The organism is Aliiroseovarius sp. S1339, assembly GCF_023195695.1.
In the GTDB taxonomy this organism is placed as follows: domain Bacteria; phylum Pseudomonadota; class Alphaproteobacteria; order Rhodobacterales; family Rhodobacteraceae; genus Aliiroseovarius.
The window spans coordinates 1-168,301 of record NZ_JALPQG010000009.1; the positions used below are offsets into that span (position 1 = coordinate 1).

At 59.1% G+C, this 168,301-nt stretch carries 160 protein-coding genes, 3 tRNA genes and 1 riboswitch; of the genes, 91 read left to right on the top strand and 72 right to left on the bottom strand.

Annotated features, from left to right (window positions below; all coding sequences use genetic code 11):
- Window positions 1-163: 163 nt before the first annotated feature.
- Together MUY35_RS13695 and MUY35_RS13700 are read right to left on the bottom strand one after the other, a co-directional pair.
- Window positions 164-1,084 carry a manganese-dependent inorganic pyrophosphatase gene (locus MUY35_RS13695; RefSeq protein ID WP_248369557.1) on the bottom strand — a complete coding sequence of 307 codons (921 nt, stop codon included), beginning with the start codon at window positions 1,082-1,084 and terminating at the stop codon, window positions 164-166.
- Between the two features lie 104 nt (window positions 1,085-1,188).
- Window positions 1,189-1,719 (bottom strand): dihydrofolate reductase family protein, encoded by a 531-nt coding sequence (locus MUY35_RS13700; RefSeq protein WP_248369559.1) that lies wholly within the window; start codon window positions 1,717-1,719, stop codon window positions 1,189-1,191.
- A 169-nt stretch (window positions 1,720-1,888) separates the two neighbouring features.
- Between MUY35_RS13700 and MUY35_RS13705 the strand changes: the two genes are divergently transcribed.
- From MUY35_RS13705 to MUY35_RS13725, 5 genes are all read left to right on the top strand, one after another.
- The gene (locus MUY35_RS13705; RefSeq protein WP_248369561.1) at window positions 1,889-2,542 is read left to right on the top strand and encodes a DUF2161 family putative PD-(D/E)XK-type phosphodiesterase; all 654 of its coding nucleotides are present in this window, start codon (window positions 1,889-1,891) and stop codon (window positions 2,540-2,542) included.
- 82 nt (window positions 2,543-2,624) lie between these two features.
- Window positions 2,625-3,749, top strand: coding sequence for a cytochrome c peroxidase (locus MUY35_RS13710; protein WP_248369563.1), 1,125 nt, complete (start codon window positions 2,625-2,627; stop codon window positions 3,747-3,749).
- A 172-nt stretch (window positions 3,750-3,921) separates the two neighbouring features.
- On the top strand, window positions 3,922-4,209 hold the full coding sequence (locus MUY35_RS13715; RefSeq protein ID WP_247037049.1) for a co-chaperone GroES: 288 nt from the start codon (window positions 3,922-3,924) through the stop codon (window positions 4,207-4,209).
- A 40-nt stretch (window positions 4,210-4,249) separates the two neighbouring features.
- On the top strand, window positions 4,250-5,893 hold the full coding sequence (gene groL / locus MUY35_RS13720) for a chaperonin GroEL (RefSeq protein ID WP_248369565.1): 1,644 nt from the start codon (window positions 4,250-4,252) through the stop codon (window positions 5,891-5,893).
- Window positions 5,894-6,096: 203 nt separating this feature from the next.
- Complete coding sequence (locus MUY35_RS13725) at window positions 6,097-7,233, top strand: hypothetical protein (protein WP_248369567.1); 1,137 nt, start codon at window positions 6,097-6,099, stop codon at window positions 7,231-7,233.
- Between the two features lie 52 nt (window positions 7,234-7,285).
- Here the strand turns inward: MUY35_RS13725 and MUY35_RS13730 are convergent, their stop codons facing one another.
- Window positions 7,286-7,741 (bottom strand): NUDIX hydrolase, encoded by a 456-nt coding sequence (locus MUY35_RS13730; RefSeq protein ID WP_248369569.1) that lies wholly within the window; start codon window positions 7,739-7,741, stop codon window positions 7,286-7,288.
- An 84-nt stretch (window positions 7,742-7,825) separates the two neighbouring features.
- On the opposite strand from MUY35_RS13730, the gene MUY35_RS13735 reads away from it, so the two are divergent.
- On the top strand, window positions 7,826-8,596 hold the full coding sequence (locus MUY35_RS13735; RefSeq protein ID WP_248369571.1) for an alpha/beta fold hydrolase: 771 nt from the start codon (window positions 7,826-7,828) through the stop codon (window positions 8,594-8,596).
- 12 nt (window positions 8,597-8,608) lie between these two features.
- On the opposite strand, the gene hemN is transcribed toward MUY35_RS13735, so the two are convergent.
- Window positions 8,609-9,964 (bottom strand): oxygen-independent coproporphyrinogen III oxidase, encoded by a 1,356-nt coding sequence (gene hemN, locus MUY35_RS13740; RefSeq protein WP_248369573.1) that lies wholly within the window; start codon window positions 9,962-9,964, stop codon window positions 8,609-8,611.
- A 78-nt stretch (window positions 9,965-10,042) separates the two neighbouring features.
- Between hemN and fnrL the strand changes: the two genes are divergently transcribed.
- Window positions 10,043-10,795, top strand: a complete 753-nt coding sequence (gene fnrL, locus MUY35_RS13745; RefSeq protein WP_248369575.1) for a transcriptional regulator FnrL — start codon at window positions 10,043-10,045, stop codon at window positions 10,793-10,795.
- A gap of 87 nt (window positions 10,796-10,882) precedes the next feature.
- Here the strand turns inward: fnrL and MUY35_RS13750 are convergent, their stop codons facing one another.
- A complete protein-coding gene (locus MUY35_RS13750) occupies window positions 10,883-11,722 on the bottom strand; it encodes a universal stress protein (protein ID WP_248369849.1) in 840 nt (279 codons plus the stop codon).
- 215 nt (window positions 11,723-11,937) lie between these two features.
- Here MUY35_RS13750 and ccoN point away from each other — a divergent pair, with 215 nt between their 5' ends.
- The 9 genes from ccoN (at window position 11,938) to ccoS (ending at window position 21,223) form a co-directional block, all read left to right on the top strand.
- Complete coding sequence (gene ccoN / locus MUY35_RS13755) at window positions 11,938-13,539, top strand: cytochrome-c oxidase, cbb3-type subunit I (protein ID WP_248369577.1); 1,602 nt, start codon at window positions 11,938-11,940, stop codon at window positions 13,537-13,539.
- 14 nt (window positions 13,540-13,553) lie between these two features.
- Window positions 13,554-14,279 carry a cytochrome-c oxidase, cbb3-type subunit II gene (gene ccoO, locus MUY35_RS13760; RefSeq protein ID WP_248369579.1) on the top strand — a complete coding sequence of 242 codons (726 nt, stop codon included), beginning with the start codon at window positions 13,554-13,556 and terminating at the stop codon, window positions 14,277-14,279.
- 12 nt (window positions 14,280-14,291) lie between these two features.
- Window positions 14,292-14,501 carry a cbb3-type cytochrome c oxidase subunit 3 gene (locus MUY35_RS13765; protein ID WP_248369851.1) on the top strand — a complete coding sequence of 70 codons (210 nt, stop codon included), beginning with the start codon at window positions 14,292-14,294 and terminating at the stop codon, window positions 14,499-14,501.
- Window positions 14,498-15,370, top strand: coding sequence for a cytochrome-c oxidase, cbb3-type subunit III (gene ccoP / locus MUY35_RS13770; RefSeq protein ID WP_248369581.1), 873 nt, complete (start codon window positions 14,498-14,500; stop codon window positions 15,368-15,370). The genes MUY35_RS13765 and ccoP overlap by 4 nt, the downstream gene beginning before the upstream one ends.
- A gap of 188 nt (window positions 15,371-15,558) precedes the next feature.
- Window positions 15,559-16,704: a tetratricopeptide repeat protein gene (locus tag MUY35_RS13775; protein WP_248369582.1), complete on the top strand. Its 1,146-nt coding sequence runs from the start codon at window positions 15,559-15,561 to the stop codon at window positions 16,702-16,704.
- A gap of 224 nt (window positions 16,705-16,928) precedes the next feature.
- Window positions 16,929-18,341 (top strand): cytochrome c oxidase accessory protein CcoG, encoded by a 1,413-nt coding sequence (gene ccoG / locus MUY35_RS13780; protein ID WP_248369583.1) that lies wholly within the window; start codon window positions 16,929-16,931, stop codon window positions 18,339-18,341.
- A gap of 3 nt (window positions 18,342-18,344) precedes the next feature.
- Complete coding sequence (locus MUY35_RS13785) at window positions 18,345-18,830, top strand: FixH family protein (RefSeq protein ID WP_248369585.1); 486 nt, start codon at window positions 18,345-18,347, stop codon at window positions 18,828-18,830.
- Between the two features lie 32 nt (window positions 18,831-18,862).
- A complete protein-coding gene (locus MUY35_RS13790) occupies window positions 18,863-21,058 on the top strand; it encodes a heavy metal translocating P-type ATPase (protein ID WP_248369587.1) in 2,196 nt (731 codons plus the stop codon).
- A 3-nt stretch (window positions 21,059-21,061) separates the two neighbouring features.
- A complete protein-coding gene (gene ccoS, locus MUY35_RS13795) occupies window positions 21,062-21,223 on the top strand; it encodes a cbb3-type cytochrome oxidase assembly protein CcoS (protein ID WP_091428644.1) in 162 nt (53 codons plus the stop codon).
- 7 nt (window positions 21,224-21,230) lie between these two features.
- Here the strand turns inward: ccoS and MUY35_RS13800 are convergent, their stop codons facing one another.
- Together MUY35_RS13800 and MUY35_RS13805 are read right to left on the bottom strand one after the other, a co-directional pair.
- Window positions 21,231-21,833, bottom strand: a complete 603-nt coding sequence (locus MUY35_RS13800) for a response regulator transcription factor (RefSeq protein WP_248369589.1) — start codon at window positions 21,831-21,833, stop codon at window positions 21,231-21,233.
- Window positions 21,834-22,023: 190 nt separating this feature from the next.
- On the bottom strand, window positions 22,024-22,680 hold the full coding sequence (locus MUY35_RS13805; RefSeq protein ID WP_248369591.1) for an arylesterase: 657 nt from the start codon (window positions 22,678-22,680) through the stop codon (window positions 22,024-22,026).
- Between the two features lie 24 nt (window positions 22,681-22,704).
- Between MUY35_RS13805 and MUY35_RS13810 the strand changes: the two genes are divergently transcribed.
- Window positions 22,705-23,373 carry an ATP-binding cassette domain-containing protein gene (locus MUY35_RS13810; RefSeq protein WP_248369593.1) on the top strand — a complete coding sequence of 223 codons (669 nt, stop codon included), beginning with the start codon at window positions 22,705-22,707 and terminating at the stop codon, window positions 23,371-23,373.
- Window positions 23,370-25,895, top strand: coding sequence for an FtsX-like permease family protein (locus MUY35_RS13815; protein ID WP_248369595.1), 2,526 nt, complete (start codon window positions 23,370-23,372; stop codon window positions 25,893-25,895). Before MUY35_RS13810 ends, MUY35_RS13815 begins: the two co-directional genes overlap by 4 nt.
- Window positions 25,896-25,903: 8 nt before the next feature.
- On the opposite strand, the gene MUY35_RS13820 is transcribed toward MUY35_RS13815, so the two are convergent.
- The 11 genes from MUY35_RS13820 to MUY35_RS13870 all read right to left on the bottom strand — a co-directional run bounded on the left by MUY35_RS13820 (window position 25,904) and on the right by MUY35_RS13870 (window position 34,188).
- Window positions 25,904-26,329 carry a DUF3052 domain-containing protein gene (locus MUY35_RS13820; protein ID WP_248369597.1) on the bottom strand — a complete coding sequence of 142 codons (426 nt, stop codon included), beginning with the start codon at window positions 26,327-26,329 and terminating at the stop codon, window positions 25,904-25,906.
- A complete protein-coding gene (locus tag MUY35_RS13825; protein ID WP_248369599.1) occupies window positions 26,326-27,039 on the bottom strand; it encodes a hypothetical protein in 714 nt (237 codons plus the stop codon). Before MUY35_RS13825 ends, MUY35_RS13820 begins: the two co-directional genes overlap by 4 nt.
- Window positions 27,039-27,818 carry a succinate dehydrogenase iron-sulfur subunit gene (locus MUY35_RS13830; protein WP_248369601.1) on the bottom strand — a complete coding sequence of 260 codons (780 nt, stop codon included), beginning with the start codon at window positions 27,816-27,818 and terminating at the stop codon, window positions 27,039-27,041. Before MUY35_RS13830 ends, MUY35_RS13825 begins: the two co-directional genes overlap by 1 nt.
- A gap of 12 nt (window positions 27,819-27,830) precedes the next feature.
- Window positions 27,831-29,636 (bottom strand): succinate dehydrogenase flavoprotein subunit, encoded by a 1,806-nt coding sequence (gene sdhA, locus MUY35_RS13835; protein WP_248369603.1) that lies wholly within the window; start codon window positions 29,634-29,636, stop codon window positions 27,831-27,833.
- Window positions 29,637-29,652: 16 nt separating this feature from the next.
- Window positions 29,653-30,024 carry a succinate dehydrogenase, hydrophobic membrane anchor protein gene (gene sdhD / locus MUY35_RS13840; RefSeq protein WP_248369605.1) on the bottom strand — a complete coding sequence of 124 codons (372 nt, stop codon included), beginning with the start codon at window positions 30,022-30,024 and terminating at the stop codon, window positions 29,653-29,655.
- A gap of 11 nt (window positions 30,025-30,035) precedes the next feature.
- Complete coding sequence (gene sdhC / locus MUY35_RS13845) at window positions 30,036-30,419, bottom strand: succinate dehydrogenase, cytochrome b556 subunit (protein ID WP_248369607.1); 384 nt, start codon at window positions 30,417-30,419, stop codon at window positions 30,036-30,038.
- 253 nt (window positions 30,420-30,672) lie between these two features.
- Window positions 30,673-31,707, bottom strand: a complete 1,035-nt coding sequence (locus MUY35_RS13850; RefSeq protein WP_248369609.1) for a MaoC family dehydratase — start codon at window positions 31,705-31,707, stop codon at window positions 30,673-30,675.
- Window positions 31,707-31,910, bottom strand: a complete 204-nt coding sequence (locus tag MUY35_RS13855; RefSeq protein ID WP_248369611.1) for a DUF1737 domain-containing protein — start codon at window positions 31,908-31,910, stop codon at window positions 31,707-31,709. The genes MUY35_RS13850 and MUY35_RS13855 overlap by 1 nt, the downstream gene beginning before the upstream one ends.
- Window positions 31,911-31,912: 2 nt before the next feature.
- Entirely contained in the window at window positions 31,913-32,461 is a 549-nt protein-coding gene (locus MUY35_RS13860) for an NnrU family protein (RefSeq protein ID WP_248369613.1), read from the bottom strand.
- Window positions 32,462-32,475: 14 nt separating this feature from the next.
- Window positions 32,476-33,324: a CoA ester lyase gene (locus MUY35_RS13865; RefSeq protein ID WP_248369615.1), complete on the bottom strand. Its 849-nt coding sequence runs from the start codon at window positions 33,322-33,324 to the stop codon at window positions 32,476-32,478.
- Between the two features lie 105 nt (window positions 33,325-33,429).
- A complete protein-coding gene (locus tag MUY35_RS13870; RefSeq protein ID WP_248369617.1) occupies window positions 33,430-34,188 on the bottom strand; it encodes a sulfite exporter TauE/SafE family protein in 759 nt (252 codons plus the stop codon).
- A 158-nt stretch (window positions 34,189-34,346) separates the two neighbouring features.
- Here MUY35_RS13870 and mdh point away from each other — a divergent pair, with 158 nt between their 5' ends.
- From mdh to lpdA, 8 genes are all read left to right on the top strand, one after another.
- On the top strand, window positions 34,347-35,309 hold the full coding sequence (mdh, locus tag MUY35_RS13875; RefSeq protein ID WP_248369619.1) for a malate dehydrogenase: 963 nt from the start codon (window positions 34,347-34,349) through the stop codon (window positions 35,307-35,309).
- Window positions 35,310-35,565: 256 nt separating this feature from the next.
- Window positions 35,566-36,759, top strand: coding sequence for an ADP-forming succinate--CoA ligase subunit beta (gene sucC / locus MUY35_RS13880; RefSeq protein ID WP_248369621.1), 1,194 nt, complete (start codon window positions 35,566-35,568; stop codon window positions 36,757-36,759).
- A gap of 304 nt (window positions 36,760-37,063) precedes the next feature.
- The gene (sucD, locus tag MUY35_RS13885; protein ID WP_248369623.1) at window positions 37,064-37,948 is read left to right on the top strand and encodes a succinate--CoA ligase subunit alpha; all 885 of its coding nucleotides are present in this window, start codon (window positions 37,064-37,066) and stop codon (window positions 37,946-37,948) included.
- A gap of 62 nt (window positions 37,949-38,010) precedes the next feature.
- Window positions 38,011-40,989: a 2-oxoglutarate dehydrogenase E1 component gene (locus tag MUY35_RS13890; RefSeq protein ID WP_248369625.1), complete on the top strand. Its 2,979-nt coding sequence runs from the start codon at window positions 38,011-38,013 to the stop codon at window positions 40,987-40,989.
- A gap of 3 nt (window positions 40,990-40,992) precedes the next feature.
- On the top strand, window positions 40,993-42,492 hold the full coding sequence (gene odhB, locus MUY35_RS13895) for a 2-oxoglutarate dehydrogenase complex dihydrolipoyllysine-residue succinyltransferase (protein ID WP_248369627.1): 1,500 nt from the start codon (window positions 40,993-40,995) through the stop codon (window positions 42,490-42,492).
- 50 nt (window positions 42,493-42,542) lie between these two features.
- On the top strand, window positions 42,543-43,208 hold the full coding sequence (locus MUY35_RS13900; protein WP_248369629.1) for a hypothetical protein: 666 nt from the start codon (window positions 42,543-42,545) through the stop codon (window positions 43,206-43,208).
- The gene (locus tag MUY35_RS13905) at window positions 43,198-43,587 is read left to right on the top strand and encodes an MAPEG family protein (RefSeq protein ID WP_248369631.1); all 390 of its coding nucleotides are present in this window, start codon (window positions 43,198-43,200) and stop codon (window positions 43,585-43,587) included. Before MUY35_RS13900 ends, MUY35_RS13905 begins: the two co-directional genes overlap by 11 nt.
- Window positions 43,588-43,674: 87 nt before the next feature.
- Window positions 43,675-45,060 (top strand): dihydrolipoyl dehydrogenase, encoded by a 1,386-nt coding sequence (gene lpdA, locus MUY35_RS13910; protein WP_248369632.1) that lies wholly within the window; start codon window positions 43,675-43,677, stop codon window positions 45,058-45,060.
- Window positions 45,061-45,135: 75 nt separating this feature from the next.
- Here the strand turns inward: lpdA and MUY35_RS13915 are convergent, their stop codons facing one another.
- On the bottom strand, window positions 45,136-46,680 hold the full coding sequence (locus MUY35_RS13915) for an alanine/glycine:cation symporter family protein (RefSeq protein WP_248369634.1): 1,545 nt from the start codon (window positions 46,678-46,680) through the stop codon (window positions 45,136-45,138).
- A 21-nt stretch (window positions 46,681-46,701) separates the two neighbouring features.
- A complete protein-coding gene (locus MUY35_RS13920; RefSeq protein WP_248369636.1) occupies window positions 46,702-47,136 on the bottom strand; it encodes a universal stress protein in 435 nt (144 codons plus the stop codon).
- A 146-nt stretch (window positions 47,137-47,282) separates the two neighbouring features.
- Here MUY35_RS13920 and MUY35_RS13925 point away from each other — a divergent pair, with 146 nt between their 5' ends.
- Complete coding sequence (locus MUY35_RS13925; protein ID WP_248369638.1) at window positions 47,283-47,738, top strand: Lrp/AsnC family transcriptional regulator; 456 nt, start codon at window positions 47,283-47,285, stop codon at window positions 47,736-47,738.
- 16 nt (window positions 47,739-47,754) lie between these two features.
- Here the strand turns inward: MUY35_RS13925 and MUY35_RS13930 are convergent, their stop codons facing one another.
- Together MUY35_RS13930 and MUY35_RS13935 are read right to left on the bottom strand one after the other, a co-directional pair.
- Window positions 47,755-48,408 carry a GntR family transcriptional regulator gene (locus MUY35_RS13930; protein WP_248369640.1) on the bottom strand — a complete coding sequence of 218 codons (654 nt, stop codon included), beginning with the start codon at window positions 48,406-48,408 and terminating at the stop codon, window positions 47,755-47,757.
- Window positions 48,409-48,456: 48 nt separating this feature from the next.
- Window positions 48,457-49,188: a SprT family zinc-dependent metalloprotease gene (locus MUY35_RS13935; protein ID WP_248369642.1), complete on the bottom strand. Its 732-nt coding sequence runs from the start codon at window positions 49,186-49,188 to the stop codon at window positions 48,457-48,459.
- A 128-nt stretch (window positions 49,189-49,316) separates the two neighbouring features.
- On the opposite strand from MUY35_RS13935, the gene MUY35_RS13940 reads away from it, so the two are divergent.
- From MUY35_RS13940 to MUY35_RS13980, 9 genes are all read left to right on the top strand, one after another.
- On the top strand, window positions 49,317-49,637 hold the full coding sequence (locus tag MUY35_RS13940) for a TIGR02300 family protein (RefSeq protein WP_248369644.1): 321 nt from the start codon (window positions 49,317-49,319) through the stop codon (window positions 49,635-49,637).
- Between the two features lie 86 nt (window positions 49,638-49,723).
- A tRNA-Ala gene (locus tag MUY35_RS13945) sits at window positions 49,724-49,799 on the top strand.
- 117 nt (window positions 49,800-49,916) lie between these two features.
- Complete coding sequence (gene gph, locus MUY35_RS13950) at window positions 49,917-50,573, top strand: phosphoglycolate phosphatase (protein ID WP_248369646.1); 657 nt, start codon at window positions 49,917-49,919, stop codon at window positions 50,571-50,573.
- Window positions 50,574-50,644: 71 nt separating this feature from the next.
- Window positions 50,645-51,619, top strand: coding sequence for a phosphate/phosphite/phosphonate ABC transporter substrate-binding protein (phnD, locus tag MUY35_RS13955; RefSeq protein ID WP_248369648.1), 975 nt, complete (start codon window positions 50,645-50,647; stop codon window positions 51,617-51,619).
- A 66-nt stretch (window positions 51,620-51,685) separates the two neighbouring features.
- Window positions 51,686-52,474: a phosphonate ABC transporter ATP-binding protein gene (gene phnC, locus MUY35_RS13960; protein WP_248369649.1), complete on the top strand. Its 789-nt coding sequence runs from the start codon at window positions 51,686-51,688 to the stop codon at window positions 52,472-52,474.
- Window positions 52,471-53,283 carry a phosphonate ABC transporter, permease protein PhnE gene (gene phnE, locus MUY35_RS13965; RefSeq protein WP_248369650.1) on the top strand — a complete coding sequence of 271 codons (813 nt, stop codon included), beginning with the start codon at window positions 52,471-52,473 and terminating at the stop codon, window positions 53,281-53,283. The genes phnC and phnE (MUY35_RS13965) overlap by 4 nt, the downstream gene beginning before the upstream one ends.
- Window positions 53,283-54,098 carry a phosphonate ABC transporter, permease protein PhnE gene (gene phnE, locus MUY35_RS13970; protein WP_248369652.1) on the top strand — a complete coding sequence of 272 codons (816 nt, stop codon included), beginning with the start codon at window positions 53,283-53,285 and terminating at the stop codon, window positions 54,096-54,098. The genes phnE (MUY35_RS13965) and phnE (MUY35_RS13970) overlap by 1 nt, the downstream gene beginning before the upstream one ends.
- A 2-nt stretch (window positions 54,099-54,100) precedes the next feature.
- Entirely contained in the window at window positions 54,101-54,988 is an 888-nt protein-coding gene (locus MUY35_RS13975) for an HAD-IIA family hydrolase (RefSeq protein ID WP_248369654.1), read from the top strand.
- 159 nt (window positions 54,989-55,147) lie between these two features.
- Window positions 55,148-57,103, top strand: coding sequence for an OmpA family protein (locus tag MUY35_RS13980; protein WP_248369656.1), 1,956 nt, complete (start codon window positions 55,148-55,150; stop codon window positions 57,101-57,103).
- Window positions 57,104-57,216: 113 nt separating this feature from the next.
- Here MUY35_RS13980 and MUY35_RS13985 read toward each other — a convergent pair whose 3' ends face one another.
- From MUY35_RS13985 to MUY35_RS13995, 3 genes are read right to left on the bottom strand one after another with little or no spacing between them, the layout of a single operon-like run.
- Window positions 57,217-58,317 carry a hypothetical protein gene (locus MUY35_RS13985; protein WP_248369658.1) on the bottom strand — a complete coding sequence of 367 codons (1,101 nt, stop codon included), beginning with the start codon at window positions 58,315-58,317 and terminating at the stop codon, window positions 57,217-57,219.
- Window positions 58,314-61,709 carry a D-Ala-D-Ala carboxypeptidase family metallohydrolase gene (locus MUY35_RS13990; RefSeq protein WP_248369660.1) on the bottom strand — a complete coding sequence of 1,132 codons (3,396 nt, stop codon included), beginning with the start codon at window positions 61,707-61,709 and terminating at the stop codon, window positions 58,314-58,316. Before MUY35_RS13990 ends, MUY35_RS13985 begins: the two co-directional genes overlap by 4 nt.
- A 21-nt stretch (window positions 61,710-61,730) precedes the next feature.
- Window positions 61,731-63,947, bottom strand: a complete 2,217-nt coding sequence (locus MUY35_RS13995; RefSeq protein WP_248369662.1) for a C1 family peptidase — start codon at window positions 63,945-63,947, stop codon at window positions 61,731-61,733.
- A 347-nt stretch (window positions 63,948-64,294) separates the two neighbouring features.
- Here MUY35_RS13995 and MUY35_RS14000 point away from each other — a divergent pair, with 347 nt between their 5' ends.
- Genes MUY35_RS14000 through MUY35_RS14010 form a run of 3 tightly spaced genes read left to right on the top strand, consistent with a single transcriptional unit; the run spans window position 64,295 to window position 66,816 of the window.
- Window positions 64,295-65,026 carry a carboxyltransferase domain-containing protein gene (locus MUY35_RS14000; protein WP_248369853.1) on the top strand — a complete coding sequence of 244 codons (732 nt, stop codon included), beginning with the start codon at window positions 64,295-64,297 and terminating at the stop codon, window positions 65,024-65,026.
- Window positions 65,023-66,033, top strand: coding sequence for a biotin-dependent carboxyltransferase family protein (locus tag MUY35_RS14005; protein WP_248369664.1), 1,011 nt, complete (start codon window positions 65,023-65,025; stop codon window positions 66,031-66,033). The genes MUY35_RS14000 and MUY35_RS14005 overlap by 4 nt, the downstream gene beginning before the upstream one ends.
- 9 nt (window positions 66,034-66,042) lie before the next feature.
- Window positions 66,043-66,816, top strand: coding sequence for a 5-oxoprolinase subunit PxpA (locus tag MUY35_RS14010; protein ID WP_248369666.1), 774 nt, complete (start codon window positions 66,043-66,045; stop codon window positions 66,814-66,816).
- Between the two features lies 1 nt (window position 66,817).
- On the opposite strand, the gene MUY35_RS14015 is transcribed toward MUY35_RS14010, so the two are convergent.
- The 4 genes from MUY35_RS14015 to MUY35_RS14030 form a co-directional block, all read right to left on the bottom strand.
- Window positions 66,818-69,937 carry an efflux RND transporter permease subunit gene (locus MUY35_RS14015; RefSeq protein ID WP_248369668.1) on the bottom strand — a complete coding sequence of 1,040 codons (3,120 nt, stop codon included), beginning with the start codon at window positions 69,935-69,937 and terminating at the stop codon, window positions 66,818-66,820.
- Window positions 69,934-71,076: an efflux RND transporter periplasmic adaptor subunit gene (locus tag MUY35_RS14020; protein ID WP_248369671.1), complete on the bottom strand. Its 1,143-nt coding sequence runs from the start codon at window positions 71,074-71,076 to the stop codon at window positions 69,934-69,936. Before MUY35_RS14020 ends, MUY35_RS14015 begins: the two co-directional genes overlap by 4 nt.
- 272 nt (window positions 71,077-71,348) lie before the next feature.
- Window positions 71,349-72,116 carry a 3-keto-5-aminohexanoate cleavage protein gene (locus MUY35_RS14025; protein WP_248369673.1) on the bottom strand — a complete coding sequence of 256 codons (768 nt, stop codon included), beginning with the start codon at window positions 72,114-72,116 and terminating at the stop codon, window positions 71,349-71,351.
- Window positions 72,113-73,432: an aspartate aminotransferase family protein gene (locus MUY35_RS14030; RefSeq protein ID WP_248369675.1), complete on the bottom strand. Its 1,320-nt coding sequence runs from the start codon at window positions 73,430-73,432 to the stop codon at window positions 72,113-72,115. The genes MUY35_RS14025 and MUY35_RS14030 overlap by 4 nt, the downstream gene beginning before the upstream one ends.
- Window positions 73,433-73,560: 128 nt before the next feature.
- Here MUY35_RS14030 and MUY35_RS14035 point away from each other — a divergent pair, with 128 nt between their 5' ends.
- From MUY35_RS14035 to MUY35_RS14050, 4 genes are all read left to right on the top strand, one after another.
- Window positions 73,561-74,394 (top strand): MurR/RpiR family transcriptional regulator, encoded by an 834-nt coding sequence (locus MUY35_RS14035; protein ID WP_248369677.1) that lies wholly within the window; start codon window positions 73,561-73,563, stop codon window positions 74,392-74,394.
- A 31-nt stretch (window positions 74,395-74,425) separates the two neighbouring features.
- A complete protein-coding gene (locus MUY35_RS14040) occupies window positions 74,426-75,394 on the top strand; it encodes a TAXI family TRAP transporter solute-binding subunit (protein WP_248369855.1) in 969 nt (322 codons plus the stop codon).
- A 128-nt stretch (window positions 75,395-75,522) separates the two neighbouring features.
- A complete protein-coding gene (locus MUY35_RS14045) occupies window positions 75,523-78,135 on the top strand; it encodes a TRAP transporter permease (RefSeq protein WP_248369679.1) in 2,613 nt (870 codons plus the stop codon).
- Entirely contained in the window at window positions 78,132-78,566 is a 435-nt protein-coding gene (locus tag MUY35_RS14050) for a universal stress protein (protein ID WP_248369681.1), read from the top strand. The genes MUY35_RS14045 and MUY35_RS14050 overlap by 4 nt, the downstream gene beginning before the upstream one ends.
- A gap of 60 nt (window positions 78,567-78,626) precedes the next feature.
- Here the strand turns inward: MUY35_RS14050 and MUY35_RS14055 are convergent, their stop codons facing one another.
- Window positions 78,627-80,075, bottom strand: coding sequence for an ATP-binding protein (locus tag MUY35_RS14055; RefSeq protein WP_248369683.1), 1,449 nt, complete (start codon window positions 80,073-80,075; stop codon window positions 78,627-78,629).
- A complete protein-coding gene (locus MUY35_RS14060) occupies window positions 80,075-80,809 on the bottom strand; it encodes a response regulator transcription factor (protein ID WP_248369685.1) in 735 nt (244 codons plus the stop codon). Before MUY35_RS14060 ends, MUY35_RS14055 begins: the two co-directional genes overlap by 1 nt.
- Before the next feature lie 222 nt (window positions 80,810-81,031).
- On the opposite strand from MUY35_RS14060, the gene MUY35_RS14065 reads away from it, so the two are divergent.
- From MUY35_RS14065 to ugpC, 4 genes are all read left to right on the top strand, one after another.
- Window positions 81,032-82,276 (top strand): ABC transporter substrate-binding protein, encoded by a 1,245-nt coding sequence (locus MUY35_RS14065; protein WP_248369687.1) that lies wholly within the window; start codon window positions 81,032-81,034, stop codon window positions 82,274-82,276.
- 62 nt (window positions 82,277-82,338) lie between these two features.
- The gene (locus MUY35_RS14070) at window positions 82,339-83,211 is read left to right on the top strand and encodes a sugar ABC transporter permease (RefSeq protein WP_248369688.1); all 873 of its coding nucleotides are present in this window, start codon (window positions 82,339-82,341) and stop codon (window positions 83,209-83,211) included.
- Complete coding sequence (locus MUY35_RS14075; protein WP_248369690.1) at window positions 83,204-84,097, top strand: carbohydrate ABC transporter permease; 894 nt, start codon at window positions 83,204-83,206, stop codon at window positions 84,095-84,097. The genes MUY35_RS14070 and MUY35_RS14075 overlap by 8 nt, the downstream gene beginning before the upstream one ends.
- Before the next feature lie 5 nt (window positions 84,098-84,102).
- On the top strand, window positions 84,103-85,200 hold the full coding sequence (gene ugpC, locus MUY35_RS14080) for a sn-glycerol-3-phosphate ABC transporter ATP-binding protein UgpC (RefSeq protein WP_248369692.1): 1,098 nt from the start codon (window positions 84,103-84,105) through the stop codon (window positions 85,198-85,200).
- A gap of 4 nt (window positions 85,201-85,204) precedes the next feature.
- Here ugpC and MUY35_RS14085 read toward each other — a convergent pair whose 3' ends face one another.
- The gene (locus MUY35_RS14085) at window positions 85,205-86,143 is read right to left on the bottom strand and encodes a 2-dehydro-3-deoxygalactonokinase (protein ID WP_248369694.1); all 939 of its coding nucleotides are present in this window, start codon (window positions 86,141-86,143) and stop codon (window positions 85,205-85,207) included.
- Window positions 86,144-86,381: 238 nt separating this feature from the next.
- Between MUY35_RS14085 and MUY35_RS14090 the strand changes: the two genes are divergently transcribed.
- Window positions 86,382-87,578, top strand: a complete 1,197-nt coding sequence (locus MUY35_RS14090) for an AMP-binding protein (RefSeq protein WP_248369696.1) — start codon at window positions 86,382-86,384, stop codon at window positions 87,576-87,578.
- Window positions 87,575-88,687, top strand: a complete 1,113-nt coding sequence (locus tag MUY35_RS14095; RefSeq protein WP_248369698.1) for a thiolase family protein — start codon at window positions 87,575-87,577, stop codon at window positions 88,685-88,687. The genes MUY35_RS14090 and MUY35_RS14095 overlap by 4 nt, the downstream gene beginning before the upstream one ends.
- Before the next feature lie 22 nt (window positions 88,688-88,709).
- Here the strand turns inward: MUY35_RS14095 and MUY35_RS14100 are convergent, their stop codons facing one another.
- Window positions 88,710-89,387 carry a nitroreductase gene (locus MUY35_RS14100; RefSeq protein ID WP_248369700.1) on the bottom strand — a complete coding sequence of 226 codons (678 nt, stop codon included), beginning with the start codon at window positions 89,385-89,387 and terminating at the stop codon, window positions 88,710-88,712.
- A gap of 462 nt (window positions 89,388-89,849) precedes the next feature.
- Between MUY35_RS14100 and acs the strand changes: the two genes are divergently transcribed.
- From acs to MUY35_RS14135, 7 genes are all read left to right on the top strand, one after another.
- On the top strand, window positions 89,850-91,820 hold the full coding sequence (acs, locus tag MUY35_RS14105; RefSeq protein WP_248369702.1) for an acetate--CoA ligase: 1,971 nt from the start codon (window positions 89,850-89,852) through the stop codon (window positions 91,818-91,820).
- Window positions 91,820-92,506 carry an adenylate kinase gene (locus tag MUY35_RS14110; RefSeq protein ID WP_248369857.1) on the top strand — a complete coding sequence of 229 codons (687 nt, stop codon included), beginning with the start codon at window positions 91,820-91,822 and terminating at the stop codon, window positions 92,504-92,506. The genes acs and MUY35_RS14110 overlap by 1 nt, the downstream gene beginning before the upstream one ends.
- Before the next feature lie 60 nt (window positions 92,507-92,566).
- Window positions 92,567-92,827 carry a DUF4212 domain-containing protein gene (locus MUY35_RS14115; RefSeq protein WP_248369704.1) on the top strand — a complete coding sequence of 87 codons (261 nt, stop codon included), beginning with the start codon at window positions 92,567-92,569 and terminating at the stop codon, window positions 92,825-92,827.
- Window positions 92,828-92,838: 11 nt separating this feature from the next.
- Window positions 92,839-94,626: a sodium:solute symporter family protein gene (locus MUY35_RS14120; protein ID WP_248369706.1), complete on the top strand. Its 1,788-nt coding sequence runs from the start codon at window positions 92,839-92,841 to the stop codon at window positions 94,624-94,626.
- Between the two features lie 103 nt (window positions 94,627-94,729).
- Window positions 94,730-96,565, top strand: a complete 1,836-nt coding sequence (locus tag MUY35_RS14125) for a DUF294 nucleotidyltransferase-like domain-containing protein (protein WP_248369708.1) — start codon at window positions 94,730-94,732, stop codon at window positions 96,563-96,565.
- Window positions 96,566-96,594: 29 nt separating this feature from the next.
- A complete protein-coding gene (locus MUY35_RS14130) occupies window positions 96,595-97,125 on the top strand; it encodes a hypothetical protein (RefSeq protein WP_248369710.1) in 531 nt (176 codons plus the stop codon).
- Window positions 97,122-98,537 carry a 3'-5' exonuclease gene (locus MUY35_RS14135; RefSeq protein WP_282569306.1) on the top strand — a complete coding sequence of 472 codons (1,416 nt, stop codon included), beginning with the start codon at window positions 97,122-97,124 and terminating at the stop codon, window positions 98,535-98,537. The genes MUY35_RS14130 and MUY35_RS14135 overlap by 4 nt, the downstream gene beginning before the upstream one ends.
- A 15-nt stretch (window positions 98,538-98,552) precedes the next feature.
- Here the strand turns inward: MUY35_RS14135 and MUY35_RS14140 are convergent, their stop codons facing one another.
- On the bottom strand, window positions 98,553-99,323 hold the full coding sequence (locus MUY35_RS14140; protein ID WP_248369712.1) for an amino acid ABC transporter permease: 771 nt from the start codon (window positions 99,321-99,323) through the stop codon (window positions 98,553-98,555).
- A 10-nt stretch (window positions 99,324-99,333) separates the two neighbouring features.
- The gene (locus MUY35_RS14145) at window positions 99,334-100,035 is read right to left on the bottom strand and encodes an amino acid ABC transporter ATP-binding protein (RefSeq protein WP_248369860.1); all 702 of its coding nucleotides are present in this window, start codon (window positions 100,033-100,035) and stop codon (window positions 99,334-99,336) included.
- Window positions 100,036-100,190: 155 nt separating this feature from the next.
- On the opposite strand from MUY35_RS14145, the gene MUY35_RS14150 reads away from it, so the two are divergent.
- On the top strand, window positions 100,191-100,964 hold the full coding sequence (locus tag MUY35_RS14150) for a transporter substrate-binding domain-containing protein (protein ID WP_248369714.1): 774 nt from the start codon (window positions 100,191-100,193) through the stop codon (window positions 100,962-100,964).
- A gap of 57 nt (window positions 100,965-101,021) precedes the next feature.
- Here the strand turns inward: MUY35_RS14150 and MUY35_RS14155 are convergent, their stop codons facing one another.
- Window positions 101,022-102,143 (bottom strand): class I SAM-dependent RNA methyltransferase, encoded by a 1,122-nt coding sequence (locus tag MUY35_RS14155; protein WP_248369716.1) that lies wholly within the window; start codon window positions 102,141-102,143, stop codon window positions 101,022-101,024.
- Window positions 102,144-102,252: 109 nt separating this feature from the next.
- On the opposite strand from MUY35_RS14155, the gene MUY35_RS14160 reads away from it, so the two are divergent.
- Window positions 102,253-103,281, top strand: coding sequence for a proline racemase family protein (locus MUY35_RS14160; protein ID WP_248369718.1), 1,029 nt, complete (start codon window positions 102,253-102,255; stop codon window positions 103,279-103,281).
- A gap of 6 nt (window positions 103,282-103,287) precedes the next feature.
- On the opposite strand, the gene MUY35_RS14165 is transcribed toward MUY35_RS14160, so the two are convergent.
- Entirely contained in the window at window positions 103,288-103,851 is a 564-nt protein-coding gene (locus tag MUY35_RS14165; protein ID WP_248369862.1) for a DUF1285 domain-containing protein, read from the bottom strand.
- A 116-nt stretch (window positions 103,852-103,967) separates the two neighbouring features.
- On the opposite strand from MUY35_RS14165, the gene MUY35_RS14170 reads away from it, so the two are divergent.
- From MUY35_RS14170 to MUY35_RS14185, 4 genes are read left to right on the top strand one after another with little or no spacing between them, the layout of a single operon-like run.
- Window positions 103,968-104,972, top strand: a complete 1,005-nt coding sequence (locus MUY35_RS14170; protein WP_248369720.1) for a MoxR family ATPase — start codon at window positions 103,968-103,970, stop codon at window positions 104,970-104,972.
- Window positions 104,969-105,826 carry a DUF58 domain-containing protein gene (locus MUY35_RS14175; RefSeq protein WP_248369722.1) on the top strand — a complete coding sequence of 286 codons (858 nt, stop codon included), beginning with the start codon at window positions 104,969-104,971 and terminating at the stop codon, window positions 105,824-105,826. Before MUY35_RS14170 ends, MUY35_RS14175 begins: the two co-directional genes overlap by 4 nt.
- Window positions 105,823-108,600, top strand: a complete 2,778-nt coding sequence (locus MUY35_RS14180) for a DUF4159 domain-containing protein (RefSeq protein WP_248369723.1) — start codon at window positions 105,823-105,825, stop codon at window positions 108,598-108,600. Before MUY35_RS14175 ends, MUY35_RS14180 begins: the two co-directional genes overlap by 4 nt.
- The gene (locus MUY35_RS14185) at window positions 108,597-110,675 is read left to right on the top strand and encodes a hypothetical protein (RefSeq protein WP_248369725.1); all 2,079 of its coding nucleotides are present in this window, start codon (window positions 108,597-108,599) and stop codon (window positions 110,673-110,675) included. Before MUY35_RS14180 ends, MUY35_RS14185 begins: the two co-directional genes overlap by 4 nt.
- A 15-nt stretch (window positions 110,676-110,690) precedes the next feature.
- Here the strand turns inward: MUY35_RS14185 and MUY35_RS14190 are convergent, their stop codons facing one another.
- Complete coding sequence (locus MUY35_RS14190; protein WP_248369727.1) at window positions 110,691-111,392, bottom strand: DUF599 domain-containing protein; 702 nt, start codon at window positions 111,390-111,392, stop codon at window positions 110,691-110,693.
- Window positions 111,393-111,479: 87 nt separating this feature from the next.
- Here MUY35_RS14190 and MUY35_RS14195 point away from each other — a divergent pair, with 87 nt between their 5' ends.
- From MUY35_RS14195 to MUY35_RS14220, 6 genes are all read left to right on the top strand, one after another.
- On the top strand, window positions 111,480-112,913 hold the full coding sequence (locus MUY35_RS14195; RefSeq protein WP_248369729.1) for an FAD-linked oxidase C-terminal domain-containing protein: 1,434 nt from the start codon (window positions 111,480-111,482) through the stop codon (window positions 112,911-112,913).
- Entirely contained in the window at window positions 112,910-114,034 is a 1,125-nt protein-coding gene (glcE, locus tag MUY35_RS14200) for a glycolate oxidase subunit GlcE (RefSeq protein WP_248369731.1), read from the top strand. The genes MUY35_RS14195 and glcE overlap by 4 nt, the downstream gene beginning before the upstream one ends.
- A gap of 1 nt (window position 114,035) precedes the next feature.
- Window positions 114,036-115,316, top strand: coding sequence for a glycolate oxidase subunit GlcF (gene glcF, locus MUY35_RS14205; RefSeq protein WP_248369733.1), 1,281 nt, complete (start codon window positions 114,036-114,038; stop codon window positions 115,314-115,316).
- Window positions 115,317-115,405: 89 nt separating this feature from the next.
- Window positions 115,406-116,233, top strand: coding sequence for a trypsin-like serine protease (locus MUY35_RS14210; RefSeq protein WP_248369735.1), 828 nt, complete (start codon window positions 115,406-115,408; stop codon window positions 116,231-116,233).
- 17 nt (window positions 116,234-116,250) lie between these two features.
- On the top strand, window positions 116,251-117,051 hold the full coding sequence (locus MUY35_RS14215; RefSeq protein WP_248369738.1) for a trypsin-like peptidase domain-containing protein: 801 nt from the start codon (window positions 116,251-116,253) through the stop codon (window positions 117,049-117,051).
- 120 nt (window positions 117,052-117,171) lie between these two features.
- Complete coding sequence (locus tag MUY35_RS14220; RefSeq protein ID WP_248369740.1) at window positions 117,172-117,624, top strand: Hsp20 family protein; 453 nt, start codon at window positions 117,172-117,174, stop codon at window positions 117,622-117,624.
- 56 nt (window positions 117,625-117,680) lie between these two features.
- Here the strand turns inward: MUY35_RS14220 and MUY35_RS14225 are convergent, their stop codons facing one another.
- From MUY35_RS14225 to MUY35_RS14240, 4 genes are all read right to left on the bottom strand, one after another.
- Window positions 117,681-118,559, bottom strand: coding sequence for a DMT family transporter (locus tag MUY35_RS14225; protein WP_248369742.1), 879 nt, complete (start codon window positions 118,557-118,559; stop codon window positions 117,681-117,683).
- Between the two features lie 77 nt (window positions 118,560-118,636).
- A riboswitch (FMN riboswitch) is annotated at window positions 118,637-118,769 on the bottom strand.
- Between the two features lie 61 nt (window positions 118,770-118,830).
- The gene (locus tag MUY35_RS14230) at window positions 118,831-120,795 is read right to left on the bottom strand and encodes a VWA domain-containing protein (RefSeq protein WP_248369744.1); all 1,965 of its coding nucleotides are present in this window, start codon (window positions 120,793-120,795) and stop codon (window positions 118,831-118,833) included.
- A complete protein-coding gene (locus tag MUY35_RS14235; RefSeq protein ID WP_248369746.1) occupies window positions 120,792-121,331 on the bottom strand; it encodes an RNA polymerase sigma factor in 540 nt (179 codons plus the stop codon). Before MUY35_RS14235 ends, MUY35_RS14230 begins: the two co-directional genes overlap by 4 nt.
- A gap of 107 nt (window positions 121,332-121,438) precedes the next feature.
- Entirely contained in the window at window positions 121,439-122,917 is a 1,479-nt protein-coding gene (locus MUY35_RS14240) for an NAD-dependent succinate-semialdehyde dehydrogenase (RefSeq protein WP_248369748.1), read from the bottom strand.
- A gap of 63 nt (window positions 122,918-122,980) precedes the next feature.
- On the opposite strand from MUY35_RS14240, the gene MUY35_RS14245 reads away from it, so the two are divergent.
- Complete coding sequence (locus tag MUY35_RS14245; RefSeq protein WP_248369750.1) at window positions 122,981-123,763, top strand: alpha/beta hydrolase; 783 nt, start codon at window positions 122,981-122,983, stop codon at window positions 123,761-123,763.
- Between the two features lie 3 nt (window positions 123,764-123,766).
- On the opposite strand, the gene MUY35_RS14250 is transcribed toward MUY35_RS14245, so the two are convergent.
- The 21 genes from MUY35_RS14250 to ffh all read right to left on the bottom strand — a co-directional run bounded on the left by MUY35_RS14250 (window position 123,767) and on the right by ffh (window position 140,057).
- A complete protein-coding gene (locus MUY35_RS14250; protein WP_248369752.1) occupies window positions 123,767-124,324 on the bottom strand; it encodes a hypothetical protein in 558 nt (185 codons plus the stop codon).
- A 10-nt stretch (window positions 124,325-124,334) separates the two neighbouring features.
- Window positions 124,335-125,321: a P1 family peptidase gene (locus tag MUY35_RS14255; RefSeq protein ID WP_248369754.1), complete on the bottom strand. Its 987-nt coding sequence runs from the start codon at window positions 125,319-125,321 to the stop codon at window positions 124,335-124,337.
- Complete coding sequence (locus MUY35_RS14260) at window positions 125,321-126,061, bottom strand: SDR family oxidoreductase (RefSeq protein ID WP_248369756.1); 741 nt, start codon at window positions 126,059-126,061, stop codon at window positions 125,321-125,323. Before MUY35_RS14260 ends, MUY35_RS14255 begins: the two co-directional genes overlap by 1 nt.
- Before the next feature lie 55 nt (window positions 126,062-126,116).
- Window positions 126,117-127,274 (bottom strand): crosslink repair DNA glycosylase YcaQ family protein, encoded by a 1,158-nt coding sequence (locus MUY35_RS14265; RefSeq protein WP_248369758.1) that lies wholly within the window; start codon window positions 127,272-127,274, stop codon window positions 126,117-126,119.
- Between the two features lie 3 nt (window positions 127,275-127,277).
- Window positions 127,278-128,717 (bottom strand): aldehyde dehydrogenase family protein, encoded by a 1,440-nt coding sequence (locus MUY35_RS14270; protein WP_248369760.1) that lies wholly within the window; start codon window positions 128,715-128,717, stop codon window positions 127,278-127,280.
- Between the two features lies 1 nt (window position 128,718).
- Entirely contained in the window at window positions 128,719-130,296 is a 1,578-nt protein-coding gene (locus MUY35_RS14275) for a dipeptide ABC transporter ATP-binding protein (protein WP_248369762.1), read from the bottom strand.
- A complete protein-coding gene (locus MUY35_RS14280) occupies window positions 130,293-131,117 on the bottom strand; it encodes an ABC transporter permease (RefSeq protein ID WP_248369763.1) in 825 nt (274 codons plus the stop codon). The genes MUY35_RS14275 and MUY35_RS14280 overlap by 4 nt, the downstream gene beginning before the upstream one ends.
- Complete coding sequence (locus MUY35_RS14285) at window positions 131,114-132,061, bottom strand: ABC transporter permease (protein ID WP_248369765.1); 948 nt, start codon at window positions 132,059-132,061, stop codon at window positions 131,114-131,116. The genes MUY35_RS14280 and MUY35_RS14285 overlap by 4 nt, the downstream gene beginning before the upstream one ends.
- A gap of 60 nt (window positions 132,062-132,121) precedes the next feature.
- Window positions 132,122-132,934, bottom strand: a complete 813-nt coding sequence (locus tag MUY35_RS14290; protein WP_248369767.1) for a division plane positioning ATPase MipZ — start codon at window positions 132,932-132,934, stop codon at window positions 132,122-132,124.
- A gap of 252 nt (window positions 132,935-133,186) precedes the next feature.
- Entirely contained in the window at window positions 133,187-133,408 is a 222-nt protein-coding gene (gene rpmE, locus MUY35_RS14295; RefSeq protein WP_248369769.1) for a 50S ribosomal protein L31, read from the bottom strand.
- An 11-nt stretch (window positions 133,409-133,419) separates the two neighbouring features.
- Window positions 133,420-133,794: a 50S ribosomal protein L19 gene (rplS, locus tag MUY35_RS14300; RefSeq protein WP_248369771.1), complete on the bottom strand. Its 375-nt coding sequence runs from the start codon at window positions 133,792-133,794 to the stop codon at window positions 133,420-133,422.
- 334 nt (window positions 133,795-134,128) lie between these two features.
- Window positions 134,129-134,296, bottom strand: a complete 168-nt coding sequence (locus MUY35_RS14305) for a hypothetical protein (protein ID WP_248369773.1) — start codon at window positions 134,294-134,296, stop codon at window positions 134,129-134,131.
- A 319-nt stretch (window positions 134,297-134,615) separates the two neighbouring features.
- Window positions 134,616-135,479 (bottom strand): tRNA (guanosine(37)-N1)-methyltransferase TrmD, encoded by an 864-nt coding sequence (gene trmD / locus MUY35_RS14310; RefSeq protein ID WP_248369775.1) that lies wholly within the window; start codon window positions 135,477-135,479, stop codon window positions 134,616-134,618.
- A gap of 36 nt (window positions 135,480-135,515) precedes the next feature.
- The gene (locus MUY35_RS14315) at window positions 135,516-136,322 is read right to left on the bottom strand and encodes a hypothetical protein (RefSeq protein WP_248369776.1); all 807 of its coding nucleotides are present in this window, start codon (window positions 136,320-136,322) and stop codon (window positions 135,516-135,518) included.
- Window positions 136,319-136,831, bottom strand: a complete 513-nt coding sequence (gene rimM / locus MUY35_RS14320) for a ribosome maturation factor RimM (protein ID WP_248369778.1) — start codon at window positions 136,829-136,831, stop codon at window positions 136,319-136,321. The genes MUY35_RS14315 and rimM overlap by 4 nt, the downstream gene beginning before the upstream one ends.
- Window positions 136,828-136,977: a hypothetical protein gene (locus tag MUY35_RS14325; protein ID WP_248369781.1), complete on the bottom strand. Its 150-nt coding sequence runs from the start codon at window positions 136,975-136,977 to the stop codon at window positions 136,828-136,830. Before MUY35_RS14325 ends, rimM begins: the two co-directional genes overlap by 4 nt.
- A 12-nt stretch (window positions 136,978-136,989) precedes the next feature.
- Window positions 136,990-137,163: a nitroreductase family protein gene (locus MUY35_RS14330; protein WP_248369783.1), complete on the bottom strand. Its 174-nt coding sequence runs from the start codon at window positions 137,161-137,163 to the stop codon at window positions 136,990-136,992.
- Between the two features lie 70 nt (window positions 137,164-137,233).
- Window positions 137,234-137,647, bottom strand: coding sequence for a 30S ribosomal protein S16 (rpsP, locus tag MUY35_RS14335; protein ID WP_248369785.1), 414 nt, complete (start codon window positions 137,645-137,647; stop codon window positions 137,234-137,236).
- A 46-nt stretch (window positions 137,648-137,693) separates the two neighbouring features.
- Window positions 137,694-137,990 (bottom strand): chorismate mutase, encoded by a 297-nt coding sequence (locus tag MUY35_RS14340; RefSeq protein WP_248369787.1) that lies wholly within the window; start codon window positions 137,988-137,990, stop codon window positions 137,694-137,696.
- A complete protein-coding gene (locus MUY35_RS14345) occupies window positions 137,987-138,541 on the bottom strand; it encodes a GNAT family N-acetyltransferase (protein WP_248369789.1) in 555 nt (184 codons plus the stop codon). Before MUY35_RS14345 ends, MUY35_RS14340 begins: the two co-directional genes overlap by 4 nt.
- 7 nt (window positions 138,542-138,548) lie before the next feature.
- A complete protein-coding gene (gene ffh, locus MUY35_RS14350; RefSeq protein ID WP_248369791.1) occupies window positions 138,549-140,057 on the bottom strand; it encodes a signal recognition particle protein in 1,509 nt (502 codons plus the stop codon).
- A gap of 306 nt (window positions 140,058-140,363) precedes the next feature.
- On the opposite strand from ffh, the gene MUY35_RS14355 reads away from it, so the two are divergent.
- The 5 genes from MUY35_RS14355 (at window position 140,364) to MUY35_RS14375 (ending at window position 142,816) form a co-directional block, all read left to right on the top strand.
- Window positions 140,364-140,771, top strand: coding sequence for a universal stress protein (locus tag MUY35_RS14355; protein ID WP_248369793.1), 408 nt, complete (start codon window positions 140,364-140,366; stop codon window positions 140,769-140,771).
- Window positions 140,772-140,863: 92 nt separating this feature from the next.
- Window positions 140,864-141,241 carry a zf-TFIIB domain-containing protein gene (locus MUY35_RS14360; protein ID WP_248369795.1) on the top strand — a complete coding sequence of 126 codons (378 nt, stop codon included), beginning with the start codon at window positions 140,864-140,866 and terminating at the stop codon, window positions 141,239-141,241.
- 97 nt (window positions 141,242-141,338) lie between these two features.
- Window positions 141,339-141,659, top strand: coding sequence for an antibiotic biosynthesis monooxygenase family protein (locus tag MUY35_RS14365; RefSeq protein ID WP_248369797.1), 321 nt, complete (start codon window positions 141,339-141,341; stop codon window positions 141,657-141,659).
- 22 nt (window positions 141,660-141,681) lie between these two features.
- Window positions 141,682-142,269: a rhodanese-like domain-containing protein gene (locus MUY35_RS14370; protein WP_248369799.1), complete on the top strand. Its 588-nt coding sequence runs from the start codon at window positions 141,682-141,684 to the stop codon at window positions 142,267-142,269.
- 124 nt (window positions 142,270-142,393) lie between these two features.
- Window positions 142,394-142,816, top strand: coding sequence for a hypothetical protein (locus MUY35_RS14375; RefSeq protein WP_248369801.1), 423 nt, complete (start codon window positions 142,394-142,396; stop codon window positions 142,814-142,816).
- On the opposite strand, the gene MUY35_RS14380 is transcribed toward MUY35_RS14375, so the two are convergent.
- Both MUY35_RS14380 and MUY35_RS14385 read right to left on the bottom strand, forming a co-directional pair.
- Window positions 142,794-143,288 (bottom strand): YdcF family protein, encoded by a 495-nt coding sequence (locus tag MUY35_RS14380; RefSeq protein ID WP_248369803.1) that lies wholly within the window; start codon window positions 143,286-143,288, stop codon window positions 142,794-142,796. The genes MUY35_RS14375 and MUY35_RS14380 overlap by 23 nt on opposite strands.
- Window positions 143,285-143,677, bottom strand: a complete 393-nt coding sequence (locus MUY35_RS14385) for a hypothetical protein (protein WP_248369805.1) — start codon at window positions 143,675-143,677, stop codon at window positions 143,285-143,287. Before MUY35_RS14385 ends, MUY35_RS14380 begins: the two co-directional genes overlap by 4 nt.
- Before the next feature lie 190 nt (window positions 143,678-143,867).
- Here MUY35_RS14385 and MUY35_RS14390 point away from each other — a divergent pair, with 190 nt between their 5' ends.
- Window positions 143,868-145,664, top strand: coding sequence for an ABC transporter transmembrane domain-containing protein (locus tag MUY35_RS14390; RefSeq protein ID WP_248369807.1), 1,797 nt, complete (start codon window positions 143,868-143,870; stop codon window positions 145,662-145,664).
- Between the two features lie 158 nt (window positions 145,665-145,822).
- Window positions 145,823-147,715: an acyl-CoA synthetase gene (locus MUY35_RS14395; RefSeq protein ID WP_248369809.1), complete on the top strand. Its 1,893-nt coding sequence runs from the start codon at window positions 145,823-145,825 to the stop codon at window positions 147,713-147,715.
- Window positions 147,716-147,805: 90 nt separating this feature from the next.
- On the opposite strand, the gene MUY35_RS14400 is transcribed toward MUY35_RS14395, so the two are convergent.
- The 4 genes from MUY35_RS14400 to MUY35_RS14415 all read right to left on the bottom strand — a co-directional run bounded on the left by MUY35_RS14400 (window position 147,806) and on the right by MUY35_RS14415 (window position 150,260).
- Entirely contained in the window at window positions 147,806-148,390 is a 585-nt protein-coding gene (locus tag MUY35_RS14400; RefSeq protein ID WP_248369811.1) for an outer membrane beta-barrel protein, read from the bottom strand.
- A 240-nt stretch (window positions 148,391-148,630) separates the two neighbouring features.
- Window positions 148,631-149,218 (bottom strand): acyl-homoserine-lactone synthase, encoded by a 588-nt coding sequence (locus tag MUY35_RS14405; protein ID WP_248369813.1) that lies wholly within the window; start codon window positions 149,216-149,218, stop codon window positions 148,631-148,633.
- A 56-nt stretch (window positions 149,219-149,274) separates the two neighbouring features.
- Window positions 149,275-149,886 carry an autoinducer binding domain-containing protein gene (locus MUY35_RS14410; RefSeq protein ID WP_248369815.1) on the bottom strand — a complete coding sequence of 204 codons (612 nt, stop codon included), beginning with the start codon at window positions 149,884-149,886 and terminating at the stop codon, window positions 149,275-149,277.
- Window positions 149,887-150,185: 299 nt separating this feature from the next.
- Window positions 150,186-150,260 (bottom strand) — tRNA-Thr (locus MUY35_RS14415).
- Between the two features lie 262 nt (window positions 150,261-150,522).
- On the opposite strand from MUY35_RS14415, the gene murA reads away from it, so the two are divergent.
- From murA to MUY35_RS14470, 11 genes are all read left to right on the top strand, one after another.
- Window positions 150,523-151,788: a UDP-N-acetylglucosamine 1-carboxyvinyltransferase gene (gene murA, locus MUY35_RS14420; protein WP_248369817.1), complete on the top strand. Its 1,266-nt coding sequence runs from the start codon at window positions 150,523-150,525 to the stop codon at window positions 151,786-151,788.
- Complete coding sequence (locus MUY35_RS14425; RefSeq protein ID WP_248369819.1) at window positions 151,785-152,273, top strand: DUF2948 family protein; 489 nt, start codon at window positions 151,785-151,787, stop codon at window positions 152,271-152,273. The genes murA and MUY35_RS14425 overlap by 4 nt, the downstream gene beginning before the upstream one ends.
- Before the next feature lie 3 nt (window positions 152,274-152,276).
- Window positions 152,277-153,578 carry a histidinol dehydrogenase gene (hisD, locus tag MUY35_RS14430; RefSeq protein ID WP_248369822.1) on the top strand — a complete coding sequence of 434 codons (1,302 nt, stop codon included), beginning with the start codon at window positions 152,277-152,279 and terminating at the stop codon, window positions 153,576-153,578.
- Window positions 153,579-153,594: 16 nt separating this feature from the next.
- Window positions 153,595-154,077 carry a UPF0262 family protein gene (locus MUY35_RS14435; protein WP_248369823.1) on the top strand — a complete coding sequence of 161 codons (483 nt, stop codon included), beginning with the start codon at window positions 153,595-153,597 and terminating at the stop codon, window positions 154,075-154,077.
- A 2-nt stretch (window positions 154,078-154,079) separates the two neighbouring features.
- Window positions 154,080-154,556 (top strand): low molecular weight phosphatase family protein, encoded by a 477-nt coding sequence (locus MUY35_RS14440; RefSeq protein WP_248369825.1) that lies wholly within the window; start codon window positions 154,080-154,082, stop codon window positions 154,554-154,556.
- Window positions 154,557-154,649: 93 nt separating this feature from the next.
- Window positions 154,650-154,868, top strand: a complete 219-nt coding sequence (gene infA, locus MUY35_RS14445; protein WP_008186030.1) for a translation initiation factor IF-1 — start codon at window positions 154,650-154,652, stop codon at window positions 154,866-154,868.
- Window positions 154,869-154,880: 12 nt separating this feature from the next.
- On the top strand, window positions 154,881-155,468 hold the full coding sequence (locus MUY35_RS14450) for a Maf family protein (protein WP_248369827.1): 588 nt from the start codon (window positions 154,881-154,883) through the stop codon (window positions 155,466-155,468).
- Window positions 155,465-156,508: a ribonuclease E/G gene (locus tag MUY35_RS14455; RefSeq protein WP_248369829.1), complete on the top strand. Its 1,044-nt coding sequence runs from the start codon at window positions 155,465-155,467 to the stop codon at window positions 156,506-156,508. Before MUY35_RS14450 ends, MUY35_RS14455 begins: the two co-directional genes overlap by 4 nt.
- The gene (yacG, locus tag MUY35_RS14460) at window positions 156,505-156,699 is read left to right on the top strand and encodes a DNA gyrase inhibitor YacG (protein ID WP_248369831.1); all 195 of its coding nucleotides are present in this window, start codon (window positions 156,505-156,507) and stop codon (window positions 156,697-156,699) included. The genes MUY35_RS14455 and yacG overlap by 4 nt, the downstream gene beginning before the upstream one ends.
- Before the next feature lie 80 nt (window positions 156,700-156,779).
- Window positions 156,780-156,854 (top strand) — tRNA-Phe (locus tag MUY35_RS14465).
- Window positions 156,855-156,956: 102 nt separating this feature from the next.
- The gene (locus MUY35_RS14470) at window positions 156,957-157,478 is read left to right on the top strand and encodes a LysR substrate-binding domain-containing protein (protein WP_282569307.1); all 522 of its coding nucleotides are present in this window, start codon (window positions 156,957-156,959) and stop codon (window positions 157,476-157,478) included.
- A 232-nt stretch (window positions 157,479-157,710) separates the two neighbouring features.
- Here the strand turns inward: MUY35_RS14470 and MUY35_RS14475 are convergent, their stop codons facing one another.
- Genes MUY35_RS14475 through MUY35_RS14485 form a run of 3 tightly spaced genes read right to left on the bottom strand, consistent with a single transcriptional unit; the run spans window position 157,711 to window position 161,200 of the window.
- Window positions 157,711-158,514 (bottom strand): 3-hydroxybutyrate dehydrogenase, encoded by an 804-nt coding sequence (locus MUY35_RS14475; RefSeq protein ID WP_248369835.1) that lies wholly within the window; start codon window positions 158,512-158,514, stop codon window positions 157,711-157,713.
- Window positions 158,511-160,043 carry an AMP-binding protein gene (locus MUY35_RS14480; protein WP_248369837.1) on the bottom strand — a complete coding sequence of 511 codons (1,533 nt, stop codon included), beginning with the start codon at window positions 160,041-160,043 and terminating at the stop codon, window positions 158,511-158,513. The genes MUY35_RS14475 and MUY35_RS14480 overlap by 4 nt, the downstream gene beginning before the upstream one ends.
- Window positions 160,040-161,200 carry an acetyl-CoA acetyltransferase gene (locus tag MUY35_RS14485; RefSeq protein ID WP_248369839.1) on the bottom strand — a complete coding sequence of 387 codons (1,161 nt, stop codon included), beginning with the start codon at window positions 161,198-161,200 and terminating at the stop codon, window positions 160,040-160,042. The genes MUY35_RS14480 and MUY35_RS14485 overlap by 4 nt, the downstream gene beginning before the upstream one ends.
- Window positions 161,201-161,282: 82 nt before the next feature.
- Here MUY35_RS14485 and MUY35_RS14490 point away from each other — a divergent pair, with 82 nt between their 5' ends.
- The 4 genes from MUY35_RS14490 to MUY35_RS14505 all read left to right on the top strand — a co-directional run bounded on the left by MUY35_RS14490 (window position 161,283) and on the right by MUY35_RS14505 (window position 168,009).
- Window positions 161,283-161,828: a PAS and helix-turn-helix domain-containing protein gene (locus MUY35_RS14490; protein ID WP_248369841.1), complete on the top strand. Its 546-nt coding sequence runs from the start codon at window positions 161,283-161,285 to the stop codon at window positions 161,826-161,828.
- Window positions 161,829-162,654: 826 nt separating this feature from the next.
- Window positions 162,655-163,263 (top strand): hypothetical protein, encoded by a 609-nt coding sequence (locus tag MUY35_RS14495; RefSeq protein WP_348984515.1) that lies wholly within the window; start codon window positions 162,655-162,657, stop codon window positions 163,261-163,263.
- Window positions 163,166-164,707 (top strand): DNA polymerase Y family protein, encoded by a 1,542-nt coding sequence (locus tag MUY35_RS14500; RefSeq protein WP_248369845.1) that lies wholly within the window; start codon window positions 163,166-163,168, stop codon window positions 164,705-164,707. Before MUY35_RS14495 ends, MUY35_RS14500 begins: the two co-directional genes overlap by 98 nt.
- On the top strand, window positions 164,707-168,009 hold the full coding sequence (locus tag MUY35_RS14505) for an error-prone DNA polymerase (RefSeq protein WP_248369847.1): 3,303 nt from the start codon (window positions 164,707-164,709) through the stop codon (window positions 168,007-168,009). The genes MUY35_RS14500 and MUY35_RS14505 overlap by 1 nt, the downstream gene beginning before the upstream one ends.
- Window positions 168,010-168,301: the final 292 nt, after the last annotated feature.

The following is a 168,301-nucleotide window of genomic DNA, read 5'->3' on the forward strand; positions in this document are numbered from 1 at the left end:
GGATTTGCGCGGTGCGCTTCCGGCGAATGATCCACACCGGGAATAGCAGCAATGGCAATCGGCATAGTTCGGACAACCGTCACAATGGGCTCAAACCAGACCTTGGGCCAAAGAAAAGCCCGCGCAATGGCGCGGGCCTTCGCTCTTTCGTTGTTGTCCCAGCCTACACAGCCAAATTCGGAATAATCTGCTTCTTCCGGCTCATAATCCCCGGCAGGACAACCACGTCGCCTTCGACCTTCGCGCCGAAGCTCTTTTCAGCCACGGTTTTCACCACGTCGTTGGGGATCAGCAGGGTGGCTTCCTCTTTCAGGATGTCCACGACGAACAGAAGCACCTGATCGACACCGTCCTCGGCGGCGACGGTTTTGAACGTTTCCATCAGGCTGGCTTTGCGGTCCAGCGGGATTTCTGGCGCGGTCGTTTCCAGAACGCTCACACGGAACTTGGTGCCGTCGACCTCGTATTCTTTCGAATCCATGCGGATCAGCTCGGCGTCTGAGAATTCGGACACGTCGGACTTGGCGGCGAACATCTCGGCGGCGTAGTCGGTGATGTTGATACCCAGATCATCCGCCAGAACCTTTACCACTTCGCGGTCGCGGTCGGTGGTGGTGGGCGAGCGGAATTCCAACGTGTCCGACAGGATACATGTCAGCACGGTGCCTTTGACCCAGTCGGGCATCTTGGCTACGTCGTCGCCCATCAAGTCATACATGATGGTCGCGGTGCAGGCTAAGGGGCGGATGGTGATGTCGATCGGGCCTTTGGTCTCAAGCCCGCCAACCAGTTTGTGGTGGTCGATGATCGCCTGCACGTCGGCGCCGTTGATATTGGCGGGCAGCTCGGCGGGGTTGTTGGTGTCGACGATGACGCAGGGCTGGTCGTCTTCCACGTCCGCAATGATGCGCGGCTTGGGCAGGTCCCAGCGCTTCAACAGCCATGCGGCTTCGGTGTTGGGTTCGCCCAGCAGAACGCTTTCGGCGTTGCCGCCTTTGATCTCGTTCAGGTACCACGCCCAGATGATGGGCGATCCGGTCGAGTCGGTGTCAGGGGATTTGTGGCCGAAAACAAGGGTGGTCATTTTGGTTTATCCGTCTTTATGAGTCACTGAATTTTGCCCGCCTTATAGGGCGCGCGCCCCCATTTGTCACGCGCTGCGTCGCAGCATTTTTGCGGGCGCGGTGTTTATGTTCGGGTTAGTTCAAGCAAGGTGACGCCGCTTGCATAGGGTGTCACCGATTTGGTCAGCCACTTCGTCGTCATTGGGCCGTTTGCAAACAGTGCAATTCCCGCGCCCAGCGTGATCGGCGATTTTTTCAAAATAAGCCGGTCAATCAGGCCTTGTTGCACCAGCCAGCCTGCAAACTGCCCGCCGCCGCACAGATAAATGGGTTTACCTCTCGCTGCGCGCAGGTTTTCCAGATGCGCTGGCCAGTCTGATCGCACCACCGAGACATCCGCACCGTCCGGCAGGTTGATACTGGTCGAGAAGATGTGGTGATCCATATGCGGATAGGCGCGCGCGCCGGGTTCAAGACCAAAGGCATATCCGAACTCATAGGTCTTTCGCCCCATGATCACGGTGCCATACCCGGCCAGCCGATCAAGATAGGGGGCAATGTGATCGCCCTCGTGCGGGAAGGCCGAGGCATCCCCACGCGGACCAGCAATAAATCCGTCAAGGCTGACGGCTACGTCATAGATGATTTCTCGCAAGAGATATCCTGTAATGTGAAAGTAAACGAACCCCGGTTGGGATGTTTGAAGCAGATGGGCTTACTTGATCACTGTCAGGGCGCTCCTCATAAACAGGATCATTATAGCGGTGCGGGCGGTTTGCGTAAACAACTTGGACCCACCCCACCACTGACGTTAGAAAGGGCGCATGTCGAAACCCGCTGAAACCGAGCTTTATGCCCCCGTGAAATCCTGGCTTGAAGGTTTGGGGTATGAGGTGAAAGCCGAAGTTGGCCCCGCTGATGTCGTGGCCCTGCGGGGTGACGATGCTCCGGTTATTGTCGAGCTGAAGGCGGGGTTTTCCCTGACACTGCTTCAACAAGCCGTCGCGCGGCAAGCTGTGACCGATATGGTCTATGTGGCCGTGCCGCGTTGGGTTGGCAAACCTGGCTGGCGCGCGTTCAAGGGCAATGTGGGCTTGTGTAAGCGGCTTGGGTTGGGGGTTTTGTCGGTGCGTCTGAAAGAGGGGCTGGTGCAGGTTCATGCCGATCCCGGCCCGTTCATGCCCCGAAAATCAAAGGTGAAATCTGCGCGGCTTATGTCTGAATTTGCCCGGCGTGACGGCGACCCAAACACTGGCGGCACGAACGGCAAGATCGTGACCGCCTATCGGCAAGACGCCGAGAAGCTGGTGGCGTGTTTGGCGAAAGAGGGGCCGATGAAGGGGGCTGCGCTGGCTAGTGCGACGGGCGTCAAAACCGCGACCCGGATGATGGCAATCAACCACTATGGTTGGTTTGAGCGGGTTGAGCGTGGCGTTTACGGCCTGACGGCGGACGGGCTTGCGGCGCTGGATAATTAATCCGACTTTTTTGATCAGGATCAATTTGTTTTCGCGCAAATCTTTGTTAAGTGCTGCTGGTCACCACTAGGAGCCTGATCTCATGCGCTTATTTCTAACCTCGGCTTTGATGATCGGGCTGGCGACGCCCGTTTCCGCTTTTGACAGTCTGGAGGAGCTGGGCGAGGCGCTGTTTTTCGATGTGAACCTGTCCAAGAACCGCACGCAATCCTGTGCGACCTGTCACGACCCGGAAAACGGCTTTGTTGACCCGCGCGAAACGGATGTGGGCCGCGCCGTGTCGTTGGGCGATGATGGCGAAAGCCTGGGCGATCGCACCGCGCCCACAGCAACCTATGCGAAGTTCACGCCGGACTTTGAACAAATGGACAAACGCGCTTGGCGCGGCGGCATGTTTTGGGACGGGCGCGCGGCTGGTTTGGCCGGGCAGGCGGGCGGGCCACCGCTGAACCCCATTGAAATGGGGATGCCGGATGAGGCTTCGGTCGTCGCTCGACTGGCCGAAGACCCGGATTATGTGGCTGCGTTCAAGGCGCTGTTTGGCGATGCGGTTTGGGACAACGATGAAGCGGCCTATGACGCCATGACCCAAGCCATCGCCGCGTTTGAAAGCACCGATCTGTTTTCTCCTTTCGACAGTAAATACGACCGGTTTCTGCGCGGCGAGGTTGAGCTGTCGGATGACGAAGAGCTGGGCCGAGTGCTGTTCTTTTCAGAACAGTTCACCAATTGTAACCTGTGCCACCAAGTGCGCGTCTCTCCGATCGCTCAGGACGAGACGTTCACAAATTATGAATACCACAACATCGGCGTGCCGGTGAACGGGGCCGTGCGGGCCGCGAACGGTGTTGAAGGCCCTGATCTTGGGCTGTTGGCAAACCCTGATGTCGACAGCGCTGATGCGGGCGGGCGGTACAAAGTGCCGACCTTGCGCAATGTCGCCGTGACTGGGCCGTATATGCATAACGGGGTGTTTGAAGATCTGCGAACTGTCATGTTGTTTTACAATAAATACAACACGCTGGACAAAGCCCGCCAGATCAACCCGGAAACAGACAAGCCATGGGCCATGCCCGAAATTCCACAGAACCTGGCTGTGACCGAGCTGACCCATGGGCCGGCATTGGACGATAAGCGCATCGACGCGCTGGTGGCTTTCATGAAGACGCTGACCGACGCGCGATACGAACATCTGTTAGAGGAATAGGCCGCCACACAGGTTGCCCAACGCAGATCGGATGCCGTGGCTTCGCGGTGGTGCGGCAAAATTCTTGACCGATTGCTTGACACCCCTCAAATGACGCCCTAACTCTTCGCCGTTAGCACTCGCGCCCGGTGAGTGCTAAGAGAAGTGAAACTGAGCTTAGGGAGTCTCAGAAATGGCATTTACACCACTGCATGACCGCGTGTTGGTCCGCCGCGTTGAAAGCGACGAAAAAACAGCAGGCGGCCTGATCATTCCGGAAAGCGCGAAAGAAAAACCGGCCGAAGGTCTGGTTGTTTCTGTCGGCGCTGGCGCCAAGGATGACGACGGCGATCGCATCGCAATGGACGTCAAAGAGGGCGACAAAATCCTTTTCGGCAAATGGTCCGGCACCGAAGTCACCATCGACGGTGAAGAGCTGCTGATCATGAAAGAATCCGACATCATGGGCATCATTGCCTGATCGTCTGACCCGATTACACGTATTTCCAGGAGTAAGCTAAATGGCTGCTAAGGACGTAAAGTTCGACACCGATGCCCGCAACGCAATGCTGCGCGGCGTCAATATCCTCGCTGACGCTGTCAAAGTGACCCTTGGCCCGAAAGGCCGCAATGTGGTTCTTGACAAGTCGTTCGGCGCCCCCCGCATCACCAAAGACGGTGTGACGGTCGCAAAAGAGATCGAACTGGAAGACAAGTTCGAAAACATGGGCGCGCAAATGGTGAAAGAAGTCGCCAGCCGCACCAATGACGAAGCCGGCGACGGCACCACCACAGCCACCGTTCTGGCCCAAGCGATTGTTCGCGAAGGTCTGAAGCAGGTTGCTGCTGGCCTGAACCCGATGGACCTGAAGCGCGGCATTGATACCGCCGTTGCAAAAGTCGTCGAAAGCATCAAAGCGATGGCCCGCGAAGTCAAAGACTCCGACGAAGTCGCACAGGTTGGCACCATTTCAGCCAATGGCGAGTCGGAAATCGGCCGTCAAATCGCAGACGCGATGCAGAAAGTCGGCAACGAAGGCGTGATCACGGTCGAGGAAAACAAAGGCCTCGAAACCGAAACCACCGTTGTTGAAGGTATGCAGTTCGACCGCGGCTACCTGTCACCGTATTTCGTCACCAACCCCGACAAAATGATCGCCGAGCTGGACGACTGTCTTGTTCTGCTGCACGAAAAGAAACTGTCGTCGCTTCAGCCGATGGTTCCGTTGCTTGAGTCGGTCATTCAGTCGACCAAACCCCTGCTGATCATCGCAGAAGACGTTGAAGGCGAAGCGCTGGCAACTCTGGTTGTCAACAAGCTGCGCGGCGGTCTGAAAATCGCTGCGGTTAAAGCGCCGGGCTTCGGTGATCGTCGTAAAGCCATGCTGCAAGACATCGCGATCCTGACCGGTGGTCAGGTGATCTCGGAAGATTTGGGCATGAAGCTTGAAAGCGTGACAATGGACATGCTGGGTTCGGCCAAGAAGATCCAGATCACCAAAGACGAAACCACCATCGTTGACGGTGCTGGCGAAAAAGCCGAGATCGCAGCGCGTGTCGCTCAGATCCGTGCGCAAGCCGAAGAAACCACGTCGGATTACGACCGTGAGAAGCTGCAAGAGCGTGTTGCCAAACTGGCAGGCGGTGTTGCTGTGATCCGTGTTGGCGGCATGACCGAGGTTGAAGTGAAAGAGCGCAAAGACCGTGTCGATGACGCCCTGAACGCGACCCGTGCGGCCGTTCAGGAAGGCGTGATCGTGGGTGGCGGTGTTGCTCTTATTCAGGCTGGCAAAACACTTGCAGGTCTGGAAGGCGATAACGCTGACCAAAACGCCGGTATCAGCATTGTGCAAAAAGCGCTGGAAGCGCCGCTGCGCCAGATCGCTGAAAACGCGGGTGTTGACGGTGCCGTGGTTGCTGGCAAGATCCGTGAAAGCGAAGACGTGACCTTTGGCTTCAATGCGCAGACCGAAGAATATGGCGACATGTTCAAGTTCGGTGTTATTGATCCGGCCAAAGTGACACGGACCGCATTGGAAGACGCGGGCTCGATCGCTGGTCTTCTGATTACCACGGAAGCCATGGTTGCTGACAAGCCGCAGAAAGATGGCGGCGGCGCTGGCGGCGGCATGCCCGACATGGGCGGCATGGGCGGCATGATGTAAATCGAATTCCCTAAGGAATTCGATTGCGACAGGCGATTGGCCGCAAGGCCAGTCTGCCGACAGCTACGTAAGAAACTCTAAAAAAGGGCGCTCATTCGGGCGCCCTTTTGATTTGTGGTGGAAATTGCGCAAATGCCCCTTACAAATTTGTGAAGCACTCTTTATGTTAATGGGCATAACATCATCAATTGGCGGGGGCAGCCATGTTTCGATCCTTAATTCTTCTTTTCGTGACCCTTCTGGCGGTGCCTGCTACCGCGCAAGAGGTCTATCGTTTCGGCAACGACGCTTATATGGCCGGCGACAATGTCACCTTGTCCGGCGATGCTGTGGATGACGTATTTATCATTGGCAACACGGTTGTGATTTCCGCGCCCGTCGAAGGCAGCGCCCATGCGGGTGGCCGGTCGGTGTCGATTTCTGTCCCTGTGGGTCAAAACCTTTACGCAGCCGGTATGAATGTGAACGTTGCAGGCAGCGTCGGCGGTGATGCGCAATTGGCCGGTGATACGGTGCTGATCGGTAATGCGGTGGGGGGCGACCTTCGGGTCGCGGCCCAACGGGTCGAAATCAACGGCCCGGTCGGTGACAGCGCGCTGGTGGCTGCCGGGAACATCATGCTGACTGATGTCATCGCGGGTGACGCCAGCTTTGCGGTTGATGATATCAGCTTTGGCGACAACGCCCGTATCGAGGGCAAGCTGTTCCTTTATGCCGACGATCCCGACGCGATTGCCATTCCTGCATACGTCATCCCGGCAGAACGCATCGAACGTCACAGCGCGGATGAATTCGACGCCAATGCCGACCCGGATGGGGGTGCGACACTTGACCGGTCAAGCTACGGTTGGGGCGCGTGGCTGGGGGACAAGATCACCTCGATCCTTATTCTGACGGCTTTGGCGTCCTTGATCGCAGCGGTTTCGCCCGCCTTCTTGTTGGCGTTGCGCCTGCGCACCTTGGAAACCCCGGTGCGCGCGTTGTGGATGGGTTTTTTGACCATCTCGGCCCTTGCGGGATCATTGTTCCTGTTCGCACTGACCGGTTTCGGTATTCTGCTGATCCCTGCGTCTATCGTGCTGGCTGTGCTACTGGGCATCGCGGGCTATGTGATTGGCACCTATCTCCTTGGGGTCGGCGTGTTGAGCGCGGTCAACCGTCCGTTGCCGGAAACACTGACAGAGCGCGCGATTGCCGCATTTGTTGGCGCGGTGGCAATCACGGTGCTGGCGATGATCCCGTTCATTGGATGGTTCGCAACGCTGGCTATTGCGGTCACCGGGGCAGGAGCCCTGATCATTCGTTGGTTCGCGCCGGGGTTTTATACCGAAGTGCGCTAAGCCCGCTTACAGAAACAGATGACGCCCCCAGCACCTTGTGCGGGGGCGTTTTTCATCTGACGATGGTTTCCAACGCATCGTAGGACGGCGCGGTGTGCACTTCGCCCCAAGCAAGTTCGGGCAGCGAAAGTGGGCGGAAATGCAGCGTTGAGATCTGGTCTTCCGCGACCCACCGCCGGTCTGTCACAATCGACTCAGAATCTTGCCAGGCTGGGTCAAGCTGCCCGGCGTCCAACTTGCAGCGAAAGATGACCTCGACCTGATGAAAGCCTGTGGCCGGGTCGTAAAATTCGTTCACCAACGCAGGGGTGCTGACCGAGACGGTCAGGCCGCATTCTTCATACACTTCGCGGATCAGGTTGTCGGGCAGGCTCGCGCCCGGCTCGACCCCGCCACCGGGGAGGCACAGAAGATCCGAGATACCGCCGCCATAGGCGTTGACCATCAGCAGACGATTTTCCTGCAAGATCAGACCACGCACAGCAAGTCGGGGTGTATTGAACGACATCGACATGCGCCAAGAGTTGCTGATCAACAGCCCTGTGACAAGGCGCCTCTCGAAACCCGGGTCCGGGATGCGTATTTATCGGGTATGTTACGAATGTTGACCCTGTCCTTAGGCTTTATCGCCGCCCTGTCCGCGCCCGCGCGGGCTGAATGCGTTGTGATGCTGCACGGGCTGGCACGATCGCCGTCGTCCCTGTGGGTAATGGAGGAGAGTCTGCGCGTCGCTGGCTATGACGTGGTGAACTTAGGTTATCCGTCGACCAAGGCGAAGATCGGTATGTTGGTTGAAGCTGCCATCCCACCTGCGCTTGCGGCCTGTGGTGATCAAAAGGTGCATTTTGTGACCCATTCGATGGGGGGCATACTTGTGCGCGTTTGGCTTCAGGACCACCGACCCGCTGATATGGGCCGCGTCGTCATGCTGGCACCACCGAACCAAGGCTCGCAATTGGTCGATGCGTTCGGTGATCTGGAACCGTTCGAATGGTTGCACGGCCCGGCCGGGTTGCAACTGGGCACGGACGAAGATTCGGTCCCCAATCGCACGGACCATGCTGCGTTTGAACTTGGCGTGATTGCTGGCAACCGGTCGCTGAACCCGATTTACTCGGCTGTGATAGAAGGGGAGGATGACGGCAAAGTATCCGTGGACAACACAAGGATTGACGGGATGAACGATCATATCGTTCTGCCGGTCACGCATACCTTTATGATGGTGAACCCGCTGGTGATCGCGCAGGTCACGGAATTCTTGCAAACCGGTAAGTTTGATCACGAAATGACCTTGGCGCAGGTGCTGGATGATATTGCCACCGAAGCGGGCTATCGCAACCGCACGCTGCGCAAAGATCGTTAGCGCAGGCGGGAGTTAAACCGCCTGGCTGTGTCCGCTTTCATTCATTTCATAATTATCGAAATGGCGCGCGATCATCCGCGCCACAGGCCGCGCCTCGGCGCGGATGGATAGAACCGTTCCGGTCAGGTCCGTCGTGCCGGGCATGACCTGTTCCAAGCCGTCGACCATGGACAGGAAGCTTTCAACCGGACGCGACAGTTCATCAGCCAGCTTGGCAAAATCCACGCGGAAATAGCACAGAAGCTCTTCGATCACGCGGCCTCGCGCAATATCATCTTCGGTGAACACGTGCCCTTTGGCGCCGGCCAGTCGACCGTCCCGCACCGCTGCTTGGTATTTCGACGTGGCCGGTTCGTTTTGCGCATAGCCTTGCGGATAACGCGCGATCGAGCTTGCGCCGACGCCGATCATAACCTTCGATACGTCCTCGGTATAGCCTTGGAAATTCCGTTTCATCGTGCCGGCCTTGTGGGCCTTTGCCAGACCGTCAGAGGGCAGGGCGAAGTGGTCGATACCAATCTCGTCATATCCTGCCGCAAGGAACAGGTCGCGGGCAGTGTAATAAAGCTCGAGCCTTTCTTCCGCCGATGGCAACGCCTCGGTCGGGATCAGCGTTTGACGACGCGCGACCCATGGCACATGGGCATAGCCGAACAGTGCCACCCGGTCCGGGCCAAGGCTGATCAGTTTTTCAACCGAATCGGCAATCCGCGCGGTGTTTTGATGCGGCAGGCCGTAAAGGATATCCATGTTCAGGCTGTCGATCCCACGCGTGCGCAGGCCATCCACCGCCTGTTTGGTAATCTCGTAACTTTGCGGGCGGCCAATGACTTCTTGAATCATCGGGTCGAAGTCCTGAACCCCGATCGAGGCGCGGTTCATTCCCGCATCCGCCAACGCGTCAAGGCGGGCGTCGTCGATTTCTGACGGGTCAATCTCGACCGAGAACTGAGCATCTTGTGCAAGCGGGATTGTGTCCAGAATGCTGCTGGTCAGATCCGCGATCATTTCGGGTTGCAGCAGTGTGGGCGTGCCGCCACCCCAGTGCAAATGTTCGATCTTCACGCCTCGGGCAAGCAGGCCTTTGATCGTTGCCAGTTCTTGCTTGAGGCTCTCCACATAGGCCGCGACAGGCTCGGCGGTCGACGTGCCTTGTGTGCGACAGGCACAGAACCAGCACAGTCGACGGCAAAACGGAATATGCACGTATAGCGATACTGCCTCGTTTTCAGGAATGGCTTTGATCCAGTCGGACAGGACTTCAGCACCGACACCCGGCTTAAAATGCGGGGCAGTCGGGTAGCTGGTATAGCGGGGCACGCGCGCGTCAAAAAGACCAAGGCGTTTGAGTTGCGAAGAGGTCTGCATTCGAATAGGGTTTAACCAGAAACTCGCGCGCAACTTTGATCAGGATCAAGACAAGATACATCTCTTGTCGAAAAACACATGAACGACATCAGTTTCAACACCAGAGCCAATACCCGTGATTGTGGCACTTGCCCAATTCGCCACCGAGCCGTGTGTGCGCGTTGCCAGCCCGACGAGTTAGAGCAGCTTGATGCGATCAAGTATTATCGCACCTTCGAGGCGGGACAGCCCGTGATCTGGTCCGGTGATCCGATGGAGTTCGTGTCCAGCGTTGTCAGTGGTATCGCAACGCTGAGCCAGACGATGGAAGACGGGCGGACCCAGATGGTTGGCTTGCTTTTGCCGTCCGATTTCATTGGGCGACCGGGTCGCAACACCGCACCTTTCGATGTGGTGGCCGTCACCGACCTGACTTTGTGCTGTTTTCGTAAGACGCCATTTGAAAACATGATGGAAAAGACGCCTGCCATCGGTACGCGGCTTTTGCAGATGACGCTGGATGAACTTGATAGCGCGCGGGAATGGATGATTGTGCTGGGCCGCAAGACAGCACGCGAAAAGATCGCAAGCCTGTTGACCATTCTGGCGCGTCGCGATGCGTCGCTGCACGTGAAGCCACCCCGCGACGGGATGAGCTTCGAACTGCCACTGACGCGTGAGTCGATGGCGGATTATCTTGGTCTGACGCTGGAGACCGTCAGTCGTCAGGTGTCGGCCCTGAAAAAATCAGGGGTGATTGAGCTTCAGGGCAAGCGCCGTGTCATCATTCCCGACCTGAACAGGCTTATTTCCGAGACGGGTGACGACATGGACGGTGGACTAATCACCTGATCTGCGTGTCGGCCTGATGTTGAACGGATGATGGAAAATTAGCTAAGGGCGCCAGATGCGGCGCCCTTCTTTTGTTTTCGGACCGGGTCAGTGGGCCAGCACGATCGGCACCTCGGCCACTTCCAACATGTGCCGGGTTGCACCGCCCAGAATCGATTCGCGAAACCGCGAATGTCCATAGGCGCCCATGACAATCATGTCGGCATTCTGGTCGCGTGCATGGCGGTTCAGAATATCCGCGATACGTGGCATTGTTTTCGCCAGTACGCACACTTCGGCGCGCACGCCATGGCGGGCCAGAAGCTGGCTAAGCGGGCCGCCGGGGTCCGAGCGTTCCGGCCCGTGTTGCGGTGGGTCGATCACCGCGATCGATACCGAGTCGGCCTGCTTCAGGAAAGGCAGCGCCTGCCGTACCGCGCGCAAGGCTTCGGGGCTTTCGTTCCACGCGACCACAACTTTACCGACCGATTGGGGATAGGTGGCATCGTCCGGCATCACAAGAACGGGCACGTTGCCGTCGAAAAGCGCGGCTTCTACGATTGCCTCGGCGTCATGGCCGCGACCATCGCCATAGGGGCGCGGCATGACGGCGAGATCGGAAAACCGTGTGCGATGTGCGACGACTCCGTTCAACGCGACCATCTGTGCCGTCAGCGCTGCGCTTGACCACGGCAGGAGGTGAGAGGACAGTGCTTGACGCGCGAACGCCTCAAGCTCCACCGCCTCTTCGCGGGCTTGTGCCAGATTGTCCTGAACAACCATGGCCGAAGCCCCGGCATAGTAAAACCCTTGCTGCGAGCGGTCGACGCCAAGACATAGAACTTCTAGGTGCGCGTCATGCTGGGCCGCAATCGCCTTTGCAGCCTCAAGTGACCCTTTGCAATGCGTGGTATCAGTGACGATTGTGGTAACAGTGCGGTAAGTCATCGCTTTGCCCTCCGGTTTGGCGTTGACTCCAGCGTGCATCTGCCGCGCCTGCGACGCTTTGACATGGGTCAATCGGGGTTTTTCTAAGACCGTCATGTCGTTTTGATATGGATCAAAGCGGGCTTGGACAGATAGGTAGAAACCGACAAAAGTCAAGAAGTGCCCCCATCCGGTCGTGGGACGGGGGTTTGTGACATAAGACGAAGGGACGCAAAATGTGGGATTACCTCAAATTGGCGATCTACGGCCTCATCGCAGTGATGGCCGCAATTGCTGCAAGTTATGCCCGCGACATCGCATACCAGGTACACGCTATCCTGATAACGTTGATCGCGGCAGGCCTGTTTATCTATTCGCTCCGTCGAGTGGGTGAAACGAAGGTCGTAGAAACCGGTTACATGGATGGCCCCGTGCGCGTGGGTGTCGCTTTGACCGCCTTCTGGGGCGCGGTTGGGTTTCTGGTTGGAACGTTTATTGCGTTTCAGCTGGCGTTCCCAAGCCTTAACTTTGGCTGGGCCGAAGGTTATCTGAATTTCGGACGCTTGCGCCCGCTGCACACGTCGGCAGTGATTTTCGCATTTGGCGGCACCGCCTTGGTCACGTCATCAATGTATGTTGTTCAACGCACCTCGGGCGCGCGCCTTTGGGGCGGCAACTTGGCTTGGTTCGTGTTCTGGGGCTACCAAATCGTGATCCTTCTGGCCGCCACCGGCTATCTGCTTGGTGCGACCCAATCCAAAGAATATGCAGAACCCGAATGGTACACCGACCTTTGGCTGACCATCGTCTGGGTGGCTTATCTGCTGATGTTCATGGGCACGCTGATGAAGCGGAAAGAACCGCACATCTATGTGGCCAACTGGTTCTACCTGTCGTTCATCGTCACCATCGCCATGCTGCACGTGATCAACAACCTGGCAATGCCGGTGTCGTTCTTCGGGTCAAAATCTGTGCAGCTTTTCGCGGGTGTGCAGGATGCCATGACGCAGTGGTGGTATGGCCACAACGCGGTTGGCTTCTTCCTGACCGCTGGCTTCCTTGGCATGATGTACTACTTCGTGCCGAAACAGGCCGAACGTCCGGTCTTCTCATACAAGCTGTCGATCATCCACTTCTGGGCGCTGATCTTCCTGTATATCTGGGCAGGTCCCCACCACCTTCACTATACCGCGCTGCCTGATTGGGCTGGCACATTGGGCATGGTGTTCTCGATCATCCTGTGGATGCCGAGCTGGGGTGGCATGATCAACGGTCTGATGACCCTGTCTGGCGCGTGGGATAAACTGCGTACCGACCCGGTCATCCGGATGATGGTTGTATCGATCGGCTTTTACGGCATGTCGACCTTTGAGGGTCCGATGATGTCGATCCGCGCCGTGAACTCGTTGAGCCACTATACGGACTGGACCATCGGTCACGTGCACTCTGGCGCACTTGGCTGGAACGGAATGATCACCTTCGGGATGCTCTATTTCCTTGTTCCCCGTCTTTGGAACCGTGCCGGTCTTTACAGTTTGAAACTGGTTAGCTGGCACTTCTGGCTCGCCACAATCGGCATCGTGCTTTACGCGGCGTCGATGTGGGTCACCGGTATCATGGAAGGCCTGATGTGGCGTGAAGTTGACGCGCAAGGCTTCCTGGTGAACTCGTTCGCCGACACCGTTGCCGCCAAGTTCCCGATGTATGTGGTGCGCGGTATGGGCGGGGTTCTGTTCCTCACGGGTGCCTTGATCATGTGTTACAACCTTTGGATGACCGTGAAGCGTTCGCCGGCAGCAGAAACTGCCAGTGACGCCCAAACGGCGCCGGCTGAATAAGGAGGGGAGGACCAATGGGAATTCTCGACAAACACGTTGTTCTGGAAAAGAACGCAACGCTTCTTCTGGTCGGCAGCCTACTGGTTGTCAGCGTGGGTGGCATCGTAGAGATCGCACCGCTCTTCTACCTCGAAAACACGATCGAGGATGTGGAAGGCATGCGTCCCTATTCGCCGCTCGAGCTTGAGGGCCGGAACATCTATGTGCGCGAAGGCTGCTATGTCTGTCACTCGCAGATGATCCGCCCGATGCGCGACGAGGTTGAGCGTTATGGCCACTACTCACTGGCGGCGGAAAGCCAGTATGACCATCCGTTCCAGTGGGGGTCAAAGCGGACTGGGCCCGACCTTGCCCGCGTCGGTGGCCGCTATTCGGACGAATGGCATGTGGATCACCTGATGGATCCGCAGTCGGTCGTGCCGGAATCGGTGATGCCGAAATATGCCTTCCTGGCGGATCGCCTGATCGAGCCGACATATATCGAAGACCTGCTGAAAGCCAATCAGATGGTCGGTGTGCCTTACACCGACGAGCAGATGGAAAACGCCGCAGCCGACTGGCTGGCACAGGCCGATCCTGACAGCGACTATGATGGGCTTCTGGCGCGCTATCCGAAGGCGCAAGTGCGCAACTTCGATGGCAAGCCCGGTGTTTCGGAAATGGACGCTTTGATCGCTTACATGCAGATGTTGGGAACTTTGGTCGACTTCTCGACCTTTACGCCCGACCCAAGCCGGTAAGGAGACGGAATGATGGACACCTATTCACTGCTTCGCGAAATCGCAGACAGCTGGGTCCTTCTGGCCATGTTTGTCTTCTTCCTTGCAGTTGTTGTCTGGGCGTTTCGTCCCGGCAGCCGCAAGGTCCACGAAGATACGGCCAACATTCCCTTCCGCCACGAAGACAAACCTGTCGGTGACCGGGAAACCGGGCGCTCAGCTCAGGAGGAGTTGCAGCAATGAGTAAAAAACCTGTTGAAAAGAAAGAACCCGAAACGACCGGCCATGAATGGGACGGTATTCAGGAGTTCAACAACCCGCTGCCACGTTGGTGGGTCTGGGTCTTCTATCTGACCATCATCTGGGGCCTGTGGTATTCCATCGCTTATCCGGCGTGGCCACTGATCAAAGGGGCGACCGCTGGCTATCTGGGCTATTCGACCCGCGCCGAAGTTGCTGCCGAAATTGATCGCTTCACCGCCATGAATGGCGAACTGGAGGCCCAGTTGGCGTCGGCCGATCTGAACACGCTGGAACAAGGCAGTGATCTGCATAACTATGCAATCCAATCCGGTCGCGCGACGTTCGCCACCTTCTGTTCGCAATGCCACGGGTCCGGGGCTGCGGGCAACGTTGGCTATCCCAACCTGCTTGACAATGACTGGCTTTGGGGCGGCACACTGGAAGACATCCAGCTGACCCTGCGGCACGGTATCAGGTCAGAAGATGACGAAGACACCCGATATTCGGAAATGCCTGCATTTGGCGAAGATTACCTGAGCGACGAGGAAATCGCGCAGGTTGTGGCGTATTCTATGTCGCTGTCCCCCGTTACCAAACCAGACGCTGACATGGCGCTGGTGGCGGACGGTGCGACTGTCTTTGCTGACAACTGTACGGCCTGCCACATGGAAGACGGCACGGGCGACCGCACCCAAGGCGCGCCAAACCTGACCGACGCAATCTGGCTCTACGGCGATACCAAAGAGGCGATCACCGAGACGGTTTCCAACGGCCCCTTCGGCGTTATGCCAGCCTGGAGCGGTAAGCTGACCGAAAGCCAGATCAACGCCGTTTCGGCATATGTCCACCAGTTGGGCGGCGGCGAATAAGCCACCGGCCAACCACAAGATCCGGGGCCTCACTCCCCGGTTAACGGCACCGGCCCCTGATCCTGTTCGCGCGTTTCTCCGGGGTCGGTGCCAACTTTTTCAAAACCAGGATGCGAGAGTATCCGGGTTTTGGTTTGAGACTATCCCTGATAGAAGTGCCTGAGTTTTTTCGCCTCAGGGTTCTTAGTATGTCCAAGATCAGAATAGTCTCGATTGTCGTAATCCTGCTGTCCGTGGCTATGTCGGCGAACAACTATTATCGAAAGGTGCACGGGTTTGACGCGCTAGTCGAAATTTGCAGCGATCCATCGACGGCGTATGATGCGAACATCCAGGCTTGCAGTAGCGCACTGGAACGCTTTGATCTTTCAGACGCGGGCACCAGCTTCCTTTTGCTTGAACGTGGGCACGCATTCAGGACGGCAGGGAATTACGAAGCAGCAATCTCAGATTTGGATATGGTGATCAAGCTAACGCCAAGCAACGCAGATGCGCTTGTCTTGCGGGCCAATACAAATGACGTAGTGGGCAAGTTCGACCTTGCACAGGCAGATTACGCCAACGCTATTGAACTGGAGCCAAGGCGTATCAGCCATCTCAAGTGGCGGGCGGCAAGCCTTAGCGCAAAAGGCCTCTATGATGCTGCACTAAAGGACTATGAGCGAGTTTTGCAGTTGGATCCCGCTGATACTGGTGCGACCGAGCGCACGATAAAAATTCTTATCAAACTCGAGCGGTATGAAGCCGCGATTGAAATTTTGAAAAAGGAAGTCAAGCCCGAAATAGGCAAACGAAAAAGGGGTGCATATTTCTATCTCGGGCGTCTTTACCTGCATCTGGGCTACAGCAAGCAAGAAACGCTGGCAGCATTTGAAGCGTGGAAAGCGACAGGAGAAGACAAGCCTCTCCCCGCACTTTTTCTAGGGGCGACCTATCTGAAATTCGAGGACAAGGAGTCCGGGCAACGATACATCAACGAGGTGGCTGAGAATATGGTCAGGGAATTGACCGAAGACCCCTTTGGGCCATGGGCAGCCCTGAAAACGGCACTGGTGCGTGTCGTGTATCGGGATGCGGCACAACGATACTTTGCTGGCGTCGCCTACAGCATGATCCGCCAATACGATCTGGCCAAACAGGAGTTTGCGGGCTTTCTAGAAATCGGTGGTCCGAACGCGCGGCTTCTTTTGGTTAACGCCATGGCCGATGACGGGTTTGTCCCAAATGCTGAGGCTGCAAAGGCGGACCAGCAGGTTTTTGACCATGGTCTGGAGCGTTATATGATCCACGTTGGTAGGAAATTTTCGTTAGAAGCGTTAGGGTCGCGCAAATAGGTGTGGATGCAAGGTAAACTGCATAAGCGCCCTGCATCAGGTGCGGCCAATTGACAGGCTGCGACGCGATGGCGCCGTGACATATTTGAAACTTGATAATAATCAATGACTAACCTGAAACGGCCCGCGCAGTGCGGCCAAATTCTTTGATCCACATCAAGGCTTCAATGTAGAATAATTCTTAATCCGAAGCTTACACCCAAACGCAGGATTGGAAACTGTCCATGTCTGACGCCCCCGAACAACTCTATGCCGCGCGAGAACCGATTTTCCCCAAGCGGGTAAAGGGTGTTTTTCGCAGCTTGAAGTGGTGGATCATGGGCATCGCCCTTGGCATCTATTATCTGACCCCGTGGATACGTTGGGATCGTGGTCCGAACCTCCCGGATCAGGCGGTTCTTGTGGATATGGCCAACCGCCGCTTCTATTTCTTCTGGATCGAGATCTGGCCGCATGAGTTCTACTTTATCGCCGGTCTGCTGATCATGGCCGGGCTTGGGTTGTTCCTGTTTACCTCGGCTGCGGGTCGAGTCTGGTGCGGCTATGCCTGTCCGCAGACGGTCTGGACGGACCTGTTTATTCTTGTCGAACGCTGGGTCGAGGGCGACCGCAACGCCCGCCTGCGCCTGCACCGTCAGGACTGGAACGGCGAGAAGATCCGCAAGCGGCTGATCAAGTTCACACTCTGGATCATGATCGCGGTCGCAACTGGTGGGGCATGGGTGTTCTATTTCGCAGACGCGCCAACACTTCTGGTTGATCTTGTCACCGGTAATGCGCACCCACTTGCTTATTCAACGGTTCTGGTGCTGACCCTGACGACATTTTTCTTCGGCGGTATCGCGCGCGAACAGATCTGCATATATGCCTGCCCGTGGCCGCGCATTCAGGCGGCGATGATGGACGAAGACACCATAACCATTGCCTATCGCGACTGGCGCGGTGAGCCGCGCGGCAAAGGCAAAGCCCGCGATGATCTGGGCGACTGCATTGATTGCAACGCCTGCGTGAACGTCTGCCCGATGGGCATCGATATCCGCGACGGCCAACAGATGGAATGCATCACCTGTGGACTGTGCATCGATGCCTGTGACGAGATGATGGACAAGGTCGGCAAACCACGCGGCCTGATTGATTACCTGGCCCTGAAGGACGAGGCCTATGAACGGGCAGGGAACGAGAAGATTCCGGTGCTTAAACACCTGCTGCGCCCGCGCACGATCCTTTATGTCTCGCTTTGGACGCTGGTTGGCGTCGCGCTGACCGTGGCCCTGTTTGTCCGCCCGAAAGTGGACGTGACGGTGCGTCCGGTGCGCAACCCGACCTATGTCACGCTGTCAGACGGCGCGATCCGCAATACCTATGACGTGGGCGTGCGCAATCGCCACGGCGAAGAATGGCCCTATTACTTCTCGCTGGCCGAAGATAGCGACATGTCACTGGTGTTGGAAGGCAGCGATAAACTTGTATTGGTTGCTCCACCTGATACAGAGGCAAAGCAACGGGTCTATGTCATCGCGCCTCCGGGATCGGACGCCGCAAGGACAGACCGGACCGACCTGCGTCTTTGGGTCGTGGACGGCGTCACCGGTGATCGCACCTATCAGGAAACCGTGTTCAACGGTAGAGGACGCTAAACCATGGTCGATAAAACGGAAAAGTCCGAGTTTGAACTGACGGGCAAACATGTTCTGGCTATCGTGGTGTCGTTCTTTGCTGTGATCATCGGCGTGAACCTTTTCATGGCATATTCGGCGATTGGCACCTTCCCGGGGCTTGAGACAAAAAACTCTTATGTGGCCAGCCAGAAATTCGACGCGCAGAAGACCGCGCAAGAAGCTCTGGGCTGGGATGTTGCGACTCAGATCGATGGCGAGACACTTATTCTTTCAATCAATGACAGCGCGGGCGACTCGGTTACCGTGAAGTCCGTCTACGGCCTGCTAGGCCGCGCGACCCATGTGAAAGAAGATCAGGAACCAGCATTCAGCCAGGCATCGAACGGTGCCTATACGGCGCAGGTCGGCCTTTTGGGTGAAGGCAACTGGAACTTGCGCCTGAATGTGGTGGCCGACGATGGCACCAGCTTTCAGCGGCGTATCCCGATTTACATCTCGGCCAAGTAAGGCCGACCCGCCTGCGGACAAGGAACGTAACCATGGCCACACCGATCTCTGCCTGCCCGGCCTGTGCTGCGGCCCCGCTTGCAGAAGAGCAAGCCGGTGAAGGATATCGAGGGAATGGGATGGAAGCACAGCGCGTGCTTCTGTCGCTGCCGCAGATTTATTGCGCGGCGTGCATTTCGGGGGTCGAGCGGGGTCTGGCCAAGCAAGACGGGGTGCGCGCTGCGCGGGTGAACCTGACGCTAAAACGCGCCACCGTCGACGTTGATCCGGGGGTCGAGGCGCAAACACTGGCAGATTACCTGACCGGCTTAGGGTTCGAAGCCTATGAACTGGACCCCGGCCAACTGACGTCAACCGCAACCGATAAGCAAGGTAAAGACCTGCTGATGCGATTGGGCGTGGCGGGGTTTGCCATGATGAACGTGATGCTGTTAAGCGTCGCGGTATGGTCGGGGGCAACAGATGCCACCCGCGATCTGTTTCACTGGATCAGCGCGGCCATAGCCATTCCGACCATCGGGTTTTCCAGTCAGGTCTTCTTTCGGTCCGCTTGGTCTGCGCTGCGTGTGGGCCGTCTGAATATGGATGTGCCGATTTCGCTTGCGATCCTGCTGGCGCTGGGCATGTCGATATATGAGACGATGCATTCGGGCGAACACGCGTATTTTGACGCCGCGCTTTCGCTGACCTTCTTCCTTCTGGCAGGCCGTTATCTTGATTATCGCACTCGTGCGGTGGCGCGATCAGCGGCCGAGGAACTGGCCGCCCTTGAAGTGCCCCGCGCCGCCCGCGTCATCGACGGGCAGGCGGATGAACAAGTGGCAGTGTCCGACCTGACACCCGGCGATATCGTGCGCGTTGTGCCCGGTGCGCGCGTGCCGGTGGACGGGATCGTTGTGACAGGGGAAAGCGAATTGGATCGCTCGCTTCTGACCGGGGAAAGCCTGCCTGTTGCAGCCGCTCCTGAAAGCATCGTGTCGGCGGGCGAGGTAAACCTGACCGGCCCGCTGACCGTTCGTGTGACGGCGGCGGGACGCGACAGCTCTTTACACCGCATGGCCGATCTGGTCGCTATCGCGGAAACCGCGCGCAACCGATATACGTCGCTGGCTGACAAGGCCGCTGCAGTTTACGCGCCGGTTGTGCACCTGCTGGCCCTTGCGGCGTTCTTATTCTGGTTTTGGTATTCCGGCGACTGGCGCGTGGCGATGAACATTGCTGTGGCCACCCTGATCATCACCTGCCCCTGCGCCTTGGGTCTTGCGGTGCCTGCCGTGACCACCGCGGCGTCCGGGCGCCTGTTCAAGCAGGGGATGCTGCTGAAATCCGCCACCGCGATGGAGCGGTTGGCCGAGGTTGATCACGTCGTTTTCGACAAGACCGGCACCCTGACCGAAGGCAAACCCGCACTGGACGAGCTGTCCCGCCACAACACCCGCGATCTTGAAATCGCGCTGGCGCTGGCCGAAGGCTCCAGCCACCCCTTGGCGCAATCGCTGACCCAAGCGGCCCGCGCGGCAGGCATGCAGCCAGCCGAGGTTACACAGGTTCACGAAGTGCCCGGCAGGGGCATTGAAGGCAATTGGCAGGGCAAGATCGTTCGCCTTGGTCGCGCTGAATGGCTGGGCGCAAATTCGGTCGGGCAAACTGCGACCTATCTGTCGGTGTCCGGCGCGCGGCCTGTGGCATTCACCTTCACCGACGCGCTGCGTCCGGGTGTTGTGGAAGCGATCACCGCGCTGAAAGCCAAAGGCATGGGCATCACTCTGATTTCAGGCGATGTGCCTGCCGCAGTGGCCGACATTGCAGGAAGAGTGGGCATTTCCGAATGGCAAGCCGACACGCTGCCCGAAGATAAGGCCGAATACGTCGCCCGTCTGGGCAAGGCAGGCAAGAAGGTTCTGATGGTCGGTGATGGGCTTAATGACACGGCGGCACTGGCGGCGGCGCATGTCTCGATCTCGCCCGCCTCGGCACTGGAGGCAGCCCGCGTCGTGTCCGACATCGTGCTTCTGGGCAAGTCGATGGAACCGCTGTCCAGTGCAATCGACATGTCCAAATCCGCCACCCGCCGGATCAAGGAAAACTTTGCCATCGCTGCGGGCTATAACGCCATTGCGATCCCGATTGCGCTGGTCGGATTGGCGACGCCACTGGCGGCGGCACTTGCCATGTCGACCTCGTCGGTGACAGTATCGCTGAACGCGCTTCGGCTGAAGAAAGGGTGATCCATGAATGTGCTTGTCTATCTGATCCCCGTCTCGCTTCTGCTTGGTGGCCTTGGGCTGGCTGCGTTCTTTTGGACGCTGAAAAGCGAGCAATATGAAGACCCGGATGGAGACAGCCACCGTATCCTAAGCGATCGCTGGGACGACGCGCCGCCCGAAGACTAAGCGTGTCTTAAACGATGCCCGCATCGCGCGCGATCATCGCGGCATGGGTTCGGTTTCGTGCCCCCAGTTTGCGGATCACCGATCGCATATGCATCTTCACCGTGACCTCTTGAATGCCGAAACTATGCGCGATTTCCTTGTTCTGCTGACCATCACAAAGCAGCGCCAATATCTGTAGCTCGCGACGCGACAGCCCGTGCTCCTTCTTCTGTCGCGACAACGCGCCCTGCGGCAACACGATCAAATCATTGGGACCTGTCGTCAGAGACAACACTGCCGACAAAGCGTCCTGAAACAAATGAGCCGGAACGCAAGCCGCCGCGCCGATCTGCAAAGCCTGACGCGCCATCGCGAAAGAGGGCGTGTGGATCATCAGCACCAGCCGCGCAGTGGCGCGCGCCGTGGTCAAGCGGGCGACGGTCTTCAACCCACCCAGCCCGGGCGTCGCGAAATCCACCGCAATCACTTTGATGTCGGTATGGCGCTGCAGCACGTCTTCTGCGTCCTGCGCAGTTGCACAAACATGCAACAGCTCGTCGCCTTCGTGTTCCAAAACAGATTGGAACCTGCGTTGGATCGCAAGATCTTCTGTTACCAACAGGATTGTCACTGGGGTGCTCCGCATCGGGCGTTTTGGCCGGTATGGTCCGAAAACGCATTTAGACGTGCAACAATCGCACAGCGAAAGCGTGACGAACAGGTGTCACTATGGACAGGTTTCGGGCCGAGATACCTGCCCAAAAGTGAGGCGCTGGCAGTCGATCAACGCAATGTGCAACGGCAGGGCGTGAATCTATGGGTTATGGCAAGATTTCAAGCACCGCGGGACCTATCGCTTGCACGATCAGCGAAACGCCTTCAGCGTTGGGGTGCAGCCCGTCTGGCTGCAGATATCGAAGCGCACCATTGGCGGACCCGGCTGCGTCGGTTAGTCCGGTCAGAAAGCTTGGATACAGCGCAACATCGTGCACAGTGGCGAGCTTTTCAAATCCCTGGTCGAACGCGGTTTTATAGTCTTGCCCGAAATTTGCAGGGCCAGGGATGCCGATGAGCAGCGTGGGCAGGGCGCGGGCCGACAATTCGGACAGAATGCTGTCTAGGTTGCTATAGGTTTCTTGCGGGTCGATGCCGCGCAGCATGTCATTGGCGCCCAACGCAACCAACACCGCGTCGACATCGCTGTTCAGAACCCACCCCAGCCGCGCGGCGCCGCCTGCGGTGGTATCACCAGAAACGCCACCATTGACGACCGTCGCGTCCACGCTATTTTCGTTCAACCACGTTTCTAACTGCGGCACGAAACCGTCGCCCTGCGGCAAACCATATCCGGCGGTCAGGCTGTCGCCCAAGGCCAGGATCGTCACCGCCTCGGCCCGCGCGGTACCCGTCAACAAAACCATTGCGGCCAAGCACTTGAGAAGCCGGGTCAAAACCCCATATCCATTTGATATCAACATGTCTTACCCCATGCAGGATTTCCCATGACGACACCGATCATCTCGTTGACCGATGCGCGCTTGACGCTTGGCCATAATGCCGGACGAACCGAAATCCTCAAGGGGATCGACCTCAGCGTCATGGCGGGCGAGACATTGGGGCTGACGGGGCCGTCTGGGTCGGGCAAGTCATCTCTCCTGATGTTGCTGGGCGGGCTTGAGCAAGCCACCGGCGGGGGTGTCAGCGTATTGGGGCAGAACCTCAGCACCATGGGTGAAGATGATCTTGCCCGCTTTCGTAGAGATCATATGGGGGTGGTGTTCCAATCTTTCCACCTGATCCCAACAATGACGGCGCTTGAAAACGTTGCGACTCCGCTGGAACTGGCCGGTGCAAGGGATGCGTTTGAACGCGCAGCCGAAGAATTGAAAGCGGTTGGGCTGTCACACCGGCTGGATCATTACCCCAGCCAAATGTCTGGCGGCGAACAACAGCGCGTGGCCTTGGCCCGTGCCGCCGCCCCAAGGCCTGACATCCTGTTGGCGGACGAGCCAACCGGCAACCTTGACGGGACAACCGGGGCGGCGATCATGGACCTTCTGTTTGGGTTGCGCGACCGCTACGGAGCCACGCTTGTCCTTGTGACCCACGCGCCCGAGCTTGCCGAACGCTGCGACCGGATTGTTCATATTCAGGACGGGGTGCTCGCATGATGCGAGCGCTGAGCATGGCGTTGCGTCTGGCCCGGCGCGAGATGCGCGGAGGCGTTCGCGGCTTTCGCATATTCTTGGCCTGCCTGATCCTTGGGGTCGCCGCCATCGCCGCCGTGGGCAGCGTACGCGAGGGGCTTCGGGTGGGGCTGGCCTCGCAAGGGGCCGTGTTGCTGGGGGGCGATGCCTCTGTTTCGTTCACCTATCGGTTTGCGGACGACGACGAGGCTGCGTTGCTGGCCTCCCTGGGTGGCGAGATGAGCGTGCTTGCGGATTTCCGATCCATGGCAGTGACAGATGATGATCGCGGGCTGACCCAGATCAAAGCCGTCGACGATGCCTATCCGCTGGTGGGTGAGGTTGTGTTGGATCCGCCAATGCACCTTGCAGCCGCGTTGGACGGAAAGGATGGTCTGCCCGGCGCGGTTATGGATGACCTGTTGATTGACCGGTTGGGATTGACCCAAGGGGATCAGTTTCGTTTGGGCGACGCGGATTTCGTCTTGATGGCCGAACTGGTGACGGAACCTGACAACGCAAGCGCCGGGTTCGGACTTGGCCCGCGCACGATTGTACGACGCACCGCGCTTGATGGGTCGGGGCTATTGGCCGAGGGGACGTTGTTTAACAGCCACTACAAAATGCGCCTGCCCCATGGGGTCAGCATGGACGCGGCCAATGCCGCGCTTATGCCAACGCTAGAAGCCAACGGCGCACGCTGGCAAGACGCCCGCAACGGAGCGCCGGGGATGCGCCGACTGGTTGATCGTCTGGGCGCGTTTCTGGTGTTGGTTGGGCTGGCCGGACTGGCCGTCGGTGGGGTTGGAATATCAGCCGCTGTGCGATCTTATCTGGATGGAAAAACAGAGACGATTGCAATCTTGCGTGCGCTTGGTGCCCAGCGTCAGGTGATCTTTCTTGCATATTTCCTACAAATCGGCTTGCTGACTGTGATTGGTCTGGCGCTGGGTCTGCTGTTGGGCGCCATCGTACCTCTGGCGCTTGCGCCACTGATTGCGACGGCACTTCCGATCACTGCCGAGATTACGATTTATGCCCAACCGTTGGCCGAAGCCGCCCTTTATGGTGCGCTCGCCGCCCTGCTGTTCACTTTGTGGCCACTGGCCCGCACAGAAGAGGTCAAAGCCGCTGCGCTGTTTCGCGACGCAGCTTTGGGCAGCACGCGCCTGCCACGCCCGCTGTTCATTGGTCTTTGTCTGGCGATCCTTGCGGTGCTGATCTGGTCTGCGGCGCGACTGTCCGGGATGGCGTCGCTCGCGATGTGGAGCTTTGTTGGTCTGGCGGGGGCCTTCGCCGCATTGGTCCTAACCGGTCTGGCCGTACGCTGGGTCGCGCGCTGGGTCGGGCACCGAAAAGTCATGCGCGGCTGGCCCATTTTGCGGATGGCGCTTGGTGCGGTTGGTGGACCGGGTGGAGAGGCGGGCGCTGTCGTTCTGTCACTGGGGTTGGGGCTGGCGGTGCTGGCCGCTGTTGGTCAGATTGACAACAACCTGCGCGGTGCGATTGCACGCGATCTGCCCGATGTGGCACCCAGCTTCTTTGTTGTGGACATTCAGCCCGACCAGATCGACGGCTTCACCGCGCGGCTGGACGGTGACCCCTTGGTCAGCCGCATCGATACCGCCCCCATGCTGCGCGGGATGATCACCAAGATCAATGATCGCCCGGCGCGTGAGGTTGCAGGCGGCCATTGGGTTGTGCGCGGTGATCGCGGGTTGACCTATTCCGCGACTCCGACGCGAACGACCGTGGTTGCGGGGGAATGGTGGCCGGAAGATTATCAGGGCGACCCCCAGATCAGCTTTGCCGCTGAAGAGGCGGAGGAGATGGGGATCGGCATAGGTGACAGCTTGACCGTCAATATTCTGGGGCGCGACATCACGGGGCAGATAACCAGCCTGCGCGAAGTTGATTTCAGTCAGGCGGGCATGGGTTTTGTGATGACCATGAACCCCTCGGCTCTGGCCAGCGCGCCGCACAGCTATATCGCCACGATCTATTCAGACGAGGCGGGCGAGGGGGCAATCCTGCGCGACCTTGGTCGGGCCTATCCAAACATCACGCTGATATCGGTGCGCGACGCGATCACGCAGGTCACAGGGATCATGGGTCAGGTGGCCGCAGCAATCACCTATGGGGCGCTCGCTACGCTTTTGACGGGGTTCGTCGTGTTGATGGGCGCGGCGGCAGCTGGTGAACGGGCGCGCACCTATGAGGCGGCGGTTCTGAAGACCCTTGGCGCGACGCGGCCAGAAATCCTTGCGAACTTCGCCATCCGCTCGGCGGTGTTGGGCGCGGCTGCCGGGGCGGTCGCCGTGCTGGCCGGCGGGTTGGCTGGTTGGGCCGTGACCCATTACATCATGGAAGAACGCTTCGTGTTTGACGCGGCCAATGCCATAGCCATCGTGGCAGGAGGTGTGATTGCGACAGTCCTGGCGGGCCTGTTTTACGCATGGCGCCCGTTGTCTGCCCGACCTGCGCAGGTGCTCAGGGCACGCGAGTGATAAGCCCATTACCCGTGGGCGGCGCGGTGTTCTTTGCGGATCACGAGCTTTAGGCCCGACCAGATATCGTCCACCGCGCAGACTTTCACGTCCACAAGCACGCCTTGCAGTGCTAGATATCGAATGGTGTCCTCGGTCACGTCAGTTGGGACTTTTGAGGCCTTCTTGGGCCAGCTCACCCAGATCATGCCATCCTTATCAAGGGCGGATAGCAGCTTGGGCAAGGTGTTTCCCAACGCCGCCCGACTGTCAGTGAAGTAGTGAATAACGTCATAAGGGCCGACCAGCGCGCCTGTCGCGATGTCGTCGACAACGATGAAGGCGCGACTAGTGGCAAGATCGTCGAGGGCCTCAGGCCGGTTGATCCACGCCACGCGCTGGCCGTCTTTCAGGCCCAGCTTCTTTGCAAGGGGCGTGCCGGAATATCCTGTCATAGCGTCAGGATATGCCCACCCAGCCCGAATGCAAAACCCAATATTGCCCCCAACGGGGGGGACCAATGGCGTTCCACCGGCACTTGCGGGGCGATGTCCTGAAACATCAGGTAAAGAATGCCACCCGCCGAAAACAGCATCAGGGTGCCCAGCAGTTCGGGCCAGCCAGCAAAGAACGTGATGCCAAGCACTGCCGCTATCGGCCCGGCCGGCACCAAAGCCATGAACAGCAACAGACGCTTGCCGCGCGGTGTCGAGGTTGACGCCTCCAGCTCGCGATCTGCATTGAACCCCTCAGGTAGATTCTGCGCACCAATCAGGACGGCCAGTAAAAGCGCAAGGCTGGGTTTGGCCGTCAGGATCGCGCCCATGGCAACAGCTTCGGGAATGAAATCCATCAGCATCGCCAGAAACTGCGCCTTCGACCCTTCCCGGTGTGACATAGCGATATCTGTCAACAGCGCTGCAATCGCGCCAAGAACCAACGCCAGCAGGGCGACCAGACCATGCACCCGCGCGATCCCTTCAGGAACCAGAACAAGGGCAACCGCCGACAAAAGCGCGCCCGCGCCAAAGGCCATGATCCAGTGGTTTGCCTCGTTGCGTAGCTGCCCCGGCAACAGGCTATCAAACCGTGCAAGCCATGCGCCAAAAGGAATGGCCGCCCCTGCAAGGGCGGCCAATGTCATTGCATAATAAATGTCGCCCATCAAAGCGTGCGTTCGACCATCATTTTCTTAATCGAAGCGATGGCTTTGGCAGGGTTCAGACCTTTCGGACAGGTCTTGGCACAGTTCATGATGGTGTGGCAGCGGTAAAGCTTGAAGGGGTCTTCCAGCTCGTCCAGACGTTCGCCGGTGGCCTCGTCACGGCTGTCGATGATCCAGCGGTACGCGTGCAGCAATGCGGCCGGGCCGAGGTAGCGGTCGCCGTTCCACCAATAGCTTGGGCAGGATGTCGAGCAGCTCGCGCACATGACGCACTCATACAGCCCATCGAGTTTCTTGCGATCCTCGATCGATTGTTTCCACTCTTTCGCAGGCCGGTTGGTTTTGGTTTCCAGCCACGGCATGATTGACGCGTGCTGAGCATAGAAATGCGTCAGATCCGGGATCAGGTCGCGCACCACGGGGGTGTGCGGCAAAGGGTAGATTTTCACGTCGCCCTTGATTTCGTCCATGCCATAGATACAGGCCAGCGTGTTGATTCCGTCGATGTTCATCGCACAAGACCCACAGATGCCTTCGCGGCAGGACCGGCGGAAGGTCAGCGTCGGATCAATCTCGTTCTTGATCTTGATCAGCGCGTCCAGAACCATCGGGCCGCATTTGTCCATATCGACGAAATAAGTGTCGACACTGGGGTTCAGGCCGTCATCTGGAGTCCAGCGATAAATCTGGAACTTGCGGATATTGGTTGCCCCCACGGGCTTAGGCCAAGTCTTGCCAGTGCGGATGGTGGAGTTCTTCGGAAGCCTAAACTGTACCATGTCGTGTCCTCCTTAAAACGTCCGCGCTTTAGGCGCGATTTTTTTGAGGCTGATACCACCCTCGGTTTCGGTGGTCAGCGGATCGGTGATCACCGGGCGATAGGTCAGATCGACCTTGTTGCCATCCACGCGGCTGACGGTATGGACACGCCATTTCTTGTCGTCGCGTTTCGGGAAGTCCTCGTGGGCGTGTGCCCCGCGGCTTTCTTCGCGCGCTTGGGCCCCGTGGATGGTGGCCAGCGCGTTGGGCATCAGGTTCGCAAGCTCCAATGTCTCCATCAGGTCCGAGTTCCACACCAGCGAGCGGTCAGTGACAGACAGGTCGTCCATCTTGGCGGCAACCTTGGTCATTGTCTCGACGCCTTCCTTCAATGTCTTGGTTGTGCGGAAGACGGCAGCATCTGCCTGCATGGCTTTCTGCATCTCAAGACGCAATTCGGCGGTGGGAACAGAGCCCTTAGCGTTGCGCAGCCCGTCGAAGCGGTCAAACGCTTTATCGACGGAAGGTTGGTTTAGCGTGGGGTTCGCGCTGTCAGCATCGACAATTTTACCGGCGCGGATCGCGGCGGCGCGGCCAAACACCACAAGGTCAATCAGCGAGTTCGAGCCAAGGCGGTTGGCGCCGTGAACACTTGCACAGCCCGCTTCGCCCACGGCCATCAGTCCCCGCACAATCGCGGTCGGGTCGTCCTTGGTCGGGTTCAGCACTTCGCCCCAATAGTTCGTTGGAATACCGCCCATGTTGTAGTGAACTGTCGGCAGAACCGGGATCGGTTCCTTGGTCACGTCAACGCCCGCAAAAATCTTTGCGCTTTCCGAGATGCCCGGCAGTCGTTCAGCCAGCGCTTCGGACGGCAGGTGGTCAAGGTGTAGGAAGATGTGATCTTTTTCGGCCCCCACACCGCGCCCTTCGCGGATCTCCATCGTCATCGAGCGGGACACGTAATCTCGTGGCGCAAGGTCTTTATACTGGGGCGCATAACGCTCCATGAACCGTTCACCTTCGCTGTTCACCAGATAGCCGCCTTCGCCGCGCGCACCTTCGGTGATCAGGCAGCCCGACCCGTAAATGCCGGTCGGGTGAAACTGAACGAACTCCATGTCTTGCAAGGCCAGACCTGCGCGCGCCACCATGCCGCCACCGTCGCCGGTGCAGGTGTGGGCCGAGGTGGCCGAGAAGAAAGCGCGTCCATAACCGCCGGTGGCCAGAACGACCATCTTGGCGTTGAAAACGTGCATCGTGCCGTCATCGAGCTTCCAGCAGACAACGCCCTGACATTCGCCGTCGTCGGACATAATCAGGTCGATGGCGAAATACTCGACATAGAATTCTGCGTTGTTCTTTAGCGATTGACCATAGAGCGTGTGCAGAATGGCGTGGCCGGTCCGGTCCGCGGCGGCACAGGTCCGCTGCACCGGGGGTCCGTCACCAAATTCGGTTGTATGGCCGCCGAAGGGGCGCTGGTAGATCTTGCCTTCTTCGGTGCGCGAGAAGGGAACGCCGTAATGCTCAAGCTCGTAAACCGCCTTGGGCGCTTCGCGGGCCAGATATTCCATCGCATCCGTGTCGCCCAGCCAGTCCGAGCCTTTGACGGTGTCATACATGTGCCACTGCCAATTGTCCGGGCCCATGTTGGACAGGGACGCGGCAATGCCGCCTTGTGCGGCCACGGTGTGGGAGCGGGTCGGGAAAACCTTGGTCACGCAAGCGGTTCGCAGACCCTGTTCGGCCATGCCAAGCGTCGCGCGCAGACCGGCGCCACCGGCACCGACCACGACCACGTCATAATCATGCGTTTCGTATTCGTAAGCTGCCATTTGGGTTGCTCCGGTCTTAAAAGGCGATGCGGGCAAGGCCGTAAAGGCCGATCGCGAGTGTTGTGTAGGAAAGCGCTGTGCAGAAAATCACCAGGATTTTCTTGGTCATGCCACGCGAATAATCCTCGATAACCACTTGGATGCCGTGACGGAAGTGAACCATTGCGGTCACAAGGGTCATCGCGGCAACGATGGCTGGGAAGGGGCGATGGTAATAGGCGATGGCCTCTTCATAAGGAAGCCCAAGCGCGCTGCCGAAGGTCAGCGCGAATAGCGGCATCAGGATCAGAAGGCCGACGGCGGATATTGCCTGTCCCCAGAAGTTTTCGGTACCAGAGCCAGATGCCCCTTTGCCCACAGCGCGTTTGCGGTCGGTCAGAAAATGCATGTCTGTCCCCCTTACACGATGATGGCGACGATGATCGCCAGAACGACAGAGCCGAAGATGACGCCAAGGCCCATCTTTTCGGCAGTGGGAAGGTCAAGGCCGATACCGATATCCCAGATCAGGTGCCGCAGACCGGACAGCGCGTGATAGCACAGCGCCCAGAGCGCCAGGAACATGATCACGTCGCCAATGAACGAGGTCATCAGGCCATTGACCAGATCGTAGTAGCCCGGCCCCATCGCCGCTGCGAAAAACCACCACACAACCAAGAAGGCAGCGCCCAGAAGCGCCACGCCGGTGAGCCGGGCAAAGATCGAGGTCATGGAGGTCAGCTGCGGACGGTAAATCTGCAAATGCGGGGATAGAGGGCGGTTGCCCCTATTCACGTCGGCCATGGCGGCCTCCTTCTGTCAGTTTCGACTGTTGAAGAAGGAATAACGCCTTTTGCGATGCAGAGTCACGCGTTATGGACAGGCAATATGGGGGAAATTGCGCTAACAAAGCCGAAAAATACCCCTTGTGATCACAAAATTTCATGATGTGATCACAGGATTGAAGCGAATAAGTCTGACAGAAAAAATCAGACAATGGTCGCGGAACGCTGCAATGCAGCAGGGTCCAAAGCAGTCGACAGGGCGCGCCGACCACTTATTTCGGCATCAGCGCCCAATAGTCCAGATCCAACATGACCTCGGGCAAATACTTGCCGTCGTCACCTTTCAACGCAAACTCCGTTGCGCCATGTTTTACTGCAACCAGCCGTAAGCGCACAGCCCCCACGCCCGGCGCGTCAGTGTCGGCCTTGTCCAGCACCTCGGACCATGCGCGGATCGTGTCGCCTGCAAAGCAGGGGTTCGCGTGCGCGCCGCCGTTTAGCCCAACGATCATCTGTGCGTTCGCCAGCCCGTTGAAGGACAACGCCCGCGCCATCGAAATCACATGCCCACCATAGATCAAGCGCTGCCCATCGGGACGGAAGGTTGCGTCGAAATGCACCTTGGCGGTGTTCTGCCACAAGCGCGTGGCGATCATGTGTTCGGCTTCTTCAACTGTGACGCCATCCACGTGGTCGATCTTTTCGCCGACCTCATAATCGCCCCAACAGTGAGGTTCTCCTGCCAGCGTGAAATCGTAGTCCTCAAACGACAACCCATTAGGGATCACCAGATCGCCAGCTTCCAGCGTGGTTTTCAGGTCGGGGATGACAGTTTCTGGTGCGGGCGCGTCCAAATCGTTCTTGCGCACCATCACCCAGCGCACATATTCCAACACCGGCTCGCCCACTTGGTTCACACCACGCGTGCGCACCCAGACCACGCCCGATTTACCGTTGGAGTTTTGTTTCAGCCCGATCACCTCGGACGAGGATCGCAGCGTGTCACCGGGATAGACCGGTTTCAGCCAGCGGCCTTCGGCATAGCCAAGATTTGCCACTGCGTTCAGTGAAATATCGGGAACGGTTTTGCCAAACACCACGTGGAACGCGATCAGGTCGTCAATCGGTGACCCTTCCAACCCGCAAGCGCCTGCGAATTCGTCTGACGAATACAGTGCGTGGCGGGCAGGATACAGTGCGTGATACAGCGCGCGTTCGCCTTCGGCCACGGTGCGCGGCACGGCGTGGTGGATCACGTCGCCCAGCTTGTAGTCCTCAAAGAAGCGGCCCGGATTGGTTTTCGCCATCAGTGGTCTCCGAGTTTTGTGTCGGGGGTGTAGTCGCCCGGCACGACCTTCACCACCGCTTGCGCGCAACGCATCACACCGGTAGAGGCGTCGTGGGCATAGGCGGGATCGCCATGCAATTCCCAGCCTTTGTTCAAGGCTGCGGTCACTTTGTGGCAAAACGCCGAGGTGTCGTCTTCTGTCAGCAGGCGATAGAGTTTCATGTCTACCCTCCGAATACCGACGGCCCGATCAACCCGTGGATCAGCCCGATGATCAGGGTCAGCACAAGCGCCGCCCCAAGAAACATGCCGTCTTTGGCAATTGTGCCTTTCGGGTTCGGCGTCCAGTTCGGCTCGGCGCGGTTGATCACGATCACTTCGGCCACCGCCCAAATCGTCAGCCCGCCAAACAGCACAATCGAGGCCATATCCGGGTTCACAACGATATGCGCGACGGACCAGATGATGAAGCCGGTCAGCATCGGGTGGCGCATCTTGTAAAACAGCGCGCCTTTCGAGGGGCCGGGGCTCATGAAGTAAATCGCGAACACGATCGCCAGATTGTTGATGTGTTTCAGGAATGACGGATAGGTCAGCAGATCATAGCTTTCGACGCTGCGATACCCGATCACCATCAGGACGATGCTGGCGACGAGGATCAGCGCCGACGTCCCTTTTGCCTTGTCGCCCATCGCGGCGTGGCGCGCGGGCAGGGCGCGTTTCCAGAAATGCCCAGCATACCAAAGTGCTAAACCGATGATCAGGATGGTCATGTGCGTTCTCCGCCTTATTTTGCCATGTCGGCAATGGCCTTTGCTTTGGCCAGAATGCCCTTTGCCGTCACAACATGCAGGTTTTCGACAATTTTACCATCCACAACCGCGACGCCTTGGCCCGACGCCTCGGCGTCCTCAAACGCGGCGATCTGGCGCTGGGCGAGGTCGATCTCATCTTCGGACGGGGCGAAGGCGGTGTTGGCGATGTCCAGTTGCGCCGGGTGGATCAGAGTTTTGCCGTCCATGCCCATGTCGCGCCCTTGATCGCATTCGGCGCGCAGTCCCTCATCGTCCTTGAAGGCATTATAGACGCCGTCGATGATCACCACGCCGTGGGCCTTGGCGGCCAACAAGCACAGATGCAACCCGCCCATCATCGGCAGGCGGTCCGCGCGGAAACGGGTGTTGAGTTCCTTGGCAAGGTCATTGGTGCCCATAACGAAGCCCTTAAGGCGCGGGTGGGCGGCGATCTCGGCGGCGTTCAACATGCCCAACGGTGTTTCCATCATCGCCCACAGGTCCACGTCGGGGATCAGGGCGGCCAACTCGTCCAGTTGCGCGGCATTGTCCACCTTGGGCATCAGGATCGCGTCAACATCGGCACCAACAAAGGCGGCCACATCATCCTTGCCCCATTTGGTATCAAACCCGTTGATACGGACGATCTTGGCGCGGTTGCCATAGCCACCCTTGTCCAGTTCCGCCTTCAGGGTCGCGCGGGCATCGACCTTGGCGTCGGGTGCTACGGCATCTTCAAGGTCGAAGATAATCGCATCGGCGGGCAGCGTGCGGGCTTTCTCCAACGCACGCTCTTTCGAGCCGGGGATATAAAGGACGGAACGATAGGGACGAGTGGACATGATTCTGGACCTCCGCAATATTGTTGCGCAAGGGACCACATCTGCGCACCAATCCGCAAGGCCAGATCTGCCGCATTGCAGAAAATCTTGGAAAACGGGCGCGGATTAGGTCAGCCCTTCCCATATCAGCTTTGTGCCAGTGAGGATCAGGAACAGATAAGTGAAGGCGAAAAAGCCACGTTCGGACAGGCGGTGGTGCATATGCACACCGATCCAGACGCCGATGATCGCAAATGGGATCAGAAACAGATCGGCCTTGGCGGTCTGCCATGTGAATATCCCGAGTGCGAAATAGGGGATGAATTTCAGAAGGTTGATCGCCCAGAAACTGATGACCGTCGTGGACTGAAAGGTGGTCTTGTCAAGGCGTCGCGACAGCAGAAACACGGCTGCGGGCGGGCCACCTGCATGGCTGATGAAGCTGGTGAAGCCTGCGATCAAGCCCCAGAACCCACCCATGCCCGCAGACATTGGGTTCGGCGCAGGCTTGATCCAGCCGCGAGACTTTGCCGCCTGAAACGCGACGAACCCGACCGCGATCAGGCCGATCAGCAGCCGAAAGATGTCGGGATTGGCGATGGAATACAAAAGCGCCCCAATCGCGACGCCGGGAACCGCGCCCAGCACCAGAGCCTTGGCCGACGGCGTATCCCATTTGCGCCAATAGGGTTTCAGCGCGGTCACATCCATCAGCATCAGAAGCGGCAGCATCAGGCCGATGGCCGCCCCCGGCTCCAGAATCAGCGCCAGAAGCGGGGTCGCCGCAAATGCCGCCCCTGACCCGAAGCCCCCCTTGGAAATACCTGCAAAGATCACCGCAGGGATCGCAAAGGCAAAGAATGTAAGGTCAAGTGCCTCGGGCATGGGATGCGCCTCAAACCGCTGGAAAACGTGTGTTTTAGCGCTATCGCGAACGGGGTTCTGAGGCAAGGACTGCGTCACGCCGCGCTGCAGCGCTCTTGCGCGAACGCTATATTCGGACTACGCATGCGCCCGAAAACAACTGATCGGAGATCACACTCATGGCCAGACCTAAGATAGCGCTTATCGGTAGCGGTATGATCGGTGGCACCCTTGCTCACCTTGCTGCACTGAAAGAAATGGGCGACGTCGTCCTCTTTGATATTGCCGATGGCATCCCGCAGGGCAAGGCGCTGGATATCGCCGAAAGCGGCCCCGTCGAAGGGTTCGACGCATCGATGTCGGGCACCACAAGCTATGAAGGCATTGCAGGTGCAGATGTTTGCATCGTGACGGCCGGTGTGCCGCGCAAGCCGGGGATGAGCCGCGACGACCTGCTGGGCATCAACCTCAAGGTTATGAAATCAGTCGGCGAAGGCATCAAAGAACATGCCCCGAACGCGTTCGTGATCTGTATCACCAACCCGCTGGACGCGATGGTTTGGGCGCTGCGCGAGTTTTCGGGGCTGCCGCATCAGAAAGTCGTCGGCATGGCTGGCGTTCTGGACTCGGCGCGCTTCCGTCACTTCCTGTCGGTCGAATTCGACGTATCGATGCGCGACGTCAGCGCGTTCGTTCTGGGCGGTCACGGCGACACGATGGTGCCGCTGGCGCGTTATTCGACTGTTGGTGGCATTCCGCTGCCGGACTTGGTGGAAATGGGTTGGACCAGCCAGGAAAAATTGGACGCGATCATTCAGCGCACCCGTGATGGGGGTGCCGAAATCGTTGGCCTGCTAAAAACCGGTTCGGCCTATTACGCCCCGGCCGCATCGGCAATTGAGATGGCTCAGGCTTACTTGAATGACCAGAAGCGCGTTTTGCCTTGTGCGGCTTATGTTGACGGTGCTTACGGTCTGGACGGTTTCTATGTTGGTGTGCCGACAGTCATCGGTGCCAACGGGATCGAGAAGGTTATCGACATTAAACTGAGCAAGGACGAACAGGCGATGTTCGACAAATCTGTCGATGCCGTGAAGGGCCTGGTTGAGGCCTGCAAAGGCATCGACAACTCGCTGGCCTGATCATTCTTCCAAATGGAATTGGGGCGTCCTTCATTCGGGGCGCCCTTTTTCATTTCGCCAAAGCGCCTTTAGAATCACGAGATTGCCAACTTGACGCCTGCGCCAAGTAATTTTGTGATCACAGCATTTTGACGTGTGATCACAAAAAGGCGGGTTTAGCGCAAAAATCCACCTTTTTCGCAGAAAACAATTCCGACGACCCTGACAGTTGTGCATGGTGTCCCCGACCAAATGGACCAACTGGATAGGATGATTTATGAACATTCATGAATACCAGGCGAAAGCCCTTCTGAAATCCTACGGTGCCCCCGTTTCCGACGGCCGCCCCGTATTGAGAGCAGAAGAAGCCAAGACCGCGGCAGGTGAACTCGACGGCCCCCTTTGGGTGGTCAAAGCGCAAATCCACGCAGGTGGCCGCGGCAAGGGCTCGTTCAAGGAAGCCGGCGCTGGCGAAAAAGGCGGTGTGCGCCTGACCAAATCGGTGGAAGAAGCTGCCGAGGAAGCCAAGAAAATGCTGGGCCGCACACTTGTGACCCACCAGACCGGCCCGGCGGGCAAGCAAGTCAACCGCATCTATATCGAAGCTGGTTCCGGCATCGAGCGTGAGCTTTACCTCGCTCTGCTGGTTGACCGCCAAACATCGCGCATTTCGTTCGTCTGCTCGACCGAAGGCGGCATGGACATTGAAGAGGTTGCAGCCGCGACCCCCGATAAAATCCTGAGCTTCTCGGTCGACCCCGCGACGGGTTACCAGGGCTTCCACGGCCGCCGCATCGCGTTTTCGCTGGGCCTTGAAGGCCCGCAGATCAAGCAGTGCGTGAAACTGATGGGCCAGCTTTACCAAGCCTTCGTCGAGAAGGACATGGAGATGCTGGAAATCAACCCGCTGATCGTTTCCGATAGCGGTGATCTGAAAGTGCTGGATGCGAAAGTCAGCTTTGACGGCAACGCGCTCTACCGCCACGCCGATATTGCAGAACTGCGCGACACTACCGAAGAAGACCCCAAAGAGCTGGAAGCGTCGAAATACGACCTGAACTACATCGCTTTGGACGGTGAAATTGGCTGCATGGTGAACGGTGCGGGCCTTGCGATGGCCACGATGGACATCATCAAACTTTACGGTGCCGAGCCTGCCAACTTCCTTGACGTCGGTGGTGGCGCGACCAAAGAGAAAGTCACTGAGGCGTTCAAGATCATCACCTCGGACCCCAACGTGAAGGGCATCCTTGTGAACATCTTCGGCGGCATCATGCGCTGTGACGTCATCGCTGAAGGCGTTGTCGCGGCTGTGAAAGAAGTGGGCCTGCAGGTTCCGCTGGTTGTGCGCCTTGAAGGCACCAACGTGGAAGCCGGCAAAGACATCATCAACAACTCAGACGTTGATGTGATCGCTGCCGACAACCTGTCGGACGGTGCAGAGAAAATCGTGAAAGCGGTGAAGGGTTAAGCCTGATGCGGAAGATCTTAGTGTCAGTAGCGCTACTTGCGACAGTTTCTGGATGCGTCAAGTATCCCGATGCTCCAAGCGCAACAGCTTCTGAACGTCCTTCAATCACATTGTCCTGCCCAAATGGGCCAGACATGGAGACACTTATGGCAGAAGCGCGACTGCGCAATGCTCCTGTGGCCTGTGACGATGGCGAGAACACTTGGGTTGTTACTCCGCAGACTACCTAATCGCACGTTGGAACCTGCCTTTTCGGAGAGACTCGGAAGCCGGCAAAAAAACGAATTATTAAGGAGACTACCACATGGCAGTCCTTATCGACGAAAATACCAAGGTCATCTGTCAGGGCTTCACTGGCTCGCAGGGTACCTTTCACTCGGAACAGGCTATTGCATATGGCACCAAAATGGTCGGCGGTGTGACACCGGGCAAAGGTGGGCAGACGCATCTGGGCCTTCCGGTCTTCAACTCGGTGCATGAGGCCAAGCACGTCACCGAAGCCAACGCTTCCGTGATCTATGTGCCGCCGCCCTTCGCAGCGGACTCGATCCTTGAAGCGATCGACGCTGAGATGGAACTGATCGTCTGTATCACCGAAGGCATTCCGGTGCTGGACATGATGCGCGTTCAGCGTGCGCTGGACGGCTCGAAAAGCCGCCTCATTGGCCCGAACTGCCCCGGTGTCATCACGCCCGACGCCTGCAAGATCGGCATCATGCCCGGCCACATCCACAAGCGTGGTTCGGTCGGTGTCGTGTCGCGCTCCGGTACGCTGACATATGAGGCTGTGAAGCAGACCTCGGATATTGGTCTGGGCCAGTCGACCGCTGTCGGCATCGGTGGCGACCCCATCAAAGGCACCGAGCATATCGACGTGCTGGACATGTTCCTGGACGACGACGAGACGCAGTCGATCATCATGATTGGCGAAATCGGTGGCTCGGCCGAAGAAGAAGCGGCTGAATTTCTGGCGGACCAGAAGAAAAAAGGTCGCTGGAAGCCGGTTGCAGGCTTCATCGCTGGCCGCACGGCGCCTCCGGGTCGTCGGATGGGCCACGCTGGTGCCATCGTTGCTGGTGGTAAAGGCGGGGCCGAGGACAAGATCGAAGCCATGCGCGCCGCAGGTATTGTTGTTGCAGACAGCCCCGCTACACTGGGCGAGGCCGTGCTGGAAGCGATCGCCAAATAAACAAAGCACTTCGCGCGCCCCATTTCCCGGGGCGCGCGTTTACCAATTTTCAGGTGACCCCCATGACGGATCAGAGCCCGAACGACCTTTTCCACGCCTCAAGCTTCATGCAAGGCCATAACGCCGAGTATCTTGAGCAGCTATATGCGCAATATATCAAAGACCCCAACGCGGTTGACGCCGCGTGGCATGCGTTTTTTGCCGAGCTGGGGGACGATGGCGCGGATGTGACCGCCGAGGCGGCCGGGCCGTCATGGGCGCGCAGTGATTGGCCCCCGATGCCCGATGGTGACCGTGTTCATGCGCTGGATGGCCAGTGGCCCGAAGCGCCCGAGACGGACGCCAAGGCAGCTGGGAAGAAGATCGAAGCGAAAGCGGTCGAAAAGGGCGTCAAGCTGTCGGACGATCAGGTCAAGCGGGCGGTTCTGGACAGCATCCGCGCACTGATGATCATCCGGGCCTTCCGTATTCGCGGCCACTTGGCGGCTGATCTTGACCCGCTGGACATGCGCGACGAAAGCGAACATCCCGAGCTTGATCCGGCCTCTTATGGCTTCACCGAAGCGGACATGGATCGCCCGATCTTCATCGACAATGTGTTGGGGCTGGAAGTCGCCTCGCTGCGGCAAATTCTGGCGATTGTCAGAAGCACGTATTGCGGCACGTTTGCCCTGCAATATATGCATATCTCGGACCCGGTTCAGTCAGCGTGGCTTAAAGAACGGATCGAAGGGTTTGACCGCGAGATTAAGTTCACCCGCGAAGGTCGAAAGGCCATCCTGAACAAGCTGGTCGAAGCCGAGGGGTTCGAGAAGTTCCTTCATGTGAAATATATGGGCACCAAACGGTTCGGTCTTGATGGCGGCGAAGCGTTGATCCCGGCGATGGAACAGATCATCAAACGCGGCGGTCAGCTTGGTCTGAAAGATATTGCCATCGGGATGCCGCACCGGGGCCGCCTGTCGGTTCTGGCCAACGTGTTGCAAAAGCCCTACCGTGCCATTTTCAACGAATTTCAGGGCGGCAGCTTCAAACCTCAGGACGTGGACGGGTCGGGTGATGTGAAATATCACCTTGGGGCTAGCTCGGACCGTGAATTTGATGACAACATCGTTCACATCAGCCTGACCGCGAACCCATCCCACCTAGAGGCCGTGAACCCGGTCGTTCTGGGCAAGGTGCGCGCCAAGCAAGAGCAGCTGAACGACAAGAACCGTGATCAGGTTTTGCCGATCCTGCTGCATGGTGACGCGGCGTTTGCCGGTCAGGGCGTTGTGGCGGAAGGCTTCGGCTTGTCGGGCCTTGTCGGCCACAAAACTGGCGGCACGATGCATATCGTGGTGAACAACCAGATCGGATTTACCACCGCCCCGCATTTCAGCCGTTCGTCGCCTTACCCGACGGATATCGCACTGATGGTGGAAGCGCCGATTTTCCATGTGAACGGCGATGACCCCGAAGCTGTGGTGCACGCGGCCCGCGTCGCGACCGAGTTCCGTCAGAAATTCCACAAGGATGTGGTTCTGGACATCTTCTGCTATCGCCGCTTTGGTCACAACGAAGGCGACGAGCCGATGTTCACCAACCCGTTGATGTATAAGCGGATCAAAAAGCACCCGACCACGCTTCAGATCTATACGGATCGTCTGGTGAAGGACGGATTGATTCCGGCGGGCGAGATTGAAGATCTGAAAGCCGCTTTTCAGGCCAAGATGAACGAAGAGTTCGAGGCTGGGAAAGACTACAAACCCAACAAAGCCGATTGGCTGGACGGGCGCTGGTCGCATCTGGACAAGGAAAGCGACGAATACCAGCGCGGCAAGACCGAGATTTCGTCAGAAACTCTGGCTGAGGTCGGGAAAGCCCTGACCACGGCGCCCGAGGGTTTCCCACTGCACAAAACCGTGGGTCGCCTTCTGGACGCCAAGAAAGAGATGTTCGAAACCGGGTCCGGGTTCGACTGGGCAACCGGCGAGGCCATCGCGTTCGGCTCGCTTGTGACCGAAGGGTTCCCGGTGCGCCTGTCAGGGCAGGACGCCACACGCGGCACGTTCAGCCAGCGTCACTCCGGCCTGATCAACCAGGACACGGAAGAGCGTTACTATCCGCTCAACAACATCCGCGAGGGGCAGGCACGTTACGAAGTCATCGACTCGATGCTGTCGGAATACGCGGTGCTGGGGTTCGAATATGGCTATTCGCTGGCCGAACCCAACGCGCTGGTAATGTGGGAGGCGCAGTTTGGCGATTTTGCCAACGGCGCGCAGATCATGTTCGACCAGTTCATCAGCTCGGGCGAAAGCAAATGGCTGCGCATGTCCGGTCTGACCGTCCTTCTGCCACATGGCTTCGAAGGGCAGGGGCCGGAACACAGCTCGGCCCGTCTGGAACGTTTCCTGCAAATGTGCGGGGGCGATAATTGGATCGTGGCCAACTGCACCACGCCCGCCAACTATTTCCACATCCTGCGCCGCCAACTTCATCGCGGCTATCGCAAACCGCTGATCCTGATGACGCCGAAATCGCTTTTGCGTCACAAGCTGGCGGTGTCGGACGCGAAAGACTTCACCGAAGGCTCCAGCTTCCACCGCGTGCTGTGGGACGATGGCGACCGCGACAACGGCACGGGCCGGTCCGAGGCCAAGCTGGTCACGGACAAGAAGATCAAGCGCGTCGTGATGTGTTCGGGCAAGGTCTATTACGACCTGCTGGAAGAACGCGACCGCCGCGGGATCACAGACGTCTATCTGCTGCGGCTTGAGCAGTTCTATCCCTTCCCCGCCATGTCGCTGGTGAAGGAACTGGAACGCTTCAAAGGGGCCGAAATCGTCTGGTGTCAGGAAGAGCCCAAGAACCAGGGCGCCTGGACCTTCGTTGAACCGAATATCGAATGGGTGCTGACCCGGATCGGGGCCAAGCATACGCGCCCCGACTATGTGGGGCGCCCTGCTGCGGCGTCGCCCGCAACCGGTCTGGCCTCAACGCACAAAGCACAACAAGAGGCGCTCGTGGACGCGGCGCTGAACATGGAAGGGAAATAAGCCATGAGCATCGAAGTAAGGGTCCCCACACTGGGTGAAAGCGTCACCGAAGCCACCGTCGCCACTTGGTTCAAGAAACCGGGCGATGCGGTCGCGGTCGATGAAATGCTCTGCGAGCTTGAAACCGACAAAGTAACCGTTGAAGTGCCATCGCCTGCCGCTGGCACGATGGGCGAGATCGTCGCTGCCGAAGGCGAAACCGTAGGCGTTGACGCGCTTCTGGCAACCATCGGTGAAGGCGAAGGGGCCGCCCCCGCGCCTGCTGCGAAGCCCAAGGCCGAAGCGGCCCCCGCTGCATCAGGTGGCGAAGGTCAGGCCGTGGACGTGATGGTCCCCAGCCTTGGCGAAAGCGTGACCGAGGCCACTGTGTCCAGCTGGTTCAAGCAAGTCGGCGACACCGTCGCGCAAGATGAAATGCTGTGCGAACTTGAAACCGACAAAGTGTCGGTCGAAGTGCCAGCGCCCGCCGCTGGTGTGCTGACAGAGATCCTCGCCGCCGAAGGGACCACGGTTGATGCCTCGGCCAAGCTAGCCGTTCTGTCGTCGGGCACTGGTGCCGCCGTCGCACCCGCCGCCAGCGCACCCGCTGCCGCGTCGTCGGCTGCGGCCACTGGCAAGGATATCGAAGACGCGCCCTCGGCCAAGAAAGCCATGGCAGAAGCCGGTTTGAAGCCGGGCGACGTGCAAGGCACAGGCCGCGATGGTCGCGTGATGAAGCATGACGTTGCTGCTGCTGTGGCCGCACCGAAAGCTGCCCCTGCGCCCGCTGCTGTCCCGGCTGCCCCGCGTGCCGCTGGTGATGCGTCCCGCGAAGAGCGTGTGAAGATGACCCGCCTGCGCCAGACCATCGCGCGCCGTCTGAAAGACAGCCAGAACACCGCCGCCATGCTGACCACCTATAACGAGGTCGACATGACGGAGGTGATGGCGCTGCGCAACGAATACAAAGCCGAGTTTGAAAAGAAACACGGCGTGCGTCTGGGCTTCATGTCCTTCTTCACCAAGGCCTGCTGTCATGCGCTGAAGGAAGTGCCCGAAGTGAATGCGGAAATTGACGGCACCGACATCGTTTACAAGAACTACGTGAATATGGGCGTCGCTGCTGGCACCCCCACGGGTCTTGTGGTGCCGGTGATCAACGATGCCGACGCGATGTCCTTCGCCACGATCGAAAAGTCGATTGCCGAAAAAGGCCGCCGCGCCCGTGACGGCAAGCTGTCGATGGAAGAGATGCAGGGCGGCACCTTCACCATCTCGAACGGCGGTGTCTATGGCTCGCTCATGTCCTCGCCGATCCTGAACCCGCCGCAATCGGGTATCCTTGGCATGCACAAAATCCAAGACCGCCCCATGGCGATCAACGGAGAGGTCGTCATCCGCCCGATGATGTATCTGGCGCTGTCCTATGACCACCGGATCGTGGACGGCAAAGGCGCCGTGACCTTCCTTGTGCGCGTGAAAGAGGCGCTTGAGGATCCGCGTCGGTTGTTGATGGATTTGTGATGCTAAGTCTACTTTCACCTGATGACTATGAGGATCTGCCGGATGAGCCAATGGCAAAATGGATTCATCTTGAACGGGTCTCTAGGGCACGTCTGAAGCACCTCGTTGAGACAAGCGAAGAACCCTCACTAGTGAAGCGAGCGAAACTTCAATATATGAAGACTATCTCTGCCGCAGCGAAAGCCTCTGGGATTGACGGAATTGCTGTCCCCCCTGGTGCCGACCCCACCAATGGGTTGGATAACTTCTTGACCGACGTCGAAGCAGAAGTTGCTACAATTCTGCTGACGAATGCCATTGCTCACCATTCTTTTGGAGTGAAAATCTCCGATGGGCCCAAGAAGAAGATCAGGTTGCTCGTTGCCGAAGTTCAAGAGACCATACCCGATCTGAAACTCGCTACAAGAAGGTCGAAAAAGCTTAATGACGCTTTAATAGCGTTCTTGGAAGAACTTGACGCACCTAGGGCGCGCTTCGCCGTAGGTAGCTCTCAATTGGTTGTCGCTCTGACGATCCTAAATCTGGCCGTCACCACCATAGGCAGTGGGGACGAAGCACTTGAGAACATAATGGAAATTCAGTCGATCTGGGGCGAGGAGCACGAGAGACACGAGAGTGAGAAGCTAGGGATATCTTATCAAAGGCCGGTCGCACTAATTGAGGCCCCTAAACCACCTGCTAACCAGCCGGACATTGACGAGGCTAATGACCCCTGAACTAACCGCCCTAGCCCTCGCGGGCCTGCTGCAAGTGGTCCAGTTTTCCATCTATTCGGTGCTGGCGCAGATGCAGGTGGGGTCGAAATACGCGGCCTCGCCCCGTGACAAGCCGCGGGAGCTGACGGGCAAGGCGGGGCGTGCGCAGCGGGCGATGAACAACCATTTCGAAGGGCTGATCCTGTTCACCGCCGCCGTGGTCGTCGTCACGCTATCGGGTCAGTCCACCGCGACGACCGTGACATGCGCCTATATCTATCTGGCCGCGCGGCTTTTGTATCTTCCCGCCTACCTGTTTGGCTGGTCGCCTTGGCGGTCGCTGATCTGGTTCGTGGGTTTCATCGCGACGACCGTGATGTTGATCTCGGCGCTCATATGAATATCACTAGGCAAGAATGCTCCGGGGTGAGCGGGACGATGGCGGACATGCGCCGCGCCCAGACCCCAAATGAAAGGAACGAGACACATGGCAGACTATGACGTAATCATCATCGGCGGTGGCCCGGGCGGCTATGTCTGCGCGATCCGGTGCGCTCAGCTTGGCCTGAAAACCGCCTGCGTCGAAGGGCGCGAGACGCTGGGCGGCACCTGTCTGAACGTCGGCTGCATCCCGTCCAAGGCGCTGCTTCACGCCTCCCACAGCCTGCACGAGGCCGAGCACAACTTCGCCAAGATGGGCCTGAAGGGGAAGTCCCCCTCGGTCGATTGGAAGCAGATGCTGGCCTATAAGGATGACGTCATCGGTCAGAACACCAAGGGCATCGAGTTCCTGTTCAAGAAAAACAAGGTCGACTGGATCAAGGGCTGGGCGTCGATCCCCGCCGCCGGTCAGGTCAAGGTGGGTGACGACGTCCACAACGCGAAGAACATCGTGATTGCCTCCGGGTCCGAGCCGTCGACCCTGCCGGGCGTCGAGGTGGACGAGAAGGTCGTCGTGACCTCCACTGGGGCGCTTGAGTTGCCGAAGGTTCCAAAGAAAATGGTTGTGATCGGCGCAGGTGTGATCGGGCTGGAAATGGGGTCGGTCTATGCACGTCTGGGCGCCGAGGTGACGGTCGTTGAATTCCTTGACGCGATCACGCCGGGGATGGACAGCGACCTTGCCAAGACCTTCCAGCGCGCGCTGAAAAAGCAGGGGCTGAGCTTTATCATGGGTGCGGCTGTTCAGAATGTGGATGCCAAGAAAACCAAGGCGACCGTGAACTACAAGCTGCGCAAGGATGACAGCGAGCACGCGATTGACGCGGATGTGGTGCTGGTTGCCACCGGACGCCGTCCGTATGTCGAAGGTTTGGGATTGGACGCGCTGGGCGTGAAAATGACCGAACGGGGTCAGATCGCGACCGACCATTGGAAAACCTCGGTACCGGGCGTCTGGGCCATTGGCGACGTCATCGAAGGCCCGATGCTGGCCCACAAGGCCGAAGATGAAGGCATGGCCGCCGCAGAAGCCATCGCAGGTCAGGCCGGTCACGTGAATTACGATGTCATTCCGGGGGTGGTCTATACCGCGCCGGAAGTTGCCTCTGTCGGCAAGACCGAAGAAGAGCTGAAGAAAGAAGGCCGCGCCTATAAGGTCGGCAAGTTCAGCTTCATGGGCAATGGTCGTGCGAAAGCCGTGTTCCAAGGCGAGGGTTTTGTGAAAATCTTGGCCGATAAAGACACCGACCGCGTTCTGGGTGTCCACATCATGGGCCCCGCAGCGGGCGAATTGATCCACGAGGCTTGCGTGCTGATGGAATTCGGCGGCTCGGCCGAGGATCTGGCCCGCACCTGCCACGCCCACCCGACCTTCTCGGAAGCAGTGCGAGAGGCGGCGCTGGCTTGTGGAGATGGCGCGATCCACGCGTAAGCCGCTTTAAGCGCGCAAGAAAAAAGCCACCGGAGCGATCCGGTGGCTTTCGTGTTTCAGCAACCTTGCGTCAGGTCAGTGGAACTTCTTGATTTCACCCGACTTGAGACGCGACAGATAGCTGTCAAGCTCGCGCTTCACGATCGGCATCAGGAAGTACAGCGCCACGATGTTCACGACCGCCATGGCAAAGATCGCCGCGTCCGAGAAGTCGATGACGGGGCCAAGGTTGGCCGACGCACCGATCACCACGAAGATGCAAAAGATCACTTTGAACACGATTTCCTTCGTGTGGCCTTCACCAAACAGGAATGTCCAAGCCTTTAGGCCATAGTAGGACCAGCTGATCATGGTCGAGAAGGCGAACAGGATCACCGCGATGGCCAGCACATACTTGAACCAACCAAAAGACGCCGAGAACGCCGCCGAGGTCAGCGCCACGCCCTTGTTGCCATCGATGGTCTGAATGGTCGCTCCGCCTTCGTCCAGCAGATACAAGCCAGTTGCCGGGTCACTGACCAATTGCCCTGTGATGATGATCACAAGCGCGGTCATAGTGCAGATCACGACAGTGTCGATAAACGGCTCAAGCAGGGATACGAAGCCTTCAGTGATCGGCTCTTTGGTGCGCACCGCCGAGTGGGCAATCGCTGCCGAACCAACGCCAGCTTCGTTCGAAAACGCCGCCCGTTTGAAGCCCTGGATCAGTGCGCCGACCATACCACCAGCAACGCCAAGACCGGTGAAGGCACCTGCGAAGATCTGGCCGAAAGCCCAGCCGATCATGTTGGCATTCATCAACAGGATGACCAAAGCGGTCAGCACGTAAAGAACACCCATGAACGGGACGACCTTCTCGGTCACGCTGGCAATGGATTTCAGGCCACCAATAATGACAGCGAAGACGATTGCGGCGAAAACGATACCGGTGATCCAGCCGGGGAAGTCACCGACCACGTTGGCAATCTGTGCGTGCGCCTGATTGGCCTGGAACATATTGCCACCACCAAGGGAGCCCAAGATACAAAAGACCGAAAACAGGACCGCCATGAACTTGCCAGCTGGCAAATTACGCTCGGCAAACCCTTTGGTCATGTAATACATCGGGCCACCCGATACGGTGCCGTCTTCGTATTCGTTGCGGTATTTTACCCCCAATGTGCATTCGGTGAATTTCGACGCCATCCCCATCAGACCTGCAAGGATCATCCAGAACGTGGCGCCCGGCCCGCCGATGCCGACAGCGACGGCCACACCTGCGATATTGCCAAGGCCGACGGTGCCGGACAAAGCGGTCGCCAGCGCTTGGAAGTGGCTGACCTCGCCCGCGTCATTGGGATCAGAGTAATCGCCCTTCACGAGCGAGATCGAGTGCGGGAAAGCCCGGAACTGGATCAGGCCGAAATAGATCGTGAAGATCGTTGCCGCGACCACCAGCCACGCCACGATCCAAGGAAAGGACGTGCCGGGGAAGGGGCTGAAGATGAAGCTCACGAACCAACCGGTTGAGCTTGCAAAGATATCGTTGATTTTTTGGTCCATGGATTGGGCCAATGCGGGCGCTGTCGCTGCCAACATGGCCGGCGCGGATACGGCCGCCGCCTTGAATGTCTTATTCATAACTATCCCTGTTCATTTTTGTTATGGAACAATGGTGACGGGCACGGGCGAAATCTGCGCCAGAGTCCCCGCGACGGAGCCGAAGATGCGAGATGACAAGCCAGAGCTTCCGGTCCGTCCCACAACGATCTGAGTTGCGCCTTCGGCTTTCACGATGTCACACAGTGTATCTGCGATGCCGCCGTATTTCAGAGCGGTGGTAACTTTGACCCCACTTTTTTCCAGACTTTTGACAATCGGGGCAAGGATGGCTGTTTCTGCGCGCTCAAGCTCCTCGCCACGGCGCTTGTGGCGCTCTTCCAGCTCGTCCGGTGTCAGGAATGAATAGGGCGACCATTCCAACACATGGGCGACCACGATAGCAGCACCTTGTGATTTGGCCAGTCCGATTGCGAAATCCAGCGTCGCTTTAGTGCTGTCACTGCTATCGTATCCGACGACGATCTTATTGGACATTTTCTTCCTCCCTTGGGTGAACGTGTCACGTGTTAAGTAACTCTAGACTAGCAATGCATCACTTGGAAAGGTTACTTAATTTCTTGCGGTGAGGGATAATTTACGTAAAAACTACTGCTTACGGAAAAATATTAGGAAAATTTACAATGGATCAGTTAGACACTCGAATTCTTTCCATCCTTCAGTTGGATGGGGCGATTTCGATGTCCAAGCTGTCTGATAAAGTGGGTTTGTCGATCTCGGCGTGCCATCGGCGGGTTAAATTATTGGAAGCGAATGGGCTGATCACCAATTACGCCGCGCGTCTGAATCGCAAGGCGATCGGGCTGGAAATTCAGGTCTTCATTGAGGCGAAGCTGGTCAGCCAGCGGCGCGAGGATATACAAGCCTTTGAGGCGGCAATCCTTGAAATGCCTGAGGTTCTGGAATGTCATCTGATCTCGGGCGAGTTCGACTACCTGCTTAGGGTGGCCGCAAGAAATACCGAGGATTACGAGAAGCTTTATCGCGAACGCCTGTCCTCCATTCCATCCTTCGCGCAGATGAAAACCCTGCTGAGCCTGTCAACGGTTAAGGAATTTAGGGGGTTTCATCTGGGTTAGCGTGTGGCCAGCAGGGTTAGTCCGACACCAGCATTTTCAAGCCCTGCGTCACGTCCGTTCGTACAGCCAGGCGCAAGGCGGGCTCGTCACCGGCGGCGAGGGCCGCCAAGATCATCCGGTGGTGCTGTTGCAGGTCTGTGCGTTGGCGACGTGCATATAGGGCGCGCATTGTCGGGCCAAGTTGCAGCCAGATGGTTTCGGCGACCGCAAGGATCGCGGGTGCTTGGGCACGAAGGTAAAGCGTGCGGTGAAATTCAAGGTTTGTGCGCAGATAGCCGACGGCATCCTGCTTCGTGACGCATTCAGAAACCCGTGCATTGATCGCGCGCAGCCGGTCGATCAGGGCCATATGCGCGCGGGGCAGGGCGCGCGCGGCCAGTTCAGGTTCCAGCAGCGAGCGCAGCGCGGCAAGCTCTTCGATCCGTTCGGCCGTCAGATCGGGTGCTGATACGCGACCCGAGCTGGACAGGGTTAGCGCCCCCTCAGCAGCCAGACGACGCACGGCTTCACGCGCGGGCGTCATCGAGACATCGTATTCCTTGCCGATCCCGCGGATGGTCAGGCTTTGCCCCGGATCCAATTCGCCGTGCATGATCCGCGATCGCAAGCTGCGATAGACGCGTTCATGCGCGCTTGAAGTGTCGGACGGTTGACGCGGTTGTGCCTGCATGGGTCAATTGTGATCACAAATCCGCACGAGGTCAATAAGACCTTGCGGTCAATCGCGAAACCGATAGCGGTGCAGCTGCGATCCGTTGTCGCGCAGCCATGATCTGGGCGCGCGATAATCGGGGCAAATTGCGTCGACCTGCGCCCAGAAAGCGGGTGAATGGTCCATGTGCACCAGATGCGAAACTTCATGCGCGGCGACGTAATCCAGCACGACCTCGGGCGCCATCACCAGCCGCCATGAATACATCAGATTGCCCTCGGAACTGCACGATCCCCACCGCGAACGGGTGTCGCGCAAGGTCAGTCGACCAAATTTGCGGCCAACCTTTTGGGCATAGTGATCACTTGCGCGCGCCAGCCGATCACGCGCTTCGCGCTTCAACAGGGCCTCTAGCCGGGCGGCGGATTTCCGTGGGTCGCCGGGCGGCACAAGGATCTGACCGTCTGCCACACGCGCGGCGCGTAAGGGCGCTTCGACGATCGGATGGGGCTGCCCCAGAAACGGGACGGTGTGGCCAGTTGTCGGGCGCAGCTCGGGCACCGTTTCGGCGAGATGTTTGCGAATCCAGTGCGCGCGTTCCTGCGCAAAGCGCACAGCCTCGCGCCGGGATGCCCCTTGCGGCACCGTCAGCGTAACGCGGCCATCCAGCTTCGAAACCCGCAGCGACAAACGCCTTGCCCGCGATGACGGGCGCAACAGCACCGACACCGTGGGCGCACCCGCCAGTTTCACCTGTTCGGCTTTGACAAGCCTGTCTGTCTTATTTGACCAGAACATACGGTCCCTTTTTGCTTACAATTGCCACGGTATCTGCCCATAAAGGGAAAAGCCTTTGACACCCCTGCATTCATGTGGCAGTTGGCGGCAAATCTCGCACGACTTTGACAGAACGGAAAGGGTTTTACATGCCCAAGGAAGAATGGGGCGTTAAACGCGTCTGCCCGACGACCGGTAAACGGTTTTACGACTTGAACGCCAATCCGGTGGTCAGCCCATATACGGGTGAGGTTGTGAACCTCGAAACCGGTAAAGCATCGCGCACAATGGTTGCCGATAAAGAAGATAAAGCCGCGATGAAGGACGATCTGGTCGAAGACGCAGATGCCGTTCTGGAAGACGATGACGACACAGCCGATGTCGATCTGGGCGACGATGTCCTGGACGACGAAGAGGACGAAGTCTCGCTGGACGAGATCGCAGACGTCGCCGCCGACGACGACGACTAAATAAAGCATAGGCGCGTTTTTTGGGTTGAACCCATACGCGCCTTTGCATAAATACCGCGCAGCGACGGCGGCAACGCCAGCGTGATGGGGCCTTAGCTCAGTTGGTAGAGCGCTTGCATGGCATGCAAGAGGTCAGCGGTTCGACCCCGCTAGGCTCCACCAATTCTTCAAACAGATATACTTATTTTGGACACGCTAGGGCGCGACCGACGATCAGCAACGTGGGCTGCCCTGTCGTGGACGATGGTGCGCAAGGATTGGACGCGGTAAGAACCTCTTATGACAATACCCGACGCAATCATTTTCGATCTGGACGGCACGTTGATCCATTCGGCGCCGGACTTGCAGGCCGCAGCCAATGTGGCTTTGGCCGCGCTGGACCGCGCGCCGCTTGATCTGGAAACCACCATTTCATTTATCGGCAATGGTGTCGAGAAACTGGTTGAACGCGCGTTGAAGGCAACGGGCGCGTTTAATGACAACTTGCAAGCAGACGCCTTGGCGCTTTTTCTGCAAAGCTATGAGCAGAACATGACAACGTTGACGCGCCCCTATCCCGGCGTGGTTGCCTGCCTTGAAAGTTTGCGTGCGGCTGGCGTGCCATTGGGCGTCTGCACAAATAAACCGACCGAGCCTGCCCGGAGAATTTGTGCGGAACTTGGTCTTACACAGTATTTCGACGTCATCGTCGGGGCAGAACCCAATGTGGTGAAGAAACCTGATCCTGCCCCGTTGCTTGGCTGTATTTCCGACCTTGGGGCGACGCCCGATAATTCGATTTATGTCGGCGATAGTGGCGTCGATTTTCAAACGGCGCGAAATGCAGCGGTTCCGTTTTGGCTGTTTTCGGGCGGCTATCTGAATGGCAAGGCATTGGATGTTTTGGCGGCGGACTGCTTCAGCGATTGGACCAAAGCAGACTTTCTCAACCGTTGATAGCAGCCGAATTATGTCTTGCTTGTGAGCGCTATTCCGCTCTAGCCTCACCGTCTAGGGAGGATAATTTCATGAAAGTAATGACCACACTACTGTCCGGAGCCGCTTTGGCATTCAGCCTTTCGCTGGCCGGACCTGCTGCTGCACAAGACTGCCCACGTGGCACTTTGGACGAAAGATTTTGTGACGTTGACGGGGATCTGCTGGCAGATACACCCACTGACCCCGCCGAGCAAATTGACCCCGACACCCTAATTTTTGCCTATACCCCCGTTGAAGACCCGGCGGTTTACAAAGAGGCTTGGTCTGATTTTCTGGCCCATCTAGAAGCCGAGACTGGCAAGCCGGTCATGTTTTTCCCGGTGCAAAGCAACGCCGCCCAGATTGAGGCGATGCGGTCAGGCCGCCTTCACATTGCAGGCTTCAATACCGGGTCGAACCCTTTGGCTGTGAATTGTGCAGGTTTCAATCCGTTTACTATCATGGCGTCATTGGACGGCAATTTTGGGTATGAGATGGAAATCATCACTTATCCGGGCTCTGGCATCGAAAAGGTCGAGGATATCAAAGGCAAGCAGTTGGCCTTTACCTCGCCCACGTCGAATTCTGGTTTCAAAGCACCGTCTGCGATTCTGAAGGGTGACTTTGATATGCTGCCCGATCGCGATTTTGAGCCGGTCTATTCGGGCAAGCACGACAACTCGATCCTTGGTGTGGCCAACAAAGACTATATGGCAGCCTCTATCGCAAACTCGGTAAAGTCGCGCATGATCAGCCGCGATGTCATCAAAGAAGACGACGTCAAAGTGATCTATAAATCGCAAACGTTTCCGACCACCGGGTTCGGCACGGTCTATAACCTGAAGCCTGAGTTGAAGGAAAAAATCCGAAACGCGTTCTTCAACTTTGAATGGGACGGCACGTCGCTGCAGGAAGAGTTTGAGAAGTCAAACGAGGGGCAATTCCTTGAGATGACCTATCTGGAATTCTGGGATGTGATCCGCAAGATCGATACAGCCAATGGCGTAAGCTACGCCTGCGAGTAATACTTGTTGGGGCGGGCCGAAAGGCTCGCCCCCTCCAATAACAAAAACTGGGGCGGGGAGGCTTTCATGCTGCGGCTTGAGAAGCTTGTGAAGACATATAAGACCGGGGATCAGGCGCTAAAAGCAGTCGATCTGGAAATCCCAGAAGGTCAGGTTCTGGCTTTGATCGGGCCATCTGGCGCGGGAAAGTCGACGCTTATCCGTTGCATCAACAGATTGGTCGAACCAACCTCCGGGAAGGTGTATCTGGCTGGAACGGAATTGACCGGATTATCGTCTGGCGCGCTTCGCAAAGAGCGTCGGCGCATGGGGATGATTTTTCAGGAATACGCGCTTGTCGAGCGATTGACGGTGATGGAGAACGTGCTGTCCGGCCGCTTGGGCTATGTCGGCTTCTGGCGCAGCTTTTTGCGCAAGTTCCCTCAGTCTGACGTTGACGAGGCCTTTCGGTTGCTGGATCGGGTCGGTCTGGCGCACATGGCGGACAAGCGGGCTGACGAACTGTCAGGTGGGCAAAGGCAACGCGTTGGTATCTGTCGCGCGCTGATCCAAGACCCGGCCTTGCTTTTGGTTGATGAGCCGACTGCGTCGCTTGACCCAAAAACATCCCGCCAAATCATGCGCCTGATCTGCGAGCTTTGCAAAGAGCGCGGGCTGGCGGCGATTATCAACATCCACGATGTTGCGCTTGCGCAGATGTTTGTGCAGCGCGTCATCGGGTTGCGCTTCGGCGCTGTCGAATTTGACGGCCCACCCGAAGGTTTGACGCCCGATGTGCTGACCACGATTTACGGCGAAGAAGATTGGGAAGCCACGATAGAAGCGGTCGATGACGACGAAGAGGTCGTCGAATGAATACGGAACTTGAAACGATCTTGGGAAAGCCGTGGAAGAAGAAGCCATTCGTTCAACGTGCGTGGTTGCGATGGCTACTGCTCATCGGATTTGTGGCCTACCTGATCGCCGCCTACATGACGATCGAGGTCAATTGGTCCCGAGTTTATGAGGGGTTGGAACGGGGCAAGCAATTCGTGCTGGCCTTCACCAGCCCTGACTTCACGTCGCGATCAAGCGACATATGGAGCGGGATGATTGAAAGTATCATTATGACGGTCGCATCATCCGTCATCGGCATCTTGATTTCTATTCCGATTGCGCTTGGTGCGGCGCGCAACGTGGCACCATTGCCGATCTATTTCATCTGCCGCGGTATCATCGCAGTGTCGCGCGCCTTGCAAGAAATCATCGTCGCGATCTTGTTGGTTGCGATCTTTGGTTTTGGGCCGCTCGCGGGCTTCCTGACGCTTAGCTTTGCCACGATTGGCTTCCTGTCAAAGCTGCTGGCCGAAGACATCGAAAGTATGGACCGCGTGCAAGCCGAGGCCATTAAGGCATCGGGCGCGAAGTGGATGCAGTGGATCAATTACGGGGTGCAGCCGCAGGTCATGCCGCGCCTCATTGGGCTTTCGATGTATCGCCTCGACATCAATTTCCGTGAAAGCGCCATCCTGGGATTGGTCGGTGCGGGTGGCATTGGTGCGACACTGAACACTGCGTTTGACCGGTATGAATACGACACAGCCGCAGCCATTTTGATGATGATCATCATCATTGTTATGGCACTGGAATACCTGTCCGGCGTGATCCGGGCGAGGGTGCAGTAATGCCGGTTCTTGAACAAAATGAACTGAAGCTTTGGCAACGTCGCACTGGGCGCGAAAGCCTGTTTCATTGGGTGCTTTGGCTGACGGGCGTGGCGATTTTTGCCTATTGTTGGCAGCAGATATCTGCGGCGACGACATGGTTCTTCGTTTGGGATGCGCCGCGGATTGCCAACGATATATGGACCCGCGCAACGCCGCCAAAGTGGGAATACATCTCGCAGCTTGGCAAGCCCATCTGGGACACGCTGAACATCGCGACATTGGGCACGATCATTGCGCTGATCCTTGCTGTGCCTGTGGCGTTCGCAGCGGCGCGCAATACCACGCCGTCAAAACTGTTTATCAGACCGATTGCGTTGTTGATCATCGTGTCAACGCGTTCGATCAACTCGCTAATCTGGGCATTGTTGCTGATTGCGATTATTGGCCCCGGTGTTTTTGCTGGCGTTGTTGCCATTGCGATCCGCTCAATCGGATTTTGCGCAAAGCTGCTTTATGAGGCGATTGAAGAGATTGACGAAACACAGGTCGAAGCTGTGACCGCAACCGGCGCGAGCCGTTGGCAGATTATGGCCTATGGTATCGTGCCGCAAATTCTGCCTGCCTTTGCTGGTATTGCCGTTTTCCGCTGGGACATCAATATTCGCGAAAGCACCGTTTTGGGGCTGGTGGGCGCGGGCGGTATCGGCCTGCAATTGTCGTCTTCGTTAAACGTGCTGGCGTGGCCGCAAGTCTCGCTGATCCTTCTGGTTATTTTGCTTGCTGTCGTGATTTCCGAATGGGTCTCTGCCAAGGTGCGAGGCGCGATCATTTGAACATGTCCGAGGCTTTTGTGGCTTACGAAGCCGTGCGCCACCGCCTGCCCGCGGTGGTTCGAGACGGGGCATGTCAAAGACTGCCGGACCTTGACGCGTTGGCAGACAGCACCGACACGTTCCTTTTGGATGCGTTTGGCGTTTTGAACATTGGCGAGACGGCGATTGAAGGTGCACCTGCACGTGTGGCTGGTCTGCAAAATGCGGGAAAACGCGTCGTTGTTGTGTCAAATGCCGCTGGTTACCCTCATTCCACGTTGATGGAAAAGTACAAACGCCTTGGCTACGACTTCGCGCCAGAGGATGTTATTACAAGTCGAAAGACAGTGCTTCACGCCTTGTCCTCCGAACCAAAGAGGCGCTGGGGCTTGGTTGCCCAAGAAAGCTTTGGTGATGAGGGGATAGAGCACCTCGATTTCGCTTTTCTGTCTGATGACGCGTCGGACTATGACGCGGTTGACGGGTTTTTGATGCTGGGCAGTTCGAACTGGACTGATGAACGACAGGCCCTATTGGAAGCCTCGCTTACCCGCACAGCGCGCCCGGTTTTTGTCGGCAATCCCGATATCGTCGCGCCACGCGAGCATGGGTTTTCAACCGAACCCGGTCACTTCGCTCATCAATTGGCTGATCGAACCGGAACCGTGCCGCAGTTTTTTGGCAAACCCTTCATGAATATTTTTGAGCTGGCTTTTGAGCAGCTTGGCGGTTGTGATCCGGCCCGCACCGTCATGGTAGGCGATAGCTTGCACACCGATATTTTGGGTGGTCAGATTGCAGGCACTAAGACCGCTTTGATCGCAGGATTCGGCTTTTTCGACGGCCATGACGTGTCCCAGCCTATCGCAACGTCTGGAATCGTCCCAGACTTCATTCTGGACCGGCCCTAGGGCGTCGGGCCAGAAGGACTGCCTCGGTCGCGCAGTTGGAACAGCCAAACGGCGGCATGACGCCGATTGACCTATCTGCACATGAGATGGAACCAAACCCGAGCGGTGACGTTGTAAGGTTCGAAGTCTGATAGACCTTAACCCGTTGGAGGCCGCTCAATGCGCCATACCTGGAAATCCTCAACAGCTCTGCTCGCAACCATTTCTTTGGCCTTTCCCGCGCCGTTTGCGGCCCAAGCACAGCAGAACGCGCCATTGCCCGAATTCCTTTGTTTCGACGGCAGCGAAACGCCCTGCGCCGAAGGCGTCGCTGAGGTCCCGACGACCGAGATGATTTGTGAAAACGGTGACCCTTTGCCCTGTGCCGAAGGCGTGTTTGCGGCCCCCAAGTCCGCAATGATTTGCGCTGATGGGGCGGACCTTCCATGTGCAGACGGAGTTGCCGCCGGTTTGCGACCTGAGATGGCTGAACTTCTGAAAGCGATGCGCGAAGGTGGGATGACCCCGGAAATTGCGCAAGCGCCTCCAGCAGAGGAAGCAGGCGAGGTTGCCCCCATTGCGGAAGCGCCCGTTGAAGAACCCGCCGTTGCAGAAGCGCCAGCTGAAGTTGCCCCCGTTGAGGAAGTGCCTGCTGAGGAAGCCCCCGCTGAGGCTGCCCCGGCGGAAGACGTCCCCGTAGTGGAAGCACCTGTTGAAGAAGCACCCGTTGAAGAAGCTCCCGTTGCGGACGCACCCGTCGAAGAGCCCGCCGAAGTCGAAAGCGCCGAACCTTCTACGGATGCGCCAGAAGCTACAGCAGCCGAGGCGGTTACGGAGGAAACAGCAGACGTTGCCGAAAGCGACACAGCCGAGGCCGCACCAGCGGAGACCCCAACACCTGAAGCAGGTGAAGCTGCCCCGGAAACAGCAGACGTTGCGGACGTGTCGCCAGAGGAAGAGGCGGCGCTGGCTGAAGCGTTGACGGCTGCGGATGACGCGACTGCAGACGCCCCGCCTGCCGAACCCGTTCCGGAACTGCCCATCCAGCCAGAAGCCGAAAGCGGCGAAGCCCCAGCGGCCGCGGCAGCAGACGCCCCGGTCGAGGCGGAAGCAACCGCTGAGGTGACCGAAGAAGTGGTGACCGAAGAAACTGCGCGCTCGTCTGACGAAGACTTTGCCAACAAAGTGAACGAAACGGCGCAGCCTGTTGCCAAAGACCCCGCGACGACCGCCAAGTCTGATGGCGATAAAGGCCTGTCCAAGGGTGAAACGGCGATCTTGCTGGGCCTTGGCGCTATTGCCGTCGGGGCGATCCTGTCCAACAATCGCGAGGTGACGTTGAACTCGGGTGACCGGGTCGTTGTGACGCGCGATGATGGCAGCCTTGAAATCATCAAGGACGACAACGCGCTGTTGCGTCAACCCGGCTCGACCGTGCGGACGGAAACCTTCGAAGATGGGTCGACCCGCACGACCGTCACGCGCAAGGATGGCTCGCAGATCGTGACGATCCGCGATGCTGAATACAGGGTGCTGCGCCGCGTTTATGTGGCTGAGGATGGCACGCTAACCTACCTGATCGACGACACGGTTGATGTTGAACCGGTGGATGTTGCGACCCTACCTGCACCCGCTGTTCAGCCGGAACTTGCAACGGACGCCGACGAAGACGCCCTGCGCGCCGCCTTGGCGCAACAGGGCGTGTTTGAGCGGCGCTTCAGCCTTGCTCAGGTCCGCGACATCCCGCAGGTGCGCGCCCTTGTGCCAGTCATCGACCTGGATGCGATAACATTTGAAACGGGGTCGGCTGCGATCCGGCCGGATCAGGCGCGCTCGCTGTCACGACTGGGCAAGCTGATCCAAAGCTATGTTGCCACTGGCCGCAATGAGGTCTTCCTGATCGAAGGCCATACTGATGCGGTCGGGTCTGCTGCCTATAATCTGGCCCTGTCCGACCGCCGGGCGGAATCGGTGGCGCTGGCGTTGACCGAATACTTCGACGTGCCGCCCGAGAACCTTGTGGTGCAGGGCTATGGAGAAGAGTTCCTTAAGATCGATACAGACTTGGAGGAGCGGGCTAACCGTCGCGCAAGTGTGCGTCGGATCACCCAACTGCTTCGTCAGGTCTCGAACTGATCGGGGCACCTGAGACATTTGATGGCCGGCAAGGATAATCTTTGCCGGCCATATTTTGTGCAAGAAGACATCATGCTGACCTGCGCGGTTACTCGTAGACGCCCCAACGCCGTTTATTGAAACAGCGACAGTTCCGCGAACGATCCGATGGCACTGGCAAGGATCGGCGAAGCGATCGCGAGCATCGCTTTGAACGCATCCAGACTGGCGATGCGGTTGATATCGAACCCTTCCAACTGCGCGCCCAACTCGGGTTCACCGACGCCGCTTGCCGCGCGTTTGAAACGTTCGATCCGCACTTTCAGGATCAGGCTGACCGGCATGTAGAACGACAAGATCAGCACTGTGTAGGTCACGCCACGAAACATCGACAGCGAGTTGATCACTCCAAGATGTGCCTCGCGCACCTTATCATCGGTGATCATCGCGTTGGGCCATGACATCCAAGACAACACAAGCACCATGCCCGTCGTTAGCAAAACGCCCGAGCAATAAAGATATCGCTGAGACGTCTCCTGCGCGACTTGTAGGGCTTGGGCTTCGATGATCAGTCCATCTTGCGTCGACAGGTCCACCTGACGCGGGCGGGCCAGCGACAGCACCATGCCCGCAATGATCGCGGCGGCGGACAGTGACGTCAGGATGTTCACATGGTTCAGAAGGTACTTCATCGCGAAGAACGCGCCTTGATCAGCGCAGGCACTGGCCAGCGCGCCGCCGGGTGCACAACCGGGCAGCTTGCCGGTGCCAAGGGTTGTGCGAAACAAGTCGTCACCCAGAAGAAAGTGGGATTCAAAGCTGGCGGGCATCCAGTCTGGCTCAAATGTTGAAAAGCTAAGCGACACGATGATCACCACGACGATCCCGACCAGCGTATAGCAGATCGACCGCCTTGTGTGGCGCGTATAAAGTTCGGCCGCGAAGACAGCCGTCAGGGTAATTGTCACCGCCACAAAAAAGAACAGGGCGGCAAGAAATTTGTAACGCGCGCCGAGTTCCACCAGCGGTGACAGATCGTTCAATGTGACGTCCGGCACCACCAACGCAGTGTCGCCGAACGTGCCGAGCAGGTATTCCGAAGCCGTCAGCACCGCGATTGGCAACAGCATGATCAACAGGTGCTTGGGCGCGATCTGCAACTTGCCCACCACCGGTGCGGTCTGCCCATTATCGCGCGCTGGCTGTGGGGCTGAAGGATCGACGGGGCCAGTCATCCGATGTCGATATCCGCGATCAGGCTTTTGCGGCTATCTGCCAACTTGTCACGAATGATCTCGCGCACATCGGCATAGATCGTTGGGCTTAGCGCGACTTTCTGTGCCGACAGCCAATACTCAAGCTCGTTCTTGCCCCAGGAAACAAACAGGATGTTCTGTTTCTTGTCCTTAAAATTGAAGTTGAACGCACCCAGCGCCATGCTGATGACGTCGCCCGACGCCTCGGCGCTGCCGATCTGGAAGTTGCCGCCGGTAGACGATGACGTCTCAAAATCGAACAGTTTGATCTTGCCGTCGTCGGATGCCAGACCGCGCAGCGCCTCCATCGCGCTTTCGACGATCTTGAACTGGTTGCCGGTGGCGACCTGCGCCAGCGTCGTCAGGATCACTTTATCAAAGCTGCCATTGCCTTTCATCTTCTGGCTCGCCTCGAACGGAGCCGCCTCGCGTGTCCAGCCCATCAGGCTGAGCATATCCATATAGGTCGCCTGCCACACATCGCGTTCTTTCACCGGGTCGGCCTTGGCGTCAGCGGCCCGTTGGGCAAACAGTGTTGACAGAAGCACATCCTCTTTCTGGCTGGGCGTCAGGTTTTCAACAAAGGAAATCACACTTGAGGCGTTGACCGCAGCTTGCAGCGTTTGCTGATGCGCGGCGTTTTCCGACGTTGGGTCGAAATCGTCGCCCGACCGGCTGACGGGGTTCGCGAAGGCCGAACTGCGCGATTTCGCGCCAGGGGCCGAGCGTGGCTTTGCCAGAATGGTCGAAATCAGCACCGCGATACGTTCCGCCAGATCGCGCGGCTCGCGTTTGTTCAAGGGTGAGGCACCGGACAGTTTGGCATCGCGAAACGCAGGTGGCCATGTGGGGTTGGTGCCGCGTGTGTCGATATGGGTGAAGCTGTTATATCTGCCAATCCCACCTTTAAAAAACCCTTCCTTATCGCGCAACCAGCGCAGGGCCTTCGCGACCTCGGGCGCTTTCATCCCTGAGACTTTGAAGTCCAGCGCGCAGAAATTCATATGCTGGCTTCGCTTCGCGCCGCCGATACAGGCGTTATAGCCCGGGGCGCGATAGGCGTTGGTGATTGCAATTGGCTTGCCGATCCGGTCGCGGAAATGGTCCAGCGCCTGCGCGGTCTTGGCGATGTTGGTCCAAAGGCTGCGGGGCGGATATGTGTTTTTACCATGACACGCACCGCCGGGCGTGCTGTGGCCGCCGCCAAGGATCAGAAACTCATCCGTGCTGAAATTCTTCAACCTGAGCGAGCGAATGAACCCGTCAAAATCGGCGTAATCAGACCACTCCAACGCCGCTGTCGCGCTGCGAAACCCCGCCCCACGTGACTTGGCGGATAGGATCGCGTCAACCTCGACATCGGGCAGCAGGTCGCTTTCTTCGCCTTCGTCGTCCTCTGCTTCCATAGTGCTTGTGCCCGGCGCGGAGCGGGGGGCTTTTACGCTCCCACATGTGCTGGCCGACGTGCCCACGGGTTGCAGAGTGAACGGTCTGTCAGTGACGAAATTCGGCTCTTTGATCAGCCGTTCGAACAATTGCGGTGTCTGGCTGTCGCTGCCGATTTCGCCATCAATGGCGGCGCGGAAGGCGCGATAATCGCCGCTGAACCGCCCTGCGTCCCAAACCTTCAAAAGTGCGCCGGTGAAAGCGCCATTCTGTGCGCCGTCCATCGCGAACTGGGTGTCCTTGCACGCCCCAAGGTTCAGGACAGACGCCTGAATGGGGCTGCTCAGTGGCGCCGTCATGACGCTTTCTTTCATCGCGCTATAAGATTTTGATGCCGTGCGATATGCGGCTTCGTTCGCGCGCCAGACGCGGTCCTCGATATGCAGGGGCATCGCACGGATGCGGGGGTCTTGCGGCATTGCCCGCCCGAACAATTCAGCCGGGGCAGTGGGTCCAAAGCGCGCCATTGAGCCTGAATGGCAGGTGTCAGGCACCATCAGCACCCGCACCCCGTTTTTGAACAGCGTCCAGAGCATGTAAAGTTCGTCATCTGCGATCTGGAAATCGTAAAGGCACAGCGTTTCGTCCATCCGCTGGCTTTCATCGTCGTGGTCTTCGTCCTGATTGAAATCAGGCACTCGCCCGCCGTGACCCGACACCGAGAACAGGAACATATCGCCGGGGTCGAGGTCTTTTGCCGCCCGTTCAATCTCGGCCACCACGTTCTGGCGGGTGGCGTCACGGGTCAGCAGAAGCTGCGGTTTAAACCCTTCGTTCATTGCAATGTCCTGCATCGCCAGCGCGTCGGCCTCGCAGGCGGTCAACTGCCCGTCCCAGCCATCGTAGTGGGCGGGGTCCACGGTGTTGACGCCGACATGCAGCGACATCCCCTTGGCCGCGCCACCTGCGATCACTTGGGGGGCTTGCATAGCGCGCGAAAGCTCCGTGGCTGATCCGAACGGGCCGCTGATGATCACCGGAGGGCCGCTGCGGGCATTGGCGATGCGGTTGATCTCGCGACGGAATTTGTCGGCGACATCGCCGTACCCTTCGCCCGTTGGGTGCAACCCGTCAAACCAGCGGTGATTGCCGACCACGCCGCGGCAGTCGATATAGGTCACATGCGGCATGGACCTGGCAAGGCGGCGCAGACGGCGGTTGAACTGGTCCATCATCTCGGCCGCGATGGCCATTTGCAGGGCCTTGTTGCGAATGCCGCGGGTTTCCATCGGTTTACCAAGCCAGCGGTCCTTGTTGGGCACCGGATAGTCGTAGCCGTGGCAAAGAATACAGACATGCGGGAACAGTTGGTGCACGTGGCGAAACATTCGGCCGTAATGCATCAACGCGTCGTCTAACAGCGCTTGAAACGACGGCAGAAGATAGTCGGCGGGCGCAAGATCTGGATCGAATGCCTCCAGATGTGCGGCTAGTGCGCCGCCGGCCACCAGATCATTGCCGCCACCGGATAACAGCAATATACCGGCCCCGGTTTCCCTGAGCGCGCGGGTGTATTCCTTCTTGTCCGCCATCCGCTTCAGCAAATCGCCAGCCGCACCCAGCGAATAAATCGCATAGTCGCCCATCAAATGGTCAATCGTATCCCTGAGCTTGATCGGATACTGAAACCAGCTGTCGCCTTCAGACACAATGATCGGGCCATCATACCCCCGCGCCAGCTTTTGTTGAAACACGTTTCTTCGGCTCATTCGGGCAAACCAGTTGGCCGAATTCATCAGCGCCGCCGAGCGTTGGGCCGCATCTGCCCCGCGCGGTATCTGGACAGTTGCCGGGTTCAATTTGAACTTGGGCGAGAAGGGACCGGACTGTTCTTCATCAACAATGAAGTACTCAGAGAACTCGGTATCATCGGCGTCCAGCTTCGCCATTTTCGACATCAGTTGTTCAACAGTGATCTTAGTCAATGTACTTCTCCTTCGTGGCGTTCAGTGTCCCGTTTTCTGAAATCCTCTTATGCATTCGAAAATGCTGTTGGTAATGGTGGGGTCGTCGTTCAATGCGGATTGGGGTATCCGGTCCAAATCGTGTTTTTGCGCAGCAATTCTGTTCAGCCGAAAGACCGCCCCGCGCACCTGCGACGAGGTGTCATTGGCGATGCTGGACATGCCAAGAAACGGACGTGGCCTAAGCAGATAGGGCGCGGCGGTGTCATCGGCGTTTTGCGGCAGCGGGTATCGGTCTTCGAATGCGCGCGAGACCAGTTGCAGGATGGATTTACCGTAGGCCCCAAAGCAGATGCGTTCTTCAAGTGCGGGCGTTGGCACATAAATGCGCGCGCGCGGCGGCGTGTCGTATTGCAGATATTCCTGAACAACCGGCTTGCGTGACGACGTTTTGCGCTTCTTCGACCCATCGTTCGGGCCGTTCATCGTGCGGATCAGCGGGATCAGGCGCTTCTTTGCGCGCGGGATACCAATGGCGGGGTGGATCAGGTGCAGCGTGTCAAAGCGGTCCATTCCGCCGGGGGTCAGGGAGGCGGGATCGAACCAGCGGGTGTCATGTTCCAGCAACGACAGCATCTCGTGAACCACCAGCGCGCCAGCCCCTTCGGCAACCACGTGAACTTCGCAGCCGGTGTCCTTCTTTAACTGCAAAAGTTCCAGAAGAAGGTTGCCGACAAAGCCTTTCTTGATCTCCTCGACCTCTTCGTTCTCAAAATCTTCGTACGGAAGCTCTTCGGTGCCGCGCAGGGCGCGTCGGGCCCCAAGCTCAATGTCGCGCCAAAAGGCCCGGCCCACGCCGCGCACGCGGTTTTCGATCAGCTCGTCCAGATGGGCCGCGTTTTCGCCAGCTTGTTCCTGACAGGAGTCAAACAGGCTTTGCAGCACCTCAAGCGACTTCTCGACAAAGCTGTTGCACCAGAAAACCGTATAGGGATAAAGCCCGAGGTCCTTGATCAACGTCTTGCGCCCGACCGCGTCTGCGAAGGCGGGTTTGATACCTTCAAGACTGCCCGGTATCCAAACAAGCACGCCCCGATAGATGTTTTCCTTGTTGGCGGGGTCTGCCGTTGGGTCGATCCGTTCGGACAGGTATTTGCGGGTTCGCGGCCAGCCGTTCTTGAACGATGGATATGATCCGGTCGCAACGTGATAGCCGTCGTCCAGATGCATGTAATGGCCGACAAGTTCAAAACATGGGGTGGAGCCAGCTTGTATAGGGCCTGTATCGCCCTTTGTGCCTTTTTCACCAACCGATGCACCGAAGGCGGATGGCGCGAAGACGCCAAGGCGCAACACCCAACTGTCCACCACGTTCTGCGCCCAGTCCGCATAAGACCATAGTGCGATCCCCGCCTGACCGTTGTAGCCGCCCCATTTCGGACCCCATGAATTTAAGACGTGAAAGCCTTTTTCATCATAGCCGGTGACCACAAAAGCATGGGTGCCGGTTTTGCCGACCTCCGGGGGCCAGGTGATCAGACCTCCGTTATCAGGGGTGGCGGCCAGCCATCCGTCGTGCACATTTGCAGTGGTCAGTATCGCTTCGGCATCATTCAGCGCCGCATGAAAATGGTTCAGGATCGAGGCCAGCCGGAAATAGGCCCCAAGCCCAATTTCGCGCGCCTTCTTGGCCTGACCGACCGTGGTAAACTTGCGCCCCTTGTCCGGTCCGTCGGAAACATAGCAATCGCTTTGCCAGCGGCTGTCATCAGTGGCGGCACTGGCAAAGGGCCAGTCGCGGCAGACGCCGTGATGATAGAAACCTTTGATCGCGGATCTGAGCGTCAGGATGCCTTCTTCGGTCAGCACTTCGCCGTTCTCAAGCTCGGGATAACGATCATGGAAAGATGCCATGCGATACAGCATATCGGCGCTGACGATGTCTTCGCGCACTTTGGTCAGGTCGGGTGGTGTGGCGTCGGGTGCGCTTGGGCGTCGCCGCACATGTTGCAAATGGCGTTGAATGTCGATCAGGTTTGCAAGCGCAAAGCCCACGCATCGCCCACTGCTGCCCTGGTTGCGCGCACCAAAAATCGGCACCTGTAATCCGGTATCGGGATCAGGCGCCAGCAGGTTCGGGTTCAAAGACACGGTATCGCGCAAAACCGTCAGATTGGGCACATAGTCCTGATCACGCAGGTCCACCCAATCGGCACGCACACCGGTATCTTTAATCAAAGATCGCGCAAAACTGGCCATCGTAAAAAACCGCCAATCGAAAAAAGCTAGGTATTTGAAATCAACTAAACTTAGAAATAATATTACTCAATTCTATCAGAAAACCGATATGAAAACAAAGCTGCGTATTGGTTCACTTAATAAATCAATCTATTTCAGTTGCTTGAGAGGGCTAAGTTCGTGAAGCGCATCAGAGTTTGCATCGCCTCGTCATCCCCCTTTGCGCGGACGAGTAGAGGTGCTCCACTTGCGAATCCCAAGTCGTCGCTCCGCCTTTTGCGATGGTCATACCCGTATGGATCATTGTAGGTTTTTTCTGATCGAAATCTTCTGTCAGGGCGGATGTGACACAGTCAGACCCGAATAAAATGGCGATCGTCGAACCTGTGATCCGCACCGCCGGGGTGGACGGTCTGCTGGTAAGCTTTGCCGATGCACTTAGCGAGGCGGCCAACCGCGCGACCCTGGCGTTTCGTGCGGCTGTCGAGCTTGCCGCTTGGGACGGGGTCGAAGAAACCTCATCCTCGCTTGTGTCGACCTATCTGCGTTTCGACCCTGTGCACCTTGACCATGCCACCCTGCGCACCCAGCTTGAAACGCTGCTGGCCAGTCGTGATTGGTATGCAGCCGATCTGCCCGACGGGCGGCGGTTCTGGCGTGTGCCGACAGTGTTTGGCACCGAACTTGCCCCGCAATTGACGCAGGCCGCCGCAGCAGCAGGGTTGGAGGAAGCGGCGGCGATTGCGTCCCTATCCTCGGCCCGCGCGCGCGTGCAGACCGTCGGCTTTGCGCCCGGCCAGCCCTATCTGGGAACCTTGCCAGCAGAATGGGACATTCCCCGCCAAAGCCAGTTGACCACTCGCATCCCAGAAGGTGCGTTGGCGGTGGCAATTCGCCAACTTGTGCTGTTTTCCGTGCCAACGCCGACGGGTTGGCAACATGTGGGGCAAACCGCTATGCGGCTGTTCCGACCCGACGACAAAGACCCCTTCCTGCTGCGTCCGGGTGACGAAGTCCAATTTGTTCCGACCGACGCTGTAAGTCTGGATGCGATGCGCCGCGATCCGCACGGCGGTGCGCAATGCGAGGTGATCCGGTGAGCGGTTGCCTTAAAATCCTCCGTGCGGGGCCGGGCCTTACCCTGCAAGATAATGGCCGCCCTGGTTGGCTGGATGTTGGCCTGTCGCGCGGCGGCGCAGCGGATCGGCTGGCATTGTGCGAAGGGGCCGCCTTGTTGGGGCAGACCAGCGATCTTGCAGCGGTCGAGATGGCAGGAATGGGCGGCGAGTTTGAGGCGCTCAGCGACCTGCGCATTGCCCTGACAGGCGCGCCGATGCGCGTCACGCTGGACGGCAGGAAGCTGGCGTGGAATGCCAGCCACAATCTGCCCGCAGGTGCGCGCCTGTCAATCGGCGCGACCACTGTTGGCAGCTATGGTTATCTGCATGTGGGCGGTGGTTTTGCGGCTCAATTGCGGCTGGGCGCGATCTCGGCCCATCTGTCAGCAGGGATTGGCGCGCCCTTGGGTGCCGGCGATCAGTTGGCCACGCACGCCGATCCGGGCGGTATCGTTGGCATGGGGCTTGTTGCTGATGACCGCTTCAGCGGTGGCACGGTTCGGATCGTGGAAAGCGTCCAGACCAACCTGTTCGCCGCGTCCGAGCGCGCGCGGTTCGCGACCACGACCTTTCACCGCGATACACGCGGCAACCGGATGGGGGTCAGGTTGACTTCGCCGGATGATGGCTTTCACACCGATGGCGGCCGCACAGTTCTGTCCGAGGTAATCGTGCCGGGCGACATTCAAATCACCGGTGATGGCACGCCATTTGTGCTGCTGTCAGAATGTCAAACCACGGGGGGCTATCCGCGGATCGGAACCGTTCTGCCCTGCGATCTACCCATCGTTGCGCAAGCCGGGGCGGGTGTTGCGCTGCGTTTTCACTATGTTGCGCTGCAAGACGCGATAGTGTTGGAGCGCAAAGCGGCAACGGCGCGCGCGAATCTTGCGCGCCAGGTCCAGCCCTTGATCCGCGATCCCCATTCGATTGCCGATCTGTTATCCTATCAATTGATCGGCGGTGTGACTGCCGGTGGCGAGGACTAAGGATCTGACATGGCGCAAACAATTGATCTGAACGCAGATATGGGCGAGGGGTTCGGCGCTTGGGCGATGGGGGACGACGCAGCGCTGCTGGACATTGTTACATCGGCTAATGTCGCGTGCGGTCTACATGCCGGTGACTGGGACGTGATGGCGGCCACAATGAAAAACGCTGTCGCAAACGGTGTCGGCATCGGCGCGCACCCGGGCTTCCCCGATTTGCACGGCTTTGGCCGCCGCCGGATGGACCTGCCGCATGTGACACTGCAAAACCTTGTACGCTACCAGCTTGGCGCGGCGCAGGCGATGGCCTCGGCTGCGGGCGGGCAGGTGCGGCATTTGAAGTTGCATGGCGCGATGGCGAACATGGCCGCAGAAGACATCGATATGGCCCGCGCCTGTTACGAGGCGGCGCTGACCATCGCGCCTGATCTGATCATCATGGTGTTGGCGGGCACGGCCCAGCACGACGCGGCCCATGCTCTGGGTTGCGCGACGGCCTGCGAAATCTTCGCGGATCGGGCCTATAATGACGATGCGACGCTGGTGGATCGCAGCCTGCCGGGCGCGGTGATCCATGACCCCAAAAAAGCGGGCGCGCGGATGGTCGAGATGATCCGCGAAGGCGCGATTATCACCGAAAGCGGCAAGCGCATTACGACGCGCATTGACACGATCTGTCTGCACGGTGACACCCCATCGGCGGTGGCTTTGGCGGCCGAGGTGCGCCGCGCGCTTCAGGATGGTGGCGTCACGCTGGCGCGATTCAACGGGCGTCCCGTCTAACCTATTCCGCAGGAAGCGCTGCCTTGCGCGCCACCGCGCGTGATGCGCGTTTTTCGCCTAACACCAACATGGAGGGGGTGACGATCAGGGTCAGCACAGTCGCAAAGACCAGCCCGCCCGCAATCGCGCTGGACAGCTCGGTCCACCATTGGGTCGACGGTGCGCCATAAACAATCTGTCGTGTGAAGAAGTTGATGTTTAGTCCGATCACCATCGGCATCAAACCAAGTGCGGTCGTGACCGAGGTGAGCACAACAGGGCGCAGACGCTGCGCGCCAGTGCGTAAGGCGGCCTCGAGCGGTGATGCGCCGTCATCTTTCAAATGGTTATAGGTGTCGATCAACACAATGTTGTTATTCACCACGATTCCGGCCAATGCAATGACGCCAATGCCGCCCATGACCACACCGAATGGCCGCCCGGTGATCATCAGGCCCAACAGCACGCCCGCGATGGAAAAGACGATTGCCGACATCACCACGAAGGCCTGCCAGAAGCTGTTGAATTGCGTCAGCAGGATCAGGAACATCAAGCCGATGGCCGACAGAAAAGCACCGATCAGAAAGGTCATCGCTTCGGCCTGTTCCTCGGCCTCGCCGCCAAATTTCACCTCGACGCTTTCAGGCAGGTCGATCCGGTCCAACTCGCCTTGCAGGGCAAGAATTTGGTCATTGACCAAGACGCCCGGCTCTACGTCCGCCGAGATCGAGATGACGCGTTCCTGATCAATCCGTGTAATGACCCCACTGCGTGGTGCCGGGTCGAATGATACGAAATTCGAGATCGGGACCAGCCCCGCACTGGTCGGCACGCGCAGGTTTTGAAGCTCGGCCAATGTGCGGTCAACGGCTGGGAAGCGGACGACGATGTCGACCTCGCCATCGGTGTCGCTGGGGCGATAATTGGCCACCGTAATGCCTTGGGTCAAAAGCTGCACGGCCTGACCCAGAATGGCGACGTCCGCTCCGCTGCGCGCGGCCTCGGACCGGTCAATGGTGATTTGCCATTCCACACCGGGCGAGGGGCGTGTTTCCACCACATCGGTGAAGCCGCCAAGGCGTTCCATTGTCGCGATCAACCGCGCAACCCCGGCGTCCTGATCCTCGACGTTGTTTGACAGCACCTCAAGGTTCACCGGCTTGCCACCACCGGGCCCAGCCATGGCGGTCTGCACTTGCACATCAATGCCCGGGATGGTCGCCACATCCGCACGGATATCTTCGGCGATATCTGCGACGGGTCTGCGTGTGTCCCATTCGGTCAGTTCCAGTTGCAGAAATCCGATGGCGTCGCTGCCATCGCGGCCACCACCCGAGCGGGCATAGATGCTGGCGATCTCGGAATAATCCGACAGTTTGGCCTCGACCTGCCGCACCAGCGCGTCCTGTTCATAAACTGAGAAGTTGTCCTTGGCCCGCACCTCGACCTGGGCATAGTCGGGTTCGACCTCAGGAAAGAAGGTAAGGCCATTGCCCAGCGAGCCATAGGCGATGAAGGACGCGATCAGCGCCATCACGGCGAAACTTAACGTAACGCCGGGGCGTCTGATCGACCAGTTCAGCAGTCGAACATATGCGCCCATTATCCCGGTCATGGTGCGCGGATCCCCGCGTTCTGCGGCGTAATGCTGCGCCTTCGACTTTGCCGACTGATGCTGTTGCTTACCAATCAGACCGCCCACCACGGGGATGAACACCAGCGCCATGAACAGTGACGCGGCCAACGTGATGATCACGGTGATCGGCAGGAACTTCATGAACTCACCCACTGTACCCGACCAAAACAGCAGTGGAAAAAACACGCATAGGGTCGTGGCGGTCGAGGCGATGATCGGCCACGCCATCCGCTTTGCGGCATCGCTATACGCTTGTTTCGAGCTTTTGCCTTCGTGCAGATATCGGTCCGCCAATTCGACCGTCACAATCGCGCCATCGACCAGCATCCCCACCACAAGGATCAAGGAGAACAAGACCACGATATTCATCGTGTAGCCCATGAAGAACAAGCCTGCGACGCCAGTTAGAAACGCGCCGGGGATCGCCAGCCCAACCAGCAGGGACGACCGCAGCCCAAGCGCATAGACCACCACGATCATCACAAGAATGATGGCGGCGATCACGTTCGCCTCAAGGTCCGAAAGCATGGATTTGACCTGCTCGCTTTCATCCAGCGTGTACCGGATGTGTACGCTGTCGGGCCAGTCCGCCTGCGCGGTTTCGATCACATCGCGCACCTCGGCCACGGTTTCGATGATGTTCGCGCCGACGCGTTTCTTGATCTCAAGGGCAAGCGCGGGCTGGCCGTCGATCCGGGCAAAGCCGTCCGGGTCTTTAAAGGTCCGCCGGATGGTGGCGACGTCGGCAAAGGTCACGACCGTCTGGCCGCGCACCAAGACCGGCAGCTCCATCACGTCGGCCACTTTTTCAATTAAGCCGGGCACTTTCAGAACCAGCCGCCCGGCTTCGCTTTCAATCGCACCAGCGGCGATCAACTGGTTGTTGCGATTGACCGATCCGATCAGTTCTTCGAAGGTAATATTGTAGGTTTCAAAAACCGTGGGGTCGATCAGCACCTCAAGCAATTGTTCGCGTTTGCCACCGATGTCGACTTCAAGCACGCCGCCCAGTGCCTCAATCTCGTCTTTCAAATCGTCCGCCAGATCATTTAGCGTGCGTTCGGGAACCGGACCGGACAGGATGACGGTCAGGATGGGAAACAGGGCGGTGTTAATCTCGGTGACCGTCAGACGCGCGTCTTGCGGCAGATCGTTTTCCGCCTTGTCAGCAGCCTCCCGCACTTTTTGCAAAGCGTCGTCGGCATCAAAACCGGGCTCAAATTCCAACTGGACGCTGGCATGGCCTTCGCTGGCCGTCGCGGTCATGGATTTAAGACCGGTAAGCGAGGCAAACTCGGTCTCCATCGGGCCGATCAGCACATCCTCGGCATCCTCGGGTGAAATGCCGTCAAGCCCAGTTGAGACATAGACAATCGGGATCGGGATCTCGGGATTGCTTTCCTTGGGGATCGCGTAATAAGCGAACGAGCCGATGATCAGCAGGAAAACCAACAAAAGTTGCACGACCTTGCTGCGATTGAAGGCGGCCGTGATCAGCGCTTTCATTGGGCGACCTCGGTGGGGGCGGGCACGTTCGCGGGGCGCGGGTCAACAATGTCGCCTGCGTTCACGAAGCCCTGCCCAACCGTGATGATCTGCGCGCTTTCCGGCAGGCCGGTGACCCAGACCCCGTCGGTTTGGGCACGCACGATCGACACCGGCGCGAAGGCCACACTGTTGTCATCCGCGACGGTCTTGATCCCCAGTTCGCCATCCGTTCCAAGCGAAAGGATTGCGGGCGAGACGAAGTGACCGCGCGCTTTGCCGGTCGGGATGGCGATATGGGCGCTAAGACCTGCGGGCATTTCGCTGTCGGGATTATCGACGGCGATTTCGACGCGAAAGGTGCGGGTTTGACTATCGGCATTGGCACCGATGAAGGCCACAGTGCCGGTGCGCTCTTCACCAGTGATGAAGGACACCTGCGCGGGTTGGCCCTTTTCTAGCCGGGACAGGGCTTGTTGTGGCACCTGCACGACGATGGTCAGCGGGTTGTTGTCCAAAACCTCGGCAACCACATCGCCGCTGTTTACGAACTCGCCCTCATCCAGCGTCATGTCGTTCAGACGCCCCGCGAAGGGCGCGCGGATCACGGTGTTGGCGCGTTGTTCCTGCGCCGCCGTCACCGCCGCCTCGGCCGAGGCTTTGGCCGCGCGGGCCTGCAAAACGCGATCTTCGGTCGTGATACCGCTTTTTTGAAGTGAGGTAGATTTTTGCAAGTCGCTGGTTGCTTGTTCTAACTGGGTCTGGGCCTGCACCAACTGCGCTTCGATGGTTTCGGCATCTAGCCGACCGATTTCCTGCCCGGCGGCGACCAGATCGCCGCGTGCGACCGAGACCGAAATAACCTCGCCCCCGACCTTCGCAGTGATGCTGGTGGCGCGGTCCGGAATTGATTGACCCTCGGAGATCAAGACCAGATCGACGTCCTGCGCGGTCGAGGTCATAACGGCGACCGCGACGGCGCGCGCAGCAGGTTCTTCCGCCACCTCTTCATCTGGTTGCGAGGGCAGGATATAGCCGCTGCCCATCCACCCGACCAACACCACGCCAAACAGTGCCGCAAGCCATTTAGACCGCCCCGCGCCGGTATCGTCTTCGAATTTCAGTTGCCCGTTCAAATCTGGCAGTTCGTCTTTTGGCATCTGATTGTCCTTCAAAGGATTGCGCGCAAAGAGATGCCCGCGTTCGGCATTAACAAGTTAACTAGGTTCACATTGACAAATTTTCCAGACGCTTATGCAGGAAATTGATGAATCATACCAATCTGCGCAAGTATTGTCTTATACGTTGCGGGTTTACAGGCAGATCAAGCATGAATGGGCGCATCCGGCATAATCATGAAGCCTGTCTGGCGCAGCGCGGACGCCGGCAAGGTAATATTGCTGCTGTGGGGATGGCATCAGAGGCGTGGCCTCTACGAGGCATTGATGGCATCGCGAACGGCCTTGACCCGTTCGGCATTGTCTTTTGCCACACGCCCATCGGCGTGAACACGGGCGTTTTCGAACCCCACTCGGCATTTGCCGCCTAGCCCGGCGGCATAGACCAACGACGCCGTTTCGTTTTGTCCAAAGGCGCAAACGGCCCAGTCTGGCGATAGGTCATATGCGCCCATCCAGTCCAGAAAATCATCCAAGTCGTGTGGGTTGGAGTTTTGGTCTGCCGCATAGCGTCCCAAGACGAACAGGAGCTGCAGGTCAGGCGCGGTGAACAACTCGGGTGGCAGGATCTTGGCGAGAAGTTCGCCATCGGCGCGGTCATACAGGATGTGCTGGATTGCGATACCTTGTGCGGCGCAATCCTCGTAAAACGTGCTTGTGATATCGTCGGGGTCGCGGCACAGCTCGCGGACGGATGCGGACACCAACGGCGCCCCCGACTCCAACGCGACCTGACGCTGATGTGGTGGGTCGTATTTCCCGACCGCTTCGGTAGTGATCTGCACGGCCATGTCGGGCAGTTGGGTGGTCAGTTCCTCGACTGCTTCGCGATAGGCACCGGCATCCAACAGATGGCCGCCTTGGGCGTCGCGCAGGTGAAGATGTAGCCCGTCGGCCCCGACCGCATGGCAGTCCCGTGCACAGGCCACAATCTCGGCCAAGGTCATCGGAAGGGCGGGGTGGTCGGCCTTGGTCAGACGTGCCCCGTTGGGCGCGACCATTAGGGCAGGCAGGTCGGTCACAGCACTTGCACCAGCGATGTGGACAGCTTGCCGACCAGCTCGTCGATCTGCGTGTCTGTGATGATGAAGGGCGGCGCAATCAGCACATGGTCGCCTTGGCGCCCGTCGATGGTACCACCCATCGGGTAACAGATCAGACCATTGGCAAAGGCTTGATTCTTCAGCTTGGCGGCGATGCCCTTTTCAGGGGCGAAGGGCGCTTTGGTTTCGCGGTCTTCGACGATCTCTAGCCCGCGAAACATGCCGCGTCCGCGGATGTCGCCAATATTGGGGTGTTGACCGAACTCGGCGGTCAGGGCGGCCATCAGTTTGTCACCCATTTGTGCAGAGCGCGCTGCCAAGCCGCCATCGGTCAGTTTGCGCACCACCGCATCAGCCGCAGCGCAGGCGACAGGGTGGCCGATATAGGTGTGGCCGTGTTGAAAGAAGCCGCTGCCGTTCTCAATCGCGCTGTAAATCTTGCCGGTACACAGCATCGCGCCAATCGGCTGATACCCAGCACCCAAACCCTTGGCGATGGTGATCAGGTCGGGGGCAACGCCGTCATGCTCGCATGCGAACACGGTGCCGGTGCGACCCATGCCGCACATGACCTCGTCGAGGATCAAAAGAATGCCGTACTGGTCACAAATCTCGCGAATGCGTTTGAAATAGCCGGGTACGGCCGGGACAGCCCCTGCAGTTGCGCCGACAACAGGTTCGGCGATGAAGCCGATGACGTTCTCGGGGCCTTGGCGCAACAGTTCGGCCTCAAGCTCGTTGGCGGCGCGCAGGCCGTATTCTTCCTGCGTCTCGTCATCATGGCGCAGACGGTATTCATAGCAGGGCGAGATATGCGAGGCGGACACCATCACCGGCGCAAAAGGTTCGCGCCGCCACTCATTGCCGCCAGTGCCAAGCGCGCCCAGCGTATTGCCGTGATAGCTTTGACGCCGCGAAATGAATTTCGTGCGTTGGGGCTGACCCGTTTCAATCATATATTGGCGCGCCAGTTTCAGCGCACTTTCAACGGCTTCTGATCCGCCGGACACGAAATAAACCCGCTCGATCCCGTCCGGCGCATGGGCGATCAGACGATCTGCCAATGATTCTGCCGGGGCCGACGACAGGAACCCGGTATGGGCAAACGCCAGTTGGTCGACTTGCGTCTTGATCGCCTCGGCCACGTCAGGGTCGGAATGTCCAAGACATGAAACCGCCGCGCCGCCTGATCCATCAAGGTATTTTTTCCCTTCTGAATCAATGATATATATTCCATCGCCCTTGACAGCTATGGGCGGCGTGACTTTGGTATGTCTGGGGAAAACGTGTGACATGGTGCCTCTCAATCTTGTCCTTACTGAAACAAAAAATGCGATGATTGACAATGAATGAAACAAAGAGAACACTGATTTTGTCCATTTAGGGGGGCATCTTGGAGAATAGCTTCGAAAAGAGGCTGGCGGTGACTTACGCTGATCTAAGCGTTGCTTTGCGCGGCGCTGCGGATTTTCTTGTGGCCAATCCGTTGGACGTGGTGACGCGACCGCTGCGCACGGTGTCGCGTAACAGTGGCGTTTCACCGGCGGCGTTTTCTCGGTTGGCAAAAGCGCTTAACTACGAGGATTTCCAAGAGCTTCGCGAGGAAATGCGCGTCAAGATTGACCGTCGCGTCAACAATTTTGCGCAACGTGCCGAGCAACTTCAAAAACAACATGATGATGGTCACGACCGTTTCATCGACAGCCATTACGCGGCCTGCCAATCCAATCTGAGGCACGCGATTTCATCTTTGGATGAAAAAGACCTTGAACACTGCGTCGAGGTGTTGGTGAATGCACGTAAGGTCTTGTTGCTGGGTGCGTTGGGGTCGACGGGGATCGTTGAATACATGTCCTATATGGCGAATTTCTGTTCGGATAACTGGTTGCTTGCCAATCGCATGGGGGCGTCGCTTGGCGGGGCGCTGTCGGGGATGGACCAGCGCGACGCGCTGTTGATCGTCACCAAACCGCCCTTTGCATCCAATGTTATTAAGGCCGCCAAACTCGCCCACCAGATGGGTGTTTTCGTGATTGTCATTACGGATACGCACGCCTGTCCGGCGCTGGAATACGCGTCGGTCAGCTTTGTCGTGGCGGCGGACAGTGCGAATTTCTATTCATCATATGTGACAACCTTATTCCTGATCGAAACGATCATCGGAATGGTTGTCGGACGCTCTGGTGCAGCCGCACAAGAACGTATTGCAGACGTCGAACTGCGCAATCGGCAGATGGCCGAAGTGTGGTCCGAGTAATATCAGAACATCAACACAAGGGAGTATAATGATGTTGAACAAGTTCAAACTGGCATTCGTCGGGGTCGCCGCGTCGGCGGTTCTGGCCCCGGCCGCGATGGCCGAGGAGTTCATTACGATCGGCACCGGCGGGGTCACCGGAGTTTACTATCCGACTGGCGGCGCGATCTGTCGTCTGGTCAACAAGGGTCGTAAGGACCACGGCGTGCGTTGCTCGGTCGAATCGACCGGCGGCTCGGTCTACAACATCAACACCATCCGCGAAGGCGAGCTGGAATTTGGTGTGGCCCAGTCCGACTGGCAGTATCATGCGTTCAACGGCACGTCGAAATTTGAAGACACCGGACCCTTCGAAGGCTTGCGCGCCGTCTTCTCGGTTCACCCCGAACCCTTCACCGTCGTTGCCCGCGCAGATAGCGGCATCAAGACATTTGAAGACCTGAAGGGCAAACGCGTCAACATCGGCAACCCCGGTTCGGGCCAGCGCGGCACGATGGAAGTGCTGATCGAAGCGCTTGGTTGGACAACCGGTGACTTCGCGTTGGCGACCGAGCTGAAGGCCTCGGAACAGTCCGCAGCCCTGTGCGACAACCAGATCGACGCGATGGTTTACACGGTTGGTCACCCCTCGGGTTCCATTCAGGAAGCCACCACAGCTTGCGATTCCGTTCTGGTGGAAGTCTCGGGCGACGTGGTGAATAAACTGGTCGAAGAAAACTCCTTCTACCGTACCGCCACCATTCCCGGCGGCATGTATCGCGGCAATGACGCGGACACCATGACCTTCGGTGTGGGTGCGACGTTCGTGAGCTCGGATCAGGTGTCGGACGAAGCGGTCTATGCGGTTGTATCCTCGGTCTTTGAAAACTTCGAAGACTTCAAAGGTCTGCACCCCGCTTTCGCCAATCTTGACCCGAAAGAGATGGCATCGGCTGGCCTGTCAGCTCCCCTGCACCCCGGTGCTGAGAAGTATTTCAAAGAAAAAGGTTTGATCCAGTAAGCTCGTTTCAGCCAAAATGCTTGGGGGCGGTTTGCTGCCCCCAAGCGCCCTGACCCGGCACAAAGACCGGGCAAGTGATAAATAATTGAACCTGTGTGGGCTGCCCCGTGCAGCTAAGGGAGAGACAGATGTCCACAACGCAAGATCGCGCACTTAGCGAAGACGAACTTCAAGAGCTGGTCGCCGCCAGTGACACTGGCGCGCGCAAACCGCACGGTCCCGTCGGGTTGGCGATCGCCGCAGTTGCGCTGATCTGGTCGATTTTTCAGGTGCTTCTGGCCTCGCCTGTGGCGCCTTATGTTTTACCGGGCGATCTAATCAACAACTCGCGCCAGATCCACTTGGCATTTGCAATCTTTCTGGCCGCTATGGCCTATCCGCTGTTCAAATCCAGCCCACGCAATTACATCCCTTGGTATGACTGGGTCCTCGGTGTCGGGGGCGCGATCCTCGCCATGTATGGCTATTTCTTTTATGAAAAGATCGTCGCCAATGGCGGGCTTGCGGATGATATGGATGCGATGATTTCGCTGGTCGCGCTGGGTTTTCTGTTCCTTGCCGCTTACCGCACGCTGGGCCCCGTCATGGTTGCCCTTGCAATCGTATTTCTTTTCTACGTCTTCTTTGGCTCGTCCGAAGTGGTGCCGGATCAAATCCGCTGGGCCGGGGCAAGCTTGCGTAAAGCGATGAGCCATATGTGGATCACCTCGGAAGGTGTCTTTGGCATCGCGCTGGGCGTATCCACCAAGTTCGTCTTCTTATTCGTGTTGTTTGGCGCGCTGCTCGACCGGGCAGGGGCTGGCAACTATTTCATCAAGATGGCGTTTGGCGCGCTGGGTCACCTGCGCGGTGGTCCCGCGAAAGCCGCCGTTGTCGGCTCTGCCGCAACTGGTCTGATTTCAGGTTCGTCGATTGCCAACGTCGTCACCACCGGCACATTCACCATTCCGCTGATGAAGCGTGTTGGCTTCTCGGCCGAGAAGGCTGGCGCGGTCGAGGTTGCCTCGTCCGTCAACGGTCAGATCATGCCGCCGGTCATGGGGGCCGCGGCCTTCCTGATGGTGGAATATGTGGGCATTTCTTATGTCGAGGTTATCACCCACGCCTTCCTGCCTGCGGTCATTTCCTACATCGCGCTGGTCTACATCGTCCACCTTGAGGCGGTGAAGACCAAGATGCCGACCATCGGCAACAAAGTCGTGTCGATGGGCCGGACAATTGGGGGCATGTTCGCCTTCTTCGCCGGCTTCGCCATCCTTTGCTATGCCACCCAATATCCGGTCGGCTGGATCACTTCGCTGTTCCCAACGGGGTCAGGTTGGGTTCTGTCAATCCTGCTTTTCGCAATCTATATCGCGCTTGTTTATCTTGCCTCGAAGGTCCCGGATCTTGAGCTCGATGACCCTAACGCCGATGTAGTCGAACTGCCGGATGTGGCCAAGATCTACAAGTCGGGGCTTTACTATATGCTGCCGATTATCGTGCTGGTTTACTTCCTGATGATTGAACGTAAATCACCTGGTCTGTCTGCCTTCTGGGCGACCTTCCTGCTGTTTGGCATCTTGCTGACGCAGAAATCGCTGAAAGCCATGTTCCGGGGTGAAAGCGACGCCGTCGGGCGTTTGCGCGAAGGTTTTATGGACCTGATCGAAGGGATGATTGACGGTGCGCGCAATATGATCGGTATCGGTCTGGCAACAGCCACTGCCGGGATCATCGTGGGCACAGTGTCGCTGACCGGGATCGGTCAGGTGATGGCGGATTTCGTCGAGTTCCTGTCGGGCGGCAATCTAATCTTGATGCTGGTCTTTGTGGCGATCCTGTCGCTGATCCTTGGGATGGGCCTGCCAACCACGGCGAACTATATCGTGGTGTCATCCCTGATGGTGTCAGTTGTGGTCGAACTGGGCGCGCAATCCGGTCTGGTCGTGCCACTGATCGCGGTGCACTTGTTTGTGTTCTATTTCGGGATCATGGCGGATGTGACGCCCCCTGTGGGGCTGGCCAGTTTCGCGGCTGCCGCTGTGTCGGGTGGGGACGCAATCCGCACCGGGTTCACGGCGTTCTTCTATAGCCTCAGAACCGTGGCGCTGCCGTTTGTGTTCATCTTCAACACCGACCTTTTGCTGATCGACGTGACTGTGACGCAAGGCATTATCGTCTTCATTGTCTCGACCATCGGTATCCTTGTCTTTACCGCAGGCACGATGGGGTGGTTCCTGACCAAATCCCGCATCTGGGAAACGGTTGCGCTATTGGTGATTGCCTTCGCGCTGTTCCGTCCGGGCTTCTTCATGAACCAGATCCAGCCGCCGTTTGCGGACATTCCGCCCGCGCAGTTCGCCACCGCGCTTGAGGAGGCATCGCCGGGCGATCAGCTTCGCGCGGTCATCCGCGGCCCTGACTTTGACACGCTTGACAGCAAGGACCTGACGGTCGTGTTCGACGTGCCAGAAGGTGCAGATGTTCAGGCCCGTTTGGACAGCCTTGGCGTCATGATCGTGCCCGAGGGGGAAACGATCAAACTGGACGAGCCGATGTTCGGCACATTCCTATCAGACAAATTGTCGACCTTCGATTTCTATGGCGATGAACCTGTCCAGATCGCAACGGTGCAAGCCCCGTCCAATCAACTGCCGAAAGAGCTTATCTTCATCCCAGCGCTGTTGCTGCTGGCCCTCGTGGCCTTCCTGCAATCGCGTCGCGCCGAAGATGAAACACCGCAAGGAGAACTGGCATGAGCAAAACAATCCTTTGTGCCGTCGACATCAACCGCCCTGACACGGAAAAAGACGTGCTGACCACTGCGGCCAAACTGGCGGAAATGGACGACGCGCAACTGGACGTGATCACCGTCGTTCCGGACTTCGGCATGACGGTGGTGGGCGCCTATTTTCAGGACCATCAGATCGAAACCGCAAAGTCGAAGGCGGGCGAGCTTTTGAAGGAGATGACCAAAAGCGCGCTGGGCGCTGATATGGACGCCAAGGTTCGCCATATCGTCGCCATGGGCACTGTTTATGAAGAATTGCTGCGGATTGCGGATTTGAACAAATCGGACTTGATTGTCATCGGTGCAAGTCGGCCGGATTTCAAGGACTATCTGCTTGGCCCGAACGCTGCCCGCGTTGTGCGCCATTCAGAATGTTCGGTCTATGTGGTGCGCCACTAGCCAGTGAACCCTGTCCGCCCGGCAGTGTTTGTGTTGGGCGGACACCCTCGCGTGAATTGATCAGGTCCGTTGGATCGACAGTCGCGCCCTTAACCCCTTTGCCCCCGTTTCAAACCTCAGCGTGCCGCCGTGTTGGTTGGCAACGGTTGCGACGATGGTCAGACCAAGGCCGAAGCCGCCGATATTCATCGTGTTTTCGCCTCGTTCAAAGGGCGCCATCAAGCGTTCGACATCCGCGACGGAATAGTCTGATCCTTCATCCTCGACGATGATCGTGGCGGTGTCGGCGTCAGTTTCTAACTCGACCACGGCGCGGCGACCATATTTAAGGGCATTGTCGATCAGATTGGAGATCGCACGCTGAAGCGAGATCGGGCGGGCGGTGACCAACACGCGCCGCTCATCCGGCAGCGTGCTGTGACCGCGGCGCGACATGAAAACCGATCCGGCCCCCTCGACGACCACAGGCTGCTGATCACGTACCAAAACCGGGCTGCCTGTGTCCTGATAATCCGCAACCAGCGCGTCAATCAGTGACGTCAGCGAGAGCTTGCGCGGCTCCTCGGCATTGATTTCGGACCTCGTATAGGTCAGCACGCTTTCGATCATGCCGGTCATTTGGTCAATGTCCGCCTCAAGCTTGCCGCGCAGTTGGTCGTCGGGGATCAGCGCCGCGCGCAGACGAAGCCGGGTGGCGGGCGTGCCCAGATCGTGACTGACACCCGACAGGACGATGGCGCGCTGGGCCAGTTGTTCACGCTCTGCCTCAAGATACGAGTTCACCGCCGCCACAATACTGCGCAGTTCGGTCGGACCCTCAGCTTCATAGCTTTCGGGGCCACCAAAGCGACGCCGCGATCGTAATGCTTGGGCAAAGGTTTCAAAACTGGCGGTGGTGTTGCCAACATGGGTCAGCAATGCCGCCAAGGCTACGATTGCTGCAATGGCGGCTGGAACACGCAAATCCATAGGGGCCTGCTCGCAGCCCCAGATGTCTGTTCCGTCGACCCGTTGCCAAGTTTTCCCGGCATAACGCGCATACAGCATAGGTTCGCTGCAATATGTCGCCAGAAGGCGCGTCACCTTGCCCAGCTTCTCGGCCGGGATCGGGTCGTTGTTCGAGACGATGTCCGACACCGGATAGACAAGCTCGTCTGAGACAATGCCAAGGGTCAGCACTGCGTGATCAGTTGGAGTTGCCGGGTTGATCAGGATCGAGACATTGGTGACATAGGCGGGCTGCGGCGCGTCGGGCAGCCGGTCGAAATCGCCGACTTCGGCACGGGCGGCATTGTCGATGGACAGAGCGGTGACCGAAATCTGATCGCTGCCCTGTCCGCCAAGACGCAAGGTTTCATAGACAGTGAAGCCAGCCGCATCGGCGCGTGACAAATGTTGGTCCCAGGCCCGTGATGACCTCAACCAGAGGGCGGCGGATGTGGCGCCGGCGGCGAATGCCAGCGCAACCCATGCGCCGCCGATCAGTCGCAGGGAAGGTCCACGCAGCATCAGTCCCCCTCGACCGTGACGTCGACGGCAAAGACATAGCCCGTGCCGCGTTCGGTGCGTAGCATTCGCGGGTCTTTCGGGTTTTTCTCGACCTTCGAGCGCAGCCGCCCCACCAACACATCAATTGCGCGGCCAGTTGCTTCGGGCTGATCCCCTTCGCCAGTGACATCCAGCGCGCCAGCAATTTCTTCGCGCGTCAGCGGGATATGAGGATTGGCGAGCAACACTTTCAAAAGCGCAGTTTCCCGTTGAGACAGGGCGACCTGAAACCCTTCGGGTGATAGCACTTCGTCGCGTTTGCCGTCGTAGATCCACCCGCCGAAATGAAAAACCGACACGCGGCGGCGATAAGTCAGCGAAGGTGAGCGTTGTGCGCGCAGAAGCACCGCCCGCACCCTGGCAAGAAGAAGCTTCGGGTTGAACGGTTTTGCGATGTAGTCATCCGCGCCGACCTCATACCCCGCCATCCGTTGATGATCGGCAGACAGAGCAGAGACAAGGATGATCGGGACATCTTGCTCGGCACGCAAGCGGCCGCAAATCTCGACCCCGTTTTCATCGCCCAACATGACGTCAAGCAATATAAGGTCTATCCGTCCGGCTTTAAGGTGTTTGCGGAGTTCGCCTTCGCTTGCGGCTGGCAGTGCAATGAACCCTTGCTGGCGCAAGAACTGCGTCATCATAGCCCGCATTTCCGCATCGTCATCGACAACAAGCAGGCGTGGAATCGTCACTCTTAAATCTCCCCTTCCGGCAAAAACTGCCGTGCCCTTGGTCAGCCATGTAACAGTCGGCGACAGAATCAAGGATTTGGTAACAAGCTGTAACAGATTGGGAAAAAAACTGCATCGAATGGGGTGCTGCGGTGATGTTGACCATTGTCGCGACGGGGTGTTGCAACGCATGCTAACGCTATCGCCGCCGAGGAGGGCGGCTGAATTTGGGAGGATTCTATAATGAAAAGAACCGCTTTTGCGGCCGTATCGGCGTTTGCCTTGATGGCAAGCAATGTCGCCGTGGCCGAACCACAAGCTGAAGTGCTGCACTGGTGGACTTCGGGTGGTGAAGCAAAATCCGTGGCCGTGCTGCAGGAAGAGTTTTCGTCGAAAGGTGGCACTTGGACCGATATGCCGGTGGCCGGTGGCGGCGGTGACGCAGCCATGACCGCCCTGCGCGCACGGGTCTTGTCAGGCAACGCGCCCACTGCCGTTCAGCTGAAAGGCCCCGCCATTCAGGAATGGTATGAAGAAGGCGTTCTGGCTGACATTTCAGCCGTCGCCGATGCAAATGGTTGGGCTGACGTTCTGCCAGAATCGATCGCGAGCCATATGAAATGCGAAGGCACCTGGTGCGCGGCCCCCGTGAACGTCCACCGGATCGACTGGATATGGGCCAACGCGAGTGTTTTGGAAGCCAATGGCATCACCATGCCGACAACTTGGGATGAGTTTAACGCAGCCGCTGACACGCTGCTGGCCGCTGGTGTTATCCCGTTGGCTCATGGTGGTCAGGCTTGGCAGGACGCAACTGTCTTTGAGGCCGTTGCACTGGGCGTTCTGGGGCCGGATGGCTTCAAGAAAGCTTTTGTTGACCTCGACACGGACACGCTGACCTCGGACGGCATGGTCGCTGTCTTCGATCAGATGCGCAAAATGCGTGGCTATGTGGACGAGAACTTTTCGGGTCGTGATTGGAACTTGGCCACGGCCATGGTGATGAATGGCGAAGCTGCCTTCCAGATCATGGGTGACTGGGCAAAGGGTGAATTCCTTGCCGCTGGTAAAGTGCCGGGCGAAGACTTCCTGTGCCAATCCACACCGGGTGATGGCTTTCTTTACAATGTGGATAGCTTTGCCATGTTCACCGTGGATGGTGACGACAAGAAGGCCGGGCAAGACCTGCTGGCCGAGCTGATCGTCGGTCAGAACTTTCAGAAGGTGTTCAACCTGAACAAAGGGTCGATCCCGGCGCGTATTGATGTGGCGCTGGACGATTTTGACAGCTGCGCGCACACGTCATCTGCTGACATGAAGGCAAGCTCGGAAGGTGGCTCGCTGCTGCCCAGCTATGCCCATGGTATGGCGCTGCGCGGCGCGCAGGCTGGCGCAATCACCGACGTTGTGACAGCGCATTTCAACTCGGACATGTCGTCGGCTGATGCTGTGCAGATGTTGGCCGAGGGTGTTGCCAACAGCATGTAAAACGAACTACTTCGCCCCCGCCCAATCCCGGGCCGGGGGCGAAGTCTTGCGGGGATTTTCTGATGACAAAATGGCTGGAAACACACCTGCCGAAGATGGTGCTGGCACCTTCCTTCATCGCGGTCCTTGTTTTTGTGTATGGGTTTATCGCTTGGACGGCGTGGGTCTCGCTGACCCGTTCACGTCTGCTGCCCAAATATGAGATCGAGGGTTTTATCCAATACGAGCGCCTGTTTGCCTCGCCCCGTTGGGACACGGCGATAAATAACCTTTTCATATTCGGCGCTTTATTCATCATCATCGCGATGGTGCTGGGGCTGCTTCTGGCGATCCTGCTGGATCAGAAAATCCGCACCGAGGGCATGATCCGCACCATCTATCTTTACCCCATGGCGCTGTCGATGATCGTGACCGGGACAGCATGGAAATGGATCCTGAACCCTGGTTTGGGTATTCAGGCGACCGTGCGCAGTTGGGGGTTTGAAAACTTCTCGTTCGACTGGTTGGTTAATCCCGATTTCGCGATCTACACCATTGTGCTTGCTGCCGTCTGGCAAAGTTCCGGCTTCGTGATGGCGCTGTTTCTGGCAGGCCTCAGGTCGGTAGATGAAGAGATCATCAAGGCTGCACAGGTGGATGGCATTCCCACATGGCGCATCTATTCCGCGATCATCATCCCATCAATGGGTCCGATCTTCATGTCTGCGTTCATTGTTCTGGCGCATCTCGCGATCAAAAGCTTTGACCTTGTCATCGCCCTGACCGGCGGCGGCCCCGGATATGCGACCGATCTGCCCGCAACCTATATGTATGCGATGGCGTTTTCGCGCGGTGACATTGGTCAGGCGGCCAGCTCTGCCATGATCATGATGCTGGTCGTGTTCACGATTGTCGTGCCTTACCTCTATTCGGAACTGCGAGCCAAAAATGACTGATCTTGCATATCCTTCCGCTAAGAAAAGCGACGCGTTTGGCAAAATCGTGCTGCGCTGGCTGCTCTATTTTCTTCTGGGCATCTTTGCGCTTTACTACCTGATGCCGCTTTTCGTGATGGTCACAACCTCGCTGAAAAGCCTAGAGGAAATCCGCACGGGCAGCCTTGTGGCCCTGCCGCGCGAGGTCACGTTTGATGCTTGGCGAACCGCCTGGTCGGGCGCCTGCACGGGCATCCAGTGTGAGGGCCTTCGCCCCTATTTCTGGAACTCGGTTATGCTGGCGGTGCCTGCCGTTATGATCTCGACCTTCATCGGTGCGCTTAACGGCTATGTGGTGGCGCAGTGGCGGTTTCCCGGCGCGAACATCATCTTCTCACTAATGCTGTTTGGCTGTTTCATCCCGTTTCAGGTGGTTCTTCTGCCGATGGCACGTTTGTTGGGTATGATGGGCATTGCGGGCACCATTCCGGGGCTGATCTTTGTTCACGTGATCTATGGGATCGGTTTTACGACGCTGTTTTTCCGCAATTATTATGTTTCGATCCCGTCCGAGCTGACCAAAGCGGCCAAGGTGGACGGGGCGGGTTTTTTCCGGATTTTCTGGTCGATCTTTTTGCCGCTGAGCCTGCCGATCATCGTTGTGACGGTTATCTGGCAGTTCACGCAGATCTGGAACGACTTCCTGTTCGGCGTGTCCTTCAGTCAGGCGGGGACGCAACCCGTGACCGTTGCGCTGAATAACATCGTAAATTCGACCACCGGCGTGAAGGAATACAATGTCGATATGGCCGCCGCGATCATCGCCGCTGCCCCGACACTGCTTGTCTATATCGTCGCTGGTAAATACTTCATCCGCGGTCTGACCGCGGGATCTGTAAAGGGATAAGACCCATGGCCCCCATTCTTGAAATCCAGAACCTCTATAAGAACTATGGTCCGGTTGAGATCCTGAAGGACATCAACATCGCCATTGAACCGGGCGACTTCCTTGTGCTGGTTGGCCCGTCGGGTTGCGGCAAGTCAACGCTGCTAAACTGCATCGCGGGGCTTGAGCCGATCACCAGCGGCAAGCTGATGATTGACGGCACCGATATGACCGATGTCAGCCCCAAGGATCGCGACATTGCGATGGTGTTCCAATCCTACGCGCTTTACCCGACGATGACTGTCGCGAAGAACATCACCTTCGGTATGAAGGTGCGCGGCGTCGATCAAGCAACACAGGCGCGCAAACTGGACGAAGTGGCAACCCAGTTGCAGATCGAGCAATTGCTGCATCGCCGTCCCGGACAATTGTCGGGTGGTCAGCGGCAGCGGGTGGCCATGGGCCGCGCGCTGGTGCGCGATCCCAAGCTGTTCTTGTTTGACGAACCCCTGTCGAACCTCGACGCCAAACTGCGAGTTGAAATGCGGTCCGAGATCAAGAAGCTGCACCAGACCTTGGGCGCGACGATGGTTTACGTGACCCATGACCAGATCGAGGCGATGACGCTGGCCACCAAGATCGTGGTCCTGAAAGGCGGCGTGATCCAGCAGATCGGAACGCCTGCCGAGATCTATAACAAGCCCGCGAACCTGTTTGTGGCCGACTTCATGGGATCGCCCGCGATGAACCTGATCCCGGCCAAGGCGCGCGCGGGCGGCACGGGTGCGCAGATCGAGATTGCGCGTGGGACTGGCGCGCCGTTGGTTTTGACGGACCAAAACGCCCCATCCTTGCCCGAGGATGTAATCCTTGGTCTGCGCCCTGAAGACATCGCCGAAGCTGGGTTCCGTGCCGGTGTTGGCGTGCAGCAGGCATCGTGTCTGGTCGATATGGTCGAACCTGCGGGCGCTGACACATATGTTGTGTCAGAACTTGGCGGCAAACAGGTCACCGCACGTCTGCACGCGGAAACCGTGGCAACGCCGGGCGAGATGCTCGATCTGTCGATCGATATGAGCAAAGTGTCCTATTTCGCACCCGAAACCGGCCAGCGTCTGAACTGACCGATCAGCCGTTTTGAGGGTCTGCGTGGCGGCGATAAGCGGCGATCAGACCGACCAGCGTCAGGCCCGTTGCATCCAGGGAACGCACAGCGACCCCTTGCGCGGCTAACGCTGTTTGATAGGCCGCCGCCATGCCCGTTTCGCCCAGAACGACCACCTCTTGCCCCAGCCAATAGGGCTTTGCCGCTGCCAGCTCAGCCCCGATCAAAAGGGCGGACAGGCGCGCGCGGGCGGTGGCGGGCGGCAAGTCGTTCAACACCCCCTCGGCGCGCAGCGAAAACAGCTTGGCGGCAAGGTCGGCAGGGCGCGACATGGTATCAGCAAGGCCAGCGTCAAAGGCCGTTTGATCCCATTCATCGGTGGCGACCGCATGGCGCAGCGCCGACTGGCTGCTCAGCAAGGCGAACAACTCGCCGGTGATAAAGGTGCGAAAGCTGACAATCTCGCCCGCGCTGATATGGACCCATTTGGTGTGAGCGCCGGGCAGGCACAGGATGCCGTCAAAGTCAGGCTCGTGCGATAGAAAACCAGCGATCCGGGTTTCTTCGCCGCGCATGACGTCGGCAGGGGTCGTCTGTTTCACGCCGGGCAGGATGTGCATATCCAGCCCTTGCGTCTTGATCCGCGTCGCCTGCGCGATGTCGGGCGGTGGGCAGGGCACAGTCGCATAAGGGAGCGGCGTCTCGTCTCGCGGCGAGGCGTCCATCCCGCAGATGATCGTCGGCAAGGGCATGTCGGCTGGTACATTCGTTTGAATGTCTTGCAAAATGAGGATAATATCGACGCGCCTCGGGTCGCCCATATCCTTGTCGGTTGTGCGCTTTTCCAGCACTGCCCCCTCGGCGTCCATCAACCAGACATTCAGATGGGTTGCGCCCCAATCCACGGCGATCCAAGCGGGGTTTGACGCACCATCAAGATCGTGAAGTATGGGCTGTTTCATGGCTCTCTCGTATCACAAGGCGGGTTTTCTGCCGATAAGGTGTCCAGACATTCGCCTTTTCAGTTTGCAGGACAGTGCTGACATAACGCTTCCCTTGGCCTCGCGTAAAGTGCGCGCAGCCGGGTTTCACCAGTGCAGCCCCAGTCTGGAGCTCTGTCCCCATCCGCGTCGAAAGGGCTGGCGAGCGTACACAGTCCGTCGCATAGTGCGGCGCAGAAAACGCAACAAGGAACCCGAGTTGATCCCCGATTGTTTCAGGCAGGATATCACAAGCACTGTGACGGTCCCCGGTGACGGCATGTCCGCCGCAGGCAGCGCCGCTGCGAAGGCGGTCGCCTCGGTTCTGCGCGCGCTTGGCAAGGGTGAAAGTTTGGCGGTGACGCCATCGGGGCCGTTTACTGCCGAGGTCGCAGGCGGCGCGCAATGGCTGATGGTTCAAACTGCAGGCTCAACCGGTGCGCCCAAAACCATACGGCGCAGCCCCGCGTCTTGGATTGCCAGTTTCGAGGTTACGCGCAACCACTTTGGTATCTCGGCCGACGCGCCCTATGCGGTTCTGGGTGCATTGGCGCATTCATTGACACTTTATGCCACGCTGGAAGCGCTGCATCTTGGCTGCGATCTGGCTGTGCTGACCGGATTGCGGCCGCGCACGCAGGTGGCGGCGATGCGCGATCTGCGGGTTCAGGTCCTGTATGCGACGCCGACTCAATTGCGGCTGTTGGTCGGGTCCAACAGCAAACCGGTTGAGTCCGTCCGTTGGATATTCAGCGGGGGCGGTAAACTTGACGCCCAGACCCGCGCGCAGTTGCACGAGGTTTTTCCCAACGCTGCCGTGCATGAATTCTTTGGCGCGACTGAGACGAGCTTTATGACGATAGGCGATGCCGCGACGCCTGCCGGGTCCGTCGGTCGCGCCTATCCCGGGGTCGATCTGCGCGTCCTTGACCCGCAAGGTGCCGCCACGAACGACGTGGGCGAGATCTGGGTCAAAAGCCCCTATTTATTCGACGGCTATGTTGACCGGGCCAGCGCCGATACAAGTTGGCAGGACGGCTATCTTTCGATCGGAGAGATGGGGCAGTTGGACAAAGCGGGCAATCTGACGGTTCTGGGCCGCAAAAACCGGATGGTGACGGTGGCCGATCACAATGTCTTTCCCGAGGCGATTGAGGCGCAGCTACAATTCCTGCCAAATGTTGAGAAATGCGTAGTATTGCCGGTGTTAGACGCCAAAAGAGGACATCGAATTGTTGTAATAGTGCAAGGCCCGCGGGACGATGTGCTTGCTCAAAATATAACCGAAACCTGCCGTACTGCGCTGGGCACTCATGCAACGCCGCGACGAATTGTGTTCGTCGACAAGCTGCCCTTGCTGGGCGCGGGAAAGCCGGATCTGTTGCAGTTGGCAAAGATGTTAGAGCAGCCTGTATGACCCATGCCGTCATCATCGCAGCTCGACGCACCCCGGTCATGGCCCGCGACGGGGCGTTTGCGGCTTGCGAAATCCACGATCTTGCCGCCCCGCTTATTCAAGCCGTGTTGGAGGACGCCGGACTTGCCCCGCAGGATATCGGCGAACTGATCCTGTCCAACACTTTGGGCGCGGGCGGAAATCCCGCCCGGCGCGCGGTACTGGCGGCTGGATTGCCGCAAAGCGTCGCGGGGCTGACGATTGATCGCCAGTGCTGTGGTGGGTTGGATGCGATCATATTGGCGCAAGCGATGGTCATGTCGGGCCAGCATGATGTGGTCATTGCTGGTGGGGCCGAAAGCTATTCGCGCCGCCCGCTTCGGTCACGAACCTTCGCCGATGGTCGCCCGCCCGAACCTTATGATCAGGCGCCATTTACGCCTTGGGCCGACATTGATCCCCACATGGCAGATGCGGCCGATGCTCTGGGTAAACAGTTGGGGATCACACGCCAAGCGCAGGACGAATGGGCCATCCAAAGCCACGCAAAAGCATCCCAATGGCAAGCGCCTGATACCCCGCCCGAGATCGTGCCGTTGCTGGGGAAAACACGCGATGGCTTTGCCCGCAGGCTGACTCCACAACTGTGCGCGCGTGCGCCCGTGGTGTCGGGCGATATCACTGCGGCCAACATGGCGGTTGCGGCGGATGGGGCGGCGTTCTGTCTGGTGGTTTCGGACCGGGTGGCGGGGCGCTTGTCCTGCCCGTCCGTGGACATCCTGTCCGGCATAACGCTCGCGGGCGATCCGATATTGCCCGGTCTGGCACCGGTCGAAGCGATCAAGAAGGCGCTTGGCGCAGCCCGGTTGACGACTGATGACCTGGCGCTCGCCGAAATCATGGAAGCCTTCGCTGTTCAGGCCATTGCGTGTCAGCAGGGTGCGGGGATCGCCCGCGAGGTCGTGAACCAAAGCGGCGGTGGCTTGGCGCGCGGCCATCCGATCGGGGCGTCAGGTGCCATCCTTGCGGTGCGCTTGTTTCACGAATTGCAGGCGCAGGGCGGGGCAGGGCTTGGTGCCATTGCGGCCGCCGGTGGCCTTGGCACGGCTTTGGTATTGCGCGCGCGTTAAGCGCATCAAGCGGGGGTGCGGATCAATCAAACCCGTTGAAGGTGGTAAACTCTTCCAATGGTGCGCGTTCGGTGCGGAACTGGTTTTCCGGCGCGGATGCGTCAGCCACACCGACCGCAATGCCGCAGACCACAAGCTCGTTGTCCGGCAGGTTCAGATGGCTGTGCACAACCGGGCCGTAACTGGCCAGCGCCCCAATGCCAGTCGCGCCAAAACCCTGATCCTCGGCGGACAGTAGAAACGACATCAGCGACATTCCCAGATCCATGAAGCATCCTTTGCCCATATCCCGGCGGATGGTGACCACGATTCCGACAGGGGCGTCGAAAAAGGCATAGTTGCGCGCAAACTGCGCCCGCCGCCCGGCCACGTCGCGCCGCCCGATACCCAGTGCTTGATACAGGGCATAGCCCGCCGCCCGCTGACGGGCCTTCAACTCCGGCGGCATGGGGGTCGGGAAATAGGAATATTCGGTCGATGCTGGCGTGCCGTTATCCTGCGCGTGGTGCAAGGTCGTGACCAGTCTGTCCAGCGGCGCACCGCTCAGGACGTGAAACTGCCCGGGTTGCAGGTTTGCCCCGCTGGGGGCGCGGCGTGCGGCGCGGCACATGCGTTCGATCGCCGCGCGCGGCACTGGGTCAGTTGTGAATGCGCGCGTAGAGCGGCGCGATTGCAGCAGGCTTTCAAAAGAGCGGGTCATCAGGCACCAGAAGTTGTCATCTGCTCTTGGTAAATGATCCCAACTGCGGGGTCCATGCACCGTCGCTGCCAAGTGATGTGCGGCCTAGACCCCCCGCTGCTTCCGTAACGTTAGTTCAGTGCAATCGCATAGATTCTCTGCAAATCGGCGAGGTTTCATCGCGAATGCCGCCCCCAAGACGCTGCGCGAAAGATTGTTAGCGAAAAACATTGCCTGGCTTTACAAATCATGCGGGATGACATTCACAGGCAAATACCAGCATTTCTATAGGAATTTCCCCAATTCAGTAAAAAATTTACAATAATCCACTAGAGCAGTTAAACAAATTTACAGAAAAATTGTTGTTTGGCGCAGGGTTGTCCCACTATTTTCACCAACAATGGAAACTGTGCTGTTAACTCGACCAGTTTTCATGGACCGTGCACGCCGCGCGATCCGGAGGAAATATTGGGAGGACCATGCATGTCGTTGGAAACCACGGCCGACAAAACTTATGCCCCGTCAGCAGAATTTGTCGCGAACGCTCATATTGATGCTGCGAAATACAAAGAGATGTATGCCGCTTCGGTGAATGACCCAGAAGCGTTCTGGTCCGATCAGATGACCCGCCTGACGTGGTCAAAGACCCCAACCAAGATCAAGAACACGACGTTCAAACACCCGGACGTGTCGATCAAGTGGTTCGAAGATGGCGAATTGAACGTCTCGGAAAACTGCATCGACCGCCACCTTGAAACGCGCGGCGATCAGGTCGCGATCATCTGGGAATCCGACGATCCCAACCTCGACAAGAAAATCACCTATCGCGAGCTCCATGAAAACGTGTCGAAGCTGGCCAACGTGATGAAGGGCATGGGTGTCAAGAAAGGCGACCGTGTTATTCTTTATCTTCCGATGATCCCCGAGGCCGCGTATTCGATGCTGGCCTGCGCGCGTATCGGCGCGATCCATTCGATCGTCTTTGCCGGTTTCTCGCCCGAAGCATTGGCGGCGCGCGTTGCGGGTTGTGAGGCGTCGCTGGTCATCACCGCCGATGAAGCGCCGCGTGGCGGGCGTAACACGCCCCTGAAAACCAATGTGGATGCGGCGCTGGATCATGGTGATCTTGGCAAGACGCCAGTTCTGGTGGTCGAGCGCACGGGTGGCGATGTGCCGATGGTTGCGGGTCGTGATCACTCCTATGCCGCGGCGATGGCAGGTGCGTCTGCTGATTGCCCGGCCGAGCAGATGAATTCGGAAGACCCGCTGTTCATCCTGTATACGTCGGGCTCGACGGGCCAGCCGAAAGGTGTTGAGCACTGTTCAGGCGGCTATCTGCTGTATGCGGCGATGACCCATGAGTATGTGTTCGATTATCACGAAGGCGATGTCTATTGGTGCACGGCCGATGTGGGCTGGGTCACAGGCCACAGCTATATCGTCTATGGCCCCTTGGCCAACGGTGCGACCACGGTGATGTTCGAAGGTGTGCCGACCTACCCGGATGCGGGCCGGTTCTGGGCCGTGTGCGAAAAGCACAAGGTCAACCAGTTCTACACCGCGCCCACCGCGATCCGTGCCCTGATGGCACGTGGCGAAGAGTTCGTCACCAAATACGATCTATCCGACCTCAAGGTGCTGGGCACAGTGGGAGAGCCGATCAACCCCGAAGCGTGGAATTGGTACAATGATATCGTCGGCAAAGGGACCTGCCCCATCGTGGATACGTGGTGGCAGACGGAAACCGGTGGTCACCTTCTGACCCCGCTGCCCGGCGCGACCGCGACCAAACCCGGTTCGGCCACCACGCCCTTCTTTGGCGTGCAGCCCGTCATTCTTGAACCCACCACGGGCGAAGAGATTACCACAACCGAAGCCGAAGGCGTGTTGTGCATGAAAGACAGCTGGCCCGGCCAGATGCGCACCATCTACGGGGATCACGAGCGTTTCGTCGCCACCTATTTCTCGGACTACAAGGGCTATTATTTCACTGGTGACGGCTGTCGCCGCGACGCGGATGGCTATTACTGGATCACCGGTCGTGTGGACGACGTGATCAACGTATCGGGTCACCGCATGGGCACTGCCGAAGTCGAAAGCGCATTGGCCGCACATGCCAAAGTGTCCGAAGCCGCTGTTGTAGGCTTCCCGCATGACATCAAAGGGCAGGGCATCTATTGCTACGTCACTCTGATGGACGGCGAGGAATATACCGACGAGTTGAAAACCGAGCTTCGCAACTGGGTCCGTCAGGAAATCGGCCCAATTGCCAGCCCTGATCACATCCAGTGGGCGCCGGGCTTGCCGAAAACCCGTTCGGGCAAGATCATGCGCCGCATTCTGCGCAAGATCGCCGAAGATGATTTCGGCGCGCTGGGCGACACCTCGACACTGGCCGACCCGTCAGTGGTTGACGATCTGATCGACAACCGTTTGAAAAAGGGTGACGCATGATGGACGCTGCAAGCGCCAAGACCGCGGCACCCGTATTGATCCTTCTTGGCCCTCCGGGCGCCGGGAAGGGCACGCAAGCGCGCATGTTGGAAGAGAAGTTTGGCCTTGTGCAATTGTCCACCGGCGACCTGCTGCGTGCGGCAGTGGCTGCGGGCACAGATGCCGGCAAAGCTGCGAAAGCGGTGATGGAGGCAGGCGACCTTGTTTCAGACGAGATTGTTATCGCCATTCTGCGTGACCGATTGGCCGACGAGGATTGCGCCCAAGGCGTCATTCTGGACGGCTTCCCACGCACCACCGTACAGGCACAGGCGCTGGATGCGTTGTTGGCCGAAGGTGGTCAGAAAATCAACGCAGCCGTCAGCCTAGAGGTGGACGACGCCGCGATGGTGACCCGGATTTCCGGCCGCTATACCTGCGGTGATTGCGGTGAAGGGTATCACGACGAGTTTAAGCAACCCCTGCAATCCGGGGTTTGCGACAAATGCGTCGGCACGGCAATGAAACGCCGGGCCGACGATAATGCCGAAACCGTGGGAAGCCGTCTTGTGGCTTACCACGAACAAACGGCACCGCTCATTGCCTATTACAAGGGCAAGGGCAGCCTGAAAACGGTCAACGCGATGCTGGGCATCGACGAGATCGCAGGCAATCTTAGCGCAATCGTTGAGGACGCGATTGCATAAGAAAGGGACAGGCGGGGCTGCATGAGCACCCTGTCACCGGAACGATAGGGAGGTGGCTTCATGGCCGAAAACTCATCCAAATCTGCATATTGGTCAGCCAATGTGCGCATTATCATGATCAGCCTAGTCATATGGGCGATCGTATCATTCGGGTTCGGCATTCTGCTGCGCCCAATGCTGTCGGGCATCGCCGTAGGCGGTACCGATTTGGGCTTCTGGTTTGCTCAGCAGGGGTCGATTATCGTCTTCCTCATTCTGATTTTTAACTACGCCTGGCGCATGAACAAGCTCGACCGTGAACACGGCGTCGACGAAGAGTAAGGGAGAAACACATGGATCAGTTTACGATCAACCTGCTGTTTGTTGGTGCGAGTTTCGCGCTTTACATCGGCATTGCTATTTGGGCCCGCGCGGGCTCAACCTCGGAATTCTACGCCGCTGGGCGTGGTGTTCACCCCGTCACCAACGGTATGGCAACGGCGGCTGACTGGATGTCGGCGGCCTCGTTCATTTCGATGGCTGGCCTTATCGCCTTCACTGGCTACGACAACTCGACCTTCCTGATGGGTTGGACTGGCGGCTATGTGCTGCTGGCCCTGCTGCTTGCGCCTTACCTGCGTAAGTTCGGCAAATACACCGTTTCGGAATTCATCGGGGATCGTTTCTACAGTCAGACAGCCCGTATCGTGGCTGTTGTCTGTCTGATCGTTGCCTCGACGACGTATGTTATCGGTCAGATGACCGGCGTTGGCGTGGCCTTCGGTCGCTTCCTTGAGGTGGACAATACCACTGGCCTTCTGATCGGTGCTGCGGTTGTGTTCGCTTATGCCGTTTTCGGCGGCATGAAGGGTGTGACCTATACGCAGGTGGCTCAGTATGTCGTGTTGATCATGGCCTACACCATTCCGGCCATCTTCATCTCGCTGCAGCTGACAGGCAACCCGATCCCGGCCCTTGGCCTGTTCGGCGACCACGTTGCTTCGGGTGAGCCGCTTTTGGCGAAACTGGACGCGATTGTGCGCGAACTGGGCTTCAACGAATACACAGCACACCACTCTGACACCTTGAACATGGTCCTGTTCACCTTGTCGCTGATGATTGGTACGGCAGGTCTGCCGCACGTCATTATGCGCTTCTTCACTGTTCCCAAAGTGTCCGACGCGCGTTGGTCCGCTGGTTGGGCTTTGGTGTTCATCGCACTGCTTTACCTGACAGCCCCGGCTGTTGGTGCAATGGCGCGTCTGAACATCTCGGAAATGATGTGGCCCAATGGAGGCATCGACGGTGGTGCCGTGACCGTGCAACAGATCGAAGAAGATCAACGGTATGACTGGATGGCCACATGGCAGAAAACCGGCCTTCTGGGTTGGGAAGACAAGAACGGCGATGGTGCGATCCAGTACTATAACGATGCCAACGCTGATCTTCAGGCAATCGCTGCTGAAAAAGGTTGGGCCGGTAACGAGCTGACCAACTTCAACCGCGACATTCTGGTTCTGGCTAACCCCGAGATTGCCAACCTTCCTGGTTGGGTGATCGGCCTAGTTGCAGCTGGTGGTCTTGCCGCCGCGCTGTCGACTGCTGCTGGTCTGCTTCTGGCAATTTCCTCGGCTGTGTCACATGACCTGATCAAAGGATCGTTTAATCCGGGCATCTCGGAAAAAGGCGAACTTATGTCAGCACGTGTTGCCATGGCCGTTGCGATTGTGGTTGCAACCTATCTGGGCCTTAACCCTCCGGGCTTCGCCGCGCAGACTGTGGCTTTGGCCTTTGGTCTGGCTGCTGCGTCGATCTTCCCGGCACTGATGATGGGCATCTTCTCGACCAAGGTGAACAACAGCGGCGCTGTTGCTGGTATGTTGGCTGGTCTGACCGTGACGTTGCTGTACATCTTCCTGCACAAAGGTTGGTTCTTTATTCCTGACACAAACAGCTTCACAGATGCGGATCCGCTTCTGGGAACGATCAAATCGACTTCGTTCGGTGCGATCGGTGCGATGATCAACTTCGCCGTTGCTTATACTGTGTCCGGTATGACCAAACCGACGCCCGACCACATCCGTGAGCTGGTGGAAAGCGTTCGCGTTCCGCGCGGCGCCGGTGCGGCACAGAGCAAGTAAAAGGCTTGGGCGGGTGCTCCATGCGGGCCCCCGCCCCCTTTCAATCCTGTCCCGTCCGGTGCACACCGGGCGGGACATTTCTTTTCAGTAAAGGCGCAGTTGAATGCCGTTGACCCAGGATCAAATCCTCCGTTTTTTGCAATCCGTGCATCCCTATGACGTGTTGCCCCAGGACGTTCTCAGCGCGCTTGCCGCCCAGATCGAGCCGCGCGCGGCTTCGGCGGGTGACACTATCTACGCGCTGGGCACCAAACTGCCCGGTATCTTCATCATCCATCAAGGCGAGGTTGAGGTCACAGACGAAAACGGCGAAACCGTCAGCCAACTTGGTGTGCGCAATTCATTCGGTGAACGCGGCCTTCTGCGCGACGGTAAAGCGGTCACAGAAACCCGCGCGACGACCGATGCGACCCTGTTGATTCTACCCGCCAAAGCCTTCCGCGCCCTGATGGCCAAGCATGACCCTGTGCGCCGTTTCTTTGACCGCTCGCGCGCTGACAAGCCCAGCAAGCAGACCCGCCAAAGCCTTGCCACAACTCAAGTTGACACGTTCATGGCTCGCAACCCAATCACCTGTGCGCCCGACGCGACGGTGCGCGAGGCCGCGATCCTGATGCGCGACCATCGTGTGTCGTCGCTGTGCATGACCGACGGCGACAAGCTGACGGGCATCCTGACGATCCGCGATATGTCCGGCAAAGTGCTGGCCGAAGCACTGCCGACGGATACACCTGTATCTGCCGTCATGACGTCCAACCCCATCACCCTTGCGCCGTCTGCCATCGGGTCAGACGTGCTGCATGTGATGATGGAAAGGCGCATCGGCCATGTGCCCATTGTCGAAGGCGATAAGCTCGTTGGCATTGTCAGCCAGACGGACCTGACCCGGTTTCAGGCAGTCAGTTCGGCAGAACTGGTGCGCGAGATAGCACAGGCTGCCGACGCGCAGGAGATGTGCAAAGTCACCGCGCGCATTCCGCAACTTCTGCTTCAACTCGTTGCCGGTGGAAGCCCCCATCAGGTGGTGACCCGTTTGATCACCGATATCGCGGACACGGCCACGCGCCGTTTGGTCGCGTTGGCGGAAGAAAAGCTTGGCCCGGCCCCGGTTCCGTATCTGTGGCTTGCATGTGGAAGTCAGGGGCGGCAGGAACAAACCGGGGTGTCGGATCAGGACAATTGCCTGATCCTGTCCGACGACGTGACTGATGCGGACCGGGAAGGCTACTTCGCGGAACTGGCCAAGTTCGTCAGTGACGGATTGGACGCTTGCGGTTATTTCTATTGCCCCGGCGATATGATGGCGACCAACCCGCGTTGGTGCCAGCCGCTGTCGGTCTGGCGGAGGTATTTTGACGGCTGGATTTCCAAGCCCGTCCCCGAGGCACAGATGCTGGCCTCGGTCATGTTCGACCTGCGCGCCATCGCCGGCGACGCGCGATTGTTTGAAAACCTGCAATCCGACACATTGGCGATGGCGGCGAAAAACTCGATCTTCGTGGCGCACATGATTTCGAACGGTCTGAAGCACACGCCGCCGCTGGGATTGCTGCGCGGCTTTGCGACCATCCGGTCGGGTGAACACAAGAACCATCTGGATATGAAACATAATGGTGTGGTGCCGATTGTTGATCTGGGCCGGGTGTATGCACTGCAAGGTCAGTTGATCGAAGCGAACACGCGGGCCCGGCTTGAGGCTGCCATGAACGCCGGCATCGTTAGCCAGTCGGGCGGTCGGGATTTGCTGGACGCCTATGACCTGATCGCCGAGACGCGGCTTGAACATCAGGCGGAGCAGGTGAAGGCGGGGCAGGCACCTGACAACTACCTGTCGCCATCGGATCTTTCGGAGTTTGACCGTAGCCATCTGCGCGATGCATTTGTCGTGGTAAAATCAATGCAAAGTGCCATTGGGCACGGGCGCGGAATGTTGAGCTGACGCACAACGCGCGCAGGGAAGGATACTGAATGTTTTACGAAATTATCGCCACGCTGGTTTCAGCATTTGTCGGGGCCGGTTTGGTTTTGATTTTGAACAAGCTGACCCGTGGCAGGATGCCGAAATGGGCCATGCCAGTGGGCGCGGGGCTTGCCATGATCGTAACAACCGTCGCCACGGAATACGCCTGGTATGACCGCACGCGGGACCTTCTGCCTGAAGGTATGACCGTCGTGATGGAGGTTGAAAACCGGTCGCTTTACCGCCCCTGGACCTATGCGGTACCGTTTGTCGAACGGTTCGCGGCGCTGGATGAACAATCCCTGCGCACGCACGAAGCGCAGCCGTCTTTGCGGATGGTCGATTTGCTGTTCATGGGGCGATGGTCCGCGCCAGAAAAAATGGTCGTTCTGGGCGACTGCGCGGCGGGCAAACGCGCGCCGCTAATTGATGCGGTGGAATTTGACGCGTCCGGCCAAGTGTCCGGCGTCGATTGGGTCAAGGTACCCGCCACCGACCCCATCCTTACCGCTATCTGCAATCTAGAGGTGACATCATGAAAATCCTGACCACCCTGTCGTTACGCCTGCGAATCTTTCTGTTCTTCGCGCTCTTGGCTGTATCCGGGGTGGGTTTGGTGATGATAGCACTCGCGATTGGCTATGCGCGCGCGGGCACTGCGGGCATAGCGTCAGGTTTTGTGTTTTCAGCCGTGTTGTCCGGTTTTGGGCTGCTGGCGCTGTCTGCCGGTGTCTGGTTTTTGTTTGATGAAAACGTGGCCCGCCCGATCGAACGACTGGCGAGTGGCCTTAGGTCTCGCGCACACGCGGGCTCAGGGGGGGTCGATACCCACGCCGCGCGCTATTTGGGCGATCTTGCTCCGGCCGCCGAAGCGGTGTCAGAGCAGTTGATGAAATCGACAATGGATCAGGCCAGTATCGTTGCCTCAGAAACGGCGCGACTGTCCGCAGATAAGGCGCGCCTGACGGCCCTTTTGTCGGAAATTCCGGTGGCGATGGTGCTGGTTAACCCGGCGCACCAGATTGTTCTTTATGACACGCAGGCCGCAGGCGTGCTGTCGCAGGTCTGCCCGGCCCGGCTGAATGCCTCGATCTTTGACTATTTCCAGAAGGGTCCGTTCTTGGCGGCCTATGAAAAGATGATCTCGACCGGATTGGAGCAAAGTTTTTCTGATTTGGCTGCTGCCAATGGGTTAGAGTTCGACGCCCGTTTGAAACCGCTTGGCCCAGGCGAAGGCTATCTGGTCATCATCGACGAGGCGCACGCCAACATCGCCCCCGACCAAAGCCGCCCAGTGGTGTTCGACTTCGATCTGATGGAAGGTCAGGCCACTGACAATCTGATGGATATGCCGCTGAAAGACCTGACCTATGTCGTGTTCGATACCGAAACGACGGGGCTGCTACCGCACAAAGATGAGGTGGTTCAAATCGGCGCAGTGCGAGTGGTGAAGGAAAAAATCGTCCCCGGCGAGACGATCAATCAACTGGTCGATCCTGGGATGAAGATCTCGCCAGCGTCGACCAAGGTGCATGGCGTCAACAACGCGATGGTGGCCGGGCAGCCGAAGATCGACGTGGCTGGCAGACACCTGCATGACTTCGCGCGCGGCTCTGTTTTGGTGGCCCATAACGCGCCGTTCGACATGGCGTTCCTGCGGCGTCATGCCGAGGATTGCGGCGTCGAATGGACCCATCCCATTCTGGATACGGTCCTGTTGTCAGCCGTTCTGTATGGCACAACCGAGGTTCACACACTGGACGCACTGTGCGAGCGTCTGGGCGTGACGATCCCGCCTGAACTGCGTCACACCGCCCTTGGCGACGCCCATGCGACCGCCGAGGTGCTGTGCAAAATGCTTGCCATGCTGCATTCGCGCGGGATCGAGACCTTGGCGGGCGCGATTGCTGAGGCGAAGAAGCACAAGAGATTGTTGGAAGACCTGAACTAGTGCCCCACCTGCGGGTTATCGGCTTTCATCTGCATTCATCTTGCGCTCCAGCCACCGCACCCCCGCCGAGATGATCAGGACCAGCACCAGATATTCGAGGATCAGCAGCGTATAGATTTCCAGCGGACGGTATTCGGTGACCACCAACTCGTTGGCCCGCCGGGTCAACTCCTCCATCCCGATCACGGATGCGAAGGCGGACATTTTCACGATATAGATGAACTGGTTGGCCAACGGCGGCAGGATGCGCCGCACCGCTTGCGGCAGAATGACATAGCGCATCGCCTGCGCACGGCTTAACCCGATGGTCTGGGCGGCTTCGGCCTGACCGCGTGGAACGGCTTGGATGCCGGACCGGAAAATCTCGGCGGTAAACGCGCTATCGGACAGGGCCAGCGTGATCACCGCACCCCAGAACGGGTCGATATTCAGGGTGATGCCCATCGAGCGTAGGACGACTGGAAGTCCGTAAAAAACCCAAAACAGCATTGGCAATAGTGGGATCGCGCGGACAAACTCGACATAAATGCGGTTGGGCAGGCGCAACCATCGGTTCTGCGCAAAGGCGGGCAGGGCGACAATCAGACCGATGATGATCGACGCAACAGCCGCCAGAACCGAGATCTGGATGGTTGACGAAAATCCCCGAAACAGGAATTTCACATTGGTCCAGCCCGACGATGTTGACGGGTCGATCACATACCAGCCCCATATGCCGGGCGCAGCCGAACAAGCGGCTAGGGCGAAAAGCGACAGTATCGCGAGGGTCAGACGGGTTCTGATCATTGTCACACCCCTAATGCTTCAGGATTTTATCAAGGAATTGTGCGAAGCGGGCGGATTTCGGTGCAGTGAAGGCAATTTCTGGGGGGGCAATCTCGACGATCTCGCCTTGGTCCATAAAGGCGACGCGATCGGCCACGCGGCGCGCAAACCCCATCTCGTGGGTCACGCAGATCATCGTCATGCCATCGCTCGCCAGATCCTCCATCACGTCCAACACCTCGGCAATCATTTCCGGGTCCAGCGCTGACGTGGGTTCGTCAAACAACATCAGCTTAGGCTCCATGCAAAGTGATCGCGCGATCGCCACGCGCTGTTGCTGCCCACCCGACAATTGGCCGGGGCGTTTGTCGGCCTGTTCGGGGATGCGCACGCGCTCTAGGTAAGCCATGGCGCGGTCACGAGCTTCCAGTTTTGGCATTCCAAGGGCGCGCATCGGACCCAGCGTCAGATTGTCCAGAACGCTTAGGTGTGGAAATAGATTAAACTGCTGAAAAACCATACCAATATCGCCCCGGCCTTGGGCATCGACAGGCTGGTCATATACGTGGATCGTGCCTTTCTGGTGTGTCTCGAGCCCCGCCAAAAGGCGGACAACCGTGGATTTCCCCGATCCGGACGGGCCGCAGATCACCAGCTTTTCGCCGTGATCCACGGTCAGCGAAATATCCTGCAGCACCTGAAAATCGTCATACCACTTGTTGACGGCATCCATAGTGATCGCATGTTTTGTCCGCTCGGTGTTCGCCACTTGTTCTTTCCGCCGCGATCTGTTCAACTGATTGTGAGCAGCAGGTCCAAGTCCCGCTGCAATTCGTATGGTATATGAACACGCTACGAATTTGATAACCACCAAAAGGACACCGCGCGATGAACTTTCTGCGAACACTTGGGGCCGGGCTGCTGGCAATGACAATGCTGGCTGGCGGGGCGCAGGCCCAATCTGCCCTGAACGATATTCTTTCGGGCGGCGTCCTGAAGGTGGGCACTACGGGCGACTGGAACCCGATGACGATGAAGGACCCCGCGACCGACAGCTATCGCGGGTATGACATCGACGTCATGACCGAGCTGGCCAAAGATCTTGAGGTAGAGTTGGAATTCGTTCCCACCGATTGGAAAACGCTGGTGAACGGAATTGTGGCGGGCAAGTATCACATGACCGGTTCTGCCTCGATCTCGCCGTCGCGGATGAAGGTGGCGGGGTATTCCGAGCCATACATTTCAGTGCAAATCCTGCCCTTCACCACTGAAGACAAGGTTGCGAAGTTTGATGGCTGGGAGACGGTCAACAAACCTGATGTGAAGGTTGCGACCACGCTTGGCACCTCGTTTGAAAAGATGGTGCGCGACTGGTTCCCGGAAGCAGATATCAAAGTGGTCGAAGCGCCCGCGCGTGGCTATCAGGAGGTTCTGGCTGGGCGCGCCGATGTGTTCATCACGTCGAACATCGAAGGTGCCACACTGACCGAGAAATTTCCCCAAGTGACTGCTGTGCCGGTCGAAGCCCCGCGTGAACCGACGCCGATCGCGATGATCCTACCGCAGAGCGATCAGGTGTGGATCAACTATGTGAACAGCTGGGTAAAAGTGAAGAAAGAACAAGGGTTCTTCGCAGAAACCGCCGCGAAATGGGGTCTGTGAAACTGGTCGCATGATAGACAGGAGGCCGGGCGTTCTGTCCGGCCTTTTCAATTGCCATCACGGCAGCTTGGCCGTTTGATACAGTTTCACTTTGGTGCCGCCGTGATCGACCGGCGGGCCGGGGGGCAGGAAGGGCAGACCGGTCGCCTTGGCTAACCCACCGTCGCTGGTGATGATCCCAACCCGCCAACCCGAAAATCTTTCCTGCAGCACTTTTCCCAGCGAGCCGTAAAGCGCAAACAACAGTTTTTTGTTGCCGATCCGCCCACCATAAGGCGGGTTCACGATGACAAGGCCGCCGGGTGTTTCAGGCCGTTGCAGGTCGCTGATCGACCCCTCGGTGAATTGGGTTAAGGCGGCGATCCCGGCGGCTTCGGCGTTATGCCGACTGTTGGCAATCGCGCCTGCATTTCGGTCTGACCCGAAGAAGCGGGGGGTGTCGGCGCTAACTTCAACTTCTGCCTCCGCTTTCATCATGGCGAAGGCCTCGGCATCAAAACTCGCCAAATTCTCGAACGCAAACGAGCGCGCGCGGCCGGGCAATAGGCCCACAGACATTTCGGCGGCTTCGATCAAAAAAGTACCTGATCCGCACATAGGGTCCAGCACCGGTTCTTGTCCGTCATAGCCTGCGGCCTTCAGGAACAGGGCCGCAAGGGTTTCACGCATCGGCGCTTTGCCGGTCGCGGTCTTGTAGCCGCGCTTGTGCAGGCTTTCGCCCGAGCTATCCAAACTGATCGTCACCATATTGTCGTCAATCCGCACCTTCAAAACCAGCGCGGCCTCTTTCGAGATTGTCGCGCCCAATTCCTCGGAAATAGCCTTCTCGACCCGCTGGGCGGCCGCCTTGTGGTGATAGATTTTCGACCGCTTGCACACGGCTTCGACCCGCACTGGCATGTCCGCCCGCAGAAAATCCCCCCACGGAAACTTGCGCGCCCGTTTATCAAGTTGCGCCAGATGAAACGCTCGAAAGCTGCCCAGTCGAACCAACACACGGGTTGCGCCGCGCAGGGTCAGGTTGGCGCGCCAGACCTCGTCCCAGCCGCCTTGCGTCGTGACGCCGCCGGGGCTGGCCGTTGGGGTTGCAAAACCTGCGGCGCGGGCTTCCTCGGCCAACACGGGTTCCAGACCCGGTGGGGCGACAAGGAAAACTTCAATTGTGTCTGTGGTGCTCATGTCTGCTCTCTAGCCCATCGGCGTCAGCGGGGCGAGGCGAATTCTTCTTGTGCCGGGGCATCGTGGCAAGGACAGTGGCGGGGCTGAACATCCGCGAGGGGCCAAGAAAATGCGCAGTTCCAAGACCATTCACGTGATTTCCTGCCATGCAGAAGGCGAGGTCGGCGATGTCATCGTCGGTGGGGTCGCGCCGCCACCCGGTGATACGATCTGGGCGCAAAGCCGTCACATCGCAAAGGATCAGAACCTGCGCAATTTCGTTCTGAACGAACCGCGCGGCGGCGTGTTTCGTCATGTGAACCTGCTGGTGCCGCCGAAGCATCCAGACGCCGATGCAGCGTTCATCATCATGGAGCCTGAGGACACGCCCCCTATGTCTGGGTCCAACTCGATCTGCGTGGCGACCGCGCTTCTGGACAGTGGCATCATCCCGATGACCGAGCCGGTGACGGAAATGGTGCTTGAAGCGCCCGGCGGGCTGGTGCGTGTTCGCGCAGACTGTAAAGACGGCAAGGCGCACCGCATCACTGTCCAGAATGTTGCAAGCTTCGCAGACCGTCTGTCTGTGCCGCTTGAGGTCGAGGGCGTGGGCAGCCTAACCGTTGACACGGCATATGGCGGCGACAGTTTTGTCATTGTCGATGCAGCCATGTTGGACTTCAGCATCCGCGAGGACGAAGCCGCCGACATTGCGCGGCTGGGCGTGCGCATCACCGATGCGGCAAATGAACAGCTTGGCTTTACGCATCCGGAAAACCCGGATTGGGACCATATCTCGTTTTGCTTGTTTGCCGGGGCGCTCAGCCGTGAAAATGATCACCTTACAGCCCGCGCCGCTGTTGCCATTCAGCCAGGAAAAGTAGACCGATCACCGACTGGCACCGCCCTGTCCGCGCGCATGGCGGTGTTGGCCGCGCAGGGCGAAATGGGCGTTGGCGACAGCCTCGTCGCGACCTCGATCATCGGGTCCACCTTCACCGGACAGATTGTGCGGGACGCCAAAGTTGGGGGCCGCGCCGCAATCGTGCCGTCCATTTCGGGTCGTGGCTGGATCACCGGCGTTCACCAGCACATGCTGGACCCGTCCGACCCCTGGCCCGAAGGCTATCGCCTGAAAGACACATGGGGGGCGTCTTGATGCCTGTCAGACGTCCAGATCAACGGAGGGGATGATCGGGAAGAACGTGCCGCCCGACCACAACCCAAACCAACTTTCGCCGTCCTGATCTTCATGCGCGCCAAGGTCGATCAGGCGGTAAAAGCTCTTGCGATCAATCAGCGCCTCAAGGTTCGTGCGCACCAGCACATAAGGCGAAGGCTCGCCAGTGTCCGGGTCACGCACAACGCGAATGGGGGCGTCCGGGCCCGCGCTGGTTTCGTCGCCCACATTGGTCGTGAAGGTCAGCACCTGATCGCGGCCCGTGCCAGATGGCTCGAAGTCGATGGCGACGAAGGGCGCGTCATCGACGGTGATGCCGACTTTCTCGACAGGCGTGACAAGGAAATAGTCGTCACCATCCTTACGAATGATAGATGAAAAGAGCTTCACAAGCTCATGCCGCCCAATAGGCGTGCCAAGGTAAAACCACGTCCCGTCCCGCGCGATCCGCATGTCCAGGTCACCGCAAAAATCAGGGTTCCAAAGATGGACCGGCGGCGGGCCCTTCTTGCCCGCTTTACGCGCGGCTGCGGCCAATGCCTCGGTCATGTTTCCGCCGACGGCGGCTTTTTCCGGCGATTTCCCGTCATTTGGCGCTTTTGTCATTTGTTCCCCCGACGTGTTTGGCCTTTAATGAAATGTAATAGCGGAGCGGAGGAATATCCATGACCAACGAAGCCCTTTTGGATGAGATTGAAGCCCTTGGTGACACGCTTGCCCGCGCGAAAGAGGTGATTGGCCGCCGGATCATTGGGCAAGAGCAGGTGGTTGACCTGACCCTGTCAGCGCTTCTGGCAGGCGGGCACGCGCTGCTGATTGGCCTGCCGGGGTTGGGCAAAACGCGGCTTGTGGAAACGCTGTCCACCGTGATGGGCCTGCGCGAGGGGCGCATTCAATTTACCCCTGACTTGATGCCATCAGACATTCTTGGGGCGGAAGTGCTGGAAGAAAGCGCAGATGGCGCGCGGTCGTTCCGGTTCCTCAAAGGCCCGATCTTCTGCCAGCTTCTTTTAGCGGACGAGATTAACCGCGCCAGCCCCCGCACCCAGTCCGCGCTATTGCAGGCGATGCAGGAACATCAGATCTCGGTCGCCGGACAAACCCATGATCTGGGTGCGCCGTTTCATGTGCTGGCCACGCAAAACCCGCTGGAGCAGGAAGGCACCTACCCATTGCCCGAGGCGCAGTTGGACCGGTTCTTGTTGCAAGTCGATGTGGAATACCCTGACCGGGACGCCGAACGCGATATCCTGCTGGCCACGACAGGCACCGAAGATGCGCAGGCCGAACCTGTCTTTACCGGCGCAGAGCTGATCGCCGCGCAGAAGCTGTTGCGCCGGATGCCTGTTGGCGAAGGCGTGGTCGATGCGATCCTTGACCTTGTGCGCGCTTGCCGCCCCGACGATGACGCCGCACCGCAGATCGTGCGTGATACGGTCAGTTGGGGGCCGGGACCGCGTGCGGCACAGGCCCTGATGCTTTTGACACGTGCGCGTGCGCTGATCGACGGGCGGCTTGCGCCGGGCATTGACGATGTGTGCGCCTTGGCGCGTCCAGTGCTGAGCCACCGCATGGCGCTGAGCTATGGCGCGCGTGCGGCTGGTCACAATCTGGCAGAGGTCATTGACGCCGTGGTCGATCAGGCCACCAGACCCGCAGCAGCCGCGTGACTTCCAACCCCACCTTACGCACCCGCGCGGAAGCGCTGGCCGAGCGCTTGCCGCCGCTTTTGGCGCAGGCGCGTCATCTGGCGGCAAGTGTCGAGTTGGGCGAACACGGTCGTCGCAGGCCGGGGCAAGGCGATGCGTTCTGGCAATTTCGCCCCGCCCAACCCGGTGATCCTGCGCACCGTATCGACTGGCGCCGGTCTGCCCGGTCGGATCATCACTATGTGCAAGAAAAGGAATGGCAGGCGGCGCAAAGCGTACTGTTTTGGGTGGACGCGTCACCTTCGATGGCGTTCGCATCCTCGTCAGATGTGCCCGAAAAAGGCGCGTTGGCGCGTTTGATTGCGATGGCTCTGGCAACGCTTTTGGTGCGTGGCGGGGAACGGGTGGGTCTGGCCACCAGTGCTTCCCCAGCAGGGCGCGGCGAGCTTGCTTTGTCGCGCATGGCGTCAGCGCTGATTGACCCGCAGGACACAGGTTTTGTGGATTTACCCGCACGCTCACGCGCAGTTTTCCTGTCTGATTTCCTGGGTGATACGGCCTCTGTCGCGCAAGCCGTCACCCAAGCCGCCGACCGGGGTGTTACGGGCGTGCTGTTCCAGATCCTCGATCCGGTGGAAGAAGGCTTTCCGTTCCATGGCCGCATGATTTTTGAAGACATGAGCGGCCGTCTGGAACATGACACGCGCGAAGCACATGACCTGCGCGACCGCTATCTGGATCGGCTGACCGCCCGCAAGGCCGAGCTGTCTGATCTGGCGCGTCGTACAGGCTGGCAGTTTCACACCCACCATAGCGGCGAAGCTGACAGCGCAGCACTTCTTTGGCTCTATCACGCGATCGAGGGGCACAGATGATCTTCGGATTGCCCATCGCGTTCACCACGCCGTGGTTGTTGGCGGCCCTTGCGGCCCTGCCGGTTCTTTGGTGGCTGCTGCGCGCGGTGCCACCTGCGCCCGTTCGGCGGCGGTTTCCGGCGGTGACGCTGCTTTTGGGCCTTGAAGATCGCGACGCGGAAAGTGACCGAACGCCGTGGTGGCTTTTGTTGTTGCGCCTGCTGGCGGTTGCGGCGCTGATCCTTGGCTTTGCAGGGCCGGTTTTGAACCCGGAAGAGCGCCAAGCCGGACGTGGCCCTCTCCTGATCTTCGTTGATGCCCAATGGACGGCGGCGTCCGACTGGCCGCAGCGGATCGCGGCCATTGAAGACCAACTTGACGACGCGGCTCAGGCTGGTCGCACCGTGGCTATCACATTGTCGCATGATGTTGGGCTGGCCGATGGGGCAGCCCCTCAGTGGCTCAGCGCCGGGGATTGGCGCGCGCGTTTGCCGGGTTTGTCGCCGGTATCGTGGGACGCGCCTTATGGCGCTGCGCCGCAATGGGTTGCGGGCTTACAGGATGCTGACACGGTTTGGGTGTCGGACGGTTTGGCGCGTGAGGGCCGCAGTGACCTTTTGGCCGCGTTCGAGGCGAAAGGCCGCGTCGATGTCCTTCAACCTACGGCACCGCGTTTGGGGCTTTTGCCTGCGCAAGCCGAGGATGGCTCACTTGTGCTGCAAGCGCTGCGCAGCGAAGCGGTGACGACCACCGAACTTCAGGTCCAGGCCATTGGTCCAGACCCAACTGGGGTCGAACGGGTGTTGGCCGCATCGCCCCTGACATTCTCCGCCGGCGCTGCACGCGGGGAAGTGCGGATGGCCCTGCCGCCAGAACTTCGCAACCGCATCACCCGGTTTCAACTGGCCGCCCAGCTCGCCGCCGGGGCTGTTACGCTAGCCGATGACAGTCTGCGCCGTCGCCGCGTCGCACTTTTGACCGGCACGCAATCGCGCGAAGGGTTGGAACTGCTATCCCCACTGCATTATCTGCGCGAAGCGCTGGTGCCCTCGGCCGAAGTGATCGAAGACGAGTCGATCACGACGCTGGTTGAGGCCGGGCCAGAGGTTGTGATCCTGCCGGATGTGCCCAGCCTTGCCGAACCCGATCAGAAAGCGCTGGCCGCGTGGGTGGCAAAGGGCGGGCTTCTTTTGCGGTTTGCCGGCCCGCGTCTGGCCGCCGCCGACACCGGGCGCGGGGTTGAAGATATTCTGCTTCCCGTGCGTCTGCGATCTGGTGGCCGTGTGGTTGGTGGCGCGATGAGCTGGGGCGCGCCACGTGCATTGGCCCCATTCCCCGACACTTCGCCCTTCTTCGGGCTCCGCGTGCCGGATGACGTGCTTGTGCGCGCGCAAATCCTTGCGGAACCCGGCCCGGACCTTGCCGACCGAACCATGGCCTCGCTGGCGGATGGAACACCGCTGGTGACCCGCAAGGCGCTGGGCGATGGGCAAGTGGTTTTGTTCCACATCTCGGCCAATGCCGAATGGTCGTCGCTGGCCCTGTCAGGTCTGTTTGTGCAGATGTTAGAGCGGCTTGCCGTCTCGACCCGCCCCGGACAGGTCAAATCCGAGGCGCTTGAGGGGACGCAATGGGTGGCCGAACGGCTGTTGGATCCGTTTGGTCAACTTGGCCCTGCTGGGGCGCAGGCAGGCGTCGATGGGCCGCAATTGCTGGCCGGGGCCGGTGCCGACGTGCCACCCGGTCTTTATGCTGACGGGGATCGGTTGATGGCCGTCAATACGCTTGATGCCGACGCGCAAATGTCGCCGGCAAATTGGCCCGCCCATATCGCACCACGTTGGGAAGATCGCAGCGCAACGCGAAGCCTCGCACCATATTTGCTGGCCGGGGCGCTGATCGTTGGCGTCATTGACGTTCTGGCAAGCCTGTTGATTTCCGGGCGCCTTTGGGGTGCGCGCACCATGAAAGGAGCTGCGCGGGTTGGGGCTGTCTTCATGTTCGCCATGCTCTGCGCGCCGAACGACAGCGTTGCGCAAGAGGTTGGCACAGCAGATGGCGTGATTGGAGCCGCCAGCACCGTGACGCTGGCGCATGTTTTGACTGGCGACAGCGCCACGGACGAGGTCGCTAAGGCCGGGCTAACGGGGCTTTCCGACCAACTGTTTTCACGCACCTCGGTCGAGCCAGCGCCGCCTTTCGGCCTTGATGTCGAAAGCGACGACCTGTCAGTTTATCCATTCCTGTACTGGCCGATCACCGATACCACCCGTCAACCCAGCCCCGAGGCTTATGGGCGTCTGAAAACCTATCTTGCCGCCGGGGGTTTCATCCTGTTTGACACCCGCGATGCCGGATTTGGTGGGGAAAGTGCGGCGGCGCTACGGCTGCGCACCATCGCGCTGCCGCTTGGCCTGCCGCCGCTGGAACCTGTCCCGCTTGATCACGTTCTGACCCGCTCGTTCTATTTGCTAGAGGAATTTCCCGGCCGCGCGCGTGGCCCGGCGTGGGTCGAGGCAGCCCCACCGAACGCCGAACGGGCCGAGGGGATGCCGTTTCGCAACCTCAATGACGGGGTCAGCCCGGTGATCATTGGCGGCAACGACTGGGCAGGCGCTTGGGCGATCCGGTCTGATGGCGCGCCGATGTTTCCGGTCGGGCGCGGTCAAGCCGGGGACCGCCAGCGCGAAATGGCAGTGCGTTTTGGTATCAACCTTGTGATGCATGTGCTGACGGGGAATTACAAATCCGATCAGGTGCATGTGCCGGCGTTGTTGGAAAGGTTGGGGGAATGAATGCCTCGGACCTGATATTCACACCGGGCCTAGCGTGGCCGGTGATTGGCTTTCTTGCTGCCTTAACACTGGCAGGGCTTGTTCTGGCGCTTTGGCGTGGGCTGGCGGGCTGGGCGCTGCGCGCGGTGGCGGCGCTGGCGGTGTTGGCCGCCTTGGCCGGGCCGTCCCTTCAACAAGAAGACCGCGAGCCCCTATCCGATATTATCTTGGCGATTGTGGATGACAGTGCGTCGCAAAGCCTGTCAGACCGTGCAGCCCAAAATGCGGCCGCGGTTGAGGCATTGACGGCGCAGGTCGCTTCCCGCGCGGGTCTTGAGTTGGCCACGCGCCGCCTGTCCGAATTTGCAGATCCTGCTGCGCCAGACGGCACCCATCTGATGCGGGCGATGACGGCAGCCCTAGCCGACTTGCCCCGCGACCGGGTGGCGGGTGTGGTTGCGATCACCGACGGGGTGATCCATGACCCCGACCTTGCCCCCAACCTGCCGGCCCCGTTCCAATCCTTGCTGACTGGGCGCGCAACCGATTGGGACCTGCGCTTGTCGGTGATCCAAGCCCCGGCCTTTGCCATTCTGGACGAAGAGGTCGAGATACGGCTGCGGGTTGACGCTTTGGGCGCACCGCCAGCCACCGACCTGATTGAACTGTCGGTATCGCGCGATGGAGGCGCATCACAGCCACTGGTCGCGCGGGTTGGGGCCGAAATTATCCTGCCCCTTACCCTGACCCATGCGGGGCGCAACCTGATCCACGTGACCCTGCCACCAGCCGAAGGCGAGCTGACCGACCGTAACAACGCCGCCGTAATCGAAGTGAACGGCGTGCGCGACCGCCTGCGTGTGTTGCTTGTGTCGGGCACGCCCCATCCCGGCACCCGGACATGGCGCAACCTGCTGAAATCTGACAGCGCGGTGGACCTTGTGCATTTCACCATCCTGCGCCCGCCGGAAAAACAGGACGGCGTGCCGGTCAATGAACTCAGTCTGATCGCCTTCCCGACGCAAGAGCTGTTTGTCGACAAGATCGACGAATTCGACCTGATCATATTTGACCGTTATCGCCTGAGGGGCATTCTGCCCGGCGGCTATCTGGAAAGCGTGCGATCCTATGTGCAACGGGGCGGGGCTGTGTTGATTGCAGCGGGGCCTGCCCTTGCTGGGGCAGAAAGCATCGCGCGCTCTGGTCTGTCCGCTATCCTGCCCGCTTTCCCCACTGGTCGATTGGTTGAAGATGCGTTCCGCCCGATGATCAGCGACGCGGGCGCGCGCCACCCGGTCACGCGCGATCTGGAAGACTTTGCGCCTGAAGGTGGCTGGGGGTCGTGGCTGCGCCGGGTTGAACTTGAGCCGACCGGTGGCCACACGATCCTGAACGGCCCCGAGGATAGCGCGCTTTTGACGGTCGATCGCGTGGAGGATGGCCGGGTTGCGCTGCTGGGGTCAGATCACGCATGGCTCTGGGCGCGCGGGTATCAAGGCGGGGGGCCGCAGTTGGAATTGCTGCGTCGCCTGGCCCATTGGCTGATGCGCGAACCCGAGCTTGAGGAAGAAGCGCTGACTGCCACCGCCACCGATACAGGCTTGACCATAGAGCGGCGAACGATGGCTGACAGCGTGCCCGAGGCGGCCGTGACTCATCCCGACGGGACCGAGGCTGCGCTGGCCTTGACCGAGCGGACACCCGGCGTTTTCGAGGCTGACATTGATGCGCCCGATCAAGGCCTGTATCGCGTGTCACACGATGACCTGACAACCGTGGTCGTACGTGGCCTTGCCGCCTTGCGCGAGTTTGAACAACCGATTGCGGACGCAACGCTTCTTACGCCACTGGGGGCTGCGACACGCGGCACCGTGAAACGTATTGAGGATGGCTTGCCTGGCCTACGCCCGGTGCGTGTCGGCCAAACAGCCCATGGGCGTGGCTGGATCGGCTACACACCGCGCGACGCATATGTGACGCAGGCGATCCGCGTCATACCTTTGGCCCCAGCTTGGCTTATGCTGGCGCTTGCGGCGCTGTCTCTGATTGGTGCATGGCTCGTTGAGGGGCGCGGTGGCGTGCGACGCGCGACTTAGCGTTAGGTTCCTCAACTATCCCTCGTCAGGTTGCATCAGAACGGCGCGGGAATGGGATGCAAACTCGCGCCGATACAAGACCAACACCGTCAGCAACGTCGCCGCGATCAGGCTGGCCGGGCCAAGCAACCACGCCAATGACCCCATCGCAAAATAGACCGAGCGTAAGCCGCGGTTGAAACTGCGCGCGGCCGAGATGTTGATGTCGCCTGCCTTGCGGGCGCGGGGCAGGGCGGTCAGGTCGTTTGGATCATTGGGCACCGAGGCCATGACCACGGCGCAATAGCCAAACAGGCGATGCGACCAGACGAAACTCAGAAATGCGTTGGCCAGAAACAGGACGACCAGCAGGATCTTGACCTCCCACACCAATTCTGGCGCGCTGGCAAGGGTCAGGTCGTGTGCGACGCCGCGCAGCCGGTCGGTATTTCCCAACAACGCCATACCGCCGCCAATAGCGATCATTGATGCCGAGGCGAAGAAGCTGGCACCCTGACGCAGCGTGGACAGGATTGCGCTGTCGAAAACGCGTGGGTCTCGGGTGATGAATTGCACCATCCAGTCGCGCTGGTATTGCGCCACCAGCCCCGAAACGGAAGGTTTCGCGGTCGTTGCGTTCTCGATCCGCCAACCGATCACGGCCCACGCAAGGATGATCAAACAGACAGCAACCCCATCCAGCGGGGAAAACAATGACAGGCGTTCGAATATGGACATGATTGATACCTAGGCAATTTCCTTTCGGTTGCCAAATCGGAAAATTGGTAATATCTTTTTACCAATTATAGAATCTGGAGAAGCGCGATGCAGATGCCGACCCCCGACGCCGCGATCCTTGCGCGCAAGGATCAGATCGTGAAACGCCTGCAATCGGTTTTGCCGGATGGGGCGGTGGTGCATGATCCGATCCAGACGCGAGTCTATGAATGTGACGCGTTGACCGCCTATAAATGCCCGCCGCTTTGCGCGGTGTTGCCTGCAACCACGGCGGAAGTCTCGGCCGTCATGCGCGTCTGCCACGAAGAAGGCGTGCCAGTTGTGCCGCGCGGGGCAGGCACATCGCTGGCCGGTGGCGCATTGCCCACGGCAGACAGCGTGATCCTTGGGGTCGCGCGGCTGAACGATGTGCTGGAAACCGACTATGCCAACCGAATGATCCGTGTGCAGTCGGGGCGCACCAACCTGTCCGTCACAGGTGCGGTCGAGGAAGAAGGGTTCTTTTACGCGCCCGACCCCTCGTCACAACTGGCCTGCGCCATTGCGGGCAACATCGCGATGAACTCGGGCGGCGCGCATTGCCTCAAATATGGTGTGACCACCAACAACCTAATGGGCGTGACCATGGTCATGGCGGATGGTGAGGTGGTCGAGGTCGGCGGCGCGCATCTGGATTCGGGCGGGCTCGACCTTCTTGGGCTAATCTGCGGCTCGGAAGGCCAGTTGGGCGTTGTGACAGAAGCCACCTTGCGCATCCTTGCCAAGCCCGAAGGTGCACGTCCGGTTCTGGTTGGCTTTGACAGCAACGAAGTTGCGGGCGCTTGTGTGTCTGACATCATCAAATCCGGCATCCTGCCCGTTGCGATCGAGTTTATGGACCGCCCCTGCATCCGCGCGACCGAGGCGTTTGCAGGCGCAGGATACCCCGACTGTGAGGCTCTTTTGATCATCGAGGTCGAAGGCTCGGACGCTGAAATTGACGACCAACTGGCGCGCATCGTCAAGATTGCCCGCGCACACAATCCGGTGGAACTGCGTGAAAGCACCTCGGCCGAGGAAAGCGCCAAGATCTGGTTGGGGCGCAAATCGGCCTTTGGCGCGATGGGGCAGATCAACGATTATATGTGTCTGGACGGCACGATCCCGGTATCCGAACTACCTTTGGTGCTGCGCCGTATCGGTGAAATGTCGAAGGAGTATGGGCTGGACGTCGGCAACGTCTTTCACGCGGGCGACGGCAACATGCACCCACTGATCCTGTTTGATGCCAACAAACCCGGCGACCTTGAGAAATGCGAGGCGTTCGGGGCCGATATTCTGAAGCTGTGTGTTGAGGTCGGCGGATGCCTTACTGGCGAGCATGGGGTCGGAGTTGAAAAAAGAGACTTGATGGTTTCGCAATACAACCAAACGGATCTTGAGATCCAATTGGCCGTCAAAGATGTGTTTGACCCCGCATGGCTTTTGAACCCCGCCAAGGTGTTTCCCTTGGCCAGCACGGAAACAAGGCGCGCATCATGACCCTGACCACTGAAGCAGACCTGGCCGAGGCGATTGTCGCGGCCAATGGCCCCTTGCGCGTCCAAGGCGGTGGCACCCGCGATATCGGCGCGCCGGTTGATGGGGCAGAGCTTTCGACACGCGGCCTGACTGGCGTCACCCTTTACGAACCCGGTGCACTGACGCTGGTGGCGCGCGCCGGGACGCCGCTGTCTGAAATTGAAACGCTGCTCGCCGCCGAAGGCCAGCGGCTTGCCTTTGAACCGGGCGACATGCGCGCTTTGCTGGGGACCAAAGGCGCGTCAACGATCGGCGGCGTGATCGCCACCAACGCCTCTGGTCCCCGGCGTATTCAGGTCGGGGCCGCCCGTGATTTCTGCCTTGGTGTGCGCTTTGTGGACGGGCAGGGGCAGGTCTTGAAAAATGGCGGGCGCGTGATGAAGAACGTGACCGGCTATGACCTCGTGAAGCTGATGACCGGAAGCTGGGGCACGTTGGGCGTGTTGACCGAGGTCAGCCTGAAAGTGCTCGCCATTCCTGAAACCGAGGCAACGCTGGTCTGCGAGGGTCAATCGGCTGAAACTGCCGTGACCTCGATGGCGGCAGCCCTAGGGTCGCCGTTCGACGTGACCGGTGCTGCGCAGATGAACGGGCAGACGATGATCCGGCTTGAGGGCTTGGAACAATCGGTTGCCTATCGCGCCAAAGCCCTGCAAGACGGCGTGCTGAATGGCTTCGATGTGGTCGAGGGCGCGGCGTCCGCGGCCCTTTGGTCCGACCTGCGCGACGTCACACCCTTCGCTGGCAAAGACGGCGCGGTCTGGCGCATTTCGGTCAAACCCTCCGATGGACCAGCGCTTGTCCGTGAACTGGGTACCATGTCACCCGACGCAATATACGACTGGGGCGGCGGGCTGGTCTGGCTGCGTGTGGCCGATGAAGGCGATGCGGGGGCCCAGATGATCCGAGACGATCTGAGCCATATCGGCGGCCATGCGACGCTGATCCGCGCCAGTGCCGCAACGCGCGCATCCGTGCCCGTGTTTCACCCGGAACCCGCACCAATCGCGGCGCTCACCCAAGGCCTGCGCGCGAAGTTTGACCCGCGCGGCATTCTGAACCCCGGCCTGATGGGAGCCTGACATGCAAACGCATTTCACTGACGAACAGCTCAAGGACCCCGCGATAAAGCGCGCCAACGAAATCCTGCGCTCTTGTGTGCATTGCGGGTTCTGCACTGCGACCTGCCCAAGCTATCAGGTGCTGGGCGATGAGCTCGACAGCCCGCGCGGGCGCATCTACCTGATCAAGGATATGCTGGAGGCCGGACGCCCCGCCGACAAGAAAACGGTCGAGCATGTGGACAAATGCCTGTCCTGCCTTGCCTGCATGACGACCTGTCCGTCTGGTGTGCATTATATGCATCTGATCGACCATGCCCGCGCGCATATCGAAAAGACCTATAAGCGTCCGCTGTTTGACCGGATGCTGCGCTGGACGCTGGCACAGATCATCCCCTATCCGGGTCGATTCCGATTGGCGATGCAGGCCGCGCGTCTTGGTCGCCCGCTGCGAAAATTCATGCCCGACCCGCGTCTGGAAGCGATGCTGGAAATGGCACCGCCCAAGCTGCCCAAACCCAGCCCGAATGACAAACCGCAAACCTTTCCGGCCAAAGGCGAGCGCAAGAAGCGTGTGGCCTTGCTGACCGGTTGCGCGCAGAAGGCGCTGGACACCGACATCAACGACGCGACCATCCGGCTGCTGACGCGGCTGGGCTGCGAGGTCGTCGTGGCCAAGGGCATGGGCTGCTGCGGCGCGCTGACCCATCACATGGGCAAGGAACATGAGAGCCACGCCCAAGCCGGTGCCAATATCAACGCTTGGATGCGCGAGAAGAACGGCGCGGGGCTGGATGCGATCGTGATCAACACCTCGGGCTGTGGCACGACGGTAAAGGATTACGGGCACATGTTCCGCAATGATGCGCTGGCGGAAGATGCCGCAACCGTGTCGGCACTGACGGCGGATGTCAGCGAGCTTCTGATGACGCTGGACCTGCCCGAGGCGCAGATGAACAAGCGCGTGGCCTATCATTCGGCTTGTAGCCTTCAACACGGCCAACAGGTCAAGACACACCCCAAAACCCTGCTGAAACGGGCGGGGTTCGAGGTGGTGGAGCCGGTTGATGCCCACCTGTGTTGTGGCTCTGCCGGGACCTACAACCTGATGCAGCCCGCAATCTCGCAAGAACTGAAACGCCGCAAGGTCACCAATCTGGAGGCCAAAACACCCGAGATCATCGCGGCCGGCAATATCGGCTGCATGATGCAAATCGGATCCGGCACAGGCATCCCCGTGGTTCACACGGTCGAGCTGCTTGATTGGGCAACCGGAGGGCCACAGCCACGTAAATTGGCCTGATGGTTGCCATTTTTCCTTTCTCATGCCCACATTTTCGCCCTAAACATATGGTTAGAGGGTGGAGGAACCGCCCCATCAGAGGCAGGAAAATGAAAAAAATATTCGCTATGATGGCGGTCGGCCTTTGGCTTGCCAGTCCGCTGGTCGCATCCGACCCATCCCCCCTTCGCACCTTGATGACGGGGGATGACAGTCGTGGATGGGAAGGTGTGGGGCGCTTGAACATTGGTCCAGGCGGCTTGTGTACTGGCGCGATGATTGCCGACAATATTGTGCTGACCGCGGCCCATTGCATGTTTAACAAGGTAACCGGCGAACGTGTCCGGCCCGAGGATATCCAGTTTCTGGCCGGGTGGCGCAACGGACGGGCCTCGGCCTATCGTGGGGTGCGGCGCGCTGTTGTGCATCCCGATTTCGCGTTTGCCGATGACAATAGGGCCGCGCGCGTCGTCAACGATTTGGCTGTGCTAGAACTTGATCAGCCGATCCGCAAGAACTCGGTCAAGCCATTCGCGGTGCATTCGCGGCCGAGAAAAGGGGCCGAGGTGGGCGTCGTCTCGTATGCTCATGATCGTTCTGAAAGCCCCGCCTTGCAGGAAATGTGCAAAGTGCTGGCGCGCCAAAGCGGAACTTTGGTGATGAGTTGCTCGGTCGATTTCGGGTCTTCTGGCGCGCCGGTCTTCGTGGTGCAAGACGGCAAACCTGCCATCGTGTCCGTGATTTCGGCCAAGGCGAAGGTGCGCAATATTCCGGTGTCATTGGGCACCAATCTTGAGAAACCGCTGGCTGAGTTGATGCGGATGATGGCCGATGGCGATGGAGTGTTCACGCAGGCCCAAGCCGTGTCGCGCCCACCGGTTAGCACGTTTGGCTCGGGTGCTGCCGGGCCGGGAGGCGCGAAATTCCTGCGACCCTGACCAAAGCCGCACGCAGTTTGCCGCTGCTTTCCGCCCTTCTATTGCTGCTGTCGCCACCCGTTTTCGCCGAGGATACGACTGGCCTGCGCCGCCTGACGCAACGCGAAGACCTGTTTGGCTATGAGGCGGTCGGACGTCTGGATTTCGGGCAGAATGGCTATTGCACAGGCGTATTGATCGCGACCGATTTGGTTTTGACCGCCGCCCATTGCCTGCGGGGTGTCGCGAAAGCCGGTCATGTGCAGGGTCTTCAGTTTCGGGCCGGACTGCGTGATGGCAGGTCGGTGGCGACACGGTCGGCCAAGGTGGCGATCATGCATCCAGGCTATGACCCTGACAGGCGCATGACGGCTATGAACATTCGCAACGATGTCGGATTGGTGCAATTGGACGCGCCCATCCCCTCAAGCCTGGCCGCGCCATTTGTGGTGGATCGCCTGCCACCTGCGAAGCGCCGGGTCTCGGTCGTGAGTTACGCGCAAGGGCGTGATGCGGCGCTGTCACGGCAGGCGGTTTGCACGGTGCTGGGACGCCAATCTGGATTGCTGGCGTTCAACTGCGATGTGACCTTTGGATCATCCGGCGCGCCGGTGTTCGACGACAGCGCACGCCGCGTGCGTATCGTGTCACTGGTGTCTGCGGGAACACGCGGGCCAAGGGACAACATCTCTTACGGCTCAGAGCTTTTCCTGCGTGTGGCTGAGGTTAAGCGCGCTTTGCGGGCTGGCGAAGGGGTGATTGGCAGCTCCGACTTCAATTCGCGCCGCATCGGGGTTGGGCAGCCTAGTGACACGGGCGCAAGATTTCTGCGTCCCTGACCCCTTGAAGCGGCAAAAATCCTCCATAAATTTATGACACGGGTGCCGCATGGGCGGGCCCGGTAATCTGCCTGTCCCGACACGGGAAGGCGCAACAACTGTCGCTTCTAGGAGGACACTATGCGTAACTTTGACCTTTCGCCCCTATACCGTGCCACTGTCGGTTTTGATCAGATTGCCGACTTGATGGACCGTGTCTTGACCAATGACGTGAGCCGCGAAAGCTATCCGCCTTATAATATTGAAAAAATCGCGGATGACGGCTGGCGGATTTCCGTCGCTGTGGCTGGCTTCACCGAAGACGAATTGTCGGTGGAAGTTCGCGAAAATGCCTTGGTCATCTCGGCCAAGAAGGCGGATGAGGAAGAACGAACCTATCTGCACCGCGGCATCGCGACCCGTGCGTTTGAACGCCGCTTCCATCTGGCCGACCATGTGCGTGTGACCGGTGCGTCCCACGAACACGGAATGCTGCATATTGACCTTGTGCGCGAGGTGCCCGAGGCATTGAAGCCGCGCCGGATTGAGATTGCTAAATCCAACGACGTGGAACACAAGGTGATTGAGGCTTAATCAAAGCCCTGGCCTTGGATGATACGGGCGCGGAGGGTGACCTCCGCGCCATTTTTTCATGCCGGTTGGCGGCGTTCCTGTTCCAACAGGTAAAAACTGGCGGCCAGAATGATCGCTGTGCCAAGCCACATCGACCCAGTCGGCATGAAGCCGAAGACGACGAATCCCAGCAGCACGTTGAATACCAGCTTCAGGTGGTCGAACGGTTGCAGGAAGGCCGCATCGGCCAGCGAATAGGCGCGCACCAACACGTGCTGCGCCAAGGCGGTCAACAGACCTGCGCCGACCACCAACCAGATCGCGCCAGTCGGCAGGGTGAACCCTGAACCAAGCGCCAATGCGGCGTTGATCGGGCTAAGCAGGACGAGCAGATAGATCGTGACTGTCTCCGGCCCGTCGGCGCGGGTCAGAAATTTCGTGACGACAGAGCTTGCGGCCCACAAAGCCGCAGCGCCAACCGGTAGTAGCGCGACAAGCTCGAACCGGTCGGACCAGGGTTCAAGGATCACGGCACCACCGATGATACCCAGAACGACCGCGCCCCAGCGATGGATCGACACAGTTTCGCGCAAGACCAGCCCCGCGCCAAAGGTCACGAAGAACGGCGATAGCAGGATCAGCGCGATTGCCTGCCAGATCGGTACATGCGCCAAGCCCAGCGTCCAAAGCTGCACGCCCCCGGCGGCCAGTGCCACTCGCAGGATATGCAGCCAGACCTGCCCGGTTTTCATCGCCGCCATGCGGTGGCGAACCACCCACGGCAGGTAAAAGCCCAATGCGATCAGATATTGCCAGAAGGTGACCGAGGGCGCGGACGCCCCCATTTTCATCGTTGCCCCTTGCAGGGCAGTGTTCACGACGGCGAAACTCGCGCCTGCCAGAACCATAAGACCAGCGGCCCTTACAGGCGTGGTCAGTTGTAGTTGATGAGTCATTGCGCAGTGTCCTTTCTTCCTTACGCGTTGACCCAAGGCAGAAGGACAAGGCGCGCGGGCAAACCCGTCGCGCCTTTGACCATCCTCTTCCATCCGGACTTTAACCGTCGGCCCCGGAATTTCGCCGGGTCTGCTGACACCCCTTGTGAAAGGGGCCGCTCGTGGGCTGTGACCACCGGTGGGGAATTTCGCCCCGCCCTGAGAATGTCGCCACCCCTGCAGGGGCAGCGACACGGAAGATAGGAGCGGGAAGGGGCGCGGTCAAGCGCCGTTACTTCGACAGACTTTCCGCCAGACGCATCAGCGTGACAGCCTCGGCGCGGTAGCCGTAAGGGTCGTCGCCCTTGGCCCCATTGGCCAGTGCGATGGCATCGGAGTAAGTCCAGTCGCCAAGATATTTGTCCTCTCGCAGCAACTGGCCGAAGCCTGCGATGGCGGCGGCGAAGTGCTGTTCGGTGCCCGCATCGCCCGCATCGGACACGATCGGCGTCTCGATCAACGTGCTGACATCCTCGCCGGGGCGTTTGTAGCGCAGTTTGAGAAACCCAAGCTCGTCCGACCCATCCGCGTCAGGGCTTGGGGCATAGCGCAGCGCGTCTGTCAAAACGGCGTCCGAGCCCACCGGCGTCACCTCATAGATCGCCGTGACCTGATGACCCGCGCCAATCTCGCCTGCGTCCACCTTGTCATTGTTGAAGTCCTCGCGCGCCAAGGCGCGGGTTTCATAGCCGATCAAACGGTATTCCGCGACTTGGGTGGGGTTGAACTCGACTTGTATTTTTACGTCATCGGCAAGGGGGTAAAGCGCGCCGGATAGCTGATCGACCAGCACTTTTCGCGCTTCTCCAAGCGTATCGATATATGCGGCCTGCCCATTTCCGTTCTGCGCGAGTGCCTGCATGGTCACGTCATCCAGATTGCCGCGCCCGAAGCCGAGAATGGACAGATAGGTGCCGGTGTCGCGCTTGTCTGCGATGAAATCCTTCAGCGCGTCGGGGTCATGAATGCCCACGTTGAAATCACCGTCCGTGGCCAGCAGCACCCGGCCAACTTCGCCGTCAGCGGCCATGCGGTCCGCAACCTGATAGGCCAGTTCAATCCCCTGCGCACCGGCGGTCGATCCGCCAGCATCCAGCCGGTCCAACGCGCCCAGAATGGTGGCGCGATCCGCGGCTTTGGTGGGTTCCAGAACTTCGCCCGCGCTGCCTGCATAGGCGACAATCGCGACCTCATCTTCGGGTCGCAGCTCGGACAGCATCAGCCGCAGGCTTTGCTTCAGAAGCGGCAGCTTGTCTGGGTCAGACATCGACCCGGATGTGTCGATAAGGAACACAAGGTTCAGCGGCGGGCGGTTGGTGATCATCTCGCCCTGAATTCCGATTTGCACAAGCTGAGTGCCTGCGTTCCACGGGGTTTGCATCGTCGTAACGGTCGGGGCGAACGGATGCGGCCCTTCGGGCGCGGGGTATGCGTAGGGGAAATAGTTCACCATCTCCTCAATCCGCACCGCGTCTGGGTTGGGCAGATAGCCGGATTTCAAATCGCGCCGCACCACCGCATAGCTTGCCGTGTCCACGTCGATCGAGAAGGTCGAGACAGGGTCTTCGGAGGCGATCTTAAGGGGAGAAGGGGCAACGTTGGCGTATTCTTCGCCGCCTGCTTCCCGTGGCATGGGCAGGATGCCCGGCATTTCGTCATAGGTGATGTAACCGTCGCTGTCCGCAAAAGACGATCCGTCCGCCTCCATCAACGGTTCGGCAACAACGGAAGGGGCGGCCTGACCGGTTTGCGCACGCAACTCAGCCGTGGTGTCAGACCGAGTTCGCGCGGGCTGCTGTGCGACTTTTCCCAACGGTTCGGGTGCAGGCTGTGCGATTATTTCTTCGCGTTCAACCAGCGTGTCGTCGACTGTGGGTGTCGGGGTCATTGTTACCCCCGGCAATTCCACCTGATCGACATTCGGCACCACCACCAGCACGGCAAAGCCCACCGCCACCAGTGCGGTCGTCGCAGCCAATCCGCCGCGTGTGTTCAAAGCATTCAACATTGTAAGAACTCCTTTTCCAATCGCCCCGAATTTCGGAGCGTCAGAAGTAGGACGCGCGCCGTCACGCGATCCTTGGAGGTCATCGAAATTTTTCATCGCAAGCGCCAGATCGGCCTCTTTTTTAGAGGCGTCCGGTGCAGGTGGGGCCGCGTGCAGGGCGGCCTTCAGATCGTCAAGATCGTCGGTCATATCGCGTCCTCCTCAGCCCGCATCGCACGTAGGCGTTTCTTTACTTCAGACATTCGCCAGGCGATTGTCCCTTCAGACAGGCCCAAAACTTCGCCGGCTTGCGCCTGTGTCAGGTCTTCACCCAATACCAGCGCAACAGTGTCGCGCAATTCGTCGGGCAGGGCGGTCATGGCTTGGCTTAACCAATCCTGGGCCTCGGCTTCCTCACGGATCGCCTCGCGCCGGTTTACCTCCCAATCCCCCCACCCAACAGCAGCTTTCGCGTGGGTGGCGGTGCGACGGCGGCGGTCATGGGCGGCATTCACGGCAACGCGGTAGAGCCATGTTGTAAACCGCGCCTCCGCCCGGAAACCTTGCAGCTTGGCAGGCAGGGCGGCGCAGATATCTTGCGTCAGATCCTCGGCCTCCGCCCGGTTTCCCGTCATCCGAAACGTAAACGCGAACAGCCGGTCATAATGGCGTGACAGCAAGGCCGCGAAGGCGGCCCTGTCCCCTGTCGCCGCCGCCGCGGCCAGTTCCTCGTCCTGATCGGTCATCATCTTCACATAGAGTAAGACGCGGGCGAAACGTCAATCCTTGGCGTGAAGATGAAAAAAGGCGGTAGGTTGCCCCACCGCCTTCAATTCATTCGGTTTTCACGCGTTTACACCGACATGCAGATGTATTTCATCTCAAGGAAATCCTCGATCCCGTGGCGCGAGCCTTCGCGACCAAGGCCCGATTGCTTCACGCCGCCAAACGGTGCGGTCTCGGTCGAGATGATGCCGGTGTTCACGCCAACGATGCCGTATTCCAGCGCCTCGGCCACTTTGTAAACGCGGCTGAGGTTGTTGGCGTAGAAATAGGATGCCAGCCCGAAGATCGTGTCATTGGCTTGTGCGATCACGTCATCTTCGTCCTTGAACTTGAACAAGGGGGCCATAGGGCCGAAAGTTTCGTCCGTGGCGACCTCCATATCACGCGTGGCGTTCTTGATGATCGTGGGTTCGAAAAACAACCCGCCTTTTTCATGTTCCTTGCCGCCAAGGATCACTTCGCCGCCTTTCGATGTCGCGTCGGCCACGTGCTCGCGCACCTTGTCCACCGCCTCTTGCGAGATCAACGGGCCAAGGGCGATGCCTTCATTCAAGCCGTCACCGACCGGCAGGGCGGACACGGCCTTGGCGAAGCGTTTGGCGAAATCGTCATAGACGCCTTCCTGCACATAAATCCGGTTGGCGCAGACGCAGGTCTGGCCGTTGTTGCGGAATTTGCAGGCGATGGCGCCCTCGACAGCAGCATCCAGATCGGCGTCGTCAAACACGATGAAGGGTGCGTTGCCGCCCAGCTCCATCGAGCATTTCAGCACCTGATCGGCGGCCTGACGCAGCAGGATGCGGCCTACATTGGTGGACCCGGTGAAGGTCAGCTTGCGCACCAGCGGGTTCTCGCAGAACTCTTTGCCGATGTCCGAGCTGCGCGAGCTTGGCACGATGTTGAAGACACCCGCTGGGATGCCCGCGCGGTCAGCCAGAACGGCCAAAGCCGTTGCGGACAATGGCGTTTCTGCCGCCGGACGACCCACGAAACCACAGCCAGCGGCCACCGCCGGGCCGCATTTTCGGGTGATCATCGCGTTGGGGAAGTTCCACGGCGTGATCGAGGCAACAACGCCGATCGGCTGACGGATCACCATCAGACGTTTGTCAGGTTGGTGGCCGGGGATGGTTTCGCCATAGATGCGCTTGGCCTCTTCGCCAAACCATTCGATGAAGCTGGCACCATAGGCGATTTCACCCGTGGCTTCGGCCAGCGGTTTGCCCATCTCGGCGGTCAGGATGGTAGCAAGGTCGCCTTGGTTTTCCATCATCAGGTTGAACCATTTGCGCATGATGTTGGCGCGGTCCTTCGCGGTGCGCTTGGCCCATTCGCGGCCTGCCTTGTCGGCGCAGTCGATCGCGCGCGCGACTTCTGCGCGGGACAGATCGGCCACTTTGGCAATCACATCGCCGCGTGCGGGGTTCTTCACGTCGAAGGTCGCGCCGTCATCCGCGTCGATCCATTCGCCGTTCACATAGGCGCGGGTTTCGACCAGTGACGGGTCCTTCAGAAGCTTTTTAAGCTCGGTTGCGTTGGCGGCCATTTTACTCTCCCATAGCTCATGTGTCTTTCGGGGCTGACCCGAAGCAATCACAGGACATCTGTCATGAATTTCGACATAGCCTATGCCAACGCGGATTTCATCCCGAATGGGAAGGATTTTCCGACCAAATGGCAGAAAATGGCGGCTGACTTTCGGCGCACGCACAAGAATCTTCGGCTGGACGTGGCATATGGCGAAGAAGATGCGAAACGGTTCGATCTGGTTTTGCCGGAGACACCGCCCAAGGGGCTGGCCGCATTCGTTCACGGCGGCTATTGGATGGCGTTCGGTCGCCGCGACTGGACGCATTTGGCTGCGGGTGCGGTGGCGCGGGGGTATGCGGTGGCGCTTCCGTCTTATCCGCTGGCCCCTGAGGCGCGGATTGGCGAGATCACAAAGGCCGTCGCGTCGGCCATCGATGCCGCTGCTTCAGTGGTTGCAGGCCCAATCTATCTGTTAGGCCATTCCGCGGGCGGGCACCTAGTGGCGCGGATGAATTGCCTTGATGTGGACTTGGCGTGTCGCGACCGGATCGCGCGGATCATGCCGATCTCTCCGCTGAGTGATCTTCACCCGCTGATGCAGACCACGATGAACGAAACGCTTCACATTGACGAGGCGGAAGCGCAGGCGGAAAGCTCGGCCCTGAACGACGGTCGCGCCGGCATCCCGACCACGGTCTGGGTGGGGGCAGACGAACGCCCCGCCTTTCTGGATCAGGCCCGCGATTTGGCGTTGGCGTGGCCCGAGGCCGATCTGGTCATTGCCCCCGACCGGCACCATTTCGACGTGATCGAACCGCTCAGCGACCCGGACAGCGACATGAACGCCGCGCTTTTGTGTTAAGCTCTAGCGGCCGAAATCTTCCAGCGCGCGGTGGTCGATGGTTTCAAGCACGGGGATCATCACGTCGGTGTCTGTGCCCTCGGCCTGGATCAGAATGCGCCCGTCGACGATGCCCGACAGCTCTCCGTCTTGGTTGAGGTATTTCATCCGCCCAACCCGTTCGAGCTTCACGCCCATCAGCCCGGCATTCGCCAGCATCCCTGACAGCGCGGTCACCATCGGGTTGTTTGCCATAATGGTGATCGAGAACTCCTCGGACCCATCCGAATAGGTCGCCTCGGCCCCGGCGCCACCGCCCAGCATGGCAAGGCCCGCGTTCATCTCGGTCGACACTTCGCGGGTCCAGCCGTCGGGTGCCTCGGGCAGGAACTTGGCAAGGTCTGCGGTTTTCATCGCCTGAAGCAATTGCTTTGCGTATTCAAGTTCTTCCAGCGTGTAGGTGATGTCGCCTTCTTCATAGGCTTTCAGGGCGCTTTGCAGCGTGTCGGTCACCTCGTCGGCAAGGGCGAGATTTGGGGCCAGCAATGTGGCCAGAGCAACGGCTTTGAACAAACGTTTCATAAGGTCCTCCTCAAGAAAATTTCTCGGTCCATGTGGGCAATGTGTCGTGTTTGGCGGGCGTTGCCGCGTAAACACCGCGGGCGATGGCACGGGCCAGACATGTGGCGGCGGCATGGCCCAGGCGCAGCGCATCAAAGCCTGCGTCGGGCAGGGCGCGTGCACCGGTGGCAGCGGCAAAGATCAGGTCTCCGTCAAAGGGCGTGTGGCTGGGATGGATCGCGCGCGCCATTCCGTCATGGGCGGCTGTGGCCAGCCGGGTGGCCTGCGCTTGAGTCAGGTCCGCATCGGTTGCGATGATTGCGATGGTGGTGTTTTCGCCCATGCGCGCCTCGGGGTGAGGTTCAATGGTTGGGTCATGCGTGCCCATACCGCGTGCGCCGAATTCACCGTTCATCTCCCAGAGGGCCGCCCAGAAGGCAGGGCCGTCGCTCATTGTTACTGCACCCAAAGCATTCACGGCCACCAAAGCGCCCACGGTGATACCGCAGTCCAAGACCAGTGAGGCCGAGCCAAGCCCGCCTTTTAGCCCGTCAACCGTCGCCCCGGTGCCTGCACCAGTCGTGCCAAGCGCGAAGTCCGTGCTGGCAGCCTCCAGCGCCGCGCGCCCCAAAGCCTTGTAGGGGTTCTCCGCCCAGCCCTTATCGCCGCCGTTCAGAAGATCAAACAGGATTGCGCCCGGCACGATTGGCACCCGCTGGTCGCCCACCTGAAACCCGCGCCCCTGCGCGCGCAGCCCGTCCGCCACACCCGACGCTGCATCAAGCCCGAAGGCCGAACCGCCTGACAGAACCAGCGCATCGACCTGTTGCACCAGCTTGTCGGGCGCCAGCAGGGCGGTTTCCCGCGTGCCCGGCGCACCGCCCATGATATGAACGCCTGCCGTAAAGGGCGCATCGCCCACCAGCACAGTCACGCCGGTTTTGATCACCTCGTCCTCGGCATTGCCGACCAGCAGGCCAGCGACATCAGTGATCAGGTTTCGGGGGCCGGGTTTCATCAGATGCACCGCCCGCCATCGACTTCCATCGCCACACCCGTGACCATCGACGCCTCATTCGAGCATAGGAAGCACGCCGCGTTGCCCATGTCCTCGGGGGTCGAGAACCGGCCCAGCGGGATGGTGGACAGGAATTTCGCGCGCATCTCTGGCGTGTCCTCGCCCATGAAGCTGGACAAAAGAGGTGTTTCGCCCGCCACCGGACAGATCGCGTTGACGCGGATGCCATGCCGGGCCAGTTCGACCGCCATTGCCTTGGTCGCGGTGATCATCCAGCCTTTCGAGGCGTTATACCAATTCAGGTTCGGGCGTGGGCTGAGGCCAGCGGTCGAGGCGACATTCAAGATCGCGCCGGTGCCCGCCGCCTTCATCGACGGCACGAAATAACGGGCCATCAGGTAAACCGATTTGGCGTTGACGGCGAAGACGCGGTCGAACTCACCCTCGTCAACCTCCTCCATCGGTTTGGGCAAATGGGTGATGCCCGCATTGTTCACGATAATGTCCACACGACCCCAAAGCTCATGCGCCGCGCGGGCCATCTGGGCCACGCTGTCACCGCTGGAGACATCGACGTGATGGGCGACACCTTCCACCTCGGCAGCCACCGTGCGGGCCAGATCGTCGTTCAGGTCGGCGACCATCACGCGCGCACCCTCGGCTGCGAATTTGCCAACAATACCAGCGCCGAAGCCCGACGCCCCGCCGGTCACAATGGCCGTTTTCCCCTGAAGTCGCATCCGATCCCCCTTGGTTGATGGGTCAAGCTTGCGCCGATTTGGACGGCGGTGCAAGTCAACCGCGCGGGGTCAGCCAATGCACCTGATCCAGCCCGGCGAACCGCGCGAACCGCATCAGTTCTGCATCCAGTTTGCTGTGCCGGGCGAGCGTCCAGCGCACGCCCGCTTCCGGCCAAAAACCGACGACCGTCAAATGCCCGGTCTTGCGGTCTGCTTTCAGCTCGATCCGCCCGACGAAGCGGTCGCCTTCCAGCAGAGGATAGACGTAATACCCCCAGCGCCGCTTGGGCTTGGGGACGAACATTTCGTTGCGGTAATCGAAGCCGAACAGACGCTCCAACCGGGCGCGGTCGCGGATGGCCGGGTCAAACGGGTTCAGGATGCGCAGCCGCGTGGTGGGCGCGGGCAGGGTGGCGAGCCGCGTTTCGATGTCAGGATGGGCAAGTGCAGTGACGTTGCCGCGATCAGCGGTTTCAATTTCGACCGGCACCAGTTCGGCTGCGTCACACCAGCTTTTCGCCTCACGCGCGCTCATCGCGTCCCAGAACCGACCCACCTCGCCGCTCGTGCCGAAGCTCAGCCGGTCCATCGCGGCAGAGCATAACCAGTCGACGGCGTGGGCATCCTCGGCGGGCTCATGCGTGGGGAAAACCCGCGTGCCCAGATCATAGAACTTCACGAAATTCTTGCGGTGGCAGGTGGCCAGCTCTCCCGAATACCACATCTGATCCAGTGCTTTCTTGTGCGGCGGGCGCGCCCACATCTCTCGCTTATCGACCTTGGTGTCGAAGGCGTGGGTGGACAATGCGCCCTCGGCTTCAATACGCTTGCGTATGTCGGCAATCTGCGCCTTGGCCAGCCCTGACTGATACCATTCATACCGCCCGACCTGCGCGCCCAGCCTGTCAAACTGCCGCCGCCAGAAGGGCAGAACACGCCTGTCGATCAGGCTGGCGTCATGGGTGAAATGCTCGAACACGTCGCGCTTGGCCAGCCGGTCCCAGATCATCCCTTCGCGCACGTTTTGATTGCGGCTCCAGAGGATATGGTTATGCGCGCGGGTCACGTTGCGGATCGTGTCGATCTGCACAAACCCCAACCGCCAGATGATTACGTCAAGGTCCAGCGCGCCGGTGGGCGTGTCCGACAACGCGTTGGTCCACAGCCATAAATGGCGGGCCTGTCGGTTGGGGATTTTCAGCGTCGCACCCATGTGTTACCCGTGCTTCGCGGCGATGGTTTTGAGTTGCGAGAAGCCATAAAGTGCCTCGAAGCCCTTTTCGCGCCCGTGGCCGGATTTACCGACCCCGCCGAAGGGCAGTTCAACCCCGCCACCCGCGCCATAATTGTTGATGAATACCTGCCCCGCCCGCAGACGTTTGGCCAACCGCATCTGGCGTGCACCGTCGGCGGTCCAGATGCTGGCGACCAGACCGAAATCGGTCGAGTTCGCGATCTGGACGGCTTCTTCCTCGGTGTCGAACGGGATGATGACCTGCACCGGGCCGAACACCTCGTCACGTGCTAGCGGGTGGTCTGGCGGCACATCGGCAAAGAGGGTCGGGGCCACGTAATGCCCGCCTTCGGGCACGTTTGTGATCAGCCCGCGCCCGGCCACGCGCAGGTCGCGGCCTTTCGCAAGAAAGGCTTCGACGATCTCTTTCTGGCGGGCCGAGATCAGGGGGCCGACATTCAGATCGGCAGTCGCAGGCCCGACTTTCAAGGCGTCATAGGCCGCACCCATCCGCGCCACCACGTCATCATAGACGGCGCGCTGCACCAGCACCCGTGAACTGGCCGAGCAGGTCTGGCCCGCGTTCTGGATGCAGGCGCCCACCAGAAAGGGCAGGGCGGCGTCCAGATCGGCATCGTCGAACACGAGTTGAGGCGACTTGCCTCCAAGCTCCAGCGTCACCGGCACCACGTTTTGCGCCGCGGAGGCTTGCACCAAACCGCCCACGGGCACTGAGCCGGTGAAGCTGATATGCTGAACACCGGGATGGGCGGACAGGGCCGCGCCTGCTTCCTCGCCCAGCCCCGTGACGACGTTCAGCGCACCTTTCGGCAACCCAGCCTCTTCGGCCAGTCGCGCAAAGGCAAGCGCGGTCAGGCAGGCTTCTTCTGCTGGTTTCAACACGCAGGCATTGCCCATCGCAAGTGAAGCCCCGACGGACCGTCCGATGATCTGCATCGGGTAATTCCACGGCACGATGTGGCCTGTCACGCCATGTGGTTTGCGTAGCGTGTAGACGGTGTAACCTTCCAGATAGGGAATGGTTTCGCCCATCACCTTGTCGGCCGCGCCGCCGTAGAATTCCAAGTATCGCGCCAGAGCCACGGCGTCGTTCTTCGCTTGGGTCAGGGGCTTGCCCACATCGCGCGCCTCAAGCGCGGTCAGATCTTCCACCCGCGTTTCAACCAACTGCCCGATGCGGGTCAAAATGCGCCCGCGCTCGGTGGCGGTCATGTGACCCCAGTCGCTGTCCAACGCGGTCTGTGCGGCGGCTACTGCAGCGTCGATATCGGCCGCCGCCCCGCGCGCAATCTGCGTGAAAACCTCGCCGGTCGAGGGGTCTTCGACGGGCAGTGTGCGCTCGGTCTTGCGCCACGAACCGCCAATCAGGATCTCGGTCGGATCGAACCAAAGTTCTTTCATCTTAAGCCTCCTTCCACGCGGGCGGGATGACCGGCGCGGCGTTGATCAGGGTTTGGGTATAGATGTGTTGCGGCGCGGCGAAGACGGCCTCGGTCGCGCCGTCCTCGACGATCTTGCCTGCCTTCATCACCAGCACCCGGTCAGTGATCGAGCGTACGACGCTAAGGTCATGGCTGATGAACAGATAGCCCATCCCGTGACGCGTCTGAAGGTCTGCCAGCAGATCGAGGATACCGGCACGGATCGAGACATCGAGCGCCGACACGGCTTCATCCAGAATGATCAGTTCTGGGCGCAGGATCAGGGCACGGGCGATGGCGATGCGTTGGCGTTGGCCGCCGGAAAACTCGTGCGGATAGCGGGTCATGGTGTCTGCGTCCAGGCCCACCTCGGCCAGCGCATCGCGCACGCGGTCGCGCCAGTCGAGGGGGCGGCTTCCCAGCAGGTGAAAGGGCTCGGCGACCAGCCGTTCGACGGTCCAGCGGGGGTTGAAGCTGCCATAGGGATCTTGAAACACCACTTGCAGCCCGGCGCGGCGGGCGTGCGGCATGTCGGGCGCGATGGGCGTGCCATTCAGAAGGATCTCTCCGCCTTGCAACGGTTCCAGACCCAGAATGGCGCGGCTGAGTGTGGATTTTCCGCAGCCACTTTCGCCAACCAGCCCAAGGCTCTCACCCTTGTTCAATGTGAAGCTGACTTCGTCTACGGCGCGAAATTGCGGGGTCGGGCCAAACAGGTGCGTGCGGGGCAAGGGGTAGTCACGCACCGCGCTGCGCACCTCAAGCAGCGGGGTGTCTTGCGGGATGGCCTGACCGTCGGGCACGTGACCAGAGGCATCCAGCAGCTGCCGCGTATACGGGTGCGACATGGTTCGAAACAGCGTCTCGGTTTCAGCCTGTTCAACGATCTCGCCTTTGCGCATGACGGCGACGTGGTCGGCCATTCCAGCCACCACGGCCAGGTCGTGGGTTATCAGCAGAAGCCCCATGCCGTCTTCGGCGACCAGTTCCTTCAGCAGATCCAGTATCTGCGCTTGCGTGGTCACGTCCAGCGCTGTGGTGGGTTCGTCCGCGATCAGAAGGTTTGGATGCAGCGCAATGGCCATAGCGATGCAAACCCTTTGGCGCTGCCCGCCCGACAGCTCATGCGGATAGCGATCCAGCGGGAAACGATCTTGCGGCAGGCCGACGCGGGCCAGTTTTTCGGCAGCGATGCGGTTGGCGTCGCTCCTGTTGGCGCGGCCATGGATCAACAGCGTCTCGGCCACCTGATTGCCGATGGTCTTGACCGGGTTCAGCGCCGTCATCGGCTCTTGAAAGATCATCGAGATGCGACGCCCGCGTATGTCGCACATCGCGTCTTCGTCCAGCGTCGTAAGGTCAGTACCGTCCAGCCATATCTGCCCGGATGTGGTCATGCCGCGCGGCAACAGCCCCATCAGGGCCAGCGCGGTCATCGACTTGCCCGACCCGCTTTCGCCCACCAGCCCGACCACCTGACCGGGCGCAATCGTCAGGTCCACATCGCGCAGAATCGGAACGCCGTGAATGGACAGGGCAAGGTCTTCGATGCGGATCATGCGCGTGCCCTTCTGATCCGAGGATCAAGCAGGTCACGTAGACCGTCGCCCATAAGGTTCAAGGCCAGCACCATTACCACGATGGCCAGCCCAGGAGCGATGGCCAGGCGTGGGTGGGAATAGATCATGGTCTGCGCATCCGCCAGCATCCGGCCCCAGCTTGCGGTCGGGGGCTGCGCGCCAAGGCCCACATAGCTCAGCCCCGCTTCGGCCAGAATGCCCAGTGAAAACTGGATGGTGCCCTGCACGATCAGCAGGTTCGCGATGTTGGGCAGGATGTGTTCGACACTGATCCGCACCTTGCCCTTGCCCGCCACCCGTGCGGCCATGATGAATTCCTGTGTCCAGATCGTCAGCGCGCCACCTCGGGCGACACGGGCAAACACGGGGATGTTGAAAATGCCGATCGCGATGATTGCGTTGGTGGCCGAGGGGCCGAAGGTCGCCGTGATCAGGATGGCGATGACAAGCGACGGGAACGCGAAGATCAGGTCATTGCCGCGCATGATAAGCTCGTCCGACCAGCCGCCCCGGTGGGCGGCGGCCAGAAGGCCAAGCGGCACGCCAGCCCCCATGCCGATGCCGACGGCTAAGACGGCGACGGCGATGGAAATGCGCCCGCCCTCCATCAGCATCGACAGAAGGTCACGCCCGAAATGGTCTGTGCCCAAAAGGTAATCTGCCGATGGCGGTTGCAGTTTTGCACTGATATTCAGTGTGGTTACATCATGTGGCGTCCAAAGGAAGGACAGCAGGGCGGCGGCCAGAAGGGCGACACTTAGCAGCGCGCCGATCCAAAGTTGAGCGGGCAGGCGGGTCATGCGCGTCGCCTTAGTCGTGGATCGACCAGCGCATAGGCGATGTCGACCAAGAAGGTCACTAGGATCACCGCAAAGACCAGCAGCATCACGACGCTTTCCACCACCACAAGGTCACGCTGGGTGATGGCCTGAAAGATCAACCGCCCCAGGCCGGGCAGGAAAAAGACGTTCTCGATAATGATAGCGCCCGCCAGCAGAAAGCTGAATTGCAGCCCGATGATGGTCAGCACCGGGATCAGCGCATTGCGCAGGCCGTGGCGTCTTGTGGCTTGCCCGGCTGTCAGGCCCTTGGCTCGTGCGGTGCGCATATAGTCCTGATGCAGCACATCCAGAAGGGACGAGCGCATAACCCGCGCAAGGATCGACGCTTGCGGCAGGGCCAGCGCAACAGCGGGCAAGGTCAATGCTTTCAGCGCAGGTCCGACCCCATTCTCCCAGCCTGGAAATCCACCGGCCGAGAACCAGCGCAGTTGCACCGCGAAGACCATCACAAGAAGCATCGCGAACCAGAAATTCGGCACCGCGATGCCCAGTTGCGTCGCGCCCATGATCGCATAGTCAGACGGATCACCCCTGCGGGTCGCCGCGAACATTCCAATGGGGATCGCAATAAGCGTCGATAGGCACAGGGCATACAGCGCTAGGGGTAACGAGACCTGAAGACGCTCTAACACCAGCTCTGCCACCGGCACACGGTAGGTGTATGAGATGCCGAAATCGCCAGTGATCAGCCCACCGATCCAACCCAGATAACGTGCGGGCAGGGATCCATCCAGCCCCAGTTCATTGCGCAGGGCGGCAACCGTTCCAGGCTGAGCGTTCAGGCCCAGCATGAACGATGCCGGGTCGCCGGGTATCACCTCGATCATGGCGAAGATCACCAGCGAGGCGACAACGAGGCTGAGGCCAAGCGACAAGGCGCGGGTCAGGATGAAACGCAACATGGTCGCGAGGTTAGACGGGGGGTGGCGCGTCGGAAAGGGGTAATCGGCGCAGTGTGCCCGCTAGATTTTCACCTCGACGTCCGGCAGGTTCAGCGCTTTCATCAGCTCGCGCAATTCCTGACGGGCCGCTACGTTCGAGATGTTCATCTGTCCGACCACCCCGATATCGCGCAGATCCAACAGGGTCAGGCCACGCGGAAACAGTTCGCGGAAAATGACACGCTCGTTGAAGCCGGGGGCCACGCGAAAGCCGATGCGTTTAGACAGGTCTTCGACCGCATCGCCCATTTTCTTCTTGTTGTGCATCATCTGCGCGCCCAAACGGTTGCGCACAACGACCCAGTCGATGGGTTTCAGGCCTGCCTTGGCGCGCAACTGCCGCGCGTTCCACACCATTTCGGAATAGACCGAGGGGCCCCGGACCTTGTTGGTTTCCGGGTCGATATGGGCCAGCAGATCGAAATCAACGAAGCTGTCATTGAGCGGTGTAATCAGCGTGTCGGCCAGCGAATGGGCAACTTGACTCAGCCGAGTGTGCGAACCGGGGCAATCAATAATGATGAAATCCCTGTCGGCCTCTAACGCTGCCACGGCCATCGACAAACGCCGATCATACGGGTTTTCGCCGGGCCTTAGACCGGCTGGATCAACCTCGGGCAGTTCATGGTATTCGGGGGTCGCAAGTTCGACACCCGCGCGTGCCATGGTCGCTTTGCGATTTTCGATAAAGCGCCCGATTGTCTTCTGACGCAGGTCAAGGTCCAACACCCCAACCTTATGCCCCAGCCGCGCCAAAGCGGTTGCCACATGCATGGACACGGTGGATTTACCTGCCCCGCCCTTTTCGTTTCCGACCACTATAATATGCGCCACGCCTGTATCCCCGACTGTTGACAGCTTTTTATATGCGGGGACTATAGATACGAAGGGTGCTGGGGGGAAGATGTTGCGGGCACTGAAATCAAGGTTGAGTCTTCAATGCCATAGGTCACTATCGGGCTGTCGATGGGCTGATCGACTAGTCGCTATCGGTCCGCCGCCTGCTTGACAGCTTCTTATCAGGTTTAGAAACGAAAAACGCCGCCCCAGTGGGACGGCGCTTTCTCGTCTCGAAAAAGGCGGGGCTTAGAAGCCGAAGCCTTCGTATTTCGATTTGAACTTCGACACGCGGCCGCCGGTGTCCAGAAGGCGCGAGCTGCCGCCGTTCCATGCCGGGTGCACGGTGGGGTCGATGTCCAGCGACAGCGTGTCGCCTTCTTTGCCCCAGGTCGATTTCATCTGAAAGATCGTGCCGTCGGTCATTTTGACGTCGATCATGTGGTATTCGGGATGAAGATCCTTTTTCATGGTGACGCTCCTCAGGCTTTCTTGGGTTTATATGTGCTGTCTTCGGCGATACGTGCCGATTTACCGCGACGCGAACGCAGGTAATACAGTTTTGCACGACGCACGCGGCCACGGCGGACCACTTCAATGCTGTCGATGTTGGTCGAGTGCAGGGGGAACACACGTTCCACGCCTTCGCCGAAAGAAATCTTGCGAACGGTGAACGACCCGGCAATGCCCACACCGTTTTTACGGCTGATGCACACGCCTTCATAGTTCTGCACACGGGTGCGCGAACCTTCGGTCACCTTAAAGCCGACACGGATAGTGTCACCGGCTTTGAAATCGGGAATGTTATTTCCCAGGGCGGCAACTTGTTCCGCCTCAAGCTCTGCGATCAGGTTCATCTGACCATCTCCTATTTTTGCTTGCGGTTGGTCCGCAAAGTTTGCTGCCGTCCAAGAGCTCCTTGTCTTCATCGGGTCCGCATGTCGCGCCCGCAGGAGGTCGTCCGTCGTTTCTTTGTCAGCTTTTCGCGTGGGTCGATGGGTGCAGAAGAACGGACCTGCCCACAAGAAAAACGTCCGTGCGACTCGGATGAGTGCCAGACGGGCGGTGTATAGGGCCAATGTCGTTGTAGAGCAAGGGGTTTGGTCGGATCGAAGTGCCGCCCTGAAAAGTTGGAAGCTGCGCCTGAAATAGCGCAGCTTCCTGTGTTTCGGCGTTCGTGAGTGGTGTCAATCAGACAAGGAGGAGGGGGGCCGAAAATTCGTTGCGTGCAGTGCGAAAAGTCGGAATGCAGCGCTTGAGGTTGATCGATGGGCGCAGGGTGGCCGCAGCGCGTTTCTTTTGTTCAAGGGCATTCAACGCCTTGATGCGGTTTTGCTTTGCTGTGATCAATAGTTCCATGTCGTTCACCTTTTTTGCCGTGTTGCGGTCGTTCAGAGTTCACAAACTATTTTTTATCGAAAAGAGACAAAGCAAGATGGACGCGTTAGGGCTGCGAGATCTCACGTAATGGGTGTTTCGTTTAATCCTTGATCAACCCTTGCACGTCGCAGAATTGCCACAAATTCACCTTTCTGGGTTCCCCATAAATGGTGAGCCCAGAAGGGTATAAGTCACGATATTTTAAAAATTTTAGAAACAGTTTTGGGCTGAATTTCGGACAGTTACACTATTCGAAACAAAGCCACAAAATGGCCTCATTTCCGACTGCTCGATTTTGTCAGTCAGATCCGTCCTCAGGGCGTTTTTTCTGGACCGATTCCCACAAGTCGGGTCGGCGTAGCTGAGTGATCCGTTCACTCATCTCGCGCCGCCAGGTCGCCACTTTGCCGTGATGGCCGGATGTCAGCACCTCGGGTATCTTGCGTCCGCGCCAGATGGCGGGGCGGGTGTATTGCGGATGTTCCAGCAATCCGGCTGAAAAACTTTCCTCTTCGGTTGACGCCTCGTTGCCCAACACGCCGGGCAGCAGACGCACGGTGGCGTCCAGCATGGCTTGGGCGGCAATCTCGCCGCCGGTCAGGACGAAATCGCCAAGGCTGACCTCTTCAATCTCGTATTCTTCCAGAACCCGTTCATCGACGCCCTCAAAGCGGCCACACAGAACGGTCATACCGTCGCCTTCCGCAAATCGATGCGCCATGGCCTGCGTCAGCGGCTTGCCGCGCGGCGACATATAGATGATCGGCCATTTCGCCCGGTCTTTCGGCGCGCCAGATTGCGCGGCGTCGATGGCGCGCGACACAACATCGGCGCGCAAGACCATACCGGCCCCCCCTCCGGCCGGGGTGTCATCGACGTTGCGATGCTTCCCTTCGCCAAAGGGGCGCAGGTCAACGGGCTCTAACGCCCACAACCCGTCTTTCAACGCTCGTCCGGTCAGGCTTTCGCCCAGAACACCGGGAAAGGCCGCGGGAAACAGGGTAATGATCTTAGCAGTCCAAACCCCGGCATAGCGCGGTGTATCGGTCATGAGAGCGCGCGGTTTCAGCGACGCCGAAACCGTGAATTTGCCATGGGATTTCATCGCGGGGGCCTTGGGAGCTTGCTTTGGGGTCGCCTTGGGATCAGATTTGTCGTTCATGTTCCCCCCTTATCCGGTTTCGTCTCAGCTGGAAAGTCAGCGGCGCGAAGAGGGTGGGTTTAGCAACTGGTCTTTGCGGGCCTTGCGCTCGGGCTTGGACAGGCGCGTGCGGTTCAGGTCCAGAAACGCTTGGCGCAACTCACCCGATTGCCCTTGGTTGGCGTGCGGGGCCGCGATCAGGTCGCCGCGCGCGTCGCCCGGCACGTTTGCAAGGTCCATGATCGCGGTGGCGGTCCCGTGTGGATCATCGGCGTAGTCTTCCAGCGCAGCCGTTACGACAGCTGTGGGCGACAGCGCGCCGACCATACGCTGTGCTTGTTCCTTTGGGCCGATCAGGGCGGGAAAGCGGGCGGTGAATGCAGCAAGGTCATCAGTCAGGTTGATCGAGCGCAGAAGGTGCCCGTGCACCGACTTGATCCAGTCTTCACGGTTGCGGGTGGTATAGAAAAACGTGATCTTAACATCGCGCCCGAAACGGCGGCGCAGCTCAGCGATGATGACGCGGGCCAGTTTTATTGCGGCCTGATGGTACGAGGTGATCATCCTGCCGCCCAGCTTTCGGTGGCCCGGCATCCCACCCGAAAAGCTTTCGCGCGACAATACGATTACATCGTAATCAGGGATGCTTGCCAAAAACCGCCGGAAAGCTGTGCGAAACCTGTGCAAGCGATGGGGAAACGGACGTTGGGCATACAGCCGCGCCGCCGCCCCCGCGTTCAGAAAATCCCGTTGTCCGTAATAGTCGAAATAGGGCGACAGGGCGAGGCGGTTCTGGCGAAAAAAATTCTGCATGCTGGTCGTGCCGGTTTTGTGAAATCCAGCATGGACAATGACATGCGTCATTCGGGAAAGACGCCTTCTGGCGGGTCCGCGATGATGCGGCCTGCGGCCAGGTCGACGGTCGGCACGGCGTCAAGCGTGAAAGGCAGAAGCGCGTTGTCTTTTAGGCCCGGGCCTTGCACTTCAAGCACGTCGCCCGCCCCGTGATTGTGCACAGCTGACACGCGCCCCAAAACACGACCACCCGTGTCGAGCACCTCAAGACCGATCAGATCGGCATGGTAATATTCATCATCGGGCAGGTTGGGCAGCGCTTCGCGATCGGCAAACAAACGCACGCCGCGCAAAGCGTCGCCGTCTTCTTTGGTTGTCACGCCCTCTATGGTGACGGCGAACCCGTTCTTGATCGCGCGATCAAGAGTCAGGCTAAATTGTCGGCTGCCATCTTCGGACCAGAGCGGCCCATAGTCACCAATCGCTTCCGGATCGGCGCAGAAACTCTTAATGCGCAACTCACCCTTGACGCCAAAAGCGCCTGCGATCGCGCCCACGCAAATACGATCGTCGCTCATTTCCCACCTACGCAAATACCCCGATCCACAGCGCCGCCACGATCAACGCAGCGGTCTGTCATCGAGTTTCGTTCAAAAAGCAGGCCAGCCAGAAAGCCAGCGCCGACGATCAGGATCAACCGAAAGGGACGAAAAAGCAAACCCATGAAGCACCTTTCCTATCTAACCCTCAGCGCGGCAATACGGGCCGCCTTGCTGTTCACGTGTACCGCCTGCGAAGGCTTCGATAACACGACCGACGGGGCCAGCAAAAACGCGTCGAGGCACTCTTGCAAGAGCGCCTCGTCCACACGATCCGTGCGAAAGCGGCGTATGTCGCGCCGCCAACCCATCAGATCGTCCAGATCCGACTGAAACACCTTGCAAAAAGATGCGCCTGTCAGATCCGCTCTTGCCCGGAACTTATTCCTCGGCGGTTGCTTCTTCGGCGGGTGCTTCGGCAGGGGCCTCTGCAGGGGCAGCAGCGGCTTCGGCAGCGGCAGCAGCTTTGTCAGCTTTTTCCTGCAAGCGATCTTTGGCTTTCTTGCCCGGCTCACCTTTTTTCAGGTTAGCACGGTCTTTCTTGGCCAGAACGCCGGCAGCTTCCAGGAAACGCGACACGCGGTCCGTCGGCTGTGCACCTTGGTCCAGCCAGTACTGAACGCGTTCCATGTCCAGTTTCACACGCTCTTCCGAATCTTTGGGCAGTTGCGGGTTGTAGGTGCCCAGCTTTTCGATGAAGCGGCCATCGCGCGGCATGCGCGAGTCGGTTGCAACAACGCGGTAGAAGGGACGTTTTTTCGAGCCACCACGGGCAAGACGAATTTTCATAGCCATGAGAGTTTTCCTTTTTTCTAGCTATTTGAGCGGGGCAGGGCCCCAATCATTCTTGGTGTTTCTTGTGATGCCTGATGACTTCGTCGATGACGAAGTTCAGGAATTTCTTGGCGAATTCGGGGTCCAGATTGGCGCGGCGCGCCAGGTCTTCCAGACGTTCGATCTGTTGGGCTTCGCGGGTCGGGTCCGACGGGGGCAGGTCGTGTTCGGCTTTAAGCTTGCCCACCGCTTGCGTGTGTTTGAACCGCTCGCCCAGCGTGTAGACAAGGATCGCGTCCAGCCGGTCGATCGACTGACGATGGTCATTCAAAAGCTCTGCGGCGCGGGTTGCTGCGTCGGTCATGCGTAGGCCTCCGGGGTTCCGTCCGTGTCGGGCGCGGGGTGGCGCCACACGTGATAGGGCCTGTCTATACCCGTCTCAGCGTCGTCGTCGAAGCGTGGCGCGGTTGGGTCGATCACGCAGCCAAGGCGTTGTGCCAGCGCGGCCGAGCGGACGTTCGCTTCGTCGACATAGCTGACGGCAGTGGTCCAGCCCAATGCGCTATAGGCCCAGTCGCGCGCGATCGACGCAGCCTCGTAGGCAAAGCCCTTGCCTTCAGCTTCGGTGGTCCAGACGGACCACGAAATTTCGTGCTCCGGCCAACCCTCAGGATACCAAGGCCCAACCGAGCAGACGGGCGCGCCGCTGGTCTTTTCGACACCAACAAAGATACCGAAGCCGCGCAGGGTCCAGTGGCCGACCATGTGGCCAAAGGCACGCCACGCGGTGCGGCGCGTGTAGGGCCCGCCAATAAACTGCGCACGATCAGACCCAAGGAAGGCGGCGATGGCCTCCCAGTCGCCCATTTCAGGCTGGCGCAGCAGAAGGTGCGGGGTTTCGATCGTGACACTCATGCGGGGCTTACTTCTTCTTCCCAAAGCCGGACAGGCCGGGGGGCAATCCGCCGCCGCCCAGACCGGGCAGACCACCCTTGGCGCCCAGTTGCTTGGCGGCTGCTTCCAGCGCTTTGGGGTCCATCGACGACGGGTCCATTCCGCCCATGTCCGGCATCCCGCCGCCCTTGCCGAACATGCCGGACATGGCTTGTTTCAGCATCTTGCCTTTGCCCATCTTGCCCATCTTCTTCATCATGTCGCCCATCTGGCGCTGCATTTTCAGAAGCTTGTTCAGCTCGGACACTTCCATGCCCGCCCCTTTGGCGATGCGCTTCTTGCGGCTGGCTTGCAGAATCTGAGGGTTGGCGCGTTCGCGTTTGGTCATCGACTGGATCAGCGCGATCTGCTGTTTCAGAACCTTGTCGTCCATGCCGGCGTCTTCGGCTTGTTTGGCCATCTTTTTCATGCCCGGCATCATTCCCATGATCCCTTGCATGCCGCCCATCTTGATCATTTGCTCCAGCTGCATTTTCAGGTCGTTCATGTTGAACTGACCCTTCTGGAAGCGTTTCATCATACGCTCGGCCTGTTCGGCCTCGATGGTTTCTTGGGCTTTTTCGACCAGCGAAACAATGTCGCCCATGCCAAGGATACGGCCTGCGATCCGCTCCGGCTCGAACGTCTCAAGGGCGTCCATCTTTTCGCCAAGGCCGACATACTTGATCGGCTTGCCGGTGACGGCGCGCATCGATAGGGCAGCGCCGCCGCGTCCGTCGCCATCCATCCGGGTCAGAACGACGCCAGAAATGCCGACCTTGTCGTCGAATTCCTGCGCAACTTCGACGGCGACCTGACCGGTCAGGCCATCGACCACCAGAAGCGTTTCGCGCGGGGTGACGACTTTCGAGACCTGCTCGACCTCGTCCATCAGGACTTCGTCGATATGCAAACGACCGGCGGTGTCGAGCATATAGACGTCATAGCCGCCCATCGTCGCCTGCTGCTTGGCGCGTTTGGCGATGTCGACGGGTTTCTGGCCGGGCACGATCGGCAATGTGTCGACACCAACCTGCGTGCCGAGAATGGCCAATTGGTCCATAGCGGCGGGTCGATACACGTCAAGCGACGCCATCAGCACGCGCTTGCCGTCTTTTTCTTTCAAACGCTTGGCCAGCTTGGCGGTCGTCGTCGTTTTACCACCACCTTGCAGACCGACCATCAGGATCGGGGCAGGGGGGCTGTCGATTTTCAAAGCGCCCGGTTCACCTTCGCCGGTCAGAACCTCGACCAGCGCATCGTGGACGATTTTCACGACCTGCTGGCCGGGGGTCACCGACTTGGTGACGGCCTGGCCGGTGGCCTGTTCTTGCACTTTCTTGACGAAGTCGCGCGCGACGGGCAGCGAAACGTCGGCCTCAAGCAAGGCCACACGGACCTCACGAAGCGCAGTTTTCACGTCATCCTCGGACAGCGCACCCTGTTTCGTCAGGCGGTCAAAGACACCGGATAGGCGGTCTGACAGGCTCTCGAACATATCTCGGCTCCTTTGCCGTTTCATTTGCCCCTTAGATAAGGGGCGGGCTGCGCAAATCCAAATCTCAAACCAGTGACGCCCCTGTGGGCGCAACGCGCTGACAGGGGGCGATCCCGGCATAAGCCATGGGACCGGAAGCATAACGACTCCCGGAGTTGGGGCGGAAATAGACCGCTTGGCCCAAGCTGTCAAGGAAAGCAGCGCAACTGGCGGCGGCCCGGCGCCAATTGACCTGTATCATGGTTGGGCGCGGCGGTGTGCCGTATCCAGAAAGGGAATGAACAACTCAAACACAGGAGCACCGAGATGTATAAGAATGTCCTCGTGCCGATCGCTCTGGATCATGAGCGCGATACCAAAGAAGCTCTCAGCATTGCGAAAGCCATCGCCGAAAAAGGCGCCAAGATCACCGCCCTTCATGTGATGGAAGAAGTGCCCGCCTATGTCGCTCAATACCTGCCCGAAGGTCAGTTGGAAGATAACGTGCAGGAACTGGCAGCACGTATGAAGGAAGAACTGGCCGGAGAGGACGATATCGACATCAGGGTGGTGTCCGGTCATGCCGGCCACGCGATTGTCGACTATGCCAAACATAACGGGGTCGATTGTATTGTCGTGGCCTCGCACCGGCCGGGGCTGACGGATTTCTTCCTTGGGTCGACTGCCGCCCGCGTTGTGCGCCACGCACCGTGCGCCGTGCATGTGTCGCGGTAATTCGCCGATAACAAAAACGTTGCCAAAGCGGGTCCTTGTGGCCCGCTTTTTCGTCCCTACATCCTTGGCAGGAAACACGGAGGAACCAGCACATGAAATGCCCGATTGACGGAACTGAACTGAAGATGTCCGAGCGTCAGGGGGTCGAGATCGACTATTGCCCTCAATGCCGGGGTGTTTGGTTGGATCGTGGCGAGCTGGATAAGATCATCGAGAAAGCGACCCCGGCAGTCGTGCTGCCTGACCCTGATCCGGTGGCCCCGCCGCCAGTGCCCGACCCGGTTGTGGCCCGCGAGCCGCGCCCGAAGCACTATGACAACCGCGCAGAAGAAGAGTATCGCAAGCGATCAGACCGCGACCGTTATCGCGACGATTATGACGATGACGATGACGACGATTATCGCCATGGGCGGCGCTATAAGAAGCGCAAGCGCAAGTCGATCCTGTCCGAGATTTTTGACTTCGATTGAGACCGGGTGGGGGTGAGCCATTTCCGCCCACCCCCAAATCTCGTATTCATCTGTCGCGCGAAAGGCATTAGGCTTTCCTTACCAACAGGAGGAAGCCATGCCCAAGATCAGCAAAGCCCCCGATTATCAAACCGTTATCACCACGTTCGAGATGACGCCCGGCACCTGTCAGGATCTTCTGGACGCGCTGACGGATGCCTATCATCAATTCATATCCAAGCAGCCGGGTTTTGTGGCGGCTGGGTTGCACGTCAATGACGCCCAAACACGGATCGCCAATTATTCACAGTGGAAACGGCGAGAAGATTTTCAGGCCATGCTGCGCACGGACGAGATGCGCGAGCGCAACCGCGTCATCGCGACCCTTTGCAAAAGCTTTGAACCGGTCATGTATGACGTGTTCGAAACCTTCGACTGACGAACCGGCAAAGGAGACCGCTATGAAACCCGCATTTACCCTATTGGCGACCCTTCTGCTGGCTGCGCCCGCGTTTGCTGATGGTGTTAACATCCGCCCCGATATCGCGTCGGTCACTGTCGACACAATCTCCGGCCCAGTCGAGATTTCGCGCAATCCCGATCAGGACAACCAGATCACTGGCGAATGGGCGCGGACCTCGCGGCCGTGTCCGAATTTTTGCGTGCAACCGATGGTGCCCGCCCCCGGCGTGACGCCAATCGGCGAACTTGAAATGCTTGAGATGCTGCAAAACCCCGACGTGATGGTGATCGACAGCCGGGTGCCGCAAGATCACGCGGGCGGAACGATCCCCGGTGCGATTTCGATCCCCTATAACGAATCCGCCGACCGGCTGGATGAAATGGGCTGCGAAATTGATTTTGATGGGTTTGACTGTGCAGGCGCCAAATCCGTCGCCTTATTCTGCAATGGCAATTGGTGTGGTCAGTCGCCTACGGCGGCTCGGCGCATGATCGAAGCTGGTTTTCCCGCTGACAAGATCCACTATTATCGCGGTGGTATGCAGGCGTGGCGATTGCTGGGCCTGACGGTGTCGGACCCCAAATAACACGGGCGCAATCGCGCGGCGCAACACCTGTCGCGCCAATGCCGCACCAGGATAGCAAAACGCCCGCGCCATTGACCCCAAGGCGCGCCGCCCCCAAGTTGTGTGCAACAATTGGAGGCATCTGATGTCGCGCAAGACCCAAAAACGACGCATTGGCGTCAAGACAGCCATCCTTATGGCGGGGCTGGCGATGTCGTCTGTGTTGGCGACAGGAGCTCACGCGCAGGACCTTATCGGGTCTTACGTGGCCTATATCGGGCAGCCCGACCTGCATAACTCCAAGGGTGCGCGGCTGACTCAGCCTTGGCAAATCCTGCGGCAGGACCGCGCCAATTTTCATCGGTTTGGTATCAGCCAGCCGGGGGATGAGTTTGACCCGTTCTTCGGATCAATCGGCAATCGCAAGATCATGGAACGTATGGTGATGAACGGATCAATTGACCCACAGGCGGCCAAACGTCTGGTCGATGGTGGGGCGGTTGTTTTCGTTCGCATTTATGGCAGTGGCAACACCGGCACGTCGGTCAAAGTGACTGTCGCGAAATAATCCGCCGCGTGCGGCGTGCGGCGTAAAGTGCCAGCGCGCCAACCTCTCTGATATATCCCCTCAGGATGCGGTGCGCTGTGATTGGTCGCAAGGCGGGCGAAACACTGTGCGCCTTCAGCCCACATTCGCGCGCGGTCAATCGTGCCCGAAACGCATGATATTTGTCCGTGACCAGCGTAACCTCCGCACCCGGCGGCAGCAGCGGTTTGGAATTGAGGATGTTTTCCAATGTGTTGCTTGATGCATCCTCGATCGTTATATCGGACGGTGAAACACCGGCTTGGGCGCAGATTTCGCCAATGACCGCCGCCTCGCTGCGGCCTGCGCGGGGCACGCCGCCTGAGGCGATGATCTTATCGACCTGACCGGTTAGATAAAAATCAGCAGCCGTCGCGGCGCGGCGGCGCAAGGCGGGCGAGGCCGTTCCATCCGGCCGCACCGCCGCCCCCAAAACAATCGCCACTCGGGTCATTCGCGATAGGTCTCGCGACAGGCCTTAGCCCCAGCGACCGCTTTGCGCTGCGCTTGCGCAAGCTTTGCCTTCATTCTGGCCAGTTTTGATTTCTCGTTGTCGATATCGACGGTCACGGGGGTTTCAATCTGGCGAAACGCTGTCCGGTGGCAAGGAAAGGGGCGTCGTTTGCGGTCATAACAAAGGCGCGTGCTGGTAACGGGCACTGATTGGCGATGCAGCGCATAGCCGCGCGCAATGGTGGCTTCGGTTGTCTTGATCTGCGCCTGCAAGCTGCGCATATCGGCGGTGGCCGAGGCGATGCAGCGTTGCTGCGGCGTTGCGCAGGCGGAAAGGCCCAGCAGAAGGGCCAGACCGACAAGTGCGGACGCGCGTTTTTTGTACGACATCTATCGGACTCCCTTTTGGGTCTTTTGGACCATCGAATGATAGCGTCAGTGGCGGCTATGTTAAAGGCCGTTGGCTGGCCAGCAGCACCTGCGTGGCGACAACCGGGCCTTCCTGCGACACCGCTTCGACGCACATCCGCTTGTGCGCCGCGCCATGCCCGGCTATCTCTGCCCGAAAGGAGCGGGTCATATGGCAAGAGAAGCGAGCGCCTCGAGCGTCGAAATGGACGAACGCGAGAAATCCAAACGCATTGGTGCGCTGGCGGGTCTGTGGCCCTTTATGAGCCCGTATCGGTTATGGATGCTTGCCGCTTTTGGCGCACTGATGTTCACCGCCGGTATCTCGTTGATCCTGCCGATTGCGGTGCGCAGGGTCGTTGATGGGTTTGGCGAGGCGACAAGCCAATTGCTGGACAAGTACTTCCTTGCCGCCTTGGTGGTTGCCAGCTTGCTCGCTGTCGGAACCGGGCTGCGTTATTATCTGGTGACCCGCCTGGGTGAACGGATCGTGGCCGATATCCGCAAGGCGGTCTTTGCCCGCGTGGTCGGTTTGAGCCCTGCTTTTTATGAAAAGATAATGACCGGCGAGGTGCTGAGCCGCATCACCACAGACACCACGTTGATTCTGTCGGTGATCGGGTCGTCGGTTTCTGTGGCGCTGCGCAACGTCTTTATCTTCCTTGGCGGTATGGTCCTGATGCTTCTGACCTCGGCCAAACTGACCGGGTTGGTGCTGTTGATTGTGCCGCTGGTGATCGTTCCGATCATCGTGCTGGGTCGCCGCTTGCGCGTATTGGGACGTGAAAACCAAGAATGGATCGCCAAAAGTTCGGGCAATGCGTCCGAGGCTTTGTCGTCCGTGCAAACTGTGCAGGCGTTTACTCACGAAGACCTAAGCCGGGTCGAGTTTTCGGGCCTGACCGAAGAAAGCTTTCTGTCTGCCAAGCGGCGCATTCTGACCCGCGCGGTGATGACAGTGATCGTCATCTCGTTGATCTTCTCGGGCGTGGTCGGTGTGCTGTGGATCGGTATGCGCGATGTAACCGACGGCGACGTAACCATCGGCGCTTTGGTGCAGTTCGTTATTTATGCCGTAATGGTGGCTGGCGCTGTTGGTGCGCTGTCCGAAATCTGGAGCGAACTTCAACGCGCCGCCGGGGCCACCGAACGTCTGGTCGAGCTTTTGAACGCCGAGGATATGGTGATAGATCCCGTCAATCCGGTCGCCATCACGGAGCGCCCGAAAGGTGCGATAGACTTTGAAGATGTGACGTTCCATTACCCTGCGCGACCCAATCAGGCGGCGCTTGAGGGTGTGACCCTGACAGTTGCCCCCGGTGAAACAGTGGCGCTTGTGGGCCCGTCCGGTGCCGGCAAGTCGACGATCATACAGTTGATCCAGCGGTTTTATGACCCGGAATCGGGGGCGGTAAAGCTGGACGGAACCGACCTGCGCGACATGCGCCGGGACGATTTCCGTCAGTATGTCGCGCTGGTGCCGCAGGACGCCGTGATCTTTGCCACCTCAGCGCGCGAAAACATCCGCTTTGGACGGCCGGAAGCGTCGGACGCCGAGGTCGAGGCCGCCGCGCGTGCCGCCGCCGCGCATGAGTTTCTGGCGAAGCTGCCAGAGGGCTATGACACCTATGTCGGCGAACGCGGCGTGATGTTGTCGGGTGGACAAAAGCAGCGCATCGCGATTGCGCGCGCCATCCTGCGCGACGCGCCGATCCTTCTGTTGGACGAAGCCACATCCGCGCTGGATGCCGAAAGCGAACGTCTGGTGCAGCACGCGGTGGACGAACTGGCGCAAGGTCGCACGACGCTGATCGTGGCCCACCGTCTGGCGACGGTCAAAAAAGCCGACCGGATCGTCGTCTTTGACGAAGGCCGCATTGTCGCCCAAGGCACCCATGACGAATTGGTCGCCCAAGACGGGCTTTATGCGCGTCTGGCCCGCCTGCAATTCACCGAAGGCATCGGCTGATTGCGCGGGGCTTTGAGCGTGAGCGTTCTGCCCCCATGGACCTCTCCTTGCGTCAGCTAACGCCGCCACGTCACGTCACACTTGCGGGGTTTGGCTTTTAGCATCATTCTTATGATCAAATGACCGCCCGAATACACGGGCGTAGGGGAGGAAACGGAATGTATGATTTTGCCTCGATGAAGGACCGCAATGCGGTCGAGGCCGAGATGAGCTGGGACGATCGGGACAAGCCCGTCACGCTCTATCAGATGTTAGAGCGGACAGCGAAAAAATTTCCGCAACGGCCTGCGGCCTCGTATCAGCTGACGTCTGGACCAACCGACGCAAAAGAAACCGTAACCTGGCAGCAGATGCTGGAACGGTCCTGTCAGGCGGCCAACCTGTTTCGGTCGCTGGGGATCGGGGAAAACGACGTCGTCGCGTTCCTGCTGCCCAACTGTAACGAGACGATCTATACCCTGATGGGCGGTGCGATTGCCGGGATCGTCAATCCGATCAACCCGCTGTTGGACGCCGAACAGGTCTCAGGTATCCTGCGCGAGACGGGTGCCAAGGTTCTGGTCACGCTGAAGTCCTTTCCGAAAGCCGATGTTGCTCAACTGGCGGCGCAATCCGCGGCGTTGGCCCCGGATGTGCATACGGTGCTTGAGATTGACCTGAACCGTTACCTCAGCCCGCCGAAAAGCTGGCTGGTGCCGTTGTTGCGTCCGAAAAACCCGGTGACGCATAAAGCGAAGGTTCTGGACTTCGTGGCAGAGATGTCGCGCCAGAACACCACGCTCGATTTTGAAGACAAGGCAGAAGACCGCGTGGCAGCCTATTTCCACACCGGCGGCACGACAGGCACGCCCAAAGTGGCGCAGCACAAATATTCCGGCATGGTCTATAACGGCTGGCTTGGGTCGAGCTTGCTGTTTGACGAAAACGACGTGATCATCTGCCCGTTGCCGCTGTTCCACGTCTTTGCCGTGCATGTGATCTGGATGTCGGTTCTGTCTGCTGGTAGCCATTTCGTTCACCCGACACCTGCGGGCTATCGCGGGGAAGGTGTGTTCGATAATTTCTGGAAACTGATCGAACGCTACAAAGTCAGTTTCATGATCACCGTCCCAACAGCCATTTCTGCGTTGATGCAGCGGCCTGTGGATGCGGATGTGTCGTCGCTCAAGACGGCCTTTTCGGGGTCTGCCCCGCTGCCGATTGAGCTTTACAACCGCTTTGTCGCCGCAACCGGCGTGACAATCGTCGAAGGTTATGGGCTGACCGAGGCCACCTGCCTCGTGTCCTGCAACCCGCCAACGGGCGACAAGAAGGTCGGGTCGGTGGGCGTGCCGTTCCCTTATACGGATGTGAAAATCCTGACCTGCGATGATACGGGGACCGTGTTGAAAGAACATGATGTGGATGAGGTGGGCGAGATCTGCCTGTCCAACCCCGGTGTGTTTGCGGGCAACACCTATACAGAAACGGCCAAGAACGAGGGTCTGTTTGCCTATGACACTTACCTGCGGACCGGTGATCTGGGTCGCCTTGATGAAGATGGCTATCTGTGGATCACGGGCCGTGCCAAGGATCTGATCATCCGTGGTGGACACAATATCGACCCTGCCGAGATCGAAGAGGTGCTGGCCGGGCACGACGCGGTCGCCTTTGTGGGGGCTATCGGCCAGCCGGACAGCTATTCAGGCGAACTGCCCTGCGCCTATGTCGAATTGGTCGGCGGGGCAGAAGTCACGACCGACGAGTTGATGGCCTTTGCCAAGAAGCACATCCACGAGAAAGCCGCCCTGCCCAAGCATATCGAGATTTTGGACGAGCTGCCCAAGACTGCCGTCGGTAAAGTGTTCAAGCCCGACCTGCGCAAATCAGCGATCATCCGCGTCTATGACAAGGCGCTGGTCGATGCGGGTCACGCGGCGCACGTGGTCGAGGTGATTGACGACAAAAAGCGCGGGCTGGTGGCACGACTGCGTCCCACTGGCGACGTGGACCACGAGGCCGTCGCGCAATGTCTGGGTGAATTCACACGTCCGTTCGAATGGATGGACTGAGCTTCAACAACTCTTTCTAACACATCCCCGCACAACGAAAAACGGCGCGCCTAGGTGGCGCGCCGCTCGTTCGTGCTGCAAAGCCCGGTCTTAGAACCGGAAAGTGCCGCGCAGCTGAAGGGTGGTTGCGTCCACGTCAACGCCGCTGCCGTTGAAATCATCGAACTGATGATACAGAGCTTCGGCACCAAGGTTGAACGAGCTGGTCACCTGATGCTCGTAGCCGATACCCGCGACCCAACCGTCGCTGCTGCCCAGCGTGTTGGTGTCAGCGTTTGCGTAACCGGCTGTGGCATATACTAGGCCGCTGCCCATTTTGTAGCCGCCACGTGCTTTCACACGCAGGACGTTTTCAAGCGTCAAGCCGCCGCCCAAATCCACATCGGCCCAGTCATAGTCAACACCGACACCGGCAACCCAGTTGCCCATGTCGAAATCGTAACCCGCAACCAGACCACCGATCAGGCCGTCTCCTTCAACCCCTACGGCCGAAGACCCGACATCAATGTAGCCGATTTCACCACCGAAATAGGCACCGGTCCAATCCGGGGTTGCAGCCGGGGCAGGCGTGTAGGCAATTGTGGGTTCTGGCGTAGGTTCTGCCATGCTACCTGCAAGTGCAGTTGATGCAGACAGTGCAACGACCGCTGCTGTGTAAGAAAACTTCTTCAACATGTGTTCCATCCTCTCGTTATGTGTAGCGCTGTTACGAGGCTCTGACGCCTCTGGATCATATTTAAGGGTGATTGGTCTTGTTTTAAGGGGGGTGCGACCGTTTGCGCGGGCGTCGGCAAGTAATCGCTCGGGCGGCTTGGCCAACGATCACTGCATCGGGTTTTCGTCGATAAGGGCGCGTTGCGAGCGCCCTTATCTGTGGTGTCAAAACGCAGCATGCGTTCTGTGTTGGCTGGCTGGCTAGTGAAGCTTTCCCGACAGATCAATGGAAACGACCTGATTGTCGATCCCGTCGATCTCCATCACCCGACCGGCGGCACTCGTGTCCAGGCCCAACCGCTTTGCCCAACGCGGCCAGTTGGCGGGGATCAGGCCCAGCACCTGCGTTGCCCCAAGATCGCGGGCGGACTTCGTCATCTCGGAAATCAGGTGGGCATGCACCAGTCGGCGCGCCCGTTGGGGGGTATCATGCGCTACGAATACGCGACTGCTTTCCCAGACGTTTTCGGCCACCGGGGCGTCTGCATACAGCAGGTCGGATGGGATCGAGTCCAGCAGGCCCAGCTGCGCGTCCCGGATCATATAGGTGTAAATGCCACATCGCGCGGTCGTTGGTGTTAGCCGGATGCCGGCCAGCACCCGCCCAAATTCGTGCACCGCCACCCAGCGGCTGGCCGGGGTGTCGTACTGGTCAAATTCCATCCCCATCGCTTCGGGCAAATCCCAACGGTTCTGCACAATGAAACTTTGCCGTCTAGCGCGAAGTAGATTCGCAAATAACTCGCCATGGTTGTGTAGATTGGCGAAAGAAAGTGTGGTCGTCTGCATGACATTCTCCAGTTTGGTTGAAAAAAACGGGAAGCACGCCCCGGCGATAGCCGGGTCTAGATCAGCCGATAGTCCTTAGCTCTTTGAATGGCCTCGGCCGAGGTGCGTGCAAATAACTTCTTTCGGGCAGAGGACAGTCGCGCCTTCAGCGCGCTTTCCGAAATGCCCAGCACAACCGCACCGTTCGCATAGCGTTCACCCGAGGCAAGCACCTGAAGCGCTTCTATCTCGGCCTTGGTCAATGTGTCGGGGGGCTGTGAAACATGGTGAAGCCGAAGCACGACACCGCTGATGGCGGCGATCTCTTCATCCGTAAATTCCCGGTCTGATCTAGCCAAACCTGAAACCGTCCGCGATGATATTTCACCGCAGGACACGCAGACCCCATAAACCAATCCGTGGCGTGCAGCATCTTTCATGATGTTGAACGGATCGGGAAGGTCGATATCGCTCCAGCGGGTGGCACCGGTGCGCGATATGCCCCAGGCAATCATCGGGTCGCGCAGCGCATAGGCATTGCGGGTATAATGATCGGACCAGGTCTTAGGGTATGTTTGGAAGGTCAAAAGAGGCGCTGCAAAACGGATGTGGAGCCCGACGAAATATCCCGCCGGGGCCATTGATTCCAATTCGTCTAGTAGCGAGTCGATCGCTTGATTCCGGCTCATGGTTAAATTTTGATTACACCGAAGAGAAAAACAACCCTAAATTGTATGAATGACTGCGGCACAATCTTTCAGTGTGTCGCAAATACCCAACGTGGCAAGGTCTCACCGAATAAAATAGGATGCAAGTGGAAACCTACGTGCTCCAAAAAACATCAACCACAGATTGTAAATTGTTTTCGATATGAGAACAATGATGCAATGGGCTTGGAATTGCATGTAAATGCGTTCGCGCACAGATTAACGGAATGACGCCAGAATCGGTTGTGTCTTTGGCGGTGTGAGGTATTTGCGGGGGGAGATGGTGCTGCTAGGGAGGATCGAACTCCCGACCTCGTCATTACCAATGACGCGCTCTACCACTGAGCTACAGCAGCACACTGTGGGCGGCTGATTAGCCCTAATCGCGTAAGGACGCAAGCGCATTCTGGACCCTTTTTTGAAGCTGGGTTACAGAAGGAGTTATGGAGCGTAAGAAGATACCCCAGAAACCCTCGAAAAAAGGGACTGATCGTGATGAGCGGCTGAAAGCTGCGCTGAAGGCCAACATGGGCCGGCGTAAAACTCAGGCGCGCGCGCGGGCGGATCAAGGGGCCAATCGGTCGCAAGACAAACAAGAAAAATAGAAAAGGCGGGCAGATGGATTCGATAGTTGTAACCGGTGGTGGTGAACTGCACGGTGAAATCCCGATTGCAGGGGCGAAGAATGCGTGTCTGACATTGATGCCGGCAACGCTGCTGTCAGAAGAACCTTTGACGTTGACCAACGCGCCGCGCTTGTCCGACATCAAGACGATGACTGAATTGCTGGCGTCGCTGGGGGCTGAGGCGACGTCGATGCAAGACGGGCAGGTGCTGGCGATGTCGTCGCATGACATTAACAACCACGTGGCCGATTATGATATTGTGCGCAAAATGCGCGCTTCGAATCTGGTGTTGGGTCCGATGTTGGCGCGGCTGGGTCATGCGGTTGTTTCCCTGCCCGGCGGTTGTGCCATTGGCGCGCGCCCCATGGATCTGCACATTTATGGGCTGGAAAAGCTGGGTGCCCAGATCGAGCTGAAAGATGGCTATCTGCACGCCAAAGCGCCGCGTGGCCTTAAGGGGGCTGAGATTGATCTGGCCTTTGCATCTGTTGGGGCGACCGAGAACATTTTGATGGCCGCCACTTTGGCGAAAGGCACCACCATCATCCGCAACGCGGCGCGCGAGCCCGAGATTGTCGATCTGGCCGATTGCTTGCGCAAGATGGGCGCGCAGATTGATGGCGACGGCACGTCCGAGATCGTGATCCAAGGCGTTGATCGTCTGAGTGGGGCAACCCACCCGGTGGTCACAGATCGGATCGAGCTTGGCACCTATATGCTGGCCCCGGCGATTGCAGGCGGCGAAGTCGAATGTCTGGGAGGCCGCATTGATCTGGTGAAAAGCTTCGCCGAAAAGCTGGACGCGGCAGGTATTCAAGTTGAAGAAACGGCGCGCGGCCTAAAAGTTGCGCGCAAGAATGGGCGCGTGTCTGCCGTGGATGTGACGACCGAACCGTTCCCCGGCTTCCCGACCGACCTGCAGGCCCAGATGATGGCGATGCTGTGCACCGCAGACGGCACATCCGTCTTGCATGAAACCATCTTTGAAAACCGCTTCATGCACGCGCCTGAACTGACTCGCATGGGCGCAAATATCGAAGTACATGGCGGCACAGCGACTGTGCACGGGGTAAAGCGCCTGAAAGGTGCCCGGGTCATGGCGACCGATCTGCGCGCTTCGGTGTCGCTGATCCTTGCCGGGATGGCTGCGGAAGGTGAAACGGTGGTCAGCCGCGTCTATCACCTTGATCGTGGGTATGAGAAGGTTGTGCGCAAACTGTCCTTGATCGGGGCCAAAATCGAACGGATCAAAGAATGACCGACACCCATAAAGACGCGAAATTTGAAGATGCACGCGAAGCCCCGCTGCGCCTGATTGCCATGGATGCGGACGATCTGAAAGTGATCAGCGCGCTTGTTCAAGATGCGGTGTTTCCAGCCTCTGAAATGACGTGGGATGCGCCGCGCCGCCGCTTCGCCCTTCTGATCAACCGCTTCCGTTGGGAAGACGCGCCCGCCGCTAAACGCCGCGCGCGCACGGTTGAAAGGGTTCAATCGGTGATTTCTGTGTCGGATGTTCTAAAAGTGCAAAGTCAGGGGGTTAAGCGCGGCGATACAGATACCGTTCTGTCGCTTTTGTCTGTGTCTTTCACCCCATCCGACGACGGCATGGGGCGGCTTGAACTGGTGCTGGCGGGCGACGGCGCCATCGCGCTAGAGGTTGAAACGCTGGACGTCACCCTGCAGGACGTCACCCGCCCCTATATCGCGCCATCGCGCCACACACCGGAGCACCCGGAGTAAGATATGCCGCATTTCCTGAACTCCACCGACGCCGACTTTGAGGCGCGCTTCGTTGAGCTTTTGTCCATGAAGCGCGAGGACAGTCCCGAGGTCGATGACATCGTCGCGGGCATCATCGCGGATGTGCGTGCGCGGGGCGACGCGGCGGTGATCGAGTTGACGTCAAAGTTTGACCGGTTGGATTTGACACCCGAAACCCTGCGCTACACGCCTGATGAAATTGAAGCCGAATGCGCCAAGGTCTCGGACGAAGACCGTGCCGCGTTGCAACTGGCCGCTGATCGCATCCGTGCTTATCACGCCCGCCAGATGCCGGAAGATCAGCAGTGGACGGACGAGGCAGGGGCCGAGCTTGGCTGGCGCTGGTCGGCTGTCTCTGCCGCTGGACTTTATGTGCCCGGTGGGTTGGCGAGCTATCCATCCTCGGTTCTGATGAACGCGATCCCGGCCAAGGTGGCGAGGGTCGAACGCCTTGCGATCACTGTGCCGACGCCTGATGGGATCGCCAATCCATTGGTGCTTCTGGCCGCGCGTATCGCTGGTGTGGATGAGGTTTATCGCATTGGTGGCGCGCAGGCTATCGCCGCGCTGGCCTATGGCACCGACACCATCGCGCCTGTCGACAAGATCACCGGGCCGGGCAACGCCTTTGTTGCTGCCGCCAAACGACGGGTGTTCGGTAAAGTGGGCATCGACATGATCGCAGGCCCGTCCGAAATTCTGGTGATTGCCGACAGTGACAACGACCCCGATTGGCTGGCGCTGGACCTGATGAGCCAGGCCGAACATGACGAAAGCGCGCAGTCTTTGCTGATCACCACAGACGAAGCCTTCGGGCGCAGGGTGGCCGCCGCCGTGGACGCACGGCTTGAAACGCTGGAACGGCGCGAGATCGCGGGTGCTAGTTGGCGCGATTTTGGGGCCGTGATCACGGTTGCCGATCTGGACGAGGCCGCCGCCCTGTCCAACCGCATTGCGCCGGAGCATCTTGAGCTTTGTGTGGCCGACGCTGATGCGCTGTCTGACAAATGTGTCCATGCAGGCGCAATTTTTCTTGGCCAATGGACACCCGAAGCCATTGGCGATTATGTCGGCGGCCCCAACCACGTCTTACCCACCGCGCGGTCTGCGCGGTTCAGCTCTGGCCTGTCGGTGATGGATTTCCTGAAACGCACCACGCTGGCCCGGATGACCCCTGCCGCCCTGTCCACCATCGGCGCCGCCGCCGAAACGCTCGCCATTTCCGAAAGTCTTGAAGCACACGGCCTGTCTGTTCGTGCGCGGCTTGACGCCCTGAACGATTGACCCGCAGAGTGCCCCAATGACTAAAAATCGAATTAGCGACATCCAGATTGACGACACCGGCCTTGCCGCACCCACCCCTGCGATTGAACAGGAGCGCAAGGTTGCCATCTTTGACCTGCTGGAAGACAACAGTTTTGAGCTGGCAGGACGCGACGACCAGACGCCGCCGGATGGCCCCTATAACCTTGGCCTCTCAATTCGCGAAAAGCGCCTTGTGGTCGATGCCAAGACCGAGGCTGGTGACCCAGCGGCAGAGTTCCATCTGTCTCTTGGCCCGTTTCGGCAAGTGGTGAAAGACTATTTTGCCATTTGCGAAAGTTATTTCGACGCGGTGAAGAAGCTGCCGCCCAGCCAGATCGAAGCCATCGATATGGGGCGGCGCGGTATCCACAATGAAGGCGCGCGAATATTGCAGGAACGGCTTGAGGGCAAAGCCAATATCGACATCGACACGGCGCGTCGCCTGTTCACTTTGATCTGCGTTCTGCACTGGGGCTGAGCATGGCCGCAGATCGCCCCCAATCGGTGCTGTTTTGCTGCGACCATAATGCCGTGCGCTCGCCGATGGCCGAGGGGATGATGAAGGCCTTCTATGGCCATGATATCTATGTGCAATCCGCCGGTGTTCACAGTGATATGGAGATTGACGGCTTTTCGATCTCGGTCTGCGCGGAATTGGGTATCACCCTGTCCAACCACCGGGTGCGTAGCTTTGACCAGATGGAAGAATGGGGCGACGATCTGTCGAGTTTTGATCTGATCGTCGCTTTGTCGCCTGCCAGTCAAAGGCGTGCTTTGGATCTGACGCGTCTGTATCATCTGGAGGTCGAATACTGGCCGATCCTCGACCCCACGGGCCTTGGCACCCGCCGCGAAGAAAAGCTTGCCGCTTATCGTCAGACGCGCGACCAGATCCGCGACCAAATCCTTGCCCGTTTTGGCCCGCCGCGCATTGATCGCGGTGAAACCGACAGCTAAAGCGGACCCGGGCCGGATTTCCCTTGAAAAACTGAAAGTTTGGCCCCATTTAGGGGGCGCTCACGGTTGGTGAGTGAAAACACAGGAGTGAACATGGCCAAGGAAGAACTGCTCGAATTCCCCGGTGTCGTGAAGGAACTCCTGCCGAATGCGACATTCCTGGTCGAGCTGGAAAACGGCCATACGATCATCGCGCATACGGCAGGCAAGATGCGAAAAAACCGCATCCGTGTTCTGGCTGGCGACAAGGTGCAGGTCGAAATGACCCCCTATGATCTGACCAAGGGTCGGATCAACTACCGCTTCAAATAAGCGGGCACGCGCATGACGCGCCCCAAGCTGATTCTGGGTTCAGGTAGCCCAAGACGGGCCGAGTTGCTGGCGCAGCTCGGCCTTGTCGCGGACGGCGTGCGGCCGCCAGACGTGGACGAGACGCCGGTGAAGGGCGAGTTGCCACTGAACTATTGTCGCAGGATTGCCGCCGCGAAGGCCGCTGCCATGGACGTGGCCGCGGATGAGGTCGTTCTATGCGCAGACACCACCGTCGCGCTGGGCCGCCGCATTCTGGGCAAACCCGAAGACGCAGGGCAGGCGACAGAGTTCCTGCTGGCGCTGTCAGGTCGTCGCCATCGCGTGATTACTTCGGTGGTCGTGCGCAATGCGCAGCAAACATGGGCGCGCGATGTCGTGACCGCCGTCAAATTCAAACGCCTGTCTGATATCGAGTTGAACGCCTATCTTGCCTCCGACGATTGGCGCGGCAAGGCTGGCGGCTATGCTATACAGGGACCAGCCGGTGCGTTCGTCACCTGGCTGCAGGGCAGCTATACGGCCGTTGTCGGGCTGCCAGTTGCCGAAACTGCTACCCTGTTGGTGGCCGCAGGCTACCCCATTTATGGAGATCGCACATGAAAGGCAGCGTGATTGCGCTTGACCATTACAAGGGTCGCATGGCCGCCGCGCATGTCGTCGATGGCGAGCTTGAAGATCTGCTGATCGAGCCGCCGCAAAACGTGACACTTCCCGGCGCGACCTTCCGTGCGATCTGCGACCGCCCGCTGAAAGGGCAGGGGGGCATGATGTTGCGCTTGCCAGACGGCGAAACAGGGTTTTTGCGGCAAGGCAAGGGGCTGAAGCCGGGTCAGCCCATTTTGGTGCAGGTCACGGGGTTTGCAGAGGACGGGAAAGCTGTTCCTGTGACCCGGAAACTGCTGTTCAAAAGCCGCTTTGCAATTGTGACGCCTGACGCGCCCGGCCTCAATGTCAGCCGCTCAATCCGGGATGATGAAGAACGCCTGCGCCTGTTGGACATCGCACATGAGGTGATGGAGGGCGCGGACGAAGGGTTGATCCTGCGCTCCGTCGCGACGACCGGCACAGACGACGAGATTGCAGATGACATCGCGCAGATGCTGGCGCTGTCGCGCGCCGTGCTTAAGGATGGCGACGGAAATACGCCTGAACTTTTGGTCGACGGGGCCGATCCGCATCATCAGGCGTGGCGTGAATGGGCCAAACCCGATCAACTTGACGACGCCGAGGGTGCATTCGCGCGTCATGGTGTGATTGATCTGATCGACGAAGTGCGCAGCATTCGCGTGCCGCTGTCGGGCGGGGCATATGCTTTTGTTGAACCCACAAAAGCGCTGGTGGCTGTGGATGTGAACACAGGCGGCGACACTAGCCCTGCGGCGGGTCTAAAGGCCAATATCGCCACCGCCCTTGCCCTGCCGCGGGCATTGCGGTGTCGTGGTTTGGGCGGGCAGATCGTTGTTGATTTCGCGCCCAGCCCCAAAAAGGACCGCCGCCAGATCGAACAAGCCCTGCGCACGGCATTTCGCGCCGATGGGATCGAGACGTCGCTGGTTGGCTGGACGACGCTTGGCAATTTCGAGCTTCAACGCAAACGCGAGCGGATGAGTTTGCGCGCCTGTCTGGAGGGCACAAGATGAGCTGTCCGATTTGCGCAAAAGTGACGGACCCGAAATACCGCCCCTTCTGCTCTCGGCGCTGCGCCGATGTGGATCTTGGACGGTGGTTAAATGGGTCATATGCGGTCCCGGCCGAGACTCCGGAAGACCTTGAAGAAGCCGCCGATGCGCTGCTTGACGAGCAACGTCAGGAAAGTCACGGCCCGCACTGAAAATCCTGCATTTTCCCTCTGGACACGACATTCCCCCGCGTCTACAACCCGCGCACCCGAACGATGAAACGTTCACCCGTGCCCGGGTAGCTCAGGGGTAGAGCAGTGGATTGAAAATCCTCGTGTCGGTGGTTCGATTCCGCCCCCGGGCACCATAAAATCAAATACTTACAAGATTGATGAATATCTTAGGCTCGCAATAGGCTCAGAGATTTGGTTGTTACTGTGCGGTTGATTTGGTTCTCGACAGCAATTGATTGACCGCGCCTAGTCGAGGAGGCCAGCATCTGGCGATCAGGTATGGCTTGGGTCCCTATCCGGGAACTCATGGCGAGGTCATATGCTCTGCCAAACTTGTTCCCGTGGTTGGGCCTCACTCACCAATTCGCGAATTGAAAGAACCCTTCATCCAAGAAAATTCCAGCATTCTGATTGCAGATAGAACGGGAGAGACGGATGGCACAGAGTTCTGCAGGGCGACGTATTTTTGCGGCCGAAATTGGACAGGAGCACAGGTTGAAAGCTCCACCTCTTTCGCGCGGGCCGATCTTGCGCTTCAGGCCGCAATTTGTGGTATGGGTGTCGCGCTTGGGCGGACACTGCTGGTCGAAGATGACATCCACAACGGGTTTCTGATCCCAATAGGTAAGAGTGTCGCGACCAAAGCGAAGTATTGGATCGTTACGACCGCTTCATTCTCGGCCACTCCGACATACCGTGAAATCAGAAAATTCTTCAAAGAAGAGGTTCAAAACTCGGCGCAGGTCTATGCGCTCTAACCTGACCGGCTTGTCGTTCTCGACGTGGCGGTGCTGCGCTGTTTTTGACCCGGTTCTGTCGCTGGTCCAAATAGCTTTAAGGGTCGCCCTGCACACAGCACCCCGCGACTCGTTTGCGTCTTGCGCATCGGTTTCAAGGCGGAAATCAATCAGCTGGCCACTTTGATCAGTGGCAAGATGTGACCGCAGCGATTTGCCTGCTGAGGCCGGCGCGTCGTTACCAGATTGAATGCTATTGCGCCGTCCAGCCTCCATCGACCGGGATCGAGGTGCCGGTCACGTTATGCGCTATCGGCGAACACAACCACAAGGCCAGCGCGCCGATCTCGGCGGGGTCCGAGGTGCGGTGCGACGGCTGTTTTTCGGCCAGTAGGTCAGCCACCCCCTTATCGCGATCGCCACCGAACAGGGCGGCGCGGGCCTGTACCTGGGGTTCGATGATCGCGGTTTCCGTCCAGCCCGGGCAGATACAGTTCACAGTGACGCCGCCCGCCTGCTTGCTGCCTTGAGCAGCATATTCCAGCGCCGCGACCCGGCTGAGCCCAACCAGACCGAATTTTGACGCCACATAGGGCGCTTTATTGACCGAGGCGACCAGCCCATGCACCGAAGCGATGTTGATGACCCGGCCATAACCGTTTTGTGCCATGGCGGGCAAAGCAAGTCGCATAGTGTGAAATGCGCCCGACAGGTTGACCGACAGGATCGCGTCCCAGGTGGCGGCATCCGCCTCGGCAAGATTGACGGTCTTCTGGATGCCGGCATTATTGACCAGAATATCGGCACCGCCCCAATCGGCAATCTCGGCCATCATCGTGCCGATGGCATCCGCGTCGCGCATATCTGCATGGAAGACCCGGACATCGGCTGCACCAGCCGCACGGACCTCATTCACTGCCGCCTCGGCCTCGGCCTTGGCAGCAAGCCCGTGCACTGCCACCCGGGCACCGGCACCTGCAAGCGCCTTGGCCACCGCCAAACCAATGCCCTGCACCGATCCGGTCACCAACGCTGTTTTTCCTTCCAAATCTGTCATTTAGGAACCTCCTCGGCCAGTCTCGTTCGCAGTTCCGTCTTCAGAACCTTGCCGTAATTGTTCTTTGGCAACGTGTCGACAAACACATAATCCTTAGGGCGTTTGAACCGGGCGATCCGATCCAGACACAGCCGATCCAACTCTTGTGGGTCGACAGACGCACCCAGATGAACGACCACAAAGGCCACCACATCCTCGCCCCATTCCGGATGGGCGCGCCCAACAACAGCGGCCTCGTGGACGGCCTCATGAGCCAGTAACACCTCTTCAACCTCACGCGGATAAATGTTCGACCCACCCGAGATGATCAGGTCTTTGGACCGGTCTTGCAGCGTGACATAACCGTCCTGATCCATTCGCCCCATGTCACCGGTCCAGAGCCAGCCGTCGCGGATGGTCTTACGGGTGGCGTCGGGGGCTTTCCAGTACCTGGTCATCACGGTGGCCCCGCGCACAGCGATCTCGCCGATTTCCCCCGGCGGCACGTCCTGCCCGCGCGCATCCAGCACACGCAACCGCACAGCGCTTTGGGCAGTGCCGACCGAATTCAGCCGATCGCGCCAGCGCGGATGCATGCGGTCGGCCACGTCGTGGCGACTAAGCGCGGTGATGCCCATTGGGCATTCCCCTTGACCATAGATTTGAACAAAGCGCGGCCCCATGACCTCGACCGCCTCAAGAATATCTGCTTCATACATCGGGCCACCAGCATAGGTGATGGTCTTGAGCCCGTCCCCGGTCTCACCCGCTGCCTTGGCGGCATCGACAAGACGCCGCACCATGGTTGGGGCGGCAAACATAGAGATATTGCCGACCGATTTCCCAAGGCGCAGAATTTCGCCCGGATCGAAGCCACCACTTTCGGGCACGACGTGGCGGGCGCCGCGTAGGATATGCATGAAATTATAGAGACCCGCGCCATGCGACATCGGCGCAGCATAGAGGATGGCGTCTTTTGCCTTCACCTCATCGACATCGACGAAATAATTATATGTCATTGAGGCCAGCATCCCACAGGTTATCATCACGCCCTTGGGTCGCCCGGTGGTTCCGGAGGTGTAAAACAACCAGCTCAGGTCGCCGCCGTCCAGTTCCACCGGCGAGGTCATCGGTTCAGCGTCGCGCATCGAGGCAAAGTCATCACCGTCAACACAGATCATCTCGGGCCCGGTGCCTGACAGTAAATCCGCCAGATCCGGGCCCAGCTTTTCGTCGCTTAACACCAAAGCCGCGCCTGCATTTCCGATGATCCATGCCGCCTCTTTCGGGTGCAGTTTGGCGTTGATCGGAACAGCGGCAGCGCCCGCAAACCAGATGCCATAGAGCGCCTCAAGGTATTCGACCCGGTTCGACATGAAGATCGCAACCCGGTCGCCTTTGCTGATCTTTCGCCCGGTCAACGCCGAACCGATCCCGGCCGCCGCGCGCGCAAAGTCGTCATAGGTGGACGCCATCTTGTCACCCGTTAACAGCGCCGGGGCATCCGGGACGCGCGTCGCGGTGCGTTTCAACCATTCCGCAGGATTCATCTGACGGCCTCCAGAATTGAACAGTAGTTGGCCACGCCAGAACCGCCCATGTTGAAGACACAGGCCAGACTGGCATCCTTCTTTTGCATGTCACCGGCGGTTCCGGTTACCTGTCTGACTGCCATCACATGCATAGAAACGCCGGTGGCACCGACCGGGTGGCCCTTGGCTTTCAGCCCGCCGGACAGGTTCACCGGCAGCGCCCCGTCGCGCATCACCGTGCCGTCTGCGATCCGGTCCGCACCCTTGCCCGGGGTCGCCAGACCCATCGCTTCGTAAATCATCAGCTCTGCGATTGTGAAACAATCATGTAATTCGGCCAGATCAATGTCGCGCACCGTGACCCCTGCCTGATGATAGGCCCGGGCAAACGCGTATCGCGCAGCGGTCAGTTCAGTCATATCGCGCTGCGACATCGGCAGGACATCATTGACCTGTGCGGCCCCCCGGAACCCAACCGCCCGATCAAACTCTTCAATCATATCGTCGGCAACCATCACCAGTGCTGCGGCACCGTCCGAGATCAGCGAACAATCGGTCAACCGCAGGGGTGGTGCGATCATCGGGTTCTTGTCGCTGACCGAGTTGCAGAATTCAAAACTCACGTCGCGTTGCATTTGGGCCAGCGGGTTGGCCAGCGCATTCTGGTGGTTCTTGACTGCGATCCGCGCCAACGCCTCGGACACGTCGCCGTATTTCTGAAAGTATCCCGCCGCAATGCGCCCGAAGATCTGCGGAAAGCTGACGCCGTTTTCCTCTTGCGAATAGGACGCGCAGGCTAGGGCTTTGGTTACACCCTTGGTGTCAAGTTCGGTCATTTTCTCGGCACCGATCACGAGCACCCGGCGCGCAGAGCCTGCCCTGATCGCGTCGCGGGCCGCAAAGATCGCCGCCGAACCAGAGGCGCAGGCATTTTCGACCCGGGCCGCCGGTTTGAACCGCAACCCGTCGTCCAACCCAAGAACCAGCGATGACGCAAACGCGTCCGGCACCATGCCGGCATTGAAATGCCCAAGCCAAATCGCGTCGATATCCGCCGGGACAAGACCTGCCAATTCTATGGCTTCGGCGGCAGCGTCTTGGATGAGATCCTCAAGGGTCTTGTCCTTGTGAACTCCAAACGGGGTGTGACCCCAGCCGACAATGCGTGCGTCCATACTTGCCTCCTATCGTTTCACGAATGATAGTCGATGCAGGTGGCGCGCGCGATCCGTGAAAACACTTACCAAGAGGGGCCGTATGGAATACTTTATGGATTTGGTATTCCGACACGCCCCGATCGGTTTGATTTTCGCTGAGGACCGCGTCATCCGGTGGTGCAATAAGCGGTTTTCCGAGATGTTTGGCTATCGGCCCGACGAACTTGAAGCCCAATCGATCGAAAAGCTCTACCCGACACCGGAAGAATACGAACGTATCGGAGACATCGGCCGAAAACAGATGCTGGGACTTGGCCACTATGCCGACGAACGCATCATGCGGCGCAAGGATGGCACGTTGTTTTGGTGCCGGGTCAGAGGTCAGTCGCTGGACGCAGATGCCCCCTTTTCTCAGTCAGTCTGGAGTTTCGCCGACATCTCGGACAATCGCCCGATCACCGAAATGACCATGAGAGAACGCCAGGTTGCCAAGATGATGGCCGAGGGTCTTACCACAAAGGAAATAGCCCGGCTGCTGGAAATCTCACCACGCACCGTGGATGTTTACCGAACGCGACTTCTGAGCAAGTTTGAGGCCCGCAACAGCATCGAGCTTGTCGCGCGCCTGACCGGAATTCCAATGTAGATTCCGAACTGTTGATGATCTGTTCGATGCCCCGAACGATGATGCCCGCTTAGCGTGCTGTTGTAGACCTTGATACATCTCGCAGCATTTGTGGATGTGGGGCTCTGAGCTGACATTGGGTGCGGCCAGAAATCAACCCACTCACCGAAGCCATTGCCGTAGCTTGCGGGACAAAGTGCGAATTCGCTGAAAGTATGTCGATGGCTAGTTTTCGGGATTAAAACCGCCATTCAGTTTTAATCCCCATTAAAGGCAATAGTTGATTGCCTCAGAGACAGGTCAGCCGTGTTTCGACCTTCGGCTTTCTAAAAAAGTACGCACCAACCCAAATGGCGGAACGCAAAACGAGCTTTTCATTCTAGGGGCTTTCAGGCCTCGCTGCTATCGACCAAAGATTTCCCGAAGGGATGACAGATGTCTCGTCGCAGCTGTGAGCGGCTGCTACGCTGTCTTTGCCTTGGTATGGTCGTAGCCTTGTGCATCGCGATGCTCTTAAATCATAGAGAGTTCGAGATGCGGTTCTTTCAAAACGCCATGTATTTATCTATCCCTCGCCGGGTTTGCGCAAGGCTTTGAACGCGTGCTCGATGTGGCAGATTTGACGGATGAGCTGGACGAGATGAAAACGTTTCCGGATGTCTTGGACCAAAGTCCTTTAGCCACTTTGCCAGCCCGCCCCATCCCCAAACCGTTGGCAAAACCATCTGACATAGTGTAGAACAAAAAGAGAACATAAGTCGGATTCTCTGTGGGATGTATGCCAGAAACTCTTTCCATAAAACATGCGCGACGCAGGGCGGGGCGTACGAGGCAGGACAAGCGTACCTTGTCCGAGGTTTTCCCCTCGACCGCCACCGATGCCGGGGCGGTGGGGTTTGTTCTTGCGCAACTCGCGCGCAAGTCAGGCCCCGTTTTGTGGGTTCAAGACCGCGTGTCTTTCAAAGAAACGGGGCGACCCTATTTGCCGGACATTGGGATGCAACGCCCGGTAGTGCGGGTGACAACGGGTCGCGCTGCCGACGTGTTGTGGGCCATGGAAGAAGGCTTGCGGTGCAAGGCGTTAGCGGCGGTGGTCGGCGAAGTTTGGGGCGATCCACCCGTGCTCGACTTTACCGCCAGCAAGCGGCTTGCTTTGCGGGCCGAGGCGGCGGGCGTGGCCTGTTGGCTGATCCGGCGGGCGGCCAGCCCGGACCTGAGTGCGGCGCGCGATCGCTGGCGCATCACCTCGCTGCCCTCAACCATGCATCCGGACGATCCGCAAGCACCGGGCGACCCGCGTTGGCGGGCAGAGCTGTTCAAATCCCGCACCCGCAAGCCCGGCACATGGGGGGTGGGCTATGACCGGGCGGCGAATCGCCTCGATTTTTCTGCCCCATTTCGCGATGGAGCGGTGGCAGAGGGTGATGGAACGCCAAGGCAGCGCGCCGCCCGATGATGTGCCCGTCGTGCTTGTGGTCGACGGCGCGCATGGGCAGGCGATCTATGCCGCGAACCGTGCGGCCCGGGTGATGGGGGTTACACAAGGGGCCCGCGTGGTGGATATGCGCGCGATCTGCCCGACGCTGCGGGTGGAATATGCGGATGTTGCCGGGGACAAGTTTGCGCTGGACCGTCTGTCCCTTTGGGCGCGGCGCTGGTGCCCCTGGACCGTGACGGATGGGGCAGGTGGGTTGATCCTTGATACCACGGGCTGTGATCATCTGTTTGATGGCGAGGGCGCGATGTTAATCGACATGGAAACCCGTTTGTCCTTGCTTGGGCTGACCTCGCATCTGGCGATTGCGCCCAATTGGGGAGCGGCTTGGGCATTGGCGCGATACGGGCCCGTGCGCGCGATTTGTGGCGAGGCCGAGTTGGCACAACAGCTTGCCCCTTTGTCCGTGGCCGCCTTGCGTCTGGATGCAGACACTATGCTTTTGTTGCGTCGCCTTGGGTTGAAAACAATCGGGCAACTGGCCGAGGTGCCGCGCCTGTCGCTGACCCGGCGTTTTGTGCGCGCCGCCCTTGGGGCCAATCCGCTGATGCGGCTGGACCAAGCGATGGGGCGATTGGCCGAACCGGTCGCCAGTGTCGATGCGCGCCCACCGATCCGCGCGCAGATGCGTCTGCCCGAACCGATACTAGACCCCACAGCCTATTTGCCCACGCTATGCGAAGATGTGTGCATGCAGTTGGAGGGGAAGGGGCTTGGCTGCCGCCGTCTGCACCTGACGGTTTACCGCACGGATGGCGAGGTGCGCCGGCTAGAGGTTGCCACCGCCGCCGCCAGTCGTGACGCCCCTCATTTGTGTCGTTTGTTTGATGACAAACTGGACCGGATTGATCCGGGTTTTGGCTTTGATCTGATCACGCTAGAGGCTGGGCTGGTCGAGCAGATGGATAATGTTCAGACCCGGTTGGATGGGCGTAGCGACGAGGGGGTGGCGTTGCCTCAGTTGATCGACCGGCTGACGGCGCGGCTTGGAGCGGGGGCCGTCAAACGCCCGGTCCTGCAGGCAAGCCATGTGCCAGAGCGGGTCGAGCATTGGGTGGGGGCGATGGGGGCTGCGACCCTTACAACGGATACGCCCGTCTTGCCGCCGAAAGATCGCCCGATCCGCATTTTCCAGACGCCCGAAGAGGTGCGGGTGCTGTATGTCGTGCCCGAAGGCCCGCCCGCGCAGTTCATCTGGCGGCGGCAAACGCATCGGGTTGCGCGCTATGCTGGCCCGGAACGGATCGCGCCGGAATGGTGGTGTGATCGGCCCAACACCCGCCTGCGGGATTACTTCAAGGTGGAAGATCAGGCGGGCCGTCGTCTGTGGCTGTATCGCGAGGGGTTGCATGAAGATGGGCGCGGCGGCGATCCCCGCTGGTTTGTCCACGGGATGTTTGCCTGATGCCTGAGATGGACAATTATCGCCCCCGGCGGACCTTGTCGGAGGATGGCTTTACCCCCAATCCGCGCGTGGGTTTTATTGAGCTTGGCGTGACGACCTGTTTTTCCTTCCTTCACGGCGCGTCTGATGCGGTCGATCTAACGCGCACCGCTTGGGAACATGGTTATGACGCGCTGGGGGTTGCGGATATGAACACCATGGCGGGGGTCGTGCGTCTGCATGCTGAGGCGCGTAAGGCGTGTCTGCGTCCGATCATTGGATGCCGACTGAAACTGGTCAGCGGCGAAGAGTTTCTGGCCTACCCCCGTGACCGGGCGGCGTATGGCCGTCTGTGCGCGTTGCTGTCCAAGGGCAAGATGCGGGATGTGGACGGCGGCTGGCAGGCGAAGGGTGCCTGTGACATCACGCTTGATGATCTGGCGGGTCACAGTGAAGGCGTGCAGCTGATCGCCTGCCCGGGCGAAGATCTGTCGCATTTTGCAGCGGGTCTGCGCCGTCTGGTGCGTGCGCTTCCAACGCTGCGCCATATCGCGGTCAGCTATCTTTATCGCGGCACGGACCGGGCGCGGATCAACCGGCTGGATCGGTTGGCGCAGGAATATGGGCTGTGCATCCTTGCCACCAATGATGTGCATTACCACGCGCCGGATCGGCGGCCCTTGCAGGATGTGATGACCTGCATTCTGCACAAGACCACAATCACCAAAGCGGGGTTCCTGCTGGATGCCAATGCCGAACGCCACCTGAAAACGCCCGCGCAGATGATGGCCCTGTTTGCCGAATGGCCCCACGCCATCCGCGCCACGCGTGAGGTTGCGGATGCCTGCCAGTTCGATTTGCGCGAGCTGTCTTATGAATACCCGAAAAAGAACATCCCCGATGGGCGCACGGCGCAGGATTATCTGACCGAACTGACGTGGAAGGGGGCCGCGTGGCGTTATCCTGACGGGGTGCCGGATAAGGTGCGCGCGACACTTGAAAAAGAGCTGGCGATGATTGCCAAGTGTAATGTGCCGCAGTACTTCCTGACCATATATGATGTGATCCAGTATGCGCGCCATGGTGTGGACACACCGATCCTGTGTCAGGGGCGCGGGTCGGCGGCGAACTCTGCGGTCTGCTATGTGCTGGGCATCACTGCGGTGGACCCGGCCACCAATGACCTTCTGTTCGAACGCTTCATCAGTGAAGAACGCAAAGAGCCGCCGGATATCGACGTGGATTTTGAACACGAACGTCGCGAAGAGGTTATCCAACATATCTATCAGGAATATGGTCGTGATCACGCCGGGCTGTGCGCGACGGTCATTCATTACCGCCCCCGTATGGCGATCCGCGAAGTGGGCAAGGTGATGGGCCTGTCCGAAGATATCACCTCGGCGCTGGCCAAGACGATCTGGGGCAGTTTCGGGCGCGAGGTCGGCGCGAACGAGGCTGCCGAGGCGGGGCTTGATCTGTCCGACCCGCTGATGTCGCGCACCATCAAGCTGGCTGATCAGATGATCGGAATGCCGCGTCACCTGTCCCAGCATGTGGGTGGGTTTATCCTGACCGAAACCCCTCTGACCCGCACCGTGCCCATCGGCAACGGCGCCATGAAAGACCGCAGTTTTATCGAATGGGACAAGGATGATATCGACGAGTTGCGCATCCTGAAGGTCGACGTGCTGGCGCTCGGGATGCTGACCTGCATTCGCAAAGCGTTCCAAATGATCGAGGCGCATTATGGCCGCCGCCCGACGCTGGCCGGTATAGAACAGGAAGACCCAGCGGTTTATGACATGCTGTGCAAGGGCGACAGTATTGGAGTGTTTCAGGTCGAAAGCCGGGCACAGATCAACATGCTGCCACGCCTGAAACCGCGCTGCTTTTATGACCTCGTCATTCAGGTCGCCATCGTGCGCCCCGGCCCAATTCAGGGTGATATGGTGCATCCGTTTTTGCGACGACGAAATAAGCAGGAGCCGGAAGATTATCCCTCGCCGGGGTCAGACCATGACCCGGACGAGCTGCGCAATATCCTTGGCCGCACCATGGGCGTTCCCATTTTTCAGGAACAGGCGATGAAGATCGCGATGGTCGCGGCTGAATTCAGTTCGACCGAAGCCAACGATCTGCGCAAGGCCATGGCGACGTTCCGGTCGCGCGGCACGATCGGCGAGCTTGAGGAAAAGATGGTCGGGCGGATGATCGACCGCGGCTATGATGCCGATTTCGCCCATCGCTGTTTTAACCAAATTAAGGGCTTTGGCGATTACGGTTTCCCGGAAAGCCATGCCGCCAGCTTTGCCCATCTGGTTTATGTGTCCAGTTGGATCAAACATTACTTCCCGGATGTGTTCTGCGTGGCGCTTATGAATTCCCAACCTATGGGATTCTATGCGCCCGCCCAAATCGTACGCGATGCCCGCGAACATGGGGTCGAGGTCCGGCCGCCCGATGTGAATTACAGCGATTGGGATAATATCCTAGAGCCAGTCGGCCCAAACCGCTTTGCCGTGCGTCTGGGGTTTCGTCAGGTGGATGGCATACGTCGCGATCGCGCCGAACGCATCATGGCGATGCGGGAAGACCCTTTCGCCACCCTCGAAGATCTAAAGACACGGGCACGTCTGGATGCGAGCACCATGCGGAAGCTCGCGGCGGCGGATGCGTTCCGCTCGATGGCGTTGGATCGGCGGCAAGCCCTATGGGATGCGCGTGCGTTGAAAGATGCGCCTGACCTGCCCCTGTTCTCGTTAGGGCCGGATGAAGGGGGCGAGGTGATGTTCACCTTGCCGCAGATGCCGGTCTGCGAACATGTGGTTGCGGACTACCAAACCCTGCGCCTGTCATTAAAAGCGCATCCGATGGCGTTTCTGCGCAAAAGCATGGCGCGGCAGGGCTATACGTCTGCGGGCAGTTTGCAGGCCATGCGCAATGGGCAACGCATATCAATGGCGGGGATTGTCTTGATCCGCCAACGCCCCGGCAGCGCCAAAGGTGTGTGCTTCATCACGCTTGAAGATGAAACCGGCGTCGCCAATCTGGTGGTTTGGCCAAAAGTGATGAAGGTGTTTCGCAAGGCAATCATGCGGTCGCGCCTGTTAGAGGTGCAGGGCATGGTCCAGCGCGACGCCGATGTCATTCATATTGTCGCCCATAAACTGATCGACCGAAGCGATGCCTTGGAGCGCCTGTCAAACGATCCGCTGGATGTGCAGATCGCCCGCGCGGATCACGTTGAACGCCCCTTGCCCGCGCATACACAACGCCATCCTCGGGATGTGCGGATCATTCCGAAGTCGCGTGATTTTCATTGATTCTGTCTAAAGACGTTTTCGTCGGGCGCTTTTAACCCGGTGAATCGGGCGATGCGCACAGTGAATCGGCCCCGCATGGGGTAAAGCAGGTGAATCGGCGCACTGGGCTGCCGGTTTGATCGTCATAGCAGAGAGGGTGAGCTTGAATTCTGGCGCTGAAACCCTATATTTATAAGGCCCAGCGAAAAGAATTCGCGAAACCTTCGTTTTTCTTTAAAAAGGGGTTGCGACTCTGATTGGTTGGGCCTAGAACCCCCTTCACCGGCGGCGCTGATGGCGCGGTTGGGTCGCG

Excerpts from the sequence above, each read along its gene's own strand:
- MUY35_RS13870 (WP_248369617.1), bottom strand. The coding sequence starts at position 34,188 with ATGCCCGAGGCACTTGACCTTACATTCTTTGCCTTTGCGATCCCTGCG.
- MUY35_RS14345 (WP_248369789.1), bottom strand. The coding sequence starts at position 138,541 with ATGAGTGTCACGATCGAAACCCCGCACCTTCTGCTGCGCCAGCCTGAA.
- glcF (WP_248369733.1), top strand. The coding sequence starts at position 114,036 with ATGCAAACGCATTTCACTGACGAACAGCTCAAGGACCCCGCGATAAAG.
- MUY35_RS13765 (WP_248369851.1), top strand. The coding sequence starts at position 14,292 with ATGGACACCTATTCACTGCTTCGCGAAATCGCAGACAGCTGGGTCCTT.
- MUY35_RS14255 (WP_248369754.1), bottom strand. The coding sequence starts at position 125,321 with ATGAAACCCGGCCCCCGAAACCTGATCACTGATGTCGCTGGCCTGCTG.
- ccoN (WP_248369577.1), top strand. The coding sequence starts at position 11,938 with ATGTGGGATTACCTCAAATTGGCGATCTACGGCCTCATCGCAGTGATG.
- ccoO (WP_248369579.1), top strand. The coding sequence starts at position 13,554 with ATGGGAATTCTCGACAAACACGTTGTTCTGGAAAAGAACGCAACGCTT.
- phnE (WP_248369650.1), top strand. The coding sequence starts at position 52,471 with ATGAATACGGAACTTGAAACGATCTTGGGAAAGCCGTGGAAGAAGAAG.
- MUY35_RS14235 (WP_248369746.1), bottom strand. The coding sequence starts at position 121,331 with ATGACCGATCAGGACGAGGAACTGGCCGCGGCGGCGGCGACAGGGGAC.
- MUY35_RS13725 (WP_248369567.1), top strand. The coding sequence starts at position 6,097 with ATGTTTCGATCCTTAATTCTTCTTTTCGTGACCCTTCTGGCGGTGCCT.
- sucC (WP_248369621.1), top strand. The coding sequence starts at position 35,566 with ATGAACATTCATGAATACCAGGCGAAAGCCCTTCTGAAATCCTACGGT.
- MUY35_RS13915 (WP_248369634.1), bottom strand. The coding sequence starts at position 46,680 with ATGAATAAGACATTCAAGGCGGCGGCCGTATCCGCGCCGGCCATGTTG.
- MUY35_RS14370 (WP_248369799.1), top strand. The coding sequence starts at position 141,682 with ATGAAACCCGCATTTACCCTATTGGCGACCCTTCTGCTGGCTGCGCCC.
- MUY35_RS14000 (WP_248369853.1), top strand. The coding sequence starts at position 64,295 with ATGGCGATCGTCGAACCTGTGATCCGCACCGCCGGGGTGGACGGTCTG.
- rpmE (WP_248369769.1), bottom strand. The coding sequence starts at position 133,408 with ATGAAAAAGGATCTTCATCCCGAATACCACATGATCGACGTCAAAATG.
- MUY35_RS14075 (WP_248369690.1), top strand. The coding sequence starts at position 83,204 with ATGACTGATCTTGCATATCCTTCCGCTAAGAAAAGCGACGCGTTTGGC.
- MUY35_RS14250 (WP_248369752.1), bottom strand. The coding sequence starts at position 124,324 with ATGAAACGTTTGTTCAAAGCCGTTGCTCTGGCCACATTGCTGGCCCCA.
- sdhC (WP_248369607.1), bottom strand. The coding sequence starts at position 30,419 with ATGGCCGACGTGAATAGGGGCAACCGCCCTCTATCCCCGCATTTGCAG.
- MUY35_RS13935 (WP_248369642.1), bottom strand. The coding sequence starts at position 49,188 with ATGTTCTGGTCAAATAAGACAGACAGGCTTGTCAAAGCCGAACAGGTG.
- MUY35_RS13940 (WP_248369644.1), top strand. The coding sequence starts at position 49,317 with ATGCCCAAGGAAGAATGGGGCGTTAAACGCGTCTGCCCGACGACCGGT.
- MUY35_RS14070 (WP_248369688.1), top strand. The coding sequence starts at position 82,339 with ATGACAAAATGGCTGGAAACACACCTGCCGAAGATGGTGCTGGCACCT.
- MUY35_RS13865 (WP_248369615.1), bottom strand. The coding sequence starts at position 33,324 with ATGTCCACTCGTCCCTATCGTTCCGTCCTTTATATCCCCGGCTCGAAA.
- MUY35_RS14135 (WP_282569306.1), top strand. The coding sequence starts at position 97,122 with ATGAAAATCCTGACCACCCTGTCGTTACGCCTGCGAATCTTTCTGTTC.
- MUY35_RS14230 (WP_248369744.1), bottom strand. The coding sequence starts at position 120,795 with ATGACCGACGATCTTGACGATCTGAAGGCCGCCCTGCACGCGGCCCCA.
- MUY35_RS14260 (WP_248369756.1), bottom strand. The coding sequence starts at position 126,061 with ATGCGACTTCAGGGGAAAACGGCCATTGTGACCGGCGGGGCGTCGGGC.
- MUY35_RS13900 (WP_248369629.1), top strand. The coding sequence starts at position 42,543 with ATGGCAAAATGGATTCATCTTGAACGGGTCTCTAGGGCACGTCTGAAG.
- MUY35_RS13715 (WP_247037049.1), top strand. The coding sequence starts at position 3,922 with ATGGCATTTACACCACTGCATGACCGCGTGTTGGTCCGCCGCGTTGAA.
- gph (WP_248369646.1), top strand. The coding sequence starts at position 49,917 with ATGACAATACCCGACGCAATCATTTTCGATCTGGACGGCACGTTGATC.
- MUY35_RS14040 (WP_248369855.1), top strand. The coding sequence starts at position 74,426 with ATGTTGAACAAGTTCAAACTGGCATTCGTCGGGGTCGCCGCGTCGGCG.
- MUY35_RS13905 (WP_248369631.1), top strand. The coding sequence starts at position 43,198 with ATGACCCCTGAACTAACCGCCCTAGCCCTCGCGGGCCTGCTGCAAGTG.
- ccoG (WP_248369583.1), top strand. The coding sequence starts at position 16,929 with ATGTCTGACGCCCCCGAACAACTCTATGCCGCGCGAGAACCGATTTTC.
- MUY35_RS14100 (WP_248369700.1), bottom strand. The coding sequence starts at position 89,387 with ATGACCCGCTCTTTTGAAAGCCTGCTGCAATCGCGCCGCTCTACGCGC.
- phnE (WP_248369652.1), top strand. The coding sequence starts at position 53,283 with ATGCCGGTTCTTGAACAAAATGAACTGAAGCTTTGGCAACGTCGCACT.
- murA (WP_248369817.1), top strand. The coding sequence starts at position 150,523 with ATGGATTCGATAGTTGTAACCGGTGGTGGTGAACTGCACGGTGAAATC.
- odhB (WP_248369627.1), top strand. The coding sequence starts at position 40,993 with ATGAGCATCGAAGTAAGGGTCCCCACACTGGGTGAAAGCGTCACCGAA.
- ffh (WP_248369791.1), bottom strand. The coding sequence starts at position 140,057 with ATGTTCGAGAGCCTGTCAGACCGCCTATCCGGTGTCTTTGACCGCCTG.
- MUY35_RS14355 (WP_248369793.1), top strand. The coding sequence starts at position 140,364 with ATGTATAAGAATGTCCTCGTGCCGATCGCTCTGGATCATGAGCGCGAT.
- rplS (WP_248369771.1), bottom strand. The coding sequence starts at position 133,794 with ATGAACCTGATCGCAGAGCTTGAGGCGGAACAAGTTGCCGCCCTGGGA.
- MUY35_RS13920 (WP_248369636.1), bottom strand. The coding sequence starts at position 47,136 with ATGTCCAATAAGATCGTCGTCGGATACGATAGCAGTGACAGCACTAAA.
- mdh (WP_248369619.1), top strand. The coding sequence starts at position 34,347 with ATGGCCAGACCTAAGATAGCGCTTATCGGTAGCGGTATGATCGGTGGC.
- MUY35_RS13730 (WP_248369569.1), bottom strand. The coding sequence starts at position 7,741 with ATGTCGTTCAATACACCCCGACTTGCTGTGCGTGGTCTGATCTTGCAG.
- MUY35_RS14190 (WP_248369727.1), bottom strand. The coding sequence starts at position 111,392 with ATGTCCATATTCGAACGCCTGTCATTGTTTTCCCCGCTGGATGGGGTT.
- rpsP (WP_248369785.1), bottom strand. The coding sequence starts at position 137,647 with ATGGCTATGAAAATTCGTCTTGCCCGTGGTGGCTCGAAAAAACGTCCC.
- acs (WP_248369702.1), top strand. The coding sequence starts at position 89,850 with ATGTCGTTGGAAACCACGGCCGACAAAACTTATGCCCCGTCAGCAGAA.
- MUY35_RS14225 (WP_248369742.1), bottom strand. The coding sequence starts at position 118,559 with ATGACTCATCAACTACAACTGACCACGCCTGTAAGGGCCGCTGGTCTT.
- MUY35_RS13785 (WP_248369585.1), top strand. The coding sequence starts at position 18,345 with ATGGTCGATAAAACGGAAAAGTCCGAGTTTGAACTGACGGGCAAACAT.
- MUY35_RS14450 (WP_248369827.1), top strand. The coding sequence starts at position 154,881 with ATGACGCGCCCCAAGCTGATTCTGGGTTCAGGTAGCCCAAGACGGGCC.
- MUY35_RS14475 (WP_248369835.1), bottom strand. The coding sequence starts at position 158,514 with ATGACAGATTTGGAAGGAAAAACAGCGTTGGTGACCGGATCGGTGCAG.
- lpdA (WP_248369632.1), top strand. The coding sequence starts at position 43,675 with ATGGCAGACTATGACGTAATCATCATCGGCGGTGGCCCGGGCGGCTAT.
- trmD (WP_248369775.1), bottom strand. The coding sequence starts at position 135,479 with ATGAACGACAAATCTGATCCCAAGGCGACCCCAAAGCAAGCTCCCAAG.
- MUY35_RS14485 (WP_248369839.1), bottom strand. The coding sequence starts at position 161,200 with ATGGACGCACGCATTGTCGGCTGGGGTCACACCCCGTTTGGAGTTCAC.
- MUY35_RS13925 (WP_248369638.1), top strand. The coding sequence starts at position 47,283 with ATGGATCAGTTAGACACTCGAATTCTTTCCATCCTTCAGTTGGATGGG.
- ugpC (WP_248369692.1), top strand. The coding sequence starts at position 84,103 with ATGGCCCCCATTCTTGAAATCCAGAACCTCTATAAGAACTATGGTCCG.
- MUY35_RS14435 (WP_248369823.1), top strand. The coding sequence starts at position 153,595 with ATGACTAAAAATCGAATTAGCGACATCCAGATTGACGACACCGGCCTT.
- MUY35_RS14210 (WP_248369735.1), top strand. The coding sequence starts at position 115,406 with ATGAAAAAAATATTCGCTATGATGGCGGTCGGCCTTTGGCTTGCCAGT.
- MUY35_RS14285 (WP_248369765.1), bottom strand. The coding sequence starts at position 132,061 with ATGTTGCGTTTCATCCTGACCCGCGCCTTGTCGCTTGGCCTCAGCCTC.
- MUY35_RS14055 (WP_248369683.1), bottom strand. The coding sequence starts at position 80,075 with ATGCTGCGTGGACCTTCCCTGCGACTGATCGGCGGCGCATGGGTTGCG.
- MUY35_RS14245 (WP_248369750.1), top strand. The coding sequence starts at position 122,981 with ATGAATTTCGACATAGCCTATGCCAACGCGGATTTCATCCCGAATGGG.
- MUY35_RS13985 (WP_248369658.1), bottom strand. The coding sequence starts at position 58,317 with ATGACTGGCCCCGTCGATCCTTCAGCCCCACAGCCAGCGCGCGATAAT.
- MUY35_RS14410 (WP_248369815.1), bottom strand. The coding sequence starts at position 149,886 with ATGAGCCGGAATCAAGCGATCGACTCGCTACTAGACGAATTGGAATCA.
- MUY35_RS14505 (WP_248369847.1), top strand. The coding sequence starts at position 164,707 with ATGCCTGAGATGGACAATTATCGCCCCCGGCGGACCTTGTCGGAGGAT.
- MUY35_RS14115 (WP_248369704.1), top strand. The coding sequence starts at position 92,567 with ATGGCCGAAAACTCATCCAAATCTGCATATTGGTCAGCCAATGTGCGC.
- MUY35_RS14185 (WP_248369725.1), top strand. The coding sequence starts at position 108,597 with ATGAATGCCTCGGACCTGATATTCACACCGGGCCTAGCGTGGCCGGTG.
- MUY35_RS14085 (WP_248369694.1), bottom strand. The coding sequence starts at position 86,143 with ATGAAACAGCCCATACTTCACGATCTTGATGGTGCGTCAAACCCCGCT.
- MUY35_RS14400 (WP_248369811.1), bottom strand. The coding sequence starts at position 148,390 with ATGTTGAAGAAGTTTTCTTACACAGCAGCGGTCGTTGCACTGTCTGCA.
- sucD (WP_248369623.1), top strand. The coding sequence starts at position 37,064 with ATGGCAGTCCTTATCGACGAAAATACCAAGGTCATCTGTCAGGGCTTC.
- MUY35_RS14305 (WP_248369773.1), bottom strand. The coding sequence starts at position 134,296 with ATGGAACTATTGATCACAGCAAAGCAAAACCGCATCAAGGCGTTGAAT.
- MUY35_RS14380 (WP_248369803.1), bottom strand. The coding sequence starts at position 143,288 with ATGACCCGAGTGGCGATTGTTTTGGGGGCGGCGGTGCGGCCGGATGGA.
- MUY35_RS14180 (WP_248369723.1), top strand. The coding sequence starts at position 105,823 with ATGATCTTCGGATTGCCCATCGCGTTCACCACGCCGTGGTTGTTGGCG.
- ccoS (WP_091428644.1), top strand. The coding sequence starts at position 21,062 with ATGAATGTGCTTGTCTATCTGATCCCCGTCTCGCTTCTGCTTGGTGGC.
- MUY35_RS14360 (WP_248369795.1), top strand. The coding sequence starts at position 140,864 with ATGAAATGCCCGATTGACGGAACTGAACTGAAGATGTCCGAGCGTCAG.
- MUY35_RS14010 (WP_248369666.1), top strand. The coding sequence starts at position 66,043 with ATGGCGCAAACAATTGATCTGAACGCAGATATGGGCGAGGGGTTCGGC.
- MUY35_RS14330 (WP_248369783.1), bottom strand. The coding sequence starts at position 137,163 with ATGGGTTGGCGGCGCGACATACGCCGCTTTCGCACGGATCGTGTGGAC.
- MUY35_RS14325 (WP_248369781.1), bottom strand. The coding sequence starts at position 136,977 with ATGGGTTTGCTTTTTCGTCCCTTTCGGTTGATCCTGATCGTCGGCGCT.
- MUY35_RS14150 (WP_248369714.1), top strand. The coding sequence starts at position 100,191 with ATGAACTTTCTGCGAACACTTGGGGCCGGGCTGCTGGCAATGACAATG.
- MUY35_RS14375 (WP_248369801.1), top strand. The coding sequence starts at position 142,394 with ATGTCGCGCAAGACCCAAAAACGACGCATTGGCGTCAAGACAGCCATC.
- MUY35_RS14160 (WP_248369718.1), top strand. The coding sequence starts at position 102,253 with ATGCGCAGTTCCAAGACCATTCACGTGATTTCCTGCCATGCAGAAGGC.
- MUY35_RS14425 (WP_248369819.1), top strand. The coding sequence starts at position 151,785 with ATGACCGACACCCATAAAGACGCGAAATTTGAAGATGCACGCGAAGCC.
- MUY35_RS14110 (WP_248369857.1), top strand. The coding sequence starts at position 91,820 with ATGGACGCTGCAAGCGCCAAGACCGCGGCACCCGTATTGATCCTTCTT.
- MUY35_RS13815 (WP_248369595.1), top strand. The coding sequence starts at position 23,370 with ATGATGCGAGCGCTGAGCATGGCGTTGCGTCTGGCCCGGCGCGAGATG.
- phnC (WP_248369649.1), top strand. The coding sequence starts at position 51,686 with ATGCTGCGGCTTGAGAAGCTTGTGAAGACATATAAGACCGGGGATCAG.
- yacG (WP_248369831.1), top strand. The coding sequence starts at position 156,505 with ATGAGCTGTCCGATTTGCGCAAAAGTGACGGACCCGAAATACCGCCCC.
- MUY35_RS13830 (WP_248369601.1), bottom strand. The coding sequence starts at position 27,818 with ATGGTACAGTTTAGGCTTCCGAAGAACTCCACCATCCGCACTGGCAAG.
- MUY35_RS13790 (WP_248369587.1), top strand. The coding sequence starts at position 18,863 with ATGGCCACACCGATCTCTGCCTGCCCGGCCTGTGCTGCGGCCCCGCTT.
- MUY35_RS13735 (WP_248369571.1), top strand. The coding sequence starts at position 7,826 with ATGTTACGAATGTTGACCCTGTCCTTAGGCTTTATCGCCGCCCTGTCC.
- hisD (WP_248369822.1), top strand. The coding sequence starts at position 152,277 with ATGCCGCATTTCCTGAACTCCACCGACGCCGACTTTGAGGCGCGCTTC.
- MUY35_RS13980 (WP_248369656.1), top strand. The coding sequence starts at position 55,148 with ATGCGCCATACCTGGAAATCCTCAACAGCTCTGCTCGCAACCATTTCT.
- MUY35_RS13810 (WP_248369593.1), top strand. The coding sequence starts at position 22,705 with ATGACGACACCGATCATCTCGTTGACCGATGCGCGCTTGACGCTTGGC.
- MUY35_RS14195 (WP_248369729.1), top strand. The coding sequence starts at position 111,480 with ATGCAGATGCCGACCCCCGACGCCGCGATCCTTGCGCGCAAGGATCAG.
- MUY35_RS14265 (WP_248369758.1), bottom strand. The coding sequence starts at position 127,274 with ATGGGTGCGACGCTGAAAATCCCCAACCGACAGGCCCGCCATTTATGG.
- MUY35_RS14455 (WP_248369829.1), top strand. The coding sequence starts at position 155,465 with ATGAAAGGCAGCGTGATTGCGCTTGACCATTACAAGGGTCGCATGGCC.
- MUY35_RS13860 (WP_248369613.1), bottom strand. The coding sequence starts at position 32,461 with ATGACCATCCTGATCATCGGTTTAGCACTTTGGTATGCTGGGCATTTC.
- MUY35_RS14145 (WP_248369860.1), bottom strand. The coding sequence starts at position 100,035 with ATGGATGCCGTCAACAAGTGGTATGACGATTTTCAGGTGCTGCAGGAT.
- sdhD (WP_248369605.1), bottom strand. The coding sequence starts at position 30,024 with ATGCATTTTCTGACCGACCGCAAACGCGCTGTGGGCAAAGGGGCATCT.
- MUY35_RS14045 (WP_248369679.1), top strand. The coding sequence starts at position 75,523 with ATGTCCACAACGCAAGATCGCGCACTTAGCGAAGACGAACTTCAAGAG.
- MUY35_RS14140 (WP_248369712.1), bottom strand. The coding sequence starts at position 99,323 with ATGATCAGAACCCGTCTGACCCTCGCGATACTGTCGCTTTTCGCCCTA.
- MUY35_RS13695 (WP_248369557.1), bottom strand. The coding sequence starts at position 1,084 with ATGACCACCCTTGTTTTCGGCCACAAATCCCCTGACACCGACTCGACC.
- MUY35_RS14050 (WP_248369681.1), top strand. The coding sequence starts at position 78,132 with ATGAGCAAAACAATCCTTTGTGCCGTCGACATCAACCGCCCTGACACG.
- sdhA (WP_248369603.1), bottom strand. The coding sequence starts at position 29,636 with ATGGCAGCTTACGAATACGAAACGCATGATTATGACGTGGTCGTGGTC.
- MUY35_RS14405 (WP_248369813.1), bottom strand. The coding sequence starts at position 149,218 with ATGCAGACGACCACACTTTCTTTCGCCAATCTACACAACCATGGCGAG.
- MUY35_RS13820 (WP_248369597.1), bottom strand. The coding sequence starts at position 26,329 with ATGACAGGATATTCCGGCACGCCCCTTGCAAAGAAGCTGGGCCTGAAA.
- MUY35_RS13850 (WP_248369609.1), bottom strand. The coding sequence starts at position 31,707 with ATGGCGAAAACCAATCCGGGCCGCTTCTTTGAGGACTACAAGCTGGGC.
- MUY35_RS14490 (WP_248369841.1), top strand. The coding sequence starts at position 161,283 with ATGGAATACTTTATGGATTTGGTATTCCGACACGCCCCGATCGGTTTG.
- MUY35_RS13750 (WP_248369849.1), bottom strand. The coding sequence starts at position 11,722 with ATGACTTACCGCACTGTTACCACAATCGTCACTGATACCACGCATTGC.
- MUY35_RS14365 (WP_248369797.1), top strand. The coding sequence starts at position 141,339 with ATGCCCAAGATCAGCAAAGCCCCCGATTATCAAACCGTTATCACCACG.
- MUY35_RS14270 (WP_248369760.1), bottom strand. The coding sequence starts at position 128,717 with ATGAAAGAACTTTGGTTCGATCCGACCGAGATCCTGATTGGCGGTTCG.
- MUY35_RS14020 (WP_248369671.1), bottom strand. The coding sequence starts at position 71,076 with ATGCCAAAAGACGAACTGCCAGATTTGAACGGGCAACTGAAATTCGAA.
- MUY35_RS13705 (WP_248369561.1), top strand. The coding sequence starts at position 1,889 with ATGTCGAAACCCGCTGAAACCGAGCTTTATGCCCCCGTGAAATCCTGG.
- MUY35_RS14385 (WP_248369805.1), bottom strand. The coding sequence starts at position 143,677 with ATGTCGTACAAAAAACGCGCGTCCGCACTTGTCGGTCTGGCCCTTCTG.
- MUY35_RS14275 (WP_248369762.1), bottom strand. The coding sequence starts at position 130,296 with ATGATCCGCATCGAAGACCTTGCCCTGTCCATTCACGGCGTTCCGATT.
- glcE (WP_248369731.1), top strand. The coding sequence starts at position 112,910 with ATGACCCTGACCACTGAAGCAGACCTGGCCGAGGCGATTGTCGCGGCC.
- MUY35_RS14065 (WP_248369687.1), top strand. The coding sequence starts at position 81,032 with ATGAAAAGAACCGCTTTTGCGGCCGTATCGGCGTTTGCCTTGATGGCA.
- MUY35_RS14120 (WP_248369706.1), top strand. The coding sequence starts at position 92,839 with ATGGATCAGTTTACGATCAACCTGCTGTTTGTTGGTGCGAGTTTCGCG.
- MUY35_RS14030 (WP_248369675.1), bottom strand. The coding sequence starts at position 73,432 with ATGTCACACGTTTTCCCCAGACATACCAAAGTCACGCCGCCCATAGCT.
- MUY35_RS14170 (WP_248369720.1), top strand. The coding sequence starts at position 103,968 with ATGACCAACGAAGCCCTTTTGGATGAGATTGAAGCCCTTGGTGACACG.
- phnD (WP_248369648.1), top strand. The coding sequence starts at position 50,645 with ATGAAAGTAATGACCACACTACTGTCCGGAGCCGCTTTGGCATTCAGC.
- MUY35_RS14125 (WP_248369708.1), top strand. The coding sequence starts at position 94,730 with ATGCCGTTGACCCAGGATCAAATCCTCCGTTTTTTGCAATCCGTGCAT.
- MUY35_RS13975 (WP_248369654.1), top strand. The coding sequence starts at position 54,101 with ATGTCCGAGGCTTTTGTGGCTTACGAAGCCGTGCGCCACCGCCTGCCC.
- infA (WP_008186030.1), top strand. The coding sequence starts at position 154,650 with ATGGCCAAGGAAGAACTGCTCGAATTCCCCGGTGTCGTGAAGGAACTC.
- MUY35_RS14240 (WP_248369748.1), bottom strand. The coding sequence starts at position 122,917 with ATGGCCGCCAACGCAACCGAGCTTAAAAAGCTTCTGAAGGACCCGTCA.
- hemN (WP_248369573.1), bottom strand. The coding sequence starts at position 9,964 with ATGCAGACCTCTTCGCAACTCAAACGCCTTGGTCTTTTTGACGCGCGC.
- MUY35_RS14220 (WP_248369740.1), top strand. The coding sequence starts at position 117,172 with ATGCGTAACTTTGACCTTTCGCCCCTATACCGTGCCACTGTCGGTTTT.
- MUY35_RS13890 (WP_248369625.1), top strand. The coding sequence starts at position 38,011 with ATGACGGATCAGAGCCCGAACGACCTTTTCCACGCCTCAAGCTTCATG.
- MUY35_RS14390 (WP_248369807.1), top strand. The coding sequence starts at position 143,868 with ATGGCAAGAGAAGCGAGCGCCTCGAGCGTCGAAATGGACGAACGCGAG.
- MUY35_RS13855 (WP_248369611.1), bottom strand. The coding sequence starts at position 31,910 with ATGAAACTCTATCGCCTGCTGACAGAAGACGACACCTCGGCGTTTTGC.
- MUY35_RS14280 (WP_248369763.1), bottom strand. The coding sequence starts at position 131,117 with ATGACCCGCCTGCCCGCTCAACTTTGGATCGGCGCGCTGCTAAGTGTC.
- MUY35_RS14500 (WP_248369845.1), top strand. The coding sequence starts at position 163,166 with ATGACCGGGCGGCGAATCGCCTCGATTTTTCTGCCCCATTTCGCGATG.
- MUY35_RS13805 (WP_248369591.1), bottom strand. The coding sequence starts at position 22,680 with ATGTTGATATCAAATGGATATGGGGTTTTGACCCGGCTTCTCAAGTGC.
- rimM (WP_248369778.1), bottom strand. The coding sequence starts at position 136,831 with ATGAGCGACGATCGTATTTGCGTGGGCGCGATCGCAGGCGCTTTTGGC.
- ccoP (WP_248369581.1), top strand. The coding sequence starts at position 14,498 with ATGAGTAAAAAACCTGTTGAAAAGAAAGAACCCGAAACGACCGGCCAT.
- MUY35_RS14480 (WP_248369837.1), bottom strand. The coding sequence starts at position 160,043 with ATGAATCCTGCGGAATGGTTGAAACGCACCGCGACGCGCGTCCCGGAT.
- MUY35_RS14440 (WP_248369825.1), top strand. The coding sequence starts at position 154,080 with ATGGCCGCAGATCGCCCCCAATCGGTGCTGTTTTGCTGCGACCATAAT.
- MUY35_RS13710 (WP_248369563.1), top strand. The coding sequence starts at position 2,625 with ATGCGCTTATTTCTAACCTCGGCTTTGATGATCGGGCTGGCGACGCCC.
- MUY35_RS13930 (WP_248369640.1), bottom strand. The coding sequence starts at position 48,408 with ATGCAGGCACAACCGCGTCAACCGTCCGACACTTCAAGCGCGCATGAA.
- MUY35_RS14165 (WP_248369862.1), bottom strand. The coding sequence starts at position 103,851 with ATGACCGAGGCATTGGCCGCAGCCGCGCGTAAAGCGGGCAAGAAGGGC.
- MUY35_RS13825 (WP_248369599.1), bottom strand. The coding sequence starts at position 27,039 with ATGGGCGACATTTATTATGCAATGACATTGGCCGCCCTTGCAGGGGCG.
- MUY35_RS14095 (WP_248369698.1), top strand. The coding sequence starts at position 87,575 with ATGACCCATGCCGTCATCATCGCAGCTCGACGCACCCCGGTCATGGCC.
- MUY35_RS14395 (WP_248369809.1), top strand. The coding sequence starts at position 145,823 with ATGTATGATTTTGCCTCGATGAAGGACCGCAATGCGGTCGAGGCCGAG.
- groL (WP_248369565.1), top strand. The coding sequence starts at position 4,250 with ATGGCTGCTAAGGACGTAAAGTTCGACACCGATGCCCGCAACGCAATG.
- MUY35_RS13995 (WP_248369662.1), bottom strand. The coding sequence starts at position 63,947 with ATGGCCAGTTTTGCGCGATCTTTGATTAAAGATACCGGTGTGCGTGCC.
- MUY35_RS14315 (WP_248369776.1), bottom strand. The coding sequence starts at position 136,322 with ATGACGCATGTCATTGTCCATGCTGGATTTCACAAAACCGGCACGACC.
- MUY35_RS14155 (WP_248369716.1), bottom strand. The coding sequence starts at position 102,143 with ATGAGCACCACAGACACAATTGAAGTTTTCCTTGTCGCCCCACCGGGT.
- fnrL (WP_248369575.1), top strand. The coding sequence starts at position 10,043 with ATGAACGACATCAGTTTCAACACCAGAGCCAATACCCGTGATTGTGGC.
- MUY35_RS14340 (WP_248369787.1), bottom strand. The coding sequence starts at position 137,990 with ATGACCGACGCAGCAACCCGCGCCGCAGAGCTTTTGAATGACCATCGT.
- MUY35_RS14130 (WP_248369710.1), top strand. The coding sequence starts at position 96,595 with ATGTTTTACGAAATTATCGCCACGCTGGTTTCAGCATTTGTCGGGGCC.
- MUY35_RS14015 (WP_248369668.1), bottom strand. The coding sequence starts at position 69,937 with ATGAAAGCGCTGATCACGGCCGCCTTCAATCGCAGCAAGGTCGTGCAA.
- MUY35_RS13775 (WP_248369582.1), top strand. The coding sequence starts at position 15,559 with ATGTCCAAGATCAGAATAGTCTCGATTGTCGTAATCCTGCTGTCCGTG.